Below are 230,686 nucleotides of genomic sequence, written 5' to 3' on the forward strand. Positions count from 1 at the left end.
CGACACGGGCGGATCCCCGGCACCTGGGTCTACACCCTCAATTACGAAGAGCCGGCTAAGCAAACTTGACTGGGAACTGCGGTTCATTTTGGGCGGATGAGTATAAGTGAACCGCAGTTCTCTGGCGCATTAGCCGTGCTGCGGGGATGCTGGGCCCGCATCTGCGGCGTTTAGCGATAGGTGTGTTAGCAGACCCATACAGACGGCACGCGTGAGCGGATGCGCGCGGTCAGGGCGTGGGCAGGCCCACGAACTCCCGCAGCGCGGGCAGCTCACGCCGCGCCTGCGACAGCCCCATGCGATGGGCTGCGGCCAGGCGGGACAGGTCGCGGGTGCCGTTGTCCACCGGCATGATGTCCGGCGCGAAGACGTGGGCACGGCCCTCCGCCTCGAGCGCGAAGATGCGTTCCCGTGTGTCGTTGTAGCGCTTCCACCTGGTCAGCAGGGCGTCTCCCAGTGCGGGATAGCGGCGGAAGACCCCGCGGTAGACCGCGGGAAACCGCTGGGGCGCTTTCCGGTAGGAGCGCTCCTGGGTGAGGACGATGACGAACTTCTCGAAGCCCTCGGCCTGCGCCTGACTGATCGCGATGCCGCCGTCTTCACCCATCGCCCCGTCGACGTAGACGTGGCCGTCCAGGTGGACCGGCGGCATGAGGCCCGGCATCGTCGAGGACGCCCGCACGCGGACCATGAGGTCCTCCATGTGGGGCAGGTCGGATTTCGACCAGACGACGTCCTCGCCGGATTCGGCGTCGAACGCGATGATGCGCAGATCGCCCGGGTCAGAACGGAACGCCTCCCAGTCGAACGGCAGCGCTTCACCGGGACCGCCGGCGCGCTGGTAGATGTACTCCGCGTTGAACATGCCCTGCCCGCGGACGAAGGAGCGCAGACCGCCGAACTGCTCATCGGCGGCGAATTCGACGAAGGAGCGGCGGGCCCTGCGGGCGTCGTGCGACAGGTAGTTCACGGAGTTCGAGGCGCCCGCGCTGATGCCCGCGACCCAGTCGAACGCCAGGCCCTGCTCCAGGAGGGTGACGACCATGCCGCTGGTGAGGGAGGCTCGCATCCCGCCGCCTTCGAAGATGAGCGCGGTGTCGCCGATCCGTGTTCTCCCGCCCGCAGTCGTCATGTGCGCCATCCTAGTCAGGCGACCGGCTGACGCACTCTGGCTGCCGGTCCCGGACCGCTGCGGGCCCGCCGTCCGCCGCTGGCGTCGTGCCCGCTACCTGCCCTCTCCCGCCGGCTGCCCGTCACCGTTCGGCTGCGCGATCGCGACGAGGTGGGTGAGGACAGCGCGCAGTGCGGGGCTCGCATCTGCGCTGGTCCGCCACACCGCCTGCACATCCCGCCGAGGCGGCCTGCGCAGTGGAACGGACACCAGCCCCTCCCGCATGGGTGGCCTGGCCAGGCGCGGCATGAGCGCCAGCACGTCGCCCCCGTCGACCAGCGACATCTGGGAGGCGAAGTCGTCGACGAGGTGGACGACGTCCGGGCTGGACGAGGAGTCCGCGAAGACCCGCCAGAACCACTGGTGGCACACGGTGCCGGGTGGGCTGGTCACCCACGCGCAGCCGTCGAAGTCGTTGTTCGTGAGCGGTCGGCCCAGGTGTGCCAGCGAGTGGTCGGCCGGCATGATGACGTCGCCCACGTCGCCGTGCACGCGTTCGCGGGACATGGTGTCCGGAATGTCGAGCGGCAGGCCGTCGGCGTCGTGGACGAGCGCCAGATCCGCGTTCCCCGCGTCCAGGCTCTGGAGCGCCTGGTCCGGGTCCTGCTCCGTCAGCCGGAGGGTGAGTTCCGGGCACGCCTCCTTCAGCGCGGGCAGCATCGGTGCGACCAGCCCGCGGATCGCGGTGGAGAACGCGGTGACGTGCACCGTGCCGCGGGGAGCGCCTTCCGCCACGGACCGTGCGGCCTGGATGCAGCGCTCCAGGGACTGGAAGACGTCGGGGGAGAAGTCTACGACCGCCTGACCCGCCGGTGTGAGGACGACGCCCCTGCCGGCAGGGGCCAGCACCGGGGTCCCCAACTGTCGTTCCAGTCGCTTGATCTGCTGGGAGACCGCCGAGGCCGTGAACCCCAGTTCCTCGGCAGAGCGGGCGAGTGTTCCGTGCGTGGCCACCGAATGCAGGGCCCGCAGAGCGTTCACATCGATCATGAAGCAATCCTACGGAATAGTGTTGAGAAAGCATTGCTGGACTACGCGATCAGTGGGCGCGAGGATAAGAGCATGACACCTGCTCTGCCTTCTCTGCCTTCACCTGTCCAGTGCTTCGGGACCAACATGGTCGCCATGGTCACACCCATGGAGACCGACGGGACCCTCTCCAAGCCTGGGATCGTGAAGCTGGCGGAGCATCTGGTCGCGACGGGGTGTGACGGCATTGTGGTGGCCGGGACCTCGGGCGAGGCGCCCACGCTCACGGAAGCGGAGCTCACCGAACTCGTCACTCTCGTGAAGACGACGGTGGCGGGCCGCGCGAAGATCACCGTGGGGATCGGCACGTACGACACCGCGGAGACTGTTGCCCGTGCTCGCCTGGCGGAGGACGCCGGGGCGGACGGGCTGCTGCTGGTCACCCCCTACTACTCGCGCCCCACGCAGGCCGGGGTCATCGCCCACTGCACGGATGTGGCGGATGCGACGATGCTGCCGGTGATGCTCTACGACATCCCGGGGCGGACGGGCACACCGTTCGAAGCGGCCACCCTCCTGGATCTGGCGCAGCACCCGCGGATCCGCGCCGTGAAGGACGCGAAGGGCGACCTCTTCGAGGCGATGAACGTCATGGCCGCGACGGATCTGGCCTACTACTGCGGCATCGACGAGCTCAACCTGCCGTACCTGGCGGCAGGCGCCACCGGCGTCGTGAGCGTGATCGGCAACGCGGTGGCCGACCGCAACGCGCAGCTCATCCAGGCGGTCGCCGCCGGTGACCTCGCCACTGCACGCGCCCTCCACACCGACCTGGTCCCGGTGACGGAGGCGATCATGCGCACATCCCAGGGTGCGATCCAGGCGAAGGTCGCCGTACACGCGCTGGGCATCATCCCGACCGCCGCGGTGCGCCGCCCGCTGGTCGAAGGCCCCGCGGAAGACGTCGCCCGCATCACCGCGGTGCTGCCGCACATGCAGGCTGCCCTGGCCGTCGCCTGAGGAGGCGCCGCGGAGCGGTTGCCAGTCGGTGGTGTTTCCTCATCGTCACTCCACTGTGGGGAAGCATGGATGAACCTCACCTGTATACGTGCGGCTCCATGCTTCCGGGTAATAGCGAGCCAACTTGCATGGCCGAGATGGTCGCACCGAAAGGCACGAGATTCCGCAGACCTGTGGCTGCGGCTACGAAACCCACACGCCAAGCACAGCATTAGCAAAGACTCCTAACGTGACCATAGACCAGCGAGTCAATTGATGAGGATCCGCTGAGGCACCTCTGAGATGAGGTACTCGGCGAGTGCACGAGCACGGGCTGACAAATGCGACGAGCGCGGGCGCAGGATGTACACGTCGGCATCGACAGTGGGAACTGCGGTAAGCAATTGGACCAGGCTTCCCGAGGTCAAATGGTCAGCGACCTGCCACAAAGAGCGCAGCATGATCCCTCTCCCTTCAAGGCACCACTGGACGACAACGTCGCCATCATTGCAACGCAGGTCTCCGTCGACGGTCATGCCTTCGACAGCTCCGTCGATGACGAACTCCCATCGATTGAAATTCACGTCATGCTGATCTAGGAGAAGGCAACGGTGGTCACGGAGATCGGCTGGCACCTGAGGGGCACCGTAATGCGCAACATATTCAGGAGACGCGCAGATCACTCTTCGATTCGAAACTAGCCGCCGGTAGGTAAGGTTGGAATCTTTCGGCTTTCCTACACTCACCATGAGATCGAACGTCGCAGTCGACAGATCGACAGGTTCGGAAGAGAGCTCGAGAAATACCGAGACCTCGGGGTGCAACGCTTGGAAGTCTGCGATCACGGGTGCCACGTGCTCTCGCCCAAACCCTAGGGTGCACCGGACGGTCACGGGACCTACGACTTCTCGTGATGCACGTCGGATCCCATCTTCAAGTGCATCCGCGTCAGCGGTGAGCTTCCGCGCCCCTTCGGCTAATTGCTTGCCCTCTGCCGTAAGGACGAGCGAACGGGGATTGCGAATCACCAGGTTGACACCAAGTTCGTGCTCTACCGCCGAAAGTCGTCGACTGACTGCGGACACAGACATGCCAAGCGTTCGCCCCGCTTCGGTGAGGCTTCGAGATGAAGCTACGGCGCTAAAAAAACGAAAATCGTCTACTCGTGAGCCCTGCGTCATGCTGTTCCTCCTCGCCGACGGAACTCTTCTACAGCATTCTGCGCTTTACCCACGATATCTCCCTGCCAGACTAACGCCGTCAGCGTTGCCGTAGCCACAAAAAGGCCTTGCGCCGTATGCTCTTGCGGGTGACTGCTCGGCATCCGTAACGTCCCGTTCAAATCTGACTGACACAGACAGAGCATGCAACGAACGCAGTGACGGAGGGCTTAGCAGTTATGACCAAGACGATTGCAGTGATTCCCGGAGATGGCATTGGGAAAGAGGTCATGCCGCATGGTGTAGACGCTGTGAAGAAAGCGGCTGAGGCGGAGGGGTACGAGCTTTCATTTGACTGGTTCGACTTCGCTAGCGCTGAGTACTACGAAAAGCATCGGTCGATGCTCCCCGCAGACTGGCGCGAGATGTTAGGTGGCTACGACGCGATCTACTTCGGTGCCGTCGGCTGGCCCGAAGTCGTCCCAGATCATGTCTCTCTATGGGGAAGCCTTTTGCAGTTCCGCAGGGTCTTCGACCAGTACATCAACATGCGTCCTTGCAAGATCCTTCCGGGAATTGAGTCGCCCTTGCGGTATCGAGAGGCGGGCGACGTCGACTTCGTCGTCGTCCGTGAAAACACGGAGGGCGAGTATTCGGATGCCGGCGGTCGGCTCTTTCATGGCACGGACCGTGAGATGGCAATCCAGGAGACGGTGATGACCCGCGTCGGCGTTGACCGTGTGATGGAGTACGCATTCAATGTTGCACTAGAGCGGGGCAAGCACATCACGTCGGCGACGAAGAGTAACGGCATCTCCATTACGATGCCCTTCTGGGACGAACGTTTCAAGGAAGTCGCCAAGGCCTATCCTGACGTCGCTGTTGACCAGTTCCACATCGATATTCTCACCGCACACTTCGTGCAGCGCCCCCACGCTTTCGACGTTGTAGTGGCATCGAACCTCTTCGGAGACATCCTTTCGGACCTGGGACCAGCTTGTACAGGCACGATTGGTGTCGCGCCTAGCGCGAACATCAACCCAGACAGGCTTTTTCCGTCTCTCTTCGAACCTGTGCATGGCTCAGCGCCGGACATTGCAGGGCAGGGCGTCGCGAATCCAATCGCCCAGATTTGGTCGGGGGCACTCATGCTCGATCACCTCGGGCTCAATGCCGCTGCCACGCGAATCACCGAGGCGTTCGAGGGCGTTTTGGCGGGGGCCGACGAGGCAGTCACGACGCCAGATATTGGCGGCACTGGCACTACTGAAACACTCGCAACCGCAATTATCGAAGCAATCTGAATTTCTGCTCGACCCATTCAGAGGAGTTGCAATGACGCAACCAAAAGACACTTTTACGGACCCCTCAGTCGAGGATAGGAGCGCCAACGCGACTCGAGTACCCGGTATGCTAAAGATCGCGGGTATTCACTGGCCCTACTTCCTCACTCTCTTGGTGCTCGTCATGGTGGCCGCCTACTTCGAGCTTCTGCCCATCAATATTGTGAGCGGAATGGCGCTGACAATGCTGTTAGGCTTTGCCTTGAAGTTTATAGGTGATTCAATCCCCGTCTTCAATACGTTCGGGGGCGGTGCGTTATTGTGCATCCTCGTCCCAGCGCTCATCGTTTTCACGGGCCTCATGCCGGAGTCTTTCGCCACTCTGGCTGACGACTTTTACAATGAACTTGGGTTTTCTGAGCTCGTGGTAACTGGGCTCATCGTCGGGTCAATCCTCGGTATGGACCGCAAGTTGCTCGTGAATGTCGGAGCCCGGTTCTTTGCGCCTATCGCAGCAGGGGTAGTTACAGCACTCGGTGTCGGAGCTCTCATCGGACAACTAACCGGTTTTGGCGCCGGTAAGGCCATGATGTTGGTCGTCGGCCCCATCATGGGCGGCGGCATGGCTGCTGGCGCGGTTCCAATGTCGGAGATTTACGCCTCTGTCACTGGTGGGGATGCCGCACAGTTCCTTGAGCAACTCGCCCCGGCTGTCGTAGTCGGAAATATGGTTTGCATTGTTATGGCGGGTGTCCTGAACGGCTTGGGGAAAACCATCCAGAAGCCATGGTTCAACGGTGAGGGGCGAATGCTCCGACGCGGAGACTTCAGCTATTCCAAAGCTTCCGACGTGGCGCCACTCGCGCTGAAGGACCTCGGTGTCGGCCTTACTCTCACAGTGGGCGTCTATGTTGTCGGACAGGTAATTGCAGGACTTGTTCCAGACCTCCACGCTTATGTCTGGATCATTATCGTCGCCGCGGTTCTCAAAATCGCCAACATCGTTCCGGAGAGTATGAACCTCGGTGCTGAGCAATGGTACGATTTCATTTCCTCGGTGTGGGTCCCGGCTGTTCTCGTTTCAATCAGTGCTGGCATGATTGATTTCGACACAGTCATTGAGGTCGCCTCGAACCCCGCTTACATGCTTATCGTTGTCACTACCGTACTGGTGGCGGCAACGGCAGCCGGGCTCGTGGGATGGCTCGTCGGCTTCTACTTCGTCGAGAGCTCTATTAGTGCGGGGCTCGGTATGGCAGATATGGGTGGTTCTGGCGACGTAGCTGTTCTCGGGGCTTCAAATCGAATGGGTCTCATGCCGTTCCTCCAGATCGCATCTCGCCTGGGTGGAGCCCTCATGCTCATCTTGCTGTCACTGTTGGCGCCCTTGTTCCTCTGAACTAACTTGGCGTCCGCGCTCACGTGCGGTGCGGCTCCACCATCATAATTTCCATGCCGTTAGAAACAGGAAGACTCCTCCATGCTGATTATCACCTCCGTGCAACCCCTTCATATCAACAGATTTCTCTATGTAAAAGTCACGACTGACGATGGGTTAGTGGGATACGGGGAGTCAGGTGCGTGGGGATTCCAAGAGGCAACTGCGGAGGTAGTTCGATCGTTCGCTGGGTACCTCGTAGGCGAAGACCCACGCCGGATCACTCACCATTGGGAATACATGTATCGTGCCTTCCACTTCCGTGGTGCTGCAATCATGGGGGCGCTGAGTGCGATTGACATCGCCCTATGGGATCTTGCGGGGAAGCGTCTGAGTGTGCCAGTTTACGAGCTCCTCGGCGGTGCAAGCCGCGATTCTGTCCGCGTGTACAAGCATGTGACTGGTCAGAATTTGCCAGAACTCATCGACGACTGCACTGCGGCTGCTACGGGCGGATATACGGCGGTGGGCCACCTTTCGCCGTTTCTTGACAGCGACCGAACTCGACCGCTGACAAGCACGGGGACGCGGTACGTCCGCGACGCCGCTTATAATCTGAGGCAAATCGCTGAGGCTACGGACGGTGAGATTGATCTGTGTGTTGAGCTTCATCGTCGTCTCACACCAGCGGAGGCGGTGCGGTTTAGTGACCAGGTTGCTGAGTGCGACCCGTTGTTCCTCGAAGATCCAATACGGCCCGACAACTTCGATGCTATGGCTTCCGTTGCCGAGCGGTCGCGAATTCCGATTGCGACAGGCGAGCGCCTCCACACTGTGGAAGAGTTCCAAATGCTGCTGGCGCGTGCGCCGATTGCATACACGCGGATCAGTGTGTGTCTTGCTGGCGGAATCACCGGCGCAATGCGAATCGCTGCAGTCGCACACTCCGTCGGATCGCTAGTCGTTCCCCACAACCCGCTATCGCCCCTGAGTACTGCGGCATGTCTTCAGGTGGCGCTCGCGGTGCCAAACCTCGGCCTCATGGAAATGCCGGACCATGACAGAATGCCGGCAACGGCGCTGTACACCGCTTCAGGAGACGGGCGTCAGGACGTGTCCCAGCGTGACATCGTTATTGGGACTCCCGAAGCTGATGCAGGGTACGTTCCCCGGCCGGTGACCGCCGGATTGGGCGCCCGTGTTGATGAAAGCGTTGCTAATGGGTTCCCTCCCCAACGCGTGGCCATTCTTACACGGCTGCGGGCTGACGGTTCTGTCGTCGATGAATGAAGAAGAGGTAAGCGGATGGCTACGGTCGCAGTGGTCGGAATGGGCGCCATGGGCTCGGTATACGCCGGACTTATGCAGGACGCTGGGCACATAGTATACGGAATATGTTTATGGGACGACCACGTCGCAGCGATTCGCGAGCGTGGGTTGCGGGTCCACGGCGCGAGTGGAGACCGCACAGTGCGACTTACTGCCGCATCTGCCACTTCGGCCGGGATCGGTCCTGTAGATCTCGTGATTATCGCGACGAAGTCGTTCGACGTAGAGCAAGCGGCAAGAGATGCACGTCCGCTCATCGGACCTCGGACAGTGGTCCAGACGATTCAGAATGGCCTCGGGTCTCCGGACCGAGTAGCGGGGGTAATCGGAGCGGAGCGGCTGTCGATCGGAGTCGTTGGTGGGTTCGGTGCTTCGGTGCCGGAACCTGGCACAGCTCACCACAATGGTATGGAACTCATCAGGTTCGGGTCGTATGGGAAACTGCCGTTTGACGAAGTGGAGCGGGGAGCGAAAATCTGGCGTACAGCCGGATTCAACGTCCGCCTCTTTGAGGATGTCGAACGGATGGTTTGGGAGAAGTTCATAATGAACGTCACATTTTCCGGCACCGCGTGTCTGACTGGCCTCACGATAGGTGAGGTATTGGAGGATGAAGACGCGTGGCTAGTCGCTCGCGCTTGCGGGGAGGAAGCGATCGAGCTGGCGGGAGTGAAGGGTGTGCCCCTTGATGTCGGGGATCCGATCGAGCACATTAGACGCCTCGGATCTGCAATTTCAGCGGCCCGGCCGTCTATGCTCATCGATGCTTTGGAGAAGCGTCGGTCCGAGGTAGACGCGATCAACGGAGCTGTCGTGACCGCGGCCAAAGGCACCAGCGTTTCCACGACCGTTAATGCGACGGTATCCGAGCTGATTCGAGCGCGCGAGAAGACGTACTTGTAATCAGCTCAGCCCGTTAGCTGATTGCAGTGGAAGGGGTTTTCTCATCTCTGATGCTGCTTTTTATCAGTGGTTCGCCGCTTGGCGGTCTGCTCTCGGGCGGACTCGTCCAGGAAACAGCAAGCATGGCGAATGCTGCGTCCCCGCCACGTATCGTGAAGGCATGGAACTCTCGATCCGACCTGGTGACATCACGAAGGAACGTGTCGACGCGGTCGTGAATGCCGCGAACTCCAGCCTGTTGGGCGGTGGAGGAGTCGACGGTGCGATCCACCGCGCGGGTGGGCCGGAGATCCTCGCCGCGTGCCGCACGCTGCGGGAGACGAGCCTGCCGGACGGGCTGCCCGCGGGGCAGGCGGTCGCGACGACGGCCGGGAACCTGCCCGCCCGCTGGGTCGTCCACACAGTGGGGCCGGTCTACGCGAAGAGCGAGGACCGGTCGGAGACGCTCGCCTCCTGCTATCGGGAGAGCCTGCGCGCCGCTGCGAAGGAGGGTGCACGCTCCGTCGCGTTCCCGGCGATCTCCGCCGGCGTCTACGGCTGGCCGATGGACGATGCCGCCCGCATCGCGGTCCAGACTGTCCGCGACACCGCCGCCGAGGTGTCCAAGACCATCGAGACCGTCGTCTTCGTACCGTTCGGAGACGAGGCAGAGCAGGCGTTCCGCCGCTGGCTGGAGGCGTGAGCCCCGAAGGCTCACTCGCCCCCGCACCCGAGGCACCCTTCTCCCGCGCACGACTGCTGCGGTGGCAGGTCTCCTCCGGCTCCTTCAGCGTGCCGCAGGCCGCCGCACCGATCGCGTTCGCGCTCATCGCGCTGCCGCTGAACGGCTCCGCAGAATCCGGTGCTGCGCTCGTCTTCGCGATGACCGCCGCGCAGGTGGCCGGATCCGTGCCGGTGTCGCGAGCGGGCATCCGGTTCAACGCGGTCCACTACCTCCGGCTGCTCATCGGTGTCCGCACGCTCGCACTCGCCGTCGTGACCGTCCTCGCGGCCGTGGGCGCACCGTTCTGGTCACTCGTCGTCGCCGTCATCGTCGCCGGACTGGTGAACGGGTCCGCGCACGGCTATCAGCGGACCCTGCTGAACCACCTCGTCGCACCCGGCCGGCTGCCCCGCGCGCTGGGTGTCGCCGCGACTCTCAACGAGGTGTCCTTCGCGCTCTCACCCGTGCTCGCCTCCGTGGTGGGCGCGGTGTCGCCCGTGTGGGCGATGGTCGGCATCACGGTGCTGGGTGCAGGCCCCATCCTCCTCCTGCCGTCCATTCCACAGGCGCGCGGACTGCCCCCGACGGAGAAGCGCCGCTCCCGCACGCCGCTGTCAGGAGCCGTGCTCCTGTGGCTGCTGTGCGCCGGTGCCAGTGGGGCGGCGATCGCCGCGATCGAGGTGGGCGCCGTGTCCTTCGCGCTGTCGTTCGGCCTGGACCCGGGGTGGGCGTTCCTGTTCGCGCTGGCCCTGTGCATCGGTTCCGTTGCCGGCGGCATCTGGGTGAGTGTGCGCAACCGGGTCCCGAGGCCGTGGAAGGTCGTCGCGTTCCTCACCGCGACCTCGGCGGGGTTCGGGGTGGTCGTGGCCGACGGCACCGTCGCCTCGACGCTCGCGGGTGCCGGGGTCGTCGGGTTCTTCCTGCCGATGCTCGGCACCTTCTACTCACTCACCCTCGACGAACTGGCACCGCCGAACCGCCGGGCGGAGATGTTCGCCCACCTGCGCACTGCCAGCGCTCTGGGTGTCATGGGGGTGAGCGCACTGCTGGCGGTGCTGGGCCTGCACGCCGCCCTCTTCAGCTCACTGGGGCTGCTGCTCGTCGCGACTGCGCTTGCCACCGTGCACGCATGCGTCCGGCCCGCCCGCTCGAGGCGGACGGGCCGGATGCGACAGCAGGTCAGGACGACGGAGTGCGAGTCTCCGCACTGATGAACCACGACTGCTGCTCGAGGCCCTCGAGGAACCCGTGGAGCATGTCCGCGCTCGTCGGATCCTCGTCATCGACCTCGTCGTGCACGTCGCGGATCGTCTTGACGGTCGACTCGATCGCGCGCACCACCTGATCGATCGCGTCGTGGGTGAGGACCTCGCCGTGCGGGAACTCCGGCAGAGAGGTCTTCTTCGCGATGACGGCCGGGCGGCCGTCCGGGCTGGCGTGCAGCGCGCGCATGCGTTCGGCCATCGCATCCGAATTGGCGCGTGCGATCCCGACGAGCTCGTCGAGGTTGAGGTGAAGGTCCCGGAAGTTCGGGCCCACGATGTTCCAGTGCGCCTGCTTGCCCACCAGATGCAGGGCGATGAGGTCGGTGAGCACCGCCTGCATGTTCTTCGTGAGCGTCGCGGAGGCCTTGAAGCCCTTCTCCGCGTTCTCACGCCGTGTCGTCTCCGGACCTGCCGGCTGCGGAACGGTCATCGTCTCCGCCTTCGTGCCTGACTTTCCCGACTTCTCTGATTTCGCCATGAGGGGTCCTCCTGATCCGTTGGGACGACCAGCCCAGTAGGGCTGATCTGTCCTTTCAAACGTAACCCGCACATCACTCCTGGGCAAGGGGCCTTGTGGTCGTGGTGCCCCGGTCCCCAACAGCTCGTCTTGTGGTGTCTAGACTGTGCAGTCGCGCCGTCGACCGTGAGGAGAGCGCGTGGAGCACTCGCCTAGGGAGCACCATCCTGTGGAACCCCCGCCGGGGGAGCACCAGCCGTGGACACATCAGCACCAGCCGTGGACACATCAGTCCGGGCAGCACCAGCCCGGGCGCCACCAGCCTCGGGACCACCAGCCCGCGGAGCAGCCGTCCGAGGAGACCCGGCCCCGCCGGTATCGCCGCCGGATGGAGGCGAAGTACCGCAGGAGGCGGCTCCTGGTGGGGGCCGCGGCACTCGTGGCAGTCGGTTCGCTGGTGGTGGGAAGCGTCGCCGTGAGCCGCCTGCAGTCGAACATCTCCTCCTCGCCCCTGCGGTCGGATGAGACGGCGGAGGTCCTCAACGACAACACCCACGGGACGAACATCCTCATCCTCGGGTCCGACACCCGGGACCTGGACGCCGACGACTACGGCGAGGCCGGCGGCGCGCGCAGCGATGCGATGGTGCTCGCCCACCTGTCGACGGATGAGTCCCGGATCGACGCGGTGCAGATCCCGCGCGACACGATGATGGACCTGCCGCCGTGCGGCGACACCGGGTCCGGCACGTCTCCCGGCGGCTACGGCGCGGTCAACAGCGCGCTGAACTTCGGTCCCAGCTGCTCCGTGTCCGCCGTCGAGTCCCTCTCCGGCGTGCGCATCGACCACTTCGTCGAGATGAACTTCGAGGGCTTCGCGACGATGGTCGACGCGATGGGCGGTCTGCCCGTCTGCCTGCCGGAGGCCCTGGAGGACCCCAAGGCGCAGCTCGATCTGCCCGCCGGAGACCAGACGGTCGACGGGACGGACGCCCTGGCGCTGGCACGCACCCGGTACGCGGTGGGCGACGGCAGCGACATCGCGCGCATGGGCCACCAGCAGCGCGTCATGTCCGCGATCGTGCAGCGGGCGAAGAGCGCGGAAGTGCTCACGCGTCCCGACCGCCTCTACGGGTTCCTCGACGCCGTGACATCGTCGCTCACCGTCGACGAGGAGCTCGACTCCCTGTCCGCCCTCACGTCGCTCGCGACGACTGCGGCGGGCGTCGACGACTCCCACATCTCGTTCATGGTGATGCCGTGGGCGGAGGCCCCGACGGACCCGAACAAGGTGGTGCCCTCCGATGAGGCCGCCGAGGTCTTCACTCGTCTCCGTGCCGACACCCCTCTGAATGGCGAGGACGACGCCGAGGCCGCAGACACCGATGCCTCGGTGTCGCCCGACGATGCCGAGGGCACCGCGGAGGCTCCGGCGGACACCCCCGTCACGATCATCAACGGATCGACGATCAACGGGAAGGCCGCACAGATCGAAGAGCTGGCCGACGGTTGGGGATTCACCGTCACGGAGACGGGAACGGCGGCCGCTGCCCAGCAGACCACGACGATCAGCCACGACGGTTCGGCGACCGCGCAGCAGACAGCGGAGCAGCTGGCGGACCGGTTGGGGCTCGATGTGCAGCTGGACACCGAGGCAGGCAGCAGTGGGGTGACGCTCACACTGGGACTCGACATCGAAGACGCCGTCCCTGCCGATGAGGGCGGATCCGCTGCGGAGGAGAGCCCGTCCGACGACACCTCTGAGGAGGGGACGCAGGTGACGGTCGATTCCGCCGGAGACATGTGCGGCTGAAGCCGTTCGGCTCCGCAGCACGACTGGCGCACTCAGTGCTTGCCGGCGATCTCCCACACGGCCCGCCATTTCGCGGCGAGCGTGTCGATGTTCTCGTGTGCGTTCAGCCCGCTGGGCTGCGGCACGACCCATAGGGGGACATCCGTGGGCCAGCCGGGAACCGTCGCCGGGTCCTGCGGTCCCAGCGCAGCCTTCGGCAGGCCGAACGCGGTGCGGTATGCGGTGATGCCGGCGATCGCGATCGCACCGGGGCGCAGCTCGTCCGCTCGGTCCACCAGACGCCGCCCGGCGACCGTGAGCTCTTCCCGGGTCAGCTGATCCGCCCGGACGGTGGGTCGGCCGGTGAGATTCGTGATGCCGATGCCACGGTTCAGCAGATGTTCCTCGTCCTCAAGCGTGAGCCCCAGCGAGGCGTCGATCTGGTGGTCGGTGAGACCCGCGCGGTGCAGGGAAGGCCAGAACCGGTTGCCGGGACGGGCGAACGGCGCGTTCACTGCTGCGGTCCACAGTCCGGGGTTCACCCCCACGATGAGCAGGCGGAGCCTGTCGTCAGGGTCGTGGGGGAGCACGTCGTCGACTCCGTCAGGGGCGGTTGTGTCGACGCGGGCCAGATCGTCCTTGGTGGGCTTCCTGCCGGCAAGTGGTGAGGGGCGTCGTCGTGTCACGCTCCGCACTGTATCGGACGAGGACGATCCGCCCGTGAGACAGGGAGCCTTGCCGCCTCGCTGAAGGCCTCGCGATCGGCACCCACGAATGCCCCTCTAGCTCCGTGTGAGCCTCGTCTGTCATCTCACTCGAGCCCTCACTCATGCCACCCGCGCAGACTCGCCGGACAGTGAGCGCCCGACTTCCGCGCGCTCACGGCCGGTGAGGGCTAGCCTGGGGAAATGAGCACCGACGGCGAGCACACACACGACCACACCGCTGCAGGCGGTTCGGCAGAAGAGGTGCCCCAGGACCCGACAGCGTTCTGGGAGTCCCACTACGGTGACGGCCCCGTGTGGTCCGGGAGGGTGAACGCGGTTCTCGCGGACACCGCATCGGGCCTCATGCCGGGCAGCGTCCTCGACCTGGGCTGCGGGGAGGGCGGCGACGTCCTCTGGCTCGCCCAGAACGGGTGGACGGCCGTGGGCGTGGACATCTCGCAGGCCGCGATCATCCGCGCACGTGCTGCAGCTGAGGCGGCGGGGCTGGGGGAGGGCCGGGCGGCGTTCGTCCGCGACGACCTCGGCGTCCTGGGGGAGAAGAACCGACCCAAGCTTCTCAAGGGTCCTTTCGACCTGGTGACCGCGAGCTTCTTCCAGTCGCCGGTGGCGCTGGACCGGCAGCACATCCTCCGGCACGCGGCGGAGCTCGTGGCACCCGGCGGGCACCTGCTGGTGACCTCCCATGCGGCGCCACCGGCGTGGGCGGCCGAGCAGATGAAGATGGGGGAGGACCACCAGCACGGGCCGGCGGACTTCCCGTCCCCGGAGGACGAACTGGCGACGCTCGCGCTGGATGCGCAGACGTGGGAGACCGTCCGCGCCGAGGTGGCCACACGCGACGTCACCGCCCCGGACGGCACTCCGGCGCAGCTGGACGACACCATCGTCCTCATGCGTCGTCGCGGAATACCCACCGCTGACGTGCGTTGACCCAGACGGAGGCCCGGACGCGCACCGCGACCCCGGGCTGATCTGGACGCACTGAATCGACGCACGGGACATTCGTCCCCGAAGGAGGCATCGGCATGACTGAGAAGAAGGTCGTCATCATCGGAGCGCACGGGAAGATCGCGCAGCTCGCGACCCCCCGGCTGGTCACCGCGGGCTTCGCGGTCGACGGGGTCATCCGCAACCCGGACCAGGCCGACGACATCCGCGCCACCGGGGCGAACCCGGTCGAACTGAGCCTCGAGGACGCGAGCGTCGACGACCTCGCGCAGGCGTTCGCCGGTGCGGAGGCCGTCGTGTTCTCCGCAGGTGCGGGCGGCGGCAACCCGGCACGCACGGACGCCGTCGACCACAAGGGCGCGGTCCGCGCGATGGACGCCGCGGAGCAGGCGGGCGTCAACCGGTTCGTCATGGTCTCCTACTCCCGCGCGCTGGTGGACGTGGACACGCTCGACCCGGACAGCTCCTTCTTCCCCTACGCGAAGGCGAAGCACGACGCGGACGAGCACCTGCGCTCCACGAAGCTCGACTACACGATCCTGGGTCCGGGCAAGCTCACTTCTGAACCGGCGACGGAGAAGGTCGTCATCGCGGACGAAGCGGGCCGTGTCCCGGACCTCGCCGCCGAGGCGGCCGTCACCAGCCGCGACAACGTCGCCGTCGCGATCGCCCACGTCCTGGCCGCGGGTGCTGCCAGCCGCCAGACGGTGAACTTCTACGACGGTGAGACCCCGCTCAGCGAGGCGATCAAGTGACTCTCGTGACGAAGGAAGTGGGGGAGGGGCCCGCGCGGGCCGTCTTCCTCCACGGGCTGTTCGGCCGCGGCAAGAACTTCACGACTGCGGCGAAGGCGATCGCGGACACGCACACGAGCACGCTCGTGGACCTGCCGAACCACGGCGACTCCGCGTGGACGGAGCACTTCTCCTACATCGAGATGGCCGATGCCGTCGCAGACACGCTGCGTGCCGGCGCGGCACAGGACGGTCCCGTCGACGTCATCGGTCACTCGATGGGCGGGAAGACCGCGATGGTGCTGGCGCTGCGGCACCCGGATCTGGTCGACCGTCTCATCGTCGTCGACATCTCGCCGGTCGCCTCCGACAACGGCGGGGAGTTCGAGCACTTGCTGGGATCCCTCAAGGCTCTGGACCTCGAGGCGCTGACATCGCGGAGGGACGCGGACGAAGCGCTGCAGGATCCCATCCCGAACACGGGCACGCGGCTCTTCCTCCTGCAGAATCTGAGGCCCAAGGCCGGCGGCTACGCGTGGCAGCCGAACCTCGACCTGCTGCACGCGGAGCTGCCGGCGATCGGCGACTTCCCGGACCTGGCAGGTTCGGAGTTCGACGGGCCCACCCTGTGGGTGGGCGGATCGAAGTCGCCGTACATCACGGAGGAGGCGGAACCCGTGATGCGGGGGTTCTTCCCGAAGGTCCGCCAGATCACCGTGAAGGGTGCCGGTCACTGGGTGCATTCGGAGAAGCCGGAGGAGTTCGCCACGATCCTCCGCTGGTTCCTCACGAGATGACGTCGAACGGGTGAGCGCGTCCTCAGCAGGGCGGCGGATCCGCGCACGGCGATCTACCACGGATACTTCACATGACGGACTGAATTCGACCGCAACATCCCCTGCGCTCGTGTGGCGCACCGGACCATTGACCCGCTGAGACGCGACGGCCGTGAGAAACGGCCATTCCTGCGGGTCACGGGTGTTCTCTGGTCCCGGGGCACACCCTCTGGACAGCTTTGATAGCCTGCTGGGAAACCTTTGTCCTGTACTCCACGCAGGTCGCTCACCGATGTGCGCGAAGCGGGAGGAGAACGTCAGGCGGCCGGCTTCAAAGGAGATGCCCTTGGTGCGCAAGTCCGTAGTCTTCGCGGCAGCGCTGTGCTCTGTCCTCGTCGCAACGAGCTGTGCCCCGGGCTTCGGCCGCAGCGAGGCGAGCGGCGACGGCAGCATCGCTGCCGCTGATACCTGCACCAGCCAGAGCCTGCGGCTGTCACACCAGTGGCCTGCAGCGCGCGGGGAGGACAGCGACTTCCGCTCACAGCTGGCGGAAGACTTCTCCGAGCGCGTGTCCGAGGCGACCGACGGGGAAGTCAACATCAAGGTCTTCGCCAATTCCACTCTGTCGAAGCCGAATGACCAGTACGACGCGATGCTCGCCGGTTCGATCGACGGCGCCGTGATGCCGCTCGACTACGCCGCAGGCCACGTGCCCGAATGGTCGATCAGTCTCATGCCCGGTCTTGTGCGCAGCCACGACGAGGCACGCGCGTGGGATGAGTCGGAGATCGGTGAGGCTCTCGACCGCTCGATGCTGGACAACGAGCTCGTCCGCCTGGTGCACGTGTGGAACGCCGGTGGCATCGGTGCGCAGTCGGAACCGATCCTCACCCCCGATGACGTCCCCCAGGGCGCGACGATGCGCGCCGCGGGGGCGTATGTCGAATACATGCTGCAGGACGCAGGGGCAGGGATCACGAGCCTGCCCAGTTCGGAGATCTACTCCGCCATGCAGACGGGAGTGCTCGACGCGGCCGTGACATCCGCGAGCTCGTTCGCGTCGTATCGACTCGAAGAGCTCGTCACCTCGTACGTGTCTCCCACACAGAACACGTTCTGGTTCATGTACGAGCCGCTGGTCCTCACCGTCGGAGCATACGAGCAGATGTGTGCGGAGCAGCAGGAGGCGGTCCAGCAGGTCGCAGACGAACTGCAGGAGCGCGCCTACTCCGACTCGGAAGCGGATGATGCGCGCGTGGAGACGATCTTCGCCGACGCCGGTGTCGACGTCGTGCAGATGGATGACGCGGCGTTCGAGCAGTGGCTTCCGCTTGCCCGCGATCAGTGGGACGCATACCGCGAAAACGTCCCAGGTGGAGGAGAGCTCATGGATCTCGCCCAGAAGAACGGACACGGCAAATGACGGAACAGAAGCCGCTCATCTGCCGGGTGGCCGATCGCCTGTCGGAGATCGCGGGACTGGTCGCGGCCGCTGCTCTCGTCGTCGCGACGTTCGTGACGGGGTGGGGAGTGTTCGTCCGATACGTGCTCAAGGCACCGACGACCTGGCAGACGGAGACGACGATCTACCTGCTCATCTGTGTCGCCTTCGTGGGCGCCGCGTACGGGGTGCGGCACAACGCTCACGTGGGTGTCGATCTGCTGCCGGAAGCACTGCCGCTGCGCGGACGCCTGGTGCTGCACGTCGTGACGGTCGTGCTGGTGCTCGCAGTCGTCGCTGTCGTGGGATGGACCGGATGGAACATGTGGTTCCAGGCCTACGCGCTCGACACCCATTCTGCCAGCGCGTGGGGCCCGCCCCTGTGGGTGCCGTACGCATTCCTGCCACTCGGAATGGCCCTGGTGTTCTTCCAGTACGTCGCGGAACTCATCGAGGTCCTGCTCGCCCTGTTCGGCCGGCTCGACCCCGTTCACGTGACACTGCTGGGGGCCACAGGAGAATCGGCAGAAGTCCAGCAGCTCGTCACTGAACAGGCTGCCTCGAACGCGCAGGAGGACCGTCCATGAGCCCGCTCGCCCAAGGCGGCTTCATCATCGCAATCGCGCTGGTCCTCTTCGCCACGGGGATGCCCATCGCTTTCGGGCTCGCGATCACTGCGCTGACTGCGATCCTGATCTTCCTCGGCCCGGAGCACTCGGACCTCTTCGGCAAGATGGTGTTCGACTCCCTCAACGACTTCGGGCTGCTTGCCATCCCTCTGTTCGTCCTCATGGGCAACATGTTCGGCGGGTCGAAAGCCTCCCAGCAGCTCTTCATCGCAGGGGAGGCGTGGCTGTCCCGTATCCGGGGCGGCCTGGCGATGAGTTCGGTGGCCGCCTCGACCGTGTTCGCGGCGATGACGGGTTCATCCCCGGCCACCGCTGCGGCGATCGGTCGTGTCGCTGTACCGGAGATGGAGAAGCGAGGCTATTCCAGCAGGATCGCCACCGGTGCCGTGGCCGCCGGCGGCACTCTGGGCATCCTCATCCCGCCCAGTGTCACCTTGATCCTGTACGGCATCGCCGCAGAGCAGTCCATCGGGCAGCTGTTCGCGGGCGGCATCATCCCCGGGCTCGTCATCATGGTGATGTTCTGCATCTGGATCTACATCGCTGTGAGCCGGGAGCAGAGACGACTCGACTCGGACGCAGAACCGGGCGAAGCCTCCCACACGATCGGCACGGTGGGTGCGGAGGGCCGTGTGTGGACCTGGGGCGAACGCTTCTCGACGCTGGTGAGGATCCTGCCGTTCATCGCTCTGATCGCGGCGGTGCTCACCGTGCTGTACCGGGGGATCGCGACGCCCAGCGAGGCCGCTGCGATCGGTGTGCTGCTTGTTGCTGTGCTCGTCATCGTGTTCTACCGCGAACACGATGTGACCGCACTGCTGGGGGTGCTGCGGTCGTCGGTGTCACAGTCATCGATGATCCTCATGATCACAGCCTTCTCCGCTGTGATCGCCACGGTTCTCAGCTATCTGGAGGTGCCGCAGGAGTTGGCGGGCACGATCACGGATCTTGAGGTCAACCGGTGGATCGTGCTCATCCTCATCAACGTCGTGCTGCTGGTCATGGGCCTGTTCCTGCCGCCGGTGTCCATCATCGTCATGGTCACGCCGATCCTCTTGCCGCTCATACTCGAGCTGGGGTTCGACCCGATCTGGTTCGGCATCATCATGACCATCAACATGGAGATGGGGCTGATCACTCCGCCCGTCGGACTGAACCTCTTCGTCCTCAAGGGCATCGCCCCACACGTGAGGCTGACGGAGATCCTGCGTGGCTCACTGCCCTACATCGTGGTGCTGGGCCTGGCGATCGCACTGTTCTCAGTGTTCCCGCAGATCATCATGTGGCTGCCGGACGCGCTGTACAACGGATAGGCGGGAAGGCGAAGAGGGTACGAGCTCATGGGCGCCCGGGGCTTCTCCGTGGCTCCGCGTCAGCCTGCGTGTGCGGTCGGCACAGAGCGTTGACGTGCCTGCATACTCGAAGCTACGCCACGTGACGGAGCACACTGCGGAATAGACCGCCCGCTCCGTATGGTTGAAGCTGAAGACGCAGCCGCAGGCAGACCCAGCAGACACTGCAGACCACACTCCCGCCGAACATCTACGGAGGCACCGTGACAGACAGCACCGCAGCCCGCATTCCCGCGGACACCCTGGACCCGAAGTTCCAGGAGTACGCGCGGCCGGACCGCATCGTGAGCACGCAGTGGGTGGCGGACAATCTGGACACCCCGGGCGTCGTCATCGTGGAAAGCGATGAGGACGTCCTCCTCTACGAAGCGGGCCACATCCCGGGTGCGGTGAAGATCGACTGGCACACGGAGCTCAACGACCCGGTGACCCGCGACTACGTCGACGGTGAGGGTTTCGCGCAGCTCATGAGCGCCAAGGGGATCTCCCGCGAGGACACGCTGGTGGTCTACGGCGACAAGTCGAACTGGTGGGCGGCCTACGCGATGTGGGTGTTCACCCTGTTCGGTCACGAGGACGTGCGCCTCATGGACGGTGGCCGTCAGAAGTGGGAGGCGGAGGGCCGCGAGTACACGCGTGAGAAGCCCACACCCACAGCGACGGACTACCCGGTCGTCTCACGCGACGACTCCCGCATCCGCGCGTTCCTGCCGGAGGTCCGCGACGCGATCGGAGAGATCCCGCTCATCGACGTGCGCAGCACGGAGGAGTTCACCGGGGAGCGCACTCACATGCCGGCGTACCCGGAGGAGGGCGCTCTGCGGGGCGGCCACATCCCCACCGCGCAGTCGGTGCCGTGGGCGAAGGCCGCGAACGACGACGGCACCTTCCGGTCCGCTGATGAGCTGAAGAAGCTGTATCTCGACGACCTGGGCCTGACGCCGGGCGGCGACATCATCGCGTACTGCCGGATCGGTGAGCGGTCGTCGCACACCTGGTTCGTGCTCGAGCACCTGCTGGGCTTCGACAGCGTGAAGAACTACGACGGGTCGTGGACGGAATGGGGCAACGTCGTGCGTGTCCCGATCGCCACCGGCACGGAACCGGGGGAGGCACCCAGCGCATGAGTGATGCTGTGAATGAGGACGCGCCGCTGCCCGGCGGTCTGCAGGAGATCGCGGACGATTTCGCGGCGGCTGCGGAGAACGAGCTGCTGGAGATCCTCCTGGAGTTCAGCGACGAGCTGCCGGAGCTGCCGGAGCGCTACGCGGATCATCCGGAGCTGCTGGAGCCGGTGCCGGAGTGCCAGTCGCCCATCTTCCTGGTCGTCGAAGTCGAACCGGACGCTGCGGATCTCAAGGCGGGGACGGTGCACCTGTTCTTCTCCGCACCGAAGGAGGCGCCCACCACCCGTGGGTTCGCCGGCATCCTCCAGGAGGGTCTGGACGGACGCACGGTGGGTGAGGTGCTCGCGGTGCCTGCGGACTTCCCGCTGCGGCTGTCGCTCACGAAGGCGGTGAGCCCCCTGCGTCTCAACGGGATGTCCGGGATGCTCGCCCGTATCCAGCGTCAGGTCGTCGAGAAGTCCGGCAGCCCGGCGTGAGTGACGACGCAGCGCAGAACGACGCTGTGCAGGGCGGGGCCGTCGATATCGACGGCCCCGCTGTCATGCGCATGCGGCGGCACGAACGGGATCACGACGTCCCGTGGGCGCTGCCGATCGTGGTCAGGCGGTCCAAGGCGGACATCGCCCGGCACGTGGACGTGCTGGAGACCGTCGCCGAGGCCGTCGCCGTCTTCCTCGACGACCCCCGCTCCCAGCCCGGCGGCTCCTGGTACGACGACGTGGAGTTTTGGCGGGATGGCGCCATCCGCAAGGTGGTGCGGCGGGGTGACGGCAAGCAGTTCGAAGACGCCGCAGTACTGGAGTGCGTGCACGTCGAACATCCGGGCCACGACGGTTTCGGCGATGCGGATGTGCTCGTGCTCCCGCCCGGCCCCGTCCAGCCGCTGCCGCGTGAGCTGAAGAAGCTCCAGGTGGGAGGGACGGAGTTCCCCTTGTCTGCGGACGGGGGTGACGGAGAGAGCTTCACCGTCGACCCGGTGGTCCGGATCGAGCTGTCACCTCACGTCGACTTGAGCACAGGGAAGGCGGCTGCTCAGTGCGGTCACGCGGCGCAGCTGGCGTACGAGCAGATGCCTCAAGAGAAGCGTGACACATGGCGGGAGGACGGATTCCGCGTGCGCGTCGAGACAGCAGCGAAGGATGCGTGGGACGGCGGCACAGCACCGGTCCAGGTCGTCGACGCAGGGTTCACGGAAGTCGATGGTCCGACTGAGACCGTGCGAGCGCGGTGGTGAGCTGCCACCGTGATCCGAAACTTCGTGGTGCAGACGCGGAGCTGCCAGGTGAGTGACCGCACCGCGGCTCGTTCTCTCAGGACTCGCGCCTTATGGGCCGCAGCCGTGAGTGTCATGCTCCTCCTCGTCACGGGGTGCACCGATCGGTCAGCGGATTCCGCAGGGACGCCCACGCCGGAGCCCACTCCGACGGTTTTCACACAAGACCTGGGCGCACATACGGAGCTGGCCGAGCCCGTGTCCGTCACGGTGGAAGCCGAGGAGACCGGAGCTGACGTCGTGCCCCAGAATGTGGGTCTCTCACTCGAGTCCACCGACCTTGCGGATCCCCGACTCGATCCTTCGGCTTCGACGTTCGCGCAACGGCTTGCGGAGCTCGGATCACCCGCGCTGAGGTTCGGCGGGAACCGGCTCGACCGCAACCTCTTCTGGACGTCGTCGGGAGAGCCGGCCCCACGCGGGGATTCTGTCGTCGTGGGCCCAGGTGACCTTGAGCGTCTCAAGAAGTTGACGGATGCTACCGGTGCCTCGGTGACACTCGGTCTGCCTCTGGGTGATTTCGACCCTGAACGGGCTGCGGACATGGCCGCCCATGCGCAGCGCATCCTGGGAGACGACCTCGTGGCGGTAGCCGTCGGAAACGAGCCCAACGGCTACACGGTCGACGGCGACCCCAACCGACGGCTTCGTGACGACGCATGGGACCCGCAGGCCTATACGGAGGAGCTGGAGGAATACGCGGCGGCGATCGATGAAGCGGCGCCGGGACTCCCGATCGCGGGACCGGACGCGTACGACGCCACATGGATGCGCGCGTTCGCAGACGCGGACGTGCCGAACCGCGCTGCGATCAGTCAGCACTGGTACCCGCTCTATGACTGCGAGTCACACGCCACCCCCGGGCGTGGACCGCGAGCACAGAACCTCGTGGAGCCGCTCGTGCGCGACAGCGCTGAAGAGATGATCGGTATCGGCTCTGACGCAGCGCGCGAATACGGGCTGCCCCTCTGGCTGGAGGAGACGGGTCCCACGAGCTGCCCTGGCACCAATGACACGTCCCGCACACAGGCGAAGTCCCTCTGGACTGTCGACTTCACGCTTCAGGCGGCGCAGCTGGGGGTGGAGCGTCTTGCAATGCACTCCATGCTGGGACCCTGCGAGGGCGGTGCTCCGATGTCTGTCGTCTGTGCGCAGGGCGAAGATTCGCCGGAGATCGTGGGGCGTGGCAATCATGCGGCGTTGCGTCTCGCCGCGATGAGTACGGAGGGTGCGTTCGTCCACACGGAGTCGTCATCGGACGGCCTCCGCGTCTATGCGGTCACTCAGGACGATGCAGATCGCCTGGTCGTGACCCTCGTGAACAGTGCGGACGCGGCGAGCATCGACGCCACGCCCCTCGAACTGCAGGTCCCGGACGGGTATTCCGCAGTGACTGCTGCACAGGTATCCGCTGAGACGCTCACCGACGTGAGCGAGCGCCGCTTCCAGCCGGAGACGCCGCTGCCGGACAAGCTTCCGCACTCGTCGGCGCGAACTGCACCTACTGGTGAGGATGAAGAGATCTCTTTCGACCTGGATGCGAGCTCCGCCACCGTTCTCGTCTTCGAGCGAGACGGAGCCGAGCGGGAGTGATCTCAGAAGGAGCCGGTGACGCTCCCTGGATAGGGCCCTCTGGGCCAGTCGTCAGGTCGCCTGATCACCAGGAGGCCTGATCATCAGGAGGCCTGATGGTCAGGGGGTGGCGGCTGGTACGGCGCGCCACGCACCGCGGGTGTCAACGATGACACCCTCTGTGAGCGTCGAGGGATCTGCGTTCTTGAAGATCGTATGATCGACCAATAGCAGGACGATGTCCGCTGCGCGCATCGCGTCTTCGAAGTGTGTGAGCCGGACATTTCCGTGGGCTGCGAGTACGTGCGGAAGCTCTTCGATGTGGGGTTCGACCGCCATGATGTCCCCTTCGGGGACGAGGCCGGCGAGCCGGTCCGCAATGAGCATGGCGGGGCTCTCCCGCAGATCGTCGATATCCGGCTTGAAAGCGAGGCCCAGTACCGCGATCCGTGGTTCCTTGTATCGGCGTGCACGTGGCACTACTTTGTCGAGCACGTACTGCGGCTTCGCATCGTTGATCTCTCGCGCGCTGCGGATCATGCGCGACGATTCGGGAGCTGCAGAGACGATGAACCACGGGTCGACGGCGATGCAATGACCACCCACGCCGGGGCCTGGCTGGAGGATGTTGACGCGAGGGTGGTGGTTGGACAGCTCGATGAGCTCCCAGACATCGACGTCGAGCTGATCGGCGATGACGGACAGCTCGTTCGCGAACGCGATGTTCACGTCGCGGTAGGCGTTCTCCGTGAGCTTCGCCAGTTCGGCGGTCCGAGCGTCGGTGAGCAGCATCTCGCCCTCGCAGAAGAGCTGGTACAGGTCACGCGCGCGCTCACCTGCGTCGCCGTTGAGCGAACCGATGATGCGGTCGTTCGTCCGCAGCTCGATGATGATCCGGCCCGGCAGGACTCTTTCGGGACAGTGGGCGAAGTAGACGGAGTTCGGCCTGCCGGGTTCGTCCGTGAGATCCGCGCGCTCATCGAGGACCGTGCGGGCGACCAGCTCGGTGGCTCCTGGGGGAGACGTCGACTCGAGGATGACGAGTTCGCCTCCTTCGAGGCGCGCGGCGATGTCGCGCGCCGCCGTCGTCACATGGGAGAGATCCGGCACGTGAGACTCCCCGAAGGGGGTCGGTACCGCGATGATGTAGGCGTCTGAGCGGGGGACGACCGTCGTAGCGACGAGTGTCCCCATGCTGACCGCACCCGCGAGCACCGTTCCGAGATCGGGTTCGACGAACGGCAGCTCACCGGCGTTGACGGCGTCGACGGTGCTCTGTTTGACGTCGACCCCGACGACTTTCGCGCCTGCGCTCGCGAGCACAGCGGCCGTCGGCAGGCCGATGTACCCCAGTCCGATCACCGCAACGGACGGCATCTGCAGTGGTGACATGGAAGGTGACTCCTCGTGCTGTGGTGCTGGTGCGTGGATCAGAAGAAGTGGTGCTCGGGAGCGAGTCCGTACCCGTGCACGACACCGGTGCCCAAGAGCTCCGATTCCTCGACACTCCACGTATGGGCGCCGGTCGCGGAACGCACCTGGACGAAGTTGAAGCGGTCGGACGAATAGAGTGTCGCTCCCGCAGCGACGGCTGCCCTCTGAAACGCAGAGTCCTCGCCCCGAGTGACGTCTTCGAAGCGGATCGACCGGAAGACGTCACGAGAGCCGACCATTGTGGGGCCCATGACGAAATCCGTGTACTTGTGTTCGCGCTCCGGGAAACGCAGGAGCACTGCGCCCGATGCCGTGAGGTGCATGTAGTGGGCCTGCTTCCCGACGATGTCCGTTCCCGCGTAGCGCAGGGCGGAGATCTGGTCGGCGAGGTACTGCGGCCCGTAGAGGTCATCGTCGTCGATCTTCGCGAGGACGTCTCCGTCGGCCGCGTCGATAGCGAGGTTGAGGCACGCGCCCAGAGACAGGGAGGAATCAGCTTCCAGGAGGACGACGTCCTCGACACCGGATCGGCGGGCGCGGTCGCGCAGCAGGTCCTGATCGACGGTGTGCCCGTGCGTGACGAGGACGAGCTGCAGGGGAACGGCGCGTTGCGAACCCACGGTCTCGAGCACGTGGTCGAGCTGCTGGGGGCGGTTGGTCGACACGATCGCAGAACAGCTGCGAATGGTCGGATCCCCGTGGGCGAGGCCAAGCGCGTCCATGACCTCCATCGCGCGATGCGTATAGGTGTGTTCGCGCCAGATCGTGCGCTGTGCCAGGTGGACTGATCGATCGCGAAGTTCCGGACTCCGCAGCAGGGCCCGGACGACGTCCGCCGTCTCCTGCCGAGTCGAGGGCTGGAAGACCTCGTCGGTACGGAAGAACCGGCGCGTCGCCTCGCTGGGAGCGCTCACGACAGGAGTACCGCTCGCACTGATCTCGAAGATCCTGCGCGCGCACATGCTGGGTGAATCGACGACGGAATTGACGTTGAGGAACGCCCCGAAGTCCTTGTAGGCAGTGGGCATGCGGTCGTAGGGGAGCGAACCGATGACGTGCGACGACAAATCATCGGGGAATTGATATCGAGCATCACCCCCGTGCTGTCGGGAGAAGACCACGAACCGATCACCGGTCTTCGCGGCGGCATCGGCAGCGCCTCCCAGCAGCCACTGCATCTGCTCCCTGCGTTCCGGGTACTTGTGTGCGAAGTACATGCCGGCGAACGCGACACCGGATTCGGTGCGAGGCCCGGAGCTGCGCGCAGGGTTGTGCACCGCGGGCTGTGCCGCGAATGACAGTGTCTTCACGCGGTCGTGCCCCAATGCCTTGCGGTATGAGTCGATGAGTCTGCTGTCGCTCGTGAACACCCAGTCGAACAGGCCTGCTGCCTCAAGGAAGTCATCGAAGTGCGGTGGATCCTCCTTGTTCCAGAAGACCGTCGGGATCCCCCGTGCACGGCACGTCGAGAGGAGCTCCTTCACGTCGTCCTTGACGCCGCTCTCACCGGTGAGCTGATAGGCCCACTGCCCTCCGTTGCCGTTCCACGCGGATTCGACGAAGACGAGGTCGAGGTCGTCGAGCTGCTCTCGCCACGCCGTCCGGGACAGTGGGATGGCATCCCATTCGTAGGTGAAGGCGAGGCGCGAGAAGTCGTCGAGGATCACACCGGCGCGGATGTTCGGGAACACTGGCGTGCGGTCACCGATCACCGGGGCCGGGTAGCGGGCGAGGAGAGGGCCGTCGACGACGGCCGGTGGATTCGATCGACCGACCCGCCTGCGCTGTCGCCACTGCTGGAGCTGCGCTGGTCCTCCGGTGCGAAGATGCCAGAAGCCGGTGCGGGCATCGCGCAGGAAGCGGCGCGCCAGAGTCACTGAGTCCCCAATCGAGTGCGGTGGAGCACGAGCGTCCAGAGAAGGCGCGCTCGAATGCCGGGTACGAGCTATATTTCAGATAACGAGAATACTTTAACTATACTCACACCGAACAGACAGTGAACGGCGGTCGCGCCGGCGGATGGAAGGTGTTCCCGTCACGGAGGACAACGAATCGGCGACGAGGGGGGCTGCGGCTCCCCACCGAACCGACCGCAGATCGAGCGGCGTTCTCCTAGGCGCACTGCTCCGTTCCTTCGGCATCGGGCTCGCATTCGCCGTCTGCCTGTGGATCGCGGCTCTCGTCCGCTATGACTTCTCACTGTCGGAGCCGAACTTCACCGGCATCGCAGTGTGTTCGCTGCTGGGTCTCATCGTGTGCGTCGGTATGGGGCCCCTCGTGGTGTACCGGGACCAGTTCTGGAGGGTGTCGGGGGACGAATTCATCGCGATCGGCGGAGTCTTCGCCGTCGTGAGCGGGCTCATCTATGCGGCGAACGCAGTGATCGCTCCACTCGTGCCGTTGAGTGTGCCGCTCACTGCCTCCGCGCTCGCAATCGTCGTGATCGGCATGGCGGCGTGGCTCCGCGGACGCATGCGCGCGCTGCGCCGAACGCAGAGAGGCCGGAGTAAACGCGCGCTCATCCTCGGCGCCGGGGCTCACGGCCTCACTGCTTTCCGCCTCATCACCGACGATCCTCAGGCCGAGCACGTAGCCGTCGGGTTCCTCGACGACGATCCGGAGAAGAACTTCCTGCGAGTGCAGGGGATTCGCGTGCTCGGACGCCTCGCCGACCTCGGCCGGGTCCTCGAGGAGCGACCTGTCGATGTCGTCCTCATCGCGATCCGCGAACTGTCACCCGCTGTCCTTGACACGGTGATCGATGTCACGCAAGAGGCCGGAGTCGAGATCAAGGTCCTTCCTGAGCTCGATGTCTACGACCTTCGGGAGCGAGGCGCATACGGAGGATCCACGATCGCGACCCGCCCCGCCTCCTTCCGCCCCATCGAGATCGACGACCTCATAGGGCGCCGGCCGATCTCGACGGACGTCGACGCCATCGCGGGATACCTGCGCGGCAAGACGATCCTCGTCACCGGTGCCGGGGGATCGATCGGCTCACACCTGTGCAAGCAGCTGGTGCGCTTCTCCCCGGGCCGCGTCGTGATGACGGACCGCGATGAGTCGGGCCTGCATTCGACGCAGCTCGTCCTCGAAGGTTCTGCGATGCTCACCAGTGAGAACCTCGTGCTCGGTGATCTGCGTGACGCGGGCTTCGTGCGTTCGCTCGTGGCGAGCGTGCAGCCGGACATCATCTTCCACGCGGCAGCGCTCAAACATCTGACGTTCCTTGAGCGCTTCCCCGACGAGGCGATCATGACGAACGTCGGTGCAAGCATGAGCCTGTTGGATGCTGCAGTCGAGAACCGGGTGCCGCAGTTCGTACACATCTCCACGGACAAAGCCGCAGACCCCACATCGGTTCTGGGCGCTTCGAAGTACACAACCGAACGTGCAGTGGCGGCAGTCGCCGCAGACACAGGCTTTGCGTACATGTCGGTGCGGTTCGGCAACGTTCTGGGTTCGCGCGGGTCGGTCCTCGGCACATTCGTCTCCCAGGCGCAGGCAGGAGGCCCCCTCACCATCACGGCGCCGGGGGTCAAACGGTTCTTCATGTCAGCGGACGAAGCATGCGAACTGGTGCTGCAGGCCGGCGCGATCGGGAATCCGGGCGAGACTCTCGTCCTCGACATGGGGGAACCCGTTGCGATCGAGGACCTCGCTCGTCGTGTGATCACGTTGAGCGGTCGGGACGACATCACGATCCGCTACACGGGATTGCGTGAGGGGGAGAAGCTCGAGGAGACCCGGCTTGCAGTCGGCGAACAGGACCAGCGGCCGAAGCACCACCTCATCTCCCAGGTGGCGGTCCCGCCCGCCTCCCTCGCGCAGGTTCGCGGCCTCATCGCGAGCGCCCGCATCTCCGGCCATAGACGCAATGACGAACTCACCAGCACTCTGAGGAAAGCAGTGCAAACAGCCCCTCCGGGGCTTGGACGGAACGCACTCACGAGGAGGAGTGGGGACGCCCCTGCGCGGCCGTCTTCGGCCCCCGCAACAGCGCCGCTCACACTCACGTCCATCCTCGGCGACTTCCACCCCGAAGGGCAGGAATGAATAGCGTGAGCCTCGTGGTCTCCTGTCTCTTCGCTGCGCTCGTGGCATACGGATCCACACGATTCGCGGTGATCCCGCTGCTGCAGCGCGGTGGTGTGCTGGACACACCCAGTGAACGCTCGTCGCACGAGAAGCCGGTCGCCCGCGGCGGAGGCATCGGAGTGCTCACGGGCCTGGTGGCGGGTCTGCTCACTGCCGTCGTCGCGTCCCAGCTGGTCGGGGCAGGTGACCGTTGGCCTGACGCAGGTGATGGGGTCCGCGTGATCCTTCCCGTCGCTGCGGCGTTCGTCTTCGGGATCGTGGGTTTCGTCGACGACCTCAACTCGCTGTCCGCGGTGAAGCGCCTCGTCGTCCAGGCAGTTCTGGCATCCGGGTTCGCGGCCGTGATCCTTCTCATCACCGATGGCGGGTTCCTGGCAGCGGCAGCGATCGTCGTGTGCATCGTCCTCGTCGTCAACGGGACGAACTTCATGGACGGCCTCAACACCCTCGTGACGATGTGGGGTGCGGCCACCGCAGTCTGGCTGGGAGTACTCAGCCTCCTCGTCGACGACATCGGCGCGGCTGCACCACTGTTCGTCTTCGGTGCGGCGCTCCTGGGATTCCTGCCTCTCAACATCGGCCCTGCGCGGTCCTTCCTGGGCGACGTCGGAAGCTATGCGATCGGTGGGCTCCTCGTGGTCGCGGTCTGGGTGCTCTGGAGTGCGGGAGTCCCCGCGACGGCGTTGCTGGCGCCCTTCATCGTGCCGCTCTCAGACGTGCTCCTGACCCTCGCTCGTCGAGCGTTCCGCGGTGAGAACATCTTCCTCGCTCACCGCAGCCACGTGTACCAGCGGCTGCACGCGACCGGTCTCACGCACGAGCGGGTGTCCGCGCTGCATCTCATGGCGTCCGTGCTGTGCATCGCGGGGGCGCTGCCCAGCCTCTTCGGCGTTGAACCGTCCGTGAGCCACGCGGTCGCTGTGAGCACGTGGACGTGTGTCCTCGCCGTGTATTTCATCCTGCCGTCCGTGATGAGCGAGAAGGCGCGGGCGACCACATGAGGATCCTTGTACTCACCCACTACTACGCCCCGGAGATAGGCGCTCCCCAGCGGCGGTGGAGAACACTCGTCGGTGCGTTCGCTGATGCCGGACACGATGTCGCGGTCTGCGCTCCCGTCCCGCATTATCCCTACCGCAAGCGGGGCGAATTGGGGATCAGACGACCGGCAGTCTGGCGGTGGAGCGACGGAGCGTTCGGCGAGAGGATCCTCCGGGTGCCATATCTGCGATCATCCGGCAGCGTGCCGGGACAACTGGTGGATCAAACAGTGTCCTCTGCGTTCATGGTGGGGGCCGCTGCGGCGATGCGACGCGCTCGTCCAGATGTCATCGTCGCCACGACACCGGGGCTTCCGATGCCCTTCACCGCGGCATCCGTCGCGGGACTCCTGCGCGTACCACTTGTCACCGAGATCCGGGACGTGTGGCCAGATCTCATCGCGGACACCGCGCTCGTGGAGCGCGGGACGCGAGGGATGCTCCCGTCGGCCGTCTCACGAACGCTCGAGACCCGTGTCCTGCCGGCGCTCTTCAACGGAGCACTCCGGCGGTCGGACGCCCTGGTCGCGACGACCGAGTCCTTTGCTGACCAGTTGCGTGAGCGCGCTATGCCGCCCGTGACCGTAGTACGCAACACGAGCGACGCACCGCGTCTCACTCCTCGCCGGACGCAACGACGGCAGCATGGCGACCTTCACGTTCTCTACGTCGGAACGGTGGGGCGTTCACAAGGACTCGAGACCGCGATCCGTGCGGTCGCGGATGTTCCCGGTGTGCGATTGCGCGTGGTGGGTGCGGGAGCGCACTGGCACGATCTGCGCGAACTCGCGTTGGGTCTCACCGACCGCGTCGAGTTCTATCCGCAGACGACGGGCATTGCGCTCGAAGACCATTGGGAGTGGGCACATACAGGTCTTGTGAGTCTTGCCGATGTCCCGTCCTTCACTCTCACGATCCCCTCGAAGCTGGTCTCCATCATGGCCCGCAGGGTGCATGTCTCCGGTGTGATTGCAGGCGAAGCCGCACAGATCGTTCACGACGCACAGGCCGGCGCGGTGTCTGCACCCGGCGACATCGATGACATCCGGCGCATGTTCGTGGAATTGCGGGACGACCCGGAATCGACGGCAGTCGGTGAGCGCCCCGTGGAATGGTTGAGAACTCACGCCTCGCCGCAGTCTGCGGCCCGAACGTACCTGCGATTGCTTCAGGACGTGACGTCGTGAGGGCGCCGATTCTGCTGCGTCAGGCATCCGCGCTGTTGCGAGTGGTCGCAGGACACGTTTCGGACGACCCCGTGCACTTCGGAATGCAGGTGTTCCGGCGGCTTCCGCCTCGCGCATCCCGACTGATGAGCGCGGCGCTCCGCAGAGTTCCCGGACCGGCCGCCGAAGCGTCTTCCGCGTGGCTGAAGGGCGACGTGGCGAGCGCAGCGGACTTCGCGGTCGCGCGCCCTGCACGAGGGTGGCAGGCGCGTTTCCTGGGCGAACTCGCCGTCAGCATGGGTGATCCCGGTACCGCTCGAATGCGTGCCAACGCGCTCGCAGGTACCACCGCAGGTGCACGGCTCTCATCGCGGATCCTGTGGCACGAAGGACGGATGTCGGAAGCGGTGGCGGCTGCGCCTCCCAGCGCGATGCGCACGAGGCTGTCCTCGGAGCTCGCGGTCTTCCGGCCCGAATGGGATCCGTCGACCGCGGGGAACGGCGCGGTTCCCACGCCGCGGTCAGTCCCGAAGGCTTCCGTCCTCTTCGCCCTCACGAACTCTCTTCCCGTCACTCAGTCCGGGTACACGCTGCGCAGCCACGCGGTCCTCACCGCGGTGCGCGATGCAGGGCTCGGCGTGCTCGCAACTAATAGGACCGGCTACCCCACTGCTGTCGGCAGAGCAGTGCGATGTGATCGAGCGACGGTGGACGGGATCCCGTACCTGTACGACGTTCCTGCATCGCTTGGACGGACACCCGCGGCACGCCTCGACCAGCAGGCGAGTTTCTTGCGGCGTGCTGCTGAAGCCTCTGGCGCAGCAGTGCTCCATACGACCACACACTTCACGAACGGTCTTGTCGCCCGGAGCGTCGCCCGGGACCTGGAACTTCCGTGGGTGTACGAGGTGCGCGGCTCGCTCGAGGACACATGGGCCTCCGCACGAGGTGGGATGGAGCAGGATGCGCGCAACAGTGAGAGGTTCCAGCTCTTCCGTGCACGAGAAGCGGAAGTGGCCCGCAGTGCTGACGCAGTTGTCACACTGGGGCACACAATGGCAGCTGAACTTGTCGAGCGGGGAGTGGATCGCGAGAGGATCGTCGTGGCTCCGAACTCTGTGGGTTCAGAGGTCCTCGCGGCCGATTGGCAGGCTCCGGCATCTGCCGTGCGAGCGGAATTGGGTCTGCCGGCTCGGGGCATCTGGGTCGGTACGGCCGCCTCTGTCGTCGGTTATGAGGGTCTCGACGTGCTGGTCGATGCTGTCCGCGCGGCGCGGACATCGGGTGTGGACATCAGGCTCCTTGTGGTCGGGGACGGTGTCGATCTGCCGCACCTGCGCCAGCGAGCTGCAGACCTTGGAGACTCTGCGGTCTTCACGGGGCGCGTGCGGCCAGAACTCGCGCAGACGTACGTTCGCGGCCTCGACGTGTTCGTCGTCCCGCGGAAAGACGTCGCCGTGTGCCGTAAGATCACTCCGCTGAAGCCTGCGGAAGCCGGCGGTTTGGGACGCGCGGTCGTGCTGAGCGATCTACCGGCACTCGCCGAGGCTTTGCCAGCGGACTCGCGGCGTCTGGTGCGGCCCGAATCTGCCGAGGAACTGTCCGGAGCGCTGATTGGTCTTGCAGAAGATCCTGATGAACGGAAGCGACTGGGGGAGTTTGCCCGCCGGTGGGTGGAGGAGAACCGGACGTGGACGAGTGTCGGGGAGTCCTACGGGCGGATGTACGAAGAAATCGGAGCCGACGTGAGGATGGTGAGTCGATGAGCACGACGCACACGTTCGATCCGGAGACGGCCAGGAACGCAGTCTCAGTGCCTTCGTGGGCTCTTGGCCCGGTGGGGAGCAGGCTTCCTCTTGGCACATACATCGAACAGCTGTGGAAGAGACGCCACTTCGTCCTCGCAGAATCCCGGTCGAAGATTGCGGGGACTGCGAACAGAAATCTGCTGGGATACGGGTGGCTGATCCTGAACCCGCTGCTCAACGGTCTGGGCTTCTACGTGGTGTTCGGAGTGATCCTGCAGACATCTCGTGGGATCGAGAACTTCGTCGGCTACTTGGTGATAGGGGTGTTCTTCTTCCAGCTATCGATGCGCTGCGTCACCGGTGGAACCCAAGCGATACGTAACGGTCGGCCTATGATCCGTGCCTTCGCTTTCCCCAGGGCGGCGCTTCCGCTCACGGTTGTCGTGCGCGAAGTTCTCAACTTCGTCCCGACGTTTGCGGTGCTCATCGCGGTCCTCGCTGTGCTGCCGCCGGCAGAAAATATTACGTGGCGCGTGATTCTCATCGTGCCTGCATTCATCTGCCAGACGCTCTTCGCGTTGGGGTGTGCCTTCTTCCTTGCCCGCTTGGGGCACATCCTTCCGGATATCTCCAACCTTGTGAATGTGCTCGCCCGGTTCTGGCTGTACGCCTCCGGAGTGTTCTTCTCCATCGACAGGTTCGTTGATCATCCGGCATTGCAGACGGTTATGAAGATGAACCCGATGTACTCGTACCTCCATCTATACCGCGACGCGCTGCTCTACGGAGTGGATTCACCTGTCTGGATGTGGCTGCTGGCCGTAGGCTGGGCGTTCGTCTTCGTGATCTTCGGGTTCCTCTTCTTCTACCGAGGGGAGGAGTCCTATGGGCGAGCAGCCTGAGCGCCCCCAGATCGGTGGACCCGCAGTGGTAGTCGAGGACGTCAGCATGAGCTACACGGTTCGCACGTCCGCGCCCGGCGGCCGTGGACTCGCCGTCAGAGCGCGCAATCGTCTCTTCGGAAAACGCGAGAAGGTCGAGGCACTGCGGGGTGTTTCTCTTGTCGCGCGCCAGGGGGAGTTCGTCGGTGTCATCGGAGCCAACGGATCAGGCAAATCCACCCTGCTGAGACTCATCGCCGGTGTCGAACGTCCCGACAATGGACGGATTCTCGCCCGCCGGCAACCCACTCTTCTAGGAGTCAACGCGGCTCTCCAGCCCGCGTTGTCCGGGTCCGCGAATGTGCGGCTCGGATGCCTCGCAATGGGCATGTCACCTCGTCAAGCTGCATCCGTCCATGAAGAGGTGGTGCGGCTCTCCGCCCTGGGCGACGCCATCAACCGCCCGATGGGCGGGTATTCGTCAGGTATGGCGTCGCGTTTGCGGTTTGCGATCGCGGTGGCGGCACGACCGAAGATCCTTTTGATCGACGAGGCGCTGTCGACTGGCGATGCCACGTTCGCTCAGCGGAGCGAGGAGGCGATGGACGCCATGCTTGCTGAAGCCGGGACCGTCTTCCTGGTGAACCACGCGGCAAAAGTCATCCAAGAACTCTGTACGCGGGCCATCTGGATGCACGCTGGACGCATCATCATGGACGGCGATGCTGAAACCGTAGCGGAGAAGTATCGCTGGTGGTCCTGGAACGTTGCGAAGGGTGAGACCGAGGTCGCGAACAAGCTGTTGACTCAGGCCGTTGATGAAGGGTCGATGCAGGAAGTCCGTGTAGTTGAAGACCCTGCCTTCGAACGGAAGAGCCCGCGTCACGCTGCCCGAAACCGGTACACAAACGGATACAGGCCAGCCGCGGTCTGGCCAGGGCCCACGCCTACACCTAGCGGGAAGCCAGGTTTTGTAGAGACCGACATTCTGCCCGTGATCTCTGAGGTGAGCGTGCACGGCCAGCCACGCTCAGCCACGAGTCGGGAGCGTTGAAATGCCGACGGACTCGCCCCGTATAGATATCTGGGGTTCCTGTGTCAGCAGGGATACCCTTGAGCACATGCCTGATGTGACCGTTGGAGAGTACATAGCTCGACAGTCAGCGATCGTCACTCTGGGACCAGCTGCCACACTCGATGTACCGCTTGAGCTGCTTGACTCGAACTTTCAAAGGAGGATGATCACTGGAGACCAAAACGCCGATGTTGCTGAGCGACTAGAGACATCGGTCCCCGCTTTGGTCCTGGTGGACCTCATCGACGAGCGTCGAGGAGTGTGGCGGTTCCCCGGCAACAGGTTCCTCACAAATTCAGTTGAAGCGTATAAGACTGGTATAGACACGTGGGGCCCAAAAAAGGGAGGTCGGCTGATCGATTTCGGGTCGAACGAGCACTTCGAACTGTGGAAACAAGGCTTTGACGCAGTAATAAAGCGCGCCAGATCGAAGGGTGCTCCTGTCATGCTTCTGGATATAGCGTGGGCTGAAGCGTTTGATGGTCGACCTGTTGCACGCGGAGCGCGGTCAATCGCGGGAAATGTTGGACGACGAATGTGGCGCGGGGTACGAGAAATGTCGCGAGCGATAACGCGAGGCGAGCCGTTAGCCAAATCCGTCAGAAGGTTTATTTCGCCGGTGTCCTCTCGAGCCGAGACCCTCTCTTTGATCTCCCGACAAGCAAACCGGGACTCTCGTAGATACGTGCGGCATGCAGCCGAGAGAGTGGATAATGTGGTTGAACGGAAACCCGATTCGGTGAGAATGGACTTCGCTCATCGGTGGGGCATCGGCCCTTACCACTACCGTGCAGAAGACTATGTCTCAATTGCCGAGGACATACGACGTTTTGTGAAGGGTTAAGCCGACGATGCCTGAAAAATACAAACATAATCCGGTGATTATGGTCGTTTACGGCACGCGACCGGAGGCAATAAAAGTCGCGCCGGTCGTCCGCGGATTGACCGCGGCAACAGATCTGGATGTGAGCACGGTAGTAACTGCGCAGCACCGTGAAATGCTCGACCAGGTGAACGCCGATTTCGAGATCATCCCGGATTTTGATTTGAATGTTATGTCCCCCGGGCAGACTCTGAATCAGATTTCTTCGAGGGTTATATCCGGAATGGATGAACTCTACGCTGCAACCAACCCTGATGCGGTGCTCGTACAGGGAGACACCACCACCGTATCCGCTGCCGCGATAGCCGCCTTCAATCGGAAACTTCCAGTGATCCATCTTGAGGCTGGGCTGAGAAGCGGCGACATCCAGTCGCCTTTTCCCGAGGAAGCCAACAGACGTATAGTTTCCCAACTTGCCTCCTTGCATTTGGCTCCCACAAATAAGTCAATGGATAACCTTCTCCGGGAGGGAATTGATGCGCGCGATGTTGTGGTGACTGGAAACACAGTTATTGATTCTCTTAAGTGGGCCGCAGGAAGGCGCGCAAAGTTTACTGACCCAATGCTGTTGAGCCTCACCAATAGCGACACCCGTGTGTTGCTGCTGACGACACATCGGCGAGAAAATTTAGGCTCAAACATGGAAAGTGTGGGTAGGGCCGTTCGAAACCTATCTATACGATATCCCGATCTTGTCACCGTTTGGCCAGCACACAAGAATCCGCAGATTAGGAGAGCCATCAAACCAATGTTTGACGGCCTTCCGAATGTTCTAACAATCGAGCCGGTGGCTTATACGGAGTTCGCTCACCTTATAGCGCGTTCTGACATCGTGCTCACTGACTCTGGTGGAATTCAAGAAGAGGCTCCTAGCTTGGGTAAGCCAGTGCTCGTGCTACGAGAGAATACCGAGCGTCCTGAGGCTGTGGAGGCGGGAGCGGTTGAGCTGATCGGGACTAACGAGAAGCGCATTGTAGATAGAGTCAGTCAGCTGCTAGACGACCCGTTAGAGTATGCGCGTATGGCTAATGCAGTAAACCCCTATGGTGATGGATATGCCGCAGAGTACGCTATTGACGCGATCCGCGCCCTAGTGAGTAAGCGGTAGAAATATCGCAAGTATCTGGATTCCGGGAAAGTTACTGCGAGAAAAGTGCTGCGCGAGTAGGAGCAGCCAGCACGGGACGTAGTACTGAAACGCCGAAAAAGCCTGCCCAATGGAGCGTAAGTGTATCGGGAGTCTGTCGGTCACAGAAAGAAGCTTCATCGGCGGTATTGTTTAAGCGCCTCATCCTGAAAACGGGGTAAAAGTGGTCCGAAGCCTCGGTTGTCTAATAACGCTCGGGTGGTTAGGAGCTCAGGATGCGAAAGCCCAGCGGCGTGTCCTGGAGGCGCTCGAGTCGGCCGTCTATGGCCTCGGTCTACCCGTTACTCCTCCCGGTTTGGTCGAAGTACGCCAGCGCGTCGGCGGCTCTGCGTTTGGCCTGAGGTGCAAAGGTTTAGTGCCCCAAAGCCTTCAGAACCGCTCCTGCCTCAGCCGGGAGCTGCGACTTCGCGACGAGCTCTTGAGTGCCAGCTCAAACGGATACTAGCCGCAGCGGCTGTAGCACCTCCACGACTCGCTTCAGGCTCTCGCCGGACTCGTTCTGGATGTACCGGGCCACCGCCAAAGCTGTGACCTGACTTGACGCAGTGCCCTCTAAACCCAAGAGCACTGCGTCAAGTCAGGTTGTTCGGGGCCGACCTTTTCCTAGCCTTTCCGCAGGAGGGATGCGAGATACGCTTCGGTATGGGCAGATCAGAGGCGCTCGACGATCCTGCGCACACCCGATACTTCTCTACTATCTGCACAGCTATCGCACCGGAAGCGGTATTCACCTTGCACAGAAACGGGACCATGCGGCCAGCATGGCCACCTCGTCAGTGCCCCAAAAAAACAGGCTCAACCTCTTCGCCGGCGCCGATGAGTCCGTGAACCACGATTCAAAGCAAGGACCTGCTACTCAGGTAGGACGACAATATAGGCGTACAAAGAAACGATCGGGGCCAGTAACGGCGGTACCGAGCGAGTGAACGAGGCTATCTAGTTGGGACGGTGTATCGCTAGGGGCTTCCGCAACCCCCGTCAGTACCGACGCCGGATGCTGCTGCTGATCAGCGGCGGGCTAGATGCCTTTTCCCACACTCAACTCAAAAGAGCCCGCAATATCTAAGCGTCAAGCCTCCACACCCAGTCATGGTACGGGTCGGATTCGCTCCAAGATTCTCCATATCGCGCTAAAAGAAACTTGTGAAATCTTGCTGGCGCTGGAAGTGACGTGCCGCGAAGTTCGACGGATACTGGGTCGACAAACCAATCACGAGGGAGTAGCTCGACGTTCATTTGGGCCATATGTACAGGGACATTGGCAGTTGAGATGTCAAGAGGAAAAATATCGAGGACCTCCGATCGCTGATGGTAGGACACATGAGAGTTCATGTAGCCAGATATTCCAGAGACATTCCATCCGAAACCTCTAAGTCCCTGTTCAACGCGGAGCGCTGCATCCTCGAACGATTCACCAGGTTCGGGTCGTACTGTATAGAACAAATCTACATCATCATCATGGGAAATGAAGTCACTCTCTCTAACTGCGCCTAGGAGTGTTCCGTAAGCGAGCATTCCCTGGGAGCCCAGGCGGTGAAGAGAACTAATCAAGGCACGAATTGTGGAAATATAGCCGTCTGCATTCTCGCGGAGAGTACCCGATGGTACGACACCGTGTCGCGCAACCGCGTGTCTTGCGTCACCTTGTTTGACGCTTACATGTGAAATTTCGGAGGATAGCCTCTCAAGAGCGGCTCTCGTACGGAGGACTCCTCCAAAAGAAGCGATTCCTGATTTTGAGTTACGGTCCCGACGCACTTGACGGTATAAGCCGTGCGCAAGCACACGCCACTCGTCGCCCGACAATGGGCAAGCAGTCGACGTAGGTATTAGACTCGCAGCCGAAAGCCAGCCGTTTCGCGTCATGCATTCGGGGTCTTCATCCAACCGCTCGCGGAGCGCGTGTACCGTATCGTCATGCCACTTGTCTGCAGTGGCCTGTGTTGTTGGAATCCATTCGGGGAAAAGCTCTCCCGATATGCGATGCAATTCCGACATTACCTTTCGGCGGTAATCCAGCGAGCCAGAGTTATACACCTCAACCCACTCACCGCCGGTCAATAGGATCTCGATCGAGATTGACCGGGCACGGACCCCCCACTTATCTCGGCGATTGAAGAACTTTAGCCCGTTGGCGTTTAGCAATCCATCTGATGTGGCCTGCCACCATGGCTGGTACTCTTTTCCGGTGTGAACACCCGGAGACGTTTGTTGCATAGTGTGAGGCAACAAGTTGGTGTTTTTGCGACTGCTACTCTGGGCCACACTAATACGTGACGGTTCTAATGAAACCACCTTGCCATCTTTCGTTGGGAGAACCATGCGAAAGTTGACAAAATTCGGATTAGTATCTAAATTTCTTATGCGTACGCCAGCGAAGTCGGTGTCGACTGAGACTTCAAGGCAATCTGCCCATGTGCCGCCAATGTATCCCAGTGACGGAAGCATGCGCTTGAGCAGACGGACGTCGGTTTCAGCTAACTGCGTGTACAAGTTCCCTCACTAACATGACGAGACCGCTGCGACTGCCGTACTAGAACTTATGGCAGGCTTTCAGGTGGCCAGGGCAGTCCTTCAAGTGCGTCCAATCGCCGCGACTGTTTCGCGTCGTTCGGCAGTACCCGTTGTAAAGGTCGCGAAATAAAGGACCGATCCGTGAGTTCTAGAAAAGTGATAATCCCGGATCATCACTCAACCGGGGCGATGCGGAATACTGCCTTTGCTTCTTATGCTTCGATCCATTTCAGGACAATTCACGGCTTAAAGGGACAGGCGTTATAGAGACTATCCAAATCGATACTAATTTCTCGATCGTCAAACGCCAGTTCGGAAATGAGCGTTTTGGCGTGTAACGCCTGCCGGTGAAGCCTGACGGTCTGCGGATCGCGGAGTTTTCCCACACTGATCAAATAGTCCCAGTACTTGAATTCAAGTCCCTTGGGAGTGCGTGAGTCAAGCCAGGCATTAGGAATGCCATACGCATCAGCTATGATGAGACCGTGTAGCGACGTGGTAATAATTCGCTCGCATGCAAGGAAGTCGTCAATTACACCTTCGATGTCGTCGCGGCCTAAAAAAATCTTCTTGACACCAGGTATTGCGTGCTCATTGCGTTTTGCTTCCGACCAGCGGAGGACTATTCCAACCTCGTGGGTGACTTCCACGTTCGGATTGTAGTATCGTGGCACTAGAAGTGCCGGATCGCCATACACCCGGGGGCATTTAATCTTCGCTGTCTCAAGTTTGTTCCGAGTCAGGGGGCCCCTTACGGCAGTGTATTCTGCCGAGGGGTTAAGTTGACCTTTACCTTCAGTGCCAAACGATCCGGTGCCCCAAACGACGCTTTCGTCTGAGACGTGGCTGATGATCGACCCAATTGACACAAAGGATTTTTCTCCTCGCGGGACGTATTCAACCTGATCGCCAGAAATCTGTGCGGCTAGCCAGGGCGAAAGAAGATCGCCAAAATTTGGGGAATGAGTCCACCAGTGTAATGGCAGTGTGTTCTGAGTGGTAATTGTATCAGTCTCCATTAAAAAGTATGGCCTTCCTCTGTGGTTTGAAAGTGAGTATCCCCTATTAGATCTTTGAAGTGACGGACGGCCGATTCCGAGAACCGAATTGGATCGAATTGGCCGACTGCTACGGAAGGATCCGTCAGTATTCGGGTGATATCAGCTGCTAAGCCATCGGCGTCGTGGCTGATTAGCTCTCCGTAGCCCGTTTCGAGGGCTTCCTTTGTACCTGGCGTGTATGCCGCCGCTGTAGGGACGCCGAGCGACATTGCTTCAAATATTACTACAGGCTGTCCTTCATGCGTCGACGGGAGGACGAAGAGGTCTGCGCGCTTCATATGTGAGTATGGGTTTTCTCGCTGGCCGGTGAGCTTTATAGAGTCAGTCAAGTTGAGCTGTGAGATTCGTGTTTCTAGAGCAGCGCGCAGGATCCCGTCGCCGATTATGACGAGACGGGCCTGCGGATGCTGTTCTATGACTTGCGGCCAGCTTTCGACTAGAGACAGGAAGTTCTTCTCAGGTGACAGCCTTCCGACACTAACGACAATCGGCCCTGGTGCGGTAAACCAAGAAGCGAGGTCAGGGTCAACTGGTGACTCCGCGAGCGTGTGGATTCGGTCTGAATCGAGGACATTTGGTACCGCGTGAAACGGCGCGGAAGCCTGGAAGCCTGCGCGCTGTAGCGCTTCTTTATTTTCTGCCATCAACGAGCCAGACACCGATACGACGCCATCATAGAGTTTGTATAGACGAAATACCGCGGCGAGCTCCGGATACTTCGTCGACCATTCCTGAACAAGCTGATTGTGTTGCCAAATAAATCGCCTCGTTTTGGAGTCGCCGACGGCTGCGATAAAGCTGGACCAAAGCGATGCGTATCCATCGAACTCGATGGCGACTGAAGGGGCGAAACTGCCAAGTGTTCGGCGTGCATCGCGGCGCCAGGCGGTGGCCGTCAGTTGCTCGAGCGGCTGGCTAGTTGTTATGTCTGCGCTGTAGCTCCGGCCGACAGCCCACTGTTCTTCGGCAGTAGCCACTATGTCTCCTATACGGAATGCAAGATTCACATACTCAGGCAGACGGTGGAGGATGGTTTGCCTGTCTTCTTCACGGCGCATGACCGATGCTTCAACTACAAGCACTACACTAATTTGGTCCGGGTCAAGGTGTTCAAGAAGACTCAGCAAGGCGCTTGCTATCCCATTGGGGATCAAACTCGCATGAATCACTATCGTAGGACGAGAGCTTGATCTCGCGTTGGGTGGTTCCATCAGGAAATTGACTGCTCGTTGTGACGCTTGGCCATCCTCGTGGGACGCGAACCGAGCGATTGCATTTGCTGATTTATCTGACGGGGGAGTTTCTGATTCGAGTAGCTGAACCAGCTCTGTGCGCGTTTCGCACACATATCCAGGAAATTCGTCATACTCAAGATACAGCCCGCGCGAGGAAGTATAGTTCTCGAAGTCCGGCACATAATAGATTAGACGGTTGTGCGTCACCAGGAAGTCGAAACCGATCGAGGAGTAGTCTGTGATGAGAGTGTCGACGCCTGCCAAAAGATCATTGGTGTCCAACGTATGAGGGACAGTCTCCACCGGAAGATCGAGACTACTTACCAGAGATTCTGTCAATCGGTGGGCGCGGAATAGTACTTTGACTCCATCGATCGACGACATCGCTTGGAGGTCGTCTAGGAGCTGCTCAGTGTCGAATGTTCGATCGGAAACGCCTCCTCGCCATGTAGGCGCATACAACACGACGTGCTCGTCCGGCAGGATATTAAGCATGCTGCGAACTTGGTCGCGCAGCGAATCGTGGTCAGACACAAGTCTGTCGAGGCGGGGAGAACCGGTAAGTTTAATCGCGGCCGTGGCGTACCGATCGATTCGGTGTTCGTCTAGAATGGCCCATTTTGTTAACGAGTTTGGCGCAATGATGTGCGTTGCCTGAGCGAAGTTGCGCGCTATGTTCTCGTACTCGAGAAGTCCTTGACGCATTGAACGTCCCAGGGTTTTCAGCGGGGTGCCGTGCCAGGTATTCATATAAACCTGCCCGTCTCTCCGTAAGTAGTATGGAGGGAACGTGACGTTGTTCACTAGGAATTTTGCCGTAGCCAAATGCTTCAAATATAGGTCTGAGTGGATTTCGGCTAGTGCTACTCGGTAGTTTTTTGAGACCTCGTCGGGCACCTCGGCCTCAGCCGTGTACGACCAAACAAACCGAAAGTTGTCGAACCTGGGGTCGCTGAGCATAGTTCGGAAGAGTGCAAGAGGATGGCATCCGATAGATGCCCCATGATTGCTTTCGAATAGTACTGTTTTCTCGTCGAGTGGGAGGTCGTCCATGAACTGCGCGAATAGGCTGCGGCACCGTCTTGTTTTCGGGGCTGTGTGGGTGCTTAGGTTTAAACCGTCTGGGAAGCGAACATGGCGAGATTGTGATAGCGCCTGCAGTGCAATCTGTTTATCTCCAGATTCGAACTCGTTCTTGGAGAAGTTTGACAGGACGTTGTGGGGTGGTGTCGCCGTGCGGTACTCGATTTCGCTGTAGAGCGCGGCTGCTGCCTCTTTATCGCCCTCTTTGAGGTAGTGCTCGGCTTCTGCGTTCCAACTCCTTGGGTCTGTCGGCCAGAGTTGGCGCCGATTCCGGAGGGTGTCTCTTAGGTAGGTGCTGGTCAGGGAATGGAGAAATCTGGTGTGTTCGCCTTCGTGGTCGGGCGATATTTGCGTGTCGCTGGTCGTGAGGGACTGTTGTAGCGCCTCGTGAGCAACTTCTAGCTCGCCTGCTTTTCGGGCGGCTTCGCCGAGCCGGTACCACCAGTGGGATCTATTTGGTTCAAGCTGTAGGGCGCAGGCATAAGGGCCGAATGAGTCGCGGTAGGATCCAGATCGTTCCAGGGTTACGCCGAGCCGGTAATGCCTATAGGCAATCTGGTCAAAGGAGTCGAGGGATGTTCTGAACCAGCTCTCCGCTTGTTGCCAAAGATATTGGCGGTCGAACGCGTGGCCTATTTCAAACTGTATGTCGGCTCGGTGCTTTGCGTCGCGTGTAGACTTTAGCGTGCTACGAAGGAGATTTATCGCTCCTTTCCAGTGTCCTCTGTCAATGAGATAAGCGCCGGGGCCTATGCGCGCTGGTCGACCGTTATCGTCGGCGGCGGTACTGGTTAGAAGATTGTTGGCCTCCGAATCGTGACCCACTTTGAGCAGTTGAAGAGACAGCGTTACTTTCTGGGAGGTAGTAAGCTGCTTTATCGCTTCAGCGGCGCGAAACTCGTCGATAGCTTCAAAGGGGTACCCCATCTTTGCCGCTAGGACCGCCCTGGACGTTCTCCATTGCGGATCGTCATGGCAGTATGGTGCCCCTTCGCGCAATGTTTGAAGCCGCTTCCACATCGGCGCGTTTGCTTCTAAGGTGTATATCGCGGTATACGCCTGCTGGGGAAGATGGTTATTGCTTATGGCGCGATAGTAGTGTGCAATCGCCGCATCTTCCTGCCCCGTCGCTGCAAGAGTCCGTGCCAGACGGAAGCTAATCGCTGGGTTCTTGTCGCCGAGAAGTGTGGCTCGGTTGTACGCTTCAATGGCCTGGGTGTAGTTTTTCAACCGCTCGTGCGCGAAGCCGAGTTTGTAATATGCTTGTGGGTTTCGGGGACTGCGGTTCGCTGCATATTGAAAGGCGTCTTTGGCTTTGGACGTCTCGCCTCGTTTTAGACATAAGTCGCCGTACCTGAGCGCGGTTTGAGTAGAGGGGCGCGTTTGGGTGGTGTACAGCAACTTTAGGTGATGGTTGGCGCGGTCTGTGCTTCCCGCCCTTGCGTACAAGCGACGGAGAAAAGAGTGTGCTGCGGACCGTATTGGCGCGTCCATCCGGGAGTTGCGGTCTCGATTATAGCTCATATTTCGTCTTCCGTGCTGTTGACGTTCTCGGCGAGGGATGCGCTTGTGCTCGCGAGTGGGCGGGTGAACAATTGCTTGATGACGATTCCTGTTGCTGGCAAGACCTGTCCGAAATGATGTCCGAGGGCGGACTCGCGTCCGGTCCCTGGTCTGGACAACTTCGGGCGGGCCTTCGATTAGCCCGGTAGCTCACTACGTCCGTCGTGTATCCGGCTCCGAGGAGGCTTGCAGCTTCTGGGCGAGAGGGGTTCGGTGCCGGACGCATCGCGAGTGTTTCAACGCTCTGCGCCGGTGCTGAGCTAGTTGTTGAAGGTTGCGCGACGTCTCCTTTGGGTTCTGCACTAGTAGAAATGATCCGGACCATTTGTGCGCCGTTCGAAGCCTGAGCAGTCTTGTGGTCTACGTACTTCCCCGGCTGCCGTTCACGTGCGGCTGTAAATAGTTTACTCACTGATTTGCCTCCAAATTGACGAAGCAAGTCCTGATCGGTGTTGCGCATACGCGTGGTCTGTATGGCAGGTGCAGGTAGAAGAATTCCGCTTTAGATTGTGAGAGTTGGAAATCGACGAAACGGCTGTTTTTCTGTTGCCTGACGCAATCGTGTTGGGGTATCGAATGTGTTTGTTTTTGATGGCGTTGAGTCCGTCGTGGTAACGAGTTGTCTCGACAGGGCGTTGTGCGAGCCTTGTACGCTTGATCAGCGTGAAATGTCCGTAATGGGGCGGATGGCACGCGATCGGTCGATGCATGATCTCGCCTTTCCTTTCGGGAGGTGGGCGCCCTGCTTCCGTCGTTGATCCAAAGTTCGTGCAACGGAAGGGTGCCTACTGTTTTCCTATGCTGAACGTTACTCGCATGCGTATTGCATCGCATCAAGCACCCATTTGCACACCCATTTGACGTTTTCACGAGCGGTAGTCTCTTCTGCGTTGTCCTTACCCACTGTCGCAAGCGCAACTTGCACCAGGTGCTCGAGATCTGACTGAGAGCGGGAGAGCGGAAGTCCGGGGTCGTCCGGCCAGCGTCCGTAGAAGCCTCGCTCGACGTCCCGATACCACTCGAGATCCGGGGCGTGGACTATCATCGGTCGTCCGGTTAACCGGTAGTCGAAGAAGATGCTCGAGTAGTCGGAGATCAACATATCACTGGCGAGCATGAGGTCCTCCACATGTGGGCAATTGCTGACATCGATGACCCCTGGTCCTTGCGCCCGCAGTCCGTTCATGTGGTGGCTGCGTACCAGCACCCAAGAGTTAGTCGCTGCGGCGAGGGCTACCGGATCCATCAGCGCGCTTAACGCCTCATCCCCGGCCGCATCGCGCATCTTTTCTCGCCACGTCGGAGCGTACAAGACGGTTCGCTCAGTCGGCGAGATCCCGAGCTCTTCGCGGACTCGAGCTCGTCCCTGGGTGCCCTGGTCGAGGCGTACAGCCCGAGGTAGCTCGCCGAGCCGAACAGGGCCCTCGTAGCGTAAGGCCGAGCGGAGCCGCCGCTCTGACTCAGCATTTTGAGCGAGCAACAGATCCCACTGAGTTGCTTGGCGCTGCATCAGGCGTCGGTACACCAAAGGAGTGAAGTCGGGAGGGGCGTCGAAGATGAGGCGTTTAATGGGTGTCCCGTGCCAAGTTTGCAGGATCTTTTGGCCAGGTTGTTTCTCGAACCAGTGCGGAAAGTTGTTGTTCGTGATGAGCACTTGTGCGGTACGCAAGGACTCGAACCACTGGGTAGAGCCGACGACTAACGGCGTCGCGCCTGTCGGTACTGGGACCGTCCCATCCTTAACGGACCACCACAGAGGTGCATCCGTCATAGGGCGTAGCGAATCGAAGATCGCCCTAGGGTTATCGCCGGAGGATTTCCCATTGAACGATTCAAAGAAGACACCCGGTTGGAGTGGCGCTGGTCGCTTAGTGATCAACCGGGTGCGACCCACTCTGGTCCGCTCAGCTGCCGAAAGCGGGGCTCCGAGCGACACCCCGAGTGCTCCGCCTCGGTGTGGGTTCAGGCGCACGCTCCGACACGGGCCCTCCAGGTATTGCTCGCGTTTGCGCAGAGACCGTCCAGCGCGACACCAACCTTGTGGGTCCTCCTGGTCTGTTGCCGACCACCGGACGAAGTACCCATCGGACGCTGTCGTTTTGTCAGCGATGTTCAGTTCCGCAACCCAGCCGCCGGCCTTCGCAGGGACCCGCCGCAAATGCACCTTCGCCCGCGAGGAAACGAGCCAGATTGAAGGAGTAAGGTTCGGGGGGTCCACGCGCCCGGAGAAGCGAGCCGTACTGCCCTTCACCGTGACTTGGTCGACCGTGATTCGAGTTGAGCGCTTCTCGACTGTTACGTGGCCCTCACGAGTCGGAATCGCGCGCACCGCGGACGACCGGGCCGCTTGAGCGTCGCGATCCCAAGAGATCGGGTACCGGTGCTTCCCCACATGTAGGCTCACGGTGTAGGCGCGCTCACCGCGGTAGAGGGTGCCCGCTGGCATCGATGGCAACGGCAACCGGATGCGTAGCCGTTTGCCGTCAATCTTGACTTGCCCTGCCAAGTTTTCGTCCTGAAGCTGTGCAACTACTTTTACGGAGTGCAACGGCATCTCGTCATCTTGACACTGCACCTCGAGTTCGAAGTCTGAATCGTGCGACCTAGCTCGCACCAGGACGAACGGGGAGACTTCGACCCGAGTGATCTGTGCCGTGCCGTCGCCCGCAGCAGATAGCGCGAACTGCCGGTCTCCGCGAACCGGTCCCAGGCGATAGTTTAAAGAGGTGACAGGCAGGGGGACCATTGCTTGAAGCTCGTATCCAGCAATCTCGGCGCGAACCTGGATGCGCTGGGAGGGAACGTCTCGCAGCGGAACGTCCGCACTTATACCTGCATTAGTGTACGAACGCCATGGATCGTTCGCTCTGTCGTCGGCCCACCGTGCCTTAATCCGTCTGGTCGTGGCAGAGGGCCCTCGGATCTCGTCGTCGCCAATCGCTGCGATGTGGAGGCTCAACGGTGTACGTAGCGGGTCGAGCCCAGCCACGTGCGCTTCGGCTCTGAGCTCCAGGGTGTGGGCGTCTGCGAAGCGCAGCTTGCGAACAGTGCAAACCAAACGAACGTCTCGCGGAGAAAGACGTCGGACGTAGGTCGGAACCCCGGCAAGCCGTTCGAGGAGCGGGTGGACACAGCGAAGCTCTCCGGTCGCCTCATCGATTTCGAGCGGGACAGCGCTGGTCTCTTCCCAACGAGTGGCGAGTACGTCGTCGAGGACCTCAGGATCGGAGTTGCTCAGCGCCCATACTGTGATCCTTTCCCAGAACGATAACGCGCGCCAGGTGTCCTCCGACATTTCAGAGATTAGGTCGACGCCGACGAGTGCAAGGACCTTGCGGAATTGAGGTGCCGCGCTGGGGGCTTCCTCTGCATACATCATAAGGTCCCGGCCTAACCAGACGGAGAGGAGATGTTGGCGGACCTTGTGTGTGGCCCCTAGTTCGTCGAGCCTCAATCGGAGGCGATGGATTACGGTACGCCTATCGGTGAGGTCCGTCAGCGTAGACTTCGACTGCGATCTTGTAATGCGCCCCTCGGGCAAACGCCACGAGTACACGTCGATATCAAGAACATCGATACTTCGTGCTTGCAGTGCTGCGGCGAGACTGGGTTCTTGATCTTCGTAGTTTACGTCTTCCGGGATGGGGCTAACCTTCGAGCGCCAGAACGACGTCCGGTATAGCCCGTTCCAAAGTACGGGCTCATCGAGGATATCCGGGAACTCGTCGACGTTGATCCCGACCCGTTCATACTTATGCACGCGTGCACTGAGGGAAGGGCGGTGTGAGCCCATTGCACTGTGGCGACGGTAAGCACCCTTAATTACGTCTGACCCGCTACGGCGAGCGGAGTCGACCATCGCTTCGAGCGCCCCGGGGAGCATGACGTCGTCCGCATCGACGAATGCAAGATATCGCCCCTTTGCTACCTCGACCCCCCGATTGCGTGCAGCACCGGGACCCCGCTGTTCACCAGGCAAGGTGCGTACTCTGCGGTCGCGGTCAGCGAGTTTGCGGACTATACCGCGAGAGTTGTCTTGGGACCCGTCGTCGACGACGACAACTTCGACATCGCGCAACGACTGGTTCAGGACGCTGCGCACCGCCGCCTCGATATACGGTTCAGCGTTAAGGCACGGAATCACGACAGTCACCATTGGGCGGCGCATCCGACGCCATGTTGTTCTCGCTGCCTCTAATAGCCGCTTAGGCGGGCCTTCTCGACACACCAGGATCACTCTAGGCCGGCGGAGCGGGAAGGCAGGGTGGTCGCCTGCTCAATAGACGCTCCGTGATGGACGATGCTCACCAAATCGCGTGGGGCTGCGCAGGTGGTGTCGATCCAGTATGTGAGAGCGCTTATTTCGGCGAAGCCTTTGAAGAGCTCGGGATCCTCGTCGAGGGCGACGCCAACCCTAGAGGTCTCCGCTATACCGCGCTTCATGAGAGTTCTGCAGATGCTATGCCAGTCCCCGCGGTTGGAATAAGGCGTGAGTGCGACGACGGAGATCTCCCGGCGACCCACTGCCGACCGCACGGGGTGCCGCGCCTCTGTATCACCCACGGCTGGTGATTTGGCTCGGTGCGTGGTGGTCGTGTCGTTGTCTAGCGTGGGCGCCGACATCTCAGGTGAGGACGAACGCTGAGAAAGGTGCTTCCGCGACCCGGGGAAGCCGTGCTCGCGGAGGTGCCACAATTCTCGACGGAGGTCGGTAAGGTCCGCCACTTGGTCTCCTTCCTTGGTGTCTGAGGCACGGAACGTCGTTCCTGAGTGCTGGCTGAAAGACAGTACAGAGATTACCGCAATTCAGGTTCAGTTTCAGAACGGTCGAACACTCGGTGGTTGCTCTCGTTGCGGACGGCCGGCATCCGATCGTTTTGGCTGTAGAGACGCTAGTGAACCCCGCCCCTATACTTGTGCCCGCTGTGCATCGACAGCGGCGTTGATCCCTAGACTTTCCTCCAGACACACCAAAGGCGTGAGCGTGAACCAGTCCTCCGAAGCAGCACCGCCCAGCTCACACGCGTCCGTCACTGACGGAGTGACTGAACCGGGCGCGTTCGAAGTGCCTGACAGACGGCGCCGGCGAAAGGTCTGGCGGAAGATTCTCGGCGTTCTTCTCGTGCTCGTGCTGCTGAGTGTTGCAGCTGTCGCCGCTTACGTCTGGTACCTCGGTCGGCTGTGGACTGACAACTCGAACCAGTTGAGCGATGAGGAGATCTTCTCCGGAGAAGCTCCTGTGGCTGAGAAGGGGGACGCGCTCAACGTCCTCCTTCTCGGCTCCGACGCGCGGTCGACAGATGTCGACTATTCGGAAGACGCTCGGGGTAATCGCGCGGACACCATCATGATCATGCACATCAATGGTGACCGATCCGGTGTGCAGGTCATGACGATCCCGCGTGACACCTGGGTGGACATCGAGGGGCATGGTAAGGCGAAGATCAACGCCGCGATGAGCTACGGTGGGCTTTCTCTTGCTACCGATACTGTGAGCGACTTCATCGGTGCGCCGATTCATCACGTGGCAATCATCGACTTCGACGGCTTCCAGGCCTTGACTGACAGTGTGGGCGGTGTGGACGTCGAATCGGAGCAAGCATTCGAGAGTGACGGGCACTCTTTCTCGCAGGGGGCTAATCACCTCGGCGGCGACGAGGCACTTGCTTTCGTGCGGGCACGGAAGAACTTCGCTGACGGAGATCTGCAGCGCGGCCGCAATCAGCAGGCATTCCTCCGAGGCCTCGCCGACAAGATTGTCACTGCGGATACTCTCGGGAACCCCGGCAAAGTGGCCGGCATCGTACGAGACTTCTCCCCATACATGACTGTTGATGACCGGCTGACCTCGTCGAAGATCGCTGGTCTTGCTTACGAGATCCGCGACGTGAGGCCAGGTGACGTGCAGTTCTTCTCGAGCCCGATCGGAAGCGCAGGTCGTTCGGCGGACGGCCAGTCAATACTCACAGTCGATGAAGAGGGGCTCGAAGAGGTCCGCGATGCGTTTTCAGAAGACACCGTCGACGATTATGCGGAGACCGCAGGGGACGTGCATCTGTGAACGTGGTCGGACGACGTTGCTCACGGTGCGAGCGAGGCTCAGAAGCCTTCAGCAGCGAGCCTGGACACCTCTGCCGATGAACCATTGATGAGTGCTGAGCGCAGCGTCGTCAGCGCCTGAGTGTCGAAGTCAGCTGTCACCTGACCGTCTGCGGTGCGCGATGACACTGACGGAACCATGATGGCAGTCACGTCTTTGCGAGAAAGCCCCCGCAACTGTGTTGCGACATGAGTGATCGCTGATGACGTGAAGTTCGGTGTCTTCTTCATGCCTCGAGTCATGTGGTCGAGGATGCGGGTAAGTGACGGAGCGTCCTTTGCCAACTTGCGCACGTCGATCGTGTTGAGGAGCGCGCGGAGAACGGCCCGCTGGTTGCGGGTTCGGGTCTGTTCTGCATCGTCGACCGGGTCAGCTGCACAGAACGTATAGGTGGCTGCGCCGTCCAGGTGGTTTGTTCCTTCTGTGAACGTCTTCCCAGCTGACGTGAACGTTCTGCGACTGTAGGTCGGAAGAGGGCCGATTTCGTCGATGAGACCAATGAAGCCCTCCCAGCTGAGTTCCACTACATGGTCGACACGCAGTCCCATGAGCTCTTCGACGATTGCGACTCCCACTGCATTGCCCGACTCGTTGACGAGGTCTCGTACCGTCGACCCAGCCTCGACGTGCGTGTGCAGGTTGAGTACGAAAGCGTTGATTGCGTCGCGAGACGCAGGCACATGCAGGACAGCGAAGATGTCTGCGTCGCTCGTCGTGCCTCCGACTATCCGCAGAAGGAGTGTCTGCGCGTCCGTGCCTTCGAGGCGAACGTCGTCCGGTGGGAAAGTATCGCCAGCCGTGAGATGAGTGGTTTCATCGAGCTTGGCTCCAAGTCTCTTTGCTTCTTTCAAGGAGCCGAGCAATGAGAACGCACCCCGCAACTTCGCCATCTCGACTTCAGTTCCTTTCAGCATGCGAATGATTTGCAGTACCTGAGGGTACCGGATTCATGATTGCGCGCGTCATCTCGTTCATTGCTTGAGGGGGAGTTGGCACACGACGGTTTGCTCATGCGACGGGGTGCTTTTCGAGCAGGCGTGTCTCGCCCCGAGCAGGCTGGCCGAATATCGGCTGAACGCTCGATAGAATTTGGGTGCCATTCACGCCACAAATGGACGGAGCCCGTATGTCCTCAAACACGACCGCATCACAGCACAACCGCAGTGAGGTCGACGAACTCGTCTCGCTGCTCAAACGACTCGCAGAAGACGGGGGAGTGCCGGCGGACACTCCTGGCGCCAACGGGCTGCCCGCGTGGCGTGAAGACTATCCCTACGACACGAAGCTGTCCCGCAAGGAGTACGAGAAGACGTAGCGCCTTCTCCAGATCGAGCTGCTCAAGTTCCAGCTGTGGGTGAAGGCCACCGGCCAGAAGATCGCCATCACCTTCGAAGGTCGCGACGCCGCCGGCAAGGGCGGCTCCATCAAGCGCTTCAACGAACACCTCAACCCTCGTGGCGCCCGCACTGTCGCGTTGGCCGTGCCGAGCGAGCGCGAGCAGTCCCAGTGGTACTTCCAGCGCTAGTCGAGCACCTGCCCGCTGCCGGTGAGATCGTCTTCTTCGACCGCTCCTGGTACAACCGAGCAGGCGTCGAACGCGTCTGACATGGCCTCACGTGACAAGTGGGACGAGTACACGAAGGCCAAGGACGCCATGTTCTTCTACACGGACACGGCGCACGCACCCTGGACCGTCGTGAAGTCGAACGACAAGAAGCGCGCCCGCCTGGAGGCGATGCGCTACATCCTGTCGCAGTTCGACTACCCGGACAAGGACGTCTCCGTCATCGGCCGGGTCGACGGCAAGATCGTGGGACGCGGCAAGGACATCTACGAGAAGGGCGAGAACACGGGCGCGGCAACCTTCCCCGTCCTGTGACCCACGCCTGAGAGCTTCAGAGGCTGATCAAGAGCATCGTCGCCATCATGACGACGCCAGAGCCCACCAGGGTGAGCGACGTGTAGCCCAGGATGTCCCGCATCTTCAGACCCGCGATCGCGAGCACCGGCAGCGCCCAGAACGGCTGGATCATATTCGTCCACTGATCCCCGTACGCCACCGCCATGATCGCGATCGACGGGTCGACACCCATCTGCTGCGCGGCATCCAACATGATCGGCCCCTGCACGGCGAACTGCCCGCCGCCGGACGGGACGAAGAAGTTCACCAAGCCGGCTGAGAGGAACGCGAGCATGCCGAACGTCGTGGGGTTGGCGATCGACACGAATGCGTTCGAGAACACCTCGATGAGACCGGTCACGGTCATGATGCCGAGGATCCCCGCATACAGCGGGAACTGCAGCAGGATCTCACCGACATTGGAGGCAGCCTTCGCCGTGAGGTGAATGATCTCGAACGGGTTGCGCACCAGCAGGAAGATGAGCGTGAGGAACGACCAGTTCACGATGTCCAGTGTCAGCGTCCCACCGCTGGAGAAGTGGATGACCAGGTAAGCGGCCAGGGCCAACCCGACCAGCGTCGTGAGGACGCGGGAGGCGTCGATCCGGTCAGCGGGAGTCTCGACGTCCTCGGCGGCGGGGTCGTAGGTATCCGAGCCCACGTCCGCCGGCAGCTCGATGACCGGGGCGTCCTTCTTCGGGGCGATGAAGACGAACACGACGGCCATCACGATGATCACCGCAGCCGCGGCAGCCATGTTCCACGCAGTGAAGGTCGTCTCCGTCACCGGAATGATGCGGCCCGCAGCCTCGTGCATGAACGAGTCCTCCGTCGCCGCAGTCAGCGGGCCGGACCCCGAATAGCCCATGTGCCAGACGACGTAGCCCGAATAGCCGGCGGCGACGAGGAGGGGGAAGTGGACCTTCACACCTCGGGCTCGGGACTGCACGGCGACCTCCCGCGCCAGCAGCACCCCGACGACCAACCCCAGCCCCCACGTGATGAGACTGGCCAGCGCAGCGATGACGAAGACGAACGTGTAGGCGACCACAGGTGAGCTGGGGACCCTCGCCAGGCGCTCCAGCAGTCGCCGCACCGGGCTGGTGTTCGCGAGCATGTGGCCCAGCAGCAGGATGAGCGCCATCTGGGTCATGAAGGCGAGCAGACCTGAGAGGCCGTCGCCCCAGCCCTGGATGATGTCGACAGGGCCGGAATCGGTGAGGACCAGCGCCAGAACGGCGACGATGATCGTGAGGACGATCGCGAACACCAGAGCGGAGGGGATCCACCGCTCCAGGAAGCTGTTGATCGGGCGCATGAAACCGCGTGAGGCCTGCGCATTAGTAGTGGGCGTGTGCTGAGACATCGTGACTCCTTCGATTCGGCGACAGTGCCGACGCAGGTGACAGACCAGCGGAAGCGGCGGGCCGCCTCACCTGTGAAGTCTATGTGAGAGTGCTTCGCGGCGTACTGTGATCGTCATGCCGTGGACAGAAGCGCACGCGAAGGCGATGGACGACGAACTGCGCAAGGCGGACCACCGGAAAGTGGACCAGTGGCTGCGCGAGCTCGATTCCCGCGGACAGGTGGTGTTCCGGACGAGCATCGTGAAGGTGCTCCTCTTCGCGATCGGGAGCTGGGCGTTCGTCGTCCCCCTCGTGGCGGCATTCCTCGCGATCGACCGCTCGGACTGGCTGCTCTTCGGTGACCCTTCGGGGACAGCCGGAGAAACTGCGCAGTCCATGTTCGTTGTTCTCATCCTCGTGGTGGCACTGCTCCTGTTCGGGGCGGCGGCGATCCTGTCGACCGTCGTCGTACCGCTCGCACGGCCGCGCACGATAGTCACTCCACGCGACGTGCGCTACGTGTGGAGCCTGCCGTGGCGCGACGGCACCGTCTTCCACTGCCTCTGGCAGGACGTGGTGGCGGTACGCGTCCGTCACACACACCTGAGGTGGCCGCTGCCGGAAACGCTTCACCTGACCATCGAGGCTCGTGCTGCTGTAGCGAGTCGACAGCGGGGGAGCAGGCGGGCGGAGGGTTCGTCGGGTGCGGATGCCGCGAACGGTGGGGCGACGGTCACGGGTCCCGTGACATGGATGCCACGGCACCACAAGCGGGACATCCTCGCCTTCCTCGTCGCCCTGCACGTGAGGACGATGAGGTCGCGGCAGGGGTAGGAGTCTGGTCTACTCTCGAAACGTGAACCAGAATCCGGACCGCCCCGCAGCGCCTTCGCCGGAGATGCAGAAGGAATTCGAGAAGGTCCGTCCCCAGGTCGTCGCCAAGTGGTTCGACGAGATGCAGCGCTCCGGTCACGTCGTCCTGCGCACCAGCGTTCTCAAGACTGTGCTGTTCGCACTGATCGCGTGGGCCATCGTCGCGTTCATCGTGGTGACGTTCTCTGCAGTGCCGATCTCCACGTGGATCCCGTTCAGTGGATCGGGCGGTGGGGGAGTGCTCCAGTTCCTCTTGGGACTTGTCTTCGTCGTCGGACTCCTGCTGTTCGGCTTCGGGGCACTGCTATGGACCTTCGTCTTCCCCGTCGTGCGACCACGGATGATCGTCTCCTGGTGGGGCGTCCAGTCGATCGGCTGGACGCCGGGCGGCGCATTCACACTGTTCTCCGCACCATGGGCATCCATCGTGCGGGTGGACGGAATGATCGTCCCCACCAGGCGGCCCTTCCCTCCGACCCTGCACGTCGTCCTCACCGCTCACGCCAGTGGCGTGCAGCGCGCACCGTGGATACGGGTGCGCAGCAAGGGCCCGACCGTGGTCTACGGCGTGAACACCATGCTGCGCGGACGGCGCCGGGAGATCATGGCGTTCCTGATGAACGTGCACGAAACGGTTCGATCGCAGAGGGATGATGCGTAGGCTGGGTCACGTGACCGACACTCCTGCACCCTGCCCCTGCGGCGGCTACCCGACCGGCGCCGCTTTCGCCGACTGCTGCGAACCCGCACTCACGATGCAGACCTGGCCGCCCACCGCCCAGCAGCTCATGCGCTCCCGCTACACCGCGCACGTGCGCGGCGACGGCGACCACCTGTTCCGCACCTGGCACCCCGCGACCCGACCGGCGGAGACCGCACCCGAACCGGGCAACACGTGGACAGGGCTCACCGTGGAGGCGGTGACGGACGGGGGCGTGCAGGACGACAACGGGGTCGTCGAATACACCGCACATTTCGTGGGCGCGGACGGTGAACCGGACGAGCTGCACGAAGTCGCCCGCTTCACCCGCCGCGCCCGCCGCTGGATGTACGTAGGCCCGGCCGACATCGTGTGAGTGACATGCGGGTGCGAGTGAGGAGAGCGCAGTGAAGAATGGCAACGCATCGTTCTGGCTGGACACGACACGGGACCTGACCCGGCAGCGCCCCCGCATCGACGGGGATCTCCACGCGGACGTCGTCATCGTCGGCGGTGGATTCACCGGACTCTGGACCGCGTACTGGACGAAGAAGGCCGACCCGTCGAAGCACGTGGTCATCTTCGAACGCGAGCACATCGGCTTCGGCGCATCAGGTCGCAACGGCGGCTGGATCACCGGCAAGACCGTCGGGCTGCGCAACAAGCTCGCCGATAACGGCTTCACTCGTGCCGACGTCCTCGAGATGGAGCGGACCTGTCAGCGCGCAGTCTTCGAGATCGACGACCTCATGCGGGCCGAAGGCAAGGACATCGACGCGGCACGCGGCGGCTGGATGCAGATCGCCCGGTCGGACAGTGAGCGTGAGCGGCTGAAAGACCACCTGGCCACGGACCGCGAATGGGGCCTGACCGAAGACGAAGTCCGCTTCCTCGACGCTGCGCAGACACGGGAGCGGGTCAACGTGCCCGGCGTCCGCGGGGCGATCTACAGCCCCTACTCCGTCCGCTGCCACCCCGCGAAGCTCGTCTACGCCATCGCAGAACTCTGCGAGGACCTGGGCGTGACGATCTACGAGAACACCGCGGTGGTCGACATCGACGACGGAGTCTGCGCCACCACGCGAGGCTCCGTGAGCGGTGACGTCGTCGTCCTCGCCACCGAGGCGTACACGGCGGATCTTCCAGGACGCAAGCGCAACCTCCTACCCATGATCTCCTCCATGGTCATCACCGACCCGCTGCCCGACGAGGCGTGGGAGACGATCGGGTGGGACGGCAGCGAATGCATGAGCGGCGCACAGCACATGTACTTCTACTCGCAGCGCACCGCCGACGGGCGCATCGCGCTGGGAGGACGAGGCGTCCCGTACCTGTTCAATTCGGGCTTCGACCACAACGGTGAACTCGACACTGCGACGATCACGCAGCTCACCGATACGGTCCAGGGCCTGTTCCCCCGTGTGCCGATGACGTTCGCCCACGCATGGAGGGGCGTGCTGGGGGTGCCGCGGGACTGGTCCCCGTTCATCGACTATGCGAAGCACCGGCGGCTCGTCCAGGTGGGTGGATACGCGGGCCAGGGCGTGACCGCGTCCTATGTCGCGGGGCGGATCGTCGCGGACCTCGTCCATGAGCGGGAGACCGAGCACACCGCTGTGCCCTGGGTCCGTTCGATCCCGCGCAACTGGGAAGTCGAACCGCTCCGCTGGATCGGGTCCCACGCGGTCCGCATCATGTACGGGATCGCGGACGGCATCGAGCACCGTCGCGGCGGGACGAGGACCTCCCGGATCGGCTCACTGGCGACGAAGATCTCCGGCCGGTCCTGACCGACCGGGGCGACCCCGACTGCGGGTGTCAGACCTCCGGTGGGACGCGCCGGCGGCGGGTCGCCAGCGTGACGAAGGCGAGGATGAGCGCCAGCACACCCACGCCCATGCAGATGTAGCCGACCATCGTCAGATCCATGACGTCCCAGCTGTCGCGCACCGCGAAGCTGAGGATGGCGCCTACGAGGATGAGAAACACACCGACTCCGAAGCCCATGGTCCGCTCCTTCCGTTGATCGCGGATACTCGTCCTTCATCCTTGCATGCAAAAGCCCCTGCGACTACAAGTTCACTTGCTCTGGTTCCGCAAGCGGACATGCCAGGCGCGGGTGGCTTGAAGTGGCCGTGGGTCGCGCGTAGGCTCCCCGAGGTCCGCCCCTTGGCGGGCCATTCCACAGCGAGCGAGAAATGAGTGTGCTGAGATGCGTGCTCTTCAGTTGGTTGTCTTCGGCGATGGTCAGAAGAAGGCGGACACGCTTCCGCCCACTGGCTGCCGGGAAAGTTCGTCCCACGGCACGATCGCACTGGGAAAGTTCTGCTTCCCAGAGCTCGAGAAGCCTGCCGGAATCCGATCGCGATTCCGCAATCACCGGTCCCAAGTCAGCTTCGAGACCGCGGCGGTCGAACGCTGCGCGCGTGAGATGGCGGACATCAGCCCGCGCGTGCTGCTCGTCGTCATCGACGCGCGGACACCGCGGTACACGAAGTCTGCGTTCGCCAGCGCCCATGCGATCGCATCGGACTGCCTGTCCCTCGCCGCACTGCAGACCGGCAGGGACGTCACCGTCATGTCCGTCGTCGTGCAGAAGGAAGACGATCTCTCCGTGCTGGCGCGCCACCTGGACCGCGGACATTTCGATCCGCTGCAGACAGGCGGGCTGACGGTCGTGGAGGCAGATCGCCTCCGCACCGCGCTCCCGTCGGAGATCCAGGCCGAATCCATGGCGTAAGCCGGCTCCCCGTCACTGCTCCGGTTCTTCCGCAGTGATCTCACCGGAGGCGATCTCCCGCGCCCAATGGCAGGCGACCCGCTGACCGGGCTCGTACTCGATGAGCTCCGGCCGCTCATCAGCGCACCGCGTGGGCTGCCGGAACGGACACCGGGGATGGAAGCGGCAGCCGTCCGGCGGGTTCGCCGGTGAGGGCAGCTCACCGGACAGGAGCACCGGAGTCCGTGCGTCCTCGGCGACGGGGTCCGGCAGCGGCACCGCAGACATGAGCGCCTTCGTGTACGGGTGCATCGGATTGTCGTAGAGCTGCTCGGACGTCGTCTCCTCGACGATCACACCCAGGTACATGACGGCGATGTCGTCGGACACGTGCCGCACCACGGCGAGGTCGTGGGCGATCACCACGTACGTGAGCCCCAGGTCCTTCTGCAGCTCCCGCAGCAGACTGAGCACCTGCGCCTGGATCGACACGTCCAGAGCGGACACCGGTTCATCCGCGATGACCAGATCCGGTTCGAGCGCGACCGCCCGTGCGATACCGATCCGCTGGCGCTGCCCGCCGGAGAACTCGTGGGGGTAGCGGCTCGCGGCACTGGAGGGCAGGCCCACCTGCGCCAGCAGCTCCGCCACCTTCGTCTTCGGGTCGAACCGGATCCCGTGCGCTCTGAGCGGTTCGGTCAGCAGCGTCTCCACGCTCTGCCGCGGATTCAGCGAGGACAGCGGGTCCTGGAACACCATCTGCATGCGACTGCGCAGCCGCCGCAGCTCCTCACCCCGCGTGTGTGAGATGTCCTCCCCGTCGAAGACGATGGTGCCCTCCGTCGGCTCCACCAGCTTCAGCAGCGCCTTGCTCAGGGTGCTCTTCCCGCACCCGGACTCGCCCACCAGCCCCAGCGTCCGGCCACGCGTGACGGTGAGGTCGACACCGTCCACCGCCTTCACCGCACCCACCTGCCGGCGGATGAGCGCACCCGCCCTGATCGGGAAGTGCACCTTCAGCCCGGACACCTCGAGCACGATGTCCCGGTCGTGGTCCTGGTGGTGGTCCTCAGCCTCATCGGTCACGGCCGCCTCCTTCCAAAGGGTTGAAGCAGCGCAGCAGCCGTCCGTCGTCGGGCTCCAGGCGCGGGGTCTGCTGCAGGCACTGGTCGACGGCGTTGGAGCAGCGCGGCTGGAACGCGCAGCCCTCACTCCACGGCAGCGTGTCCGTGGGCGAGCCCGGGATCGGCTCCAGGGGTTCGTCCCGGGGTGAGTCCAGGCGGGGGACCGACTGCAGCAGCCCGCCCGTGTAGGGATGGCGCGGCTGCGCGAACAGCGGCCGCCGGTCCGCCGATTCGACGATCCGCCCCGCATACATGACGTGGACCTCGTCGCACAGGCCGGCGACCACCCCCAGGTCGTGGGTGATCATGATGAGCGACGTGCCGAAATCAGCGACCAGCTCCCGCAGCTGCGTGAGGATCTGCGCCTGGATCGTCACGTCCAGTGCCGTGGTCGGTTCGTCCGCGATGAGCAGCTTCGGTTCGCACGCCAGCGCGATGGCGATGAGCACACGCTGACGGATCCCGCCGGACAGCTGGTGCGGGTACTCCGACAGCCGCCGCCGCGGATCGGGGATCCCCACCCGGTCCAGCAGCTCCGCAGAGCGGTCCGCCGCCTGCTTCGACGTGACCCGGTTGTGGCGCTTGATCACCTCGCTGATCTGCGTGCCGATGGTGACCACCGGGTTGAGGGAGCTCATGGGGTCCTGGAAGACCATGGCGATCTCGGTGCCCCTGATCCGGTTGAGCTCGCGCCTGCTCATGCGCAGCAGGTCCTTGCCCTGATATCGGGCGCTGCCGCCCACCGTCACCCCGCGTTCGGGCAGGAGCCCCATGAGCGCCATCGACGTGACGCTCTTCCCGCTGCCGGACTCGCCGACGATGCCCACGTTCTCACCCTCACCGATCGTGAAGGACACCTCGCTGACCGCTTCCACCGGGTCACGGCCGCGCTGGGAGAACGTCACGGACAGGTCGTCGACCTCTAGCAGCGGCGGCTTCTTCTCACTCATCTGCGTCACCTCCGCTGCTTCGGATCCAGGGCCTCACGCAGCGACTCACCCAGCAGGGTGAAGCCCAGCGCGGTGACCGCGATGCAGATGCCGGGATAGAACGCCAGCCACGGGGCGATCTCGAATCGGTCCTGCGCGCTCACGATCATGCGGCCCCATTCGGCCACGGCGGGGTCCCCTTCGCCCAGCCCCAGGTAGGACAGCGCCGCCACCTCGATGATCGCGGTCGCGAGGTTGAGGGTGGCCTGCACGATCGTGGGCCCCAGGGAGTTGGGCAGGACGTGGCCCATGACGATCGTGCGCTTGCGCAGACCCAGTGCGTTCGCCGCCAGCACGTAGTCCGCCTCGTTCTGGCCCAGCATGGAACCGCGCAGCAGGCGGGCGAAGATCGGCACCTGCCCCACACCGATCGCGATCATGAGCGCCATCGAGCTCTTGCCCATGATCGCGGCGATGCTGATCGCCAGCAGCAGGCTGGGCACGGACAGCATGATGTCGACGAAGCGCATGACGATCATGTCGACCCAGCCGCCGAAAGCGCCGGCCAGCGCACCCAGCGCGGCACCGGCCACCAGGCCGATCGCGGTGGCGACGACACCGATGATCAACGACTGCCGGGCACCGTAGATCAGCTGGGTGAGCATGTCCGACCCCCAGCGGTCGATGCCCAGAGGATGGTCGGGACTGTGGCCCTGCACCCAGTAGGGGGTGGACAGCTCCGTCCACTCCGTGCTGGCCGGTTCGTACGGGGCCAGCAGCGGGGCGAGCAGTGCGACCAGCAGGAACAGGAAGACGATCACGGCACCGGCGATGGCGACAGGACGACGGGACAGCCGGCGGAACGCGCCGCGCCACAGGCTCTCGCCGCGTTCCGGCTCACGCCTCTTCGCAGTGCTGGCGGTCGTGACGGGTTCGGCGGTCATGATTCACGCACCCTCGGGTCGATGAAGCCGTAGGACAGGTCGACGAGCAGCGTGATGAGCGCGTACAAGAGCGCGATCAGCAGGATGAAGCCCTGCAGTACGGGGTAGTCGCGGTCCTGGATGGCCTGGTAGAGGTACTGGCCGACACCGTCGAGCGCGAACACCGTCTCCGTGAGGACCGCCCCGGAGAACAGCAGCCCCAGCTGCAGACCCAGAGTGGTCACCACCGGCAGGAGGGCGTTGCGCATGACGTGGCGCACCGTGATCGTGATCGAGCGGAGGCCCTTGGCGCGGGCGGTGCGGATGTAGTCCTCGTGGATCACCTCGGACACTGCGCCGCGCGTCTGCCGCACAATGACCGCCAAGGGGATGGTGCCCAGCGCCAGGCCGGGCAGGATCAGGTGCTTGAACGCGTCCCACGCGGCGGCGAACTGCACGTTGATGATCCCGTCGAGGATGTAGAAGCCGGTCGTGTGGGTGGCGTCCAGACGCGCGTTCTGCCTTCCCACGCTGTCGAAAATCTCCAGCTCGATCGCGAACACGTATTTGAGCAGCAGGGCCAGGAAGAACACGGGCACCACGCTGCCGATGAGCGAGAGGACGACGATGCCGCCGTCCACGTTCGTGCCGGCCCGCCTTCCTGCGATGTAGCCCAGGGGGACCCCGACGACGACGGCGAAGGCGAGTGCCACGACGGACAGTTCGATGGTGGCCGGCAGCTTGTCGAAGAACGCGGACAGCACCGGTTCGTGCATCCGGATGGACTCGCCGAAGTCCCCGCGGAATAGCGCCGCCAGGTACATGCCGTACTGCGTGAGCAGGGGTTCGTTGAACCCGTACGTCTCGTTGATCCGGTCGATCGCCTCCGGTGTGGCGCGGTCGCCCAGCAGCGCCTGAGCGGGATCACCCGGCAGCGCCCGCACCCACGCGAAGAGGAGGATCGACAGCCCGAACAGGGTGGGCAGGAGCTGGGCCAGGCGGATGACGACGAAACGCAGCACGGCTCACTCCTCCCGCACCGTGACGGTGTCCCACGACTCGTCCTCCACCGGGCTCGGCACATAGCCGGACACCCGCGGGGCGAGAGCGAGGACGGGGACACCGTGACCCAGGGGCAGGCCGGGCAGCCGGTCCATGATCATCTCGTTGGCTTCCTGGTACGCCGGCTCCTGCTCTTCCGGGGTGGGCAGGCCGCGTGCCTCGGCCAACTGGTCGAACACCTCTTGGTCCGTGAACCCGAACTCGGGGGTCTCCTCGCTGAACTTCGCCCCCAGGAAGCTGTCCGCGTCGTTGTACTCGCCCGTCCACCCCAGGACGTGGATGCCGTGGTCCTCACCGCCGTGGATCTTCGACAGGTAGACCGACCACTGGTCCGCGACAGGGACGACGGTGATGCCGACCGACTGCAGGTCGTTGCGGATCTGGTTGAAGGTGTCCTGCGGGCTGGGGAGGTAGGGGCGGCTCACATCGGTGGGGTAGTTGAACTCGATGGTGAGGTCTTCGTAGCCGGACTCCTCGAGCAGCTGGCGCGCCTTCTCCGGGTCGTACTCGTATTCGGTGACGTCGTCGCTGTACCCGTTGGTGACCGGCGGGACGAACTGGTTCGCCGCCTCGGAGCCGGGTGTCATCGTGCTCTTCATGAGCTGTTCGCGGTCGATGGCGTGTGCGATGGCCTGCCGGACCCTGAGGTCGTCCAGGGGCGGGGCCGCCTGGTTCATCCCCAGGTACTGGATGTTGTAGGACGGGCGGTGGATGAGGGTGAAGTCCTCGTCCCGCAGCCCGGGCACGTCCCCGGGTGCCACGAGGTCGAACGCGTCGACGTCCCCGGTCCGCAGCGCATCCGCACGCGCCTGGGGGTCTTCGATGGTCTTGATCGTCACGTGCGGGGTCTTGGGAGGACCGTCCCAGTAGTCGTCGAACGCGGTGAGGTTCACGGAGGTCCCGCGGTTCCACGAGGAGAACTGGTAGGGGCCGGTCCCCGTGGGGTGCGCGGTCGCGTACTCGGTGGCCGTCGGGTCGCCGCCGTCCTCGATCTGGCCCCACTTCTCCAGAGCCTCCGGGCTCTGCATCGAGAACGCGGGGATCGCCAGGGCGTTGACGAACGAGGCGAACGGTTCGTTCAGCTCGATCGTCACCTCGCTGTCTCCCGAGGTCGTGCACGACTCGTAGATGCTGTCATCGCCGAAGCCCTTGAAGAGCGTCGACCAGTGGTACGTGATGTCTGCGCTCTGCGCCATCCCCTCCGGCTGGTTGTTCCAGTGCTCGAAGTTCCAGCACACGACGTCCGCGTCGAACTCTGTCCCGTCGTGGAACGTGACGTCGTCCCGCAGGGTGAAGTCGAAGGTCTTGCCGTCATCTGAGGAGGTCCAGTCCGTCGCCAGCAGGGGAGAGGGTCCGGGGCCGCACGGCTCCGCCTCCACCAGCGTCTCGAAGATCTGGTGGGCGACGCGGAACGAATCGCTGTCGGAGGCGTGCAGCGGATTGAGGGTGATGGGGCTGGCGGAGGAGCCGAAGATGAACGTGTCGGCCGTCTCGCCGCCAGCGTCGTTCCTGTCGTCTGCGCTGTCCTCGCCGTCCTCGACCTGGGCGGCGAGGTCCTGGCACTCCTGCTGCGCGTCGACATCCGGCTGACCGGAGTTCTCCGGAGGGTCCGTCGTGCCGCACCCTGAGACCGCGAGCAGGTACAGCGCTATGACCGATGCTGCGCTCGCCCGCCGAAGGGTTCGAAAAGCCACGTTGCCTCTCCTGAACAGTTGTGTTCTGCGTCTCACGGTAACAGCCAGAAGGCGTTCTGCGCGCAAGGAGCCTTGGCGAATGTCCGCAAGGGGCCATGCTGGAGGGGTGGGCGCGTGGCGAGCGCCTGGGCGGCAAGCCCCCTTCCCCTCTGTGGCGCAGGTCACTAGACTTGTCCGGATGGAGATGCGCGTCATGGGGCGCGTGGAGATCTTCGCGGACGGCACGTCATGGAGTGTGCAGGGACGGACACAACGGGCGCTCCTGTCACTCCTCACCCTCCGGCTCCGGGTCTGGACACCCGCCCCGTTCCTCGTCCGGGCGCTCTGGCCGTCCGACGAATCCGACCGAGCCCTCACACGGCTGCACGTCCAGATCCACCGCCTCAGGCGGCAGCTGGGCGGCGACATCGTCAACAGTTCCCCCAACGGCTACCGGCTGAACGTGGGCGAGGACGGCATCGACGCGTGGCAGTTCGAGCGGGCGGCCACGGAAGCGCTCGACGGCAGGGGAGCGGGCGCAGGCGACACGACCACGCTGGAACGCCTCGCAGAGGCAGCCTCCCTGTGGAGCGGTGTGCCGTTCCCGGATGTCGAGCTGCCGGACGTCGACCTGTGGAAGGACGCGCTGACAGACCTCTACGTGCGCGCGCAGGAGGTGCGCAGCGAGATCCTCTTGGACCTGGGGGACAGCCGCACCGCCCTCTCCGTCCTCACGCCCCTGGCGGCAGAGCATCCGACCAACGAGAAGCTGCAAGCGCTCAAGATGTCCGCACTCCAGCAGGCGGGCAAGCGGGAGGAGCTGCCCCGGGCCTTCGCAGATGCCCAGGGTGCGCTCGCCGCGCTGGGCATGGAGCCGGGCGTCGAACTGCACGCCGCGCACACCCACCTGCTGGCGGCCCAGGACCGGGAGGACACGATCCGGCAGTCGCTTGCCATAGGCGACCTCGCGGGCCCGCCTGCGGACACGAACCGATGCGTGCCCTCGCCGGAGGACGTCACCCTGCGGCGCGAACTCGCCTACGTCCTCACCGCGAAGGGTCGCCACGAAGACGCCCTGTCGCTGCTGGGCCACCTCGAAGCGGTGCACCTGGCTCACGGGCAGGAGGACGCACGCGCCGTCGCGCTGCGGGACATGGTCGCCGTCGTCGGCCTCACCGGCGATCTCAGGCGGGCGCTGCGCCTGCTGGGCGAGGCGATGCGCCTGGACGAGCGCACCACCGGGACGGACGCACTCCTCCAGACAGTGCGCGCCCTCATCCTCACCCACATGGGCCGGCTCCGCAGGGCCGAGGAATGTCTCGACATCGCAGGTCCACCCCGCACTGCGAAGGACCACGACAGCCGTCGCGACCAGCTGTGGTGGCGGGCCCGCAGCCAGATCGATCGGAGGGCCGGCCGCCACAGCGTCGCCGTGCCCGAGGCCCACGAAGCTTCCCTCATCGCCGCCTCCGCGGATCCGGACGCCGCACACGGCCCGGCGACGCTGGACGTCGCCTGCTGCCTGCGGGACGCCGGTGACGAGGAGTGCTTCTCCTGGTACCGGACCGTCATCCGGTTCGCCTACGACGCCGGCCGCTTCCCGTTGGCCGCCTGTGCCCACGCCTCCGCGGCCAAGGCCCACCTGCTGTGGGGCGACCCGCAGACTGCGGCGGTCCACGCGCGCACAGCGCTCGACCTGGCCCAGCGGTGCGGGTGCTGGCTGTTCGCCGCCCGTGCTGCGGCCCGCCTCGCCGACGCCGAGGAGCAGCTGGGCAACCCCGGGCCGGCCCGCTGGTACCGGTATGAGGCGCTCGCCTCGTACCGGCGGGTGGACTTCCCGCTTGCCGACGACGTGCGCGCACGACTGGAAGGACGCGCCGACGCCGCTGCTGCCGGGTTCCCCGGGTGAGGTCCGGGCCCCGGGAAGGGGCCCGGACCTCCGGATGTGTTCGTCTCACGCGGGTACCGGTGGGACCGGGTGGTTCGCGACGAACACGTCGTCCGGGTCGTACACGGTCTTCACGCGGGTGAGCGTCAACCAGTCCCGCTCCGGGAAGCTGCACTCCACATCGACGGGCGACTCCGCGAAGTTGAGGTAGTGGCCGCCGGTGCTCCACGGCTTCAGGGCCCGGGTGAGGGCAGTCGCATCCGCGTGCCCTCGCGCCCTGTTCTCCGGGGTGTCCGCGATCGCGGCGCCGAACAGCATGAACGCCCCGTGCATCCGGCTCATCGCACCCCCGTCCGGATGGCGGCGGGACAGTGCGCCGCCCAGCTGCCGCAGCTCCGCCGTCAGCAGCGAATGGTCCGTGCCCGGCCCCACCTGCGCGAGGAACGCGTCGACGGCGGAATCGGGAAGGCGACCCAGCAGCGCGGAGTCGCCGACGACCGGGGTGGGGCCCTCCGGATCCATGTGCAGACGGGACAGCGACGCCGGCGGCACGGAAGCGAAGGTGTCGACCTCCGGGCGCAGCGCCCGCAGTGGGGCGACCGCGTCCCGGGCTGCGGCCTCGGGCCCCAGGACGGCACCGTCCAGGCAGACGACGGGACGGCCACGGACGGGGGCGGGGACCTCGGGCGCGTCGGGCAGATGGAGGATCCGCATCGACGTCGTGATCTCATCCGGCGCGGACGGAGCCCAGCGCGCCCACGCGCGCACCACACGGTCCGCCTCCTCGATGTCCCACACCATCATCCCCGCGTAGACGGTCTCCAGCGGGTAGAGGGAGAACTCGAACGCCGTGACGATGCCGAAGTTGCCGCCCCCGCCGCGCAGGGCCCAGAAGAGGCTGCAGTGCCGGGTGCGGTCCACGCGGACCAGGCTGCCGTCCGCCAGCACCACCTCCATCGCAGTGACACTGTTCGTCGCCATCCCCAGACGGCGGGCATAGAGGAAGATGCCGCCGCCCAGCAGGTAGCCGCCCACCCCCACATCCGGGGACGACCCGTGCAGGCACGCCAGCCCGTGCTGGCCCGCGGCCTCCACGACGTCGCCCCACAGGGCGCCGCCCTGCACCCGGGCCGTCGCGGTCGACGGATCGATGTGCACATCCGTGAGACCGGACAGCTTCACGAGGATCGTGTCCGAAAGGTCATGCTGCGTGAGCGGCCCCGCGTTGTGCCCGGTGCTGACGGGGGCGACGCGCAGTCCCTGGCGGCGGGCGGCCGTGACGATCTCTGACACCTGCAGCGGAGTGGACGGTTCTGCGACCGCCGCCGGCTCGAGATCGACCGCGGTGTTCCACAGGCAGCGGGCGTCTTCGTAGCTCGGGTCGCCCGGGTGGTGGATCGGGATGCGCTGGGGGAGCGGGCGGTGGGTGGTGTCGGTGGACGTGGTGTCCGTGGGAGTGACCGGGCCGGTGAGAGTCGCCGAACCAGTGGTGGCGGTGGTGGTGGCGGTGTCAGGCGTGTGGATGGTGTTCGCGGTGTGGAGGTTCATGTGCTTCCGTTCGCATGGTCTCTGCTGACTGCGGCCGTTCGACTGTGAACGGCCTGTCCCTGTCGGGACGACGACACCGTCCCAGGAGGCACTTACACACGACTTTCACCGCAGCCGCAGCTGCCGTCACGGGACGTGCGGACGGTCCGGCGAGGATTAGTGTGGGCGCATGGACGACTCAGTGCGGAACAACGACGGAGCAACAGGGCGTGCGGACGGTAAGGCGGGCACCGAGCGTGGTGAGGCAGGAGCCGAGCACGTTGCGGAACAGCGCGGTGTGTCCGTCACGCGCACCGGGTTCGAGCGGTACCGGGTGACGACAAGAGACGGCGTCGAGCTGGACTTCGGCCGTGGTGAGGGGCTCGTCGACCCCGTCGACATGCTGCTGGCGGGACTAGCCGGATGCATGGCGGTGAGCATCGACAAACCGCTCACCCGCGCGGCGGAGCCGGAGCGGTTCGACATCGCGGTCACCGCGGACAAGCTCAAGGACGACGCGCTCGCCACCCGGCTGGAGAACCTCAGCCTGGATTTCGACATCGCCGTCTCAGGCTGGAAGCGGAAGCAGGACCCGCAGGCGTATGTCGAGAAGCTGCTGCACGTCGCCCACGACACCCACTGCACCGTCTCCCGCACGCTCGAAGCAGGCGCCCCCGTGGACGTGGCGGCAGACGTCGAGGTGACCGGGGAATCGTAAGGGCCCATCGTGACCAGGTGTCGCAAGAGGCCCGTCATGACCGGGGGCGTAAGGCCCGTCGTGACCGGGGAATCGACGCGCTGTCGTGCACTGATGCAACAATTCCCACCACAATCTGCCTTGTGGTGTTAGCGTGGTTTTCACAACGCCGACAGAAAGAAGGTGTCCCATATGGGTTTCATCGCATTCCTCGTGCTCGGCCTCATCGCAGGCGCGATCGCCAAGCTCATTCTCCCGGGCAAGCAGGGCGGCGGCTGGCTCGGCACCCTCGTGCTCGGTGTCATCGGCGCGTTCCTGGGCGGATGGCTGGGCGGCATGCTGTTCGGTGCGGACATGAACGAGTTCTTCTCGATCTCGACATGGCTGTGCGCGATCGGCGGCTCGCTGATCGTCCTCATCGTGTGGGGGCTCATCACCGGTCGCAGCCGCGCAGCCGCGTGACCCGTACACGCGAGCACATCGCCTGCCCCCCACCAGTGTGAACACTGAGTGAGCAGCTCTGCTCACCTGATCGAAAGGAGACACCCTCATGGGACTCGGAGACAAGATCAGCAACAAGGCGGAAGAACTCAAGGGCAAGGCCAAGGAAGGCACTGCCGACGCGAAGAACGACAGCGACCTCAAGGCTGAAGGCAAGGCCGACCAGACGTCGGCGAAGGCCAAGCAGGCCGGCGAAGAGGTCAAGGACGCGTGGAAGAACGCGACCGACTGATCAGCCGACCTGACCAGAGGAGCGCCCCATCACTGCTGAGTGGTGGGGCGCTCCTCTGTCTGCGGCACCCCGGTCGTCAACCCCGTCGGTTGCTGCGAAGGACCGGGCCGCGAGCCGGCCGGCCCGATCAAGTCGGGCTGGCCTCGGTCGTGGCTGCACCATGATGGAAGCGGGCATGGATCATCGGGTGCGGAGGGTACGCGAACTCGTAGCGTGAGGAACGTGAACGGAGGCGAGACGATGCGGCAGTGGAATGACGCCATCGAAGCGATCGACGCGGACCTCACGGGTCCCGTCGATGTCGCGGACCTCGCGCGTGTGGCGATGACCTCGGAATATCACTTCCGACGGATGTTCGCGACGCTCGCGGGGATGCCGGTGTCGGAGTACGTGCGGCGCAGGCGATTGACTGCTGCGACGGCAGAGCTGCTCGGCGGGGCGGGAGTCCTGGAGACGGCGGTCCGCTACGGATACGGATCTGCCGAAGCCTTCACCCGCGCATTCCGCCAGCTGCACGGTCTCACGCCCACCCAGGCCAGACGCCCGGGAGCGGTGCTCCGTTCACAGCCGAAACTGAGATTCCACCTTCGGGTGGAAGGGAGCACAGAGATGCGTCATCGCATAGTGGAGAAAGAAGCATTCCGGATCGTCGGGTTCACGGAGCGAGTGCCACTGGTCCATGAGGGGCCGAACGCTGCGATCGAAGAGTTCACGAGGAGCCTGGACCCCGCGCGCATGGCCGAACTGAAGGAACTGTCCGGCCAAGAGTCGGGCGGCGACGACCCCTTCGCTGTCGAGCCGACCAGTGTTGAGCCGACCGGAGTGGTGTCAGCGACCGTGAGTATCGATGCGGACCGTGCAGATGGCAGCATGCTGGACTACTGGCTGGGAGTCGTCACCACAGCGGAGGCTCCGGACGGGTTCGCCCAGCTTGATGTTCCTGCCGGGACCTGGGTCGTGTTCGACACGGAAGGGCCGTTTCCGGAGGTGCTCCAGCGGATGTGGGCGGATGCCGCCACCGAATGGTTCCCCGCGAACCCCTACCGCTGGTCACCGGGCCCGGAGATCCTGCGATCGCGGCCGGCTGATGACGACTGGTCGCGGGGGAGCGGGCAGCTGTGGCTGCCGGTGGAGAGGGAGTAGCCCGTCCCGCGTAGTTCTGACGCGACGGACCTCATTCCGTGTCCTCACGAGTCTTTCACCGCATGACGAGGCCGCCGTCGACGAACAGACATGCGCCAGTGACGAAGCCCAGCCAGTCGGAGGCGAACGCGAGGACGGCTCCGGCGACGTCCTCGGGCTCCGCGAGCCTGCGCAGGGGTGTCGCAGCCTCGAGCGAGTCGCGCAGGTGATCGTCCGTCCCGGCGGCGGCGCCGGTCGACGGCACGAGGCCCGGTGCCACGCAGTTGACGGTCACACCCACCTGGCCGAGCTCCGCTGCCATCGACCGCGACCACCCCAGCAGCGCCGATTTCGCGGTCACGTACTCCGGGTACGGGACACCCGGACGCTCGATGAGGTCGGACAGCACGGACACGATCCGGCCGCGTCCGTGCGCCTGCAGGTCCGGCAGGGCCGCCTGTGTCACCGTGTGTGCGGCCCCGACCGCGGCATTCACCTGTGACGCGTAGTCGTCTGCGGTCAGATCCCACACGGTCTTCCGGTTCCGCGGGTCGAACGCGAATCCGGCCAGCGCATTGTGCACGACTATGTCGAGCGGCCCCAGCCGGTCACGGGCCTCCTCGACGAGCCGCCGCGCCGCCTCCTGATCCGTCACGTCCGCCGCAATCGCCACCCCGCGCCCACCTGCCGCTTCGACGTCCGCGACGACACGCTCCGCAGACGTCGCGTCCCGCACATAGTTCACCGCGACATCCGCTCCGTGCTGGGCGAGTCCGCGCGCGATCGCCGCTCCGATCCCTCGGCCCGACCCCGTCACGAGCGCGGTCCGCCCCTCCAGCATGCGACTGGTCCCCAGCATGACGCCTCCTTTCATCGGCCACCGGCTCGTATCTGTGAGCGCACCGTCTGCGTCAGCCACCGGATCGGTCGTCCGGGTCGTACAGGTCGAGGTCCGCGTCCACCGACGGTTCGAGGTCCGTCCACGTGACGAGGTCGCCCAGGCTGCCCCGCCCGTCGTGGTGCCATCCGGGAGCCGGCGCCCCCATCCGTCCCAGCGCGGCGACCCGGTCCACGCCGGAAGCCGCCAGCACGTCCGCGAACTCCTCCGCCCGCGCCGGCGCACAGGCCAGCCCCGCGGACTGCACGAACCGCCTCACCCCCGCAAGGCACCCTTCGATCGCCGAGGCCCCGGTCACCGGCACGATCCGCACGAAACGTCCCAGCGGGGACGCTTCGAACGGTGTGTCGAGGGGTTCGACGGTGACCGCCCACGGGGAACCGTCCCCCGCAGTGAGGAGCGAGCGGGTGTCGTCGTCCCAGGTGGCGAGTTCGGCGGCTTCGCGTGCATTCGCCCAGGCAGCGGCTTCCTCGAGGGTGAACCGCGCACGCGGGCTGCGGCGTTCGATCGCGGCGAGCTCCGTCGCCACAGCCGCGGCGAACACCTCGATGGAGACACCCGAGCGTGGGGGAGTCGTCTCGATGTAGACGACGTGCGGGGAGAGGCACGCCTGCTGGTCGTAGTGGGCGACGTCCCGGGCGAGCCTGCGGGCGGTCTCGCCGTAGCGATCGGTGCCCAGGGCCTCGGTGGCGATGACGGCAACACTCACGGTCGCACCGTGTTCGATGAGGCGCACACCTTCGGGCACGCGGGTGCGCAGATCGGCGAGCGCCAGGCGTGAACCGGTGGCGACGACGGCGTCCGATCCCACGAACGCCGCCGCCTCCACCGCGGTGTCTCCACCGGCCCACGGCAGGACGGCGAGGCAGGAGGCGAGGCCGGCGTCGACCTCGGCGAGGGAGCGGGCGAAGAGGGAGGCGAACAGCGGCTCCCCGGAGGCGGGCTTGCCCAGCGTCGCGGATTTCACGAGCAGCGCGCACACCAGATCCCACGCGGGCAGACCGGGTACGTTGCCGGCGAAGATCTGGGTGAGGACGGCGGGCCCGCGGGCTCGGCGCCTGCCACCGGCAGGCGACGGGCGGAACCCGTCGAGTACGCCCGGGTCCGGGAAGTCCTGCGCGAGGAACCGCAGCAGCCGGTCGCGGCGGAACGTGGCGAGATAGTCGCGCAGTGTGCGGCGCACGTGCAGCGAGGCGTAGCCGGTGAGGCGGGGCAGGAGGTCCTCGGCGGTGCGGCGCAACGGGTAGGCCGGATCGGCCCACAGGGTCTGGACGCGACCCAGCGTGTCGATGATGTTCATGACGGGCCGGTCGGCGAGGTGTATGCGATGGGCGTCCCGCAGCCGAGTGGTGAGGGTCGTGACGAGGTCCGGTGTCGCGACCGGGGCGCGCAGAGCCACGTCGCGGACCGTGAACTCCTCCCAGGTGAGCGCGGAGTGTTCGGTTTCCGTGAGCTGGGGGAGGAAGGAGACGTCGAGCGTCATCGGCGGTCCTCGGCGGAAGTGGAGGTGCGATTCGCGCTCAAGATCTCGTCGAGCGCCAGGGAGCAGCCGCGTGCCTCCGTGCCGGCGGCTCGCCCTCGCAGCACGACGTCTGCTGTACCCAGGGCGGTGGAGCCGGGCTCTGGTCCGATGGCCCACCCGAGGTCGTCGGACAGCACCGCCATGCACGACCCGATGTTCGCCAGGTCCATGTGCATCAGCAGACCGGGCTCGCCGTGGGGGACCGGCTGGCGGCTGAGGGGATCGACGACCACCAGTCGGGCCCAGTGCGGCACGACCTTCGCGCGCTCGCCGGGCGTGAGGGCTCCGTCCTCTGTGTGGTCTCCAGGTTGGGAGATTCCTCCAGCTGTGGGGGCTGTCGGGGAAGCCACCAGCGGCGCACGGTCGTAGTACTGGGTGCTGATCTCCGTCATGCCGTAGTAGTTCCGGCACAGATGGGCGGGGACTCCCAGTCGCTGGGAGAGGTCGTGGCGGAGTTCGGTGGCCGACACGTCGCGTGACTTCCCCTTGAACCCTCCGGTGTCCAGGACCCGGGAACCTGGGGGCAGGCGGAAGGAGCGGTCTGCGGCGGCCATCGCGTCGAGCAGGTGCACGAAGGAGAACGACGTGCCCAGGATCGCGAGCGGTTCGTTGCGTGCTTCTGCGTCTGCGCACGCACTGATCGCGGCAGCGACGTCCAGAGTGCCGTCGTGGACCAGGTGGCGGCTGTCAGGTGTGCCGAACTGCTCGACGAGTGTGGAGAAGAAGTGGGCGATCGACGAATGCGGCGCCTGGGCGCGGGGTGGGTTGAGGACGAGGAGGCGGATGCTGCCCGTGTCGGCGGCCGCGTGAGTCGTCTGTGGGACGGGCGACTGTGAATCGGTGGGCTGTGGACCAGTCGTCTGAGGCAGGAACTGATCGCGGAAGGAGCGGATGAGCGACGCGTCGTACAGCGACAGGTGCGGGTGATGGTTCCGGCCGCGTGTCGACGGGTCCGTGCTGCCGGACGTCATGAAGACGGCCTGGGCATCCTCGGGCGGGAAGGTCGCCAGCGTGAGCTGCTTGAACGCGGTGAGCGGCACCGCCGGGATACCCGTCCAGTGCCTCACTCGGCCCGGGGTGGCCTTGCGGGCGAGGCAGTAGCGGCGGTAGGCCGGATTCGACTCGAACTGGTGAGTGAACAGCCGCAGTGCCAGCGCGTCGAAGGCTCCCGGGTCCGGGTCGTCCGCCTCGATGAACGCAAGGATGTCCGCATCCAGTAGGGAGAATGCGGCCGGGTCACGAGGAGGGGCTGTGGAGGCGGTCGTCATGAGGTCCTCTCCTGGTCCGACGGGTCGAGTTGTGGGTGGTGGGACGGGGCCGGACGCGGCGGCGCGTTGCGGGTGGCCACACGACCGGCAGGGGCAGGACTGGGCGAGTGCGGAACGGGTCCCGCAGTGAGGTGGTGGCCGGTCTGCTTCGTGACGAAGCTCATTACGACGGTGACGATCGCGGAGCCCAGGAGCGCGGCGGCGAACGGACCGAGCGTGAGACCTTCCGCGAACGTGGTGACGGCCAGCGCTTCGGCGGTGGCGAAGCCCGTGACCACCAGCCCGTAGCCCGCAGCGGACACGAGCCCGGCCGCGGCACCGACGATCGCCGCGCGGGGAGTCGTGCGCGACCACAGTCCCAGGAGCACCGGCAGGAGGGTCGCCGCACAGAACAGATCCGCGATGAGGAAGAGCCGCAGCACGGAGAACCCCTGGAACGCGATCGCCGTGGGGATGAGCGTGGCGATCACCGTGAGGACGCGGGCACCCGTGATCCCCAGCCGGGGTGCGCGCACGGCGACCGCGGCGGCAATGCCGTTCTGCAGGGTGTCCGCGGTGGAGGCGATGAGCGTGAGAGTGAGGACGAGGATCGCGATGAGCAGCCACGTGGGGCCACCCGCGACGAGCGCGAAGAACGGCGCCGGGGGAGTGCCCGGGTCCAGACCGTGGACCGCCGCGACGACACCGACGAGGCCGGCGGCCAGCACGACGGGGAAACGGGTGAGCGACCCCAGCACCGCACCCCGGCGCAGCGCCGCGAGGTCACGGGCCGCCCACACCCGCTGCCAGTAGCCGTTGTGGAACAGCGTCGTCGCGGTCACCGCGATCGCGACGGTGACACCGGCCTCGACACCGGACCAGTCGACGGCGAGGAAAGCGGAGGCGGGCGGGGCGGCGGGGGCGGCTGCGGCCTCGGCGGCGGTGGTGGGGAGCGGGCCGGAACCGGTGTCCAGCAGACCCAGCCCGCGCAGCGCCAGCCAGCCGCCGATCACGACGACCAGGGCGAAGAGCAGCCACGACTGCCAGCGGTCCGTGCCGATCGACGCGCGCAGGCCGCCCACCGCCGTGTAGCAGGCGGTGACCGCCGCGACCGCGACGATGCCGATGCGGGGGTCCAGGTCGGAGATCCGGCCCAGCACGCTGCTCACCGCGGTGAGCTCCGCCGCCAGCGCCGTGAACATGAACAGCATCGAGATGACGAGGACATAGCCCTGCATGGCGGTTCCGAACCGGAGCCGGACGAACTGGGCGAGATCGTAGCCTTCGGGCAGCAGGATGCGCAGCCGACCGCCCACCAGGAGCAGCCCCACGAGCGGCAGCACGACACCCAGCCCGTAGCCCACGGCGGCGGCGATCCCACCGGCGGCACCGACCTCGGGCGCGGAGAACAGGATCCAGGAGCCCACCCCGGACGCGAAGAACGACAGCCCCAGCGCCGTACCGGACTGGGTGCCGCGGGCGACCGCGAACTCCTCGACGGAACGGTCCGCGCCGGTGCGCAGCCCCACGAGGAAGAAGCTTGCAAGAGTGATGGCAAGGATGAGCGCCGTGACGGCGGTGCTGAGCATCGTCGTGTCCCTTCGCCGGCATTACCCGGACAGGTTCATGCGGTCGGCGACGGTGTGCGCCCTCTCAGCCCGGCCTTCCGAGCTCCCGCGTGTATGCGTAACGATTCCGACTGTAGCCCATCCCCGGTGCGGGGCGGGGCCCGAGTACGCTCGCTCGCAGAGTTGAGCTTGAGTCCGTCGGGCTTTGCCCAGCGGATCAGCTGTCGACGGTCCTTGGTGCCAGCTCAGCCCTCGATCACACCGCAGGCCATGCGGTCGCCCGCGTCCCCGGCGGACAGCGTGTCCTCGTCCGGGCCGTCTTCCGCGTAGCGTTCGGGGACGTTGCCGAAGTTGTCCGGGTCGCTGTGGACCATGACGGCGGCTCCGTCATCATCCAGCAGCTCGGGCTCCGTGAGGCGATCGGTCACCACGGTCATGGTCCCCGTGCCGTCATCGTTGACCAGCAGTGTGGGCAGGTCACCCGCGTGATCAGGGTGGTCCGCGTCGTCCTCCCCGGGGATGTGGCTGCCCGCGGACATGAAGTCCCCGGTGTCCTCCGGGTCGTCCGGCGCAGCGCTGTCCGGTTCGCACTCACCGATCTCATGCACGTGGAACCCGTACATGCCGGGCTCCATCCCCTCGGCATCGACGGCGAACTCGATGCCTCCGTCCGTCTGCGTCAACGTGACGGTGCCCATCGTGCCGCCGTCCGGATCCATCAGCTCTGCGGTCGCGAGAGCGTCACCGTCTGCGGTCTCTGCGTCGGAGGCTCTGCCGGCCTCGCCGTTGTCGGTGTTGGCGGAGTCACCACCGTCATCCGCACCGCCGCATGCGCTGAGACCCAGGGCCAGTGCGCCGCCAGCGGCAAGCAGCGCTGCGGGGCGTGTGCGAAGGTGGCGAAGAGATGTCGGCTGGCGCATGATCACTCGTCCTCACTTCGGCATCGATACCGAATCGGATCAGGTCGACTGGTCTGCGTCCAACCTAACAAAGACCAAGCCGCCTTGTCAGCGGTGAGGGGTGATGCCAGGTGACGCGAGTGCGGTTCGAGCTGTGGGGCAGCGGTCAGCTCGTCTGTGCGGAGCTCGCCGCCTTCGCCGCCTTCGCGGCAGCCTTCATCGCCTTCTTCGTCTCCCGCACGCGCTGCAGGGAGTCGTCGTCCACGACGTCTGCAATGGACCGGAAGGCGTCATCCGGCCCGTAATCGCCGGCAGCTTCCCGCCATCCTTCGGCCGCCAGACCGAACTGCTTGCCCAACAGTGCGAGGAAGATCTTCGACTTCTGATCGCCGAAGCCCGGCAGCGCCTTCAGCCGGCGCAGGATCTGAGGACCCGTCGGAGCAGAACCGTCTGCGGTGGGCGTGGTCCAGATCGCCTCGGCGGACCCGTCGTAGTCGTCGACGATCATCTGAGCCAGGGACTGGACGCGGGCGGCCATGGAGCCGGGAAAGCGGTGCACCGCCGGCGGCTCGCGGAAGGCCTCGAGGAACGCATCCGGGTTCATCGCAGCGACGGACGCCGGAGTGAACTCCTCCAGCCGGTCGACGAGCTTCTGGGGACCCGCGAACGCGGACTCCATCGTCACCTGCTGGTCCAGCAGCATCCCGACGAGCAGGGCGAAGCGATCGTGGGTGAGGAGGGCATCAGCCCGCGGATCTGTGGAGAGGAACACGGAAGTCATGCCTCGATTGTGCCGCATGGGGCTTGCACCGCGCGTCTCTCATCGCATGTCTTCGAGCTCCACCCCGTTCGTCTCCTGCACGAACTTCAGCACGAACAGGAACGACGCGAACGCGGCGAGGGTGTAGAAGCCGTACGCGAACCAGAGGCCGACCTCCGCCATCGCCGGGAAGGTCGTGGAGATGAGGAAGTTCGCCAGCCACTGCGCGGCCGCGGCGACACCCAGGGCGATCGCGCGGATGCGGTTGTTGAACATCTCGCCCAGCAACACCCACACGCCGGGGCCCCAGCTCATCCCGAAGAACACGACGAACGCGTTGGCGGAGATGAGCGCGGTGATGTCCCAGCCGGCCAGCAGCGCGACCGTGTCGACGACGGCCGGGTCACGTCCGATCGAGAACGCCGCCGTCATGAGACCCAGCGACACCGTCATGCCGGCGGACCCGATCGTCAGGAGCTTCCGCCTGCCGATCCGGTCGATGAGCGCGATCGCCAGCACCGTGACGACGATGTTGGTGACCGACGTGATGACGGTGATCGTGAGCGCATCCGACTCCGTGAAGCCCACCGACCGCCACAGCGTCGTCGAGTAGTAGAAGATCACGTTGATGCCGACGAACTGCTGGAACACGGACAGCACGATGCCCACCCAGACGATCGGCAGGAGATTCTTCCCCGACGGGGTGACGATGTCGCGGAAGCTGGGGGTGCGGTCCGCGACGACGGTCCGGCGGATCTCCTGCACCCGCACCGCCACGCCGTCGACGAAGATCTCCGACAGCACGCGGGTCGCCTCCTCCTCACGGCCCTGCTGCACCAGGTAGCGGGGCGACTCCGGGATCGTGAGGGCGAGGACGCCGTAGACGACGGCAGGGACGACCTCGGTCATGAACATCCACCGCCACGCGGGCAGCCCGAACCACAGCTCCTCCGCAGCACCGCCCGCCATCCCGGCGAGTGCGGCATCCGACATGAGGGCCGCGAAGATGCCCAGCACGATCGCCAGCTGCTGCAGCGACCCCAACCGGCCGCGGACGGAGGCGGGGGAGATCTCCGCGATGTACGCCGGGGCGATCACGGAGGCCGCACCCACGCCCAGGCCGCCGATCACGCGCCAGATGATCATGTCCGTCGGCCCGAACGCCAGGGCGGACCCGACCGACGACAGGGTGAAGAGCACGGCGGCGAGCAGCATGACGCGGACCCGACCGATCCGCGCGGACACGCGGCCGGCCAGCGCGGCACCCGCCATGCAGCCCAGCAGCGCGGACGACACGATGAAGCCGGTGAGCAGCGACGGGGTCGCCCACTCCGTCGTCATCGCATCGACCGCACCGTTGATGACGGCGGTGTCGAACCCGAAGAGGAACCCGCCCAGCGCCGCGACGACCGCGAGCTGCACGACGCGGCTCACGACGAACGATTCGGCCGACCCGGACTGCGGCGATGCGGACTGCGTGGAGGACATGGTCACCTGCTGGAGTTGGCGGCGGGGATCGTCGGTCCGGCATGCCGTCTGGGACGGTCGGAACGGCTGACTGGAGACACAGCGTATACCGGCCGAAGGGTCAGTCGGGGGAGGCGGCGACCGAAAGTCGTACAACTGCCCGCGAGTGCCGTGCGCGGTACTGTCGACCCATGGTTGCACCGCGATCGCTCGAGGACTCCGTGCGGCAGACGGCACGTCGGATCGGCGCGCGGCGCCGCGGGGTGATCGTGGGCGGGCTCCGCGCAGGTGAGACCGTCACCGCCGCCGTGGGGGACAGCGGCAGCCCCGCACCGCTGGATGCGCACACCCTCGTGGAGATCGGGTCGATCACCAAGGTGTTCACCGCCCTGCTGCTGGCCGACGGGATCGTGCGGGGCGACTGGGAGCTGCGAACTCCCGTCCGCGCACTGCTGCCCACCGTCGCCGAGGTCCCCAGCCGGAACGGAGTCGAGGTCACCCTGCAGCATCTGGCGACCCACACCTCGGGCCTGGTGCGGTCTCCCGTTCCGTTCGGGCTGCGCGACAACGTGGCCTATCTGCGGCACGGCACGGACCCCTACGGCGACTTCACAGGCGACGACCTGCTGGCGGCACTGGCGGCCACGCGGCTGCGGCGGAAGCCGGGGACCGGCGGGGTGCAGTACTCGAACTTCGGCTACGGCGTCTTGGGGCACGCGCTCGCGCACGCGCTGGGGCAGGACTACGGGGACGCGATCGCGGACAGGGTCTGTCTGCCGCTGGGACTCCTCGACACGGTGACGGGGACACATCGCAGCGCCGCACAGCAGTCCCGGTCCGCGCAGGGCCACCGCAGCCGGAAGAAGACCGCGGACGCCTGGCCGCTGGAGGGGTTGCCCGGGGCGGGCGCGCTGAGGTCGACGGCCGCGGACCTGCTCACGTTCCTGCGGGCGCAGCTCGACCCGTCGGGGACCCCGCTGGAGCAGGCGATCCGGGTCACGCGCCGCACCCCACCCGGTGGGCCCGGCAGCATGGGGCTGGGCTGGCACCGGGCGGGGAAGCAGGTGCTGTGGCACAACGGGGGCACCGGGGGATTCCGCACCATTGCTGCGTTCCGGCCGGATGCCGGAACAGCGGTGACGGTGCTCGTGAATCAGTCCTCCGGGGCGGACCTGGCGGCGCTGCGACTGCTCAAGCGGGTGTCTTGACCATCGCGACGGCCGCGGTGAACTCCTCTTCGATCCCCTCGTCGCGCTTGTAGGTCGCGAGGCTCACGATCACGGCGGTGAGGAGGGCGAAGACGAAGCCGGGCAGCAGCTCGTACAGGTCGAACAGACCGCCTTCGGCCGCACTCCAGCTGAACACGGTGACGGCACCCACGACCATCGCGGCCAGCGCACCCCAGTTCGTGAGCTTCCGCCAGAAGAGGCTCAGCAGGATGATCGGGCCGAACGAGGCGCCGAAGCCCGCCCACGCGAAGCTCACCAGGCCGAGGATCGTGTCGTTCGGGTTCACAGCGAGCACCGCGGCGACGAACGCGACGATGAGGACGCAGGCGCGGCCCAGCATGACGAGCGTCTTCTCCGCCGGCGGCGTCTTCTTCAGCACCTTGTAGATGTCCTCGACCAGCGCGGACGAGCAGACGATGAGCTGGCTGGAGAAGGTGCTCATGATCGCGGCGAGCACGGCGGCCAGCACCAGTCCTGCGATGAGCGGGTGGAGGAGTGCCTGAGACATGAGGAGGACGACCGCCTCGGGGTCTCCGAGGTCGATGCCGCGCTGCTCGATGTACGCGATGCCGATGAGACCGGCGAACACGGCGCCCGTGAGGGACAGGATCTGCCACGTGACACCGATTCGGCGGGCGCTGGCAGCTTCCTGCGGCTTCCGCAGCGCCATGAAGCGCACGACGACGTGGGGCTGCCCGAAGTAGCCCAGACCCCACGCCAGGCCGGACAGCACGCCGATCACGGTGACGGAGGTGAGGCCGGTGCCGCCCAGCACGTCGAAGTGGTCGGGTCCCAGCTGGGTGATGAGGGTGACCGCTTCACCCCAGCCGCCGACGGCGATCACCGCAGTGACGGGGACGACGATGAGTGCGACGACCATCATGAGCCCCTGCACCACGTCGGTGAGCGACGCTCCCAGGAAGCCGCCGAACAGCGTGTAGCCCAGCGTCACGACGGTCACGAGGATCATGCCGACGAGGTAGTCGCCGTTGAACGAGCTCTCGAAGAAGACACCGCCCGCGACCATGCCGGACGAGATGTAGAGGGTGAAGAAGACGAGGATGATGACGCTCGAGACGATCCGCAGCAGGCGCGTGTTGTCGCGCAGGCGGTTCTCGAAGAAGCTGGGCACGGTGATCGAATTCCTCGACACCTCCGTGTAGGCGCGCAGCCGCGGTGCGACGATGAGCCAGTTGAAGTAGGCGCCCAGGGTCAGTCCGACCGCGATCCAGCCTTCGATGAGGCCGGACACGTAGATGGCGCCGGGGAGTCCCATGATGAGCCAACCGGACATGTCGGAGGCTCCGGCGCTCAGCGCCGCCACCCACGGCGGCAGGTCGCGGCCGCCGAGCATGTAGCCTTCGTGTCCACTGGTCTTCCGATAGGCCAGGTAGCCGATCAGGAGCATGGCCGCGAAGTACAGCCCGAGCGCGATGTAGATGAAGATCTGGTCCGACAAGGGAGGTCCTGTTCTTGGCGATCGGTCAACGTTGACCGACTGTGTTCGAAGGTGCAGTGCCGTTCAGAAACCTACACGGTCCGATTTTCACAATGTGAGTCTCAGGTGGCGGACGTCTCCGTATGAGTCAGATTGTCGCGTTCCGCACGGGTGCCTTAGGGCTCATCCCTATGATGCGAGCGTTGGTCGCGATGCCGCAGCTTGCGGGTCATCTTCTCCTCCTGGCCCTCGCACGAGTCAAAATGGTGCGGCGTCCCCGTGGGACTGCGAGGCGACGGGGCGAGGTTGGGGCGGGAGTCGCGTGGGTTGGCGGGGCTGCTCATGGTCAGTGTCCGGGGCGGCGCCACGTGGTGAACCAGCGCAGGGCGTATTCGGCCGGGCCGTACCGGTGGCTCTTCAGCCACCATGCGCTCACCGCAGCCTGAGCGGCGAAGACGACGACGGTGAGCGCGAGCAGCAGCGGGGGAGACACCTGGCCTGCGAGCCCCAGGCCCACTCCGGTGAACAGGAGCAGTCCGACGGCCGACTGCGCCAGGTAGTTCGTGAGGGCGACGCGTCCGACCGGAGCCAGGGCGGTGCGCACCCACGCCGTCTTCGGTGAGTGCATGATGCGCAGCAGGGTCGCCACGTACGCCGCGGTCAGGAGGGGAGCGGTGACGACGCTGATCGTGGTCGCCCACGTGTTGGTGTCCGCTCCCATCGCGGCATAGGCGATCCCGCCGCCCAGGCCGATGGGGAACCCGATCCGCTGGATCGTCCGCAGTGCCGGCTCGTGTCCGTCGATGTTCACGAACAGGCGACGACGGGCGGCGACCATTCCCAGCAGGAACATGGCCAGGGCGGTGGGCCCCTGGAGTGATGCGGCCTGGAGGACGAGGAGGCCCAGGCCGCTGATGTGCTGGCTGATGATGTCCGCGGGTGATCCGAGCATGGCCTGTGTCTGCGCGGCTGCGGATGACAGCGCTTCGCTGTGGCCGGGCGTGAAGGCGGAGCTGTCGAGGAAGAGTGCGCTCACCAGGAGTGAGGTCACGACGACGGCGTAGATCGCGCCGGCCGTGCGCATCGCCGTCGTGTCCCGGACGCGGTGCATCGCCAGGAGGACGAGGCACACCACCGCGTAGGTGGTGAGGACGTCTCCGGAGTACAGCAGGGCGATGTGCGCGGCACCCAGCACGAACAGCCCTACCGCTCGGCGCAGCATGCGCGGGACGAACGCGGTGCCCGCGCGTTCGGCGGCGTCCATCTGCAGGACGAAGCTGTACCCGAACAGGAATGAGAAGAGCAGATAGAACTTCATCGAGAAGAGGGCGGCGACCATGAAGCGGGCCGCGTCATCCAGCGGGGAGGCGAACGAGGGGTCATCGACGAGGTTGCCGGGGTAGGCGGACGCCATGAACGTGATGTTGACGGCGAGGATCCCCAGGAGAGCGAATCCGCGGAGCGCGTCGACGTCGTGCACACGAGTGCTGAGGGTGGTCGTGTTCGGGGCGGTGCGTGAGGTCATGCGCTCAATGTTGGCACATAAACTATATGGCGTAAAGTTTATGGTCTGTAGAGTTGAGCCATGGTCATCAGAGGGTCGATCGCATGAGTGACATCGTGGTTCCCGACTTCTTCCGCCGCCTATGGCGGCTCCCCAGTCCGCCTCAGCAGAGAGGGCGGCGTTCCACTCTGGATGTGGAGACGGTCGTGAGTGCTGCGGTGCGACTGGCCGACGCCGGAGGGTTGGAGGCCGCGACGCTTCCCCGGGTCGCGGAAGAGCTGAATGTGACGGCGATGTCGCTCTATCGCCATGTCGGCACGAAGCACGAGCTGCTGCAGCTCATGATGGATGCGGCGAGCGAACTCGGGGAGCCCGCTTCGGATAGTGCCACTGGGTGGCGCGAAGGGCTGCGGCAGTGGGCGGTCGACCTCTGGTCTCTCTACCGGAAGCGGCCGTGGGTTCCGCAGGTGCCCATCAACCGTGCGCCGTCTGGGCCGCATCAGATCGCGTGGTTGGACCGGGGCTTCGAGCAGCTGGTGTCGACGGGTCTCAGCTGGGACGAGAAGCTCACTGCGCTCACCCTGCTGAGCGGGTTCGTGCGCCAGTCCGCACTGCTGCAGCAGGAGCTGGAGGAGGGGCGCGAGGCCGGGCAGGCGCAGTCCGAGAGCGAGCGTGAGTACGGGGCCGCCCTGTTCGCTCTTGTCGACGCCGAGCGCTTCCCGCAGGTGGCGGCGATGCTCGCGTCCGAGGCGCTCGCGGCGGAGGACCCGGGAGAGGGGGAGCCCGCCCGGGATTTCAGCGCGGGGCTGGAGATCATCCTGGACGGGCTCGACGCTCGTGTGGCGGCTGCCCGCCCCGAGTGAGGCAGGACGCCTCCGGTCAGATCTCGTAGCCGGTCGTCGGCCCTTCCGTGTTCGGCTCCCAGCCCAATGCTGGTGCCACGTGCTCCGCGAACGACTGGAGCAGGTGCGCGTTGAAGTCGACTCCCAGCTGGGAGGGGATCGTGAGCATGAGGGAGTCCGCGCTCATGACTGCCGCGTCGTCCTTCAGCTGGTCGATGAGTTCGTCCGGTTCTCCCACGTAGGTGCGGCCGAACGTCGAGCGGAAACCGTCGATCACCCCCACCTGATCCGCGCCCTGGCCCTGCCGCAGCTGGTAGAACTGCTGGTCCTGCTGCGTGACCACGGGGAAGACGCTGCGGCTGACGGACACGCGGGGTGTGTGCGTGTGCCCGGCGTCCTTCCACGCCTGCCGGTAGAGGTCGATCTGCTCCGCCTGGAGGTCGCCGAACGACTGTCCCGTCGCCTCGGTCAGCAGCGTCGAGCTCATGAGGTTGACGCCCTTCTGCGCAGCCCACACCGCGGTGTCGCGGGACCCTGCGCCCCACCACAGACGCTCGGCGAGTCCGGGGGAGTGCGGTTCGATCGGCAGCTTCTGTCCCGGTCCGAACTGTGCGGGGTCAGCGGGTGCCACGGGTCGTCCGGAGATCGCTTCGAGCAGCTCGTCGAACTTCCGCCGCGCGATGTCCGCGCCGCGCGGATCGGTGGAGCCGGTGTAGCCGAACGTCTCCCAGCCGCGCAGTGCCGGTTCCGGTGAGCCGCGCGAGATGCCCAGCGCGATCCGGTTGTTCGCGATGAGGTCCAGTGCCGCGGCCTCTTCCGCGAAGTAGTAGGGATTCTCGTAGCGGAGGTCGATGACCCCTGTGCCCACTTCGATCCTCTGGGTGCGTGCGGCGATCGCGGACAAGAGGGGGAACGGTGAGGCTGCCTGCCGCGCGAAGTGGTGGACGCGGAAGTACGCGCCGTTCACTCCGAGGTCGTCCGCTGCAGCGGACAGGTCGATGGCCTGCGTGAGCATGTCTTTCGCGGAGTATCCGCTCGCCGGGGCGCCGTAGTGGCCGAAGCTCAAGAATCCGAATGACTTCATGGCAGGACAACGCAGGCTCCGTGGCCAAGATTCCCTACTCGCGCTCGAGTCCGCGGCTGTCACGGGGAGAGCGAGCGCTCTCAGTGGGACCGGCTGTGAGCAGACGATTGATTCGGCGGGGGTCTGCTGCGTGGTCGGCAGTGAGCTCGGCCGACTGCCGCCGGTCGCGGGCAGCCCGGGCGCCTGGGAGGGTGAAGCTCGTGGCGGCCACGATGGCCAGCCCGATGAGGGCCAGTGCGACGGAGCTTCTGAGCGCCGCCAGGGCGTTTGCCGACGACCAGTCACCGTCGACGACGGTGAAGAACACCGTCATCGAGATGGCGACCCCGGCGGCGGCGCCCAGCTGTTGGAATGTCGTCAGCACTCCTGAAGCTGCCCCCGCATCGTCGATGGGAACCGTCGCGAGTGCCACATCGACGAGCGGGATCACTACTGCGGAGAGTCCGACTCCGGCAAGGGCCATGGGCAGAGCCGCTGACCAGGGGGTGAACGAGAGGCCCTCAGCGCTGACGATCAGGAAAGTCCACAGGAACCCGGTTCCCATGAGCGCGGCTCCGACCGTGACCAGATGTCTGCCGAGCTTCGGCACCAAGGGAACTGCTGCTGCGGTTGCGACCATGGAGCCGAGACTGAATGCGAGGAGACTCAGGCCGGCGCTGAGTGCTGAATGCCCCAGTGCCAGCTGCAGGTAGAACACGAACGGGAGGGTGAAGGCATTCAGGGAAGCCTGGAAGACGGACTGTGCGATCACACCCGCGGTGAATCCACGGTTCCGGAACAGCCTCAACGGCAGCACTGCTGAACTGTCGAACGCTTGGCGCCGGCGGCAGTGCGCGATGAAACCGAAAAGGAGTCCGATGCCGGTGGCCACCGGAAGCAGCAGCCAGGCAGGCCACTCGAGAGTGCGTCCTTCGACGAGCGGGACCATCAGGCAGAGCAGCCCTGCGCTGAGGAGCAGGACGCCCCGAAGGTCGACTCGCAGTGGATGTCGCGACCGCGTCTCCGGCACGAAGGCGGCGGCGAGGATGACGATGGCGATGCCCACGGGCAGGTTGATCAGGAAGATGGTGCGCCAGCTCAGTCCCCACAGGTCCGCGTCGACCAGTACACCGCCGAGCAGGGGTCCGGCGACAGCAGCCAGCCCGGTGGTGGCTCCGATCAGGCCGTACCACGGCGCGCGTTCCCTGGGAGGGAAAAGACTCTGCAGGGTGGCGAGCAGTTGGGGGACCATTGCGGCGGCGAGGAGCCCCTGCAGGACCCGCGCGCTGATGAGGACTTCGATCGTCCATGCCCCGGCGCACAGGCCGGAAGCAAGGGTGAAGCCCGCGACCCCGAGGAGGAACATGCGCTTTCGCCCGAAAATGTCTCCCAGTCTGCCGCCGGTCACCAGCGCCACTGCGAAGGCGAGGAGGTATCCGGACACCACCCATTCCACCGCCATGTCCGGCGCCTGGAGATCGGCGGCGATGGCCGGCAGGGCGACTTGCACGATCGTGACGTCGAGCAGATCCATGAACGTAGCGAATAGCAGGATGCCGATGGCGAGTCTGCGGTGTGCGGCAGCGGCCATGTGAGTCGTTCCTTCCGTACACTTGCAGTGTCTCCACTGCGAGATATCTCCACTGCGGGAAAGTCCCGTCACGGAGAGAGTAGGGGGTGTTCCATGGAGCAGTCAAGGAAAGCAGTGCCGACCGCGCAGATCCTCGAGCAGCTGGAAGAGCTCATCGCCTCGTCCGTGCTGACCAACGAGCGAATTGCGCGCTCGATGGGTCTGAGCGTGGTGGACTGGCAGGCGTTCAGCGTGATTGCTCGGAGCGATGTGCCTCTGACCGCTGGTGAGATGAGCGAACTCACGCAGCTCCCCACCAGCACCACCACGCGCGTGCTGGACCGGTTGGAGCGCGCTGGATATATCGAACGCCGAGCGGACTCTCGGGATCGGCGCCGTGTCGTGGTGCTCCCGAGGTCCGAGGTCGTCGCTCGGTTCACGTCCGATGGCGGTGACAACCCGTATACCGCTATCAAGGGCACGTTGCGCAGCGTGCATCAGGATTTCAGTCCTGAGGAGCTCGAGATCGTGGGGCGCTACCTGCGCGCCGTGAATCTCCGTTTCCGCTGAAGCCGAAAAGAGCGCGCGGGTACCCCGCTGTGGGGCGCGGCACGTGCCCGCTCAGCCCCGGATCGACGCGAGCGTGTCGCGGATTGTCCGGAGCGCGGACCGGAGTTCGAGAGCGGTGGATGCGCCGTAGCCGAAGACGATGCCGTCCCGCACGGGCGCGGCCGGGTCGTGATGATAGGAGCTCAGTGGGGCCACCTCGATACCGCTCCGTGCGAGCGCCTCGACCGCGGTCTCGTCCGATTCTCCGCCGTCCCAGGACAGCGTCGCATGCAGGCCGCCTTCCAGCGCGTCCAATCGGAACTGGGGTGGGAGGTCGCTCATCGCATCGATGACGAGGCGGCGCCGGTGGGCGTACTCCCGGCCGACGCGGACCAGGTGCCGCCGCAGTCCACCCGCTCGCAGGAAGTCGGTCAGTGCGGTCTGCACCATCCCGGAGACGGGCTGCCCCAGGGTCGTCCGCGCCTCGAGCACCTGTGCGCGGAAGCCGCGGTCGGGGATGAGGAGGTAACCGCAGCGCAGCCACGGGGAGAGCGTCTTGGAGAAGGTGCCGAGCAGGACCACCCGTCCTTCGCCGTCGAGTGAGGCGATCGCGGGCAGAGAGGGCGCACCGTGGCGGAACTCGCTGTCGTAGTCGTCCTCGATGATGAGCGCACCGGCCGTCGTCGCCCAGTCGAGCAGTGCCAGCCGCGACGCGACGGGAAGCCTGCCGCCCAGCGGGTACTGGTGGCTGGGGGTCACCAGGGCTGCGGCGAACGGGCCCGAGGTGCCCTCCAGTCGGTCGATGTCCATCCCGCCGTCCCGCACGGGGATGGGGATCGGGGTCGCTCCGAGGCGTGAGATCACCGCACGGGAGGCACGGTGCCCCGGGTTCTCGGTCGCGATCCGGATGTCGTCCGCTCCCTGAGATCGAAGGGCGTGCACGAGCAGTCCGATCCCGTCGCTCGCACCGGCTGTCACGACGAGGTCGTCCGCCGTGCACTGCACTCCGCGCGCCGCCCGCAGATGATCCGCGATGGCGGCACGGAACCCCTCATCCCCGGCTGCGGGCGGTGGCAGGTCGGGCATGTCCTGCCGGGCCGCCTTCCGCCAGGCGGAGTTCCACTCGCGATCCCGGTGGAGGCCTGCCGCGGGGCTTCCGGGGGAGAGGTTGAGGGTGCGTGTCGTCCGTTCCGGTTCGGAGGCGTCGGCAGGCTCGGTCTCGACTGTCTCAGTGCCGCCTGTCTCAATGCCGACTGGCTCAGTAAGAGAGCGTGCCCGCGAACTCGGCGGCGGGCTGGGGAGGTCTGTCGTGACGTACGTGCCGGAGCCGGGGATGACGTCGACGTATCCTTCGCCGGCGAGCTCTTCGTAAGCGGACACGACGGTGCCCCTCGATACACCCAGGGCGGAGGCCAGGACCCGGCTGGACGGCAGCGGTTCGTGCGCGCTCGCCTGGCCGGACAGGATCGCCGCGCCGAGCTGTCCCGACACGTGCTCTCGCGCGCTGCGACCCGGTGGTCGCTTGCCGTCGAGCACGAGGTCCATCGGGAACGGATGACGCATGCGGGCATCATACTGGTCCATCCTGTCGTGAGGGTTCCGGCATAGACGCCGGTCCGGAAATACTCCTAGCGTGGCTGTCATCGTTCGTTGCCAGAATCGTCCACCGTCAGAAGGGTTCCACATCATGGCGTCTGCCCCGTCAACGGTCGTCCGACCGCTCGCCGCTGCCGACGAGGCCCGGTGGCGCGAGCTGTTCCGCGCCTACCGCGCTTTCTATGAACTGGAGGAGTCGGAGGAGATCGTCTCGCGCGTGTGAGGCTGGCTCATCGACCCGCGCCACGAATGCCAAGGACTCGTCGCAGAATCCGTACTCGCTGTTGAACCCGAACTCGGTGACGAATCCGCACGCGTTGTTCAGTCCGGCGGTGGGATCGTTGCGATCGGGCATTACCGGCGCTTTGCACGCCCGTCGACCGGTTCGGTCGGCATCTGGCTCGACGACCTCTTCACCGATCCCGCGGCACGCGGCAGGGGAGCGGCGCGGGCCCTCGTTGCCCGGCTCACCGACATCGCCGGTGCGGAGGGTCGATCGGTCGTGCGGTGGATCACCAAGGACGACAATGTGCGTGCGCAGGCGGTCTACGACCAGGTGGCGACCCGCACCGACTGGGTGACGTATGACGCCGCGCCCGGGAAGGAGACTCCATGACGACGAATGAGTACGGGCAGCCGGTGAGTGAAGAAGTGCCGGGTTGGGCCCCGGTGCCTCGGCCGGATGCGGAGACGCTGCCCGGACGGTACTGCACACTCGAACACCTCGATCCGGCCCGTCACGCGGACAGCCTGTACGACGCCTACGCGGTGGCGCAGGACGATCGCGACTGGACCTACCTTCCCTACGGGCCGTTCCCCGATCGCGAGTCCTACCGCGCATGGGCGCATGACGCGGCGCAGAGCGCCGACCCGCGCCACTACGCGGTGGTCGACCACGCCACCGGCGCGGTCTTCGGCACACTGGCGCTGATGCGTCACGATCCGGTCAACGGTGTCATCGAGGTCGGGAACGTCGTCTTGTCCCGCGGCATGCAGCGCACACCGATGTCGACCGAGGCGCAGTTCCTGCTCATGCGGTACGTCTTCGACGATCTGGGGTACCGGCGTTACGAATGGAAGTGCGACAGCCTCAACGTTCCGTCGTGCAGGACCGCTGAACGGCTCGGGTTCACGTACGAGGGGACGTTCCGGCAGGCCGTCGTGTACAAGGGGCGGAACCGCGACACCGCGTGGTACGCAATCGTGGACAGTGAATGGCCGCGGCTGCGCGCTGCCTTCGAAGCGTGGCTCAGCCCCGCGAACTTCACCGCCGACGGTCGGCAGATCGACCCCCTGCAGGCACGGCGCTGACGCGGGGCGGCGCTCCGACCCTCAGAATCCGAACCTCCGCGCGGCCTCCAGCGCCTCCTCCGACGAGGACGCGCCGAGCTTCTGGTACAGACTCCGGATCTGGGAGCGCACGGTGTTCTCCGACCGCACCTGACGTTCGGCGATCTCGCGTCGGGACAGTCCCTGTCGCAGACCGTCGAGGACCTCGGCCTCGCGTGGGGTGAGCGTGGGCCGCGCACTGCACTGCGAAACCCGCGGGGCGAACGTCCGGAGGCGGGACCGCTGCGCAGGGGTCAACTGCTGCAGATGCGTGGACGACAGCAGGTCGTGCTGATGCAGAAGCCCCAGATCCTCGAGCGAGCCCCTCCCGGAGACGACCCCGGTGATCAGTTCCGCGATCATCGCGTCCTTGTCGTGTCGATCAAGCAGGATCTGCATCTGCAGGGCCAGGTTCAGCCATCGTGTTCCGAGTTCGTCGAGCCGCAGCTGTCCGAGGAGACGCGCAGCCCGGTCCACCTCTCCGGTGAGGAACATGCGGTAAGACTCCAACACTCGTATTTCCGGTGTGGAGGGTGGATCCGCTGGTTGCCCCGTGGTCGGAGCACCCAGCGGATTCGACACGGCTGCGGCGTGTTCAGCGATGGCGAAGACGTGCTGGGCCAGAGGGGTGCGGGACGGGTGGGGGCGCTGGTGCCGCATGCCGCTGGTGATGACCAGCGCCCGCCGCGGCTGCCCGGCCAGCACGCTCCTCATAGCGAGGAGGTACGTGTGGACCTGCCACGTCTCGTCCTGGTCCGGCGTGGGCGGCAGAGCGCGCAGCGCTTCGTCCGCCGCCTCGAGGTCGAGGTCCGCCAGCGCCACGCTCACCCGTGCCAGCAGGGCGCTGCGCGCCACCGTCGTCCGCCCCCACGCGACCCCGTCGATCCACCGGTCGTGTTCGGCGAGCCATGTGCGCGCCTCGTGATGGTCACCGTTCAGCGCGGTGATTAGCGCGAGTTTGGAGGTGGTGTCGGCCAGCAGGAAGTGATGATCCGACCCCTCGACCCGGTGAAACGCCGCGCGGAAGCTCGACAGTGCGGTGACGGGGTCTCCTCCGATCGCCAGTGCGACACCGGCGTGCAGATTGACCACGCTGGACAGCACCGCATGGATGCGGCGCTTCGACTCCGCCCTGTGCAGCGCGGTGAGCAGGCGCCGAGCGGCCGCGGCTGCTTCCGCATCATGCCCGGCGAGCCGCAGGTAGCCGACCTCCAGGAGGCCGAACGACAGGGCCTTGGGCCCGGGGTTCCGGTAGAGGTCCTTCGTGCGTGCGTGCAGCGTCTGAGCGAGCCTGTCCCGGTCGTACCTGACTCTGCCGTCGGGGAGGACGAAGGACATGCCGTCCGGTCCCGCCCCCTGGATCAGTCGGACGGCGGCGCCGGAGAAGTCGCCCAGCCACTGGTCGATGAATGCTGTGGGGAGGGCTTCCACAACGTGTCTCACGATGCGCGCATCCGCGGTGAAGAGCTCCGTCCAGCGTTCCAGCAGCAGCTCACCGAGCACATTCCAGTATCTGCGGGACGCGGCGTACCGGATGGCAGAGACGAGGTCGGTCGCCTCCGCCACCGCATCGACCGCCGCGGCGACCAGATCGTCCGCGAGCGCGGAGTCGTTCTGCCGGATGAGAGTCCGAAGGCATGACCGGACGAGCTCCGGCATGAAGGGGGTGCCGTCCTCACCCCGCACCAGGATCCCTGCATCGAGGAAGGTGCCGGTGGAGGGCGGTGAGCCATGCACCTCGCGGAAGAACTCCGTCAGCGTCGCGTCGGTGATCGGTTCGAGGAACGCGGCCTTCGCCATCTCCCACCCACCGTCCAGCCGGATGATCCAGTGCGACAGGTACGGCAGCATCACCTGCTGGGCGCGGGGGAGTGCGTCGGGATCCTGCAGGAGGATCAGCGTGGGCTCCAGCCAGCCGCCGGTGTGGCGGTGCACCCGGGCTGCGAGCGTGGCTGCGTCGTCCTGTACGGCGGCAGCGTCCTCACGGTTGCCTCCCCGTTTCATGTGCTCGAGAGCGACGACCGCCTCGGCGATGTCATCGACGCTCATGAGGAGGTCTGCCGCGAGTGCCATGCGCCAGTCGTGATCTGCCAGCGCTTCCCAGTCGACGTCGAGGGAGTCGAGGACGATCGCCGCCACCCGCGGTTCTGTGGACGGCCCTGATTCCGGCGGGTCCTCCGTCTGCGTGAGTGCCGCGGAGATCGAGCCGGCCGTGGTGAACGCATCGGACCGGCGGACGGGCGGGGTGTCCCGTACGTGCACGACCCGCCCGCCGTGCTCGTCGCACCAGGACTGCGCGAACCAGCCTCGACCCATGCCGGAGGGGGCGTGGAGGACGAGCATCGCATCGGCATCGTGCAGGCTCGCGTCGAATCGCTTCCACGCCGGATGACGGTTCGCTGAGACGACGTCGGGCGCGATCGAACGGACGTACATCGTCGGAGAGCTCCTCTTGTGGCACAGCGGTGCACGGGGCGGCGGCACGGGTCCGTGGTGGGAGAGGCATGCGCAGCGGTGCGGCATGCGGGTCGCCTTGCAGGTGAGACCCATTCGCATAGTACGCGCCCGCAGGCACTGCGCCCACTGCGGATGCCGACAGGGTGAATTGTGGGGTGAATTCACCCCGGACTATCCAGGAAGCACTCAGGAAGCACGCACGTGATGCCTAGGCTCCCTAGCGTCACGCCGGGATCTCCAAGCCTCCCGGTCGCGGGCATCGACGCCTGAGTCCGCATCCCGCATCCCGTTCTCACCCACCGGAAGGAAACCCATGTCCAGAGTCCTCAAAGCGCCGCCGGGCGTATTCTCGCGCTTCGCCGCGTATCTGCTGACGCTGCTCGTCGCACTCAGCTCGACCATGATGCTGCCGCAGGCCGCGTCCGCTGCCGGAGAGGCTCCCGGTAGCGGCAGCCCGATCGTCTTCACGGACATCAGCTTCGAGACTGAGGAATTCGCGAGCGGGACGACCCAGCAGCTGAACGTCGAGTGGATGATCGACGGGGAGGCGCAGAACCCGGTCACGGTCGAACTGGCGCTCCCGGACGGGCTCAGCGGGCACAACGACCGCTTCGCACTGGCCGGACCGGACGGTGAGGCGGCGGGCGAATGCCTCGTGCAGAACGACACGATCACGTGCACTGCGGACCCGCAGTTCATCGAGGACAACCCGTATGACGTGTCCGGTTCCTTCTACATCAACGTGACCTCGACGATCGAGAACATCGAGACGATCGAGCACACGTTCGACTTCGGTGAGTTCCAGAACGAGGTCGTGCTCCATCGCAACGTGAACTGGTGCGACGACCACTGCGAGTTCGGGTCTCAGCACGATGGCAAATACGGCTGGTACGACAACCTCGAGGATCGGATCTACTGGACGGTGAACGTCCCGGCCGGTGAGCAGGGGATGGAGATCGGGCAGGACGTCTCCGTGACCGACGTCATGGACGAGGACGACTACACCATCCTGCGTCAGAGCGGGTACCCGCGTGTGCTGGAGGCGCGCTCCATCAGCTACAACAGCTGGGGCAGCGAATCCCTCGATTACAGTGTCGTCCCGAACGACCGGGTGGAGTGGAGCGACGACGATCTGACCGCCTCGTTCACGACCGGACCGGGACTGGGATCGGATTACACGGCCGGTGACTGCACGACGAACCAGGGCGAAGCCGTTGACTGCACCCGCGGCACGGACGGCTCGTTCTACCAGGTGCAGTGGCTGGTCGACGTCGAGACCGCCGGTGAACTGCGTGACAACGGCGACCGCGTCTTCTACAACGGAGCCGAATACACGATCGAGGGCGAGACCCGCACGATCGAGGAGTCCAGCACGACCCGGCACTCCGGTGGCGGCAACGTCGTGGGCCGCAACTTCGGCAAGTTCCAGGTGACGAAGGAACTCACGGGCGACACCACTCTCAACCCGGAGTTCCGGGTGGACTACACGTACCAGGAGCCCGGGCAGGAACCGCGCGAGGTGACGGAGACGTTCCGGGCGGGGGACACCTTCACCAGCCCGGAGATCTTCCGCGGCACCACGGCGACGATCCACGAGATCGCGCCGACCGACCCGGACAACGTCACGTGGGACGCCCCGGTGTTCGTGGACGTCGACGGCAACGAGGTCACGGAGCTGACCTTCAGCGCGGAGAACGGCAACCTCGGCACGATCACGAAACTGACGCTGAAGAATCGTGCTTCGCTGCACCAGGGCGGGTTCCAGGCCCAGAAGACTCTTGAGAACCCGGACGGCGTGGGCCTGCCGGCGGATGCCGCGTACACGCTGGCGTACAGCTACCCGGCTGATGCGGAGAAGGGATTCCCCGCGGGGTCCGGCGAGCTGACGCTTCCGGCCGACGGCAGCGTGGTGGACAGCGGCGATCTGCCGGTGGGCGCGGAGCTGACGCTCGCGGAGGTCGGTCTGCCGAACGTCCCGGGTGCCACGTGGGACGAGCCGGTGCTCTCGCACAGCACGCTCACCATCGGCGAGGACGACCTCGTGACGGTGGACGTCACCAACCGCCTCACACAGGACGTCGGGCAGTTCCAGGTGATGAAGACGACCTCGGGCGAGGGGCAGGAGCTCATCCCCGAGGGCACCGAGTTCACCGTCAGCTACAGCTACGGCCCGATCAACGGCTTCCCGGGCGGCTCCGGCGAGCTGACAGTGGCGGCCGGAGAGACCTCGGAGACGAGCCCCCAGCTGCCTGCGGGCGCCACCGTCGTTCTCGAAGAGCTGACTCCTGTCGATCCCGAGGGTGGGACCTGGGGCGATCCGGAGTTCAGCGAGACCGAGTTCACCGTCACGAAGGACCAGGTCGTCACGATCGATCTGGACAATCCGATCAGCTGGAACGACGGCGACTTCTCCGTGTCGAAGGTCGTCGAGGGCGATGCCGCGCACCTGGTCGATGAAGACGTCGCCTTCACGGTCGACTACGACTACGTGCTCCCGGAGGCCCTGGACGCCGACCCGAGCACCGGACAGGGATCGCTCACGGTCCTGAACGACGGCAACGCGGTCACGAGTGATCCACTGCCGTACGGGACAGAGGTGACGCTGTCGGAGGTGGAGCCGCATGCGATCCAGGGGGCGACCTGGACCGGTTCCGATTTCGACCACTCAGCCTTCACGATCGGTGACGCGACCACCTTCGGGGTGACGCTCACGAACTCCATCGAGCTCGACCTCGGCGGCTTCAGCATCGAGAAGACGGTGAGCGGCAACGGTGACCACCTCGTCGCCGACGATGCCTCGTTCACCGTGAGCTACTCGTACCCGGCCGGCCCCACCTTCGAGGCGGGGGAGGGCGAGGTCGTGGTGACCCCCGGCGGTGACCCCGCCGTCGTGACCGGTCTGCCCACGGGCGCTCAGGTCACCCTCGAGGAGGTCGCACCGGAGAACCCGGAGGGCGGCAGCTGGCAGGACGTGACGTGGATCGACGGCAACGTCGTGACGATCGGGAAGGACACCGTGGTCGAGGTCGGCCTGGACAACGCGATCGAGCTGAACACGGGCAACTTCTCTGTGCTGAAGGAGCTCGATGGTGCGGGGTCCGGTCTGGTGCCGGACGACGCGAGCTTCGTCGTGCACTACGAGTACGCAGCCGGGGACGGCTTCGAGGCCGGCGAAGGCCAGCTCGAGGTGACCGCGGACGGCGAGGCAGTCACCAGCGGGCAGCTGCCCTACGGGGCTGAGGTCCACCTGAGTGAGGCGCAGCCGATGAACATCGATGGTGCCACCTGGACGGGGTACCAGTTCAGCCCGTCCGTCGTGACCATCGGCGACGGCACGACCGCAGAGGTGACGCTCACCAACACGTTCGATGCCGACGAAGAGCCCGGTGATCCGGTTGATCCGGGCACACCGGAGGATTCTGAGGAGCCGGGTGAACCAGGCACACCGGGAGATCCAGACGCACCCGGAGACCCTGGCACACCGGATGATCCCGAGGCCGGCCCAGGTGGGCCGGAGGGTGATGACCCGCTTCCGCGCACTGGCATGTCGCCGTGGGGCGCCCTGGGAGCAGGATTCGTACTCATCGCGCTGGGTGCCGGAGCCCTCCTCTACACCGTTCGGAGGCGCCACCGCAGCTGAAGAATGCAATCGCTGGTGTGACGACCGGCATCGGTGAGCCGCTGTGGAGCGGCCCACCGGGCGGGGACGTCACCCGGCTGAGGACATGAGTGTGCCGACCTGCGACGTGCAGGTCGGCACACTCACGTGGAAGGAGGACCGCCGGAAGGAGGTCGACTCAGTGCGGCTCACTCACTGCGGCCGGTGGGGGAGTGCCGCCTCCTCGAACAGCCTCTCCGCGAGGGGCGTGAAGTCGTGCTCGTCGACGTCGTACCACTCGTGCATGTCCTCGAACCCGCCTTCGTCGGCGTACTCGAGCTCCTCGGCGATCTGCCGCCACTTCTCGACGGTCTCCGAGGTGCGCTCCTGGACATCGGAACCGATGACTCCTGACTCTTCGATGTCCGCGAACAGTTCGTCGTTGACCTCACCGATCCGCTTGTCCGCGTCGTCGGCCATCTGGGTCACCTCCCCGCCCGCATCCATGAGCTGTTGGATGGCGCGCTTGTGTCCCTCAGTAATGACGTCGTTGCTCACGGCGAAGCCCTCCATCTGGGAATCGAAGATGATCTGCTGGTACGCCAGCGGCAGCTTCTGATACCCGACGCCCGCAAGATTTGCCCCGGCGGAGCGTCCGGACAGACTGTTCTCTTCCGACGTGTAGGCGACGTGGTTCGCGACTTCGAGCAGTCCGGACTCCTCCGACGGGAGGAGCTGCGCGAACGTGCAGTCGACTGTTCCGCGCTGCAGCGCTTCGAAGACTTCGACGTACTCCATCGACACGGGCGAAGCGCCGAGTGCCATCGTCTGCTTCTCATGCGCGACGCTCGCGACCCGGATCTGTCGACCGTCCATGTCGTCGAGGCTGGTGCCCTCATCACGGCAGACCGACAGGTAGGTACCGGTGCTGATCATGGGGGTGAGCGCAGTGAGTCCGCGCTCCTCGTAGCGATCCAGAAGTTCGTCGGAGTTCCATGCCAGGTCCACGAGGGCCGCGTTGCCGACGAGTTCGCCGAGCACCGGGGAGTTGGGCATGCCGGCCGTCGCCGTGGCGAGCGCGTTGAACTCCGGGTGCTCGGTGGGCTGGTAGATCGGAAGGGCGTAGGAGATGTCGACGCGACCATCGGCCAGCGCGTCGTCGATCTCCCCGTAGCCCGCGATCGCCTGACCCCACACGACGTCGACCGTGATCTTCCCGCCGGAGCGCCCCTCCACGTACTCCTTGAGGTTGTGGGCACTCAGGGCGGAGACGGACTGGGGTGACTGGGCACCCGCTTGATAGGTGATCGTGACGGGGTCGAGGTCGTCGAGGGCCGCATCGACGTCCTCCTGTGAGGCCCCGTAGTCGAACCCGTCACCGCCACCCCCTTCGCCTTCTGTGCCGGCGCTCCCGGCGCAGGCGCTGACGACGAGGCTCGCCGCGACGACGGCTGCAAGATGTGCTGGTCGGAACTTTCGGACTGCGGTCATGTCTCTCCCCATTGAGATAGCTGAGTCGTTCGGCCACACGGTCCGCCACATGCCCACCGGCGCATCATCACGCCAAGCAGCTCCGACGCGATGCGTCGGTGCGGACCCGGTTCCACACTAGCCAGGGCACCAGGAAAATTCGAGGGTGATCTCAACTTCATGTTCAGCCTCCGCGCCTCGATAGGCTATACAGAAGCGTGAAATCCTATAGTCTGGAACGAGGTGGAGCTCACACTGAGCTCTGCTGTCCAACCCATCTCGACGAAGGCGGTAGTGATGTCAACGGAGACGTCGTCAGAACACTCCGGGCGCGGTGCTGGTGTGAGTTCCTACCCCGGTACCCACACCCAGGGATTCAACGCAGACGGGTTCCCGGGAAGTGCACACATGAGCGACGAGCAGGCCCGTCTCATGCGCAACGAGGAGGGCCGTGTGCCGCTGCGGTGGCGCTCGCAGGAATGGTTCGACAACCCGAACGAGCCGGATTCCACGATCCTCATCCTCGAGCGGTACCTCAACTACGGACTGAGCCAGGAAGAGCTGCAGTCCGGAAAGCCGGTCATCGGCATCGCTCAGACCGGCAGCGACCTGGTCCCCTGCAACCGCCATCACATCGAACTTGCGAAGCGTGTGCGTGAGGGCATCCGCGAGGCCGGAGGGATCTGCTTCGAGTTCCCGGTCCACCCCATCCAGGAGACGGGGAAGCGCCCCACCGCCGCGCTGGACCGGAATCTCCAGTACCTGGGCCTCGTGGAGACCCTGCACGGTTACCCCCTGGACGCCGTCGTCCTCACGACCGGCTGCGACAAGACGACACCCGCACTGCTCATGGCCGCCGCCACCGTGAACATCCCGGCGATCGTGCTGTCCGGCGGACCCATGCTCAACGGCTGGTACAAGGGTCGCAGGGTCGGCACCGGCACCATCGACTGGGAAGCGCGTGATCTGTTCGCCGCCGGGAAGATCGACAAGGGCGAGTACTGGCGGATGGTGAAGCAGTCCTCTCCGTCCATCGGACACTGCAACACGATGGGGACAGCGTCGACGATGAACGCGGTCGCGGAATCGCTGGGGATGAGTCTCCCGGGGTGCTCGGCCATCCCCGCGCCCTACCAGGAGCGTCCGACGATCGCCTACCAGTCGGGCAGGCAGATCGTCGAGATGGCCTATGCGGACAGGACGCCGTCGGACGTGATGACCCGGGAGTCGTTCCTCAACGCGATCCGCGTGTGCTCCGCGATCGGCGGGTCCTCGAACGCCCCGTGGCACCTCGTCGCGATCGCCCGCCACCTGGGGGTCGACCTCGGCATCGATGACTGGCAGGACTACGGCCACGACATCCCCCTGCTCGTCGACATGCAGCCCGCCGGCAGGTTCCTCGGTGAGGAGTTCTTCCGCGCCGGGGGAGTGCCCGCTGTGGTGAACGAACTCATGAAGCAGGGGCTCATCTTCGAGGATGCCCTCACCGTGAACGGTCGGAGCATCGGCGACAACTGTCGCGACACAGCGGTGAGCGACCACGACGTGATCCGGCCCATCGACGAGCCGATGGTGCAGGCGGCAGGTTTCCAGGTCATGACGGGCAACCTCTTCGACAACGGCGTCATGAAGACGTCTGTGATCGGGGACGAGTTCCGTGAGCGCTACCTGCAGAACCCCGATGACCCGAACGCCTTCGAAGGGGTCGCCGTCGTGTTCGACGGGCCGGAGGACTACCACGCCAGGATCGAGGATCCTTCGCTGGACATCGACGAGCATTCGATCCTCGTCATGCGCGGCACCGGTGCGATCGGATACCCAGGATCGGCCGAGGTCGTCAACATGCATCCGCCGGCTCACCTCATCAACCGGGGGATCTCGAGCCTCCCGTGCATCGGTGACGGGCGCCAGTCGGGAACGTCCGCCTCCCCGTCGATCCTCAACTGCTCGCCCGAGGCCGCGGCACCCGACGCTGTCCTCGCTCTGCTGCGCACGGGAGACCGACTGCGGATCGACCTCACTGCAGGGCGTGTCGACCTCCTCGTCGAACCGGACGTCCTCGGCCAGCGGCGTGCCGCACTCGAAGAGGCCGGTGGGTACGCCTATCCCGCCAGCCAGACACCGTGGCAGGAGCTCAGTCGTTCGATGACCAGCCAACTGGGCGATGGGATGGTGCTCGAACCCGCCGTGAAGTACCAGCGGGTCGCGCAGACCCAGCCTGTTCCGCGCCTCAATCACTGAGGCCCCCGCCCTCGACAAGCACTGATCCGGCACACGCGGTCAGCGGCAGGACGATGCCGTCCTGCCGCCGTCCGTGATGCCCTCACCCGTCACAAGGACACGACATGACAGACGACCTCACGTTCCTCTGGGAGCTTTCGACCGGTGGCCTGCTCGGCGTCGCCGCCGTCGCGATCGCTCTGCTCCTCATCCTCATCATCGCCCTTCGCTTCCACGCCTTCATCGCTCTCGTCCTCATCAGCCTTCTCACGGCCCTGGCCACGGGCATCGCCCCCTCAGACGTGGTGTCGGTGATGCTGTCAGGATTCGGTGGCACGCTCGCCAGCGTCGCGCTGCTCGTCGGCCTGGGCGCGATCCTGGGGCGTCTCCTCGAAGCGAGCGGAGGTGCTCAGCGGCTCACGGACAGGCTCATCGCGATCTTCGGTGAGAAGCGCGCACCTCTCGCTGTCGCCATCGCCAGCCTGCTCATGGGGTTCCCGATCTTCTTCGACGCGGGACTCGTGCTCATGTTGCCGATCATCTACGCGGTGGCCCGGCGTCTGAGCATGCCGTTCCTCTCCATCGCCTTCCCGTCGGCCATCGCGTTCCTCGCCATGCACGTCTTCGTGCCGCCGCACCCGGGACCGGTCACGGCAGTGGACCTCTTCGGTGCGGATCAGGGCCTCATGGTGCTCCTCGGCCTCCTGTTCGTCATCCCCACCTGGTACCTCGGCGGTCTGTTGCTCACGAAGCCGCTCACACGCAAGATCAGCGTTCCTGTTCCCACTCTCCTGGGGAGCAAGTCGGACGAGTCCGCGAGTTCCCGCTTCGCCTCGAACCCCAGCCCGTGGCTCGTCGTGTTCCTCCTGCTGTTCCCGCTGGCACTCATCGCGATGAACACCGTGCTCAACACGCTGTCGACGTCGGGAGCCGTCGACGGGGAGTCGCAGTGGGTCCAGACCCTGGGGATGATCGGAGAGACCCCGGTCGCCCTCCTCATCACCGTCATCATCGCGATCGTCGTGCTCGGTCTCGCCCGTTCCAAGTCCGGAGAGCTCACTGAGCTGGTGACGGATTCGGCGCTCGGCCCGGTCTGCTCCGTCATCCTCATCACGGGTGCCGGCGGCATGTTCGGCGGGGTTCTGCGCGCATCGGGGATCGGCGACGCGATCGCACAGGCGATGGACAGCATGAACATGCCTCTGATCGTCGCCGCGTTCGCCGTTGCCGCCGTCGTCCGCGTCGCCCAGGGTTCAGCGACGGTCTCGCTCACCACGGCCGCTGCCCTCATGCAGCCGGCGATCCTCGCCGGTGACTACAACGCGGTCCAGCTCGTCGCACTCGTCGCTGCGACCGCGGGAGGGTCGTCCGTCGTCAGTCACGTCAACGATTCGGGCTTCTGGCTGGTCAGTCGGTTCTTCGGACTGTCCACCGCGCAGACCCTCAAGACGTGGACCGTCATGTCGACCGTGGTCGGACTGCTGGGCTTCGTCATCGCGCTCATCATGTTCGGACTCGGCTCCACCGTCTGACGCTCAGAGCACAGAGGCCCGCGCTCGGCCGGTGGATGCGATGTGCGACGGATCCACCGGCCGGCGGTGTGCATGGGAACGCACACATGATCGGGGGAGCGTCAGTGCTTGAAGTGGACGAAGAGCCGCCCGTGGTTCTTGCTGTCCTTCTCCACCCGGTGGTAGCGCGCCTTCACGTCCTTGCGGTCGAGGAACCGCAGGACCCGCTTCTTCAGCTGTCCGCTGCCCTTGCCGGGGATGATCTCGACCGTCTTCGTGCGGGTGCGCTCTGCTTCGTCGAGGATGTCGTTGAGTGCGCGGTCGATGTCCGTGCCCTTGTTGAAGATGTCGTGGAGGTCGAGCTTGAGCCGCATGAGGCCAGCGTAGCGGGGTGCGTCGGTTCGGAGTCGGAGACCGCCGGATCCCACGATTCACCACCCGGATACCTGTGGGCCATTCCTTCTGTCCGCAGCTGGGAATACAGTGGGCGGCGGCAGTGAGAACTCTCAGTGCAGCCTGCTTCGATTTCAGCATCGCATGTTGTCGCTGGGACCCTTTCGATCCGAGGAGAACCGAATGTTCCGTCCGACCATCCCCGCCGCGCTGGCCGCGGCCGCACTCGTGGTGGGGCCAGCGGCCTCGGCCACGGCGATGCCCACACCACAGGCGCTGTCACTGTCCGTCCTCGCGACGACTGACGTGCACGGCCACGCACTCAACTGGGACTACTTCACGAATGCTCCGTACCCGGCCGGCGAAGAACTGGGACTGGCGCGGGCGAAGACCGTCGTGGACGGCATCCGCGAGGAGAAGGGCGAGGAGTCCGTCCTGCTGGTCGACAATGGCGACTCCATCCAGGGCAACCCGCTCACCTCCTACTTCTCCACCACGGAGCCGGTGACCGAATCCGGTCGGGACCACCCGATGGCGGTCGCGAACAACCTCATGGGCTACGACGCGCAGGTGACCGGCAACCACGAGTACAACTACGGGCTCGACATGCTCGACTACTACGAGGGCCAGGTCGACTTCCCGCTGCTCGCGGCGAACGCGCTGGACACCGCCACAGGCGAACCGCACAACGACCCCACCGCAATGGTCGAGCGGACCATCGACGGGGAGACCATCACCGTCGGCGTCATCGGCCTCACCAACCCTGGCTCGCGCGTCTGGGACAAGAAGCACCTCGAAGGCGCCATCGAGTTCGAGGACATGGTCACCTCTGCGCAGACCTACGCACCGCAGCTCAAGGAACAGGGTGCGGACGTCGTCATCGCGGTCGCCCACACGGGGAAGGACCCGGAGGGGCAGCAGTGGGATCCGTCGCTGCTGCAGGAGAACGTGGCGACCTCCATCGCGGAGCAGGTTGCGGACATCGACGTCGTCGTCGCAGGTCATTCGCACGTGGACCAGCCGGAGGAGATCGTCACGCGGACGGACGGCTCGCAGGCGATCATCACCCAGCCGTACTACTGGGCGCGCTCCGTCAGTGAGGTCGAACTCAACCTGACACCGGAGGCCGACGGCGACGGCTACGAGGTCGACTGGACGGATGAAGCACCCTCCGTCACCCCGCACTACCTCCAGGGCGACGTCGCGGAGAGCCAGGAGATGGCCGACGCGCTGGCCGCACACCACGACGAGACCGTCGACTACGTCAACCAGACGATCGCGCAGACCGCCCAGACGATGAGCGCGGAGACCTCGCGCTACGAGGACACCGCGATCCTCGACTTCATCGGCCACGTCATGACGGAGAAGACGGAGGAGGGGCTGGTCGGCACGGACTACGAGGACGTGCAGGTCCTCGCCCAGACGTCGCCCTTCAGCCGTGACGCCGTCTTCAGCGAAGGCGATGTGACGGTGCGGGACGTGGCAGCGCTCTACGTCTTCGACAACACGCTCGCCGGTGTGTCGATGACCGGTGCGGAGCTCAAGGACTACCTCGAATACGCGGCCCGCTTCTACGACCAGGTGGACGAAGGAGCGGACTTCGACCCGGCCGAGGTGTCGAACAGCTACGACGAGGCCGACGGCCGGGACATCCCCGACTATGCCTACGACGCCCTCACCGGCGTCGACTACGACATCAACATCTCGAAGCCGCTGGGCGATCGCATCGAGAACCTCCGGATGGCGGACGGCACCTCCGTCGCAGACGACGACGAGTTCGTCCTCGCGATCAACAACTACCGCCAGTCGGGCGGCAGCGGCTACCCCGTCGACGGGCTCGACGAGGTCTACAACGAGCAGGTGGAGATCCGCGAGGCGCTCATCGACTGGGCTGTGGACCGCGAGGTGATCGATTCGGACGACTTCCACCGCGTCAACTGGATGCTCACCAGCGAGTCGATCGACCGGTCCGAACCGGAGCCCACGGAGGATCCGACGGGTGAGCCCACGGAAGATCCCAGCGAGGAGCCCTCCGAGGACCCGACCGACGATCCGTCCGGCGCGCCGACGGACGACCCGGACAACGGCGACGACGGCCGGGACGACGACCAGAACGATGACGGCGACCGCGATGACGACGGACGTCTGCCCCGCACCGGCTCGGAGATCGCCGGCGCGATCGGCGCCGCCCTCCTGCTGGCCGGTGTCGGCACGACAGCGGTCGTCGCGAGCCGCAGGCGCAGCTGACCCCGGGACGTTCGGACCCTCGGACCAGTACTGGTCCGAGGGTCCCGAGCGGGAGTGACGAGCGTCGGCAGCAGCGGTGGAGTGCTGCGGCCTCTGTGCGTGGACCGGGACCCTGAACGCACAAGGGATCTTGACAGACCGGTGAGTGCGCGCTTTAGCTGTGGCTGTTCATCGACGAGCACACGGGGACCCACACCCCTCGTCACGAAGAGCACGCCCCGGCTGGCCGGCGCCCAGCCCGGAGACCATCGCACTGCTCGCTGGGCGAGGGGTGCGGTGCTGCAGCGGCCTCGCGGGTGGAGCTCACCGCGTCAGGACCGCCGCGTGCTCCGACTGCTGCACCGCGTGGTGCAGGAGCTGGATGATGTGCTGCGGTTCGCGAGTCGACAGGTGCTGGATCTGCTGCGTGCAGCTGAAGCCGTCGGCGACGATCACCGTGTCATCGTCTGCTGCGCGGATGCGGGGCATGATCGCCCGTTCTGCGGCCCGCACGGACACGTCGTACTTCTCGCCCGCCTTGAAGCCGAAGGAGCCGGCCAAACCGCAGCAGCCCCCGTCGAGGATCTCGAGGTCGAATCCGAGACGAGTCAACAGAGCACGGTCCGCATCCGTTCCCAGCACCGCCCTATGGTGGCAGTGCATCTGGACGAGCGCCTTCGTGCCGTCGAACTCAGGGATCATGGGCGGCTGGTAGTTCTGCCTCTCCAAGAACTCGGACACCAGATAGGTCTGCTGCGCGAGCCGAGTGGCGTCCTCGTCGTTCGGCATGAGCCCCACGAGCTCGTCGCGGAAGGCTGCGACGCAGCTGGGCTCCACGCCGACCACGGGCACACCGGCGCGGATGTCGGCACGCAGGGTATCGAGGATCTGAGTCCACATCTTCTTCGCCAGCGTGAGCATGCCCGCATCGTAGAGGGGCCTGCCGCAGCACAGCGGCCGTGGCGGGAGGCTCACCTCGTAGCCCGCGTCCTCGAGCACCGCGACAGTGGCTTCGAGGTTCGCCGAGTCGAGGTAGTTGTTGAACGTGTCGGGCCAGAGGACGACCCGATCGACCTGCAGGGGCGCTTTCGCACCGTGCGGATGGTTCGTCGTCGGATGCCCGTGCTTCTGCATGTGCGGTGTGGAATAGCCGGCCTCGGCCATATGCGATTTCCCATGGTCCAGCAGCGGTGACCCGTCGTGGGTGCGGCGGCGCGCGCGGGTGCTGATGTACTCCGGTGCCGATGCCGGCGAGGAAGCAGCCGACGACTGTGCTGACGTGCGACGTGCGGCCGTCGTGCGGGTGAACGGCTTCCGGAACTGCGGGATCTCACGCTGCTGCGCGATGCCTCCGCCCAGCTTGATGAGGGAGGACACGAGAGGCGCCTGCGTGAATGCGTTGACCGTCCGGGGCAGTCTGCTGGCGATCCGAGCCCACCAGTAGATGAGCGTCACGGTGTATTCGTTGCGCGGACGCAGCCGGCCCTTGTAGTAGTGGGCCTGGTACTCCGCCTTGTACGTGGCCATGTCGACGTTGACCGGGCATTCGGACTTGCAGGACTTGCACGACAGGCACAGGTCCAGCGCCTCGTGCACGTGGTCGTCGCGCCACAGCTTGAGGTCCGATCCCCGCAGCATCTCGAAGAGCATCCGGGCCCGACCGCGCGTGGAGTCCTCCTCTTCGCGCGTCGCCATGTAGCTGGGGCACATGTAGCCGGTGTCCGTGTTCCGGCATTCTCCGACACCCACGCAGCGTGACACGGCCTTGCCGAAGTCCCCGTCGTCATCGGGGAAGGCGAAGTGGGTGGTCACCGGTGTGAGACGGGCGTCAGGGCCCATCTTGAGGTTGTCCGTCGGAGTGTAGGGGCGCACCGCTTTGCCCGGGTTGAGTCTCCAGTCCGGGTCCCAGATGTGCTTGAACTCGGCGAAGGCGTCGACCAGGTCTTCGCCGTACATGATGTCCAGCAGCGCCGCCCGCGCCTGCCCGTCCCCGTGCTCACCGGAGAGCGAGCCGCCGTGCCGGGTGACCAGGTGAGCGGCCTTCGTGAGGAATTCCCGCCACTGCTGGAGTCCTTCCGCGGTGTCGAGGATGAACGTGATGCGGCAGTGGATGCATCCCTGCCCGAAGTGCCCGTACAGGGACGCCTCGTAGTCGAACTCGTCCAGCAGCTCACGGAAGTCACGCAGATAGTCGCCCACCTGTTCCACGGGCACAGCGGCGTCCTCCCATCCCGGATGCGTCTCACGCATGCCGGGGACGTGGGAGGTGGCGCCCAGGCCCGCTTCGCGGATCTGCCACAGCTTCGCCGCCTCCCAGTCCTCCTCCACGATCTTGGTGCTCAGCACGGCGTCCTCGTCCTGGCACGCCTTCACGAACGTCTCGGCCTGTCTGCGTGCGTCGTCCTTGTCCTGAGCACCGAATTCGACGAGGAGGAACCCGCCGCCTTCGGGCAGGATGTCGATGTCATCTGGGTGCATGCCCTTCTTCCGCATGAACGTCATGAGCTTGTCGTCGATGCCCTCGCAGGCGACCGGACGGTGCTCGCGCACCATGGGAACGGCGTCGCCGGCCCGTGGCGCGTCCTCGAACCCGGCAGCGACGAGCACCCTTTCCGGCCGGGCGTCGATGAGCTGGACCTTGGCCCGCAGGATCGTCACACAGGTCCCCTCGGTGCCGACCAGCGCCTTCGCCACATCGAACCCGTACTCCGGCAGGAGGCGGTTGAGGTTGAAGCCGGACACACGGCGCTGGATCTGCGGGAAGCCGGTGCGCAGGCGGGCGATGTGCTCATCGCGCAGGTGTCTCAGGTCACTGAGGATCCGACCCCTCTCGCCGCCTTCCTCGATCGCCGCTTGCAGTTCTTCTGCGGTCATCGATCCCACGGTGAAACGGTGTCCGCGGTATGTGAGCACGTCGAGTTCGAGCACCTGATCGGCAGTGAGCGCGCCGGGCCCGTAGAACTCGGACATGAGGGAGTGGGTCCCGCACGAGTTGTTGCCGATCATCCCGCCCAGTGTGTTGCGGCTGTGGGTCGACGGGTCGGGGCCGTACGTGAGGCCGAATTCCGAGGCCTCGTGGCGCAGGCGGTCGAGGTTGCAGCCGGGCTGGACCCACGCGGTCTTCTCCTCCGGATCGATCGATTCGACCTCGTCGAGGTACTTCGATAAATCGATGATGACGGCGACGTTGGTCGTCTGCCCCGCGAGGCTGGTCCCGCCCCCGCGCGTCGTGATCGGCACGTCGTGGCGGCGGCACAGCTCGACCGCCTCCGTGACGTCGTCGAGGCTCCGGGGGAGGAGCACCCCGAGCGGCACCTGCCGATAGTTCGACCCGTCGGTGGAGTAGGCCGCGCGGCTTCCGTCGTCGAATCGCACCTCGGCGTTCGTGCGCTGTCTCAGCTCGTCCGCGAGCTTCTTGACCGTCTGAGTGCTGTCGCGGGCCGTCGCGCGGTGGGTCACCGTGGGCATCCCGTCGAACTGGACGGGCAGCGGACCCGGGGGTCCGTGATGGACCGTGCTCTGGGCGGGGCTGGTCATCGGATTCTCCTGTTCAGACGAGGAACGGTTCGAGCGCGTCGGAATCCACGCCGAGGCCGTGGCCGGCACGGCTGCGGTCCGGCCGCAGTGCTCCGCGCTGGAGCAGTCCCCGGAAGTGGGTGATGTCCCAGCCGTATTCGCCTGCCGCGACCTCCATCCCAGCGGGGGGACCGGTCACGCAGCAGCCTCAGCCCTTCGAGATCGTCGGCCCACCCGGCCACCTGTCGACTGAGCTGTCCGTCGTCCAGGTTCGTGAACCCTCCGCTGCCGTAGGCCGGAACGCTGTCATGGCAGCCATCGAGGAGCGCGACCAGCGGTATGTCGAGAAGGCGTGCTTTGAGGTCCCAGAGGCCGATGTCGACGGCCGAGACCGCCGCAGCGGCAGGTCCGCGCAGGCCCTGGTTGCGGACTGCCCGTGCCATCGCCTCACACGCACCGCCCGGAGCGAGCGCATTCCTCCCTGTGATCGCTGTCGTGAGCGTGTCGTTGACGATGTGCGCCGCCGCTGCCGGCGCATAGGTGTAGCCCACGCCCAGATGCTCGCCGGCGAGCACGCGCACGACGACGAGCGTCGTCGACGACCACGTCAGGGTGCCGTCCGATTCCGGCTGTTCGAGCGGGATGTCGTAGGCGAGGGCGCTGACGTCGGTGATGTTCGGCGGGGCCTCATTCGTCATCGGGTGTCAGCCCCATGCGCGCGAACAGACGTGCAGCGGCGGCCCGTGAACTCTGGTTGACGACCCTCCCCATCTCCGGGTCTCCGGACAGCAGGGACTCCGCCAGGCCCGTCGCCTGCGCGAGCGCGATATGTGCCGGCAGCGGCGGGGTGTTGCGGTCGCACTTCACATCGAGGACCACCGGACGATCCGCGGCGAACGCCTGGTCGAAGGCCGCATCGACATCATTGGGATCGTCGACGCGGATGCCCGTGAGACCGAGCAGCTGTGCGTACCCCGCGTAGTCCATCGGCTCGACCATCTGCGCTGTATCCCACCGTGGATCTCCGGCTTCCCGCATCTCCCAGGACACCTGGTTGAGGTCGCCGTTGTTGACGATGAGAACGACGAAGGACGGGTTCACCCAGTCCTTCCAGTGACGTTTGACGGTCAGCAGACCGTTCATGCCCATCATCTGGAAGGCGCCGTCACCGATCGTGCACACGACAGGCCTGTCGGGATGGGCGAACTTCCCTGCGATCGCATACGGCATGGACGCGAGCATGGACGCCATCCGGCCCGAGAGGCTGCCCATCTGGTTGCGTCCGAGTCTGATGTGGAACCCGTACCAATCGGCGGTGCTGCCGGCATCCGCGGTGATGATGGCGTTCTCCGGCAGCCGCGCATCGAGTGAGACGTAGACGCTGCGCGGGTTGATCGGGTCGGCCTCCGTGAGGGCCACCCTCTCAGTCTCCTCCTCCCACCGGCGCTGCTGCTTCGCGATCGTTTCCTGCCAGCCGGTGTCGTGGGCTTCGAGGTGCGGCAGCAGTGCCGCGAGCGTGGTCTTGGCGTCGCCCCAGAGGTTGACCTCAGTCGGATAGCGGATGCCCAGATGCCGCGGCGACAGGTCGATCTGGACGGCACGCGCCTGCCCGGTGGGCGGCAGGAACTCGCCGTAGGGGTAGTTGGTTCCGACCATGAGAAGCGTGTCGCACTTCTGCATCATGTCGTAGCTCGGCCTCGAGCCGAGCAGACCGAGCTGCTGCGTGTGGTACGGCAGGTCGCCGGGTACGACCTGTTTGCCCAGCAGTGTGGTGATGACCCCGGCGCCGAGCCGTTCAGCCACGGCGATCGTCTCCTCGCGTGCACCGATGGCGCCCTGTCCCACGAGCATCGCCACCTTCTCCCCGTCGTTGAGCACTTTCGCGGCGCGGGCGAGGGCGTCGTCATCGGGACGCAGCCGGTCCTCGGCGTAGCCGATCCCGCTGCGTGAGACGAAATGCTCGACGGAGGGCTCTTCCATCTCCATCGTCTGGATATCCGCGGGCAGGATGACGACGGCAGGGCCGCGGTACGCTTTCGCCATGCGCACGGCCTTGTCGACGACGAGCGGGGTGTGCATGGGCGTGGTGACCGTCTGCACGAACACCGCTGCGTCGGCCATCATGCGCTCGAGATTGATCTCCTGCTGGAACTCGGTTCCCAGCGAGACACGCGCCTGCTGGCCGACGATGGCGACGACGGGCGTGTTGTCACCTTTGGCGTCGTAGAGGCCGTTCATCAGGTGGATGGCGCCCGGCCCGGAGGTAGCCACGCAGACTCCGACGTCACCGGTGAACTTGGCGTGCGCCGTGGCCATGAAGGCGGCTTCCTCCTCGTGCGTGGGACGGATGTACGTGAAGTCCTTGCCGTCCTTCTGCGCGCGTCCCATCGCGCCGTCGAAACCGCCGATGCCGTCGCCGGGGAACCCGTACCACTGGTGCAGGCCCCACTCGATGAGCCGATCGATCACGAAGTCGCTGACAGTCTCCGCCATTGCTACCACCCTCACTCATCCGGGATCCCGATGCGCATGTCGTGGGAGCGCGCGCGGCGGGGGCTTCGCTGCCGGCGCCGTGGAGTCCATGCGCTGCTCCTCCCCTCTGCCGAGGCCCTCGCCCGCGCAGTCGAGTCACGTCCGCGGGGGAGGGTCGTCAGATGGCAATGTCGCGTACTGCACAGGCTCGTCCTGTGCCGCCGAGGTGTCAACCCCCCTTGCGGTATTCGCGGTGGTCGCAACCGCGGCTTCACGCGGCGGTGGGCTAGGCTCCCGCGCATGGCCGTCGACGTCATCGTGAACCCGATGCACCGTGAGGCCCTGGACGCGTAGCGCCTCTGCGCGCGCGCTGGAGCGGACGTCACCGTGAGGACGACCTCGATCGCGCGCCCGCACGCCGAACCCGACCCCCACGCGCGTCTCACCGTGGTGGTCGGCGGTGACGGCACCTTCCGCGCGGTGGCCGGGGCACTGCTGCAGGACCCCCACTGGGGTGGAGCGATCCTGCCGGTGCCCACCGGGACCGCGTCACTCTTCGCACTCAGCGCCGGCATGCGCACGACCGCGCACGGCCTCGACCTCCTCGCCTCCTACCTGAGCACCGCGGAGGAGGGCACACGCGAGGAGCCGGGGTGGACGCTGCTGCGATGCGACGTGGGCTGGGCCCGCATCGAGCGCGCGCAGGGTCGGACGACCTCGGCGGTCCCGTTCCTCGTGTCCGCGGGGATCGGCCACAGCGGGGCCACCCTGCTCCACACGCCCCACTGGGCGAAGACAGTGCTCGGTGCGGCCGGGTACGGGGTGGGCGCGATCGGACGACTGGCCGCCGGAACGGTGACCCTGCGGCTGCGCACACAGGCAGGGGAGCCGGAGTCGGAGGTACATGACGGTGTGTGGGCGGCAGAGTTCGGGAACATCGGCCGGATCCCCGCGGGCATCACCGTCTTCCCCCACGGGGGTGTGCGCACGGGGAGCCTGGCCGGCCTCCTCGTGTCCTTCCCCGGCGGGGTGCGCGACCACCCGGTGCGGTGCAGTCACCTGGGGCGCCGCATCTCCGGGTGGGGGAGGATCTTCCGCGCGGGCTTCCGGGGAGGGCACGAACACGTCGACGCGCTCCGGCTCTGGACGACCGAGGCCGCTCACGTGACGGCTGACAGACCTCTCGCCGCTCACCTCGACGGGGAATCAGTGGGCATGGTGACAGGCCTTCGCCTCCGGCTCGTCCCGGCCGAGCTGCCGGTCGTCGTGCCGTACCCCGCCGAGGCCTGAACCTGGAACGCGCGGTCGCCGTCGGAAGACCGGCCGTCGTCGGACACCGGGAGCACCAGCCGCAGCGCGACCGCGCAGATACCGACGAACGCCACGTACTCGCCGGTGAACTCGACGAGCTTGAGCACGTACGCGACACTGTCCGGCCAGCCCAGCCCGTACTCGCCGGTGATCGGTCTCAGCGCGTCGACGCCGACCGCGAAGACCAGCAGCACGGCCAGCCAGTGGACCACCTCGAGCGCGCTGCGGCGGGCGAGGGAGCAGCTGTGCTTCCAGGCGAGGAGGAAGGCCAGGACGAACGGGCCGGTGATCATTCCCCACATCGCCCACGACCCCAGGGTCGGCGGCCCGATCCCGGCGATCGGCCGCAACCCCGCGCGCTCGCCCACCAGCGCCCCAACGTACTCGTGGACCTCGAACATGTCGTCCACCAGGAGCACCAGCAGGAACATCGCCAGAACGCAGTGGACGGTGCGTCGGCGATCCGCTCGCCATGCCAGCACGAGGGAGACCGCCCCGGTGAGCAGGAAGGCGTAGCCGGCGCACTCCGCGACGCCGCGGTCGGTGTCCACGTCGAACAGGGGAGAGGAGAACGGCGGGGCCCCCGCGTGCTGCAGGAGGTCGCAGAGGAGGAGTGCGAGCCAGGATATGAGGGCGACGGCGAGGAGCGTCCACCACCAGACCGGCCGGGCAGGAATCAGCATACGACCAGTTTCGCTTATCGGAACGACATTCGGGTGAGCCCACCCTGAGAGGGCTCTCACCTCCGGGTTTAGACTGTCCGCAGATGAGAGGGCAGTGATGTCAGGACTTGTAGCGGCTCACGGACAATTCGACGCGCGCATGGGAATGCGGATGCTGGAGCGGCTGGCGCACCGCGGCCCCGACGGTGCGGGTCACCAGCAGTTCGACCACGCATGGCTGGGAAGCCGGTTCCTGTCGATCATGGATCCGGAATCCGGCGACCAGCCCGTGTCCGCGGGTCACGCGGGGCACGTGTGGGTCGTGGGTGACGGCATGATCCACAACTACCGCCGCATCCGCGATCGTCTGGGTGCGGACCGGTTCCACACCGCCTCCGACCTCGAGGCGGCCGCCGTCCTGTACGAGGACCAGGGCGCGGCGGCATTCGAACGCCTCTGGGGGCCGTTCGCGCTGGCCGTCGCGGATGAGCGGGGCGGGTTCGCCGCCGGACGCGACATCCTGGGGCTTGCGCCGATGTACTGGGTGCGCACTGACGAGTTCGTCGTCTTCGCCTCCGAGATGTCCGCGTTCGACAAGGGCCTGCGCCCCCACGTCGAACCATTCCCACCCGGACACGTGTGGACGCCGGATGGCGGACTCGAGGCGTTCCGGGAGTTCCCGGGGACCACCCCGGTGCTCCTGCAGAGCCGCGCCCCCGACGAGGACCCGCCCGAATGGGTGTTCGACGCGGTCCGCGAATCCCTGGTGCGCGCCGTGGAGCGCTGCATGGTGGGCCGCCACCCGGCCGGTGTCCTGCTGTCCGGTGGGGTCGATTCGAGCATCATCACCGCGATCGCCGCACGCCGTGCCGCTGCGGAGGGCCGTACGGTCAAGACGTTCTCCGTGGGACTCGCCGACAGTGGCGACCTGCTCGCTGCGCGCCAGGTCGCCGAACACTGCGGCACCGACCACCGCGAACTGGTCTACACGGCGCAGGACGCGATCGACGCCGTCCCGCGCGTCGTGGCCCGTCTGGAGTCCTTCGACCCGACCCTCGTCCACTCCGCCGTGCCGAACTTCTTCGTCTCCCGGCTGGCGGCCCGGCACGCGAAGGTGCTGCTCGTGGGGGAGGGGGCGGACGAACTGTTCGCCGGCTACACCCACTACGGGCTGATCCGGGAGGGTGCCGCACTCCACTCCGAGCTGCTCGAAACCCTCAAGGGCATGCACATCGGCGGTCTGCAGCGGGTCGACCGCGTCGCGGGCGCCCTGGGTGTGGAGCCTCGCCTGCCGTTCCTCGACCTCGACGTCGTCGAACTGGCCATGGCGCTGCCACCCGCGTGGAAGCTCGTGACGGAGGAACGGGACGCGAAGTGGCTGCTGCGCCGCGCCTTCGACGGGTGGCTGCCGGACGACGTGCTGTGGCGCCGCAAGGAGCAGTTCGGTGAGGGCACCGGCATGAACGACGTCCTGCGGGAGCACTTCGAGATGACCGTGACGGACGCCGACCTGGCGGCGGAGGCCGACGCGGTGGCCCCACCGCTGCGGACACGGGAGGAACTCGCCTACTACCGGATGTTCTCCCACGCACTCCAAGGAGTCGACGCGCAGACCACCGTGGGCCGCTTCGCAGAGGCCTGACTCGTCTTCGTCACGGTGTGACGCGACTCCGCAGATGCGTGACACCTGCGGATGGTGCGTGACGTATGCGGCCCCGGCCCCTCACAGAAGAGGGGCCGGGGCCGCATCACGGTGACCGGGTTCAGGGACCCGGGTTCAGGAGTCTGGGTACCGGATCCCGGGCTCAGGAGTCAGGAGCCGATGAGGCCCTCGTCCTCCAGCCATTCACGGGCGACGTCCTCCGGCATCTCGCCGAGCGTGTCGACCTGACCGTTGAGCTCCATCACGACCTCGTTCGTGAGCTTCTCCGAGATCGGTGCCATGATCTCCGCGATCTCCGGGAACTCGTCGAGCGACTCCTGACGCAGCGTCATCGAACCCTGGTACTGGACGAAGAAGTCCTCGTCGTCCTCGAGCACCACCATGTCGTTGGCCGCGATGCGCGCGTCGGTGGAGAACACCTCGCCGAACTCGCACGAGTCGCCCACCTGCGGGTAGATGAGGTTGAGGTCCAGCTCGACGACCTGCGAGAACTCGAAGTCGTATGCCTCCTCCAGACCCGGCAGACCGTCGTCGCGGTTGATGAACTCGCTGGCCGCGCACACGCGCGCCTGGTCGTCGTTGTCATTGATGAAGTCCGCGGCGTCGGACATCGTCTCGATGCCGTTCTCGTCCGCGAACTCCTGCTTCGCCGCGATGCGGTACGTGTTCTCGAACGGTGCCGGCTCCAGCCACGCGATGCCGTTCTCCTCGTCCGCTTCGGAGACCTCGGCGAACAGGTCCTCGGGGACGTCGTCGGTCGTGTTCCCCAGGATGTTCACCCAGCCGGTGCCGGTGTAATCCCAGTAGAAGTCGACCTCCCCGGTCTCCAGTGCTTCACGGACCGTCGCGCTGCCGGAGATCCCGGTCTGGTCCGTGATCGACGCGCCGGCATCCTCCAGCGCGATCGAGGAGATCTGGGCGAGCACGACGGATTCGGTGAATTCCTTTGACCCCGCGATGAGGTCGGCGCCTTCGAGCAGGCCTTCGTTCGGGCTGTCCTGGGCGTCTCCGCCTCCGCAGGCACCCAGCAGCAGCGCGGCCGTGGCAGACAGCGCGACAGCGGCGCTGAGCTTGTATTTTCTGGACATGGTGGTCCCTCCTTGGATAGTGGACGACGAAGATGCTTCGCAGACCGATGTCTCACAGGCCCTTGGGACGCAGGATGTCCTCTGCGATCCCGGCCAGGTAGTCGATGAGCAGTGCGAGCACCGCGGTGAGCGCGGCGCCGATGATCTGGACGAGGACGCGGTTCGTGGACATGCCCGCGACGATGATGTCGCCCAGCCCACCCGCGTTGATGTAGGTGACGAGTGTCGCGGTGCCCACGTTGATGACGAGCGCCGTGCGCACACCTGCGAGGATGACGGGAACCGCGAGCGGCAGCTCGAGCTTCCGCAGGACCTGCCAGCGGGAGAAGCCCATCCCGCGACCGGCTTCGAGCACGTTCTCGTCGACCTGCTCCAGGCCGACCATCGTGTTGAGCAGCACCGGGATGATCGCGTACAGCACCAGGCCGACGATCGCCGCCTGGAAGCCCAGGAACATGAAGGCGACGGCCAGCAGCACGAGGATCGCGATCGTCGGGACGGCCTGCAGGACCGTGAGCACGCCGATGACGTACGGGCGGACCCTGCGGGTGAAGGGGCGTGTGAGCAGCACGCCCAGCGGCACCGCGATGACGAGCGTGACGAGGGTCGACACCGCCGTGAGCACGACGTGCGCCCGCATTGCCGTGAGGATGGTGGTCGTGTTGAGGGAGCGGGCCTCGATCGAATCCAGTTCGCGGCTCTGCACGTAGAGGAACATCGCGAGGCACGCGAGCCCCAGCACGATCGGCATCGTGAGATAACCGGTCCACGACCGGCGGTGACGTGCGACGGGAGTCTGGGCGACCTCGGCGTCGGGGGTCGTCTTGGGGGCAGCGGCGTCCGCCTGCATACTCACGACGGGCCCTCCTCGTCGGCGAATTCCGTGCGGGCGGCGGCGACCGCCGCGCTGCGCATCGAGCGGATCGCGTCGTTCAGCTGATCGAAGTCCAGGACACCCTGGTAGCGGCCCTGGTCGTCGACGACCACGGTGACGGCGTAGCGGGCGGCGACGAGTTCGTTGAGCGCGTCGCTCAGCGTGGCGCGGGGCTGCACGACGGCCTGCGGCACGGAGCCGATCTGGTCGAGCGGGGCATCCGCGCCGCGGCGCAGGTGATCGGCGCTCACCCAGCGGACCGGGCGGCCCGCGTCGTCGAGCACGAGGACCGCGCTGCGGTCGGAATCCGCCAGCATGCGGTGGGCGACCTCGTGCGCATCGGAGGCGCGCACCGTCGGCCACGTCCCGCATTCGATGTCGCTCACACGCGACAGGTTGAGGCGCTTGAGAGAGGCGCCGGCACCGATGAAGTCCTTGACGAAGTCGTTCGCGGGATCCGACAGGATCCGCTCCGGGGTGTCGTACTGGGCGATCCGCGACCCCTCCTGGAGGATCGCGATCCGGTCGCCCATCTTGATCGCCTCGTCGATGTCGTGCGTGACGAACACGATCGTCTTGCGCACCTCCGACTGCAGCCGGAGGAACTCGTTCTGCAGACGGTCGCGGGTGATCGGGTCGATCGCGCCGAACGGCTCGTCCATGAGCATGACCTCCGGATCCGCACCCAGCGCGCGGGCGACGCCCACCCGCTGCTGCTGACCGCCGGACAGCTGCTTGGGGTACCGGCCGCGGTACTCGTCCGGATCCATGTTCACCATGGTGAGGAGTTCGTCGACGCGGGCCCGCACGCGGGCGGAATCCCAGCCCAGCAGCTTCGGCACCGTCGCGATGTTCTCGCCGATCGTCATGTGGGGGAACAGCCCCGTCTGCTGGATGACATAGCCGATCTTCCTGCGCAGCGTGTCCGCATCCGTCGTCGTCACGTCCTGACCGTTCAGGATGATGCGGCCCGACGACGGTTCGATGATGCGGTTGATCATCTTCATCGTCGTCGTCTTCCCACAGCCGGACGGGCCGACCAGGACGACGATCTCGCCCTCGTGGATGTCCAGCGTGAGCGATTCGACGGCGTTGCGCTTCGCCCCGGGGAACCTCTTCGTGAGCTCCTCCAGACGGATCATGACCGGGGGCTGGTCCGCGGACCGGTCGCCGACGGTCTGACCGGTGGCGGTCTGGCCGTTGGCCGACTGGGCTGCGGTGTGCGGGGACTGAGTCATCGGATACCTCGAGACGTGGTGAGACGCTTGACGGCGTAGAAGGCGATGTCGAACAGGATGGCGAGGATCATGACGCCCACGGTCCCGGCCAGCACCATGTTGACCGCGACGGGCGTGCCCACCCGGGCGAGCCCCGTGAAGATGAGTTCGCCGTAGCCGGGGCCGTTGACGATCGCACCGATCGCCGCGATGCCCAGGAGGACGAGGCTCGTGACCCTCACGCCCGTGATGATGACGGGCCAGGCGAGCGGCAGCTCGATGCGCAGCAGGCGCTGGCGGCGGTTGTAGCCCATGCCCTTCGCCGATTCGACGACCGCGGGATCGACTTCGCGCAGCCCCGTGATCGTGTTCCGCACGATCGGCATGAGCCCGTAGAGGACCAGCGCGAACAGGACGGGCCGCCACCCCAGCCCCAGCGGACCCAGCAGCAGGATGAAGAGGGCGAACGACGGGATCGTGAGGAATGAACCGGTCACGGCGAGCACCGCGCTGCGGGCGCGCTCGTTCTGATAGGTGAGGATCCCGAGTCCCACCCCGACCACGGTGGAGATGAGGACCGCGGCTCCGACGACAGTGGCGTGGGCGATGCCGAGTTCGAGCATGTCATCTGCGCGTTTGACGAGGAATTCCCCGAATCCCATGCGGTTCCTTCCTCTTCGGGTGCTGCTCCATGACGGGCCGCAGACCTGCGGCTCTCCCAACCCATTCTAGTTCAGGTAACTCCCATAGCCGGTGGAGCATGCTTTCAGCCGGGCGTGCCGGGTGGGTGTGCAGGCTGCTGGAGGCGGTCTGCTACTGGGCATGGCGGCCTGCCTGGTGCGGGCCCGTGGGGGCCTGATGTGGGGCCTAGTCTGGCGCCTGATGTGGGGCCTGATGTGGGGCCGGGTACAGGGCCGTGGAGGCCGGGGGCGGCGTGCCGGAAGGCGCGGTCAGTAGCTGAGGCGGACGGCCGTTTCGCGCAGGTAGCGGTCGACGAGCAGATAGGCGTCGCGGGTGAGTGCCCGCCACAGTGCCACGGCGAGCGCCGGGTCGTCCTGCTCCAACTGGTCGAGCGCTTCCGGGGAGAGCACCATGAGCTCGACGTCGCCCACCGCCTTCTCCGTCGTCTCCTGCCGGTCGTCGCTGCCCAGTGCTAGCTCGCCGAACGTCATGCCGGAACTCAGCGTGTTGAGGCGGACACGGTTGCCGTCGGGGTCCGTGGCGATCGTGTTGACCCGGCCGGACAGGATGAAGTGGACGCCGCCGAACCGCTGCCCGACCCGGCGGATCACCTCCCCGTCCTCGTGCGTGCGGTGCTCCATGTAGTGCAGCAGGGCGGCACGCTGCGCGGGGTCGAGCGGTGCGAGTGCGGGGCTGTCCGTGACGGTCACCCGCGTGAGCGTCTCCGTGCCCGTGCCGTGGAGGGCGAGCAGTCGGTCCTCGCAGTGCTCCACCGCGGTGCCCCGGCTGGTGAAGACCGGCGCGGTGAGGGTCTCTGCGTCCAGCAGACCCTCACCGGCGACGAGGACCAGGTGCCGGTCCGACCGGTGCAGGCGGGCGGTGAGGTCCTCGAGCATCGTGACGGCCAGCCTGCTCACCTCGAACACCTGCCGCATGTCGACGACGACGATCTCCACCGAATCGGCGAGCTCCGTCACCGCGCGCACCAGGGATTCGGTCCCGGCGAAGTGCAGGTCGCCGCTCACTTCGATGAAGCGGCACGCCCCGTGGAAGCGGTCGAGGACTTCGGACTCCTCCTCGGTGCGGCGGATGCGCGACGGCAGCTGGGTGAGGTCGATCGCCGGGCGCACGGCAGGGCCCGCACTGCGGGCGGCGCGCACGAAGTGCATCTCCATGTCCCGGGACAGGCGGCGGCAGGTCTCCGTGCCGCGGATGCTGCTGCCGTGCCGGTCGAGGGGAGGGGAGAACACCGCAAGGCCGGCCTGACCCGGCAGCACCGCCAGCGTCCCGCCGCCCACCCCGGACTTCGCGGGCATCCCCACGCTGCTGGCCCAGGCGCCGGCGTCGTCGTACATGCCGGAGGTCATCATGACGGACAGCACCCGTTCGACGTGTTCGATGGCGAGGACGTCCTCCCCGCTCACGGGGTGGGTGCCGCCGTTCGCCAGGGTGGCGGCCATGAGCGCCAGGTCCTGGCAGGTCACCTGCACGGAGCACTGCCGCAGGTAGTTCTGCAGCGCTCGGGTGGGATCGTCCTCGATGATGCCGAAGGAGCTGAGCATGTAGGCGAGGGCGTGGTTGCGGTCGCTGTTGCGGATCTCCACGTCGTAGACGGACTTGCTCACGGCGAGGCGGCGGCCGGCCAGCCGTGAGTAGAAGTCGACGATGCGGCGGGGCGCGGACTTGCCGCCCGCCCCCTTGAGCATCCCGACGACCGCGAGCGCACCCGCGTTGATCATCGCGTTCGCGGGGCGGCCGCTGCCGGGTGCCAGGGAGATCTCGTTGAAGGGGTCACCGGACGGTTCGAGGTCCACGACCTCGTCGACGTCGTCGAGGCCGTAGTCCTCCAGGGCCAGGGCGTAGGAGAAGGGCTTCGAGATCGAGTGGATGGAGAACTGCTCTGCAGCCGCCCCCGCGGTGTAGACGTGGCCGTCCACGGTGGCGAGGCATATCCCGAAAGCGCCGGGGTCGGGTGCCCGGCCCGGCGGATGCACGTCGTAGGGCGTGCCCTCGGTGAGGCGGCTGACGTCGGTCAGCAGATCGTCGAGGTAGCGCTGGATCGGGGACTCCATGGTGCCCAGCGTAGGTCAGCGCCGCGACAGGTCGTGACCGACTGCCTCCCCCGTGCGCTCCGTGGGTTTCGCGTCCGCTGCCGCACGTACGCTGAGGGGATGAATGAGACGCCCGATCACGGCTCCCCGTCCCGGCCCTCGCCCGTTGCAGGATCCCCGTCCTCGCCCGCCTCGGCAGAGACGTCCGCACCGGCCTCGGGAGCGGCCTCTGCACCGGCCTCCGCGTTCACCTCGCCGGCTGAGCTGCGGCGCTTCGCGCACCTCTTCACGGAGTTCGTCGGGCAGATGCAGGTGGCCGCCGCAGGCGGGCAGGACGACGCCATCGCCGAGGTCGTGGAGGCCCATCTGGGCACGTCACCCGTCGTGCTCGAACCGGTCCGTGCGACGTACCCGCGGTGGCGGTGGGCCGATGTGGATGCGGCGCTGGATCGGTTGGACGCGCAGGCTCTGCGCGGCGTGACCGGCGCACACTCGGAGGGGCTGGGCGAGCTCGTCCAGGACATGTACGGGTCGTACCGCCTGGGCGCGGTGCAGCGCAGCGCGTTCCCCGTGGGGCCCGGGGAGGTCCGGTATGTCGCGACGAACGCCCTCCGGTTCGCAATCGTGCAGGGGCGGCCCGTCGTCACCTACGCCCATCTGGGCGACGGCATGGAGGAGACGGATGTGCACGTCGAGGTGCTCGCGGCGGATCCTGCGCTCGCCCGCCAGGTGCTGGCGGATCTCGATGCGGAGGTCGTGTACAGGTCGTCGCTGCGCGGCCGGGTCGTGAGCTTCGTCCACGGCGCGCCGTTCGGGGACGAGCCGACGGAGCTGGTCTTCCACGAGCGTCCCGCGCTCACCGCGGACGACGTCGTCCTGCCGCTGGGGCGTCTGGAGCGGGTCGAGGCGACCGTGCTGGGGGTCACCGCGAAGGCCGAGCAGCTGCGCGCCGCTGCCCAGCACCTCTCCCGGGGCGTCCTCCTCTACGGCCCGCCCGGCACCGGCAAGACCCACACGGTCCGCTACCTGCTGGCGCAGTCCCCACAGACCACGGCGTTCATCCTGCAGGGCCCGTCGCTGGGGCTCATCCGGCAGGCGGCGGTGACGGCCAGGCAGCTGCAGCCGGCGATCATCGTGCTCGAGGACGCGGACCTCGTCGCCGCGGATCGCGAGATGTCAGAAGGCGAACGTCCCGTCCTCTTCGAGATGCTCGACGTGATGGACGGGCTGGATGACGATGCGGATGTCGCGTTCGTCCTCACGACGAACCGGGTCGACGTGCTCGAGGAGGCGCTGGCGCTGCGCCCGGGCCGCATCGACCTCGCCGTCGAGATCCCGCTGCCGACGGTGCAGCTGCGGGAGCGGCTGTTCGCGCGGTCGGCTCGGGCGCTGCCCGTCACCGCGACGGGAATCCGGACCGCCGCCGAGGCCGCCGTCGCCACCACCGGTTCCTTCCCCAAGGAAGCCGTCCGGCGGGCGGTGCTCGACGCCCTGGCGGACGGGGTGGACATCGACGACGCGCGGCTCGTGGCTGCTGTGCGGGGTCTCATGGCGGAGGGCACCGAGCTGCGCGCGGCCATGAACCACGCGTCGGAGGACGATGTCATGTTCGACGGCGACGACGCGGCTGAGGGCAGTGATGTGGCCGAGGGCAGTGATGTGGCCGAGGGCGACGACACGTCCGAGGGCCACAACGTGGAGTGGGGTGCGGACGCGGAGTGGGACGAGGAGGAATCCGCTTCCAGGAACGGTGAGGCTGAGGGGCTGAAGGACGCCGCTGTGCGCTCGGGCGGTATCGACCTCGATGAGCTGGACGAGGTGGACTACGCGGACGACTTGGACGACGGGCTGTCCGGGGAGGACCTGCTGGACCTCGATCTGGACGACGACTGACTATGGGCCGGGGTGCCGTCTCAATCGGGTGCCGTCAGCGCCAGATGTGGGCAGAGCCGGGTATGGACAGAGCCGGGTGTGGTCAGAATCGGGTGTCGTCACCGACCGCTATGGGCAGGGTCGGGTGTGGGCAGAGCCCGGTGTGGGTGTGGTGAGAGGTGGGCGTGGGCGAGAGGAGCAGTGTGGAGGACGTGCGGGTGGACGTCGTCGTCATCGGGATGGGACAGGCGGGACTGTCAGCTGCGCATCACCTCGCGCGACGAGGGTTCGAACCGGACGCGCGGATGCTGCTGCTCGATGCGAACCCGGGGCCGGGTGGCGCGTGGCAGCACCGGTGGCCCAGCCTCACCCTCCGCACCGCCAACCGGGTGAATGACCTGCCCGGCTGGGGCCTCGAGGACGCGATCGACGTCGATGAACAGGTGCCCGCCGCGCAGTCGGTGCCGCGCTACTACCGGGCGTACGAGGAGCGGTACGGGCTGCACGTGCACAGGCCGGTCACGGTGGAGCGGGTCGAGCAGCCCGGTGGTCTCGGGACGGACTTCGTGCTGACGCTCAGCGGTGGTGTGGCCTTGGGCGGCGGGCCGGCAGAGGGTGGCGGGTCGGCCTCGGGCGGTGAGTCGACAGCGGGCGGTAGGTCGGCCTCGGGCGGTAGCGGTGCCGTGGTGCACACTGTGCGGTCCCGTGCGGTCGTCAACGCCACGGGGACGTGGGATCGGCCGCGCATCCCGTACTACCCGGGGATCGAGACCTTCGAAGGCCGGCAGCTGCACACCCGCGACTACACGCGGCCGGAGGACTTCGAGGATGAGCGGGTCCTGGTCGTGGGTGCGGGGATCTCCGCGGTGCAGCATCTCGCAGAACTGGCTCCTTTCGCCCGGACGGCGTGGACGTCGCGGTCCCGACCGGACATCAGGAACGCCGCATTCACCCCCGAAGTCGGGGCGGATGTCGTGGCGCGGGTCGATGAACGAGTACGGCAGGGACTGCCGCCTGCCTCCGTCGTGTCGAACACGGGACTGCCGCTCGCCACCGTGTCGTCCGACGCGCTGCCGCGCTGCCTGCCGATGTTCGACCGGATCGATGCTCGGGGTGCGGTGTGGGACCCGGATGTCCCGCGGGCGTGGGGGAGCCCTCCGGAGGGCGGACGGGTCGACGTGGACGTCATCCTCTGGGCGACCGGGTTCCTCCACCGGCTCGACCACCTGGCGCCGCTGGGGCTGCGCACCCCCGAGGGCGGACTGCTGGTCGACGGGCGGGCGACGACGCGTGCCGTCGAGAACCGGGGAGTGCACCTGCCCGGCTACGGCCCCAGCGCCTCGACGATCGGGGCGAACCGCGCGGGTCGATGGGTGGCACGTGAAGTGGTGGAGTACCTGGAGTCGCTGGACTCGCGACCGCCTGGGTAGGTTGGCGGCATGAGGGTCGCCGTGGGCATGGGTGTTGCCGGGCTCATCCATGTCCTCTTCTACGCAGTGTCGTCGATCCGGGCGTGGAATGTGCGACCGATGGACGTTCGCTTCTGGGCGCTCGATATCGCGGTGCCGGTGGTCTTCGCTGTCCTCGCGGTCGTGGCGTACCGCCGCCGCGTGACGCGCCCACTCGTTCAGGCAGGTGTGGCAGTCGGTGTTCTGCTTGTCATGCAGGTGTTGCTGGGGTTCCTGCGCACAGTGTGGGAGGGCGGGCTCGACAGTGCGGGTGGCTACGACATCTGGTATGCCTTCGCACTCATGCTGTTCTCCAGTGTGCCCACCGTCGCGCTGTTTGTCATCGCGCTCGCGGTGTCGGAGATCGAGCGGCTCAGCATCCGACCCCTGCTTCATGCAACAGGGTCCTCACGCGGGAGCGGCTCATGAGGTCTGCCCACGTCATCCTCACCACGCGATAGCCGAGTCTGCGGATCCGGTCCTCACGACGCTTCTCCCGGAACAGCGCATTGCTGCGTCCCGTCTCCGGAGCCTCCTGGTTGTACTTCACGGCTCCGTCGACTTCGACGACCACGGACGTTCCGTCATCAGCAGTGATGACGAAGTCCACACGCGCCACATGCTCACCCGCGTGATTGCGGAGGACGACCTGCTGGCTGACTGGGTCGACTCCCAGCACACGGAACCAGCGCATCGCCACCGACTCCGCCACACTCTCCGCCATCCCGGTGGCAGAAGTGGCCGCCTCTCGCGCACGGTTGACGCCCGGGGCACCTGCGCAGCGAGTCAGAGCCTCATCGAGGGTGAGCCGCGCCTGTTCCAGCGCAGGGGCCCCTCCGTGTTTCATCGCCTGCGCGAGGACCCAGTCAGTGGCGATCGCGCCGTCGAGCGCAGTGCCCACCCGTGCCAGATCGATGCACGTGCGCAGTCGAGTCGTCGCACTGAGCCCGTTCCACGCAGTCATATCGGACGCCACGAGTTCCGACTGACGTCGACTGATCCACGCGGATCGATACGGTCGTTGAGGGTTCCACACCTCGATCCGCAATGGGGTCCCCGGGTCTCCCAGTGCGAGTCGGGAAGAGAACTCGGGAGTATTCCGGGCGCTTCGGGTGTGCCGCGGACCCAGGGACATCGTCAGCCCCAGGAGGGGGATCCCGTGGACCACCGCGGCGGACGTGGTTCCCAGGACATCGTCCGGATGGAAGTACCGGTAGGCGTTGATCGCAGCAATGACTTCGCACCGTCGGATATAGACGCGGTCAGCGGCGGTGGCGCGCCCGTCTCTGTTCGCGCGGATCTCGAGGTGCCGTTCGTCGTCGAGGAACATCGCGAACTCCGGATGACGCGCGCACTTTCGCGTCCCGACGTAGATCCCGTGGCTCAGCAGCCTGAAGCAGCAGGCCAGTGCGCTGCGGATCGCGGTGGGCGAGATGCCGAACCGACTGCAGGTGTGGGCGGTGATGACATTGTGCATGCACGCCATCGTGGGCGCGAGAGTTCAGCGGCCTGGAGGTTGCTGACGGACTGGGGACAACTGCCGACAGATCAACAGGCGGAGCGGCGCACCGACGACTCCCTCGTGGCCTCCGCTGTGACGCGGCGACACAGAGGTGCCCGGGACGCAGCGGCGCCAGACGTGCAGCGGCGCCGGACACGCAGCGGCGCCAGACGTGCAGCGGCGCCGGACACGCAGCGGCGCCGGTTCGCCACCTACATGATTCTTTGCCAGCTACATGTCCGCTCGCCACCTGCACTGTTATTCGTACGTAGCTGGCAAAGTTTCTTGTAGGCGGAGCCGGACCCCCAGAAGCGCGTACGCAGCTGGCGAAGAAACATGTAGGTGGCGCGGCGACTCGGGCCTGGACTGTCGCCCCGGCACGGACTGTCGCCTCGGCGCGGACTGTCGCCTCGGCGCGGACTGTCGCCTCGGACCTGGATTGTCGCCCCGGCACGGATTGTCGCCCCGGCACGGATTGTCGCCCCGGCACGGACTGTCGCCCCGGCGCGGACCGGAATTCCAGGCCAGTCCGTCATCCTGCGGCGGCGCGCCCCGCGATCCGGCCGGAGAACAGGCATCCGCCCAGGAATGTCCCTTCGAGTGCGTTGTGGCCGTGCATGCCTCCTCCGCCGAACCCCGCGGCCTCTCCCGCCGCGAAGAGTCCCTCGACGACCGGCGCTTCACCACCAACCGGACCCGCGCCCACAGCGCCCACGCCACCCACGCCCACGCCACCCACGCCTGCGCCATCCGCACCTACACCAGCAGCACCTACACCACCCGCGCCCACAGCGCCCACGCCCCGGAGCACGCGGCCCTGCAAATCAGTGTGCAGTCCTCCCAGGGTCTTGCGGGTGAGTACGCGCAGTCGCACGGCGATGAGTGGTCCGGCTTCCGGGTCGGTGAGGCGGTGTGGTGGCACTGCCCGCATGATCTTGTCTCCCAGGTATCCGCGCGCCGCGTGGATCGCTTGGATCTGGCGGTCTTTCGCGAAGGGGTTGTCGACCTGGGCGTCGCGTTCAGCGATGAGTTCGGCGACGTCCGCGGGGTCGAGTTCCGCGTGATCGCCCACATTCGGGCACGTGGCCGTCAGCGCGTTCATCCTGCTCACGAGCTCTTCGACGCTCTCGCCCTGGAGGAAGTCCTCGCCGTGCCGCAGGAACGCCTCGACGGGTGCGGGTGCTCCGGACCCCAGGCGTCCCGCCAGCTGCCGCACGGATTTCCCGGTGAGGTCCGGGTTCTGCTCTGAGCCGGACAGCGCGAACTCCTTCTCGATGATCCGCCTGTTGAGGATGAACCACGAGTAGTCATGGCCGGTTCCGCGCAGGTGCCGCAGCGTGGCCATCGTGTCGAATCCGGGGAACGCTGGGTCCGGGAGTCGGTTGCCCCGCGCATCGATCCAGAGGGAGGACGGTCCGGGCAGGATGCGGATCCCGTGCTGCGGCCAGACGGGGTCCCAATTGCCGATCCCCTCGACGTAGTGCCACATGCGGTCGGGGTTGAGGATGTGGGCTCCTGCATCCTGTGCGATCGGCATCATCGACCCGTCGACGTATGCGGGCACTCCCGTGAGCATGGTCTGCGGCGGGCTGCCCAGCCTCGGCGGCCACTGCGCTCGCACCATGTCGTGGTTGCCGCCGATCCCACCGCTCGTCACGATCACCGCGTCCGCGCGGAGTGTGAAGTCGCCGACCTGCTCGCGCGAGCTCGGAATGCCCCTCGCCGCCGTGTCCTCGGCCAGCACCGCGCCCGAGGCCCCGGTCACCTTCCCGCCTTCGACCACCAGTTCGTTCACTCTGTGCCGGAAGAGGACGCGGAGTCTGCCCGCGCGGATGTGGTCCTTGGCGCGGGCGACGAATGGCGCGAGCACGCCGGGTCCCGTGCCCCACGTGATGTGGAAGCGGGGGACGGAGTTGCCGTGCCCGTGGGCGGTGCCGTCGCCGCGTTCCGCCCAGCCGACGATGGGGAAGAAGCGCACGCCCATGTCGTGGAGCCATGCGCGCTTGGGGCCGGAGGCGAACTCGAGGTAGGCCTCGGCCCACTGCCGGGGGAGGTGGTCGTGGTCCTCGAACTGGGCGGATCCCCACCAGTCCCGTCGGGCCAGTTCGAGGGAGTCGCGCACGCCCATGCGGCGCTGTTCAGGGGAGTCGACGAGGAACAGACCGCCGAAGCTCCAGTACGCCTGGCCTCCAAGGTTCGCTTCCGACTCCTGATCAAGGATCGTGACTGTGGCGCCTGCGTCGCACGCCTCCGTGGCTGCGACCAGTCCTGACAGACCAGCACCGATGACGAGGACGTCTGAGGACATGGCACACACCTCCGAGGCAGAGAGGAGCAGGCAGAGGGTGTCGGCCTGCAGGACGGAGCCTGTGATCAGGATAACAAGACGCATCAGCCGAGGTGACCGAGGCGAGCGACCTTCGGTGAGCGCTGGGAGGCGCAGACAGGGGACGGGCCGAGGCGACATCCAGCTGAAGGAGCCCTCGGAGCGGGTGGGCGCGGACGAGCGGACTTGGCCGATCAGTTCAGGGCGAGCAGGCTCACCCACATGACGAGTGCCCCTGCGATGATCCCGGTCGTCGTCGCGCGTGATTCCCGCTGCGCCAGCGCGGCGGGCAGGAGTTCAGCGATGCTGATCGTGATCATGATCCCGGCGACACCCGCGAGGACAGCACTCAGGACGATCGGGGTGAGCCACGGTGCGAGCAGGAGCCAGCCGACCAGCGCGCCGACCGGTTCAGCCAGTCCGGAACCGAAGCTCGCCAGCAGGGCGCGCCTCCTCGAACCCGTGGCGTGGTAGATGGGGACGGCGACCGCGATCCCCTCCGGCACATTGTGCAGTGCGATCGCCGCGACGACCGGGACGGCCAGACGGGGGTCGTGCAGCGCTGTGAGGAACGTGGCGAACCCTTCGGGGAAATTGTGGGCGGTCAGCGCGACCGCGGTGAGCATGCCTGTGCGCAGCAGAGCCCTCTTCTGGAGCACGTCGTCGTGTGCGGGCAGCTCGCTGCGGCGGCGCAGCCGCGTGGCGACGGAGAAGAGGAAGACGATGACCGCCCCGATCACCGCGGCGAGCAGCGCGAGTCCCGGGGAGATGCCTTCGGCACGGAAATCGTCAGCGGCCTGGGGGAGGAGTTCGACCATGGAGATGCACACCATCACACCCACGGAGAATCCCAGAGCCCCGGCGAGGAAGCGCTTGCTCATGCCTCCGCCGAACACGGAGAGGAGTCCGCCCAGGCCCGTCGCCAGACCCGCGATGACGGTGAAGGCGAGTGCGATGAGTGGGGCCACTCCTCAGTGGTACCGTCCCTCAGTCATCGTTCACAAGTCAATCATTGCGCAGGTGAGCGAATGTCATGCGCGCTCCGGTGCCCGCGCTCACCACGCTCCGGTCCCCGCGCTCACGGAAGACGCGCAGGCGTGCGTGACGACTGCTTCGGATGATCTGTGTGGCGACTGCCCGGAGGCTGTCAGTGGCCGATGGCCTTCTGCACCTTCTTGAGCCTGCGCGTGAGGATGAAGATCCGCACGCTGCCGATGATGCCGGCGACAAGCACTCCGGCGATCGCGGCGAGCAGCATCGCGACGCCCAGCGGGAGCGAGAAGTTCCATCCGAAGTACTGGAACTGTGCGGCCGTGTTGTTCTGGATGATGAAGATCAGCAGCATCACGGTGATGATCGCGCCGAGGATGAGCGATACCCACACACCCCCGGACATGCCGGTCTTCGTGTCAGCGGCCGGCTGACTCCGACGCGTAGGCGTCTCCTGGGTCGGAGTGGTCGGGCCGGGTGCTTCCCGCGTGGGTGCGGTGGGTGCCGACCCGGGTGAGGGAGCAGGTGCCGGGGGAGCCTCTGCGCCGCCCACCGACTGACCGGCGTCGGGTTCCAGGAGCTCTGCCGGGAGGCTGTCGCTCAGGTTGCCGGTGCCCTGGTCGCCGGCACCCTGGTGGGCGGGGTTCTGGGCTTCGCGCGGATCGGGGTTCGTCGTCATACCACCAGCGTACCGCCGCAGTGGGGGTACGCACCGAAAACCGACTCGATGTCGTGACGCGACCCTGGCGGCGAGGACCCACGGCCACCGTGAACATTCGCTCCACGGCGCCCCACGACGCCACGCCTGCAGACGACAGCGGGGACACACGATGTCGTGTGTCCCCGCCGTCATGAGCGCTGCGTCCTACTCAGCATGACCTCATGCTCGTCAGCTCAGCCGTCTCAGCCGAGTCCTGCCAGCTGAGTACTGTCAGCCCAGTGTCGCGATGATGTCGTTGAACGTGGCCGACGGACGCATGACCGAGTCCGCCTTCTCGTTCGACGGGTTGTAGTAGCCACCCAGGTCGACTTCGCGGCCCTGCACCGTGAGGAGCTCACGGGTGATCTTGTCCTCGTTCTCGCGCAGCGCCTTGGCCACCGGTGCGATGGCATCGGCGAGCGGCTGGTCATCGGTCTGCTTCGCCAGCTCTTCCGCCCAGTAGAGCGCCAGATAGAAGTGGCTGCCGCGGTTGTCGATCTCGTTCACCTTGCGCGACGGGGAGCGGTTCTCCTCGAGGAAGGTAGCCGTTGCGTCGTCCAGAGTCGCGGCGAGCACGCCTGCACGGTCGTTGTCTTCCTTGTTCTGGAAGTGGCGGAACGATTCCGCGATCGCGAAGAACTCACCCATGGAGTCCCAGCGCAGGTGGTTCTCCTCCACGAGCTGCTGGACGTGCTTGGGAGCGGAACCGCCCGCACCCGTCTCGAACAGGCCGCCGCCCGCGATGAGCGGCACCACGGACAGCATCTTCGCGGAGGTCCCCAGCTCGAGGATCGGGAAGAGGTCCGTGTTGTAGTCGCGCAGCACGTTGCCGGTGACGGAGATGGTGTCCTCGCCGCGACGGATGCGCTCGACGGACAGCTTCGTCGCCTCGATCGGCGACATGATGCGGATGTCCAGGCCGTCCGTGTCGTGGTCGGCCAGGTACTCCTTCACCTTCGTGATGAGCTGCGCGTCGTGAGCGCGGTTCTCGTCCAGCCAGAACACCGCGGGGGTGTCGGACAGGCGCGCACGCTCGACGGCGAGGCGGACCCAGTCGCGGATCGGGGTGTCCTTCGTCTGGCAGCCGCGCCAGATGTCACCGGCGGACACGTCGTGGCTCATGAGGACTTCGCCCGCACCGTTCACGACCTCGACCACACCGTCCGCGTCGAGGACGAACGTCTTGTCGTGCGAGCCGTACTCCTCCGCCTTCTGGGCCATGAGCCCGACGTTGGGGACAGAGCCCATCGTCGTGGGGTCGTAGGCGCCGTTCGCCTTGCAATCCTCGATGACGGCTTCGAAGACACCGGCGTACGAGGAGTCGGGGATGACGGCGAGCGTGTCGTGCGTCTTGTCGTCCGCACCCCACATCTTGCCGCCCACGCGGATCATCGCGGGCATGGACGCATCGACGATCACGTCGCTGGGGACGTGGAGGTTCGTGATGCCCTTGGAAGAATCCACCATCGCGAGTGCCGGGCCTTCGTCGAGGCCCTTGTCGATGGCGGCCTTCACACCGGCGGCGGTGTCCGCGTCGAGCGAATCGAGTCCGGCGAGGATCGCGCCCAGGCCGTCGTCAGCGGACAGGCCTGCGGCGGCGAGCTGCTCACCGTAGGTGTCGAAGACCTCGGGCAGGAAGGCGCGGACCACGTAGCCGAACAGGACGGGGTCGGACACCTTCATCATGGTCGCCTTGAGGTGCACAGAGAAGAGGACCCCGGATTCCTTGGCGGCGGCGATCTGGTCCTTGAGGAAGGACACGAGAGAGGCGGAATCCATGTAGGTGCCGTCGACGACCTCGCCGGGGAGCACGGGGATCGACTTCAGCTCGCGTGCTTCTCCACCGGTGGGTGTGAAGCGGATGGTGAAGGTGTCCTCGGCAGGGGAGACGACCGACTTCTCGTTCGACGCGAAGTCGTTCGAGCCCATCGTCGCGACCGACGTCTTCGAATCCGCAGCCCACTCACCCATCGAGTGCGGGTACTTCTTCGCGTACTGCTTGATCGCCTTGGGCGCACGGCGGTCCGAATTGCCTTCACGCAGCACGGGGTTCACAGCGGAGCCCTTGACCGTGTCGTAGCGGGAGCGGAAGTCCTTCTCCTCGTCGGTCTGCGGATCCTCCGGGTAGTCGGGGATGTCATATCCCTGCGCCTGGAGCTCCGCCACAGCCGCCTTGAGCTGCGGGACGGAGGCAGAGATGTTCGGCAGCTTGATGATGTTCGCGCCGGGGGTCTTCGCCAGGTCGCCCAGTTCTGCGAGTGCGTCGTCAAGCCGCTGCGACTCCGTCAGTCGTTCGGGGAACAGCGCTATGATGCGGCCGGCGAGCGAGATGTCGCGGGTCTCGACCTCGACTCCTGCGGTGCGGGCGAACGCTTCGACGATGGGCTTCAGCGAATACGTGGCCAGCAGCGGAGCCTCGTCCGTGCGCGTGTACATGATCTTTGCCATGAAAGAGCATCTCCGTTTTCGGTCGGGGGTTATTCGGGCCAAGTCTATCCGTCCGGTGATCCGAGAACGGCGGCCGTCCACGTGCCACCTGCCACACCGTCCATGAGCGACCTGCCACACCAGCCGTACGGCGGCTGTGAGAACGGCCCTGCCACGGCTGCCGGAACAGCTACGTGGCTTGCTGCCGCGCGACAGCTGTCACCAGCGCGGGAAGCTCCGCCCGGACCTCGGGCCGGAGCGCATCAGAGTACGATTCCGGTGTCCCGGTGCGCAGTGAGCCGGGGCGGCGGCGCGGCCGCCGACGACGGACGGGCACTGACGGACGGGGAATGGGGGCCGCGGCACGTGGCGAAGCTGTACTTCCGATACGGGGCGATGAACTCCGGCAAGTCGACCGCTCTGCTGCAGGCGGCGTTCAACTATGAGGAGCGGGGCCAGCGGGTCCTGCTCGCGAAGCCTCAGGTCGACTCGAAGGGCGATGACCTCATCGTGTCGCGGCTGGGGGTGTCCCGGCGCACGGACTTCCTCATCGAGCCGCATGACGACGTCGAGCAGCTCTTCCGGGACGCGGCGAAGCGCGTGGACCATGACGCCCTCATCGAAACACTCGCCGACCCGGGCCTGCCGGTGAGCTGCCTGCTCATCGACGAAGCGCAGTTCCTGGAGCCGGCGCAGGTCGACGGACTCATGCGCATCGCCGTCTACTGCGATGTCCCGGTCATGGCCTACGGCATCCGCACGGACTTCCGCACGAACGCCTTCCCCGGTTCCGGTCGGCTCCTCGAGACCGCTCACTCGCTCGAAGAGCTCAAGACGATCTGCCGCTGCGGCAGCAAGGCGATGTTCAACGGCCGGAAGATCGACGGCGCGTTCGTCTTCGCCGGGGACCAGGTCGCCATCGACGGGATGGACGTCACCTACGAATCCCTGTGCCCCGCCTGCTACCTGCGTGAGTCCGGCGGGCGCCTCCACTGAGGTGAGCACCATCTCGGAGGTGAGCATCGCCTCGGCGTTCCGGGGGAGCCTCTCATGCCGTCCGGCGACGGGTAGTGCCTGACCGGTAGTGCCCGGCGACCGGTACTGCACGGCGACCGGCTCCCGTGAGACCTGCACCGTCGATAGGGTGGGTTCTGCCCACACCCGTCGGCCCGCACCTGCTGGAAGGGATCGCCCATGACTGCTCTCGCCCACACCCTGATCAATGACGCCGACCCGAACGCGCCCCTGCTGATCCTCGGTCCCTCACTGGGGACCCACGGTTCGCAGTGGGCGGGAGTGGCCTACCGCCTCGCGGACGACTTCCGGGTCGTCACACTCGATCTTCCCGGTCACGGTCTGAGCCCCCGGATGCCGGACGTGACGATCGACGATCTCGCGGACGAAGTGGTCGCCGTCGCAGATGCGTACGGAGCAGACCGTTTCTGGTTCGCGGGGGTGTCGATCTCCGGCGCCATCGCCCTCACACTCGCCCTGCGTGCTCCGGAGAGACTGCGCGGAGTCTCCGCTCTCTGCACGGGCGACTACTTCGGGGGAGCGGAGCGCTGGGACGAGCGGATCCGCGAGGTGCGCGAAGCGGGCAGCCTCCGCCCGTTCGTCGCGGACACCGCAGACCGCTGGTTCGCCGCCGGGTTCCTCGACGAGGACATCGCGGCCGGCCCCATCGTCCTCGAGCAGCTGGCGCAGACGGACCCGGACGGCTACATCGACTGCTGCGGTGCGCTCGCCCGCTACGACATCCGCGACCGAGTCGCCGAGATCGACGTGCCCGTCCTCTTCCTCGCCGGTTCCCAGGACATCGGGAACACCCCGGAGGCGATGAGGGCCCTGCACGAGCAGGTCGACGGCTCCCGATTCGCCGTGGTCCCCGACTCGGCCCACTTGCCGCTGGTCGAGCACCCGGAACTGGTCGCCGACCACCTCGCGAGCTTCTGCGCACCCTCCGGTGACTGATCTGATCAGCCTCGCGCGACCGACCCGTTCGACGCGGGACTGCTCCGGCCGCTCTCGGGACTGACCCGCCCCTCGCAGGCCTGGAACGGTCGCGCGTGCCACCTCTTTGTCAACGACTCCTCAGAGATCCCGCAACGACTCCGCAGAATGCGTAGGGTGTAGCCCGGACATCCGGGACGCCTCTGCTGTCCCGGCACATTCTGAGGGCATGGAGGTCGGCCATGAGTGACACGAACCAGCAGCGGAAGGACCCGACGACGCGCACTGCGGCGAGTTCCGGCCGACCGGCGTATCCGCCGGACCGATCGGACGGGCGGATCGTCTCCGCCGGGTTCAGGGACCCGGGGCTGCCGAAGCGGACGGTGACGATCCGCTGGACGGGCTTCGTCGCCGGTCTCTTCGCAGCACTCCTCATGTACACGCTGCTGCCGGGATCGATGGCGCCCGAGGCGAAGGTCACCGCCGCGACGGCCGCCCTCATGGGCATCTGGTGGATGACCGAGGCGATCCCGATCCCCGCGACCGCTCTCGTGCCGCTCGTCGTCTTCCCGATCTTCAACGGCGTCGACCTCTCCGAGGTGGGCGGCAGCTACGGGTCGGACACGATCTTCCTCTTCATGGGCGGCTTCCTCATCGCGCTGTCCATGCAGAAGTGGAACCTGCACCGCCGGATCGCGCTCGTCGTCCTCCGGGTGATGGGGGACCGGACGAACCTCATGATCGCCGGGTTCATGATCTCCACCGGTTTCCTGTCGATGTGGGTGTCGAACACGGCGACCGCAGTGCTCATGCTGCCGATCGGGCTGTCCGTCCTCATCCTCGTCAACGAGACGATGGAGCGCTCCGGTGACGTCGCGTCACTGAGCGACGCGGGAGACGCGCAGGCGGGGGCCTCAGCGGGCGGCCAGGCGGGCGATGGCACCGACTCAGCCGAGGCCTCGGCGACGACGAAGGGCTCGCTCCTGCAGTCGAAGTTCGGCACCGCACTCATGCTCGCGATCGCGTACTCCGCGTCGATCGGGTCGCTCGGCACGATCATCGGAACCCCTCCCAACACGTTCCTCGTCGGCTACCTGCGGGACAACCACGACATCTCGATCGGTTTTGGGCAGTGGATGCTCGTGGGCGTCCCCGTGGCCGTCGTCATGATGTTCATCTGCTGGCTCCTCCTCACGCAGGTGTTCTTCCGGCCCGAGGTGAAGCGCATCCCGGGCGGACGGAAGCTCATCGACGACGAGATGGCGAAGCTCGGCCCGATGTCCCGCCCGGAGTGGATGGTGCTCGCCGTCTTCATCCTGGCTGCGCTGTCCTGGATCTTCATCCCGACGATCTTCGACCCGGCACCCATCTCCGACGCCGGGATCGCGATGACGGTCGGCCTCATCCTCTTCATCCTGCCCGCCGGGGCGAAGCGCGGCGTGCGGCTGCTGGACTGGGACACCGCGGTGGACATGCCGTGGGGCGTCCTGCTGCTGTTCGGCGGTGGGCTGGCGCTGTCCGGTCAGTTCACGTCGTCCGGGCTCACGGAATCGATCGGTGACGCGGTGGAAGGGCTCGCCGGTGTCCCGATCGTCGTCCTCGTCGCAGTGCTGGCGTTCGCGATCCTCTTCCTCACGGAGATCACGTCGAACACCGCGACCGCGGCCACCTTCATCCCGGTCGTGGGCGGTGTCGCACTGGGCATCGGTGCGGACCCGCTCATCCTCACGGTGCCGGTCGCACTGGCCGCGACGTGCGCGTTCATGCTGCCGGTCGCCACTCCGCCCAACGCGGTCGCATTCGGCTCCGGCTACGTGACGATCGGGCAGATGGTGAAGGGCGGCTTCTGGCTCAACATGATCGCGCTCGTGGTCCTCACCCTGGCGACGATGACGCTCGCGGTCGGGGTCTTCGGCATCGTCTACTGAGACGACGTCGGGTCAGCGGGCTGCTGACCGATCCGCGCCTCCGCTTCGGCAGGCGGCTGAGGCGGCTGCGCTTCCGTTTCGAAGGCGACCACTCACCGCGGACGTCGGCCCTCAGAGGGGCGGCGTCCGCGGTGCGGTCGTTCCGGGCGACCGTCGGAGCCGGTGGGTACAGTGGCCGCCGGCGGCGCGGCCACGACCGCGCGAGGGTCTGAGCCCGCCTGCGCCCGACACGTCCAGACCGTCAGGAGTCCACGCATGCCCCGTCTCTTCGAGCCCATCACCCTGCGCAGCCTCACCGTGAAGAACCGGGTGTGGCTGCCGCCCATGTGCCAGTACTCGTGCTTCGCCGGGGACGGTGTGCCGACGGACTGGCACCTCGTGCATCTGGGCGCGCGAGCGCAGGGTGGTTTCGGCCTCCTCATCGCGGAGGCATCCGCTGTGCTCCCGGACGGCCGCATCTCCCCGAACGACGCCGGCATCTGGAACGACGAGCAGGCGGCCGCGTGGAAGCGGGTCGTCGATTTCGTCCACTCCCAGGACGCCGCGATCGGGATCCAGCTGGCGCACGCCGGTCGCAAGGCGAGCACGCACCCCAACTTCTACGGCGGGCCCAAGGGTGTGATCGCGGAGTCCGAGGGCGGGTGGAAGCCGGTCGCACCCAGCGCGGAGCAGTACCCGGGTCTCGCGACGCCGGCCGCGATGACGAAGGACGAGATCGCCGAGGTCGTCGCCGCCTTCGCCGCCGCCGCCCGCCGGTCCGCTGCGGTGGGCTTCGACGCGGTGGAGATCCACGGGGCCCACGGATACCTCATCCATTCGTTCCTCTCGCCCCTGTCGAACCACCGCGATGACGAGTATGGCGGTGACTTCGAGGGACGCACTCGTCTGGTGCGCGAGGTCTATGCCGCGGTCCGCGACGCGGTGGGCGAGGACGTGGCGGTGTTCGTGCGGCTGTCCGCATCGGAATGGCCGGAGGACGACTGGGAGGACGTCGGCTTCGACGTGGAGCAGGCGGCGGAGCTCGCGGCGCTGCTCACCGCCGAAGGATGCGATCTCATCGACGTGTCGTCGTCGGGCAACGTGCCGGCGACCATTCCGGTGGGCCCGGGCTACCAGGTGCCGCTCGCGGGGGAGATCGCGGCGACCGGCGCGACGACGGGCGCGGTGGGCCTCCTGACGGAAGCGGTGCAGGCGGAGCAGGTGCTGGTGTCCGGCGACGCGGATGTCGTCTTCATCGGCCGCGCCGCACTGCGGGATCCTGCGTGGCCTCAGCGGGCCGCGTTCCAGCTGGGCATGGACTGGCGCGAAGCACCGTACCCGCCGCAGTACACGCGAGGTGCCTTCCGCGCGACCCACTGAGGCAACCGCTCCCGACCCACTGAGGCATCCGCTCCGTGGGCACTCGCGGCGGCGCACGTCCTGCGCCATCCCGCCACCTACGTCCGCGTACGCGCCATTTCGTCACCTACGTCCGCGTTCGCGCCACTTGGTCATCTACGTCCGCGTACAGGACCGGCCGACGCGCGAAAACGGTCCGGAACGCGGACGTAGGTGAAGCGGCGTGAGGCGGGATGGGGAGAGTCACAGCCGGAATGCGTCAGCGCGTCAGCCGGTGGGCAGCAGGGAACTGTCGTCAGCCGGTGGGCGGCGGGGGCGCGTCGTCAGCAGAGGCCGGAGCAGAGGCGGGGTCGTCCGCGGTGTCCTTGCCCCGACTGAGTTCGAGACCGATGACGCCCACGAGGATGAGGCAGAGGAACAGGATCTTCCCCAGGCCGAACGGCTCGCCCTGGATCCCCGACCAGACGGCTGTGACGGACGCGCCGACACCCACCCAGATGGCGTAGGCGGTGCCCATGGGGATGACCTTCATCGCCCGCTGCAGTCCCCACACGGAGCCGGTCAGGCCCAGCAGGAACACAACAGCGTTGACGGGGTCGAGGATGTCCTTCAGCGCGTGGGCCCACACCGCTTCGAGTGAGCCGGACAGGATGAGCAGGATCCAGTGCATGTCAGCTCACCACCTGGAGGCCGACGACGCCCGTGAGGAGGATTGCGGCGAAGACCGCGCGCACCCATGTGAGCGACTCTTCTCGCCGCATGATGGCGAACGCGAGCGTCGTGACGGCGCCGATGCCCACCCACACGGCGTAGCCGGTTCCCACGGGGATCGTTCCGAGCGCGGCGGCCAGACCGCCCATGGAGATGAGGGTGCCCACCACGAAGAGGACGATGCGTCTTCGCATGCGCAGGTGATGGGCGGCCAGGGCGTAGGCCCACATCGTCTCGAAAGCACCTGATGCGATGAGCACGGTCCAGGCGATGGCGGGCGTGAGTGCCACGGACATGGAAGAGCCTCCTGAGGCCGTCTTGTCGCGTGTGCGGGTACGGCTCCCTCGTCCGCAGGCGGGGTTCTGCGCCTGTCGACGAGGGTAGCAACACGCGAGAAGGGCTAGCGACTAGGGTGGCGGCATGGACATCGTGACGCGCGAATTCTCAGGGTTCACCATCCGATCGATCTCCGTGTCGGAGATGCAGAACAACGTCTACCTCGTCACGGCCGACGGCGCGGAGTCGCACGTCCTCGTCGACGCGGCGGACGACTTCCCCGCGATTCAGTCGCTCATCGCCGAGGCCGGGGGAGGCGCCGTCGACGCCATCCTCACGACCCACCGCCACTGGGACCACGTCCGTGCGCTCAAGGAAGCCGCCGAGGTCCTCACGGACCGGACGATCGCCGGTGTCGACGATGCCGACGCCATCGCCGAGGAGTCCGGCGCAGCGGTGGCGGAGACGGTGGCCCACGAGGATGTGCTCGTCGTCGGCGGGCTCTCCTTCGCGTGCATCGCGCTGCGCGGCCACACTCCCGGTTCCATCGCCGTCGTCCTCACCGACGACGACGGGCAGGATGTGCTCCTCTCCGGCGACTCGCTGTTCCCGGGAGGCCCCGGCAAGACGTGGTCGGACGAGGACTTCGACTCCCTCATGGATGATCTGGAGGAGCGTGTATTCGCACGGTTCGGCGACGACACGCTCGTGCTGCCGGGCCATGGTGACGGCACGACGATCGGGGACGAGCGGCCCAGCCTGCCGGAATGGCGCGCACGCCGCTGGTGAGGGATCTCAAACCCTCATGACCCCGACCGGAGTCTGACTCACAGTCCGGAGATGTACCCCAGCCCCCAGAGCGCCCACACGGCTGTGAGGATGCAGAGGGCGAGCGGTACGACCTGCACGCGCGTGACGATGGCCGCGCCGTGATGATCGACCGGCCGATCCGACCCGGAACCGGCCGTGTGGCCCGTGGATTGCCACCGGGCGTGGGCGGTGACGACGCGGTCCACCTCGGCGGCGGTGTGCGGCTCGACCACTCCTCGCGACAGTCCTTCGCGACGGGCGCGGCGCCCCGTGTGGGGCAGCGACCACACGCCGATCTTCCTCCCCGTGTCCGTCACGAGCGTGACGCCCAGCCGGAGGTCGAGGTCGGTCACGCGTGAGAACGGCACGTCGTACGTGCGGAGGATGTTGACGACGTGCACGCCGTGCTCACGCAGGTGCACGCGAGGCCTCAGATAGCAGGACCATCCCACGACGCCGATGAAGGCGGGGAGACCCACCATGCGCACGGCGCCGGCGGGCGGCACCTGGAGGACGACGAGCGCTGCCACGACCACCGCAGCGGCGATCGTGACCCAGCCGATCGTCACAGCGCTGCTTGTCCTCAGGACCGCGCCGTCGGCGGCCGATCCGGGCGGCACCGACCTCGGACCGCCACCGTGATTCTCGTCATGCTCCATGCGGCTGAGTGTATGTCCATACACGAGCCGTTACGAATGCGTAACGATGCGTTCCGGCGCGCCTCCCAGTGTGCGTTAAGACACATTGCCGCCATACAGTTCAATCAATTCATGCCACGCGCATGATTCGCTCAAGAGGATCACAGGAGGGGCCGCAAGGCCCCTTCAGACCGCTCGGGCAACTCAGACCCTCATGACCAACGGGAGACGAAGTGAAGAAGCGCTATCTGGGGATCGGTGCCGGCATCGCAGCCGCTGCCATGGTGCTGTCCGCCTGCACACCGCCCGGCGGTGGAGACGGTGACGGTGACGGCGGCGGTGGAGACGAGAACTCCATCCTCAACATCGGCTGGAACGAGCCGTTCCGCAGCATGAACACGATGACGACGAACGGCAATGCTGTCGCGAACTCGATCGTCACCTACATGATGAACGACAACTTCGGGTACTACGACGACGCCCTGGAGGTGCAGGAGGGCAACCTCGGCACCATCGAGCAGGTGTCGGAGGATCCGCTCCAGGTGAAGTACACCTTCGCCGACGACGCGGCCTGGTCGGACGGCACGCCAGTCGACGCTGCGGACATCGTCCTCCAGTGGGCCGCGCAGTCGTCGAACTTCAACACCGAAGAGGACGTCGAGCGCGACGACGAGGGCACCGTCGAGGAGATCGAGGACGAGTCCACCGTCTTCTTCGACGCCTCCGTCATCGGTTCGCAGCTCATCGAGGACTTCCCGGAGATCTCCGAGGACGGCAAGGAAGTCACCTTCGAGTACTCCAAGCCGTTCGCGGACTGGCAGTACGAACTGGGCTTCGGCGCGGACGGCGTGGGCGTGCCCGCCCACATCGTCGGCAAGCGGGCTCTGGACGAAGACGACCCGGAAGCTGCCAAGCAGGCCGTCCTCGACGCGATCGAGGACGAGGACACGGAAGCGCTGTCGCCGATCTCGAACTCGTGGAACAAGGACTTCGACTTCACGTCGATGCCGGACGAGGACGAGCTCCTCGTCCACAGCGGTCCCTACAAGATGGTCGACTTCGCGGAGGGTCAGTACCTCACCCTCGAAGCGGACGAGAACTACTCGGGCCCCCACGAGGTGGGTGTCAACCAGGTGACGATCCGCTACAACGAGGATCCGATGGCGGCCGTGCAGGCTGTGGAGAACGGCGAGGTCGACATGATCCAGCCGCAGGCCACAGCGGACGTGAAGTCGGCGGCGGAAGCGATCGACGGTGTCACGGTCGACACGGAGGACGGCGCGACCTACGAGCACGTCGACCTCACGTACGACAACAACGGCCCGTTCGATCCGGCCTCGTACGACGGTGACGAGGAGAAGGCGAAGCTCGTGAGGCAGGCGTTCCTCAAGACGCTGCCGCGCGAACAGATCGTCGAGACGATCATCGCCCCGCTCAAGGACGACGCGTCGACCCGTGACTCCCTCTACCGGGTGCCCGGCGCGCCCGGCTACGACGAGATCGTGGCGAACAACGGGTCGGACGAATTCCCCGGCGCGGACATCGACGGGGCGAAGGAGCTCCTCGAGGAGGCAGGCGTGGAAGCGCCCGAGGTCCGCTTCCTCTACGGCGCGTCCAACCAGCGCCGTGCCCAGCAGTTCACGCTCATCAAGGAGCAGGCGGAGCAGGCCGGCTTCAAGATCATCGAAGACGGCGACGACAACTGGGGCACGCGACTGGGCGACGGCACGTATGACGCGTCGCTCTTCGGCTGGCAGTCCACGTCCACGGGCGTCACGGACTCGGACGCCAACTGGCGGACGGGTGCGCAGAACAACTACGGCGGGTTCTCGGACGACGACGTGAACTCGATGCTCGACGACCTCCTCGCGGAGACCGACGAGGCTGCGCAGGACGAACTGGTGACGGATATCGAGAGCGCCCTCATCGAGGACGGTTTCGGCATGCCGATCTTCCAGCACCCGGAGCTGGCGATCTACCGCGATCGCGTCCAGAACGTGTCGAACACGACGGTGTCGCCGACGATGTTCTGGAACTACTGGGAGTGGCAGGTCAGCTGACGGACGTGACGTCCACCAGCTGAACGCACTCCAGCGGCCAGCGCCCACCGGCGGGGACACTCATCGTGGTGTCCCCGCCGGTGGCGACTCACCTGAGATGAAGAGTGAAGCGCAATGATCAAGTTCCTGCTCCGTCGAACGCTGTCGACCGCACTCGTGCTGCTGGTCGTCACGTTCGTCCTCTACCTCCTGCTCGACACCGCGCTCGACTACTACGCGGACCTGCGGCAGAGCACGGCCCCGAACATCGGGGAGCTGTACGAGGCGCGCGCCCGCCTCCTGGATCTCGACACACCCGTGATCGTCCGCTACTTCCAGTGGCTCACCGGCGCGGCCGGCTGCCTGGTAGGCAGCTGCGATCTGGGCACCGCCTGGGTGAGCGGCCAGGAAGTGACGAGTCAGCTTCAGGGCGCAGTCGTCAACACCATCAAGCTGGTCACCGCGGCCACGCTGGTGGCGATCCTCGTGGGCGTCTTCCTGGGCATGGTCTCCGCCATCCGCCAGTACACGGGCTTCGACTACTTCATCACGTTCGTCGGTTTCCTCATGTATTCGCTGCCCGTCTTCTGGGTGGCTGTGCTCCTCAAGCAGTACGGCGCGATCGAGTTCAACAACTTCTTGAGCGATCCTGTGGTCGGCTGGACACCCATTATCCTCGTATCCCTCATCGCGGGCCTCATCTGGATGGGAGCCCTGGGCGGTGGTCGCAGACGCCGGACCATCAGCTTCGTGGGCGCGACGGTCGTCACGTTCGGCACGATCTACTACGTGCTGGCGTCCGGCTGGCTCAACAACCCGACGTTCGGCATCGTCGGCATCGCGGTCTTCTCCCTCGCCGCGGCCATCGCGGTCACCTTCCTGTCGACCGGGCTGAGCAACCGTCGTGCACTGTGGACGGCCTTCACCGTCGCCATCATCGGCATCGCGCTCTACCAGCCCCTGCAGTACCTCTTCTGGTACGTGGAGATGACCTGGTTGTGGATGGGCCTGCTGCTGATCGTCGGGGTGGGCGTCGGCCTGGCCGTCGGTGCGGCGTTCCGCGGTCCGGACCCCGGCATCTCCGCCCGCACCGGCGCATTCGTCGCCGTGGTGATCGGCGTGCTCATCTTCATCGACCGGGTCTTCCAGGAGTGGGGACGCTACTCCGCTCACCCTGCGATCAACAACCGGCCCATCGCGACGATCGGTGCCAGGACCCCCAACCTGTCCGGCAACTTCTGGTTCGAGAACCTCGACAGCTTCACGCACCTGCTGCTGCCGTCGATCGCGCTCATCCTCATCTCGATCGCGTCCTACACGCGCTACACGCGCGGATCGATGCTCGAGGTGATGAACCAGGACTACATCCGCACCGCACGGGCGAAGGGCCTTCCCTCGCGCACCGTCGTGATGCGGCACGCACTGCGCAACGCGCTCCTGCCGCTCGCTTCGGTCATCCCGGTCGACATCATCACGATGATCGGCGGAGCCGTCATCACGGAGACCATCTTCGGGTGGGCCGGCATGGGCAAGCTCTTCATCGACTCGATGAATCGCAATGAGCTCGACCCGATCATGGCCTACATCGTCATCACCGGACTGCTCGCGGTCGTCGCCAACCTCGTGGCCGACTTCCTCTACGCGGTCCTCGACCCACGGATTCGGGTGGATGCCTGATGAGTACAGCACACGATTCGACACCGGACGCACCGATGAACCCCATCGGCGGGACCACACCCTCCGCCACACAGGACGCGGCGGCGGACGCGGGCCTGTCGCAGGGGACGATCGTCCTGCGGAAATTCCTCCGTCACACCGGCGCCATGGTGAGCCTCATCGTCCTCGCGATCGTCGCGCTCCTCGCGTTCTCAGCGCAGGGCGTGGGGCCGATCCCCGGGTGGTGGATCCACAACCACACGAGCTCCGCCCCCGTCGTCAACCCCGGCGGGGCGCCCACATGGACGCTCGCGCAGCCGTTCAGCCTGGGGGAGCACCCGTTCGGCCAGGACGACATCGGCCGCGACAACTTCGCCCGCGTCATGAAGGGCACTCAGATCTCCCTCATGGTCATGGCGATCATCGGTGCCACCGCGCTGGTCATCGGCACGACCATCGGAGCACTGGCCGGCTACTACCGCGGTTGGCTCGACGGCCTGCTCATGCGCATCACGGACGGCTTCATCATCGTGCCGACGATCGTCGTGGGCGCGATCCTCGGAAAGCTCATCGGCGGTCCGGGGTTCTCGTTCTTCGGCCTCCCGCTGTCGACCTACATGGCGCCCATGCTGGGCCTGGTGCTGGGCGGGATCCTCTGGACGAGCCTCGCACGGCTGGTGCGCGGCGAGTTCATGGCGCTGCGTGAGCGGGAGTTCGTCGATTCGGCCCGCGTGTCCGGGGCCAGCGACTTCCGCATCATGGCCAAGCACATCCTGCCGAACTCCGTGGGCGTCATCATCGTCAACACGACGCTGCTCATGAGCCAGGCGATCGTGCTGGAGACCGCGCTCAGCTTCCTGGGGTTCGGCATCCGCTCGCCCCAGATCTCGCTGGGTCAGCTCATCAACGAGTACCAGAGCGCGTTCTCCACGCGCCCGTGGCTGTTCTGGTGGGCGGGTCTCTTCATCATCATCATCGCCCTGTGCATCAACTTCATCGGCGACGGTCTGCGCGACGCGTTCGATCCGCGGATGAAGGCGATCCCGTCCGTGCGCAAGATGGACAAGGCGGACCGTGCGACGGCGGCGGCCAGGATCGCGGCGAGGACGGAGGGCGGCGCGTCGCGCAGCAGCCCGTCCCAGGGCAACCCGCCGGATGGCATCCCACCCCAGGGCAACCCGCCGCAGGGCAACCCGCCCCACGATGACCCGCCGCACGACGAGCAGAAGGGAGAGCGCCGATGACCGCGGACGCCACCGTCACGAACGACACCGCCGCGAAGGCCCCGATCCTCTCCGTCAAGAACCTGGGAGTGCGCTTCTGGGTGGGCGACGAGTGGTTCACGGCGGCCGAGGGCCTCACCTACGACCTGCACCCCGGCGAGGTGCTCGCCATCGTGGGCGAGTCCGGGTCGGGCAAGTCCCAGTCATCGATGTCCCTCCTGGGGCTGCTGCCCCGCAACGGTCGTGCGTCCGGCTCCGCGCGCCTGGGGGTGCGCGAACTCGTCGGCATGCACGAGGAGCAGATGCAGCGGGTGCGCGGCAATGACATCTCCGTGATCTTCCAGGAGCCCATGACGGCGCTCAACCCTGTCTACACGGCGGGCTACCAGATCGCGGAGACGCTGCGGGTCCACACCGTCATGGGACCGAAGGAGGCGAAGGCGGAGGCGCTGCGCCTCATGCGGCTCGTGGAGATCCCGGACCCGGAGGAGCGCTACGACTCGTTCCCCCACCAGCTGTCCGGCGGCCAGCGTCAGCGCATCATGATCGCGCAGGCGCTCGCGTGTCAGCCCAAGCTGCTCATCGCGGACGAACCGACGACCGCGCTGGACGTGACGGTCCAGGCGGAGATCCTCAAGCTCATGCGTGAGCTGCGGGAGAAGGTCGACGCGGGCATCATCCTCATCACACACGACATGGGTGTGGTGGCGGACATGGCGGACCGCATGCTCGTCATGAAGGAGGGGCGGGTCGTCGAGGAGGGCACCGCGGAGCAGATCTTCGGCGCCCCGCAGCACGACTACACGAAGGAGCTGCTGGCGGCCGTTCCCCACCTGGGTTCCCGCGCGGAGGACAAGGCGTTCGGGTCTGAGGCGGAGAACCTGCAGTACGTGGACGACCTCGCGAAGATCCCCCTCGAGTCCAACGACACGTACGAGCACCCGGGCGGTCGCAGCGACGTGCAGAACCCCACGCTGCACCTGGCGGGGGCGACGATCGAGTACCCGGCGATCGGACGGAAGAAGGCGTTCCGCGCGGCGCACTCGATCGAACTCAGGATCGCTCCCGGCGAAGTCGTGGGACTCGTGGGGGAATCGGGCTCCGGCAAGACGACGATCGGTCGTGCCGCTGTGGGCCTCATCCCCGTCGTGGAGGGGTCGCTCACCGTGAATGGTCAGGAGGTCGCGGGGAAGAAGAACCGTGACCTTCGCGACATGCGCAAGACCGTCGGATTCGTGTTCCAGGATCCCGGTTCGTCGCTCAACCCGCGTCTGTCGATCGGGGAATCGATCGGTGAGCCCCTGATCCTCCACGAGGGGCTCAAGGGTGCGGAGCTCAGCCGGCGAGTCGAGCAGATGCTCGATTCGGTGCAGCTCCCCACATCGATGCGGAACCGGTATCCGCACGAACTGTCCGGGGGTCAGCGCCAGCGCATCGGCATCGCCCGGGCGCTCGCGCTCAAGCCGTCGCTGCTCATCGCGGATGAGCCGACGTCCGCGCTGGACGTATCGGTGCAGGCCAAGGTGCTGGAGCTGTTCCGCGAGCTGCAGGAGCAGCAGGGCTTCGCGTGCCTCTTCATCAGCCATGACCTGGCGGTCGTGGAGATGGTCGCGAGCCGGATCGCCGTCATGCGGCACGGTCACCTGCTGGAGATCGGGCCCAGCTCGGACCTCGTCGCGAATCCGCGCCACCCGTACACGCAGCGTCTGCTCGCGGCGGTCCCGGTTCCGGATCCGGCGGAGCAGCGCCGCCGGCGCGAGGCCCGCGACGCCCTCATCGAGGCCGCTGCGGGGGACATGGCTGGCTGAGAGAGACCCGCCGCCGAGGCCCCGGTGAGGCTCCGTACGGACCGCACCGGGGCCCCGGCGGGGTGCGGCAGGCGTGGCTCGACCGGTTTGGCGCCTATAATCTTAAGCGGCGCACCCGCCACTTGATCTGAAAGCGAGCTTATGACGCTACACTCCTCCCGCCGCTCGGACCGCCGCAACGTCGCGATCGTCGCGCACGTGGACCACGGCAAGACGACGCTGGTCAACGCGATGCTCACACAGGGCGGCGCCTTCAGCGACCACGGTGACGTCGTCGACCGGGTCATGGACTCCGGGGATCTGGAGAAGGAGAAGGGGATCACGATCCTCGCGAAGAACACCTCCATCTCCTATTCCGGTCCGTCGACGGACGAACCGATCACCATCAACGTGATCGACACCCCGGGACACGCTGATTTCGGCGGCGAGGTGGAGCGCGGTCTGTCGATGGTCGACGGCGTCGTGCTGCTCGTCGACTCGTCGGAAGGCCCTCTGCCGCAGACCCGCTTCGTCCTCCGCAAGGCGCTGGCCGCGGAGAAGCCGGTCATCCTGGTCGTCAACAAGACGGACCGTCCCGATGCCCGCATCGAGTACGTCCTCGAGGAGGCGCAGGACCTGCTCCTGGGCCTGGCATCGGACCTGTCGGAGGAGGTCGAGGGCTTCGACGCCGAGGTCGTCCTCGACGTCCCTGTCGTCTACGCCTCCGCGAAGGCCGGCCGTGCCTCGCTCACGCGACCCTCGGACGGCGCCCTGCCGGACAGCGAGGACCTGGAACCGCTCTTCGCGACAATCCTCCAGCACATCCCCGCTCCCGCCTACAACGACGACGGCGTCCTCCAGGCGCACGTGACGAACCTGGACGCCTCGCCCTTCCTGGGACGGCTGGCGCTGCTGCGCATCTACGGCGGCACGCTGCACAAGGGGCAGCAGGTCGCATGGGTGCATTCGGACGGCGAGATCGCCACGGCCAAGGTGTCGGAGCTGCTGGAGACCCGGGGTCTCGAGCGGATCCCGGCGACCCGGGCCTCGGCGGGCGACATCGTCGCGATCGCCGGTATCCCGGAGATCAGCATCGGCGACACGATCACGGACCTCGACGATCCGCGCCCCATGCCGGGCATCACGGTCGACGATCCGGCGATCTCCATGACGGTCGGCATCAACACCTCGCCGCTGGCAGGGCGTGACAAGGGCACGAAGGTCACTGCCCGCCAGGTGAAGGACCGCCTCGACCAGGAGCTCGTGGGCAACGTGTCCCTCAAGGTGCTGCCCACCGAGCGCCCTGATTCGTGGGAGGTGCAGGGCCGTGGCGAGCTGGCGCTGGCGATCCTCGTCGAGCAGATGCGCCGCGAGGGCTTCGAGCTCACCGTCGGCAAGCCGCAGGTCGTCACCCGCACGGTCGACGGCGTCCTGCATGAGCCGATGGAGCACATGTCGATCGACGTCCCGGAGGAGCACCTGGGCGCGGTCACGCAGCTCATGGCGTCCCGGAAGGGCTCGATGGAGACGATGGCGAACCACGGCACCGGCTGGGTGCGGATGGACTTCAAGGTCCCCGCCCGCGGCCTCATCGGCTTCCGCACGCGCTTCCTCACGGAGACGCGCGGCACGGGGATCGCGAACTCGATCTCTGCGGGCACCGCCCCGTGGGCCGGCCCGATCGAGTTCCGGACCTCCGGTTCGCTCGTCGCGGACCGCGCGGGTGTCGTCACCCCGTTCGCGATGATCAATCTGCAGGAGCGCGGCTCGTTCTTCGTGCAGCCCACCTCCGAGGTGTACGAGGGTCAGATCGTGGGCGAGAATTCGCGCGCCGACGACATGGACGTGAACATCACGAAGGAGAAGAAGCTCACGAACATGCGTGCAGCGTCGTCGGACACCTTCGAGAACCTCGTGCCGCCGCGCACGCTCACGCTGGAGGAGAGCCTGGAGTTCGCGAACCAGGACGAGTGCGTCGAGGTGACGCCGTCGTCGATCCGCATCCGCAAGGTGATCCTCGACCAGAAGGAGCGGGCGAAGTCCGCGTCCCGTCTGCGCAAGCAGAACGCCTGAGTCCGCTCGAGTCCTGAGGAGACTGCCGACCCCCTGATGGAACCCACCGTCCTGTTCGTCCATGCCCATCCCGATGACGAATCGATCGCCACCGGGGGGACGCTGGCCCACCTCGTGCGCGCGGGTGCGCGGGTCGTCCTGCTCACCGCGACGCGGGGTGAGGGCGGTGAGGTGATCGGCGAGGAGTTCGCCCATCTGGAGGGGGACCGGGCCGGTCTCGCCGTGCATCGGGAGCAGGAGCTCGCGGCGGCGATGAGCGCGCTGGGCGTGTCCGATCACCGGTACCTCGGCTCGACGCATCCGGAGGTGAGCGCGGGATATCCGTCGCGCCGCTTCGAGGACTCCGGGATGGTGTGGGGCGGGGACGGGCATGCGCACACTCCCGCCTCGATGCCGCAGGAGGCGCTGTGCGCGGCGGACCTCGACGAGGTTGCAGGCCGCATCGCCTCTGTCATCGCGGAGCTGGACCCGCACCTCGTCCTCACCTACGGCGCGGACGGCGGCTACGGCCACCCCGACCACCGCCGCTGCCACGACGCGACCGTGCGCGCGCTGCGCATGGGCGGGTTCGCGCGGGCGGAGCGCACCCGTCTGCTCACCCTCGCGAACCCGCCGGAAGCCGTCGCCGCCACCTTCGATGCGCAGGCGCCGGGCTTCGATCTCACCGGCTTCACCGCTGCCGAGGCGCCGTCCACCATCGCGGACACCGTCCCCATCGCGGTCGCCCAGGACGTCGAGGACCTGCTGGGTGCGAAGGCGATGGCGATGGCCGCGCACGCCACCCAGGTGACCGTCGCTGGCGCGTTCTTCGCGCTGTCGAACGGCATCGGGCAGCGGATCGGCACCACGGAGTACTACGCGCTGTCGGACTTCGCGAAGAGCGAGGACGCTCCGGCGCGCGCGCTGCCGGACGGCACCGCGGACGACGTCCTGCTGCTGGCGCCGGAACGCGAGGCCGGGGCCGGTGCGTCCTCGGGCATGGCCGGCGCCGCGTCACAGCACGGGGGAGCAGGGGCCGGAGCCCGGGGGGCAGGAACTCGCGTGGACTCAGCGGCGACCACGGGAGCGGGGACCGCTGGTGCCGCGGCGGCAGCAAGCGCCGCAGGCGCTGCAGCCGGTGCCGGTGACGGCGCGCCCTCACCCGGCGCGGAAGGCGGGGCCGCAGAACTGCGGCAGAGGCCTCGGCGGAAGAGTGCGGATGCGAGCTGGCCGGCGACCCTGGGCGGCTGCCTCCACGCGCTCGTCGTGGGCGCGGTCGTGGGACTGCTGGGCTCCTTCCAGCACCTCAACGCCTCCGTGGTGGCAGTGGGCGGCGCGACCATCATCGTCCCGTGGGGGCTGGCGCTCGCGCTGCTGCTCACGGTGCTGGCGCTGTGGCACGTGTCGACGCTGTACCGCAGCACGATCGTCACCGTGGTGCTCGCCGCGGTGGTGTCCGGCCTGAGCTTCGCGTTCGCGCAGCCGCAGCTGTGGCCGGGAGCGGACCTGATCGTCACCGGATCGATGCGGTCGCTGGTCTGGCTGTTCGCCCCCATGGTGCTCGCAGCGATCATCGTGTTCGTCGTCCCGGCACGGGCCAGGCAGCGTCCCCGCTCATAACCATCGAGTCTCATTCTCAGGTGGGACCCCGGTGGCGACCGGCCCGTGTCCGTGCGCTGTAGTACATTTCCTCGTGTTCCTCGGCGGTTCCGCAACCGCCGTGCATCATGACGAAGGGCAGGGCCGCTCCCATGACAGAGGCGAGCACGGGTCCCGCCGGCTCCGCGCCGCACACCGGGCAGACGGCGCCGGCGGAGAAGAAGAGGCCGTGGACACTCATCATCGTGTCCGCGGTCGTCTTCCTGCTCGCCGCCGGCTACCTCATCCTCGCCGCCGTCCAGTCGACGGCCACCCCTCAGGGTGCACGTGCGCTGGGCGTCGACATCGGCGGCCTCTCCCACGACGATGCGGTCGGGGCCCTCACGGAAGCACTGGGGGATGCGCCGGCGCAGGACGTGACGGTGGTGGCCGACGAATCGAGCGCCACGTTCACACCGGGCGAGGCGGGGCTGGGCCTCGACATCGATGCGACCGTCGATTCGGCCGTCGGCTTCTCCCTGGACCCGCGGGTCGTGTGGAACCGGCAGTTCGGCGAAGAGGAGATCGACTCCGTCCTCACGATCGACGACGATGCCTTCCTCCCCGTCGTGGAGGAGACGGCTGCGGACCTCTCCGAAGACCCCGTCGACGCGTCACTCGAATACGACGAGGACGGGGCGGCCATCGTCACGAAGAGCGAGGACGGGTTCGTCATCACCGCGGACGCCATGCGCACCGCGGTGGAGGAGCAGTGGCTGCGCACGGATGACGGCATCGTCGTGGAACGGGTCGACACGGAGCCGGACATCACGACGGAGGAGGCTGAGCAGGTCCGCACCGACATCGCGGAGCCCGCGGTGTCCGACGACGTGACGATCACCGCGAAGGAACCGGAAGGCGACACTCACGAACTCACCGTCACCCCGGACGTCATCGCCGCGCACCTCACCTTCGCGGGCGAAGACGGGACGCTCGTCCCTGAGTTCGACGGCGAAGCCCTGCGGGACGCCGTGTTCGACGACAACCCCGAGGTCGGTGCCTCGCCCCAGGACGCGAGCTTCGACATCGACGGGGACGACCTCACCGTGGTCCCGTCGAAGGCGGGACTGGGGGCGGACGAGGACGATTTCGCGGAATCCGTCACGACGGCGATGACCGCCGACGACCGCTCCGGCACGATCGATCTGGAGGAGGTCGACCCGGACTTCACGACGGAGGACGCAGAGGAGGCGGACTTCTCCGACACGGTCGCGGACTTCTCCACCGCATACTCCTCCAGTCCCAACAGGGACACGAACCTGCGGGTGGCGACCGACTCGGTGCGGGGGACCGTGCTGCAGCCCGGTGAGCAGTTCTCCCTCAACGAAGCGCTCGGCAGGCGCACCGCGGCGAACGGCTACAAGCCGGCCGGTGTGATCTCCGAAGGACAGATGAAGGAGGACTACGGCGGCGGTGTCTCGCAGGTGTCGACGACCCTCTTCAACGCAGCCTTCTTCGCGGGCTTCGACCTCGACGAGCACCGGGCGCACTCCCGCTACATCTCCCGCTACCCGGAGGGCCGCGAGACGACTCTCGACTGGTCCTCGATCGACCTGAAGTTCACGAACACCTCCGACGACCCCGTGGTGCTCGACATGAGCCTGTCCGGCGGTGAGGTCCACGCGCGGGTGCTCGGCGTGAAGACGGTCGACGTGGAGGCGGACGCATCGGGCCGGTTCGCCTACACCTCGCCGGGGACCGTGAAGGAATCCGGATCGTCGTGCCAGCCGCAGTCGCCCGGCCAGGGCTGGTCGATCACGATCTACCGCACCATCAAGGACGCGGACAGCGGAAGCGTCGTCAAGGAGGACGACTTCACCACCGTGTACCGGCCCGTGAACCGCGTGGTGTGCGAGGACTGATCAGCGGCGGGCGTACCAGCTGCGCTGGGCGACGGTCGCACCCAGCGACTCGAACAGTGCGATGGACGCCGCATTGTCCGCGGTCACGTCCACGAGGTACGAGCGGACGCCGCGACCGGCCGCCGTCGCGAGGGCGGCGCGGACGATCGCGCGACCGGCACCTCGGCGACGGAGTGCGGGCTGGGTGACCAGGTTCGTCACCACGGCCCAGCGGTTCACCTCCGCCATCCGGCAGGCGGCGACGAGGGAGCGGGACCCGTTGGGGTGCTGAGCCCACGCGGAGAAGAACTGGACCTGCTCCCCGCCTGTCAGCAGACGGGTGTAGGCATCCCGCTCCGGATGGTCCGGGGCGAACCCCAGCACGGTGACGACGTCCTCGGAGGGAGCCTCTGTCATGTCGATCGCCAGGCCCGGCAGCGCGGCGTCAGCGGCACGTGTCGCCCCGGCGGCGGCCTCCCGCGTCGCCCCGGTCAGCAGCAGCGTGGGCGGTGACGGCGTGTACCCGCGATCGCGGAGCAGCGGGCCCAGGTCCGCGCATACGGGATCCAGGGCGGACGAGGAATCGGCGGAGAAGATCTGGACCATCGGCGGGACGTCGCGGGTCTCGTACCAGGACTCCACGGCGTCGAGTGCCTGGGGGACCGGCATCCCCGGGTCGTCGAGCGGCAGCACGGAGTTCGCCCGCTTCGTCGACGCTCCCGGCTCGGACCGCAGCAGCCATCCCGCCTGCACGAAGTCCGTGGCGCCCTGCGCCTCCGCCCGCACGTTGTCCGCGTGCAGCCACGTGCTCTCCGGAGGGAGCCAGGCAGCAGCGGAGATGCGGCGCAGGTCCACGGCGGACACCACCTCATGCGGTCTGCCGGTGCGCACAGGGGCGGGCGGAACCTCGTGCGCGATGATGATCGCCGCGCGGTCGACGACGGCGGGCCCCCTCTTCGTGCGCACCGTGACAGTGGTGTCCGTCACGTCCTCCACGGTCCCCAGCGCGTCGGTCGCGCCCTCACCGTCCCGATAGCGCAGGACGACGCGGATACCAGGACGCAGCTGCATGTGTGACCTCTGCTTCGTTTCAGGACGCGGAGCCCGACAGGGCGGGACCTCCCCACTCTAAGGGGAGTAGTCTGGATGGGGAGTGGATCCTCAGTCTTAGGAGTAGTGACAGTGACATACGTCATCGCGCAGCCGTGTGTGGACCTCAAGGACAAAGCGTGTATTGACGAGTGCCCTGTGGACTGCATCTATGAGGGTGAGCGCATGCTCTACATCCACCCCGACGAGTGCGTCGACTGCGGAGCCTGCGAGCCCGTCTGCCCTGTCGAAGCGATCTACTACGAAGACGACACTCCTGAGGAGTGGGCGGAGTACTACAACGCGAACGTCGAATTCTTCGACGACCTGGGGTCCCCGGGCGGTGCCGCGAAGCTCGGCAACATCGGCACGGACCACCCACTCGTCGCCGCGCTGCCCCCGCAGCCCCAGGACTGAGGAGCACAGTGACCCAGAAGTCGTACGGACTCTCCCTGCCCGATTACCCGTGGGACACCCTGGCGCCCTACCGCGCCACCGCCGCAGAGCATCCCGGTGGGGTGTGCGACCTGTCGATCGGCACCCCCGTGGACCCGACCCCGCAGATCGTGCAGCGGGCGCTCGCGGATGCGTCCGACTGGCCCGGCTACCCCACCACCATCGGCACGCTTGAACTGCGCGGGGCGATCGCCGCATGGTACCTGCGTGTATTCGGCGCGGTGCTGGACCCCGCACGGCAGATCCTGCCGCTCGTCGGTTCGAAGGAAGCCGTCGCCTGGCTGCCCACTCTGCTGGGACTGCGGGAGCGCGGCCTGGCAGTGGCGCATCCCTCAGCGGCCTATCCCACATACGCCATGGGAGCCACTCTCGCCCAGGTGGAGTCCCGTGTCCTCGACGTGGACGACCTCCTCGCAGGCGCCTCGCTGGACGGGGTGGGGCTGCTCTGGATCAACTCGCCGGGCAACCCCACTGGACGAGTGCTGGGCGTCGACGTCCTGCGCGACATCGTGCAGAAGGCGCGTGCCGCCGGCGTCGTCGTCGCATCCGACGAGTGCTACGCCCGTCTGGGCTGGGAGGGCGCGGACACCGCCCCGAGCATCCTCGACCCCGCAGTCGTGGGGGAGGACCACTCCGGGGTGCTCTCCGTGTACTCGCTGTCGAAGCAGTCGAACCTGGCAGGGTACCGGGCGGCGTTCCTCGCGGGCGACGCTGAACTCGTGGCGAACCTCACGACCTCGCGCAAGCATGCGGGGATGATCATGCCCGGTCCGGTCCAGGCGGCGATGGTCGCTGCTCTGGGCGATGAGGACCACGTGCAGGAGCAGAAGGAGCGCTACCGGGAGCGGCGGGACATCCTGCGGCCGGCGGTCGAGGCGTTCGGCGCGCGGATCGATCACTCCGAGGCGGGCCTCTACCTGTGGGTGACGCGTGACGAGGACTGCTGGGACACGATCGCCGCGCTCGCGGACCGCGGGATCATCGCAGGCCCCGGAGCATTCTACGGCGACGAGGGCGGCCGGCACGTCCGCATCGCACTCACCGCCTCCGACGCCGTCATCGAGACCGCTGCCGAGCGCCTGCGGGAATGACAGCGCGGGTGGTGGGTGTGCGGGGTCGCCCTGTCCGTTCGCGGGCAGTGAGCCGCTGACAGTGTGACTCCACCAGGGAGGTCGGCTCAGGCCTCCACGGCAGCCGGCCCTGTACTGGTGTGAGTGCCGAATCCTGGGGGCGGCGGGGCACTATACATGATGAGTGCATGATTTCATCTGCCCCGGACAGTTCGGATAGTCTGCATAAGACTCTGAATCCATTCTCAGCTACCGCTGAGGTAAAAGACGAGAGGTACCCGCATGACGAAGGATGCTGTGCTTCGCACGAGCGACCACGAGCTGAAACTCGACCTCGTCGAGGCTGTCGAGGGGAACGCGGGTCTGAGGATCGGCAACCTGCTCAACGAGACCGGCCAGGTCACCTACGACCCTGGGTTCGCGAACACCGCGTCGCTGTCGTCGGAGATCACGTACATCGACGGTGACGAAGGCATCCTTCGGTACCGCGGCTACGACATCGCAGAACTCACGGAGAAGTCGACGTTCGTCGAGGTCGCATATCTCCTGATCTACGGCGATCTGCCGACTCCCGAGCAGCTGGCGGGATTCGACGGCCGCCTGCGTCAGCACACGCTCCTCCACGAGGACATGCGCCGGTTCTTCCAGGCATTCCCGTACGATGCGCACCCGATGCCGATGGTGTCCTCAGCGATCGCTGCTATGTCGACGTTCTATCAGGACAGCCTCTCGATCACCGACGAATCGCAGATCGACATCTCCACCGCACGCCTGCTGGCGAAGATGCCGACCATCGCGGCGTTCGCCCACCGCCACGCGGCGGGGCTGCCCGTCGTGTTCCCCGACAACGACCTGGGGCTCGTGGAGAACTTCCTCCGCGTGAACTTCGGCTTCCCGTCGGAGCCCTACGAGATCGATCCGCTCGCGCTGCGCGCACTCGATCAGCTCTTCATCCTCCACGCGGACCATGAACAGAACTGCTCGACCTCGACGGTCCGGCTGGTCGGCTCGTCGCAGGCGAACCTCTACCAGTCGATCTCCGCAGGCATCAACGCACTGGCAGGCCCGCTGCACGGCGGCGCCAATTCCGCGGTGCTGGAGATGCTCGAGGAGATCCAGAAGTCGGACGACGGTCCTCGCAAGTTCATGGAGCGGGTGAAGAACAAGGAGGACGGAGTCCGTCTCATGGGCTTCGGACACCGCGTCTACAAGAACTACGACCCGCGCGCCGCCATCATCAAGAAGACGGCCGACGAGGTCCTCGAGAAGCTGGGCGGCAACGACGAGATGCTCGACCTGGCGAAGAGCCTCGAGGAGATCGCGCTGGCCGACGACTACTTCGTGGAGCGCAAGCTCTACCCGAACGTCGACTTCTACACGGGCCTCATCTACAAGGCGCTGGGCTTCCCCACCAACATGTTCACCGTGCTCTTCGCGGTGGGACGCCTGCCCGGCTGGATCGCCCAGTGGCGTGAAGCGGCGAAGGATCCGGAGACGAAGATCGGCCGTCCGCGCCAGATCTACACCGGCCAGAGCGCGCGCTCGTACGTCCCGGTCTCCGACCGCTGAGGAGTCTGACGGGCGAAGAGGCTGTTGGAGGACCTGCCCGCCGGAGGGCCTGCCGCTGAGGAGTCTGACGCAGTAGCGTCCGACTGCGCTGACGAGTCAGACCGCTGGAGGACTTGCCACTGAGTAGCCGGACGTCAGCTGAGTCTGAGGAGTCTCACCTCTGAGGCGTCCGCCCGCAGAGTTCTCTGACTGACCGGAGAGCCCCGGATCCCACACGCGTGGGGTCCGGGGCTCTCCGCGTTGAAGCGGCGGCGACACGAGCAGAACCTCCCACGACCGCCCCTCGGCGTACGGGGCAAGGCATCACCTGAGCCCGCGTACGGGGCTTCCACACCGCTTCCGTCCGTATATCGGACCAGGTCGTCGCCTACGTCCGCGTACCGGACCAAGACGCCATCTACGTCCGCGTTCCGGACCACTTTCCGCGATGGATTGGTCCTGTACGCGGACGTAGATGCTCAGGGAGGGGATGGGGGGTAGGTGCGGACGTTGGTGCTCAGCGCGGGGCCGGGTCGTCCTTGCCGTAGGTGAGGCGGCGCAGCAGTGCTTCTGCTGGTCCCCTCGCATTCCGCGAATCGAGGACGAGTGACACGATCCATACCCCTGCAGCGATCGCGAAGGCGGCTGTCGTCCCCACATGCTGGCCCAGCCCGAATCCCCACGCGTTGAGGAGAGGGGCGAAGAGGAGCGACTGCAGCAGGTAGAAGGTGAGCGACCGTCGTCCGACTCCCGCCACAGCCCGCGCGAAGGTGCCGGGACGTGAGCCGATCCGCCGCGCCAACAGCCCGAACAGTGCCGCGTACCCGATCCCTCCCGCTACGCCTGTGAAGGTGTCGAGGCCGACGAACATCCAGCTGTTGAGGGCCGGCAGCCGCAGGATGTCCGCGTAGATCAGGGCGTTCGGCAGGCCTCCCACGACACCGATCGAGAGTCCCCAGCCTGCGATGCGTGTGAGCGTCCGCTGGTGTGCGTGCGGGTCGTCCAGAAGACCCCGCCTCGCCGCCAGCCATCCCAGCACGACGGCCACGGGGACTGTGAGCATGAGGACCGTGCCGATGGTCGAGGCGAACCACGTGCCTGCCCGGGAGGCGGCGGCAAGAAGATAGTTCGCCTGTGCGGCGAACGCATTCGACTCCGACGCGCCCTGGGCGACTGAACGGGAGACCTCGTGCCGCACGTCTGTCGGCACGAGGAACAGCAGCAGACCGACGACCACCGCGAGCAGGGAGAACAGCACGATGACGCCCGTGAACACCCACGCCACGATCGTGAGCGTCCTGTCCGTGCGGCGGAAGAAGAGGGCGCCGAGGACCAGACCGGCCAATCCGTAGGCGCCCAGGATGTCACCGTGGAACAGGAGCAGAGCGTGGACGAACCCGAAGACCAGCAGCCACAGGTGTCTGCGCAGGAGCATCCGGTCGATCACGTGCTCGGGGAAACCGCGCGCGGTGCGTGAGCGCGCGAACTGCACCATGCCGTAGCCGAACAGGAACGCGAACATCGGATAGACGCGCCCGTCGACGAACACGATCGCCAGTGCAGCGAGCAGGGTGTCGACCGGGCCGCCGTCGGTGGGGTGTGCGGCAGTGAGGCCGACGGGATGTCCCCACAGGTGCCACGACACGTTGGCGATCGCGATGAGGAGCAGCATGAACCCGCGGGCGATGTCCGGTGCGAGCGCGCGGGGGATCGCAGCGGAGGGGGAAACGACAGAAGGTGGGTCCGTTCTCACGGACCCACCTTCTCACGCACAGACACTCACGGGAGGTGCGCTGCGCACGCTCTCACCGTGCGCTTCACGTGCGCTCACGATGAGCGCGAACCACCTCAGTGGAGGTCGGGGTTGAGCTCGATGCCCTTGTCCGTGCGGGCGAGTGCTTCGACGCCGCCGGTGCGTCCGTTGCGGCGCAGCAGCACGCCGTCCGCGCCGGACAGCTCGATCGCCTTGACGACCCGGTCGTTGTCCTCGACCAGCGACACGGGGGTCCCGGCCGTCACGTAGAGGCCAGCCTCGACGATGCAGTTGTCGCCCAGTGAGATGCCGATGCCGGAGTTGGCGCCCAGCAGCGTGCCGGTGCCCACGGTGATCTTCAGTGCGTTGCCGCCGGACAGCGTGCCCATGATGGAGGCGCCGCCGCCCACGTCCGTGCCGTCGCCCACGACGACGCCCTGCGAGATGCGGCCCTCGATCATCGCGGATCCCAGGGTGCCCGCGTTGAAGTTCACGAAGCCTTCGTGCATGACGACGGTGCCCTCTGCCAGGTGCGCACCCAGGCGGACCCTGTCCGCGTCACCGATCCGCACGCCGGAGGGGATGACGAAGTCCGTCATGCGGGGGAACTTGTCGACCCCGTAGACGGCGACCTGGCCGTGGCGGGCGGTGAGCTTCGCGCGGACGAGGTCGAAGCCGTCGGTCGAGCAGGCGCCGGCGGACGTCCAGACGACGTTGTTGAGGGAGCCGAACAGCCCGTCGAGGTTGAGGGTGTTCGGTGCGACGAGCCGGTGCGAGAGCGCGTGGAGGCGCAGGTATCCGTCGGCTGCGTCGGCCGGTGCCGCGTCGAGGTCGATCGTCGTCGTGACGACGTCCGCGGTGGTGCCTCGGGACTCGTCGTCGCCCACGAGGGCGTCGAGGGCGGCGGCATCGAACGCGGACCGGGCTGCGGCCTCGGCGGCCTCTGCGGTGTCCCGGACGACCGGGGCCGGGTACCAGACGGAGAGGATGGTGCTGTCGTGTGCTGTGCGCAGGCCCACGCCTGCTGCGAATCGTGCTGTCATACGGCCAGCCTACCGGTCGCGTGCCCACCGGTAGGCTGGCCGTATGACGTCCTCCAGCTCCTCTGCCAGCTCTTCTGCGGCTGCCGGACCGGCCGCCGATTCCGCCGCCCTCCTCGCTGCTCTCGACGATCCTGTCGAACTCACCGCCCGTCTGTGCGACGTGCCGTCGGTCTCAGGTGATGAACGACGCCTCGCGGACGCGGTCGAGGTCGTGCTGCGGGAGATCTCCGCGGGCCCCGGCCCCACGCTGGACATCGTGCGCAACGGGGACGCACTCATCGCCCGCACGGATCTGGGATCGGGCGAGCGTGTCCTTGTCGCGGGCCACCTCGACACGGTCCCGGTGGAGGACAACCTGCCGACGGAGCGGCGCACGCTGGACGGGGTGCCCGTCGTGTGGGGCCGCGGCGCGTGCGACATGAAGGCCGGTGTGGCGATGCAGCTGTCCGTCGCCCACGCTCTTCGCGAGCCCACCCGGGACGTCACCTGGGTGTTCTACGACCATGAGGAGGTCGACGCCTCGCTCAACGGGTTGGGCAGGCTCGCGGCAGATCACCCGGAGCTGCTGGAGGCGGATCTCGCGATCCTGGGGGAGCCGTCGAACGCGGGGATCGAGGGCGGCTGCAACGGCACCATCCGGGTCGAGGTGACGACGACCGGTGTCCGCGCCCATTCCGCCCGCGCCTTCATGGGGGTGAACGCGATCCATGCCGCAGCCCCCATCCTCGACACCCTGGCCGCGTACGAGGCGCAGACCGTCACCGTCGACGGACTCGACTACCGCGAGTCGCTGTCCGCGGTGGGCATCAGTGGGGGAGTCGCAGGCAACGTCGTCCCGGACGAGTGCACCGTCCTCGTGAACTATCGCTTCAACCCGTCGACGACGGGCGCGCAGGCGGAGGCCCACCTGCGCGAGCTCTTCGCGGGCTTCGACGTCACCGTCGTCGACCTGTCCGAAGGCGCCCGTCCCGGTCTGGATCGGCCGATCGCGCAGGCCTTCGCGGGTGCGGTGGGCGGGACCGTCGCCCCCAAGCTGGGGTGGACCGACGTCGCCCGGTTCAGTGCGCTGGGTGTGCCCGCCGTCAACTTCGGCCCCGGCAACCCGCTGTTCGCGCACCGTGCCGATGAGCACGTCCCCACCGCCGAGGTCGTCGCCGCCACCTCCGCCCTCCTCACCTTCCTCGAACCGGCCTCCGCCGGCACGGTCGGGCACTCCGCCGCTGCCGCCGCACCAGCCGGTGATGCCGCATCAGCCGGCCACGCCGCACCCCCTGCTGGAAAGGACGTCCGATGAGCCCCCGCAAGCACGTGAAGGGTCCCGTAGTCATGCGAGGGAAGCAGATCCCCGCGTGGACCTCCGATCAGCGGCTGCTCAACCGGGACGCGAACGCGGACTGGGCGCACAGTGACCCGTGGCGGGTCCTGCGCATCCAGTCGGAGTTCGTCGAGGGGTTCGGCACACTCGCGGAGCTGGGGCCCGCGATCTCGATCTTCGGGTCCGCGCGCCTGCGTGAGGGCACTCCGGAGTACGCGCTGGCGGTCGACATCGCCCGCCGCATCGTCGAAGCGGGAGCCACCGTCATCACGGGCGGCGGACCCGGCATCATGGAGGCCGGCAACCGGGGCGCGGACGACGCGGACGGGGTGTCCGTGGGGCTGGGCATCGAGCTGCCGTTCGAGGCGGGCCTCAACGACGGTGTGAACCTGGGCATCGAGTTCCGCTACTTCTTCGTCCGCAAGACGATGTTCGTGAAGTACTCGCGCGGCTTCGTCGTCCTGCCGGGTGGTTTCGGGACGCTCGACGAGCTCTTCGAAGCGCTCACCCTCGTGCAGACCGGTACGGTCACCCGGTTCCCCATCGTGCTGGTCGGCACGGAGTTCTGGGGCGGTCTGGTCGACTGGCTGGGCTCGACGCTCGTGGACCGGGGAGTCATCGCGCCCACGGACATGGATCTCTTCCAGCTGGTCGACACCGCCGACGAAGCGATCGCCGCCCTCGGAGCGAGCCTGCCGCACCACGCGGATCGCATCTCTGGCGGCGACGGTGCGGCCCGCACCTCCACGGACAACGGCGACGACGAGGAATCCATCGCGTGACCGATGGTGCCGTTCTGCGGATCGGTGAGGTGTCGGCGGGACCCGGACGACCCGCCGTCATGGCCGTCATCAACCGGTCCGTCGACTCGTTCCACACGTCCGCACCCACCACGGAGGCGGCGATCCGCGCCGCCGAGGACGCCTTCACCGCCGGTGCCGCGATCGTCGACATCGGGGGAGTGCGGGCGGGGCGCGGGCCCCACGTGGGGGTCCAGGAGGAGATCGACCGGATCTGTCCCGTCATCGACGCCGTCCACCGGGAGATCCCCGGTCTCGTCGTGTCCGCGGACACGTATCGTGCTCCCGTCGCCCGCGCCGCGGTCGCCGCGGGTGCCCGCATCGTCAACGACACGTGGGCCGGTGCGGATCCGGATCTCCCCACTGTCGCCGCCGAGGCCGGGGCCGGCCTCGTCTGCTCCCACACCGGGGGGCTCGGCCCGCGCACGGACGCCCACCGCAATCGCTACGGCCTCCTGCCGGACGACGTCGTGAAAGCGGCCCTGGACGGAGTGCTCGGGCTTGCGGCGCGGGCCCGGGAGGCGGGGGTGCCGCAGGAACGGATCCTCTTGGACCCCACCCCGGACTTCGGGAAGAATACGCGCCACTCACTCACCGTTCTGCGACACATCGACCGGTTCGCATCCCAAGGCATGCCGGTGCTGCTGGCGATCTCGCGCAAGGACTTCATCGGAGAGTCCGTGGGCGCACCCACCCCGGGTGCACGGCTGCCGGCAACGCTCGCCGCCACCGCCTACGCCGTCGAGCACGGCGTCGCGGTCATCCGCGCCCACGACGTCGCAGCCACCGTCCAGACGGTCATGATGATCGGCGCGGTCCTCGGCACGAACGAACCGCGGCGGAGCGTCCGCGGGCTGCGCTGAGGCGCAGTCTCCTTGTGAGACGATGGGGACATGCCGGTGTGGATCGTCCTCGGAGTATGCGCAGCTGTCTTCGTCCTCGTCATCGCCTTCGCGGGTTCGCGGAGTGTGTTCGACGGGGGCATGAGCGATGAGGAAGCCGATGTGCCCCCGGCACAGCGGCTGTCCGACGACGCCCGGCCCGACGAGATCGCCGCGGTGAGGTTCACTCCGGCACTGTGGGGCTACCGGCCCGCGGAGGTCGACGACGCGATCGCACGACTCCGGGCACGCATCGCGGTGCAGGACATCCAGCTCGCAGCACAGGACCGTGACCGTGCGACCGACCCGGACGCTGCAGTGCCAGGCGGCGCAGAGGCGGGTTCCCCCGTGTCGGCGGGTGGCCACGAGTCCGGACACAGCGGGCCGGCACCGTCGGCGACGCACACGCATCCGTGACGGTCGCCTCGGGCACTGGTCCCCGGACCCACGACGAAGCACCCGCGGTCCTGCCCCACCTGTTCGACCGTGCACGGTGGGAGGGCGCGGCTCGAGCGGTCCTCACGCTCCCCGTCTGGCTGCAGGCGCTGGCCGTCTACCTGGTGTCCCGACTCGTGTCGCTCGGCATCATGGCGATGGTCGTGCGGACCCAGCCCCATTCGCCGTGGACCCGGGGGACGGAGACCTCCCTCAACGACTTCCTGAATTTCTGGGATGGCGGCTGGTACGAGCGGATCGCCGTGCACGGATACCCCTCGCAGCTCCCCGTCTACGAGACGGGACAGATCGCGCAGAACGAGTGGGCCTTCTACCCGCTGTTCCCCCTCATGGCGCGCGACATCACAGCGCTCACCGGGGCGGAGTTCGCCGTCGTGGCGCCGGTGCTCTCGACAGTACTGGGGGCGATGGCCGCGATCGTCATCCTCGTGCTCTTCCGCTCCGTCACCACACACGGAGCCGCCCTCACGGGGCTCGCCTTCGTCCTCTTCTTCCCCGCCTCGCCGATCCTCAACACGTCCTACGCGGAATCCCTCACCCTGCTCCTGCAGGCCACGGTCCTGCTGCTGGTGCTCCGACGGCAGTACGTGTGGGCCATCGTCCCCGTCTTCTTCATGGACCTGTCGCGGCCCATCGGTGTGGCGTTCGCCTTCTTCATGCTCATCCACCTCATCAGCCGCTTCCGCCGGCGGAACGAGGAACCGTACCCGCTGCCGCAGGTCGTGTCGTCGTGGACCCTGGGAGTCCTGTCCTGCGTCGCCGCCCTGATCCACCCGCTCCACGCCTGGGTCCGCACAGGGTCGCTCACCGCCTACACGGACACGGAAGCCGCCTGGCACACGGGGCAGACCCACATCTTCGTCCAGTGGGTGGGTGCGGGAGAGCGGTGGCTGGGCCCGTTCAGCCCCGTCGCGCTGGTCGTGCTCGTCGCGGCGATGATCGCCCTGCTCGTGTCGCCGGCGGGCCGGACGATGGGCCGGACCCTCCAACAGTTCTGCTGCGGATACGGCATCTACCTCCTCCTCTTCTTCACGCCGCAGACGTCCACGCTGCGCCTGTTCCTGCCCTTCTTCCCCCTGGCACTGGCTCTGGCGGCCACGCGCTCATGGGCGGCGCGCGCAGTCGTCCTCGTCGCCTTCACGGTGCTGCAGATCGTCTGGGTCGGATGGCTGTGGCACTTCACCCCGCCGGGCGATCTGCCGCCGTGACGCGCTCATAAGTCGGCAAGACGGGCAGATTCCGCTCAGATGGTGGATAATCAGTGTTGACAACTTTTCGACGCGAAGGGATGCTCCCATGGCAGCACAGAAGCCCCGTACGGGCGACGGACCTCTCGAGGTGACGAAGGAGGGACGCAGCATGGTGCTGCGACTGCCCGTCGAAGGGGGCGGACGACTCGTCATCGAGATCAGCCCGGACGAGGCGAAGGATCTCCACGACACCCTTGCAGAGGCACTCGGCATCTGAGTGGCCCCGGCGCTTCACGGCCTCCTCACGCAGACGCGTGCAGGAGGCCGCAGTCGTTTCAGCGGCGGCGCAGGATCTTTCAGCGGCGGCGCAGGACCAGGATGCCGTCGTCGATCGGAAGGAGCAGCCGGAGGAGGTCCTCGCGCTGGGACAGGTCGCTCAGCAGCTGCCGGGCGACCCGGGCGCGGGGTGTGCGCACCGTGGGGTCCGCCACCGCGCCGCCCAGCAGAGCCTGATCGATGATCAGCACACCGCCGGGCTCCAGCCGTTCGAGTGCCAGCGGGACGAGCCGCGGGGTCTGTTCAGGTCCCGCGTCGAGGTGCACCAGGTCGTACGCGCGCGGTGCCAGGCGGGACAGCACGTCCTCCGGTCTGCCGGTCATCATGCGCACGCGATGACCGGCGAGGTCCGCGTGGACGATGAGCTCCCGCGCGACGGCCTGCGCTTCCGCATCGGTGTCGATCGAGGTGAGGATGGCGGACCGCGACATGCCGCGCAGCAGTGCGAGGGTCGAGGTGCCTGTTCCGGTGCCCACTTCGATCACGGCCGACGGGCTCAGGAGCGTCGTGAGGAACGTGAGGGTCGCACTGGACGTGGGTGGGAGCGGACGGCGCCGGTACTCCTGGGCGATCGTGCGCGCGGCGTCGTCCACGGCGTCCGTGCCGTTGTACTGGTCGGCCATCCGCGCGCTGGCGGCCCAATCCCGGGACATCCGCTCTCCTCTCCGCTGACGGCGCCGGAGTTCATCGACGTGTGCCGACCTCCCCGCGGCAGCGGTGCTGCGGAGGTCGGGGTGCTCAGGGCGCCAGTCTAATCCTCCGAAACCTCCGCATCGTGGGATGCGAGTTCTGCGAGCGCGTCGAGGACGGATGCGGCGAACGTGTGGGGGTCGACACGCGCACACCGCATGTCGATCCGGTCATCGTCGGTCAGGGGCATGTCCTCGTCGTTCCAGTGGGGCAGCGCGCGGGCGGTCAGCGGTGCGGGCAGTGCGCCGCGCACGTTGGGGACCCGCCACCAGGGCACGTTCGATCCGTAGACGCTCATGACACGGGCGACGTAGCGGGGCGAGGCACCGACCACACGACCGATGTCCCCGTAGGACGCCGCGGATCCGGGCGGCAGGGATTCGACGGCGCGCAGGACACGTTCGACGGCGAGATCGTCCATGGCGCCGATCCTCTCACGGTGTGCACCGGCCGTGCGCTCTTCTGGGTTCGCTGGGCCGCCGGGCTGTGAGGGTGCGACCTTCTCGGTTGGTAGGATCGGACGCATGTTCGGCATCAATGGCTTCGAGATGATCATCCTTGTCATTGTCGCCCTCTTCGTCATCGGACCTCAGCGTCTTCCCGAGTACGCCGGGAAGCTCCGTGACTTCGTCAGGAGCTTCCGGCGGATGGCGGAAGGGGCGAAGGAGACCGTCAAGGAGGACTTCGGCGCGGACCTCGACGCCTACGACTGGCGGTCGCTGGACCCGCGCCAGTACGACCCGCGCCGTATCGTGCGCGAGGCGCTCGCAGAGGAGGATCGTGCGATCCGTGAGGAGCGTCTCCGCACGGGTGGGTCGACCACGGGGTCGTCGGACACGAACGGGGCGAGCACGAACGGGGCGAGCACGAACGGGTCGGGCGCGAACGGTGCTGCCGAAGGGCGGACCGACAGTGGATCGCCATCCGGCGGCGGAACGTCGTCCGCCGGATCTTCGAGTGCCGCTGGTGCTGCGGCAGAGAGCGCGGCGACGCCTTTGGAACGTCACCGTTCCCAGGTGCAGCAGCGCGTCGAGGGGTCGTCGGCACCCTTCGACCCCGAAGCGACCTGAGTCCGCCCGAACCCGCCGCGGAAGTCCCCGCAGCCGGTCGGAGCTTGCCCGCACTGAGGGTGAGCCGCGGGGCCCCGCCGCGAGCCGCTGGCCCCGAAGCCATGGGCCCCTCAGCGAAGCCACGGCCCACTCATCGACGAACCGCTCAGTCGCGGGGGCTCAGGCCCAGACTCTTCCCGGCGAGCGACTGCGATCGCACCCGCAGCGATGACGCGATGGTGCGCAGGGCGGCGGGCCCCGGCTCCTCAGGATGTGTGAGCACTGCGGGGACGCCTGCGTCCGCTCCGGCACGCACCGTCGGGTCGAGCGGGATCTGTCCCAGCAGCGGCACGTGGCTCTGGCCACCTGCGTCGGACAGCCGCTGGGCCAGCCGGTCCGCCACATGACGTCCGCCGCCCTCACCGAAGATCGGGTTGTGGCTGCCGTCCGGCATAACCATCCACGACATGTTCTCGATGACTCCGGCGACCCGCTGCTTGGTGCTCGTCGCCAGCGCCCCGGCACGTTCGGCGACCTGCGCGGCGGCCTGCTGCGGTGTCGTGACGATGAGCAGCTCCGAATCGGGCAGCAGCTGACCGACCGAGATCGCGACATCGCCCGTGCCCGGCGGCAGGTCGAGCAGCAGGATGTCCAGGTCGCCCCAGAACACGTCCGTGAGGAACTGCTCGAGCGCCCTGTGGAGCATCGGGCCGCGCCAGACAACCGCCTGACCGGGGTCCACGAACATGCCGATGCTCATGACCGCCACACCGTGGCCGGGCTGGGGGAGGATCATGTCCTCGAGCTTCGTCGGCTTGCCCTCGACCCCCATCATGGGCGGGATGGAGAAGCCGTAGATGTCCGCGTCGAGGATGCCGACGCTCAGCCCGGTCGCGGCGAGTGCCGCCGCGAGGTTGGCGGTGACCGACGATTTGCCGACCCCGCCCTTCCCGGACGCGACCGCGATGACGCGCGTGAGGTTGTCCGGCTGGACGAACGGGTTGACGCGCCCGTCGCCGCTGCGCAGCCGGTTCCGCAGCTCAGTGCGCTGCTCCGGCGTCATGACGCCCAGCTCGACATCGACCGATCGCACACCGTCGACCGCTGCGACGGCCTTGCGGACGTCCGTGGTGATCGTGTTCTTCATCGGGCATCCGGCGATCGTGAGGAGCACCTTCACGTGCGCCGTGCCGCCTTCGTCGATCCACGCCGACTCGATCATGTCGAGGTCGACGAGCGTGCGCCGCAGCTCCGGATCGACGACGGTGCCCAGAGCCTTCCACAGAGGTCCATGCGTGTCCGTGTCGCGGTCCGTCATCGTCGTGTCACGTCTCCCTTCACAGGTCCATCGTCCCTGGAGACCGTACCCGTGTCTGTGCCTGTTCCCATGTCGTTGTCTGTGTCAGCGTGAACTCCCAGGGCTGCCCCGTTCCCGAGGCCGCGCTCGTTCCCGAGGCCCCCTCCGGTTCCGAGGCCCCCTCCGGTTCCGAGGCCGCTCCCGCTCCCGAGGCCGTCTCCACCTCCGCTTCGGTCGCTGCGGAGTCCGTGGAGGGCTCGGGCAGGGCATGCTGCTCGGTTCGAGCCTGCTGCATCTCCTCTACGAGAGAACGCAGCTCGGAACGGATAAAGTCCCTCGTCGCCACGTCGCGGATGGCAATGCGCAGGCTCGCGACCTCGCGGGCGAGGAACTCCGTGTCCGCGAGATTCCGTTCGGCCCGCTGACGGTCCGCCTCGAACTCGACACGATCACGGTCGGCGGACCGGTTGTCCGCCAGCAGCAGGAGGGGCGCGGCGTAGGACGCCTGGAGCGACAGGATGAGGGTGAGCAGTGTGAAGTTGAGGCTGCGCGGGTCGAATTGCAGGTGCACGGGCGCCATCGAGTTCCACGCGAGCCACACCGCACAGATGGCCGTCATCCACACGAGGAACATCGGGGTGCCCATGTACCGGGCGATCCCCTCGGCCACTCGGCCGAACGTGTCCGGCGGCATCCCCACCTGCGGCAGACGGCGGCGCGCGCTGCGGGGAGTGTCGAGTCCCGGCTGGTCAGACCGTGCCATGTGCTGTCTCCCCTCGCGGGTCGTCGCGCTGTTCGCGCCAGTCCTCCGGCAGCAGTGCGTCGAGCACGTCGTCGACGGTCACGACGCCCACCAGGTGATCGCCTTCGTCCGTGATCGGCACGGACACCAGATTGTATGCCGCCAGCAGGGCGGCCACCTCACCCGTGGGCGCTTCCGGCGGCAGCGGCTCGACTTCCGTGTCCAGCAGCGCACCGACCGATTCGTGGGGCGGGTGCCGCAGCATCTCCTGGATGTGGACGAGTCCCAGGTAGCGTCCCGTCGGCGGTTCGAGGGGCTGGCGGCACACGAACACGGCGGCGGCGAGCGCGGCGGGCAGTTCGGACCTGCGGACCTGTGCCAGCGCCTCGGCGATCGACGTCTCCGGCGACAGGATGACCGGCTCCGTCGTCATGAGGCCGCCTGCGGTGTCGTCGTCGTAGGCGAGAAGCGTGCGGACGTCGTCCGCCTCGTCGGAGTCCATCGCCTGGAGCAGTCGCTCCGCGCGGTCCTCCGACAGCTCACCCAGGAGGTCGGCGGCGTCGTCGGGCTGCATCGTCTCCAGCAGGATCGCGGAGCGTTCGATGCCGACCGCATCGAGCACGTCGATCGCCTCGTCCTCCGGGAGCTCCTCGAGGACGTCGGCGAGGCGCTCGTCGGGCAGTTCGCGGACCACGTCGAGCCTGCGCGTGAGATCGAGCTCCCGCAGCACGTCGGCGAGGTCCGCGGGCTTCGTGTCGTGGTAGGCGGCGATGAGCTGGGTGGCGTACTGCGTGGCGGACGATTCGGCGGGGAACTCGATCTCCGACCAGTCCACCTGCATCGTCTCCCCGCGCCGGCGCAGCGCGTCCAGGGGAGTGCGCTGCTCCCGCTGTCGCCGCACGAAGAGGCGGGCCACCTCCCAGTCGCGGTTGCGCTGCTGCTCGACGCCGACGTCCTCGACGATGACGGGGGTGCCGTCCGTGCGGAGGAGCAGCCGCTGGTCCAGCAGGTCGCCCATGATGAGCGTCTCCGATGCGCGCTTGACGAACCGCCGCATGTTCACGAGTCCCGTCGTGATGACCGCACCGACGTCGATGCTGGTGACCCGACCGATCGGCACGAATACGCGCCTGCGGCCGGGCACTTCGACGACGAAGCCGATGACCTTCGGCTGGCGGCGCATCGTGGTGCGGTAGACGACGACCGCGTCGCGCACCTTCCCCACCTGATCGCCCAGGGGATCGAGGACGTTCGTCCCGGCGAGGCGCGCGATGAAGATCCGTTCGGTGGCGACGCTCATGGGGTTCATCGTACGACGAACAGCGTCACACGCCGGTGCTGCGGAAGGTCTCCCACGCGCTCGCGAGGTCCAGTGCGATCTCTCGCAGCGCGGCGGGTCTGGCCGCGGGTTCGGAGCCCTCGTGAGGCCCCCTTCCCACAGCCCCACCGCGCCGGTGCGGAGCCGCTGACAGCGCGGCGTCGACGATGGCGAGCGAGAGGACGTCCGCCGCTGCACAGTTGAGCCCGACGAGCCCCAGCGGGTCGACGTCCACATCCGCCCCACCGGTGGCGAGGGCGAACACCGTGTCCCCGTCGAACAGCGTGTGCGAGGGGTGGATCGCCCGGGAGAGCCCCGCCTGCGCCGACTGCGCCAGCCGGGTCGCCTGCGCCGAATCGAGCCGCGCGTCGGTGACGATCGCTGCGATCGTCGTGTTCCGCTGCGACAGCACCCCGTCTGTGGCCGTCCCGTCGAGTTCCAGCGCTTGCTCGACCCAGTCGTGCGGGGCGCGGGGCAACTCGAGTCCCAGCCGTGCGAGCACGCCGGCCGCGTGGAGACGGCCCGACGGCTCGAGCACGTCGCCCATCGGGTTCGCGACGACGATCGCTGCGACGAGGTGACCGGACGGAGTCCGCAGACACGCCGCGCCCAGCCCTCCCCGCAGCAGCCCTCGGCCGATGAACGCCCCGGTGCCGCCTCCGACGCTGCCCCGGACCGGGGCCTCGGCGGTGGTCGTCGCGCTGCGGTACGCAGCCAGCCCCATGCCTGCATCCGGATGCCGGACCGTGCCGTCCCCGCGCCCGAGGTCGTACACGGCTGCCGCGGGCACGATCGGTACGTACGCGCCGGGCAGCTGGGGAGCGGGGAACCCCCGACCGTCGGCCGCGAGTCCCTGCTGGACCCCGAGGACAGCGGCCAGGCCCCACGCGCTGCCTCCGGTGAGCACGACGGCGTCCGCGCCGGGGGAGTGGGTGCCCGGTGCGAGCACGTCCGTCTCGTGTCCGGCCGGCCCGCCGCCGCGCACGTCGACACCCGTCACGGTGCCCGGCGGCGGGACGATGACCGTCGTACCCGTGAGCCACCCGTCGGCCGAGGCCTGTGCCGCACCCACATGGACACCGAGCACCGTGACGGGCGAGCCGTCGGCGACGACCTGCCCGAACGGCTCGCGGAACGGTGCAGCCGGCGGTGGGGAGGCTGCCATCAGCGGGCGCGTCCCGGTGCCAGCTCCTGGACCCACGCCTCGACCTCGGCGCGTGTGCGGGGGAACCCCGCGGAGAGGTTCTCCACCCCGTCGGAGGTGACGAGCACGTCGTCCTCGATCCGCACACCGATCCCGCGGAACTCCTCGGGCACCAGGAGGTCGGACTCCTTGAAGTACAGACCCGGCTCGATCGTGAAGACCATGCCCGGCTCCAGGCGCGCGTCCAGGTACATGTCACGGCGCGCCTGTGCGCAGTCGTGCACGTCGAGGCCCAGATGATGGCTGGTGCCGTGCACCATCCACCTGCGGTGCTGCTGCCCCTTCTCACTGAGCGACTCCGCGACGCTCACCGGGAGGAGACCGAAATCGTGCAGCTTCTGGGCGATGACCTCCATCGCTGCGGCATGGACATCGCGGAAGAGGACGGGATGCTCGACGTGCTCCGCCGCCTTCGCGAACGCCGCGTCGGCAGCGGCCAGGACCGCGTCGTAGATCTTCCCCTGCACCTCCGTGAACGTGCCGTCGACGGGGAGGGTGCGGGTGATGTCCGCCGTGTACAGCGAATCGGCCTCCGCACCGGCGTCCAGAAGCACCAGGTCACCGCTGCGCACCACCCCGTCGTTGCGGATCCAGTGGAGCGTGCACGCATTGTCGCCCGCAGCGGCGATCGTGTCGTAGCCGACCCCGTAGCCGTCCAGGCGCGCCGCCGACTCGAAGCTCGTCTCGATGACCCGCTCGCCGCGGGCGTGGTCCACTGCGGCGGGCAGCGACGCGACAGCGCGGTCGAAGCCCTTCCGGGTGATGTCGATCGCGTGACGCAGCTGGTCGACCTCGTGGTCGTCCTTGATGAGGCGCAGTTCGGAGAGGTACTCCAGCAGTTCGTCGTCCCCGGCCTCGGACGCCTCCAGATCAGCACTCACCTGGGCGCGAGCCTGATCGACGGCCTGCTCGACGTTGACGTCCGCGCCGCGCAGCAGGCGGACGGACACGGAGCCCAGGTCCTTCGTCACGGCGTCCATCGCGGTGGACGAATCCGCCGTCGTGATCCCGGTCCGCACCGTCATCGTCTCCAGGTCGTCGCGCGGACCCACCCAGTACTCGCCGTAGCGGGCATCGGAGAAGAACTCCTCCGTGTCCGCACCGGCGCGGGGACGGAACCACAGGGTCACCGTGTGACCTTCCGCCCCGTCGCCGTCCGCCGGCTCGAACACGAGGAGGGCGTCCGGTTCGGACTCCGTCTCCAGCCCCGTGAGGTGGATGAAGGCGGAATGGGCCCGGAACCGGTAGTCGGTGTCGTTCGACCGGACCTTGAGAGGGCCCGCCGGGACGACGATCCGCTCACCCGGGAAGCGGCGGGACACCGCCTCACGGCGAGCGGGCGTCCACTCTGCCGCCGGCAGCGGGGCGACGCCCGTCAAAGGCGCGCGGTCCCAGCCGGAGGCGACGAAATCCCGGAAAGCCGCCGAATTCGGGCGGTGGGAGCGGTTGTTCACGCGGTCGGACAGTTCCTCAGATGCATCGGAGCTCATACGCCCATCCTAGCCACGAGCGCGATTCCCGGCCGGGGTGGCGCGGAAACCGGAACACGGGTCTCTACGATGGGGAGCATGCGCGCTGACCTCCACACACACTCCCGCTTCTCCGACGGGACCCAGAGCCCCACAGAGCTCGTCGCCGAAGCCGTCGACGTCGGTTTGGACGTGTTCGCACTCACCGACCACGACACGACGATCGGCTGGGACGAAGCCGTCACGGCGGCGCAGGATCGCGGGATCGGCCTGCTGCGCGGAATGGAGGTCTCGTGCCGCTGGGAGGGGATCAGCGTGCACATCCTCTGCTACCTCCACGATCCCGCCGGTGCGGAGATCACAGCGGCCATCGACCAGGCCCGCAGCGACAGGATCGTCCGGAGCAAGATCATGGTCGACCGTCTGTCCCAGGATTTCGCGATCACGTGGGAGGAGGTCGAGGAGCTGGCCGGCGCAGACGCGACGATCGGCCGTCCGCACGTCGCAGACGCACTGGTGCGTGCGGGCATCGTCCGCGACCGCAGCGAGGCGTTCGGACGGCTGCTCACCGGCAGTGGCCCGTACTACGTCGCGCTGCCGGTGATCTCACCCGTCGAAGCGATCAGGATGATCCACGACGCGGGTGGTGCGGCCGTGTTCGCACACCCCCTCGCCTCTGCGCGCGGACGGGTCGTGCCGGACGCCGGTCTGCGGACGATCATCGATGCCGGCCTCGACGGACTCGAGATCGACCACCGCGACAACCCGCCGGAGGGCCGGGCCCGGCTGAGGGTGCTTGCCGCGGAGTACGGGCTGATCGTCACCGGGTCGAGTGACTATCACGGCACGGGGAAGCCCAACCTCCTGGGCGAGAACACGACGGCGCGCGACCAGGTGGAAGCGCTCGTGGAACGCACAACGGGAACGGAGCCGATCAGGTTCCCCTGAATGCGGCAGCCGTTCCCGTCGTGAGTGATCGTGTGAGCTGGTCTCCGGATCCCGCGGCAGCCCCGGCGAGGGGACCTGCACCGGACCGGTCTCCGGGTCCGGAGTCAGACCCCGTGAGAGGTCCGGAACGGGATCCTTGAGGTCAGTCCTGTGTGGCCGTCGACGCGGACTGCTCGCTGCGGCCCGAACCACCGCGACGACGACGGCGCCGGCGGGGGCGGCCCTCCGACGAAGAGGAGCCCTCTGCGCCCGCGTTCGCCGATGCGGGTGCCTGCGCGGCGCTCTCCGCGTCCTGACCGCCGCGCGTGCGCCTGCGGTTGCGTGTGCGACCGCCACCGGATTCGCCACCGCGCCGTTCGGATCCGCGCTCATCCGAGCGACGGCGGTCGCCGGAGCGTCCTTCGGAGCTGCGACGCCCGGAGCGGCCGCCGCCGTCGCTGTCCTCGCCCGGGTTGGGCTTGCGACGGGAGAGGCGACCCTTCGTTCCCGCCGGGATGTCGAGGTCCTCGAAGAGGTGCGGGGACGTCGAGTAGGTCTCCGGCGGATCCTCGAGGCCCAGGCTCAGGGATCGGCTGATGAGACTCCAGCGAGGCAGGTCGTCCCAGTCGATCAGCGTGACAGCGATGCCGGTGCGGCCCGCACGCCCGGTGCGACCGATCCGGTGGACGTAGATCTTCTCGTCCTCCGGGCACTGGTAGTTGATGACGTGCGTGATGTCGTCGATGTCGATGCCGCGGGCTGCGACATCGGTGGCGACGAGCACGGAGGTGCGGCCGTCGCGGAACGACGCGAGTGCCTTCTCGCGCATCTGCTGGTTGAGGTCGCCGTGGAGCGCCCGCGCTTCGAAGCCGCGATCGCGCAGCTCCTCGCCCAGACGGTCCGCTGTGCGCTTGGTGCGTGCGAAGACGAGCGTCTGGCCGCGGCCTTCGGCCTGCAGGATCCGTGCCACCATCTCCGACTTGTCCATCGCGTGCGCACGGTAGGCGAACTGGCGCGTCGTCGCATTGAGCTGCGATTCGTCCGACGGGTCGTGGGCACGGATGTGCGTGGGCCGGGACATGTACCGACGTGCCAGCGCGATGACGGCGCCGGGCATCGTCGCGGAGAAGAGCATGGTCTGCCGGTTCGTCGGGAGCGCGGCGACGATGCGCTCGACGTCCGGCAGGAAGCCCAGGTCGAGCATCTCGTCCGCTTCATCGAAGACCGCGGTGCGGACCCTGTCGAGGCGCAGGATGCGACGACCGTAGAGGTCGAGGAGTCTGCCGGGGGTGCCGACGACGACGTCGACTCCACTCGCCAGGGCGTCGATCTGCGGTTCGAACGCCTTGCCGCCGTAGATCGTCACGACGGACAGCCCCGGCCGCTTGCGGCTCGCGACGACGAGGTCGCCCGCCACCTGCTGGGCGAGTTCGCGTGTGGGGACGACGACGAGCGCCTGCGGGGCGCGGCCTGCGGACTCCGGTGCACCGTCCTCGCCGGGAGCCAGGGTGCGCTGCAGGAGCGGGAGGCCGAAGCCCAGGGTCTTGCCGGTTCCCGTCTTCGCCTGGCCGATGATGTCCGCGCCGCTCAGAGCGACGGGCAGTGTCATGGCCTGGATGGGGAAGGGGTGTTCGATGCCTGCGTCGGACAGAGCCTCGACGATGGGGTCTGCGACGCCGAAGTCGGCGAACGTCTGCTGATTGTCGGTCACTGGTTCTCCTCACGGCGCTCCGTGTGGAGCACCTCCGGTACATGTGCGCCTCCGGCGGGCCCGATGTCGTTGATCAGGACGCACCGCGGGGCGGAACCGCTTCGCCGCGCACATCCGAAGGAGGGATGAGCTCTCTGCGAGCGGGTGGCAGTGGACTCCGCACGCCTCGTCGTGCCGCCGCATGTGCGGCTGAAGCACAAGAGCGGCGCTTCCTGCGCTGCTCGGGAGTGCGGGCGACCGCACACGGACCACTCACACATGATCGCGGTCGAAAACCCCGATCATGGCGAAGAGGCCTGACCGGGAAGGTGGACCAGAGTGGTGAAACCGTGCGGGCACTGCCGCTGCCTGGTGTCGATGATACACGCAGACCGTGGCAGTGCCCGCTGAAGAGACTGAGCGGAAGGAGTCAGGAGACGCCGAACCCCACGCGGCGGGCCTTCTCCTCGCCGACCTCGACATAGGCGAGCGCCTCGACCGGGACGATGACCCTGCGGCCCTTCTCGTCGTCGAGGGTGAGGGCGCCGCCGTCCGCCAGTGCCTTCGTCACCGCTGTGGTGAGGTCGTCGCGGGTCTGCTCCGATTCGAGCACGATCTCCCTGTTGGTCTGGCGCATGCCGATCTTGATCTCCACTGTGCACTCCTGAACGCGAGTCGGGATGGGTTGTGACCCAGCCTAGTCGTGTGGACGTCCGATGGCGTGCGCCCGTGCCGTCGACTGCGTCACCCGTGGAGTTGGCCGCGTATCCCGCGGGACCGGCTGTGCCACCTGCGGGGACGGCTGCACCACGCGCGGGGCCGACCGCAGTCGCCGGTCAGTTGAGGTTGAGATCCGCGGCGCGTGCGGCGGCTGCGGCCTCTGCGGCGGCCGCGGCTTCGCGTGCCGCCCGCTCCGCCTCTGCGCGCTTCGCCGCTTCGATCTGCTCGAACGAGTCCGGCAGGCTGTCGAGGCCCGTCCACAGGACGTCGCTGATGACCTCCGCGATGTGATCGCGGCTGAGTTCGGAGTCCTGTGAGATCGCGACCGCGGCGCCTTCGCCCATCTGCAGCACGGAGCGGCCCACGACGAACGACTCGCTCCATGTGAGCTGGGTGCTGCGCTTGACGACCTCGCCGATGCGCTGCGACATCCGTTCGCGCATGGACTGGACCACCTGCAGTGCCTGGGGCTCGTAGGAATCGGCACGGAAGAGGACGGAGAAGTCCTTCGGCTGATCATCGACGAAGGCGAACAGCGCGCGGACGGTCGCGCGCAGCCGTGGCTGGTTCGAGTCCGACGACAGCATCGCCTCCGACATTCGCTCCATCAGCGAATTCGCAGCCTTCTGGAGGACGACGAGGTAGAGGTCGAGCTTCGAATCGAAGTGCTGGTACAGCACGGGCTTCGAGACGTCGGCGGCTTCTGCCACTTCGTCCATCGACGCGGCGTTGTAGCCCTTGGCGGCGAAGCATCCGGTCGCGGTGTCCACCAGCTGCTGGCGGCGCTCTGCGCGGGGGAGTCGGCGGGTCGTAGACATGCTTGCCATCATAGGTCAAACGACTTCCGTAGTGAATCAGCCGTTCAGTCAGTCGTGTCGAGGTCGCCCTCATCCCGGGGATGCCCAGGCTGTGTCCGGGCGTGCGCGGATGGTGCTGCGGCGTCGTGTCCGTGGTGCGTGGTCCAATGAGGTCATGCGTGCAACGACAGGGGACGACAGGACGGGGACCCGCGCCGGGGCCACCACCGCGGGGCACTCCGCGGCGCACGGCGGGGGAGAGCGAATTCCCACCCGCGACGATCATCGTGCGGCGACCGCACTGGGCGTGTCGGAATCGCTCGCACACGGCCGCAGCGCCACCGTGGTCGGGACTCCGGGATCGGGTCTGACCCGCACACTCGTCGACGCCCATTCCCAACTTCTCGACATGCACGGATTCTCGCCGGACGACGTCCTGGTCCTCACACCCAATCGTGCGCACGCGGATGCGCTGCGCGACCGTTTGACGGCCGGCGCGCGCGCCGTGCGCACAGGGGGCGCGGGGGCGCGCAGCGTGCAGTCGTACGCCTTCGGCATCGTCGCTGCGGACAGTGCGGTCCGGCAGGGCGAGCCCATGCGGTTCCTGTCCGGAGCGGATCAGGATGCGGTCCTCGCCTCCCTCATGGAAGGCTATGAGGAGGGGCGCGCGCCGGATCCGGGGTGGCCGGAGGGCTTCACCCCGGAGATGACGGCGACGGTTTCGTTCCGCGATCAGCTGCGGGATGCACTCGATCGTGTGCTCGAGCGGGGCATCGAACCCGTGGACATCGAAGCCGCTGCGCTCCGGAGGGACCGCGCGGAGTGGGGTGCACTCGCACGGATACTGCAGGACTACCGCGACGTCACGCGTGCGTTCGCCGGTTACGGCGGGATCGACACGTCCAGTGTCATCGCCACCGCCGTGGGGATCCTCGACGATGAACGTGCCGACGGGACGGCGGCCGGGGGGACATGGACCTTCTCGGGGGAGACCGTGCCCCGCTGCATCCTCGTCGACGCGGCCCAGGACGTGCCGGACGCGGTCGTCGGACTGCTCGACGGGCTGCGCGCGCTGGGCTGCGGTGTCGCCGTGTTCGGATGCCCCGATTCGTCGACACAGGGGTTCCGCGGTGCAGGAGGCGGTCTGCTGGCGCTCTGGGCGGCGACGGTGCGGGAGGCTCACGGACCGGACGCCCTCTTCGCGCTCCCCGCACACGCGGCTGATGCGCGGGGAGAAGGACCGGCGCGCGACCTCTGCCTGTCGCTGTCGCGGCGGATCTCCGCCCACCTGGGCCTGGGGCACGTCCCTGCAGACGGTGGTGCGGCAGACGGCGGTGCGGCTGCTGATGCGGACGGCGGTGCGGCTGCTGATGCGCTGGATCAGCCTGCGGCCGCCCGTTCGAAGGTACGGGTGCTCGTGCACGGTTCTGCCGCGGAACGGACTCGCCACGTGGCCTCGATCATCCGCGGCTGGCACCATGACGACGATGTCGACTTCTCAGACATGGCCGTCATCGCTCGAACCGGTGGAACCGCGGTCGCGCTGCGAGCGGAACTGGGGGCGCTGGGCCTTCCCGTCGAATCGACGGACCTCCCCCTGTCAGCCGACCCCGCGTCCGTTCCCCTGCTCGCCCTCCTGACCGCTGATCTGGACGATGCAGAAGATCGCTCCGCACTGCTGGATGACCTCCTCACCGGCGTCTACGGAAGTGTTGACGCACTCGCCCTACGCGGTCTGCAGCGGCAGGCCGTGCGTGCGGCGGCCGAACGCACACCGGAGGACCAGAGGACAGCGGCGGAGCGGGCGGCGACAGCGGAGGAGCAGGCGACGGGGGAGGAGCCGACGACGGACGGGCGCGCAACGGCGGATCCTCTTCTGCACTGGATCGACACCGCCCCAGCGGATGCGCTCCCCGCTCCGCTGGCCAAGGCCGCGATGCTGCTGGCGCTCGGCACGAAGGTGCGCGACGCGGGCCCGCACGAAGCACTGTGGGCGCTGTGGGAGGCGACCGGTGTCGCGGACACATGGCGGGAAGCCGTGCTGAGGGATCCGCGGTCGCCACTGAGAGAGCGCCTGGACGCGGTCGTGAGGCTCTTCGCGCTCGCGACGAAGACGGAGGACACCGTGGGGCTGGGTGCGGAGGCGTTCGCCAGACGCGTGCTCGACCAGGTGTACGCCCAGGATTCCCTGGGCCGCCGGGACTCGCTCGACCTCCTCACTGTCGATTCGCCCGCGGGCACCGCGCACCGTGACTATTCCCGCGTGGTCGTCGTCGACGTCGACGAAGGCAGGTGGCCCAATCCGCGCATCCGCAGGAACGCGTTCCACCCCGACGATCTCATCGACGAACTGAACGACCCGGAGGCCGCCTCCGTAGTCGACGCGCCGGGGGAGGACGTGCGACGCAGACGCATGCGCACGATCCGTGATGAGGCGAGCCTCTTCCTCGCCGCCGCAAGCCGTGCCCGTGACGAAGTGATCGTCTGTGCCGTGGACGACGGCGAATCCAGTCCCAGCGCCCTGCACCACCTCTGCGGTGCCTACACGGACGAAGGACTGACCGAGGGCGACACGACGGACCGGTCGTCCGGCGAGGACGAACCGAGCGGAGCCTCGGGTCCCGCGCTTCCCGCGCGCCTGCGGGACGTCGTCGGCGTCGCCCGGCAGCACCTCCTGCTGGCGGAGCAGCCGGATGAATGGGCACAGCTCATCGCGGCACTCGCGGATGCGGGGATGAGAGAAGCGGACCCGCAGACGTGGAGCACATGGTTCACCGTGTCCTCCGACGCTCCGGCGCGCAGCGCCGACGAGCGCGTGCGCATCCGTCCGTCCCAGGTCGAGCGCTTCGCGACCTGTCCTCTGCAGTGGTTCCTCGTGGAGAGCGGGGGGCGGACAGCAGACACGACAGCGGCCGCCATGGGAACCGTCGTCCACGCGATCGCAGAGCATCATACGGAACCGGACAGGGCCGCCATGCTGCAGGAGTTCGACGAGACCTTCGACATGGAACAGCTGCCGTCGGAGTGGGAGAGGCAGAAACTGCGGGACGACGTGGAGTCGATGATCGACACGCTGTGCGACTACCTGTCGACGAGCCGGGACGAACGTGCCGCACTCACTGCCGCAGGTGCCGACACCGCCGTGCTCCGTGAAGTCGCCGTCACAGCATCGGCTCCGCCGGGTGCGGACGGCGGCCCGTGGACGATCACAGGCCGCATCGACCGCCTCGAAGTGCTGGGGGACCGCGTCCGGGTGGTCGATTTCAAGACCGGGGCCAAGGTGCCGACCGCCTCGGGGATCGTCGAGGACCCGCAGCTCCTCGTGTACCAGTACGCCGTCACGGAAGGGGACCTGCTGGTCGACGGAGCCGTCGACAGCGCAGCTTCGGCGCTCCCGTCGGCGGGCGCACAGATCGTGCATCTGCGCGGGACGACAGGACGGGTGAAGGGAGTGCCCCGATATCTCCGCGAGCAGCCGGCGATGGAAGCGGGCGACGACGCGCACGCGCTGGCGGGCGAGATGATCGGCCGCGCCGCGGACGGGATGCGCCAGCCGTCCTTCACCGCCGTGACAGGTCCCCACTGCTCATACTGCCCCGTGCGGACGTCGTGCCCCGCGATCGCCACCACCGTCCCGGAAGGACACGACCAGTGACCCACGCCTCGACGCCTTCGGACACCCCGGCCTCGGACTCTCAGATCAGGGCTCCGCATACCCCGGCTCCGCAGACCACGGACACTCAGTCCCCGAGCGCGCAGACACTGGGCGACCGGTCCGGTGCCGGACCTCTGGACGGTGGCGACGCGGGCGGAGCCAGCCGCCGCTTGATCGGTGCACGGGAACTCGCCGCCCTGCTGGACGTTGATCCGCCCACTGACGAACAGTGCCGGATCATCGAGTCGCCCGTGGACAGATCCGCAGCGGTCATCGCCGGCGCAGGGTCGGGGAAGACCGCCGTGATCTCCCTGCGCGTCGTGTGGCTGGTGGCGAACGGCGCTGTTCCCGCTGAACGCATCCTCGGTCTCACCTTCACTCGGAAGGCCGTGGGGGAGCTCAACAGTCGCGTGCGCGACTACCTCGCGCGCTACCGCAGAACGCTCGGTGCGCAACAGGGCAGCGGGTCCGCAACGGAGACCCTGCCGGGGCTCGACCTCCCGACGGTCTCGACGTACAACTCCTACGCGGCGGCACTCGTGGGTGACCACGGCATGGGGATCGGTCTCGAAGGCGACGAAGGCGTCATCGACGCGGCGGCCCGGCAGGCGCTCATCGACCGGGTCCTCGACGCAGCATCCCGGGAGGACGTCCTCGACAACAGCAGGTCGACGATGGGGTCATGGGTGTCGGGACTGCTGTCTGAGATGGGCGACCACCTGGTCGATTTCGACGCCATCGACGCATACGTGGAGGAGTGCCTCACCGCGCTGTGCACGTCGGAATACCTCCGTGGAGTCGCGAAGAAGATCGTGTCCAAGCGGTCCGGCATATACGCGGACAAGGCGGCCAAGACGCTGTTCGCGGAAGAGGCACGTGCACTGGCCGGCGACTACGACGCAGCGGACCGGGTCGGACGCACGGAGATCCGGAAGCGGATGCGCCCGGTCCTCGAAGCGCATGACGACGTCCTCGCGAAGCGGCTCCTCACGAAACGGCGACTGGTGGAGCTCGCCCGTCGCTACGCGGAGGCGAAGGCGGAGAACGGCGGACTGGAGTTCTCCGACCAGGTCGCACTCGCACACCGGATCATGGAGGAGAGTCCCCAAGCGCTGGAAGCGGAGCGATCCCGCTGGGACATCGTCCTCCTGGACGAGTTCCAGGACACGTCGTACGCACAGTTCCTCATGCTCCAACGGATCTTCGGCGAACACGCCGTCATGGCAGTCGGGGATCCCCGGCAGGCGATCTACGGGTGGAGGGGCGCAAGCGCGGACAACATCGAATCGTTCCCGTCCGCATTCCGCGGTCCGCACGGTCAACCCGCACAGAAGTTCGGCCTCACGATCTCGTGGCGCAATGACTCGGCGATCCTCGACGCAGCCAATCGGATCGCCTCCGGGCTGCCCACCGTGGACGAACGAGTGGGACTGCAGCCGCGGCCGGGCACAGGTGAGGGGAGCGTCCGCGTGTCGCTCACCCACAGCGCCCTGACCGACCCCGACCGCGAGGACCAGCCCACACAGCTGCAGGCGCTGGTCACGTGGATGCTCGACGTCCGCACCGAACTCCTCGCTCAGCACGAGCGTCGCGAAGCCGACCGCCGTGCAGAGGCAGAGGCCGCCGGGCGGAGGGCCCCGCGAGCGAAGCCCCTGCCGACCTTCGCAGTGCTGTGCCGTGCCCGGTCCGGGTTCGGCCCCGTCGCTGCGGCGCTGCAGGCAGAGGACCTCCCCGTCGATGTCGTCGGGTCCCGCGGCCTGCTCGACGACCCGTTCGTCGCGGATGCGATCGCCGTCCTCGAAGCCCTGGGCGACCCGGATGCGGGCGATGTGCTCATGCGCCTGCTGTCGGGGCGCACGATCAGGCTGGGTGCGGCGGACCTCGCTGCCTTCTCGTCCTTCGTACGAGCCAGTGCGATCGAGCTGCCGGATCCTGAAGTGCCCGGCGGTGCACGCACGGAGCGCGTGGGACTCGTCGAAGGCCTCGATGAGTTCCTGACGATTACGTCGCAGGGAGGAGCTCCGACCGCGGGTGGAACCGGCTCCGACACGACGGCAGCGACGTCGGACCAGTTGCGTGCGATCCGTTCCCTCACAGAGGAGGGCACCCGCCGACTCGTCGGACTGGCACGGACGCTGCGCCGCCTCCGCCACACGAACCTCACGCTTCCGGGACTCGTGCGCGCTGTCATCCGCGAAGCAGGCATCGACACGGAGGTTGCGTCGCTCGCCCCGGCCTACGCGGACGTCCATACGCGGGCACTCGACGGGCTCCTCTCGCTCGTGTCCCGCTTCGCGGGAGAGGACCCTGCGGGAGGACCGGTCGAGTTCCTCCGATGGGCCCGCCTCCTGGAGGACGCCGACGAGATCGACGATGTCCCGGTCGACCCGGTGCCCGGCGCGATCACGATCATGACCGTCCACGCATCGAAGGGACTCGAGTTCGATGCGGTGGCCGTGCCGTTCCTGCACGACGAGGGCCTTCCCAGCAAACGCACTCCACGCGACGGCTGGCTGTCGCAGGGTGGCCTCCCCTACTCGCTGCGCGGTGATTCCTCCGGGCTGCCCTCGTTCGACCTGCGCACGATGGACCTCGAGAGCCCGAAGGACTTCGAGGAGCGCGTGGCCGGGGGAGGGCCGCTGTCGACCCTGCTCGATGAGCACCACCTGGCTGCGGAGCGCCGGCTGGCCTATGTCGCACTCACCCGGGCACGCAGCCACCTCTTCGTGTCCGCGTCACGGTTCACCGTGACGCGGAAGAGGCCGGTCGAGACGTGGCCGTTCCTCACCGAGGTCGCGGACGAGATGGGAGTCGACCTTCCTGAGCTGCCGGAGGCCGACGAACTCGATGTGAGCAGGGGAGAAGAAGCCACGTGGCCGACCCTCGATCCGCTCGAGGTCGTGGAACGGCGTGCTGAGCTCGTCCGCGCCGTCATGCGTGCGGGTCGCGACCGACCCACCCTCGAGGACATGACGTCGAACGCCACGGACCCTCACATCCGTGCACTCGCGCAGCGGGCGATCCAGTTGCAGGACGATGCTGTGGGGGACCGTGACGAGCGGATCCTGCCCGGACGGGTCTCCGCTACCGCGCTGGTGGGTCTGCGGGCGCACGAAGAGGACTGGTGGAAGGACATGCGACGCCCGATGCCGGAACCACCGAGCATCAGTGCCGATCTGGGAACCGCATTCCACGCCTGGGTCGAACAGCACTACGGGCAGGCGGCGCTGATCGACGTCGAGCCGGAGGCGTCAGCCGTCCGAGGGATCCCCGCGCTGCAGGAGAGACTCGAGGCGCTTCGGGGCGTGTTCCTGGAATCGCCCTACGCGACGCGGTCACCGGAAGCGGTCGAACTCTCCTTCGAACTCGTCCTCGACACGGGTGCCGCCCCCCTGCACGTGCCCGGCAAGATCGACGCCGTCTTCCGGGAAGCGGACGGCGGACTGCTCGTGGTCGATTGGAAGACGGGACGGCTGCCCCAGGATCCTCAGAGACTCGATGCGATGGCCACCCAGCTCGCGATGTACCGACTGGCACTGCAGAGGATGCCGCGCTTCGAAGATGTCCCACATGTGGATGCGGAGTTCTTCTTCGTCGGGTCGGACGACACATGGCGGCCGCAGTCGCTGCCGGACGAAGCGGAGATCGTCGCCTGGATGGTCGGTACTCAGAAGCGCGCGCCGGACACGCGCGGCTGAGAGCGGCCGCCACGCAGCCGGAGTGCGGCTGCAGCGCTGAGGGTCGGTTACTGCGATGAGTCGGAGCGATCGTCCGGATGCACGTCGCGCACGTGGAATTCGGACGTGTCGAGGCTCTCCGTCGCGATCCCGTCCTCGTCGACGCCGGCTTCGATCCGGGCACTCGGGCGGAAGACCTCACGGGGCCCCGCGTGCCCACCTGACCCCGAGCCACCCTCAGGCCGCTCGATCAGTTCGGAGGGTTCGACGGGTTCTGACGAATCGTCCTCGGCAGAACCGTCGGTGGCCTCGACGTCGCCGGATGCGTCGTCCTCCGCGCGTCCGACGGCGTGGGACGGAACGGCGGACGTATCGGCCTCCGACGAGACGTCGTCGGCCTGCGCGTCGTCGGTGTCATCGGTGACCCCGGCCAGCGCCTCCAGGAGGTGCGCCGCGTCCTCGATCGCGTCGTCGTCCTGAGCCGCGACAGCCGCCAGCAACCACTCGAGGACGGTGATCTCCGCGTGGAAGCCCACGCGGCGGCGCAGCCCCGGATCGTCGGGATCCCTGCGTGACCGGTAGGTGCGGAAGAACCGTTCGAAGTCCTCCGGGCTCAGCATCGACGACACGGCGGCGAGGTCTGCGGCCGGATCGCCCACCCGGAGCCGCGCCAGGTCGCCGATCCCCACGACTTCGTCGTCGGAGACCCACAGTGCATCAGGCCCGAGGTTGGCGTGGACGGGAACGGGCAGGAACCTCCACGAGGAGACGTCCTCGAGGGCGTTCTCCCAGCGGCTGAGGAGGCTTGCGGGAACCCTGCCGGTCGAGGCCGCGGAATCGAGGTCGGCGAGCAGCCGTTCACGCGTCTCCGCCGATTCCTCCACGACCAGTCCCGCATCCGCGATCGGCCCGGGGTCGGCCGCGTGGACCGCCGCGACGGCCTGCGCGAGGGACTCGACCAGCGGCGGATGCTCCTCGAACATCGACGTGGACAGAGGCAGTCCCGGCATCGGATCGGAGATCATGACGGCGACCTCGCCTTCATGTCCGACAGCCGCACCGTCCATGGTGCGCGCGGCCTCGAACCGCGGGATCGTCGGTGCGTCCGGGGGGAGGAGGGGGTAGAGCGCCGTCGACGCCATCCTCTCCGCCTGCGCTGCGGCGATACGGTCCTGCGTCGCGACGGAGACGATGAACGTCCGATCCCCGTCCGTGACGAGGACGCGGTCGGCATCCGAGCCGGGCAGTCGCGTCCAGGAGCTCGGTTCGAACCCGTCGAGCATGGTCGCTGCGACGGCGGTGATCCTCATCCCTGCGGTATCCACTCCTCCAACTTACCTGCTGCGACCACGCGCCGGGCCGATGAGACCAGGTGTGTCCATGGTCTTCGGTATCGTGACGAGCATGAAGCCCCTGCCGATGCTGCCCCCCGCCAGTCTGTCCAGAACCGCCATCGACCGGAACCACCGCATGCGCGCGGCGGGGATCGAAGCGGTGTGGCAGACGGGGCGGGCGCATGCCGTCGTGGGCCATCGGGGCAGCATGCTCGTGTCGCGCGGGGGCCTCCACCTCCTCACACAGGACCAGGTACCCGCAGAAGCGTTCCACTTCTACCTCGGAGCGGACGTCGACGGGAACCACTTCATCGGCGCCGCACTGCTGGACGAAGGCCGCAGTGAACTGGACCGGAGCCTCAGCGACGAACAGGCGAGGGATGCGGAATCCTGGCTCACCGACCCGATTGGCGGGATCGACGCGACGGAACCCGTCTGGACACCGCTGCGTGAGCTCGGCGAAGAGCTGAGTGACCGTGATGTCGCGCTGGCGACCTCACTCATCGCGCTGGGCAACTGGCACATGGCGCACACGCACTCGCCGCGGAACGGTCGACCCACCGAACTCGTGCAGTCCGGCTGGGTCCGCCGCGAACCGGACGTGGGCAGTGAGCACTTCCCCCGCACGGACCCCGCAGTCATCATGGCCGTAGTGCACACGGAGCCGAGCGGGGAGGAGCATCTGCTCCTGGGGTCGAATGCGATGTGGCCGGAAGACCGCTTCTCGCTGCTCGCGGGTTTCGTCGAACCGGGGGAGACCCTCGAATCGGCCGTGATCCGCGAAGTCCAGGAAGAGGCGGGCATCACCGTGAGGTCACCGCGGTACGTGGGTTCCCAGCCGTGGCCGTTCCCCGCATCGCTCATGCTCGGCTTCACTGCGGAGTCGGACACGATGTCGACGACCGCGGACGAAGACGAGATCACCGCCCTGCGCTGGTTCACGCGTCCGCAGCTGCGTGCGGCGATGGAAGCCGGACAGGTCACCGTCCCCACGACCGTGTCGATCGCGGGTCAGATCCTCTACGGCTGGTTGGACAGGGACGACACGGTTGGCACCGGCGAAGCACCGGGGACCGACGGGCCGACGCCGGCCTCACGATGACTCGTGGCAACGCCCTGCTGACCGGACTCGACCCGGAGCAGCGCGCAGTCGCCGAACACGCGGGAGGCCCGCTCGTCGTGCTGGCGGGCGCCGGCACCGGCAAGACCCGGGCCATCACCCACCGCATCGCCTACCAGGCGGCGACCGGAGTGACAGACCCCCGTCACGTCCTCGCGCTCACCTTCACGACGAAGGCGGCCGGCGAGATGCGGTCGCGGCTGCGAGCGCTGGGCACACCGTCGGTGCAGGCGCGCACGTTCCACTCCGCAGCGCTGCGGCAGCTGCGCTTCTTCTGGCCGCAGATCTCCGACGGGCCGTTCCCGGAGCTCCTCCCTCAGAAGTCGACACTGGTGGGTCACGCGATGCAGGCCGTCGGCATCGCACCGGAGCGGGAGACCATCAGGGACGTCGCCGCAGAGATCGAATACGCGGCCGTCACACTCCTGGGGGTCGACGACTACGTGGAGCGGTCGGGGAAGCGTGCGCTCCCCGAAGGTGTCGACCTCGATGCGATGACACGGGTCATGCACCGCTACTCGGAACTCAAGACGGAGCGGCGGGTGCTCGACTTCGAGGACGTCCTCCTGGTGCTGGCCGGAGCGCTGGGCACCCACGAGGACATCGCAGCGCAGGTGCACGGGCAGTACCGCAGCTTCGTGGTCGACGAGTTCCAGGACGTCAGCCCTCTCCAGTACGACCTCCTCATGCGGTGGCTGGGACGTCGGGATGCCCTGTGCGTCGTGGGGGACCCCGCGCAGACGATCTATTCGTTCGCGGGAGCGACGGACCGCTTCCTCCGCCGCATGCCGATCGAGTTCCCGTCGTCGCGTGAAGTGCGCCTCGTGCGCAACTACCGATCCGCCGAACCGGTCGTGGGGGTCGCCAACTCCGTCCTGAGACGCACGGGGCGCTCACCGATCCAACTGATCGGCACGAACCGGACGGGCCCGCCGCCCGCATTCACCGAATACGCTGACGACGGGGCGGAAGCGGATGCGGTCGCGTCACGGATCGCAGGTGAGGTCGAAGCGGGCCGCCGTGCCTCGGACATCGCGATCCTCTTCAGGACGAACTCACAGAGCCGGGCGTTCGAGGAGGCGCTGAGTGCCCGCGGTGTGTCCTACGTCCTGCGCGGCGGTGAGCGCTTCTTCGCCCGTCGCGAGGTGAAGGAGGCGATCGCTGTGATGCGGGCCGCGTCCCACCGCGGCGGCTCTGACCCGTTGGACGTCCAGGTGAAGGAGATCCTCTCTTCGATCGGGTGGGCGACGACCGCTCCCCAGGCACAGGGATCGGTGCGCGAACGGTGGGAATCGTTGTCCGCGCTCGTGGGCCTCGCGGAGGACAGCCAGGCGGAGACGGAGCTCCCGGTGCCCCTCGCCGCCTTCATCGCCGACCTCGAAGATCGGGCCGAACATCAGTTCGCGCCCACCATCGACGGAGTGACGCTCGCGTCAGTCCACGCCGCCAAGGGCCTCGAATGGGAGAGCGTGCACCTCGTCGGTGTCTCCGAGGGCCTCATGCCGATCGGCTATGCGGAGACGGCGGACGCGATCGACGAAGAGCGCAGGCTCTTCTACGTCGCTGTCACACGTGCGCGGACCGTGCTGTCGATCAGCTGGTCGAAGGGCCGTCGAGGTGGTGCGGGGATCGGGCGGCGGCCCTCACGCTTCATCGGTGAGGTCCAGGCGGGGCGGCCCACCCGACCGGATGCCCCCGCGCGCAAGGCGACCGTGGCAGCCCCCGTGCGCTGTCGCGTCTGCGGTGCTCTGCTCACCACCCGCGCGGACAGGAACCGCGGACGCTGTGCTCAGTGTCCCGCCGATGTCGACGAGGCGGTCCTCGAAGCCCTCATCCACTGGCGGGGTGCGAAATCCACCGAACTGCGGATGCCGGTCTTCCTCGTCCTCAGCATGCCAACCGTCCGGGAGATCGCGGAGCGCGTGCCGGAGAGCCTCGACGACCTCGGCCGCGTGAGCGGTGTGGGTCCCATCAAGCTGGAGCAGTTCGGGCACGAGCTTCTCGCACTGGTCCGGGAGCACCGTTCGGGCTGAGCGGGATGCGGCAGTCGCAGTCCGGGTGGAAGGACGCGCCGCCCTGGGAGCGCTGCCCGGTCCGTGCATCGATGCGCATGGTGGGGCCGAATTCCGCGATCCCCACCGCTGCGGCCCGCAGGAGCCGCGCGGCCTCCGTCGCCGCAGAGCGGATGAGCAGCGGGTCGACGAGCGCATGACGGGATCGTGCGGAGAGCTGCTGCCAGGCGCTGAACCAGCCGCCGTCGTCGTCCCGCGTGTGCAGGACCGCGCAGGTGGTGCACGGTGTGATCCCCGGTCGCACGGGTACCAGGTCCGCCCGTTCGTCGCCGATCCTCACGGACAGATGGTCCGCGTCCTCCGCGAAGAGGCGGGAGGCATCACCGACGTTCGCGGTGCAGCGACTCATGAGGACCGTGATCCCACGTGTGGCGCCCGCTTCGATGGCCTGCTCGACGGAGTCCACGATGACCGGTTCGAAGCCGGTTTCGGTGAGGGCCTCCGCGGCGATCGACGCGTCGTGGCCCAGGACGAACACGTGACACGACCGGATCGCGCTGGACGCCGCGACCGGCCCCAGCCCGTGCATCGCGGCGAACGACTCCGCGAAGTCGCGTACGACCGGCCCGCCGGCGGCGGCCTCCGCAGGGGCGAGAACGCCCGCTTCCATGAGGAGGTCGAGCAGGGACATCGCCCGTGTACGGCTGACTCCCCGCCGTTCCGCTTCGCCGAGATACTCCTCCCCGTCGCATCCCCTGCACAGCCGGTCGATGAGGTCGAAATCTGCCGGCGTGAGCCCATCGATGAGCACGGGGTCGTCGATGCCGAACTGGACACTCGAATCCGTCCTGCGCACCAGTGCGACGCTTCTGTGGAACTGCAGCATGCGGGCCTCCTCGCCCCTCACCGTAGAGAGGTGGAGCGGCCTGCGGAAGAGCTCCGCGGGTCCTGTGGAAAACTCTGTGGACACAAAGCACCGGAAGGTGAGATCCCCTGGCAGGACCGCGATGCGCGGGCCGCTGGGACTCACCTTCCGGTGCAGTGACCCCCAGGCTCTCGCGAAGCCCGTGAGCCTTCCCCTAGCCCACGAACTCCGGGTTTTCCGGAGGTATGACACTCAAACCTAGGAGCCTGGGACCGGCCAGTCAACACGGTGATGCACACCCCCGCACCCGTACCTGTGGATAACGTGTTGACGACACGCGGCGCCCTGTGAGGATGACTGTGGACGGGCGATGTGCCCGACGACCGGATGCCCTGCCCGGAGGCGGTTCGTGCTGTGGACGTCGCAGCGCTGCGAGATTCTTCGAAACTTTTTCGTCGCGGGGCTCGATTCCCGGGGCGGCTCGCCGGTGTCCGTGGTGGGAACTACTGTGTGCGACATGGACACGATGAAGGATCGGGGGGCGCAGGAGCGTGAGGTGCGCAGCGCCGCAGAGGTGCTCACCGCGATCGAAGACGGAACGATCGTCATCCGGCGGTCGGCACGACGACGCAAGACGATCTCCCTCAAGCGTGAGGGCGACCGGTGGCTGCTCGCCGTCCCCCAGAGGTTCCAGCCGGCGCAGCACGCGGAATCGATCGCGTCGCTCCTCACACGCGTGGAGAAGAGGTCCGCTCGCGGCACGTCGAGCGATGCGGCCCTGCTGGAGCGCGCGCTGCAGCTCAACACGAAGTACTTCGACGACGGGATCGAACCGGTCTCCGTCGTGTGGGTCGGCAATCAGAATTCGCGCTTCGCATCGACTACCAGCGCGCACCGGACGATCCGCGTGTCCTCCCGTCTGACGTCCGTCCCCGGCTGGGTCCTCGATTCTGTGCTCGTCCATGAGCTGGCGCACCTGCGGCGTCCCGACCACTCTGCGGCGTTCCACGCGCTCACCGCGCGCTACCCGCACACGGACAGGGCAGACGTGTTCCTCGAAGGCTTCAGCTACGGAGAGAGGTCACGGGAGCGCTAGCGGCAGCATCTGGCGTTCCGCAGGCGCTCGACGCGTGTCAACAGCAGTGGCAGATCGTGTCGCAGGTCGTCTGCGACACCCGCCGGCAGGTCGTCCGCGCTCCACCACGCGACTTCGGTGATCCCGTCGTCCGCGGTGTCGAGGCCACGGGAGCTCTCCGTCGTCGCGGCGAACAGCACATCCAGGTGCGATGCGCAGGCGGTGGTGCCCACAGGGAATTCGCGGACGGCGACGGGGGACGGTGAGACCCACGTCCCTGCGGCCTCGGCGTCGATCTGCGATTCCTCCTGCAGTTCGCGCACCGCCGCTCCGCGCAGGGAGAGGTCTTCGGCCTCGAGGTGACCGCCGAACTGCCGCCACTGACTCGACGCCGCGTGCAGCGCCAGGGCCACGGACCACGTCGATGCGCTCCGAGTGAGCAGAAGGCAGCTGGCCGTGAGGTGGCGTGCCCCGTCGTTCCGGGTGACCGCAAGTGCGCCCGTGGCCAGATCGGCCTGAGCCGCGTGGGCGATACCGGCCTCGTCGGGCGGCAGGCCTGCCGCGGTGAGAGCAGCGGGGGCCAGCCCGGAGGCCAGACCCCGCAGTCTCTCAGTCGTCACTGCTGCTGTCCCCGCGGTCTCCGGTGCCCTCGTCACCGGGAGTGTCGTCACCGTCGCGCAGGGCATCGCCGCCGCTGGTCTCGCCACCCGGCTCGTCGGCTTCGCGGAGGATGCGTTCGAGCGCTTCGTCCAGCGACGACTCCGACGACCAGTCGGACCGGCGGCGCTCCTCGTAGCCCAGCGGGTCGTCCAGGTCCTGGGTCGTGGGGAGCACGTCGGGGTGATGGAAGACGCCGTCGCGGGATTCCGGACCGGACTTCTGCTCGAGGAACGTGAAGAGTGCTGCGGCATCCCGCAGGCGGCGCGGGCGCAGGGAGAACCCGATATGGGAGGCGAAGGCGGCCTCCGCCTCCGATTCCGACGCCGAACGGCTCCGCAGCGCCTCACGGATCGCGTCCCGGTCCTCGAGCGCTTCACATGCGCTGTAGACGACCACGTCGGACCATCCGGCGATGACGGACAGGAGGTTCTCCAGTGCGCTGAGCGCCTCCTTCTGGGATTCCGTGGTCTGCGGGGCGAGCAGACCTGAACGCAGGTCCTCGCTCATGCGCTGCATCTCCGCCGGGTCACCGCTGGCAGCCGCGTCCTGGATGCGGCTGAGGTCGACCTGGACACCCGCGGCGTACTTCGCAAGCGCCGTCTCCACGTGGCCGCGCAACCAGGGGTTCTGCGCGAACAGCCACAGGTGGGCGAGTTCGCGTGCGGCCAGCCAGATCCGCAGCTGGGAGGGATCGACCTCCATCTCTGCGGCGGCGCCGGGAAGGTTCGCCTCGACGAGGACGGGGGAGTGGCCGAACAGTGGCAGGCCGAACTCCGTGCCGCTCAGCACCGCCCCGGACAGCGCGGCGACCGCTTCGCCGATCTGCAGCGAGAACATCGACTGGCTCATCGAGTTGATCATCTGGCCCGCACCGGACATGAGCTGGGCCATCTCCGGGGGCAGCTGCTCGCCGAGGCCCTCGACCATCGACTCCGACATGTTCCTGCGGACAGGGTCCGCGACGCGGCGCCACTCGTCCAACGAGCCCTTGGCCCAGGCCGCCCGGTTGAGCGCCTGCGGTTCTGCCACATCGGTGGCAGGGTCCGTCACGCGCTCCAGCCACAGCTCCGCCAACCGGAACGCGTCCGCGGTGTTCTTCGAGAGTTCGGCGCTGATCGCCGGATCAGGGGTCGGGACGTTCTGATCGATGACCCGCTGAGCCGCGGCCTTCGGGTCACCGCCGGACAGCATGCCCTGCAGCTGACCGATCATCCCCTGCAGCATGGAGGGGTCGAACGGCATCCCGCCTCCGCCTGCCTGTCCACCCGCGCCGAACGGGAAGCCCTGTCCTCCGGGGCCGAACACCATGCCGAACATCTGCTCGAACGGGTTCTGGTCGCCGTCGTCGCTGTCGTCGCCCGGTGTCCGATCATCGTTCTTGTCGCTCATGGCGGTCCCTGTTCCTCGTTCATCGAAGTGCTGGTGCTCGCGGTCGCGCACAGTGCCCGTGGCACGGCGACCACATCGTCGGCAGAGTAGCTCTGCTCGGGTCGACGGGCTGCGTCGACGGTCCTTCACGCCACCCTAACGTTCCCGGCCCCCGCAAACCTTCCCGGACCAGCGGTTGCGCATCGTGTTCCCAGGTGGCTGTACGCGACGGCGACCGTGTGACCTGATTTCAGCCGGACCGGCGGCTCCACTACACTGGTCGGGACTCGAAGACTCTGGAGGACCCTTACGTGAGCGCATCTCCGCCCTCAGCAGGAGGGCCGGCGTCGAACGACGGCGCGCACCCGCGGAAGCGGAAGGGACTCCGACTCCTCGCCTCGCCAGGGGTCTCCGGCCTGCTGCTCTACGCGCTGGTGTTCGCACTGGCGCTCACGCCTGTTCCCTATCTTCTCCAGACCCCGGGCCCCGTCGTCAACACCCTGGAGCCCTACGAAGGCGTCGACCTCGTGACCATCTCCGGGACGCAGACGTATGAACCGGAAGGCACCCTCGACATGCTCACGGTGGCCGTGGCCGGAGGGCCGGGCCGCGACATCTTCACCGCGCAGGCGTTCTTCTCCCTGCTCAACGGAGTGGAGACCGTCGTCCCGTCAGAGGCGTTCTACCCGCTGGAGACCACGCGGGACGACGTGTCGGAGCTCAACAGCGCGGACATGATCTCGTCGCAGGACCAGGCCACCGCGGCCGCGCTCACCGAACTCGACATCGACTACGACACCGTCATCGGTGTGAGCAGCGTGATGCCGGGCTCCCCGGCATCCGGCCTCGTCGATCCCGGTGACCATCTCCTCGCGATCGACGGGGAAGAGGTCGACGGCACCGAAGAGGGCATGACCGCCGTGCGCGACGCGGTGCGCAGCTCCACCGACTCGATCGAGCTCCGGATCGACCGCGCGGGAGAGGCCCAGGACGTGACCGTCGAACCGACCGAGGCCGACGGGCAGCGCACGATCGGGGTCGTCATGTCCGCCGCCTACAGCTTCCCGTTCGACGTCGACTTCGCGGTCGAAGGGATCGGCGGGCCGTCCGCCGGCACGATCTTCGCCCTCACGATCATCGACATGCTCACAGAGGGCGACCTCACGGGAGGCGAGGCCATCGCCGGCACCGGCGCCATCGACGCCGAAGGCACGGTGGCCCCCATCGGCGGGGCGAGGCAGAAGGTCGCGGCGGCCGCGGCCTCGGGAGCGGACTACTTCCTCTCTCCCGCAGGCAACTGCACAGAAGTGCTCGACTCCCGCGGGGTCGAGGAACTGACCGTCGTGCGCATCGACGACCTGAATACGGCGCACCAGGCGGTCACCGACATCGCAGAAGGCAGGACAGACACCCTGCCGACGTGCACGGACCCGGCATGAGGACCGCAGTGCGGTCGCTGCGGAGGTCCGATGCACGGGCACAGACGATTCGGCTGCACACCCACAGCCGGCTGACAGAGACGAAAGGGCGACTGTGAGTTTTTCCGCCAGACCCCCACAGGCACCTCCCACCACGGGGCGCAGACGGCCCTCACCGCTGCTGCTCACGATCATCGCGGTACTCGCGCTCGTTGCGCTGTTCGTGGTGTTCGCACAGATCTACACCGAGGTGCTGTGGTTCCAGCAGCTCGACCGTTTCGACGTGTTCGCGACGGAGTGGGTGACGAAGGGCATCCTGTTCGCGATCGGCTTCCTCGTCATGTCCGTACCGCTGTGGTACATGCTGTGGTCGGCGCATCGCGCGCAGCCCACGACCGTGCCGTCGAACCCGCGCGAGGAGAACCTCGACCGCTACCGCGAGGCCGTCGAGCCGCTGCGCCGCATGCTCACCCTCGTGGTCCCCGGCGTGATCGGCCTGCTGGGCGGAGTCGCGCTCACCGCCGCGTGGCGTGACGCGCTCCTCCTCGTGAACTCCGAGCCGTTCGGCATGACGGACCCCCAGTACCAGCAGGACATAGGCTTCTACGTCTTCCAGCTGCCCATGGTGAACGTGCTCGTCGACTTCCTGGGCATGGTCGCGATGCTCGCATTCGTCGCAGGGCTGGTCGCCCACTACCTCTTCGGGGGAGTGCGTCCGCGCGAGACCCGCGGCTTCGACATCACGAAGAGCGCTCGGATCCACCTCGCGACCGTCCTGGCGCTGCTGGTGCTCGTCCAGGCCGGCCGCCTCTTCCTGTGGCGCTTCAGCAAGCTCACCGATGACTCCGGCCTGGTGACGGGTGCGACCTACACAGACGTGAACGCCGCACTGCCGGCGATGCTCATCGTGTCGATCGCCGCCCTCATCGTCGCGGCACTGGTCTTCTCCACCGCGTTCTTCAAGTCGTTTCGCCTCACAGCGATCTCGCTGGGCATGCTGCTGGTGCTGGGCGGCGTCGCCGTCGTCGGCTTCCCGGCGGCGATGCAACAGTTCCAGGTGAACCCGTCGCAGCAGAGCCTCGAATCGGAGTACATCAACCGACATCTCGAGGCGACACGGACGGCGTACGGCATCGACGACGTCGATGTCATCCCCTACACGCCGTCCACGCAGGGCGAATCGGGTGCGCTGCGCAAGGACGCGGTCACGGCCGCGAGTGTGCGCCTGCTCGACCCGAACCTCGTGTCGGACACGTTCCGTCAGCTGCAGCAGACCCGTTCGTACTACGCGTTCCCCGAACAGCTGGACGTGGACCGCTACGACATCGACGGGCGCAGCGAGGACACCGTCATCGCGCTGCGCGAGCTGAACCCCGACGCGCTGTCGGACAACACGTGGGTCAACCAGGCCACGGTGTACACGCACGGCATCGGCGCGGTCGCCGCCTACGGCAGCCGCCGCGGCGCGGACGGCGAACCCGCCTTCTTCGAGGAGTCGATCCCGGCCAGCGGTGTGCTGACGGATCAGAGCGACTACGAGCCGCGCGTCTACTTCGGTGAGCGCTCCACGCAGTACTCGATCGTCGGGGCGCCGGAGGGCGCGACACCCGTCGAGCTGGACTACCCGGCGGACGACCAGGAGGGGTCCGGCCAGGTGAACTACACGTTCTCCGGCGACGGCGGGCCCAGTGTCGGGAACTTCTTCAACCGGCTGCTGTACGCGATCAAGTTCCAGGACGAGCAGATCGTGCTCGCGGACACGCTGAACGACGAATCGCAGATCCTCTACGACCGGACCCCTCGGGAGCGCGTCGCGAAGCTCGCACCGTTCCTCGAGGTCGACGGGGACCCGTACCCCGCGATCATCGACGGTCAGATCAAGTGGATCCTCGATGGGTACACGACGTCGAACCAGTACCCGTACTCGCGTCCGTCGGTGCTCCAGGAGGCGACGACGGATTCGACGACGGCGGACAGCAACGCGGTCGTGGCCCTGCCGGACGAGCAGGTGAACTACATCCGCAACTCCGTGAAGATCACGGTCGACGCGTATGACGGTTCCGTCGACATGTACGAGTGGGACGACGAGGATCCGGTGCTGGACGCCTGGATGAATGTCTTCCCGGGACTCGTGAAGCCCGCGTCGGAGATCTCCAGCGACCTGATGAGCCATATCCGCTACCCGGAGGACCTCTTCAAGGTCCAGCGGTCGCTGCTCACGCAGTACCACGTCTCCAATGCGAGCGAGTACTACTCGGGCCAGGACTTCTGGACCCTGCCGGTCGATCCGACGACGGACCAGGAGCGCCAGCTGGTCCAGCCGCCGTACTTCCTCACCCTGCAGATGCCGGGTCAGGAGGAGCCGTCGTTCTCGCTCACGTCGTCCTTCATCCCCCGCCCCACCCAGGGACAGACCCGTAACAACCTCACGGGCTTCCTCGCGGCGAACGCGGATGCGGGCAATGTCGAGGGCGAAGTGAGTGAGGAGTACGGCAAGCTCCGTCTGCTCCAGCTGCCGAGGAACACGACGTTCCCCGGCCCCGGCCAGGCGCAGAATAATTTCAATACGGAGCCGGAGGTCCAGACGAGCCTCAACCTGCTGCGTCAGGGTGAGTCCCGTGTGGAGAACGGCAACCTGCTGACGCTGCCGGTGGCCGACGGCCTGCTGTACGTCCAGCCGGTCTACGTCCGGTCTGCGGGCGAGACGTCCTATCCGGTGCTGCAGCGCGTGCTCGTGGCGTTCGGTGAGCAGATCGGCTTCGCGCCGACGCTCGACGAGGCGCTGGACCAGGTGTTCGGCGGTGATTCCGGTGCAGAGGCCGGGGACTCCGACGCCGCCGGTCAGACGGACTCCGATGACGCCGGTGCTGTGACCGACGGCGAGGACCAGTCGGCCGGACTCGAAGATGCGCTGGAGCGGGCACGGACCGCGATGCAGGAGGCGGACGAGGCGCTGCGCGACGGCGACTTCACCGCTTACGGCGAGGCGCAGGAGCGTCTCCGGAAGGCGCTCGAGGACGCGATCGACGCTGAAGGCGGCGACGCGGCGGCCGAAGAGGCCATGGCGGACGGCGCTGCCGACGACGCGCCGGCCGCGGACGACGCGGGTGACGGCGACAACTGATCACCCAGACGGCTGCGTGGGGCAACGGCGGATCGTCGCCGAGGCCCCGCGCAGCCGCCCGGTCGCCGCACCTCCCGCGGCTCCGGACTCGTGTGCGAGAGCTTCGAGTCCGGGACCAGCGGGTATGTGTCACGCATCACCCGCTGTCGATTTGGTGGTCACCCGGGGTTCACGTAGAGTAGTCATTGCAACGCGGGGTGGAGCAGTTCGGTAGCTCGCCGGGCTCATAACCCGGAGGTCGAAGGTTCAAATCCTTCCCCCGCCACCAAGAAGGAAGAACCCTCAGCCACAGGCTGGGGGTTCTTCTGATTCACCAGCTCGTCCCCGAGCGGCTGCGCGAGGGAGATCTGCAGCCAGCGGTCGGTGTGAATTTGGATTCCCGTAGTCCTTGCGTCAGGTGCCGCTGTGATCGCAGGGTTTGTGTGTGGGGATGGATTCGCTACCGGTCCAGACCATGCCAGCTGAGCCCACGAACGTGGAGACAGCGTCATGACCTCATACGCTGAGGCGATCAGGCTGGGCTTCTGGAACTCCGAGCACTACGTGCTGCGTTGCCTGCTCCACTCCGGACGACTCATCACTCGAGTTGGAGCACTATGAAACCGGAAGAACGCGTGTAGCTTCGTTCGTCAAGAGCCAGAAATGGTTGTATGAACAGGTGCTGCGCAAGCCGCTGAGCGTTGCTCGCCTCCGTGATGCGAGAATCCTTTCGCAAGCAGTCCCGGCAGCATATGCAGAATTTGAAGCATCCGCCGAAAACAGGTCTGACGTCCGTTCTGTCCTCTACGATCGGGTTATGGCCCTACAAAGCAGGCACATGAGCGACCTCGTCACAGCGCTCCTGCCAGCGTTGTCGCGAAGTCTGGCCGAACAGTTCAACGTCTTTCGAGTGATGCATCATGGCACTCACGAGAAGCAGCTCTCCAATGTCTTCGCGTGGTTGCTCACCCCCGATGCGACGCATGAGCTCGGCGACATTGTGCAGCAGGCCTTCCTCGCGCGCGTCAACGCTGCGCTCCCGGACGCGACGATGCTCCCGCCCTCGGGCTACCGCGTCGCTCAAGAGGTCGATACCAATGGGGGCACCGAGGCTGCCGACGAAGTCGGCATGGATATCGCGGATATAGTTCTCTCACGACCGGATGCCGCCGTCGTCATTGAGAACTACGCCACCTCCGACGGCCACGGGCATGACTATCACCGGTATCTCGCTCACGGGGGTGCAGGCGGAAGGACATCCGCTGTCGTCCTGCTATGTCACCGCCGCGAAACGCATCTGCAGCGAGGGGGTTGGGACAAGGCCGCTGTCGTGACGTACGAAGAAGTCTTGGACGACCTGCAGGCTCACATCGATCGTGATCCGTCTTGGTGCCGACGGCATCCCGACCAGCTCTTCTTCATCCGACAAATGATTCAGCACTTCGTGAAAGGTCCAGCGGCAGTGGACGTAGAAGACCAGATCGCCTTCATCAGAACCATGTGCGAGACCCGGGAATCAGCGCGGTACGGATATCGGCCCAGGGATCGAGTGACGCAGGAATTCGCCGACCTCGTCGCCGAGCATGCTCGGCGACAGTTCGAGGACAGTTTCAAGACGCTCGCCACCGTGAAGGACAGATTGCGGAGCTTCGCACGGACGGTCTTGGTGCAGCAGGTCAATGGGCGCATCGCGAGTGGACGGATCGAGAAGGTGGTGACCCGATTCGTCGGTCAGTGGGAATGGTGCGTCGAACTGCAACGCGCTGATCCCCAGCCATCCATCTTCCTTGAGTTCGGTCCCACCGCCGTTGTCGAGAACGACCGAGTGCCAGACCCGCTAGACGAGCCCGATTTCTCACAGGTCTTCGCGACCCTTCAGTGCGTCGAGACTGCGAACATCGTACGAATCGTGCAGACGGACGTGAGTCTTGCCGAGGTCATCAGTGGACTGTCGCCGGACGATCTCCGCCTGCGAGATATCGTGCTGACGATGGCGGACGCTGCCTGAGGAATGTGCGGTCAGCACGTACCAGTTCGAGCGGAAGCCGCGGCGTTGATCGCAGAACTCGATCACGCTTCACGCCCAGACCTCCTTGGTGACCAAACCTGTGCCACTCAGGTCAGTCGCGGGGGTCGGAGAACCCGGTGTTCCCGTCCGTGTGTGCGGCGGCCCGCTTCATGATGTCCTGCCAGGTCCGGCCGGAGACCGTCGCACCGTAGACCTCTCCGCTCACGGCGCCTGCACCCTCACTGCGCCAGTCGCGGTTCCGCTCCGGATCCCCGGTCCACACGTAGGTCGACAGGGAGCGTGTGAAGCCCGCCAGTGACGTGGAGCCCACTTCGAAGTTGGTGGTCCCCGTCTTCGCGGCTGCGGGGACCCCGATCTCCAGACCCTGGGTGGTGCCACCGTCGAAGGTCTTGCTCATGGCGTAGGCGACGCCCTGCGCGACGTCCTCGTCGAGGACCTGTTCGCAGTCCTCCGACGGAACGTCGACCTCCTCGCCGTCAGCATCCGTGATCGAGTCGATCGCGGTGGGCCTGCAGTACTCGCCGTCAGCGCCGAACGTCGCGAAGGCAGAGGCCATGTCCAGGGGCGCCACCTGGACCGTGCCGAGGATCGATGCCGGGGACAGCGCGGGGACGAAACCCTCGTCGTCCGCGGTGTCCAGCGGGTCCCCGCTGCCGTAGGTGATGCCGAGCGATGTCGCGGTGTCGAGGACCCCGCACATGTCCACCTGGGTCCCCATCGCCGCGAAGGCGGTGTTGACGGATTGCTGGGTGGCTTCGAGCGCGGTCATCGAAGGGCTCGCATCACTGTCTCCGGCGTTGCTGGGATCCCACTCATCGCCCATGGCGGGGCAGTCGCCGTACCGCCACGCATCGGCCGGGAAGTTGCGCTCCGTGGCGTCGACCGTCCCGTCGAGGCCGTTGCCCTCCGTGAGCCATTGGGCGAGGACGAAAGGCTTCCACGTGGACCCCACCTGGAAGCCGTCCGCGCCGTTGTGCGCCCGATCGACGTTGTAGTTGATCTGCGTCTGGGCGGAGGACTCCGCTTCCGTCACGGTGTAGTCGCGGTTCTGCGCCATCGCGACGACCCGCCCCGAACCGGGCTCCACCGTCACAGCGGTGTGGCCGGCCCCTGAGGCGTCGTCGGCGGGGACTCTGCTGCGCACCGCGTCGTCGGCGATGTCCTGGACGTCCGAGTCCAGGGTGGTGTGGATGGTCAGCCCCCCGCGCTGCAGCAGATGCGAGCGTTCGCTGCGGTCGTCCCCGAACGTCTCGTCGTTCTCGATGATCCGCTGCACGTAGTCGCAGAAGTAGGCCGCACCTCCGGCGGCAGCGCAGCCGTTGGGCGTGGTGTGGATGTCGAGGTCCAGATCGGCCTCGCGGGCCTCTTCGTACTGCTCGTCGTCGATGAAGCCGTGCTCGTGCATGAGGGAGAGGACGGTGTTGCGACGATCGAGAGTGCGCTCCGGGTGCCGCTCGGGGTTGTACGCGGACGGGTTCTGCACGATGCCCGCCAGTGTCGCGGACTGCTGGAGGTCGAGCTCGGACGCCGCCACACCCCAGTAGCGCTCCGCGGCCGCTTCGACCCCGTAGACATTGGGCGAACCGGAGTAGTTGTTGATGTTGAGGTAGCGGTGGAGGATCTGGTCCTTGTCGTACCGGTTCTCCACCGCGACCGCCAGCTTCGCCTCCCGCAGCTTCCGGGTATAGCCTTCCGCCCCGTCCGATTCGATGGCATCTTCGAAGGACTCCGCGTCGTCCTCCTCGTAGGCGTTCTGGGCGAGCACGTTCTTGACGTACTGCTGGGTGAGCGTCGAACCGCCCTGGGTCGAATCGGAGAGGATGTTGTTGACCGCGGCGCGGGCGATGCCCTGGAGGTCCACGCCGGCGTGCTCGTAGAACCGATAGTCCTCGACTGCGACGGTGGCGTCCTTCATCTCCTGGGAGATGTCGTCGAACTCCACTTCCTCGCGGTTCTGCCAGTAGAAGGTCGCGATCTCGGAACCGTCAGCGGAGAGCATCCTGGACTGCTGTGCCAGCTCCCGCTCGTCCAGTTCGGCCGGCAGCGCGTCGAAGACCTCGACACCGGCGTCTGCGCCGGCTGCCGCTGCCCCCACTGCGGGGATGCCCAGCCCTGCCAGCACCAGGCCCGCGATCGTGCTCACCGCAAGGAATTGGGAGAGTGCGCTGACCGGGACGCTGCGCGCAGTCGTGGAGTTCACCATGTGCGCGAGGGTAGTGCCCGCTCCTCACTGCGGGTCTCAGCGCGCGTGGAGGGCATGATCAGGACGCACCGTGGTCGCGCGGACCGTCCAGCAGCTCGATGGCTTCCGTGCCGCGTTCGGTGATCGTCGTGTCCGTCTCCAGATGGACGGCTCCGCTGGGCAGCAGTCCGGCCCCGCCGAAGCGGTGCATGACCTGCCACTGGGCGAGCACGTCCTCGCCCGCATGCTCGGGAGGGAGATCCTCCCAGAACTCGAAACCGCCTGCGGCCCTCAGTTTCGCGGCGTCGTAGAGCACGCATGCCCCGATCCACGCCACGCGGTAGAGCAGGAAGTCCCTGTCCCCGAAATCCGTCCGTGCTGCGATGTGTGCGAGGTTGGCGGCGTTGTGCAGCTGCCAGCGCTCATGGGCGGGGCCGGAATCCGGGATCGGCTCCGGTTCGACGGGCCCCTCCCACAGCTCGAAGGAGCGCCATTCCTCCGGGCGGACGTCGTCGAGGTAGGACAGCCCCTGCACAGCGGAGCCGACGAACCCGGCACCGGACGACGTCAGTGCCTCCTGCAGGCGGGTGAGTGTGCCGGGTTCCAGCCAAACGTCGGAATCGAGGAACAGCACGTGGGCCGCGACGCTGTGCTCGAGGAGGAACTGCCGCTGCTGGGCCAGCCCACGCTGCGGCAGATTCCGGTGGCAGATGACGATCCGTCCCTGGGCGCGTAGCAGTGTGAGCATCGACGTCACGGTCTGGTCCTCCCAGACCGGTGGTGACGACTGGTCGCTCAGGAGCACGGCGAAGTCCGCGTCCGTCTGACCGGCCAGCCCGGCAAGAGTGACCGCCAGTTCCGCAGGACGCTCGAAGCAGGGGAGGAGCACGTCGAGGTCCGGCCCACCGACGGGCGGGAGGGGAGCATGCTCGTCGGGCGTCCCATTTGTCGCCGCACCCCACTGGGCGGACGTCCGTGCGGGCATCGGTCACCTCCTGGTCGGGCTGTCGGCAGTCGGCGGACCCGCCACAGGGTGTCGGGTCTCGGTCGTCGGCGGGTCCACGGTCCGTGATCCGCTCTGCATCCGTTCCAGCAGCAGCGAGGTGGAATGGTCGGAGACGTACTCCATGATGCGGACCTGCCCGCCGTACTGTTCGACGACGGGTGTCTCCGCGAGCATCTCCGGCGTGTAGTCGCCGCCCTTCACGTAGACGTCCGGCCGCAGTGCGGTGATGAGGGGGATCGGGGTGTCGGTCGAGAACGCCGTGACGAAGTCGACGCAGTGCAGCGCGGCGAGCACGCCGGCCCGGTCCTGGAGTTCGTTGAGCGGACGGTCCGGCCCCTTGAGCCGCTGGGCGGAGGCGTCGTCGTTGACGGCGACGACGAGCACGTCCCCCAGCTGCGCGGACTTGTTCAGGTAGGACGTGTGACCGCGGTGCAGGACGTCGAAGCAACCGTTCGTCAGGACGATCCGGGCGCCGGCCGCCCGGAGTTCCGCGATCTCCGCCGCCAGTTCGTGGGCGGGGACGAGCACGTCCGGAGCATCGGACAGATGCGCCGCGAGGTCTTCGGTCGTACACAGCGAGGTGCCCAGCCGGTGCACCACGACGTCGGCGGCCGCCTGTGCGAAGTCCAGCGCGTGGGCGTCCGAGAGCCTGCTGCCATCGGGCAGCTCGGCCGACCGTGCCAGCGCGAGCGCCGCTACGAACGTGTCGCCCGCGCCGGCGGCCTGCTTCTCCGCGGCGGGGTTCGCCCACGTGCGGTGCAGCAGGCCACTGCCGTCCACCAGGACCGCCCCGTCGCGATCCAGCGTGACGACGACGCGGGAGGCTCCGGTGCGGTGGAGGAGGGCAGTGGAATGCGCCGTCACAGTACCGATCCTCCGGCTGCCGTCCCCGAAATCCGTGCGGAGCAGCGATGCAGCCTCCTGCGCGTTCGGAGTGACGAGGTCGGGTCGCAGCGGCGCCCACATCTGCGGCTCGTGGGCGTCGACCACGGTGAAGGGCCTGTCCGGCGCGGTGTCGAGGGCCTCCGCGAGCGACCCGACGAGCTCATCGCGATGAACGGCGGCTCCGTAGTCGCAGACGATCACAGCGCGGCTGTCCCGCACCGCTTCCGACAGAGCGGCCTCCACGTCCCGCAGCGCCTCGACACCGGGCGGCGCCGCCGTCCGGTCGAGTCTGCACATCACCTGGTCCCCGACGACGATGCGAGACTTCGTGGTCGTCGTCCCGCCCGGGTCCTCCACCAGCAGTGTCGTGTCGACCCCGCCGTCCTCCAGCAGTGTCCGGAGCCTGTGGCCGGGCTCGTCCGCTCCCACCACCCCGACAATGCGGACCCGCGCGCCCAGGGCGGCGAGATTCATCGCTGTGTTGGCGGCACCTCCGGCGGCGAACACGTCGTAGGACTGGTCGACGACGGGTGCCGGTGCTTCGCGGGCCAACCGCACGCTCGTCCCGTACACCCACACGTCCAGGAGGACGTCGCCGACCACGGTGACGAGCGGTGCGCTCGCGGCCAACTGGTGGGGGAGTGCGGGCCGCAGCGTAGGAGTGTCGGTCATCGCCCCTCACCCGCATCCAGAGCTCTCGTTCCACCGGGCACCCGTGCGGCCTCCAGGTGCACGACGGACGTCGTGGTCATCTCGTCCAGGAGCTCGGGACCGTAGCCGAATCCCTTGCCGCTCTCCTTGTGCGGGTGCGCCGATCCGCCGGGGGCCCCGCGGAAGACGCTGTTGACCTTCACGGTGCCCACGTGGAGTTCCGTCGCTGCGGCCAGCGCGTGGTCGATCCGGGCTGTGAGGAGTGTCGCGGCGAGGCCGTAGCGGTCGGCTTCGGCGAGCCGCAGCCCTTCGTCGAAGTCGTCGACGACCTGGACCGGGGCGACCGGACCGAAAGTCTCCTCCCGCATCACCGTCATGTCCGACGTGCAGCCCGTCAGCACGGTCGCGGGGTAGTGCGCTCCCGGGCCTTCGGGCACTGTCCCGCCTGCGATGGCTTCCGCCCCCACGGTCAGCGCCTGCTCGACGTGGGCGTGGACGTGGTCGCGGTGGGCACGGTCGACGACCGGCTGCCGCACCGGTTCGCCGTTGCGGCGTTCAGCGTCCTTCTGCAGGGCCGCCACGAAGTCGTCCGCGATCGAACGGTGCACGTAGACCCGCTCCGTGGAGGTGCAGATCTGTCCCACGTTCGCGAAGCATCCCAGCGCCGCCTGCGAGGCCGCCCAGACGGGATCCACGCCGGCGTCGACGACCATTGCGTCGTTCCCGCCGTTCTCACGCACCACGTGGGCGCCCGTGCGTGCGGCCGCGGCCGCGATCTCGCTGCCCGTGGCGGTGGACCCGACGTGCGCGATGACATCGACTCGCTGGTCGCCGGTGAGCATCCGGCCCACCGCGCCGTCACCGGTGAGCGTCTGCAGCACACCGTGCGGCAGCGCGTCGGACAGCACCTCGCCCAGCAGGATGCCCACGTGCGGATTGCGCTCACTGGGCTTGTGGACGACAACGTTGCCGGTTGTCACAGCAGCCGCGATGAGGCCGACGGCGACGGCGACGGGGTCGTTCCAGGGGGTGAGGACCGCGGCGACTCCGTGGGGGCGCCGCAGCGTGTAGTCGGCGGCCTGCACGTCGCCGCGGAGGCTGTGACCGCGGTGCAGCGGGCCCAGTTCCGCGCTCTGCCGGAGGGCGCCGACCCCGGCGTCCACACCGCCGCGTGCATCGGCGAGCGGCTTGCCGGTCTCCCGCTGGTTGAGTTCTGCGAGTTCGCCGGCGGCGGCCAGCGCGTCCGCGGCTGCGTGGAGCGCGGCCCCGCGCTCCTCGGCCGGTGTGCGCGCCCAGCCCGGTTGGACACGGCGGGCGAGGGCGAGCGTCTCTGCGGCCTCGGCGGCATCCGCGCAGCGGACGGTGCCCACGTCCTCGCCGGTCTGCGGGTCGATTACAGTAAGGTGACTTGAGGCCGCGGCGGTCGTTTCGGCAGTGGCGGTCATGAGAATCCTCCTCGGAGTTCCGTTGGGAAGGTGCGATGGTCGAGACGTTCGTCGGGAAAGCAGGCGAGAGGTTCGAACACGTGCGGCGGATCGCCGTGCTACGGGGCGGGGGACTGGGCGACCTCATGTTCGCGGTGCCCGCGATGACGGCGCTCGCGGCCGCCTACCCGGACGCGAAGATCACACTGCTGGGAACCCCTGCGCACCGCGCGCTGCTCGAAGGGCGCCCCGGACCGGTGTCCGAGGTCGTCGTCCTGCCCTACGTGTTCGGCGTCCGCCCCGGGCCGGAGGATCCCGCAGAGACAGCGGCCTTCCAGGCACGCATGCGCGAGGCCCGGTTCGATCTGGCAGTGCAGGTCCACGGGGGCGGCCGATACTCCAACCCTTTCCTCCTGGAACTGTGGGCGCGCCACACGGTCGGCACGCGGACGGAGGACGCGACGGCACTGGAGCGCAACCTGCCCTACCAGTACTACCAGCACGAGATGCTGCGGGCGCTGGAGGTGGTGGGCCTTGCCGGCGCACCGGTGCAGACCCTCGAGGCGACGCTCGCGGTGACCGAGCAGGAGCGCGCTGCTGCGGCACCCCTGCGCGACCCGAGCGCCACCGGGCTGCTTGCGCTGCACCCGGGAGCGACGGACCCGCGCCGCTGCTGGCCCTCGGAGAGGTTCAGCCGGTTGGCCTCCCTGGCCGCCGCCGACGGCTGGCAGGTCGTCGTGATCGGCGACGAGGCCGATCACGAGACCGCCCGGGCCATCGTCGACGGAGCCGGGAACGACCGCGTGTCCTGCCTCGCCGGCACGCTGTCGCTGTCGGAGCTGGTCGGGCTGCTCGCGCTCAGCGACGTGGTCGTCGGAAACGACAGCGGTCCGAGGCACCTCGCGATGGCCGTCGGCACACCGACGGTCGGTCTGTACTGGGTCGGCAACTCCCTCAACGCGGGCCCGCTGGGGCGCGGACGGCACCGTGTCCACCTGTCGTGGGTGACACGATGCCCGGTCTGCGGTGTGGACGTCACCCAGGTGGGCTGGACAGCGGAGCGCTGTGAGCATGATCCCTCCTACCTCGATTCGATCGATCCGGCCGCGGTCTACGCGGACGTGCAGGCGCTGGCCGCCGGACACTGAGGTCCGGTCGAGCTGACGGCACCCCGGGCCCGGGCTGAGCTGAGCTCAGACCCCGGCCCCGGCCCCGGCTCACGGCCAGGAGTCCTCCTCCTCGTGGGCGATGAGCATCTCGCGCACCTCCACGTTCTGCGGCTGGGTGAGGGCGAAGACGATCGCCTCCGCCACGCGTGCCGGTTCGTTGAGACGGGAGTCGTCCTGCGGGCGGTACTGCTCGGTGCGCCCGTCGAAGAACTTCGTGCGCATCCCGCCGGGGATCAGGTTCGTCACGCCGATCCGGCCGGCGGTCTCCGCCGCGAGCGCCTGGCTGAATCCGCGCACCCCGAACTTCGATGCGGCATAGGCGGTCGCACCGGCTGCTCCGCGCAGTGCCAGGGTCGACGAGATCGTGACGACCCGCCCGCGCGACCGCGTGAGGTGCGGCAGTGCGGCACGGACGGCGGATACGGTGCCCAGCAGGTTGACCTGCAGGACGTTCTCCCACTGGTCGGCCGACACCTCGTCGAGCTCTCCGGGCACGTCGATGCCCGCTGCGGTGATGAGCGCGTCGATCCCGCCCAGCTCCTCCGCGAGTCCGTCGATCACCGTTTCGACCGCCTGCCTGTCGGTGACGTCGAGCGCCCTCGCCGTGAAGTCGCCCGCGTCGTCGATGTTCCGATCGAGGACGACGGGGGTGCCGCCGGCCTTCTGCACGGCCATGGCGCTTGCGAGGCCGAGGCCGGAGCCGCCTCCCGTGATCAGCACCCTCTTCGCATCCAAACTGTTGATGTCCATGAAGCAGTTCCTCGCTCTCGTACGGGTTGTGCGTTCTCGGGGTGGAGGGTCAGCTGACGATCCGAAGCGCTTCCGCCAGCTGTGTCGTGGAGCGTGCGGGGTGGAAGGGCACTGTCACGGCCTGACCGCCCCATGTCCGGAGGAGGTGCGCTTCGGGCAGCGTCTCGCTCACGTAGTCGCCGCCCTTGACCCACAGGTCCGGGCGCAGCTCCGACAGCACCTCCTCCGGTGTGTCCTCGCCGAACACGACTACGGCGTCGACGCATTCGAGTGCCTCGAGGAGCTCCACACGGTCCGCTTCCTGCATGAGGGGCCGCCCGTCGCCTTTGAGCCGCCGGATCGACGGGTCCGAATTGAGGCACACGATGAGGAAGTCGCCCAGGCTCCGCGCGGCGGACAGTGTGCGGGCGTGGCCGGCGTGCAGCAGGTCGAAGCAGCCTCCCGTGGCGACGACGGTGCCGCCGGCCCGGCGGATCGCCGCAGTGCGCTGCTGGACGTCCGGGATCGACGAGCCGCCGCACGAGCCGCCGCGGGGAGCGCCGTCTGTTCCCGCAGTGGTGGGATCAAGGGAAGAGACCCCACCACCGGCGATGAAGGCCGAGGCGGCGGCGACCGCGTGCTCGACCGCGGGTCCGATGTCAGTGCCGAGCGCCAGCTGTCGGGTTAGGCTGCCGGCGAAGCGGTCGCCGGCCCCGCAGGCATCCCCGTGGGCCTGGTGCGGCGCGGGGATGAACTGCGGCAGCGCGCCGTCGTCCGTCACCACGGCTGCACCTCCGGTGCCCAGCGTCACGACGACCGATCGTGCCGACCAGCGCCCCACCAGGTCCGCTGCGGCGGTGGCCGCGTGCCTGCGGCTGGGGGATCCGATCCCCGCTGTGGCGCATGCCTCTGTGAGGTTCGGGGTGACGGCGGCGGCACCCGGCACCGGGTCCGCGCCGCGGGGGTGCGGGTCCCAGACCACCGGGATCCGCTGCGCCAGCGCGGTGAGCTCCGTCCGGAGCTCCGGCAGCGCGCACAGGCCCCGCCCGTAGTCGGCGACGAGGATCCCGTCTGAGGACCGGAGCGCGGAGATCATCTGCGGTGTGAGCTGCGGAGGGTCTCCCCGCCCACAGTTCTCGTCGAGTCGTGCGATGACCTGGTCGTTCGCGACCACCCGTCGTTTGACCGGTGTCGGTGCGCCGGAAGGACCGACGGCCAGCTGCACGTCGGAGAGCAGGGAGCGCAGACGATCGGCGTCCTCGTCGTCACCCATCGCGGTCACGAGGGTCGTCTGGCAGCCCGACGCGGCCAGCAGCAGGGCTGCGAGCCCCGCACCGCCCGGACGGTGGGCCACCTCGGCGACGTCGACGACGGGTACCGGCCCGTCGGGTGAGAGGCGGTGGGCCGCGCCGTGCACGTCTGCGTCGAGGAGGACGTCTCCGACCACTGCGATCCTCATGGCAGGACCTCCTCTCCACGGCGCGTCTCTCCGTGACGGACGGTCACCGAGCGGCTGCTCGACACACGGCCACGGGGAGCCATCCGCGGTGCGGGCCCGAGGTGTGCGAGGGCAGGAGCGGACGTGCGGTCGACCTCCGCATCGAATACGCGGCACAGCGCGTGGACCGCCATGAGGTGCGCCTCCTGGACGTTCGCCGCGGGCGCGTCGATCGCGACGACGTCGTCGCACAGCCGGGTGAGCGGGTTGGGGGAGGGACCGGTGAGGGCCCAGACGGTGACCCCGCGTTCCGCGGCGGCCTTCGCCACCGCGAGGAGGTTGGGGCTCTTGCCGCTCGTCGTCAGGAGGATGACGACGTCGCCCGGGGCCGCGTGGGCCTGCAGCTGCCGGGCGAAGACCTGCTCGTACCCGTAGTCGTTGCTGATCGCGGTGACAGCGGAGGAGTCCGCGTGGAGTGCCAGTGCGGAGAACGGTGGGCGGTCGTCGGCGAAGCGGCCCACGAGCTCGGAGCTCAGGTGCTGTGCCTCCGCCGCGGAGCCGCCGTTGCCCGCTGTGAAGAGGCGCTGCCCGGAGCTCAGTCGGGCGGCGAGCTCGTGGCCCCAGCGGTGCAGGGTCGACGACTGCCGGCGCAGCGACTCGAGGGCGGCGACGGCGCCGTCGAAGTGGGAGGAGAGGGAATCGCTCCTGCGGTCCGGGGTGCTCCTGCGGAGCATCCTTTCGTACACCGCCTCCGTGGCCGCCGCGACGACGGACCACGAATACTGCTGCCGCACCCGCTCCTGCCCGTTGCGGCCCATCACGGCACCCAGGTGCGGGTCGTCGAGGATCCGGGCTGCGGCCTCGGCGATGGCGTCGGGGTCGTGGGGCGGGACGTGGAACCCGGTCTCGCCGTCGACGACGGTGTCCTGCAGGCCGCCCACGCGCGAGGCGAGGACGGGGACCCCGCAGGCCATCGCCTCCAGGGGAACGATGCCGAACGGCTCGTACCAGGGCGTGCACGCCACCATCGCGGCGCTGCGCAGCACGGCGGGGACCTGCTCGCGGGGGATCTGGCCCCGCAGGTGGACACGATCGGCCACCCCGAGCTCGTCGGCGAGACCGCGCAGACGGACCGCATCCGGGTCTGCATCGAGGTCCTGCTGTCCGGAGCCGCCGCCGACCACGTGCAGCTCCACGTCGTCGTACCCGCGGGCGACGAGCTGGGCGAGGGCGTGTACCACGAGGTCCATGCCCTTGCGCGACACGAGGCGGCCGATGCAGACGATCCGGCGCCGACCGCCTGTGTCCTCGACCTCGTCGCCGGTGCCGAAGAGGCCGAGGTCGACGCCGCACGGCACGACCGTCGTGTCGTCAGCGCTCAGCCCCATCGCCGTCAGCTCGGACACCTCGTCGCGGCACGTGGCGATGATGTGCGACGACTCCTGCCCCACGCGCGGCTCCAGGACCGGACGGTCCAGGGGACTCGTGTCGAGCACCCCCTGATGGCGGCGCTTGACGGTGCCGAGCGCGTGGAAGGTGTGCACGAGGGGGACCGCGGTGAGGCCCGCGGTGTCCAGTGCGGTCCGGGCAGCGATCCCCGACATCCAGAAGTGGGAGTGGACGACGTCCGGCCGGAGGTCCGGGTGGGCCTCCCAGAACGCGGCGATGCCCCCGCCCAGCTCCTGCATGTGCGGCAGCAGGTCGTCCTTCGGGACGTGCTCCGCGGGGCCTGCTGTGATGTGGACGACCCGCACGCCCTCGTCGCAGTCGACGATCTCGTCCAGAGCAGCGTCGTCGCGCCGTGTGAACACCGTGACGCAGTGTCCGCGGGCGGCCAGAGCGCTGGAGAGGGCCGCGACATGGACGTTCTGTCCGCCCGCGTCCACGCCGCCGAGAGCGGCCAGTGGGCTGGCATGTTCCGAAACCATCGAGACCTTCATGACTCTCCGCCTTCCTGGGCCCGGGGCACGGGCGCCGGACGTTCGGTTCTTCTGGGGGTGTACGGAACGGTGAGGAGATCGCCGCTGTCGTGGGCGACCCGGGCGAGGAGCGCATCCCAGTCGTCGAGGAAGCGCTGCAGGCCGTATCGCGCGAGAGCGAACCAGCGGGCGTGCCGTCCCGTCCGCGCCGCCTCGTCGGGGTCCGCCAGCAGACGTGCGGCTGCGCGGTGCAGGTCCGCCACGTCGGCGGACACGACCCCTGCCTCCGGCGGCACCGCCCGCACGGCTTCCGTCGTGGCCAGCGCGAGGACCGGCATGCCGAGGTGCATCGCCTCCAACAGGGACAGCCCGAGCGATGTCCACCGCACCGGGTGGATGTACACGCGCCGGCGGGCCATCTGCCGGTGGAGCTCACCGCGGGGCAGATCTCCCACGGTCGTGAGCAGGTCCGGCGACAGACCGGTGGCGTCGGGCAGACCGTCGATGCCCATCCCGAAGACGTCGATGGGGCCCGCGTCAGCGAATCCGCGCAGCAGGTCCGCACCCGTCACGCGCCAGCGGCGGACCGGCTCGTTGCCGACGAACGCCATGTGCGGGATCTCGCCGGTGTAGAGCGGGCCGGGGTCGCGGATGCCGTGCTCGATGACGTGGGTCCGCGCTCGCCCGCTGTCCCACAGGAGCCGATTGAAGTGGGTGACGTGCACGATCGGGATCGCGGTCTGGTCGCCCAGGGGGTGCACGGTGTCCGGCACGTTCCCGCGCGGAGTGTTGTGCTCGACGTACACGGCGGGGATGTCGACGCCGGGCGTGCGGCCCAGCAGCTCCGCAGCCTCGTCGACCTCCTCGGGGCGCTGCAGGACGACGACGTCGAACGATCCTGCGGCCAGGTCCTCCGGGTGGATCTCGTGGACGGACTGCGGCCAGGGGCGGTCCGCACGCCCGAGTCCCCACGGCCCGCCTTCGGGAAGGGCCGGCAGGAAGTAGTCGTGGTCGCCGTGCACGAACGCGTCGGTCCACGAGCCGTGCACGTGCCAGAGAAGGATCCTCACAGTGCGCTCCTTTCGGCGGGGGCGTGCGCGAGCGGTCGCGGGTGGGCGGCACGCAGGCGGTCGACGGCTGCGACGACGTCTTCAGGTCGGACGGATGCGAGGCACGGGTGCCCCGGCACCGGGCAGTCGCGTGCCCGCGTGCCGCGGCAGGCGACCGTCTGGTCGCCGAGCAGCTCGACGGGCACCCCGTAGGGCGCCCACCGGATCGAGGGGACGACGGGGGAGAACAGACTGACGATGGGTGTGCCGACTGCCGCGGACAGGTGCGCCGGCCCGGTGTTGCCGGTGATGACGACCTCCGCGTGCTGCAGCAGGTCTGCCGTGGCGGCGAGGTCGAGCGCGCCGCCCAGGTCGATGCCCGAGGTGCCGGCGACCGCGGCTGTCAGCTCTGTGTCCGCGGGTCCTCCGGTGACCACCACCCGGTCGCCACGGGCGGCGAGCAGCTCCACCGCCGCGGCGCTGTGCTGGGGCGGCCACATCCGTGCGGGAGCAGCGGCGCCGGGGTGGAGGACGATGTAGGGCCGTTCGGGTCCGCCTGCGTCGACGTACGACCCGCTGGGGTCGGTGATCCGCATCCGGCCGTCGTCGTCCTCGGGCAGTCGGTAGCCGGCGGCGGCGGAGATCGCCAGGCCGCGCTCGACCTCGGGCTGATCCTCGGGGAAGTCCTCACCGGGCTTGAGGCGGACGTCCAGCAGCGAGCCGGGGAAGTCCGTGGAGGCGCCGGTGATGCGGGGGACCCCCGCCAGTCGGAGGACCAGTGCGAGGGGCAGGGGTGACTGGTGGAACGACGTGAAGACGACCGCTTCGTCGAAGTCCTCGGCCGCGATCATCTCCCGCAGCCGGTCGATGCGCTGCTGGGTCACTGCGGGGGACGGCACGATCGTCCACGGGCTGGCCCATTCGAGGGCGCGGACCCCACCGGGCAGCAGCTCGGCTGCGGCGCGTCCCTGCGGCCCGCACAGCAGGACGACTTCGCAGACGTCCGGGTCCGAGGCGATCGCCCGGATCGCGGGTCCCGTCACCAGCACGTCGCCCAGGCTGTCGAGGCGCACCGCGAGCACCTTCGTCATGACCGGCCCCCTTCGTCGAGGCACAGGTCGATCGCCGCGGCGAGGTCGACTGCGACGTGGGCGGCTGCATCGACCTCGGTCTGCAGCGTCACTGCGGTGGGGACGAGGATGCCCGTGCATCCCGCCGCTGCGGCTGCCTGGACATCCGCGCCGATGTCGCCGATGAAGACTGTGCGACGCGGCGCGACCCCCAACGTGCTGCACGCGTCCACGAGCATGCGGGGCGCCGGCTTGCGGCACGGACAGCGGTCCTCCGCCCGGTGCGGGCAGATCTCCCACACGTCGAAGGGTCCCAGCAGCTGTTCGACCCTGGCGTTCACCGCCTCGACCTGGGCGCGGGTGAGGATCCCGCGGCCGATGCCCGACTGATTGCTCACGACACCCACTGGGATGCCGAGTGCGCGGATCCGCTCAAGGCCTGACAGCGCACCCGGCATGGGCGCGACGAGGTCGGGGTCGCCGTTGTAGGGCACGTCGGCGATGAGGGTATCGTCACGGTCGAAGAGGATGGCTTCCGGCAGGGGACGTTGATGAGCAGACCGATCGTGCTGGCCCTGCGGGCGCTGAAGCTCGGCGACCTCCTGGTCGCGGTGCCTGCGCTGCGCGGACTGCGGGCCGGTTTTCCCGACCATCGGCTGGTGCTCGCGTGCGCCCCGTGGCTGCGGCCGGTCGTCGACCTCGTGGGAGGCGTCGACGATCTGCTGCCGACCAGCGGCCTCGACGCGCCGCTCGGCGTCCCGCCCGGCGTCGTCGACGTCGCGGTGAATCTGCACGGGAACGGTGCGGAGAGCCGCGGCCGGCTGGAAGCGCTGCGTGCGCCTCGGCAGATCGGCCACGCGGCGCCCGACTGGGAAGGGCCCGCCTGGATCGACGACATCCACGAACGGGACCGCTGGGTGCGGGTGCTCCACGCGTGCGAGCTGCCCGGAGATGCCGCGGACCTCCGGCTGGCCCTGCCGGTCGGCAGCAGGGGCGCGGGGGAGCCCGACAGTGCGGTCGTCCACGTCGGGGCCGCCCACGCCAGCCGGCACTGGCCGGTGGAGCGGTTCGCGGAGGTGACGAGGGCGCTGCTGGGCGCCGGCCGTCGAGTGATGCTGACCGGCAGCGGTGCCGAGCGCGAGCGCGCTGATCAGGTCGCCGCTCTCGTCGGGCCCGCGTGCGGGCTTCATACCGTGGCGGGTGCGCAGAGTCTGGAGGGCTTCCTCGCGACGATCGCGGCTGCGCGGATCGTCGTCTCCGCGGACACGGGCGCCGCACATCTGGCCAGCGCATTCGGAGTCCCGTCCGTGGTCCTCTTCGGTCCGGCGCCCCCCGCCCAGTGGGGTCCGCCGCCCGGTCCCCACCGCGTGCTCACCGATCCGACGGTCCGTCGCGGGGACGTGTTCGCCCGCACTCCCGATCCGGCACTGCTGGGAGTCAGGGCGGACGACGTGATCCGTGCAGTCCACGCTCTGCTGCAGTGACGAGAGCGCGTTCCGCACGCGCCCCGGCTCCCGGAACCGACAGTGTTCCATGTTCCCTGCCTCTCGCTGCGAAGGCCGTCTGCAGGCGGATCCCGCCGCCATCGCAGTGACCCGCTTCGTCGTCGGGTGCTTCTTCTCCGATGAAACGGCACTTCTCGAGAAATAACAAGGGGGCTTGCCCTGGAAGCCCTGCTCGAGGAGCGTATTCCCAGGTGGGAGGGGGAGGTGTGAGAGCTCTGAGAGTCCGCGCCTCCGCGGGATGTGCGCGGGCTCGGCCGGGGGCGAGCGGCTCCGTTGTCGCGCGGGCGGGCGCGGACGAGGCGGGGTCACTCGTCCGCGTCGTCGGGGTCCTCGAAGGAGTCTGCGAGCTTCCGGCGCTCATAGACGCGCCTGCTGTACGTCGCCTCGCGGATCGCGTCCTCCGTGTTGAAGTTCGATCCCAGGGCGCCTGCGAGCGTGCCCAGGGAGGCGGAGAGCCAGGACAGGTGGATGTATTCGATCATGCTCACCCGGTGGCCCAGCTGCTCCTGCAGGTACGACATGTCGACCACGATCAGGCCGAGCACGAAGAGGATGCACCACAGCACCAGGTGCATCATCGTGACGCCGAAACCCACCGTGGCGATGGTGGCCGTGTTGTCCAGTCGCGGCTGCAGCCGCGTGGCGGCCTCCCGACCCTGCGCCCACAATCCGTTGCGGCCGATGAGCCAGGTGACGAGTACTGCGATGACGGAGGCGCTGATCAGCAGCAGTCGCCACGGGGAACTCGAGTCCGACAGTTCCCAGATCGAACCGTAGAAGATGCCGAAGGCTCCCGTTGCCGCTCCGAGGGCGATCGAGTTCGTGAGCGCAGGCAGGAGTTTCGAGGGCTGATTGCTCCGGATCATTCCCGTGAGGAGGTCGAGCACGGAGAGCCAGCCGGACAGGTGGACGCTCACGATGTCGTTCCGCTCCGGCTCGACATACCGGTGCACCCTCCGGGCGCCGATGATGTCCTTCATGAGCTTCTCGGAGGGGTAGTCGAACGTGTTCGTCTGCGCTGAGCTCACCAGTGCCGTGACGAGCTTCTGGACCCTCCGCGTCGTGCGGAGGGCACCGACGGCGGGCACGGACAGCAGGACCGTCCGGGCATCAGCGCTCGCCTGGCACAGAAGCATCTGATCCGTGCCCAGGCGCGGCAGGTCCGTCAGATACACGAGGTAGTCCCAGCTGTGGGAGTCCCGCAGCTTCTCGGAGTAGTGGAAGACGGGGATCTCGCCCTCCGTGTTCAACGGCAGGCGCTGCTGGCTGATCTCGACGTCCCAGGCGCTCTCCGCCTCTTCCGAAAGCTCCAGGGCGACCGCGCCCGCGATGCGCTCTGCGACGCGCATCGGGACGCCGGGGTCGGCCATGAGCCCGATGGTTCCCGCTCGGTCGACCATGCGAGGGTCCTCCTCGGTCGGAGTCCGGCTCGCCGGGCTCAGTCCAGCGGGACGGTGTCGGTGCCGCCGGCGGGCCTGCCTCCGGTGACCCGCGACTTCACGAGTTCCGCGATACTGCGGACCGCGCCGCCCGGTGTGCCCCAGTACTGTGCGGATTCGGTGGTCACGTGCAGCAGGCCCAGCGACGGGTCCGTGCGACCGCCTTCGAACCACTCCTCCGCGTCGCTGTTCCACAGTTCGTCGATCTTCGCGGGGTCGTCGACGAACTCCGCGCGACCGGACACGGACAGCCACGTCCCTGCGGACGACACTGCGATGTTGACCTCGGAGCCCTGCTGCAGGGCATCGGCCTGGCCTCCGGAGAGCGACACGAAGAACCATGCGTCTGCGTCTTCGGTGACCTCCATGGGGACCATGGGGTGCGCGATGAGCTTCTGATCCCGGCGCGCCGTCGTCACCATGACCCACGGGGCGTCGCGAAGTGTCTTGACGACGTCGGACTGCGAGATATCTGTCATGGGATTCGCCTCCTCACTGGCAAGGCACGTTGCCTTTCCGTGTGGTGCTCACCCTACGGTCACTGCACGGCGCCGTCCAGGGTAGACCGGTCGAGGAATCAACCGGATCGGAACGCGGCTCTCACGTCGTCTTCTTCGGCTTCCTCGACTTCTTCGACTTCTTCCCGCCGGCGGTGACCAGCGCGAGCGCGATCGCGGCCATCCACGAATCCTTGGCGAGTGCAGTGCCCGCGCCGGACGGGCGGATGCCATCGGCCTCGGTCTTCTCCGGGTCGCGGAAGTAGACGCTCAGCAGTCCCGCGGAGAGTCCGCCCAGGGCCAGCCCGGCGATCCGGTTGGGGATGAAGGGCAGCAGGAGTGCGCTGCCGACGGCGATCTCACCGAAGGCCAGCAGCTTTCCGAACAGCTGGGGGTCCAGTTCCTCCAGAGCGGGGACCCCCTTGGCGGCCTCGCCGTGGAGGAAAGTCGCGGTGTCCTCGTCGATGTCGAGCTTCCCGACGCCGGAGTTGAGGATGAATGCGCCGGGGACTCCGCGCAGGGCGAGGGTGGCGATGGAGGGGAGTGCCATGTCAGTCAGCCTTCCTTGTTCTGAGGGGTTCCGGCGGCAGGGGTGCCCGCCGCCACCAGACTAGCCGCCATACGTGTCCGGAGGCAGGGGGCTCCGGGGAGGGTGCGCCAGGAGGGTGGGAGCGGGGAATCCAGGAGGGTGGGATCGGGAAGGAATAGACCGCCTCGGTGGCGGGGTTGAGGACGACGACCCCCGTGCACCCCCGAGTCCCCGTGCACCCCCGATGTGAGGAGAGCCCCGCAGTGTCCGTTCCGTTGAGCATTCTCGACCTGGTGTCCATCTCCGACGGCTCGACGGCGCGGGATGCGATCGCCTCGTCGGTGCGGTCCGCTCAGCTGGCGGACCGTCTGGGGTACCGGCGCCTGTGGTTCGCGGAGCACCACAACACCGTGAACCTCGCCGCCAGCGCGACGTCGCTGCTCATCTCACACGCGGCGGCGGCCACGGAGCGGATCCGTGTCGGGTCCGGCGGTGTCATGCTGCCCAACCACGCGCCGCTCATGGTGGCGGAGCAGTACGGGACGCTTGCGAACATGCACGGAGACCGCATCGACCTGGGCCTCGGCAGGGCGCCGGGCACCGATCAGCTCACGGCGCAGGCGCTCGCCCGCTCGTCTGCGGAGCCCCAGGCGTTCGCGCAGAACATCTACGACCTGCAGGGCTGGTTCGGCGATCAGGGGAGGGCGTACAGCACTCCCATCATCTCCGCGGTGTCCGCCCACACGCACGTGCCGATCTGGGTGCTGGGCTCCACCGTCAACGGGGCGGCCATCGCCGGCCAGCTGGGACTCCCGTTCTCCGTGGCCTCCCATTTCGCCCCCGACCAGCTCGACCAGGCGATCACGGTCTACCGCGAATCGTTCACGACCGAAGCGCCGACGGCGCAGATCGACGAGCCGTACATCATGGCGGGGATCAACGTCATGGTCGCGCCCACCGATGACGAGGCGGCCCGGGAATTCACGACAGTCGGGCAGATGTTCCTCGACCTGCGCACCGGTGGCCGCAGGAAGCTCCAGCCGCCGATCGACCCGGACGCGCTCGCCGCCCGCGGTGGCGGGAACAACCCGATGCTGCAGATCAGTGCCGTCGGTTCCCCCGCGACGGTGAAGCAGCAGCTGGAGGGCTTCGTCGAGCGGACCGGCGCGGACGAACTCATCACCGCCACGTACGCGTTCGACCCCCAGGTGCGGGATCGGTCGCTGGAGCTGCTGGCCGACGTCTGGTTCTGATCCGAGGGCGCACCGGGGATGCGCAGTGTGACCTGGTCCTCGACGTCGCCCCCCCCGGATCGGCGATGCCCCTCCTCATAGCGCTGCCGGCACTGTTCGACTTCTGAGCCGGCCGCTGCGCGTCGCTCGGGATGATTCGCCCTGTGGGGCGGGTCGTCCAGGACTGCGCAGGTTCGGAGTCGTCGCGTCCTTCTGCGCCGCGTTCCTCGCCGGGCGGACGATCGCGGACACGAAGGCGACCTCAGAAGAGTGCTGGCTGGATCGCGGAGTCTGCGGCCCTGCCCGTGTGGGTCGCTCTGTCCGCGGTCCTGCCTGCCGCCCGGCCCCGCTCGACCGGTGAGTCTGTGTCCTCGTCGTCGGTGCCCGCCAGGCCGTGGCGTTCGATGAGGGGCCGGATGCGGCGCGCGAGCATCCGATGGTATGCCTGCGGTGCATAGGCGGAACGGGCGTACATCCCCTCGTAGGCGCCCACGAGGTCGGGGCGGTGGTCGCGGATCCAGGTGAGGAACCATTCCCGCGCACCGGGGCGCAGGTGGAGTGCTCCGTAGACGACGCGGTGCGCGCCGGCGTCAGCGATCCCCCGCAGTGCGTCATCGAGCTGCGAGGTGGAGTCCGTGAGGTAGGGGAGCACCGGCATGAGGAAGACGCTCACCCGGAATCCGAGGTCCGCCGCCGCGCGGACGGTCGCGAGCCTGGCCTTCGTCGTCGGGGTCCCCGGTTCGATCGAGGCCTGCAGGTCGTCATCGAACACCGCGATCGACATCGCGAGGTCGACCGGGACCTCCTCCGCCGCACGTGCGAGCAGGGGCAGGTCGCGTCGCAGCAGCGTTCCCTTCGTGAGGACGGACAGGGGCGTGCCGCTGTCCGCGAGCGCCTCGATGACGCCCGGCATGAGCCGATAGCGGCCCTCCGCGCGCTGGTACGGGTCCGTGTTCGTCCCCAGTGCCACATGTTCGCGCGCCCACGAGCGACGGCGGGTCTCTGCGCGGACGACGTCTGCGACGTTGACCTTCACGACGACCTCGCGGTCGAAATCGTCGCCGGAATCCAGGTCCAGGTACGTGTGGGTGCTGCGTGCGAAGCAGTAGACGCAGGCGTGCGAGCAGCCCCGGTAGGGGTTGATCGTCCAGGAGAAGGGCATCGAGCTGCGAGCGGGGACCCGGTTGAGCGCCGACTTCGCCATCACCTCGTGGAAACGCATCCCCGCGAATTCCGGGGACGCTGTCGTGCGCAGCAGGCCGGGTATCTGCAGCGGGCCCGCCACCTGTGCTGTGGACTGCGCTTCCCATCTCATGCCCTCGATTAGAACAGGTGATCGAATACGGGTCAAGAGGGGCACCGATTTGCAGTTGGTTTAAAGTTTAACTATGGTGGGTGATGCAGCCACACACCACGACTTGAGGAGATTTGCATGACTGCTCTGCCCAACCTGACAGCCGGTACCTGGAACATCGACGCCGGTCACTCGCAGTTCGCGTTCATCGCGCGTCACGCCGGTGTCTCGAGGGTCCGCGGCCACTTCCAGGTCATCGGCGGTGCGATCGCCGTCGGCGAGGAGTTCGAGAACAGCACGGTCCGAGCTGAAGCCGCAGCCTCCAGCATCACGACGGGCAACGAGCAGCGTGACGGCCACCTGCAGTCCGGAGACTTCCTCCTGGCGGAGGAGAACCCCACGATCGTCTTCGAATCGACGGGCATCTCGGACGTCGACGGCACGGACTTCCAGCTCACCGGCAACCTCACGATGCGCGGAGTGACCAAGGAGGTCACCCTCTCGGCGGAGTACGCAGGCGCGGCGGAGGACCCGAACGGGAACACCGTCGCAGGCTTCTCCGCGACGGGCAGGATCAATCGCAAGGACTGGGGCATGAGCTTCGACGCCGTGCTCAAGGGCGGGGAACTGCTCGTGTCCGACAGGGTCACGCTCGAGATCGACATCGAGGCCGTCAGGGCCTGACAGCGCTCGCCCCGTCTTCCCGGGGCAGGTGGTCGCGACCTACCGCACATGCTGACGACGAAGCCCGAGGCGCACTCGCCTCGGGCTTCGTCGTGCCCGGTCGGCGGGCGTCCGGCTCAGTCGACGAGCGTCCCTGCGAAGGTGCGGAACCGGCGTGCGGCCTCCGCCACGTCGTCGTGCCCCTTGCAGAAGGAGTAGCGGATGACGGAGCTCATCGCGCGTGCGGTGGGCGAGCCGGCCGCACACAGGGCGGGCGCCGGGACACCCGTGACCCCCACTTCCCGGGTGAGGTGCTCGTTGAGAGCGAATGCGTCGGCGGTGAGGGCGGCCGCACCGGAGTCGGGGCTCGTCCCGCCCGCTCCGGGCCTCGCTTCCCCGTAGAGCCCCCGGAAGTCGACGAGGACGAAATACCCGGACTCCGGGGTGATCACCGTGACGCCGGGGACCTCACGCAGCGCGTCGACGAGCAGATCGCGGCGGCCGGAGAGGATGCGGGCGTTGTCCTCGAGGAACGCGGGATGGTCCGTGAGCGCGGCCGCGACCGCCGGCTGCAGCGGCGCTCCGTTGGTGAACGTGAGGTACTGCTTGACGGCTCGCACCGCTTCGAGGACAGCCGGGGACCCGATGAGCCAGCCGATCTTCCACCCGGTCGCGTTGAACGCCTTGCCGGCGGAGGACACCGTCACGACCCGAGGGTCGTCCAGGAGCGCCGCCGGTGCCACGTGCGTCCCATCGAACACCAGGTGCTCGTAGACCTCGTCGGTCAGCAGCCAGGCGCCCGCCGCTGCGGTGAGCTCGCCGATCCTGACGATCTGCTGCTCGTCGAGCACCAGACCCGTGGGGTTGTGCGGGGTGTTGAGGAGGACGATCGACGTGCGGTCCGTGATGGCCGCGGCCAGCGCCTCGAAGTCGACGCCCACGGAGCCCCCGTCGAAGGCGAGGCCCACGGGGCGCAGCCGCGCGCCGGCCAGGGCGGCAGCGGCGGCGTACGAATCGTAGTAGGGCTCCAGCACGACGATGTCCGTGCCGGGGGGTGCCAGCGCCACGATCGCGGCGGTGAGCGCCTCGGTCGCCCCCGCCGTGACGAGCACCTCCGTCGGGTCGACCTCGTGCCCCCAGTCGCGCCGCCTGTGCTGGGCGACCGCCTCGCGCAGCACGGGTGCTCCCAGCGGCGGTGCGTACTGGTTGGCCCCGGCCCGCATGGCGTCGTAGGCCGCGGCGAGGAGGAATTCGGGTGCGGGGTCGCCGGGGGCTCCCTGTCCCAGGTTCACCGCGTCGTGAGCGAGAGCCAGCTGGGTCATGCGGCCGAACACGGTCTCCTCGACCTCGCCGGTGGCGGAGACGAGGCCCGCGGCGTCGGACATCCGGTGCCACAGCGGCTGTTCGCCGTTCCGACTGCCGGGTGCCCCGGTGTGGTCTGCTGCGGTCGAGCCCGTCATGCCTGCCTGCCGATCCGCTCGAGAGCGATGTCGTGGAGCGCGCCGTTGGACGCGACCGCGTCCACACCGAACGGACCCGGCGCGCCGTCGAGGCCCGTGAAGGAACCGCCGGCCTCCGTGACGATCGGGACGAGCGCCGCCATGTCGTACAGTTCGAGCTCCGGTTCCGCGGCGACGTCGACGACCCCCTCCGCCACCATCATGTACGACCAGAAGTCGCCGTAGGCGCGCGTGCGCCACACGTCGTCGAGCAGGCCCAGGAACCTGTGCCGCAGGCCCCGCTCCTTCCAGCCGCTCAGCGACGAGTACGACACCGAGGCGTCGGCGAGGTCCGCGACCTGCGACACCTGGATCGGCTGGGGCGGTCCGCCCTGGGTCGTCCGGTGTGCGCCGCCGCCGGTCCGTGCCCACCACCGCATGCCCAGCGCCGGGGCGCTCACGACACCCAGCACGGGGTTCTCGCCGTCGTAGAGGCCGATGAGGGTCGCCCACACGGGGACGCCGCGCACGAAGTTCTTCGTGCCGTCGATGGGGTCGATGATCCACCTGCGGCCCGTGTCGTCGCCGCGTGAGCCGTACTCCTCACCCAGGAGGGCGTCGTCGGGCCGCTCCGTCCGCAGCGCGTCGGACACGTGCTGCTCGACCGCCCGGTCGACTTCGGTGACGGGACTGAGGTCCGGCTTCGATTCGACGGCGAAGTCGTGCGCGAGGAAACGGGGGAGCGAGATCGCGTCGGCGGCATCGGCGAGTGCGAGCGCGAGCGTGAGATCGTCTGCGGTGGCCATGAGGCCAGTCTATGGACGGGTGCGGCGGTGGACGGCAGGCGTCCGCCCCGTGATCACGTGAGGTTGCCCAGGAGTCGCCGGAGGGACCTCAGCCGGCGACCGCCGGACGGCCCCGCCTCCCCGGACGCGACCCACGCGTCCAGCGCGCATCCGACGGCCCCTTCCGCGTGTGTGCACCCCCGCGGGCAGTCGGCGGTCGCGGGGGTGAGTTCCGCGAACGCCGCGACGACGGAGTCCGCGTCGACGTGTGCCAGGCCGAAGCTGCGCACCCCCGGCGTGTCGACGACCCATCCGCCCTGTGGGAGGGGCAGCGCCCACGTCGACGACGAGGTGTGGCGACCTGTGCCGGTGTTCTCGTTCACCTCGCCGGTGGCACGGTCGGCTCCTGGGACGAGCCGGTTGATGAGCGTCGATTTGCCCACGCCGGAATGGCCCAGCAGGACGCTCTGCCGATCGGTCAGGTGGGGGAGGAGAGCATCCGTGCGGGGCAGGCCGGCCGCGTCGTAGCCGCATTCGACGATCTCGACGTCGACGTCCGCGAACCTGTCCCGGACCTCCGTCGCGGGGTGCAGATCCGTCTTCGTCACGGCGATGAGCGGGCGGATGCCCGCGTCGAAGGCGGCGACGGTCGTCCGGTCGAGGAACCCCCACGAGGGCTCCGGGTCGGTCGTCGCCGTGACGACGACCAGGGTGTCGGCGTTCGCGACGACGACGCGTTCCGTGGGGTCCGTGTCGTCGGAGGAGCGCCGCAGCACTGTGGTCCGCTCCTCGACCGTCACGATGCGGGCCAGCGTGCCGTCGTCGCCCGAGGTGTCGCCCGTCATGCTCACGCGGTCGCCGGGGACGATCGGGCGGCGTCGCAGATGGGCGGCACGCACGCAGGTGACGACGGGGGCCTCCGCGGACGCGGACGCGAGGTCGTCACCGGCGATGACCCGGTAGCGCCCGCGGTCCACGGACACGACGACGCCGCGCACCGCGTCCGAGTAGTCGGGGCGGCGCTTCGTCCGGGGACGGCTGCCGCGCCGACTGGGACGCGGACGGTACTCCTCCTCGCTCGTGATGGTGCGACCCATGGGATGCGGGGCACTCAGGCGCCCACGGCCTCCGTCCACAGGTCCACGAAGGTGGGCATCGTCTTCGCGACGGTGTCCGGGTCGTCGAGCACGACCCCCGGGACCCGCAGGGCGATGATCGCGCCCGCCATCACCATGCGGTGGTCGTGGTATGTGCCCCACACCGTCGGTGCGTGCGGTGCGGAGCGGATGGTGAGGCTGTCCGCGCCCTCCTCGACGACCGCCCCGGCCTGCGTGAGCTCCGCCGTGAGAGCGGTGAGTCGGTCCGTCTCATGACCGCGCAGGTGGCCGATCCCGCGCAGTGTGCTGGTGCCGTTCGCGAACGCGGCGACGGCGGCGGTCACCGGGGTGAGCTCACCGACATCGGACAGGTCCAGGTCGACTGCGGACAGTTCCTGGGGGCCGGTGACGGTGAGGCCCGAACGGGTCCACTCGACGCTGCCGCCGAACGCTTCTGCGATGCGACGGAACTCGTCGCCGCCCTGCGTCGTGTGCGCGGGCCAGTGGGGGACCGTGACGGTGCCGCCGGTGACGAGCGCGGCCGCCAGGAAGGGCGCTGCGTTCGACAGGTCCGGTTCGACGACGACGTCCAGCCCGCGGGGTCGCCCCGGCTGGACGACCCAGCGTCCCGGCTCCGGCTCCTCGATGAGGACACCCGCATCCGCCAGCACCTCGACGGTCATGTCGATGTGGGGGCGCGACGGCAGGGCGTCGCCCGTGTGCGTCACCTCGAGCCCGAGGTCGTAGAGACATCCGGACAGGAGGAGCCCCGACACGAACTGGCTCGAGGCGGACGCGTCGATGCTCACGTGGCCGCCGCGGACCCCCTGAGGGGCGTCGACCCGGAACGGCAGGTACCCGTCCGCGGATTCGACGTCCACGCCCAAGGACGTGAGGGCGTCGAGGATCGTCGACATCGGGCGAGTGTAGGCCGTGACGTCCCCGTCGAACTGCACGGGCCGGCGCGTCGCCGCGGCCAGGGGCGGGGCGAAGCGCATGACGGTGCCCGCGAGCCCGCAGTCCACGGTGAGCGGTGTGCGGGCCTGATCTGCGGGGGGTTCGTCGCCGGTCGCCGCCGCAGAGGCCCCGTCGGTGGGGAGAGGGATCGGGGTGACCTCGAGATCACCGTTCTCCCGGGTGTCGATGACGGCCCCGAGGCTGCGGACCGCATCGATCATCAGTGTCGCGTCGCGGCTGACGAGCGGATTGCGGATGACGGACGGCGAGTCCGCGGCCGCCGCCGTGACGAGGTATCGGTTCGTGAGTGATTTGGAGCCCGGGACGATGACGGTGGCGTGGACCGGGGTCGTCGCGGTGGGCGCCTGCCAGCGGCTGGGTGTGGCCATCAACGCTGGGAGACGGCTTCGACAGCCTTCGCGGACGTCTTCTCGATGTTCTTCCGCAGGTCTTCAGCGGCGTGCTGCGCGCGCCACACGAGGCCCGGGCGGCCCGCAGTGTCGACGCTCGCGAGCAGCGCCCCACCGAGCATCGACGTGCGCGTGAGGAGCGCGTTGCGCCGCTCGCTCTTCTCGTCCTTCGACGCGGGCTTGTCGCTGCTGAGCGCATGGCCGGCCAGGTCGAGGACGTATGTGCCGACCAGCACGGCGGACGCGGCCCGGGGGAAGCGGCCGATGGCGAGCAGTGCGCCCGCCGCGGCCTGTGCCGCACCGGAGGCCCGGGCGACCGTCTCCGCGCCGACGGGCACGTCGACGACCTTGCGGGTGAGGGAGAGGACCGCCTCGGCGGAGTCGACGGAGGAGCGGGGGTCGCGGACGCGGGCGATGCCGTTCGCGATGTAAGCGCTGGCGAGCAGAGGGCGGGCGATGAGTCGGACAGGGTTCACGGTGGATCCTTCCGTGCAGGGTGTGCGGTCTGCTGTTCAGCATATCGTCCTGCGGTCCGCGTGGGCCGACCGATCGGAATCAGCGGGCCCGCAGGTCGGAATACTCGTCTGCGGGGACGTGTTCCCCCAGCATGAGGAGGTGGCCGTGCCCACAGATACGTGTGAAAGGGTCGCTGACCCCTTACGATGGGGTTCGATGACTGACATTGCCCACACGCCTTCGGCGGAAACGGATGACGAGCGCCACGAGCGCTTCGAGCGGGATGCGCTGGAGTACGTGAACCAGCTCTACGGCGCTGCCCTGCGCATGACGCGCAACCCGGCGGACGCGGAGGACCTGGTGCAGGAGGCGTACGCGAAGGCCTACGCGGCCTTCCACCAGTACACGCCCGGGACGAACCTCAAGGCGTGGCTGTACCGGATCCTCACGAACACCTTCATCAACAACTATCGGAAGAAGCAGCGTCGGCCGCTGGAGTCCAGCGGGGAGGGCGTCGAGGACTGGCAGATCCACCGGGCTGCCGGACACACGTCCTCGGAGGGGCGCTCCGCGGAGCTCGTCGCCCTCGACCACCTGCCGGACTCGGATGTGACGGACGCGCTGTCGATCCTGCCGGAGGACCGGCGGATGGTCGTCTACTACGCGGACGTCGAAGGACTGCCCTACAAGGAGATCGCAGAGATCATGGGCACCCCCATCGGCACCGTCATGTCCCGCCTGCACCGCGGACGTCGGCAGCTGCGGGAACTGCTCGCGGACTACGCGCGCGAGCGCGGCTTCGGTGTGTCGAAGGAGGAAGCATGAGCGACGAGCTGAAAGACGATTCCTGCTGCGACAGCGCGCGCTCCCGCAGCCTCGAGCGGATCTACCACTACCTGGACGGTGAGCTCGAGCGCCACGAGATCGAGAAGATCCAGGCGCACCTGGACGACTGCGTCGACTGCAGCAGCGAGTACGAGATCGAAGCGCTGCTGAAGGAGCTCGTCCGCCGTTCGTGCACCGCGGGTTCCGCTCCGGAAGGTCTGCGCGAGCGGATCAGGGAGCGGATCGTCGTCGAACGGCGCACGACCATCATCCGTCGGATCCGCTGAGAGGCGCTCGACCCACGGGCGGACACGCGAAAGGCCGGGAGCACCCTGCGAGGGGCTCCCGGCCTTCTGCGTGTCAGCCGCGCATGTCCGCGCGGCGCACGATCATGCGTTGGGGCGCTTGCCGTGGTTGGCGTTGCGCCTCTTGCGGTCGCGGCGCTTGCGTGCACGCTTGCTCATGGTTCACTCCTTCTGTCGGTGGCTCGATCCTTCCACAGTGAGAACCCCCACACCAACTGTCGGATGCGGGCAGGAGCCCTCTGCGGTCGGCTTGTCAGTCTTCTCCCAGAGCATCGGCGACCCCGAACCATTCGAACCACCCGCGGTGGAGGACCAGCCATGCCAGGAGCCCGTAGCCTTCCTGTGCCGGCGTCCCGGTCCGGGTCGATGCCAGTTCGCGCTGCCACACGGGGTGGGAGCGCAGGGGTGTGAACGTGTCGACGTAGGGGATGCCGCGACGGTGTGCGACGTCCGTGAAGCCGGTGTTGAACTCCGCCAGGCGCCGGTTGCGGTCGCCGTCCCGCACCGGTGTGGGACCGACGACGAAGGTCTGCACCTCCGCCGTGAGTGCGGAGTCGAGGATGTTCGCGACATTGAGCCGTGCACGTGCGACGGAGATCCCCGATTCGGTGTCCGCGGAGCCCAAGCCGATGACCAGGCGGTTCTCCGTCTGATCGGAGAACCTGCGGGAGGCCTCCTCCATGCACCGCGCCGCGAGCCCGGACGAATCCTCGTCCGTCGTGGCGAGTGTGAAGAAATCGGCGTCGGGGACGGATGGGTAGGTCCGTGCGGCGACGCGGCCCACCCATCCCAGACCACGGCCGTCGCCGTGGCCGGCGACCAGACGGTCCCCGACCACGACGACGGTCTGACGGCGGCGCGACATCACCGTGCGAAGACCCGCTCGATGAGATCCGCCTGTTCGGCGTCGTGGATCGACTTCAGGCCGGTGGCGGTCGACGCGGATTCGGCGCGGGACACGACGCGCACGTCGCGGCCCTCCAGGACCTCCGGCAGGTGCATGGCGATGTAGGGCCACGCGCCCTGGTTCTCCGGCTCCTCCTGCGCCCAGACGATCTCCGCACCCTCCGGGTACTGCGACAGCGCAGTGCCGATCGACGCTTCGTCGAGCGGGTAGAGCTGTTCGAACCGGACCAGTGCGGTCGTCGTGTCCTCACGCTTCGTCCGTGCGGCGAGCAGCTCCCAGTAGAGCTTGCCGGACACCAGGACGACGCGGTCGACGGTGGAGGCGTCGACGCTCGTGTCCGCGATGACGGGCTCGAACGTGCCGGACGTGTACTGCTCGACCGACGTGGCGGCCGCCTTGAGGCGCAGCATCGACTTCGGTGTGAACACGATGAGCGGCTTCTTCACCTCTGCATGCGCGTGGCGGCGCAGGAGGTGGAAGTACGACGCCCCGTCGGCCGGGTTCGCGATCGTCATGTTGTCCTGAGCTGCCAGCTGCAGGAAGCGTTCGATCCGGGCGGAGGAGTGGTCCGGTCCCTGTCCTTCGTAGCCGTGCGGCAGGAGGAGGACGACGCCGGACGTCTGCATCCACTTCTGCTCGGACGAGGAGATGAACTCGTCGATGATCGACTGCGCGCCCTGCATGAAGTCGCCGAACTGCGCCTCCCAGAGGACGAGCGCCTCAGGACGCTCCACGGCGTAGCCGTACTCGAAGCCCATCGCGGCGTACTCGCTCAGCAGCGAGTTGTAGATCCACAGTCGGCCCTGGTCGTCGGACAGGTTGGCGAGGGGTGTCCACTCGTTGCCGTTCTCGTAGTCGACGAGCACCGCGTGGCGCTGCGTGAAGGTGCCGCGGCGCGAGTCCTGGCCGGACATGCGGACGGGGATGCCCTCTGCCAGCAGCGATCCGAAGGCCAGCAGCTCCGCGAAGCCCCAGTCGATGCCGCCGGAGCGGGTCATCTCCCGGCGCTTCTCGAGGAGGCTGCGCAGCTTCTTGTGGACCGTGAAGCCGTCCGGGATGTCCATGAACGCATCGCCGATGCGCTCGATGAGTTCGCGCGACACCGCTGTCTCCAGCGTCGTGCGTCCCTCGATCGCGCGGGATTCCTGATGGATGCCGAATGCGGAGTCGCTCGAGGAGCTGTTCTTCTCCGACTCCTTCGTCTCCGCGAATGCGGATTCGAGCTTCGACTGGAAGTCCGCCAGCGCGTCCTTCGCCTCTTCCTCCGTGATGCGCTTCCGGCCCACGAGGGATTCGGTGTAGAGCTTGCGGACCGTCGACTTCTGGTCGATGAGCGAGTACATGACCGGCTGCGTCATCGACGGGTCGTCGCCCTCGTTGTGACCGCGGCGGCGGTAGCAGACGAGGTCGACGACGACGTCGCGGTTGAACGCCTGGCGGTATTCGAAGGCGAGCTGTGCGGCGCGGTAGACCGCTTCCGGGTCGTCGCCGTTCACATGGATGACGGGCGCGCTGATGATCTTCGCGACATCGGTCGAGTAGTACGACGAGCGCGCGGACGCGGGTGCCGTCGTGAAGCCGACCTGGTTGTTGATGACCACGTGGATCGTCCCGCCGGTGCGGTATCCCCGCAGCTCCGACAGGTGCAGCGTCTCTGCGACGACGCCCTGTCCGGCGAATGCCGCGTCTCCGTGGACGAGCACGGGGAGGACGGGGAAGCCCGTCTGGTTCGGGTCGATGACGTCCTGCTTGGCGCGGGCGATGCCTTCGAGGACCGGGTTGACGGTCTCGAGGTGGCTGGGGTTCGCCGCGACGTACACCTTCGTCGAGTTCCCGTCCGGTGAGGTGAACGACCCGTTGGTGCCCAGGTGGTACTTGACGTCGCCGGAGCCCTGGACTGCGCCGGGATCGGGGATCCCCTCGAACTCGTTGAACACCTGCGCGTAGGACTTGCCCGCGATGTTCGTGAGCACGTTGAGCCGACCGCGGTGGGCCATGCCGACCGTGACCTCGTCCATGCCGGAGTCGGCGGCCTGGTTGAGGATCTCGTCGAGCAGGACGATCGTCGATTCGCCGCCCTCCAGGGAGAAGCGCTTCTGTCCGATGAACTTCGTCTGGAGGAACGTCTCGAAGGCCTCCGCCGCGTTGAGGCGGCCCAGGATGTGGCCGTGCTCCTCGCGGGTGAGCTCTTCGTGCGTCGTCTCCAGCTTGGACTGGAACCAGCGGCGCTGCTCCGGGTCCGCGATGTGCATGTACTCGATGCCGGTGGTGCGGCAGTAGGAGTCGCGGAGGATCCCGAGGATGTCGCGCAGCGGCAGCATCCGGGCCCCGCCCAGACCGCCGGTGGGGAATTCGCGCTCCAGGTCCCACAGGGTGAGGCCGTGGGTGTTGATGTCGAGGTCCGGGTGCGTGCGCTGGCGGTACACGAGCGGATCGATGTTCGCCATGAGGTGACCGCGCGCGCGGTAGGCGTCGATGAGTTCGATGACGCGCGCGGTCTTGTTCACGTCGTCGTAGTCGTCCGCGGACACGTCCGGGACCCAGCGGACCGGTTCGTAGGGCAGGCGCAGCGACGCGAAGATGTCGTCGTAGAAGCCGTCCTCGCCCAGGAGGAAGCCGTGGATGAGCTTGAGGAACTCACCGGATCCGGCGCCCTGGATGACGCGGTGGTCGTAGGTGGATGTGAGGGTGAGGACCTTGGAGATCGCGAGGCGGTTGACGGTCTCCTGGCTGGCACCCTGGAATTCGGCCGGGTAGTCGAGGGCGCCCACGCCCACGATCGATCCCTGACCGACGGTGAGGCGCGGCATGGAGTGCACGGTGCCGATGCCGCCGGGGTTGGTGAGCGAGGCCGTGGTGCCGGCGAAGTCGTCCGCTGTGAGCTTGCCGTCGCGACCGCGGATGACGAGGTCGTCGTACGCGTCCACGAACGCCTTGAAGGTGAGCCTCTCCGCCTTCTTGATGTTGGGGACCAGGAGCGTGCGGGTGCCGTCCTTCTTGGGCACGTCGATCGCGATGCCCAGGTTCACGTGACCGGGCTGCACCATGACGGGCTTGCCGTCCTGGACGTCGTAGTAGACGTTCTGGCTGGGGAACTCCCGCAGCGCTCGGACCATCGCGTAGGCGATGATGTGGGTGAAGGAAACCTTGCCGCCGCGCGTGCGCTTGAGGTGGGAGTTGATGACGATGCGGTTGTCGATGAGCGCCTTGGCGGGCAGCGCGCGCACCGAGGTCGCGGTGGGGACGGTGAGGGACTCGTCCATGTTCGACGCGATGAGCCTGGCGGGTCCGCGCAGCTTCGTCACGACGTCCTCGACGTCCTCAGCGGCCTCGTTGCTGCGTTCGGGCAGGTTGGAGGCGCCGGCGGACTTCGATTCGGCCTTGACCGTCTCCTCGTCGGAGGTCGCGGGGGTGACGCCGCGCTCCGATGTGGAGTCCTTGTCCGTCGCCGTCTTCGCCCCTCCGGGGCGTGAGCCGGCGCTCGTCTTGGCCGAGGACTCCTTGGCAGGTGCTGTCGTGGAGGCCTTCTTCGCGGCCGGCTGCTTCGCGGTCGACTCCTTCGTCGCCGACGAGGCCTTGGACCCGGTCGTGGCAGTCCCTCCGCCGGACGATGCGGATGCACCGTTGCCGGATGCGCCGCCCTCTGCTTCGAACTTCTCGAACACCGGCCACCAGGACCTGTCGACGGAGTTCTTGTCGGACTTGTACTGCTCGTACATTTCCTCGACCAGCCACTGGTTCGATCCGAAGTCGGATGCGGCGGTCGTGGGGGTGTTCATTGACACGGCGTGTTTCGCCCTCTTCCACAGTAGGGAGATAAGACTGTGCCCCGCAGTCTATCGGCACTGTCACGCGAAGGAAGGGAATGGGCGACAATGGGCGTATGCGATTCATCACCGAATCCCCCAGACATGACCTCACGTACTCCGACGTCTTCCTCGTGCCGTCGCGTTCCGCAGCGGCCAGCCGCTTCGACGTGTCGCTCGAATCCGCTGATGGGACGGGCACCACGATTCCCGTCGTCGCAGCGAACATGACGGCGGTGTCCGGCCGGCGGATGGCGGAGACGATGGCGCGGCGCGGCGGGCTGGCCGTGCTGCCGCAGGACATCCCGCTCGATGCGGCATCGGAGACGATCGGCTGGGTGAAGGACCGTCACCCGCTGCTGGAGACGCCGATCCGGATGGGCCCGGACGACACGGTCCTGGAGGCGCTGCACCTCGTGCACCGGCGGGCGCACGGGGCGGTCGCCGTCGTCGACGACGACCGGCGGTTCCTCGGGATCGTCACTGCCGAACAGCTCGACGCCGTCGACCGGTTCACACGGATGTCCGCGCTGCTGGACGAAGACGTGCACACCGTCGACACGGCCGGGCTCGCCGCCCGGGCCGCACAGGTGGCCTCCATCGCCGAGGCCGCGGCCGGCTCCGGTGCGTCCGCCGCGGACCGCGCCCGGGGCCTCGGGCGCGGTGGGGGCGGGTCGGACCGCGTGGCACACCCGTCGCGGGCGCTGCTGGCGGACCTGTACGAGGAGTTCGCAACGCAGCGGGCGACGTTCGTGCCCGTGCTGGACGACGGCAGGCTGATCGGCGCGCTCACCCCGCAGTCACTGCTGCGCGCCTCGATCTACACTCCCGCTCTCGACGACGGCGGGCGTCTGCGGATCGCGGCGGCGGTGGGCGTCAACGGCGATGCGCGGGGACGCGCGGAGGCCCTCGTGGAGGCCGGGGCGGACGCTCTCGTGCTCGACACCGCCCACGGCCACCAGGAGAAGATGATCGACGTCCTCGAAGCGGTGGCCGGGGCCGGGCTGGACGTCCCGATCGTCGCAGGAAACGTCGTGACGGCGGACGGTGTGGAGGACCTCGTGGAGGCGGGCGCCTCGATCGTCAAGGTCGGGGTGGGCCCCGGCGCCATGTGCACGACCAGGATGATGACCGCGGTCGGACGGCCGCAGTTCTCCGCGGTGCTCGACGCGGCGCAGAGGGCTCGCGAACTGGGCGCCCACGTGTGGGCCGACGGGGGAGTGCGCTACCCGCGGGACGTCGCACTCGCCCTCGCGGCGGGAGCCTCCCAGGTGATGGTGGGCTCATGGTTCGCAGGCACCTACGAGAGCCCCGGCGACCTGCTCGTCGACTCGGACGGGAAGGCGTACAAGGAGAGCTTCGGGATGGCCAGCGCGCGTGCCGTGGCGGCGAGGACCCGCACGGAGTCCGCGTTCGACCGCGCGCGCAAGGGGCTGTTCGAAGAGGGCATCTCCTCGGGACGCATGCCCGTCGACCCGCAGCGGCCCGGCATCGAGGACCTGCTCGACGAGATCACCTCCGGCGTCCGCTCGTCGTGCACCTATGCGGGTGCCCGCACCCTCGAGGAGTTCGCGGAGCGTGCAGTCGTGGGCGTGCAGTCGGCGGCCGGCTACGAGGAGGGGCGCCCCGTCGCCGCGGGCTGGTGAGCGCGCCGAGGGCGGCCGGTATAGAATCCTCTCCATGACGAGTGACAGTCCGTGCCGGCGTGAAGCCGGCATCCCCGTCCTGACCTCCCCGGCGACTCCCGGTCGCCGCACGCCCCCGCGGGGAGGGATCGTCTGACATGGAGTGGCTCCTGCTCCTCCTGGCGCTCCTCATGATCCTCGGCAACGGCGTCTTCGTCGCCGCGGAATTCGCGCTCCTGACGCTCGACAAGCACACGGTCGATCAGGCGGTGGCGGCGAAGGCCCCCTTCGCCGGCACGATCCAGCGCGCCACGAAGCAGCTGTCGACGCAGCTGTCCGCCGCACAGGTGGGCATCACGATCACCGCGCTCATGACCGGCTACCTCATGGAGCCGTCGGTCGGTGCGCTCCTGGCACCGGTCCTCGGTCTCCTGGGGCTTCCGCAGTCTGTCGTCGCAGGCATCGCGCTGGGCATCGCACTCGTGCTGTCGACGATCCTGTCGATGGTGATCGGCGAGCTCATCCCGAAGAACCTCGCGATCTCCGCACCCATGCACGCCGCACGGATCGCGGTGCCCTTCCAGTACGTCTTCTCCATCGTCTTCAAACCGATCATCGCGGTGCTCAACGGCACCGCGAACAAGGTGCTCATCTCCATGGGGATCGAACCGCAGGAGGAGGGCGCGGCCGGACGCTCACCCGAAGAGCTCACGGCGCTCGTGCGGCACTCCGCCGACGAGGGCAAGCTGGACGAGCAGACCGCGGACCTGCTCGAGCGCACCCTCAGCTTCTCGCAGCGCACCGCTGAGGACGTCATGACCCCACGCACGCGCATGGTGAGCGTCACGAAGGACTCCACCGCGAGCGACATCGTCGACCTCGCGCGCCGCACCGGCTTCTCGCGCTTCCCCGTCGTCCGCGAATCACTGGACGACATCGCGGGCGTCGTGCACATCAAGTCC

183 protein-coding genes, 1 tRNA gene, 1 pseudogene and 1 riboswitch (1 of these 186 cut by a window edge) are annotated in these 230,686 nt (G+C 67.2%); of the genes and pseudogenes, 93 read left to right on the forward strand and 92 right to left on the reverse strand.

Going from position 1 to position 230,686, the window contains the following annotated elements; all coding sequences use genetic code 11:
• Window positions 1-229: 229 nt before the first annotated feature.
• Complete coding sequence (locus JFC09_RS04445; protein WP_198392815.1) at window positions 230-1,132, reverse strand: patatin-like phospholipase family protein; 903 nt, start codon at window positions 1,130-1,132, stop codon at window positions 230-232.
• Between the two features lie 93 nt (window positions 1,133-1,225).
• Complete coding sequence (locus JFC09_RS04450; protein ID WP_198392816.1) at window positions 1,226-2,161, reverse strand: LysR family transcriptional regulator; 936 nt, start codon at window positions 2,159-2,161, stop codon at window positions 1,226-1,228.
• A 72-nt stretch (window positions 2,162-2,233) separates the two neighbouring features.
• On the opposite strand from JFC09_RS04450, the gene dapA reads away from it, so the two are divergent.
• A complete protein-coding gene (dapA, locus tag JFC09_RS04455; RefSeq protein WP_198392817.1) occupies window positions 2,234-3,160 on the forward strand; it encodes a 4-hydroxy-tetrahydrodipicolinate synthase in 927 nt (308 codons plus the stop codon).
• A gap of 248 nt (window positions 3,161-3,408) precedes the next feature.
• Here dapA and JFC09_RS04460 read toward each other — a convergent pair whose 3' ends face one another.
• Window positions 3,409-4,320, reverse strand: coding sequence for a LysR family transcriptional regulator (locus JFC09_RS04460; RefSeq protein ID WP_198392818.1), 912 nt, complete (start codon window positions 4,318-4,320; stop codon window positions 3,409-3,411).
• Window positions 4,321-4,538: 218 nt separating this feature from the next.
• Between JFC09_RS04460 and JFC09_RS04465 the strand changes: the two genes are divergently transcribed.
• The 6 genes from JFC09_RS04465 (at window position 4,539) to JFC09_RS04490 (ending at window position 11,106) form a co-directional block, all read left to right on the forward strand.
• Window positions 4,539-5,603 carry a tartrate dehydrogenase gene (locus JFC09_RS04465; RefSeq protein ID WP_198392819.1) on the forward strand — a complete coding sequence of 355 codons (1,065 nt, stop codon included), beginning with the start codon at window positions 4,539-4,541 and terminating at the stop codon, window positions 5,601-5,603.
• 31 nt (window positions 5,604-5,634) lie between these two features.
• The gene (locus JFC09_RS04470; RefSeq protein ID WP_198392820.1) at window positions 5,635-6,981 is read left to right on the forward strand and encodes a 2-hydroxycarboxylate transporter family protein; all 1,347 of its coding nucleotides are present in this window, start codon (window positions 5,635-5,637) and stop codon (window positions 6,979-6,981) included.
• An 81-nt stretch (window positions 6,982-7,062) separates the two neighbouring features.
• Entirely contained in the window at window positions 7,063-8,250 is a 1,188-nt protein-coding gene (locus JFC09_RS04475) for a mandelate racemase/muconate lactonizing enzyme family protein (RefSeq protein WP_198392821.1), read from the forward strand.
• 15 nt (window positions 8,251-8,265) lie between these two features.
• Window positions 8,266-9,192: a ketopantoate reductase family protein gene (locus JFC09_RS04480; protein ID WP_198392822.1), complete on the forward strand. Its 927-nt coding sequence runs from the start codon at window positions 8,266-8,268 to the stop codon at window positions 9,190-9,192.
• 160 nt (window positions 9,193-9,352) lie between these two features.
• Complete coding sequence (locus tag JFC09_RS04485; protein ID WP_198392823.1) at window positions 9,353-9,874, forward strand: O-acetyl-ADP-ribose deacetylase; 522 nt, start codon at window positions 9,353-9,355, stop codon at window positions 9,872-9,874.
• A complete protein-coding gene (locus JFC09_RS04490) occupies window positions 9,871-11,106 on the forward strand; it encodes an MFS transporter (protein WP_198392824.1) in 1,236 nt (411 codons plus the stop codon). The genes JFC09_RS04485 and JFC09_RS04490 overlap by 4 nt, the downstream gene beginning before the upstream one ends.
• Here JFC09_RS04490 and JFC09_RS04495 read toward each other — a convergent pair.
• A complete protein-coding gene (locus JFC09_RS04495) occupies window positions 11,075-11,638 on the reverse strand; it encodes a Dps family protein (protein WP_198392825.1) in 564 nt (187 codons plus the stop codon). The two genes, JFC09_RS04490 and JFC09_RS04495, sit on opposite strands and share 32 nt — an antisense overlap.
• Window positions 11,639-11,846: 208 nt before the next feature.
• Here JFC09_RS04495 and JFC09_RS04500 point away from each other — a divergent pair, with 208 nt between their 5' ends.
• Complete coding sequence (locus JFC09_RS04500) at window positions 11,847-13,430, forward strand: LCP family protein (protein WP_198392826.1); 1,584 nt, start codon at window positions 11,847-11,849, stop codon at window positions 13,428-13,430.
• Between the two features lie 32 nt (window positions 13,431-13,462).
• On the opposite strand, the gene JFC09_RS04505 is transcribed toward JFC09_RS04500, so the two are convergent.
• Window positions 13,463-14,095, reverse strand: coding sequence for a mismatch-specific DNA-glycosylase (locus tag JFC09_RS04505; protein WP_198392827.1), 633 nt, complete (start codon window positions 14,093-14,095; stop codon window positions 13,463-13,465).
• A gap of 222 nt (window positions 14,096-14,317) precedes the next feature.
• Between JFC09_RS04505 and JFC09_RS04510 the strand changes: the two genes are divergently transcribed.
• The 10 genes from JFC09_RS04510 (at window position 14,318) to JFC09_RS04555 (ending at window position 24,010) form a co-directional block, all read left to right on the forward strand.
• The gene (locus JFC09_RS04510; RefSeq protein ID WP_198392828.1) at window positions 14,318-15,067 is read left to right on the forward strand and encodes a class I SAM-dependent methyltransferase; all 750 of its coding nucleotides are present in this window, start codon (window positions 14,318-14,320) and stop codon (window positions 15,065-15,067) included.
• Between the two features lie 95 nt (window positions 15,068-15,162).
• Window positions 15,163-15,840: an SDR family oxidoreductase gene (locus JFC09_RS04515; protein ID WP_198392829.1), complete on the forward strand. Its 678-nt coding sequence runs from the start codon at window positions 15,163-15,165 to the stop codon at window positions 15,838-15,840.
• The gene (locus tag JFC09_RS04520; protein ID WP_198392830.1) at window positions 15,837-16,616 is read left to right on the forward strand and encodes an alpha/beta fold hydrolase; all 780 of its coding nucleotides are present in this window, start codon (window positions 15,837-15,839) and stop codon (window positions 16,614-16,616) included. The genes JFC09_RS04515 and JFC09_RS04520 overlap by 4 nt, the downstream gene beginning before the upstream one ends.
• Window positions 16,617-16,944: 328 nt before the next feature.
• Window positions 16,945-18,018 carry a TRAP transporter substrate-binding protein DctP gene (gene dctP, locus JFC09_RS04525; protein WP_332839649.1) on the forward strand — a complete coding sequence of 358 codons (1,074 nt, stop codon included), beginning with the start codon at window positions 16,945-16,947 and terminating at the stop codon, window positions 18,016-18,018.
• Window positions 18,015-18,623, forward strand: a complete 609-nt coding sequence (locus JFC09_RS04530) for a TRAP transporter small permease subunit (RefSeq protein ID WP_198392832.1) — start codon at window positions 18,015-18,017, stop codon at window positions 18,621-18,623. The genes dctP and JFC09_RS04530 overlap by 4 nt, the downstream gene beginning before the upstream one ends.
• Window positions 18,620-19,978 carry a TRAP transporter large permease gene (locus tag JFC09_RS04535; protein WP_198392833.1) on the forward strand — a complete coding sequence of 453 codons (1,359 nt, stop codon included), beginning with the start codon at window positions 18,620-18,622 and terminating at the stop codon, window positions 19,976-19,978. Before JFC09_RS04530 ends, JFC09_RS04535 begins: the two co-directional genes overlap by 4 nt.
• Window positions 19,979-20,220: 242 nt before the next feature.
• The gene (locus JFC09_RS04540; protein WP_198392834.1) at window positions 20,221-21,144 is read left to right on the forward strand and encodes a sulfurtransferase; all 924 of its coding nucleotides are present in this window, start codon (window positions 20,221-20,223) and stop codon (window positions 21,142-21,144) included.
• Window positions 21,141-21,620 (forward strand): SufE family protein, encoded by a 480-nt coding sequence (locus tag JFC09_RS04545; protein ID WP_198392835.1) that lies wholly within the window; start codon window positions 21,141-21,143, stop codon window positions 21,618-21,620. Before JFC09_RS04540 ends, JFC09_RS04545 begins: the two co-directional genes overlap by 4 nt.
• Window positions 21,617-22,378, forward strand: a complete 762-nt coding sequence (locus JFC09_RS04550) for a peptidyl-tRNA hydrolase (protein ID WP_332839650.1) — start codon at window positions 21,617-21,619, stop codon at window positions 22,376-22,378. The genes JFC09_RS04545 and JFC09_RS04550 overlap by 4 nt, the downstream gene beginning before the upstream one ends.
• Before the next feature lie 114 nt (window positions 22,379-22,492).
• Window positions 22,493-24,010 carry a glycoside hydrolase 5 family protein gene (locus JFC09_RS04555; protein WP_232483242.1) on the forward strand — a complete coding sequence of 506 codons (1,518 nt, stop codon included), beginning with the start codon at window positions 22,493-22,495 and terminating at the stop codon, window positions 24,008-24,010.
• Window positions 24,011-24,109: 99 nt separating this feature from the next.
• On the opposite strand, the gene wecC is transcribed toward JFC09_RS04555, so the two are convergent.
• The gene (gene wecC / locus JFC09_RS04560; RefSeq protein ID WP_198392836.1) at window positions 24,110-25,381 is read right to left on the reverse strand and encodes a UDP-N-acetyl-D-mannosamine dehydrogenase; all 1,272 of its coding nucleotides are present in this window, start codon (window positions 25,379-25,381) and stop codon (window positions 24,110-24,112) included.
• A gap of 38 nt (window positions 25,382-25,419) precedes the next feature.
• Window positions 25,420-27,300: a glycosyltransferase family protein gene (locus JFC09_RS04565; protein WP_332839651.1), complete on the reverse strand. Its 1,881-nt coding sequence runs from the start codon at window positions 27,298-27,300 to the stop codon at window positions 25,420-25,422.
• A gap of 142 nt (window positions 27,301-27,442) precedes the next feature.
• Here JFC09_RS04565 and JFC09_RS04570 point away from each other — a divergent pair, with 142 nt between their 5' ends.
• From JFC09_RS04570 to wecB, 8 genes are all read left to right on the forward strand, one after another.
• A complete protein-coding gene (locus JFC09_RS04570; RefSeq protein WP_198392837.1) occupies window positions 27,443-29,479 on the forward strand; it encodes a polysaccharide biosynthesis protein in 2,037 nt (678 codons plus the stop codon).
• Between the two features lie 5 nt (window positions 29,480-29,484).
• Complete coding sequence (locus tag JFC09_RS04575; RefSeq protein WP_198392838.1) at window positions 29,485-30,522, forward strand: MraY family glycosyltransferase; 1,038 nt, start codon at window positions 29,485-29,487, stop codon at window positions 30,520-30,522.
• Window positions 30,519-31,748 carry a glycosyltransferase family 4 protein gene (locus JFC09_RS04580; RefSeq protein WP_198392839.1) on the forward strand — a complete coding sequence of 410 codons (1,230 nt, stop codon included), beginning with the start codon at window positions 30,519-30,521 and terminating at the stop codon, window positions 31,746-31,748. The genes JFC09_RS04575 and JFC09_RS04580 overlap by 4 nt, the downstream gene beginning before the upstream one ends.
• 125 nt (window positions 31,749-31,873) lie before the next feature.
• On the forward strand, window positions 31,874-33,493 hold the full coding sequence (locus tag JFC09_RS04585; protein ID WP_198392840.1) for a glycosyltransferase: 1,620 nt from the start codon (window positions 31,874-31,876) through the stop codon (window positions 33,491-33,493).
• Window positions 33,490-34,377, forward strand: coding sequence for an ABC transporter permease (locus tag JFC09_RS04590; protein WP_198392841.1), 888 nt, complete (start codon window positions 33,490-33,492; stop codon window positions 34,375-34,377). The genes JFC09_RS04585 and JFC09_RS04590 overlap by 4 nt, the downstream gene beginning before the upstream one ends.
• Complete coding sequence (locus JFC09_RS04595; RefSeq protein WP_198392842.1) at window positions 34,361-35,410, forward strand: ABC transporter ATP-binding protein; 1,050 nt, start codon at window positions 34,361-34,363, stop codon at window positions 35,408-35,410. The genes JFC09_RS04590 and JFC09_RS04595 overlap by 17 nt, the downstream gene beginning before the upstream one ends.
• A gap of 1 nt (window position 35,411) precedes the next feature.
• A complete protein-coding gene (locus JFC09_RS04600) occupies window positions 35,412-36,275 on the forward strand; it encodes a DUF6270 domain-containing protein (RefSeq protein ID WP_269770464.1) in 864 nt (287 codons plus the stop codon).
• A gap of 7 nt (window positions 36,276-36,282) precedes the next feature.
• Window positions 36,283-37,422 carry a non-hydrolyzing UDP-N-acetylglucosamine 2-epimerase gene (wecB, locus tag JFC09_RS04605; protein WP_198392844.1) on the forward strand — a complete coding sequence of 380 codons (1,140 nt, stop codon included), beginning with the start codon at window positions 36,283-36,285 and terminating at the stop codon, window positions 37,420-37,422.
• 1,101 nt (window positions 37,423-38,523) lie between these two features.
• Here wecB and JFC09_RS17055 read toward each other — a convergent pair.
• From JFC09_RS17055 to JFC09_RS04630, 5 genes are all read right to left on the reverse strand, one after another.
• Window positions 38,524-39,909 carry a LicD family protein gene (locus tag JFC09_RS17055; protein ID WP_408610950.1) on the reverse strand — a complete coding sequence of 462 codons (1,386 nt, stop codon included), beginning with the start codon at window positions 39,907-39,909 and terminating at the stop codon, window positions 38,524-38,526.
• A 305-nt stretch (window positions 39,910-40,214) separates the two neighbouring features.
• Window positions 40,215-40,994 (reverse strand): polysaccharide pyruvyl transferase family protein, encoded by a 780-nt coding sequence (locus tag JFC09_RS04615; protein ID WP_198392846.1) that lies wholly within the window; start codon window positions 40,992-40,994, stop codon window positions 40,215-40,217.
• A complete protein-coding gene (locus JFC09_RS04620) occupies window positions 40,994-44,755 on the reverse strand; it encodes a glycosyltransferase (protein ID WP_198392847.1) in 3,762 nt (1,253 codons plus the stop codon). Before JFC09_RS04620 ends, JFC09_RS04615 begins: the two co-directional genes overlap by 1 nt.
• A gap of 970 nt (window positions 44,756-45,725) precedes the next feature.
• Window positions 45,726-49,085: a bifunctional glycosyltransferase/CDP-glycerol:glycerophosphate glycerophosphotransferase gene (locus tag JFC09_RS16855; RefSeq protein ID WP_332839652.1), complete on the reverse strand. Its 3,360-nt coding sequence runs from the start codon at window positions 49,083-49,085 to the stop codon at window positions 45,726-45,728.
• A gap of 65 nt (window positions 49,086-49,150) precedes the next feature.
• Window positions 49,151-49,642, reverse strand: a complete 492-nt coding sequence (locus JFC09_RS04630; protein ID WP_198392849.1) for a hypothetical protein — start codon at window positions 49,640-49,642, stop codon at window positions 49,151-49,153.
• Between the two features lie 259 nt (window positions 49,643-49,901).
• Here JFC09_RS04630 and JFC09_RS04635 point away from each other — a divergent pair, with 259 nt between their 5' ends.
• Window positions 49,902-50,978 (forward strand): LCP family protein, encoded by a 1,077-nt coding sequence (locus tag JFC09_RS04635; protein ID WP_332839653.1) that lies wholly within the window; start codon window positions 49,902-49,904, stop codon window positions 50,976-50,978.
• Window positions 50,979-51,016: 38 nt separating this feature from the next.
• Here the strand turns inward: JFC09_RS04635 and JFC09_RS04640 are convergent, their stop codons facing one another.
• The gene (locus JFC09_RS04640) at window positions 51,017-51,931 is read right to left on the reverse strand and encodes an LCP family protein (RefSeq protein ID WP_198392851.1); all 915 of its coding nucleotides are present in this window, start codon (window positions 51,929-51,931) and stop codon (window positions 51,017-51,019) included.
• 212 nt (window positions 51,932-52,143) lie between these two features.
• Between JFC09_RS04640 and JFC09_RS04645 the strand changes: the two are divergent.
• A pseudogene (locus JFC09_RS04645) lies at window positions 52,144-52,896 on the forward strand (polyphosphate kinase 2).
• Window positions 52,897-52,912: 16 nt separating this feature from the next.
• Here the strand turns inward: JFC09_RS04645 and JFC09_RS04650 are convergent.
• Complete coding sequence (locus JFC09_RS04650; protein WP_198392852.1) at window positions 52,913-54,283, reverse strand: short-chain fatty acid transporter; 1,371 nt, start codon at window positions 54,281-54,283, stop codon at window positions 52,913-52,915.
• A 115-nt stretch (window positions 54,284-54,398) separates the two neighbouring features.
• On the opposite strand from JFC09_RS04650, the gene JFC09_RS04655 reads away from it, so the two are divergent.
• Genes JFC09_RS04655 through JFC09_RS04670 form a run of 4 tightly spaced genes read left to right on the forward strand, consistent with a single transcriptional unit; the run spans window position 54,399 to window position 57,626 of the window.
• Entirely contained in the window at window positions 54,399-55,097 is a 699-nt protein-coding gene (locus JFC09_RS04655) for a hypothetical protein (protein WP_198392853.1), read from the forward strand.
• Between the two features lie 22 nt (window positions 55,098-55,119).
• Window positions 55,120-55,797 (forward strand): hypothetical protein, encoded by a 678-nt coding sequence (locus JFC09_RS04660; protein ID WP_198392854.1) that lies wholly within the window; start codon window positions 55,120-55,122, stop codon window positions 55,795-55,797.
• A 10-nt stretch (window positions 55,798-55,807) separates the two neighbouring features.
• Window positions 55,808-56,212 carry a YchJ family protein gene (locus JFC09_RS04665; RefSeq protein ID WP_332839654.1) on the forward strand — a complete coding sequence of 135 codons (405 nt, stop codon included), beginning with the start codon at window positions 55,808-55,810 and terminating at the stop codon, window positions 56,210-56,212.
• Between the two features lie 31 nt (window positions 56,213-56,243).
• On the forward strand, window positions 56,244-57,626 hold the full coding sequence (locus tag JFC09_RS04670) for an NAD(P)/FAD-dependent oxidoreductase (protein WP_198392855.1): 1,383 nt from the start codon (window positions 56,244-56,246) through the stop codon (window positions 57,624-57,626).
• Window positions 57,627-57,654: 28 nt separating this feature from the next.
• Here the strand turns inward: JFC09_RS04670 and JFC09_RS04675 are convergent, their stop codons facing one another.
• Entirely contained in the window at window positions 57,655-57,843 is a 189-nt protein-coding gene (locus JFC09_RS04675; protein ID WP_198392856.1) for a DUF6458 family protein, read from the reverse strand.
• A 205-nt stretch (window positions 57,844-58,048) separates the two neighbouring features.
• Between JFC09_RS04675 and JFC09_RS04680 the strand changes: the two genes are divergently transcribed.
• The gene (locus tag JFC09_RS04680) at window positions 58,049-58,576 is read left to right on the forward strand and encodes a hypothetical protein (RefSeq protein WP_198392857.1); all 528 of its coding nucleotides are present in this window, start codon (window positions 58,049-58,051) and stop codon (window positions 58,574-58,576) included.
• Window positions 58,577-58,588: 12 nt separating this feature from the next.
• Here JFC09_RS04680 and JFC09_RS04685 read toward each other — a convergent pair whose 3' ends face one another.
• The 5 genes from JFC09_RS04685 to JFC09_RS04705 are packed head-to-tail and all read right to left on the reverse strand — an operon-like array spanning window position 58,589 to window position 64,287.
• Window positions 58,589-59,641 (reverse strand): ABC transporter ATP-binding protein, encoded by a 1,053-nt coding sequence (locus tag JFC09_RS04685; protein WP_198392858.1) that lies wholly within the window; start codon window positions 59,639-59,641, stop codon window positions 58,589-58,591.
• Entirely contained in the window at window positions 59,631-60,629 is a 999-nt protein-coding gene (locus JFC09_RS04690; protein ID WP_198392859.1) for an ABC transporter ATP-binding protein, read from the reverse strand. The genes JFC09_RS04685 and JFC09_RS04690 overlap by 11 nt, the downstream gene beginning before the upstream one ends.
• 5 nt (window positions 60,630-60,634) lie before the next feature.
• On the reverse strand, window positions 60,635-61,552 hold the full coding sequence (locus tag JFC09_RS04695) for an ABC transporter permease (protein ID WP_198392860.1): 918 nt from the start codon (window positions 61,550-61,552) through the stop codon (window positions 60,635-60,637).
• Window positions 61,549-62,553: an ABC transporter permease gene (locus tag JFC09_RS04700; protein ID WP_198392861.1), complete on the reverse strand. Its 1,005-nt coding sequence runs from the start codon at window positions 62,551-62,553 to the stop codon at window positions 61,549-61,551. The genes JFC09_RS04695 and JFC09_RS04700 overlap by 4 nt, the downstream gene beginning before the upstream one ends.
• Before the next feature lie 3 nt (window positions 62,554-62,556).
• Window positions 62,557-64,287 carry an ABC transporter substrate-binding protein gene (locus JFC09_RS04705; RefSeq protein WP_198392862.1) on the reverse strand — a complete coding sequence of 577 codons (1,731 nt, stop codon included), beginning with the start codon at window positions 64,285-64,287 and terminating at the stop codon, window positions 62,557-62,559.
• A 178-nt stretch (window positions 64,288-64,465) separates the two neighbouring features.
• On the opposite strand from JFC09_RS04705, the gene JFC09_RS04710 reads away from it, so the two are divergent.
• On the forward strand, window positions 64,466-66,175 hold the full coding sequence (locus tag JFC09_RS04710; RefSeq protein ID WP_198392863.1) for a BTAD domain-containing putative transcriptional regulator: 1,710 nt from the start codon (window positions 64,466-64,468) through the stop codon (window positions 66,173-66,175).
• Between the two features lie 45 nt (window positions 66,176-66,220).
• Here the strand turns inward: JFC09_RS04710 and JFC09_RS04715 are convergent, their stop codons facing one another.
• The gene (locus JFC09_RS04715; RefSeq protein WP_198392864.1) at window positions 66,221-67,702 is read right to left on the reverse strand and encodes an FAD-binding oxidoreductase; all 1,482 of its coding nucleotides are present in this window, start codon (window positions 67,700-67,702) and stop codon (window positions 66,221-66,223) included.
• 169 nt (window positions 67,703-67,871) lie between these two features.
• On the opposite strand from JFC09_RS04715, the gene JFC09_RS04720 reads away from it, so the two are divergent.
• The 4 genes from JFC09_RS04720 to JFC09_RS04735 all read left to right on the forward strand — a co-directional run bounded on the left by JFC09_RS04720 (window position 67,872) and on the right by JFC09_RS04735 (window position 70,254).
• The gene (locus tag JFC09_RS04720) at window positions 67,872-68,399 is read left to right on the forward strand and encodes an OsmC family protein (RefSeq protein WP_198392865.1); all 528 of its coding nucleotides are present in this window, start codon (window positions 67,872-67,874) and stop codon (window positions 68,397-68,399) included.
• Between the two features lie 171 nt (window positions 68,400-68,570).
• Window positions 68,571-68,840: a GlsB/YeaQ/YmgE family stress response membrane protein gene (locus tag JFC09_RS04725; RefSeq protein ID WP_198392866.1), complete on the forward strand. Its 270-nt coding sequence runs from the start codon at window positions 68,571-68,573 to the stop codon at window positions 68,838-68,840.
• A gap of 88 nt (window positions 68,841-68,928) precedes the next feature.
• Window positions 68,929-69,111: a CsbD family protein gene (locus JFC09_RS04730; RefSeq protein ID WP_198392867.1), complete on the forward strand. Its 183-nt coding sequence runs from the start codon at window positions 68,929-68,931 to the stop codon at window positions 69,109-69,111.
• Between the two features lie 240 nt (window positions 69,112-69,351).
• Window positions 69,352-70,254 carry an AraC family transcriptional regulator gene (locus JFC09_RS04735; protein WP_198392868.1) on the forward strand — a complete coding sequence of 301 codons (903 nt, stop codon included), beginning with the start codon at window positions 69,352-69,354 and terminating at the stop codon, window positions 70,252-70,254.
• A 55-nt stretch (window positions 70,255-70,309) separates the two neighbouring features.
• On the opposite strand, the gene JFC09_RS04740 is transcribed toward JFC09_RS04735, so the two are convergent.
• The 7 genes from JFC09_RS04740 to JFC09_RS04770 all read right to left on the reverse strand — a co-directional run bounded on the left by JFC09_RS04740 (window position 70,310) and on the right by JFC09_RS04770 (window position 78,615).
• The gene (locus tag JFC09_RS04740; RefSeq protein ID WP_198392869.1) at window positions 70,310-71,092 is read right to left on the reverse strand and encodes an SDR family oxidoreductase; all 783 of its coding nucleotides are present in this window, start codon (window positions 71,090-71,092) and stop codon (window positions 70,310-70,312) included.
• A gap of 52 nt (window positions 71,093-71,144) precedes the next feature.
• Window positions 71,145-72,614: an acyl-CoA reductase gene (locus JFC09_RS04745; protein ID WP_198392870.1), complete on the reverse strand. Its 1,470-nt coding sequence runs from the start codon at window positions 72,612-72,614 to the stop codon at window positions 71,145-71,147.
• Window positions 72,611-73,921, reverse strand: coding sequence for a long-chain-fatty-acid--protein ligase (locus tag JFC09_RS04750; RefSeq protein ID WP_198392871.1), 1,311 nt, complete (start codon window positions 73,919-73,921; stop codon window positions 72,611-72,613). Before JFC09_RS04750 ends, JFC09_RS04745 begins: the two co-directional genes overlap by 4 nt.
• Window positions 73,918-75,489 (reverse strand): sodium:solute symporter family transporter, encoded by a 1,572-nt coding sequence (locus JFC09_RS04755; protein WP_198392872.1) that lies wholly within the window; start codon window positions 75,487-75,489, stop codon window positions 73,918-73,920. The genes JFC09_RS04750 and JFC09_RS04755 overlap by 4 nt, the downstream gene beginning before the upstream one ends.
• Before the next feature lie 224 nt (window positions 75,490-75,713).
• Window positions 75,714-76,388 (reverse strand): superoxide dismutase family protein, encoded by a 675-nt coding sequence (locus tag JFC09_RS04760; RefSeq protein ID WP_198392873.1) that lies wholly within the window; start codon window positions 76,386-76,388, stop codon window positions 75,714-75,716.
• Between the two features lie 145 nt (window positions 76,389-76,533).
• Window positions 76,534-77,148 (reverse strand): HhH-GPD-type base excision DNA repair protein, encoded by a 615-nt coding sequence (locus JFC09_RS04765; protein WP_198392874.1) that lies wholly within the window; start codon window positions 77,146-77,148, stop codon window positions 76,534-76,536.
• A 39-nt stretch (window positions 77,149-77,187) separates the two neighbouring features.
• The gene (locus JFC09_RS04770; protein WP_198392875.1) at window positions 77,188-78,615 is read right to left on the reverse strand and encodes a sugar porter family MFS transporter; all 1,428 of its coding nucleotides are present in this window, start codon (window positions 78,613-78,615) and stop codon (window positions 77,188-77,190) included.
• 170 nt (window positions 78,616-78,785) lie between these two features.
• On the opposite strand from JFC09_RS04770, the gene JFC09_RS04775 reads away from it, so the two are divergent.
• Window positions 78,786-79,802, forward strand: coding sequence for a serine hydrolase domain-containing protein (locus JFC09_RS04775; protein WP_198392876.1), 1,017 nt, complete (start codon window positions 78,786-78,788; stop codon window positions 79,800-79,802).
• Here the strand turns inward: JFC09_RS04775 and putP are convergent.
• Together putP and JFC09_RS04785 are read right to left on the reverse strand one after the other, a co-directional pair.
• Complete coding sequence (gene putP / locus JFC09_RS04780; RefSeq protein WP_198392877.1) at window positions 79,786-81,282, reverse strand: sodium/proline symporter PutP; 1,497 nt, start codon at window positions 81,280-81,282, stop codon at window positions 79,786-79,788. The two genes, JFC09_RS04775 and putP, sit on opposite strands and share 17 nt — an antisense overlap.
• 325 nt (window positions 81,283-81,607) lie before the next feature.
• A complete protein-coding gene (locus JFC09_RS04785) occupies window positions 81,608-82,786 on the reverse strand; it encodes a DUF418 domain-containing protein (RefSeq protein WP_198392878.1) in 1,179 nt (392 codons plus the stop codon).
• A 185-nt stretch (window positions 82,787-82,971) separates the two neighbouring features.
• On the opposite strand from JFC09_RS04785, the gene JFC09_RS04790 reads away from it, so the two are divergent.
• The gene (locus JFC09_RS04790; protein WP_332839655.1) at window positions 82,972-83,628 is read left to right on the forward strand and encodes a TetR/AcrR family transcriptional regulator; all 657 of its coding nucleotides are present in this window, start codon (window positions 82,972-82,974) and stop codon (window positions 83,626-83,628) included.
• A gap of 16 nt (window positions 83,629-83,644) precedes the next feature.
• On the opposite strand, the gene JFC09_RS04795 is transcribed toward JFC09_RS04790, so the two are convergent.
• Together JFC09_RS04795 and JFC09_RS04800 are read right to left on the reverse strand one after the other, a co-directional pair.
• On the reverse strand, window positions 83,645-84,691 hold the full coding sequence (locus JFC09_RS04795; protein WP_198392880.1) for an LLM class flavin-dependent oxidoreductase: 1,047 nt from the start codon (window positions 84,689-84,691) through the stop codon (window positions 83,645-83,647).
• 34 nt (window positions 84,692-84,725) lie between these two features.
• Complete coding sequence (locus tag JFC09_RS04800) at window positions 84,726-86,261, reverse strand: MFS transporter (RefSeq protein ID WP_198392881.1); 1,536 nt, start codon at window positions 86,259-86,261, stop codon at window positions 84,726-84,728.
• A 114-nt stretch (window positions 86,262-86,375) separates the two neighbouring features.
• Between JFC09_RS04800 and JFC09_RS04805 the strand changes: the two genes are divergently transcribed.
• Entirely contained in the window at window positions 86,376-86,810 is a 435-nt protein-coding gene (locus tag JFC09_RS04805) for a MarR family winged helix-turn-helix transcriptional regulator (protein WP_198392882.1), read from the forward strand.
• A gap of 51 nt (window positions 86,811-86,861) precedes the next feature.
• Here the strand turns inward: JFC09_RS04805 and pdxR are convergent, their stop codons facing one another.
• Window positions 86,862-88,352: a MocR-like pyridoxine biosynthesis transcription factor PdxR gene (pdxR, locus tag JFC09_RS04810; RefSeq protein WP_198392883.1), complete on the reverse strand. Its 1,491-nt coding sequence runs from the start codon at window positions 88,350-88,352 to the stop codon at window positions 86,862-86,864.
• Between the two features lie 124 nt (window positions 88,353-88,476).
• On the opposite strand from pdxR, the gene JFC09_RS16655 reads away from it, so the two are divergent.
• Genes JFC09_RS16655 through JFC09_RS04820 form a run of 3 tightly spaced genes read left to right on the forward strand, consistent with a single transcriptional unit; the run spans window position 88,477 to window position 89,696 of the window.
• Complete coding sequence (locus tag JFC09_RS16655; RefSeq protein WP_269770465.1) at window positions 88,477-88,608, forward strand: hypothetical protein; 132 nt, start codon at window positions 88,477-88,479, stop codon at window positions 88,606-88,608.
• Between the two features lie 9 nt (window positions 88,609-88,617).
• The gene (locus tag JFC09_RS16360; protein ID WP_332839704.1) at window positions 88,618-89,001 is read left to right on the forward strand and encodes a GNAT family N-acetyltransferase; all 384 of its coding nucleotides are present in this window, start codon (window positions 88,618-88,620) and stop codon (window positions 88,999-89,001) included.
• Window positions 88,998-89,696: a GNAT family N-acetyltransferase gene (locus tag JFC09_RS04820; RefSeq protein WP_198392884.1), complete on the forward strand. Its 699-nt coding sequence runs from the start codon at window positions 88,998-89,000 to the stop codon at window positions 89,694-89,696. The genes JFC09_RS16360 and JFC09_RS04820 overlap by 4 nt, the downstream gene beginning before the upstream one ends.
• A gap of 21 nt (window positions 89,697-89,717) precedes the next feature.
• Here JFC09_RS04820 and JFC09_RS04825 read toward each other — a convergent pair whose 3' ends face one another.
• A complete protein-coding gene (locus JFC09_RS04825; protein WP_198392885.1) occupies window positions 89,718-92,150 on the reverse strand; it encodes a helix-turn-helix transcriptional regulator in 2,433 nt (810 codons plus the stop codon).
• A gap of 334 nt (window positions 92,151-92,484) precedes the next feature.
• Between JFC09_RS04825 and JFC09_RS04830 the strand changes: the two genes are divergently transcribed.
• Window positions 92,485-95,811 carry a DUF5979 domain-containing protein gene (locus JFC09_RS04830; RefSeq protein ID WP_198392886.1) on the forward strand — a complete coding sequence of 1,109 codons (3,327 nt, stop codon included), beginning with the start codon at window positions 92,485-92,487 and terminating at the stop codon, window positions 95,809-95,811.
• Window positions 95,812-95,982: 171 nt separating this feature from the next.
• Here JFC09_RS04830 and JFC09_RS04835 read toward each other — a convergent pair whose 3' ends face one another.
• Entirely contained in the window at window positions 95,983-97,260 is a 1,278-nt protein-coding gene (locus JFC09_RS04835; protein ID WP_198392887.1) for a TRAP transporter substrate-binding protein, read from the reverse strand.
• Window positions 97,261-97,647: 387 nt separating this feature from the next.
• Between JFC09_RS04835 and JFC09_RS04840 the strand changes: the two genes are divergently transcribed.
• Entirely contained in the window at window positions 97,648-99,480 is a 1,833-nt protein-coding gene (locus JFC09_RS04840; RefSeq protein ID WP_232483197.1) for an IlvD/Edd family dehydratase, read from the forward strand.
• Between the two features lie 104 nt (window positions 99,481-99,584).
• Window positions 99,585-100,991: a GntP family permease gene (locus JFC09_RS04845; RefSeq protein ID WP_198392889.1), complete on the forward strand. Its 1,407-nt coding sequence runs from the start codon at window positions 99,585-99,587 to the stop codon at window positions 100,989-100,991.
• 101 nt (window positions 100,992-101,092) lie between these two features.
• Here JFC09_RS04845 and JFC09_RS04850 read toward each other — a convergent pair whose 3' ends face one another.
• A complete protein-coding gene (locus JFC09_RS04850) occupies window positions 101,093-101,344 on the reverse strand; it encodes a Smr/MutS family protein (protein WP_198392890.1) in 252 nt (83 codons plus the stop codon).
• Window positions 101,345-101,546: 202 nt separating this feature from the next.
• Between JFC09_RS04850 and JFC09_RS04855 the strand changes: the two genes are divergently transcribed.
• Window positions 101,547-103,610 carry a 5'-nucleotidase C-terminal domain-containing protein gene (locus JFC09_RS04855; protein WP_198392891.1) on the forward strand — a complete coding sequence of 688 codons (2,064 nt, stop codon included), beginning with the start codon at window positions 101,547-101,549 and terminating at the stop codon, window positions 103,608-103,610.
• A 303-nt stretch (window positions 103,611-103,913) separates the two neighbouring features.
• On the opposite strand, the gene JFC09_RS04860 is transcribed toward JFC09_RS04855, so the two are convergent.
• The 3 genes from JFC09_RS04860 to JFC09_RS04870 are packed head-to-tail and all read right to left on the reverse strand — an operon-like array spanning window position 103,914 to window position 109,598.
• Entirely contained in the window at window positions 103,914-107,126 is a 3,213-nt protein-coding gene (locus tag JFC09_RS04860; protein WP_198392892.1) for an FAD-binding and (Fe-S)-binding domain-containing protein, read from the reverse strand.
• Window positions 107,123-107,803 carry an enolase-like domain-containing protein gene (locus JFC09_RS04865; RefSeq protein ID WP_198392893.1) on the reverse strand — a complete coding sequence of 227 codons (681 nt, stop codon included), beginning with the start codon at window positions 107,801-107,803 and terminating at the stop codon, window positions 107,123-107,125. The genes JFC09_RS04860 and JFC09_RS04865 overlap by 4 nt, the downstream gene beginning before the upstream one ends.
• On the reverse strand, window positions 107,793-109,598 hold the full coding sequence (locus tag JFC09_RS04870; RefSeq protein ID WP_198392894.1) for a thiamine pyrophosphate-requiring protein: 1,806 nt from the start codon (window positions 109,596-109,598) through the stop codon (window positions 107,793-107,795). Before JFC09_RS04870 ends, JFC09_RS04865 begins: the two co-directional genes overlap by 11 nt.
• Window positions 109,599-109,964: 366 nt before the next feature.
• Here JFC09_RS04870 and JFC09_RS04875 point away from each other — a divergent pair, with 366 nt between their 5' ends.
• Window positions 109,965-110,867, forward strand: coding sequence for a diacylglycerol/lipid kinase family protein (locus JFC09_RS04875; RefSeq protein WP_198392895.1), 903 nt, complete (start codon window positions 109,965-109,967; stop codon window positions 110,865-110,867).
• On the opposite strand, the gene JFC09_RS04880 is transcribed toward JFC09_RS04875, so the two are convergent.
• The gene (locus JFC09_RS04880) at window positions 110,768-111,571 is read right to left on the reverse strand and encodes a hypothetical protein (RefSeq protein WP_198392896.1); all 804 of its coding nucleotides are present in this window, start codon (window positions 111,569-111,571) and stop codon (window positions 110,768-110,770) included. The two genes, JFC09_RS04875 and JFC09_RS04880, sit on opposite strands and share 100 nt — an antisense overlap.
• A gap of 97 nt (window positions 111,572-111,668) precedes the next feature.
• On the opposite strand from JFC09_RS04880, the gene JFC09_RS04885 reads away from it, so the two are divergent.
• Window positions 111,669-113,192 carry an asparagine synthase-related protein gene (locus JFC09_RS04885; protein WP_198392897.1) on the forward strand — a complete coding sequence of 508 codons (1,524 nt, stop codon included), beginning with the start codon at window positions 111,669-111,671 and terminating at the stop codon, window positions 113,190-113,192.
• 170 nt (window positions 113,193-113,362) lie between these two features.
• Here JFC09_RS04885 and JFC09_RS04890 read toward each other — a convergent pair whose 3' ends face one another.
• From JFC09_RS04890 to glsA, 5 genes are all read right to left on the reverse strand, one after another.
• Window positions 113,363-114,301, reverse strand: coding sequence for a glycine betaine ABC transporter substrate-binding protein (locus tag JFC09_RS04890; RefSeq protein WP_198392898.1), 939 nt, complete (start codon window positions 114,299-114,301; stop codon window positions 113,363-113,365).
• A gap of 52 nt (window positions 114,302-114,353) precedes the next feature.
• Window positions 114,354-115,151, reverse strand: coding sequence for an ABC transporter permease (locus tag JFC09_RS04895; protein ID WP_198393522.1), 798 nt, complete (start codon window positions 115,149-115,151; stop codon window positions 114,354-114,356).
• 2 nt (window positions 115,152-115,153) lie between these two features.
• Window positions 115,154-116,413, reverse strand: coding sequence for an ABC transporter ATP-binding protein (locus JFC09_RS04900; RefSeq protein ID WP_269770466.1), 1,260 nt, complete (start codon window positions 116,411-116,413; stop codon window positions 115,154-115,156).
• Window positions 116,410-117,054, reverse strand: a complete 645-nt coding sequence (locus JFC09_RS04905; RefSeq protein WP_198392899.1) for an ABC transporter permease — start codon at window positions 117,052-117,054, stop codon at window positions 116,410-116,412. The genes JFC09_RS04900 and JFC09_RS04905 overlap by 4 nt, the downstream gene beginning before the upstream one ends.
• 288 nt (window positions 117,055-117,342) lie before the next feature.
• Window positions 117,343-119,145, reverse strand: a complete 1,803-nt coding sequence (gene glsA, locus JFC09_RS04910) for a glutaminase A (RefSeq protein ID WP_198392900.1) — start codon at window positions 119,143-119,145, stop codon at window positions 117,343-117,345.
• A 99-nt stretch (window positions 119,146-119,244) separates the two neighbouring features.
• On the opposite strand from glsA, the gene JFC09_RS04915 reads away from it, so the two are divergent.
• From JFC09_RS04915 to JFC09_RS04925, 3 genes are all read left to right on the forward strand, one after another.
• Window positions 119,245-121,017, forward strand: coding sequence for an AAA family ATPase (locus tag JFC09_RS04915; RefSeq protein ID WP_198392901.1), 1,773 nt, complete (start codon window positions 119,245-119,247; stop codon window positions 121,015-121,017).
• 164 nt (window positions 121,018-121,181) lie between these two features.
• Window positions 121,182-122,426, forward strand: coding sequence for an FAD-dependent oxidoreductase (locus JFC09_RS04920; protein WP_332839656.1), 1,245 nt, complete (start codon window positions 121,182-121,184; stop codon window positions 122,424-122,426).
• A gap of 9 nt (window positions 122,427-122,435) precedes the next feature.
• Window positions 122,436-122,873, forward strand: coding sequence for a hypothetical protein (locus JFC09_RS04925; protein ID WP_198392902.1), 438 nt, complete (start codon window positions 122,436-122,438; stop codon window positions 122,871-122,873).
• On the opposite strand, the gene JFC09_RS04930 is transcribed toward JFC09_RS04925, so the two are convergent.
• The 5 genes from JFC09_RS04930 to JFC09_RS04950 all read right to left on the reverse strand — a co-directional run bounded on the left by JFC09_RS04930 (window position 122,818) and on the right by JFC09_RS04950 (window position 130,409).
• Window positions 122,818-123,921, reverse strand: coding sequence for a PDDEXK family nuclease (locus JFC09_RS04930; RefSeq protein WP_198392903.1), 1,104 nt, complete (start codon window positions 123,919-123,921; stop codon window positions 122,818-122,820). The genes JFC09_RS04925 and JFC09_RS04930 overlap by 56 nt on opposite strands.
• A 556-nt stretch (window positions 123,922-124,477) precedes the next feature.
• Window positions 124,478-126,253: an FAD-binding dehydrogenase gene (locus JFC09_RS04935; RefSeq protein WP_198392904.1), complete on the reverse strand. Its 1,776-nt coding sequence runs from the start codon at window positions 126,251-126,253 to the stop codon at window positions 124,478-124,480.
• A 212-nt stretch (window positions 126,254-126,465) separates the two neighbouring features.
• Window positions 126,466-127,239, reverse strand: a complete 774-nt coding sequence (gene zupT, locus JFC09_RS04940; RefSeq protein WP_198392905.1) for a zinc transporter ZupT — start codon at window positions 127,237-127,239, stop codon at window positions 126,466-126,468.
• A gap of 179 nt (window positions 127,240-127,418) precedes the next feature.
• On the reverse strand, window positions 127,419-127,940 hold the full coding sequence (locus JFC09_RS04945) for a LapA family protein (RefSeq protein ID WP_198392906.1): 522 nt from the start codon (window positions 127,938-127,940) through the stop codon (window positions 127,419-127,421).
• A gap of 252 nt (window positions 127,941-128,192) precedes the next feature.
• A complete protein-coding gene (locus JFC09_RS04950) occupies window positions 128,193-130,409 on the reverse strand; it encodes an NADP-dependent isocitrate dehydrogenase (RefSeq protein ID WP_198392907.1) in 2,217 nt (738 codons plus the stop codon).
• A gap of 345 nt (window positions 130,410-130,754) precedes the next feature.
• On the opposite strand from JFC09_RS04950, the gene JFC09_RS04955 reads away from it, so the two are divergent.
• The 4 genes from JFC09_RS04955 (at window position 130,755) to JFC09_RS04970 (ending at window position 135,625) form a co-directional block, all read left to right on the forward strand.
• Complete coding sequence (locus JFC09_RS04955; RefSeq protein ID WP_198393525.1) at window positions 130,755-131,384, forward strand: thymidine kinase; 630 nt, start codon at window positions 130,755-130,757, stop codon at window positions 131,382-131,384.
• 198 nt (window positions 131,385-131,582) lie between these two features.
• Entirely contained in the window at window positions 131,583-132,359 is a 777-nt protein-coding gene (locus JFC09_RS04960; RefSeq protein ID WP_198392908.1) for an alpha/beta fold hydrolase, read from the forward strand.
• A 221-nt stretch (window positions 132,360-132,580) separates the two neighbouring features.
• Complete coding sequence (locus JFC09_RS04965) at window positions 132,581-134,266, forward strand: SLC13 family permease (RefSeq protein ID WP_198392909.1); 1,686 nt, start codon at window positions 132,581-132,583, stop codon at window positions 134,264-134,266.
• Between the two features lie 255 nt (window positions 134,267-134,521).
• On the forward strand, window positions 134,522-135,625 hold the full coding sequence (locus tag JFC09_RS04970) for an NADH:flavin oxidoreductase/NADH oxidase (protein WP_198392910.1): 1,104 nt from the start codon (window positions 134,522-134,524) through the stop codon (window positions 135,623-135,625).
• 274 nt (window positions 135,626-135,899) lie between these two features.
• Here the strand turns inward: JFC09_RS04970 and JFC09_RS04975 are convergent, their stop codons facing one another.
• Window positions 135,900-136,274 carry a DMT family transporter gene (locus JFC09_RS04975; protein ID WP_198392911.1) on the reverse strand — a complete coding sequence of 125 codons (375 nt, stop codon included), beginning with the start codon at window positions 136,272-136,274 and terminating at the stop codon, window positions 135,900-135,902.
• A gap of 1 nt (window position 136,275) precedes the next feature.
• The gene (locus JFC09_RS04980) at window positions 136,276-136,611 is read right to left on the reverse strand and encodes a DMT family transporter (protein ID WP_198392912.1); all 336 of its coding nucleotides are present in this window, start codon (window positions 136,609-136,611) and stop codon (window positions 136,276-136,278) included.
• An 11-nt stretch (window positions 136,612-136,622) separates the two neighbouring features.
• Window positions 136,623-136,688, reverse strand: a riboswitch (guanidine-III (ykkC-III) riboswitch).
• 47 nt (window positions 136,689-136,735) lie between these two features.
• On the opposite strand from JFC09_RS04980, the gene JFC09_RS04985 reads away from it, so the two are divergent.
• Entirely contained in the window at window positions 136,736-137,380 is a 645-nt protein-coding gene (locus tag JFC09_RS04985) for an MBL fold metallo-hydrolase (RefSeq protein ID WP_198392913.1), read from the forward strand.
• Window positions 137,381-137,418: 38 nt separating this feature from the next.
• On the opposite strand, the gene JFC09_RS04990 is transcribed toward JFC09_RS04985, so the two are convergent.
• A complete protein-coding gene (locus JFC09_RS04990) occupies window positions 137,419-138,060 on the reverse strand; it encodes a hypothetical protein (protein WP_198392914.1) in 642 nt (213 codons plus the stop codon).
• Between the two features lie 212 nt (window positions 138,061-138,272).
• Here JFC09_RS04990 and JFC09_RS04995 point away from each other — a divergent pair, with 212 nt between their 5' ends.
• The 7 genes from JFC09_RS04995 to JFC09_RS05025 all read left to right on the forward strand — a co-directional run bounded on the left by JFC09_RS04995 (window position 138,273) and on the right by JFC09_RS05025 (window position 150,296).
• Window positions 138,273-140,099 (forward strand): ABC transporter family substrate-binding protein, encoded by a 1,827-nt coding sequence (locus JFC09_RS04995; RefSeq protein WP_198392915.1) that lies wholly within the window; start codon window positions 138,273-138,275, stop codon window positions 140,097-140,099.
• A 114-nt stretch (window positions 140,100-140,213) separates the two neighbouring features.
• Window positions 140,214-141,755, forward strand: coding sequence for an ABC transporter permease (locus tag JFC09_RS05000; protein WP_198392916.1), 1,542 nt, complete (start codon window positions 140,214-140,216; stop codon window positions 141,753-141,755).
• On the forward strand, window positions 141,755-142,978 hold the full coding sequence (locus JFC09_RS05005) for an ABC transporter permease (protein WP_198392917.1): 1,224 nt from the start codon (window positions 141,755-141,757) through the stop codon (window positions 142,976-142,978). Before JFC09_RS05000 ends, JFC09_RS05005 begins: the two co-directional genes overlap by 1 nt.
• Window positions 142,975-144,765, forward strand: coding sequence for an ABC transporter ATP-binding protein (locus tag JFC09_RS05010; RefSeq protein ID WP_198392918.1), 1,791 nt, complete (start codon window positions 142,975-142,977; stop codon window positions 144,763-144,765). Before JFC09_RS05005 ends, JFC09_RS05010 begins: the two co-directional genes overlap by 4 nt.
• Window positions 144,766-144,906: 141 nt before the next feature.
• Entirely contained in the window at window positions 144,907-146,817 is a 1,911-nt protein-coding gene (gene typA / locus JFC09_RS05015) for a translational GTPase TypA (protein WP_198392919.1), read from the forward strand.
• A 36-nt stretch (window positions 146,818-146,853) separates the two neighbouring features.
• Window positions 146,854-148,416 (forward strand): PIG-L family deacetylase, encoded by a 1,563-nt coding sequence (locus JFC09_RS05020; RefSeq protein ID WP_198392920.1) that lies wholly within the window; start codon window positions 146,854-146,856, stop codon window positions 148,414-148,416.
• Between the two features lie 131 nt (window positions 148,417-148,547).
• Window positions 148,548-150,296 carry a VanW family protein gene (locus JFC09_RS05025; protein ID WP_198392921.1) on the forward strand — a complete coding sequence of 583 codons (1,749 nt, stop codon included), beginning with the start codon at window positions 148,548-148,550 and terminating at the stop codon, window positions 150,294-150,296.
• On the opposite strand, the gene JFC09_RS05030 is transcribed toward JFC09_RS05025, so the two are convergent.
• On the reverse strand, window positions 150,297-151,346 hold the full coding sequence (locus JFC09_RS05030; protein WP_198392922.1) for a GNAT family N-acetyltransferase: 1,050 nt from the start codon (window positions 151,344-151,346) through the stop codon (window positions 150,297-150,299).
• Window positions 151,347-151,457: 111 nt separating this feature from the next.
• On the opposite strand from JFC09_RS05030, the gene fdxA reads away from it, so the two are divergent.
• From fdxA to JFC09_RS05045, 3 genes are all read left to right on the forward strand, one after another.
• Window positions 151,458-151,781: a ferredoxin gene (gene fdxA, locus JFC09_RS05035; RefSeq protein ID WP_198393526.1), complete on the forward strand. Its 324-nt coding sequence runs from the start codon at window positions 151,458-151,460 to the stop codon at window positions 151,779-151,781.
• Window positions 151,782-151,789: 8 nt separating this feature from the next.
• Complete coding sequence (dapC, locus tag JFC09_RS05040; RefSeq protein WP_198392923.1) at window positions 151,790-152,911, forward strand: succinyldiaminopimelate transaminase; 1,122 nt, start codon at window positions 151,790-151,792, stop codon at window positions 152,909-152,911.
• Window positions 152,912-153,172: 261 nt separating this feature from the next.
• The gene (locus tag JFC09_RS05045; RefSeq protein WP_198392924.1) at window positions 153,173-154,459 is read left to right on the forward strand and encodes a citrate synthase; all 1,287 of its coding nucleotides are present in this window, start codon (window positions 153,173-153,175) and stop codon (window positions 154,457-154,459) included.
• Window positions 154,460-154,955: 496 nt separating this feature from the next.
• On the opposite strand, the gene JFC09_RS05050 is transcribed toward JFC09_RS05045, so the two are convergent.
• Window positions 154,956-156,191 carry a DUF418 domain-containing protein gene (locus JFC09_RS05050; protein WP_332839657.1) on the reverse strand — a complete coding sequence of 412 codons (1,236 nt, stop codon included), beginning with the start codon at window positions 156,189-156,191 and terminating at the stop codon, window positions 154,956-154,958.
• A gap of 95 nt (window positions 156,192-156,286) precedes the next feature.
• Entirely contained in the window at window positions 156,287-157,234 is a 948-nt protein-coding gene (gene dapD, locus JFC09_RS05055) for a 2,3,4,5-tetrahydropyridine-2,6-dicarboxylate N-succinyltransferase (RefSeq protein WP_198392925.1), read from the reverse strand.
• Between the two features lie 43 nt (window positions 157,235-157,277).
• Between dapD and dapE the strand changes: the two genes are divergently transcribed.
• From dapE to JFC09_RS05085, 6 genes are all read left to right on the forward strand, one after another.
• On the forward strand, window positions 157,278-158,528 hold the full coding sequence (gene dapE, locus JFC09_RS05060; protein ID WP_198392926.1) for a succinyl-diaminopimelate desuccinylase: 1,251 nt from the start codon (window positions 157,278-157,280) through the stop codon (window positions 158,526-158,528).
• The gene (locus JFC09_RS05065) at window positions 158,525-159,331 is read left to right on the forward strand and encodes an LOG family protein (protein WP_198392927.1); all 807 of its coding nucleotides are present in this window, start codon (window positions 158,525-158,527) and stop codon (window positions 159,329-159,331) included. The genes dapE and JFC09_RS05065 overlap by 4 nt, the downstream gene beginning before the upstream one ends.
• Window positions 159,328-160,212: a dihydropteroate synthase gene (gene folP / locus JFC09_RS05070; RefSeq protein WP_332839658.1), complete on the forward strand. Its 885-nt coding sequence runs from the start codon at window positions 159,328-159,330 to the stop codon at window positions 160,210-160,212. The genes JFC09_RS05065 and folP overlap by 4 nt, the downstream gene beginning before the upstream one ends.
• Before the next feature lie 30 nt (window positions 160,213-160,242).
• Window positions 160,243-160,647: a DivIVA domain-containing protein gene (locus tag JFC09_RS05075; RefSeq protein ID WP_198392928.1), complete on the forward strand. Its 405-nt coding sequence runs from the start codon at window positions 160,243-160,245 to the stop codon at window positions 160,645-160,647.
• The gene (locus JFC09_RS05080; RefSeq protein WP_198392929.1) at window positions 160,644-161,894 is read left to right on the forward strand and encodes a hypothetical protein; all 1,251 of its coding nucleotides are present in this window, start codon (window positions 160,644-160,646) and stop codon (window positions 161,892-161,894) included. The genes JFC09_RS05075 and JFC09_RS05080 overlap by 4 nt, the downstream gene beginning before the upstream one ends.
• 88 nt (window positions 161,895-161,982) lie before the next feature.
• Window positions 161,983-162,153 (forward strand): DUF3117 domain-containing protein, encoded by a 171-nt coding sequence (locus JFC09_RS05085; RefSeq protein ID WP_198392930.1) that lies wholly within the window; start codon window positions 161,983-161,985, stop codon window positions 162,151-162,153.
• Window positions 162,154-162,232: 79 nt separating this feature from the next.
• Here JFC09_RS05085 and JFC09_RS05090 read toward each other — a convergent pair whose 3' ends face one another.
• Entirely contained in the window at window positions 162,233-162,865 is a 633-nt protein-coding gene (locus JFC09_RS05090; RefSeq protein WP_198392931.1) for an O-methyltransferase, read from the reverse strand.
• A gap of 98 nt (window positions 162,866-162,963) precedes the next feature.
• Entirely contained in the window at window positions 162,964-163,323 is a 360-nt protein-coding gene (locus tag JFC09_RS05095) for an MGMT family protein (protein ID WP_198392932.1), read from the reverse strand.
• Window positions 163,324-163,426: 103 nt separating this feature from the next.
• Here JFC09_RS05095 and JFC09_RS05100 point away from each other — a divergent pair, with 103 nt between their 5' ends.
• Complete coding sequence (locus tag JFC09_RS05100) at window positions 163,427-163,972, forward strand: twin-arginine translocase TatA/TatE family subunit (RefSeq protein ID WP_198392933.1); 546 nt, start codon at window positions 163,427-163,429, stop codon at window positions 163,970-163,972.
• Window positions 163,973-164,117: 145 nt separating this feature from the next.
• Here the strand turns inward: JFC09_RS05100 and JFC09_RS05105 are convergent, their stop codons facing one another.
• Genes JFC09_RS05105 through JFC09_RS05125 form a run of 5 tightly spaced genes read right to left on the reverse strand, consistent with a single transcriptional unit; the run spans window position 164,118 to window position 170,002 of the window.
• Window positions 164,118-165,269 carry an Mrp/NBP35 family ATP-binding protein gene (locus JFC09_RS05105; protein ID WP_198392934.1) on the reverse strand — a complete coding sequence of 384 codons (1,152 nt, stop codon included), beginning with the start codon at window positions 165,267-165,269 and terminating at the stop codon, window positions 164,118-164,120.
• A 19-nt stretch (window positions 165,270-165,288) separates the two neighbouring features.
• Window positions 165,289-166,011, reverse strand: coding sequence for a DUF1003 domain-containing protein (locus JFC09_RS05110; protein WP_198392935.1), 723 nt, complete (start codon window positions 166,009-166,011; stop codon window positions 165,289-165,291).
• Window positions 165,998-167,290, reverse strand: a complete 1,293-nt coding sequence (locus JFC09_RS05115) for a magnesium transporter MgtE N-terminal domain-containing protein (RefSeq protein ID WP_198392936.1) — start codon at window positions 167,288-167,290, stop codon at window positions 165,998-166,000. The genes JFC09_RS05110 and JFC09_RS05115 overlap by 14 nt, the downstream gene beginning before the upstream one ends.
• Before the next feature lie 25 nt (window positions 167,291-167,315).
• Window positions 167,316-168,473 carry a P1 family peptidase gene (locus JFC09_RS05120; RefSeq protein WP_198392937.1) on the reverse strand — a complete coding sequence of 386 codons (1,158 nt, stop codon included), beginning with the start codon at window positions 168,471-168,473 and terminating at the stop codon, window positions 167,316-167,318.
• A complete protein-coding gene (locus JFC09_RS05125; RefSeq protein ID WP_198392938.1) occupies window positions 168,473-170,002 on the reverse strand; it encodes an aminopeptidase P family protein in 1,530 nt (509 codons plus the stop codon). The genes JFC09_RS05120 and JFC09_RS05125 overlap by 1 nt, the downstream gene beginning before the upstream one ends.
• A gap of 78 nt (window positions 170,003-170,080) precedes the next feature.
• Here JFC09_RS05125 and JFC09_RS05130 point away from each other — a divergent pair, with 78 nt between their 5' ends.
• Window positions 170,081-170,929: a PHP domain-containing protein gene (locus JFC09_RS05130; protein WP_198392939.1), complete on the forward strand. Its 849-nt coding sequence runs from the start codon at window positions 170,081-170,083 to the stop codon at window positions 170,927-170,929.
• Window positions 170,930-171,071: 142 nt separating this feature from the next.
• Here JFC09_RS05130 and JFC09_RS05135 read toward each other — a convergent pair whose 3' ends face one another.
• The 3 genes from JFC09_RS05135 to JFC09_RS05145 form a co-directional block, all read right to left on the reverse strand.
• Entirely contained in the window at window positions 171,072-172,619 is a 1,548-nt protein-coding gene (locus JFC09_RS05135) for a DEAD/DEAH box helicase (protein WP_198392940.1), read from the reverse strand.
• 409 nt (window positions 172,620-173,028) lie between these two features.
• A complete protein-coding gene (locus tag JFC09_RS05140) occupies window positions 173,029-173,253 on the reverse strand; it encodes a DUF3107 domain-containing protein (protein WP_198392941.1) in 225 nt (74 codons plus the stop codon).
• Window positions 173,254-173,434: 181 nt separating this feature from the next.
• The gene (locus JFC09_RS05145; RefSeq protein WP_198392942.1) at window positions 173,435-174,136 is read right to left on the reverse strand and encodes a TetR/AcrR family transcriptional regulator; all 702 of its coding nucleotides are present in this window, start codon (window positions 174,134-174,136) and stop codon (window positions 173,435-173,437) included.
• 154 nt (window positions 174,137-174,290) lie between these two features.
• Here JFC09_RS05145 and JFC09_RS05150 point away from each other — a divergent pair, with 154 nt between their 5' ends.
• The gene (locus JFC09_RS05150; RefSeq protein ID WP_198392943.1) at window positions 174,291-177,770 is read left to right on the forward strand and encodes a UrvD/REP family ATP-dependent DNA helicase; all 3,480 of its coding nucleotides are present in this window, start codon (window positions 174,291-174,293) and stop codon (window positions 177,768-177,770) included.
• The gene (locus JFC09_RS05155; protein WP_198392944.1) at window positions 177,767-181,468 is read left to right on the forward strand and encodes an ATP-dependent helicase; all 3,702 of its coding nucleotides are present in this window, start codon (window positions 177,767-177,769) and stop codon (window positions 181,466-181,468) included. The genes JFC09_RS05150 and JFC09_RS05155 overlap by 4 nt, the downstream gene beginning before the upstream one ends.
• A gap of 47 nt (window positions 181,469-181,515) precedes the next feature.
• On the opposite strand, the gene JFC09_RS05160 is transcribed toward JFC09_RS05155, so the two are convergent.
• On the reverse strand, window positions 181,516-182,757 hold the full coding sequence (locus JFC09_RS05160) for a phosphotransferase (protein ID WP_198392945.1): 1,242 nt from the start codon (window positions 182,755-182,757) through the stop codon (window positions 181,516-181,518).
• Between the two features lie 70 nt (window positions 182,758-182,827).
• On the opposite strand from JFC09_RS05160, the gene nudC reads away from it, so the two are divergent.
• Both nudC and JFC09_RS05170 read left to right on the forward strand, forming a co-directional pair.
• Complete coding sequence (gene nudC, locus JFC09_RS05165; RefSeq protein ID WP_232483198.1) at window positions 182,828-183,883, forward strand: NAD(+) diphosphatase; 1,056 nt, start codon at window positions 182,828-182,830, stop codon at window positions 183,881-183,883.
• Window positions 183,880-185,934: an ATP-dependent helicase gene (locus JFC09_RS05170; RefSeq protein ID WP_198392946.1), complete on the forward strand. Its 2,055-nt coding sequence runs from the start codon at window positions 183,880-183,882 to the stop codon at window positions 185,932-185,934. The genes nudC and JFC09_RS05170 overlap by 4 nt, the downstream gene beginning before the upstream one ends.
• Here JFC09_RS05170 and JFC09_RS05175 read toward each other — a convergent pair.
• Window positions 185,873-186,799 carry a hypothetical protein gene (locus JFC09_RS05175; protein ID WP_198392947.1) on the reverse strand — a complete coding sequence of 309 codons (927 nt, stop codon included), beginning with the start codon at window positions 186,797-186,799 and terminating at the stop codon, window positions 185,873-185,875. The two genes, JFC09_RS05170 and JFC09_RS05175, sit on opposite strands and share 62 nt — an antisense overlap.
• 496 nt (window positions 186,800-187,295) lie before the next feature.
• Here JFC09_RS05175 and JFC09_RS05180 point away from each other — a divergent pair, with 496 nt between their 5' ends.
• Complete coding sequence (locus JFC09_RS05180) at window positions 187,296-187,874, forward strand: M48 metallopeptidase family protein (RefSeq protein WP_232483199.1); 579 nt, start codon at window positions 187,296-187,298, stop codon at window positions 187,872-187,874.
• Here JFC09_RS05180 and JFC09_RS05185 read toward each other — a convergent pair.
• Together JFC09_RS05185 and JFC09_RS05190 are read right to left on the reverse strand one after the other, a co-directional pair.
• Window positions 187,871-188,473 carry an NUDIX domain-containing protein gene (locus JFC09_RS05185; RefSeq protein ID WP_198392948.1) on the reverse strand — a complete coding sequence of 201 codons (603 nt, stop codon included), beginning with the start codon at window positions 188,471-188,473 and terminating at the stop codon, window positions 187,871-187,873. The two genes, JFC09_RS05180 and JFC09_RS05185, sit on opposite strands and share 4 nt — an antisense overlap.
• Window positions 188,463-189,902: a zinc-dependent metalloprotease gene (locus JFC09_RS05190; protein ID WP_198392949.1), complete on the reverse strand. Its 1,440-nt coding sequence runs from the start codon at window positions 189,900-189,902 to the stop codon at window positions 188,463-188,465. Before JFC09_RS05190 ends, JFC09_RS05185 begins: the two co-directional genes overlap by 11 nt.
• 290 nt (window positions 189,903-190,192) lie before the next feature.
• Between JFC09_RS05190 and JFC09_RS16860 the strand changes: the two genes are divergently transcribed.
• From JFC09_RS16860 to JFC09_RS05210, 4 genes are all read left to right on the forward strand, one after another.
• A complete protein-coding gene (locus tag JFC09_RS16860; RefSeq protein ID WP_198392950.1) occupies window positions 190,193-191,320 on the forward strand; it encodes a YlbL family protein in 1,128 nt (375 codons plus the stop codon).
• A 94-nt stretch (window positions 191,321-191,414) separates the two neighbouring features.
• Window positions 191,415-194,423 carry a UPF0182 family membrane protein gene (locus JFC09_RS05200; protein WP_198392951.1) on the forward strand — a complete coding sequence of 1,003 codons (3,009 nt, stop codon included), beginning with the start codon at window positions 191,415-191,417 and terminating at the stop codon, window positions 194,421-194,423.
• A 191-nt stretch (window positions 194,424-194,614) separates the two neighbouring features.
• Window positions 194,615-194,691: transfer RNA gene (locus JFC09_RS05205), tRNA-Met, on the forward strand.
• A gap of 549 nt (window positions 194,692-195,240) precedes the next feature.
• Window positions 195,241-196,410, forward strand: coding sequence for a PD-(D/E)XK nuclease family protein (locus JFC09_RS05210; protein WP_232483200.1), 1,170 nt, complete (start codon window positions 195,241-195,243; stop codon window positions 196,408-196,410).
• A gap of 112 nt (window positions 196,411-196,522) precedes the next feature.
• Here JFC09_RS05210 and JFC09_RS05215 read toward each other — a convergent pair whose 3' ends face one another.
• From JFC09_RS05215 to JFC09_RS05230, 4 genes are read right to left on the reverse strand one after another with little or no spacing between them, the layout of a single operon-like run.
• Window positions 196,523-198,634: a transglycosylase domain-containing protein gene (locus tag JFC09_RS05215; protein WP_198392953.1), complete on the reverse strand. Its 2,112-nt coding sequence runs from the start codon at window positions 198,632-198,634 to the stop codon at window positions 196,523-196,525.
• Between the two features lie 58 nt (window positions 198,635-198,692).
• A complete protein-coding gene (locus JFC09_RS05220) occupies window positions 198,693-199,598 on the reverse strand; it encodes a glycosyltransferase family 2 protein (protein WP_198392954.1) in 906 nt (301 codons plus the stop codon).
• Between the two features lie 3 nt (window positions 199,599-199,601).
• Window positions 199,602-201,176 (reverse strand): D-glycero-beta-D-manno-heptose 1-phosphate adenylyltransferase, encoded by a 1,575-nt coding sequence (rfaE2, locus tag JFC09_RS05225; protein WP_198392955.1) that lies wholly within the window; start codon window positions 201,174-201,176, stop codon window positions 199,602-199,604.
• Window positions 201,173-202,600 (reverse strand): aldehyde dehydrogenase family protein, encoded by a 1,428-nt coding sequence (locus JFC09_RS05230; protein WP_198392956.1) that lies wholly within the window; start codon window positions 202,598-202,600, stop codon window positions 201,173-201,175. Before JFC09_RS05230 ends, rfaE2 begins: the two co-directional genes overlap by 4 nt.
• A gap of 35 nt (window positions 202,601-202,635) precedes the next feature.
• Between JFC09_RS05230 and JFC09_RS05235 the strand changes: the two genes are divergently transcribed.
• On the forward strand, window positions 202,636-203,727 hold the full coding sequence (locus JFC09_RS05235) for a glycosyltransferase family 9 protein (RefSeq protein ID WP_198392957.1): 1,092 nt from the start codon (window positions 202,636-202,638) through the stop codon (window positions 203,725-203,727).
• Window positions 203,728-203,796: 69 nt separating this feature from the next.
• Here the strand turns inward: JFC09_RS05235 and JFC09_RS05240 are convergent, their stop codons facing one another.
• Genes JFC09_RS05240 through JFC09_RS05265 form a run of 6 tightly spaced genes read right to left on the reverse strand, consistent with a single transcriptional unit; the run spans window position 203,797 to window position 210,447 of the window.
• On the reverse strand, window positions 203,797-204,498 hold the full coding sequence (locus tag JFC09_RS05240) for an SDR family oxidoreductase (protein WP_198392958.1): 702 nt from the start codon (window positions 204,496-204,498) through the stop codon (window positions 203,797-203,799).
• Window positions 204,499-204,547: 49 nt separating this feature from the next.
• Entirely contained in the window at window positions 204,548-205,936 is a 1,389-nt protein-coding gene (locus JFC09_RS05245) for a PfkB family carbohydrate kinase (protein WP_198392959.1), read from the reverse strand.
• Window positions 205,933-207,855, reverse strand: coding sequence for a glycosyltransferase (locus JFC09_RS16865; protein ID WP_198392960.1), 1,923 nt, complete (start codon window positions 207,853-207,855; stop codon window positions 205,933-205,935). The genes JFC09_RS05245 and JFC09_RS16865 overlap by 4 nt, the downstream gene beginning before the upstream one ends.
• Complete coding sequence (locus JFC09_RS05255) at window positions 207,852-208,904, reverse strand: glycosyltransferase (protein WP_198392961.1); 1,053 nt, start codon at window positions 208,902-208,904, stop codon at window positions 207,852-207,854. The genes JFC09_RS16865 and JFC09_RS05255 overlap by 4 nt, the downstream gene beginning before the upstream one ends.
• Window positions 208,901-209,974, reverse strand: coding sequence for a glycosyltransferase family 9 protein (locus JFC09_RS05260; RefSeq protein ID WP_198392962.1), 1,074 nt, complete (start codon window positions 209,972-209,974; stop codon window positions 208,901-208,903). The genes JFC09_RS05255 and JFC09_RS05260 overlap by 4 nt, the downstream gene beginning before the upstream one ends.
• Window positions 209,971-210,447, reverse strand: a complete 477-nt coding sequence (locus JFC09_RS05265) for a D-glycero-alpha-D-manno-heptose-1,7-bisphosphate 7-phosphatase (RefSeq protein WP_332839660.1) — start codon at window positions 210,445-210,447, stop codon at window positions 209,971-209,973. Before JFC09_RS05265 ends, JFC09_RS05260 begins: the two co-directional genes overlap by 4 nt.
• 57 nt (window positions 210,448-210,504) lie before the next feature.
• On the opposite strand from JFC09_RS05265, the gene JFC09_RS05270 reads away from it, so the two are divergent.
• The gene (locus JFC09_RS05270; protein WP_198392964.1) at window positions 210,505-211,437 is read left to right on the forward strand and encodes a glycosyltransferase family 9 protein; all 933 of its coding nucleotides are present in this window, start codon (window positions 210,505-210,507) and stop codon (window positions 211,435-211,437) included.
• 326 nt (window positions 211,438-211,763) lie between these two features.
• Here the strand turns inward: JFC09_RS05270 and JFC09_RS05275 are convergent, their stop codons facing one another.
• From JFC09_RS05275 to JFC09_RS05285, 3 genes are all read right to left on the reverse strand, one after another.
• A complete protein-coding gene (locus JFC09_RS05275) occupies window positions 211,764-212,858 on the reverse strand; it encodes a hypothetical protein (protein WP_198392965.1) in 1,095 nt (364 codons plus the stop codon).
• A 38-nt stretch (window positions 212,859-212,896) separates the two neighbouring features.
• Window positions 212,897-213,376, reverse strand: coding sequence for a pyridoxamine 5'-phosphate oxidase family protein (locus JFC09_RS05280; RefSeq protein ID WP_198392966.1), 480 nt, complete (start codon window positions 213,374-213,376; stop codon window positions 212,897-212,899).
• A gap of 121 nt (window positions 213,377-213,497) precedes the next feature.
• A complete protein-coding gene (locus JFC09_RS05285; RefSeq protein ID WP_198392967.1) occupies window positions 213,498-213,944 on the reverse strand; it encodes a hypothetical protein in 447 nt (148 codons plus the stop codon).
• A gap of 242 nt (window positions 213,945-214,186) precedes the next feature.
• Between JFC09_RS05285 and JFC09_RS05290 the strand changes: the two genes are divergently transcribed.
• Complete coding sequence (locus tag JFC09_RS05290; protein ID WP_198392968.1) at window positions 214,187-215,176, forward strand: LLM class flavin-dependent oxidoreductase; 990 nt, start codon at window positions 214,187-214,189, stop codon at window positions 215,174-215,176.
• A 241-nt stretch (window positions 215,177-215,417) separates the two neighbouring features.
• Here the strand turns inward: JFC09_RS05290 and JFC09_RS05295 are convergent, their stop codons facing one another.
• Window positions 215,418-216,470, reverse strand: coding sequence for an Rv2578c family radical SAM protein (locus JFC09_RS05295; RefSeq protein WP_198392969.1), 1,053 nt, complete (start codon window positions 216,468-216,470; stop codon window positions 215,418-215,420).
• Window positions 216,471-216,587: 117 nt separating this feature from the next.
• On the opposite strand from JFC09_RS05295, the gene JFC09_RS05300 reads away from it, so the two are divergent.
• Window positions 216,588-217,133, forward strand: a complete 546-nt coding sequence (locus JFC09_RS05300; RefSeq protein ID WP_198392970.1) for a YceI family protein — start codon at window positions 216,588-216,590, stop codon at window positions 217,131-217,133.
• Between the two features lie 116 nt (window positions 217,134-217,249).
• On the opposite strand, the gene JFC09_RS05305 is transcribed toward JFC09_RS05300, so the two are convergent.
• The 5 genes from JFC09_RS05305 to JFC09_RS05325 are packed head-to-tail and all read right to left on the reverse strand — an operon-like array spanning window position 217,250 to window position 222,276.
• The gene (locus JFC09_RS05305) at window positions 217,250-218,572 is read right to left on the reverse strand and encodes an aminotransferase class I/II-fold pyridoxal phosphate-dependent enzyme (RefSeq protein WP_232483201.1); all 1,323 of its coding nucleotides are present in this window, start codon (window positions 218,570-218,572) and stop codon (window positions 217,250-217,252) included.
• The gene (gene hisN / locus JFC09_RS05310; protein WP_198392971.1) at window positions 218,569-219,357 is read right to left on the reverse strand and encodes a histidinol-phosphatase; all 789 of its coding nucleotides are present in this window, start codon (window positions 219,355-219,357) and stop codon (window positions 218,569-218,571) included. Before hisN ends, JFC09_RS05305 begins: the two co-directional genes overlap by 4 nt.
• Before the next feature lie 53 nt (window positions 219,358-219,410).
• The gene (gene rsgA, locus JFC09_RS05315) at window positions 219,411-220,433 is read right to left on the reverse strand and encodes a ribosome small subunit-dependent GTPase A (protein WP_198392972.1); all 1,023 of its coding nucleotides are present in this window, start codon (window positions 220,431-220,433) and stop codon (window positions 219,411-219,413) included.
• Between the two features lie 14 nt (window positions 220,434-220,447).
• A complete protein-coding gene (aroA, locus tag JFC09_RS05320; protein ID WP_198392973.1) occupies window positions 220,448-221,779 on the reverse strand; it encodes a 3-phosphoshikimate 1-carboxyvinyltransferase in 1,332 nt (443 codons plus the stop codon).
• The gene (locus tag JFC09_RS05325; protein WP_198392974.1) at window positions 221,779-222,276 is read right to left on the reverse strand and encodes a DoxX family membrane protein; all 498 of its coding nucleotides are present in this window, start codon (window positions 222,274-222,276) and stop codon (window positions 221,779-221,781) included. The genes aroA and JFC09_RS05325 overlap by 1 nt, the downstream gene beginning before the upstream one ends.
• Before the next feature lie 196 nt (window positions 222,277-222,472).
• On the opposite strand from JFC09_RS05325, the gene JFC09_RS05330 reads away from it, so the two are divergent.
• Both JFC09_RS05330 and rsrA read left to right on the forward strand, forming a co-directional pair.
• Window positions 222,473-223,081: a sigma-70 family RNA polymerase sigma factor gene (locus JFC09_RS05330; RefSeq protein ID WP_198392975.1), complete on the forward strand. Its 609-nt coding sequence runs from the start codon at window positions 222,473-222,475 to the stop codon at window positions 223,079-223,081.
• Window positions 223,078-223,368 carry a mycothiol system anti-sigma-R factor gene (rsrA, locus tag JFC09_RS05335; protein WP_198392976.1) on the forward strand — a complete coding sequence of 97 codons (291 nt, stop codon included), beginning with the start codon at window positions 223,078-223,080 and terminating at the stop codon, window positions 223,366-223,368. Before JFC09_RS05330 ends, rsrA begins: the two co-directional genes overlap by 4 nt.
• 102 nt (window positions 223,369-223,470) lie before the next feature.
• Here the strand turns inward: rsrA and JFC09_RS17060 are convergent, their stop codons facing one another.
• The 3 genes from JFC09_RS17060 to JFC09_RS05345 form a co-directional block, all read right to left on the reverse strand.
• Window positions 223,471-223,545: a 50S ribosomal protein bL37 gene (locus JFC09_RS17060; RefSeq protein WP_408610951.1), complete on the reverse strand. Its 75-nt coding sequence runs from the start codon at window positions 223,543-223,545 to the stop codon at window positions 223,471-223,473.
• A 94-nt stretch (window positions 223,546-223,639) separates the two neighbouring features.
• A complete protein-coding gene (locus JFC09_RS05340) occupies window positions 223,640-224,251 on the reverse strand; it encodes a GDSL-type esterase/lipase family protein (protein ID WP_198392977.1) in 612 nt (203 codons plus the stop codon).
• On the reverse strand, window positions 224,251-228,072 hold the full coding sequence (locus JFC09_RS05345; protein WP_198392978.1) for a multifunctional oxoglutarate decarboxylase/oxoglutarate dehydrogenase thiamine pyrophosphate-binding subunit/dihydrolipoyllysine-residue succinyltransferase subunit: 3,822 nt from the start codon (window positions 228,070-228,072) through the stop codon (window positions 224,251-224,253). Before JFC09_RS05345 ends, JFC09_RS05340 begins: the two co-directional genes overlap by 1 nt.
• 104 nt (window positions 228,073-228,176) lie before the next feature.
• Between JFC09_RS05345 and JFC09_RS05350 the strand changes: the two genes are divergently transcribed.
• Both JFC09_RS05350 and JFC09_RS05355 read left to right on the forward strand, forming a co-directional pair.
• Entirely contained in the window at window positions 228,177-229,745 is a 1,569-nt protein-coding gene (locus tag JFC09_RS05350; protein WP_198392979.1) for a GuaB1 family IMP dehydrogenase-related protein, read from the forward strand.
• 137 nt (window positions 229,746-229,882) lie between these two features.
• Window positions 229,883-230,686, forward strand: the 5' portion of a protein-coding gene (locus tag JFC09_RS05355) for a hemolysin family protein (protein ID WP_198392980.1). It continues 648 nt past the right edge of the window; only the first 804 of its 1,452 coding nucleotides appear in the window; its start codon is at window positions 229,883-229,885; its stop codon lies off the right edge, out of view.

Source organism: Brevibacterium yomogidense (assembly GCF_016107685.1).
Classification (GTDB): domain Bacteria; phylum Actinomycetota; class Actinomycetes; order Actinomycetales; family Brevibacteriaceae; genus Brevibacterium; species Brevibacterium yomogidense.

What these genes read in the sequence shown, in the direction of transcription:
- JFC09_RS04445 (WP_198392815.1), bottom strand. Translation starts at nt 1,132, where the DNA reads ATGACGACTGCGGGCGGGAGAACACGGATCGGCGACACCGCGCTCATC.
- JFC09_RS04450 (WP_198392816.1), bottom strand. Translation starts at nt 2,161, where the DNA reads ATGATCGATGTGAACGCTCTGCGGGCCCTGCATTCGGTGGCCACGCAC.
- dapA (WP_198392817.1), top strand. Translation starts at nt 2,234, where the DNA reads ATGACACCTGCTCTGCCTTCTCTGCCTTCACCTGTCCAGTGCTTCGGG.
- JFC09_RS04460 (WP_198392818.1), bottom strand. Translation starts at nt 4,320, where the DNA reads ATGACGCAGGGCTCACGAGTAGACGATTTTCGTTTTTTTAGCGCCGTA.
- JFC09_RS04465 (WP_198392819.1), top strand. Translation starts at nt 4,539, where the DNA reads ATGACCAAGACGATTGCAGTGATTCCCGGAGATGGCATTGGGAAAGAG.
- JFC09_RS04470 (WP_198392820.1), top strand. Translation starts at nt 5,635, where the DNA reads ATGACGCAACCAAAAGACACTTTTACGGACCCCTCAGTCGAGGATAGG.
- JFC09_RS04475 (WP_198392821.1), top strand. Translation starts at nt 7,063, where the DNA reads ATGCTGATTATCACCTCCGTGCAACCCCTTCATATCAACAGATTTCTC.
- JFC09_RS04480 (WP_198392822.1), top strand. Translation starts at nt 8,266, where the DNA reads ATGGCTACGGTCGCAGTGGTCGGAATGGGCGCCATGGGCTCGGTATAC.
- JFC09_RS04485 (WP_198392823.1), top strand. Translation starts at nt 9,353, where the DNA reads ATGGAACTCTCGATCCGACCTGGTGACATCACGAAGGAACGTGTCGAC.
- JFC09_RS04495 (WP_198392825.1), bottom strand. Translation starts at nt 11,638, where the DNA reads ATGGCGAAATCAGAGAAGTCGGGAAAGTCAGGCACGAAGGCGGAGACG.
- JFC09_RS04510 (WP_198392828.1), top strand. Translation starts at nt 14,318, where the DNA reads ATGAGCACCGACGGCGAGCACACACACGACCACACCGCTGCAGGCGGT.
- JFC09_RS04515 (WP_198392829.1), top strand. Translation starts at nt 15,163, where the DNA reads ATGACTGAGAAGAAGGTCGTCATCATCGGAGCGCACGGGAAGATCGCG.
- JFC09_RS04530 (WP_198392832.1), top strand. Translation starts at nt 18,015, where the DNA reads ATGACGGAACAGAAGCCGCTCATCTGCCGGGTGGCCGATCGCCTGTCG.
- JFC09_RS04535 (WP_198392833.1), top strand. Translation starts at nt 18,620, where the DNA reads ATGAGCCCGCTCGCCCAAGGCGGCTTCATCATCGCAATCGCGCTGGTC.
- JFC09_RS04545 (WP_198392835.1), top strand. Translation starts at nt 21,141, where the DNA reads ATGAGTGATGCTGTGAATGAGGACGCGCCGCTGCCCGGCGGTCTGCAG.
- JFC09_RS04555 (WP_232483242.1), top strand. Translation starts at nt 22,493, where the DNA reads ATGCTCCTCCTCGTCACGGGGTGCACCGATCGGTCAGCGGATTCCGCA.
- wecC (WP_198392836.1), bottom strand. Translation starts at nt 25,381, where the DNA reads ATGTCACCACTGCAGATGCCGTCCGTTGCGGTGATCGGACTGGGGTAC.
- JFC09_RS04570 (WP_198392837.1), top strand. Translation starts at nt 27,443, where the DNA reads ATGGAAGGTGTTCCCGTCACGGAGGACAACGAATCGGCGACGAGGGGG.
- JFC09_RS04580 (WP_198392839.1), top strand. Translation starts at nt 30,519, where the DNA reads ATGAGGATCCTTGTACTCACCCACTACTACGCCCCGGAGATAGGCGCT.
- JFC09_RS04585 (WP_198392840.1), top strand. Translation starts at nt 31,874, where the DNA reads ATGAGCGCGGCGCTCCGCAGAGTTCCCGGACCGGCCGCCGAAGCGTCT.
- JFC09_RS04590 (WP_198392841.1), top strand. Translation starts at nt 33,490, where the DNA reads ATGAGCACGACGCACACGTTCGATCCGGAGACGGCCAGGAACGCAGTC.
- JFC09_RS04595 (WP_198392842.1), top strand. Translation starts at nt 34,361, where the DNA reads ATGGGCGAGCAGCCTGAGCGCCCCCAGATCGGTGGACCCGCAGTGGTA.
- JFC09_RS04600 (WP_269770464.1), top strand. Translation starts at nt 35,412, where the DNA reads ATGCCGACGGACTCGCCCCGTATAGATATCTGGGGTTCCTGTGTCAGC.
- wecB (WP_198392844.1), top strand. Translation starts at nt 36,283, where the DNA reads ATGCCTGAAAAATACAAACATAATCCGGTGATTATGGTCGTTTACGGC.
- JFC09_RS17055 (WP_408610950.1), bottom strand. Translation starts at nt 39,909, where the DNA reads ATGCTTCCGTCACTGGGATACATTGGCGGCACATGGGCAGATTGCCTT.
- JFC09_RS04615 (WP_198392846.1), bottom strand. Translation starts at nt 40,994, where the DNA reads ATGGAGACTGATACAATTACCACTCAGAACACACTGCCATTACACTGG.
- JFC09_RS16855 (WP_332839652.1), bottom strand. Translation starts at nt 49,085, where the DNA reads ATGCGCCGCCCAATGGTGACTGTCGTGATTCCGTGCCTTAACGCTGAA.
- JFC09_RS04640 (WP_198392851.1), bottom strand. Translation starts at nt 51,931, where the DNA reads ATGCTGAAAGGAACTGAAGTCGAGATGGCGAAGTTGCGGGGTGCGTTC.
- JFC09_RS04650 (WP_198392852.1), bottom strand. Translation starts at nt 54,283, where the DNA reads ATGTCTCAGCACACGCCCACTACTAATGCGCAGGCCTCACGCGGTTTC.
- JFC09_RS04655 (WP_198392853.1), top strand. Translation starts at nt 54,399, where the DNA reads ATGCCGTGGACAGAAGCGCACGCGAAGGCGATGGACGACGAACTGCGC.
- JFC09_RS04675 (WP_198392856.1), bottom strand. Translation starts at nt 57,843, where the DNA reads ATGGGCTTCGGAGTCGGTGTGTTTCTCATCCTCGTAGGCGCCATCCTC.
- JFC09_RS04680 (WP_198392857.1), top strand. Translation starts at nt 58,049, where the DNA reads ATGCGTGCTCTTCAGTTGGTTGTCTTCGGCGATGGTCAGAAGAAGGCG.
- JFC09_RS04690 (WP_198392859.1), bottom strand. Translation starts at nt 60,629, where the DNA reads ATGAGTGAGAAGAAGCCGCCGCTGCTAGAGGTCGACGACCTGTCCGTG.
- JFC09_RS04695 (WP_198392860.1), bottom strand. Translation starts at nt 61,552, where the DNA reads ATGACCGCCGAACCCGTCACGACCGCCAGCACTGCGAAGAGGCGTGAG.
- JFC09_RS04710 (WP_198392863.1), top strand. Translation starts at nt 64,466, where the DNA reads ATGGAGATGCGCGTCATGGGGCGCGTGGAGATCTTCGCGGACGGCACG.
- JFC09_RS04715 (WP_198392864.1), bottom strand. Translation starts at nt 67,702, where the DNA reads ATGAACCTCCACACCGCGAACACCATCCACACGCCTGACACCGCCACC.
- JFC09_RS04720 (WP_198392865.1), top strand. Translation starts at nt 67,872, where the DNA reads ATGGACGACTCAGTGCGGAACAACGACGGAGCAACAGGGCGTGCGGAC.
- JFC09_RS04725 (WP_198392866.1), top strand. Translation starts at nt 68,571, where the DNA reads ATGGGTTTCATCGCATTCCTCGTGCTCGGCCTCATCGCAGGCGCGATC.
- JFC09_RS04730 (WP_198392867.1), top strand. Translation starts at nt 68,929, where the DNA reads ATGGGACTCGGAGACAAGATCAGCAACAAGGCGGAAGAACTCAAGGGC.
- JFC09_RS04735 (WP_198392868.1), top strand. Translation starts at nt 69,352, where the DNA reads ATGCGGCAGTGGAATGACGCCATCGAAGCGATCGACGCGGACCTCACG.
- JFC09_RS04740 (WP_198392869.1), bottom strand. Translation starts at nt 71,092, where the DNA reads ATGCTGGGGACCAGTCGCATGCTGGAGGGGCGGACCGCGCTCGTGACG.
- JFC09_RS04745 (WP_198392870.1), bottom strand. Translation starts at nt 72,614, where the DNA reads ATGACGCTCGACGTCTCCTTCCTCCCCCAGCTCACGGAAACCGAACAC.
- JFC09_RS04750 (WP_198392871.1), bottom strand. Translation starts at nt 73,921, where the DNA reads ATGACGACCGCCTCCACAGCCCCTCCTCGTGACCCGGCCGCATTCTCC.
- JFC09_RS04755 (WP_198392872.1), bottom strand. Translation starts at nt 75,489, where the DNA reads ATGCTCAGCACCGCCGTCACGGCGCTCATCCTTGCCATCACTCTTGCA.
- JFC09_RS04760 (WP_198392873.1), bottom strand. Translation starts at nt 76,388, where the DNA reads ATGCGCCAGCCGACATCTCTTCGCCACCTTCGCACACGCCCCGCAGCG.
- JFC09_RS04765 (WP_198392874.1), bottom strand. Translation starts at nt 77,148, where the DNA reads ATGACTTCCGTGTTCCTCTCCACAGATCCGCGGGCTGATGCCCTCCTC.
- JFC09_RS04770 (WP_198392875.1), bottom strand. Translation starts at nt 78,615, where the DNA reads ATGTCCTCCACGCAGTCCGCATCGCCGCAGTCCGGGTCGGCCGAATCG.
- JFC09_RS04775 (WP_198392876.1), top strand. Translation starts at nt 78,786, where the DNA reads ATGGTTGCACCGCGATCGCTCGAGGACTCCGTGCGGCAGACGGCACGT.
- JFC09_RS04785 (WP_198392878.1), bottom strand. Translation starts at nt 82,786, where the DNA reads ATGACCTCACGCACCGCCCCGAACACGACCACCCTCAGCACTCGTGTG.
- JFC09_RS04795 (WP_198392880.1), bottom strand. Translation starts at nt 84,691, where the DNA reads ATGAAGTCATTCGGATTCTTGAGCTTCGGCCACTACGGCGCCCCGGCG.
- JFC09_RS04800 (WP_198392881.1), bottom strand. Translation starts at nt 86,261, where the DNA reads ATGGCCGCTGCCGCACACCGCAGACTCGCCATCGGCATCCTGCTATTC.
- pdxR (WP_198392883.1), bottom strand. Translation starts at nt 88,352, where the DNA reads ATGCGTCATCCGTTCCCGATGGACCTCGTGCTCGACGGCAAGCGACCA.
- JFC09_RS16655 (WP_269770465.1), top strand. Translation starts at nt 88,477, where the DNA reads ATGGCGTCTGCCCCGTCAACGGTCGTCCGACCGCTCGCCGCTGCCGAC.
- JFC09_RS04820 (WP_198392884.1), top strand. Translation starts at nt 88,998, where the DNA reads ATGACGACGAATGAGTACGGGCAGCCGGTGAGTGAAGAAGTGCCGGGT.
- JFC09_RS04825 (WP_198392885.1), bottom strand. Translation starts at nt 92,150, where the DNA reads ATGTACGTCCGTTCGATCGCGCCCGACGTCGTCTCAGCGAACCGTCAT.
- JFC09_RS04830 (WP_198392886.1), top strand. Translation starts at nt 92,485, where the DNA reads ATGTCCAGAGTCCTCAAAGCGCCGCCGGGCGTATTCTCGCGCTTCGCC.
- JFC09_RS04835 (WP_198392887.1), bottom strand. Translation starts at nt 97,260, where the DNA reads ATGACCGCAGTCCGAAAGTTCCGACCAGCACATCTTGCAGCCGTCGTC.
- JFC09_RS04840 (WP_232483197.1), top strand. Translation starts at nt 97,648, where the DNA reads ATGAGCGACGAGCAGGCCCGTCTCATGCGCAACGAGGAGGGCCGTGTG.
- JFC09_RS04845 (WP_198392889.1), top strand. Translation starts at nt 99,585, where the DNA reads ATGACAGACGACCTCACGTTCCTCTGGGAGCTTTCGACCGGTGGCCTG.
- JFC09_RS04850 (WP_198392890.1), bottom strand. Translation starts at nt 101,344, where the DNA reads ATGCGGCTCAAGCTCGACCTCCACGACATCTTCAACAAGGGCACGGAC.
- JFC09_RS04855 (WP_198392891.1), top strand. Translation starts at nt 101,547, where the DNA reads ATGTTCCGTCCGACCATCCCCGCCGCGCTGGCCGCGGCCGCACTCGTG.
- JFC09_RS04860 (WP_198392892.1), bottom strand. Translation starts at nt 107,126, where the DNA reads ATGACCAGCCCCGCCCAGAGCACGGTCCATCACGGACCCCCGGGTCCG.
- JFC09_RS04865 (WP_198392893.1), bottom strand. Translation starts at nt 107,803, where the DNA reads ATGACGAATGAGGCCCCGCCGAACATCACCGACGTCAGCGCCCTCGCC.
- JFC09_RS04870 (WP_198392894.1), bottom strand. Translation starts at nt 109,598, where the DNA reads ATGGCGGAGACTGTCAGCGACTTCGTGATCGATCGGCTCATCGAGTGG.
- JFC09_RS04880 (WP_198392896.1), bottom strand. Translation starts at nt 111,571, where the DNA reads ATGCTGATTCCTGCCCGGCCGGTCTGGTGGTGGACGCTCCTCGCCGTC.
- JFC09_RS04885 (WP_198392897.1), top strand. Translation starts at nt 111,669, where the DNA reads ATGTCAGGACTTGTAGCGGCTCACGGACAATTCGACGCGCGCATGGGA.
- JFC09_RS04890 (WP_198392898.1), bottom strand. Translation starts at nt 114,301, where the DNA reads ATGTCCAGAAAATACAAGCTCAGCGCCGCTGTCGCGCTGTCTGCCACG.
- JFC09_RS04895 (WP_198393522.1), bottom strand. Translation starts at nt 115,151, where the DNA reads ATGCAGGCGGACGCCGCTGCCCCCAAGACGACCCCCGACGCCGAGGTC.
- JFC09_RS04900 (WP_269770466.1), bottom strand. Translation starts at nt 116,413, where the DNA reads ATGACTCAGTCCCCGCACACCGCAGCCCAGTCGGCCAACGGCCAGACC.
- JFC09_RS04905 (WP_198392899.1), bottom strand. Translation starts at nt 117,054, where the DNA reads ATGGGATTCGGGGAATTCCTCGTCAAACGCGCAGATGACATGCTCGAA.
- glsA (WP_198392900.1), bottom strand. Translation starts at nt 119,145, where the DNA reads ATGGAGTCCCCGATCCAGCGCTACCTCGACGATCTGCTGACCGACGTC.
- JFC09_RS04915 (WP_198392901.1), top strand. Translation starts at nt 119,245, where the DNA reads ATGAATGAGACGCCCGATCACGGCTCCCCGTCCCGGCCCTCGCCCGTT.
- JFC09_RS04925 (WP_198392902.1), top strand. Translation starts at nt 122,436, where the DNA reads ATGAGGGTCGCCGTGGGCATGGGTGTTGCCGGGCTCATCCATGTCCTC.
- JFC09_RS04930 (WP_198392903.1), bottom strand. Translation starts at nt 123,921, where the DNA reads ATGCACAATGTCATCACCGCCCACACCTGCAGTCGGTTCGGCATCTCG.
- JFC09_RS04935 (WP_198392904.1), bottom strand. Translation starts at nt 126,253, where the DNA reads ATGTCCTCAGACGTCCTCGTCATCGGTGCTGGTCTGTCAGGACTGGTC.
- JFC09_RS04945 (WP_198392906.1), bottom strand. Translation starts at nt 127,940, where the DNA reads ATGACGACGAACCCCGATCCGCGCGAAGCCCAGAACCCCGCCCACCAG.
- JFC09_RS04950 (WP_198392907.1), bottom strand. Translation starts at nt 130,409, where the DNA reads ATGGCAAAGATCATGTACACGCGCACGGACGAGGCTCCGCTGCTGGCC.
- JFC09_RS04960 (WP_198392908.1), top strand. Translation starts at nt 131,583, where the DNA reads ATGACTGCTCTCGCCCACACCCTGATCAATGACGCCGACCCGAACGCG.
- JFC09_RS04965 (WP_198392909.1), top strand. Translation starts at nt 132,581, where the DNA reads ATGAGTGACACGAACCAGCAGCGGAAGGACCCGACGACGCGCACTGCG.
- JFC09_RS04970 (WP_198392910.1), top strand. Translation starts at nt 134,522, where the DNA reads ATGCCCCGTCTCTTCGAGCCCATCACCCTGCGCAGCCTCACCGTGAAG.
- JFC09_RS04975 (WP_198392911.1), bottom strand. Translation starts at nt 136,274, where the DNA reads ATGCACTGGATCCTGCTCATCCTGTCCGGCTCACTCGAAGCGGTGTGG.
- JFC09_RS04980 (WP_198392912.1), bottom strand. Translation starts at nt 136,611, where the DNA reads ATGTCCGTGGCACTCACGCCCGCCATCGCCTGGACCGTGCTCATCGCA.
- JFC09_RS04985 (WP_198392913.1), top strand. Translation starts at nt 136,736, where the DNA reads ATGGACATCGTGACGCGCGAATTCTCAGGGTTCACCATCCGATCGATC.
- JFC09_RS04990 (WP_198392914.1), bottom strand. Translation starts at nt 138,060, where the DNA reads ATGGAGCATGACGAGAATCACGGTGGCGGTCCGAGGTCGGTGCCGCCC.
- JFC09_RS05000 (WP_198392916.1), top strand. Translation starts at nt 140,214, where the DNA reads ATGATCAAGTTCCTGCTCCGTCGAACGCTGTCGACCGCACTCGTGCTG.
- JFC09_RS05005 (WP_198392917.1), top strand. Translation starts at nt 141,755, where the DNA reads ATGAGTACAGCACACGATTCGACACCGGACGCACCGATGAACCCCATC.
- JFC09_RS05010 (WP_198392918.1), top strand. Translation starts at nt 142,975, where the DNA reads ATGACCGCGGACGCCACCGTCACGAACGACACCGCCGCGAAGGCCCCG.
- typA (WP_198392919.1), top strand. Translation starts at nt 144,907, where the DNA reads ATGACGCTACACTCCTCCCGCCGCTCGGACCGCCGCAACGTCGCGATC.
- JFC09_RS05020 (WP_198392920.1), top strand. Translation starts at nt 146,854, where the DNA reads ATGGAACCCACCGTCCTGTTCGTCCATGCCCATCCCGATGACGAATCG.
- JFC09_RS05025 (WP_198392921.1), top strand. Translation starts at nt 148,548, where the DNA reads ATGACAGAGGCGAGCACGGGTCCCGCCGGCTCCGCGCCGCACACCGGG.
- JFC09_RS05030 (WP_198392922.1), bottom strand. Translation starts at nt 151,346, where the DNA reads ATGCAGCTGCGTCCTGGTATCCGCGTCGTCCTGCGCTATCGGGACGGT.
- JFC09_RS05045 (WP_198392924.1), top strand. Translation starts at nt 153,173, where the DNA reads ATGACGAAGGATGCTGTGCTTCGCACGAGCGACCACGAGCTGAAACTC.
- dapD (WP_198392925.1), bottom strand. Translation starts at nt 157,234, where the DNA reads ATGACAGCACGATTCGCAGCAGGCGTGGGCCTGCGCACAGCACACGAC.
- dapE (WP_198392926.1), top strand. Translation starts at nt 157,278, where the DNA reads ATGACGTCCTCCAGCTCCTCTGCCAGCTCTTCTGCGGCTGCCGGACCG.
- JFC09_RS05065 (WP_198392927.1), top strand. Translation starts at nt 158,525, where the DNA reads ATGAGCCCCCGCAAGCACGTGAAGGGTCCCGTAGTCATGCGAGGGAAG.
- JFC09_RS05075 (WP_198392928.1), top strand. Translation starts at nt 160,243, where the DNA reads ATGCCGGTGTGGATCGTCCTCGGAGTATGCGCAGCTGTCTTCGTCCTC.
- JFC09_RS05085 (WP_198392930.1), top strand. Translation starts at nt 161,983, where the DNA reads ATGGCAGCACAGAAGCCCCGTACGGGCGACGGACCTCTCGAGGTGACG.
- JFC09_RS05090 (WP_198392931.1), bottom strand. Translation starts at nt 162,865, where the DNA reads ATGTCCCGGGATTGGGCCGCCAGCGCGCGGATGGCCGACCAGTACAAC.
- JFC09_RS05095 (WP_198392932.1), bottom strand. Translation starts at nt 163,323, where the DNA reads ATGGACGATCTCGCCGTCGAACGTGTCCTGCGCGCCGTCGAATCCCTG.
- JFC09_RS05100 (WP_198392933.1), top strand. Translation starts at nt 163,427, where the DNA reads ATGTTCGGCATCAATGGCTTCGAGATGATCATCCTTGTCATTGTCGCC.
- JFC09_RS05105 (WP_198392934.1), bottom strand. Translation starts at nt 165,269, where the DNA reads ATGACGGACCGCGACACGGACACGCATGGACCTCTGTGGAAGGCTCTG.
- JFC09_RS05110 (WP_198392935.1), bottom strand. Translation starts at nt 166,011, where the DNA reads ATGGCACGGTCTGACCAGCCGGGACTCGACACTCCCCGCAGCGCGCGC.
- JFC09_RS05115 (WP_198392936.1), bottom strand. Translation starts at nt 167,290, where the DNA reads ATGAGCGTCGCCACCGAACGGATCTTCATCGCGCGCCTCGCCGGGACG.
- JFC09_RS05120 (WP_198392937.1), bottom strand. Translation starts at nt 168,473, where the DNA reads ATGGCAGCCTCCCCACCGCCGGCTGCACCGTTCCGCGAGCCGTTCGGG.
- JFC09_RS05125 (WP_198392938.1), bottom strand. Translation starts at nt 170,002, where the DNA reads ATGAGCTCCGATGCATCTGAGGAACTGTCCGACCGCGTGAACAACCGC.
- JFC09_RS05130 (WP_198392939.1), top strand. Translation starts at nt 170,081, where the DNA reads ATGCGCGCTGACCTCCACACACACTCCCGCTTCTCCGACGGGACCCAG.
- JFC09_RS05145 (WP_198392942.1), bottom strand. Translation starts at nt 174,136, where the DNA reads ATGTCTACGACCCGCCGACTCCCCCGCGCAGAGCGCCGCCAGCAGCTG.
- JFC09_RS05150 (WP_198392943.1), top strand. Translation starts at nt 174,291, where the DNA reads ATGCGTGCAACGACAGGGGACGACAGGACGGGGACCCGCGCCGGGGCC.
- JFC09_RS05160 (WP_198392945.1), bottom strand. Translation starts at nt 182,757, where the DNA reads ATGAGGATCACCGCCGTCGCAGCGACCATGCTCGACGGGTTCGAACCG.
- nudC (WP_232483198.1), top strand. Translation starts at nt 182,828, where the DNA reads ATGGTCTTCGGTATCGTGACGAGCATGAAGCCCCTGCCGATGCTGCCC.
- JFC09_RS05170 (WP_198392946.1), top strand. Translation starts at nt 183,880, where the DNA reads ATGACTCGTGGCAACGCCCTGCTGACCGGACTCGACCCGGAGCAGCGC.
- JFC09_RS05175 (WP_198392947.1), bottom strand. Translation starts at nt 186,799, where the DNA reads ATGCTGCAGTTCCACAGAAGCGTCGCACTGGTGCGCAGGACGGATTCG.
- JFC09_RS05180 (WP_232483199.1), top strand. Translation starts at nt 187,296, where the DNA reads ATGGACACGATGAAGGATCGGGGGGCGCAGGAGCGTGAGGTGCGCAGC.
- JFC09_RS05190 (WP_198392949.1), bottom strand. Translation starts at nt 189,902, where the DNA reads ATGAGCGACAAGAACGATGATCGGACACCGGGCGACGACAGCGACGAC.
- JFC09_RS05210 (WP_232483200.1), top strand. Translation starts at nt 195,241, where the DNA reads ATGAGCGACCTCGTCACAGCGCTCCTGCCAGCGTTGTCGCGAAGTCTG.
- JFC09_RS05215 (WP_198392953.1), bottom strand. Translation starts at nt 198,634, where the DNA reads ATGGTGAACTCCACGACTGCGCGCAGCGTCCCGGTCAGCGCACTCTCC.
- JFC09_RS05220 (WP_198392954.1), bottom strand. Translation starts at nt 199,598, where the DNA reads ATGCCCGCACGGACGTCCGCCCAGTGGGGTGCGGCGACAAATGGGACG.
- rfaE2 (WP_198392955.1), bottom strand. Translation starts at nt 201,176, where the DNA reads ATGACCGACACTCCTACGCTGCGGCCCGCACTCCCCCACCAGTTGGCC.
- JFC09_RS05230 (WP_198392956.1), bottom strand. Translation starts at nt 202,600, where the DNA reads ATGACCGCCACTGCCGAAACGACCGCCGCGGCCTCAAGTCACCTTACT.
- JFC09_RS05235 (WP_198392957.1), top strand. Translation starts at nt 202,636, where the DNA reads ATGGTCGAGACGTTCGTCGGGAAAGCAGGCGAGAGGTTCGAACACGTG.
- JFC09_RS05240 (WP_198392958.1), bottom strand. Translation starts at nt 204,498, where the DNA reads ATGGACATCAACAGTTTGGATGCGAAGAGGGTGCTGATCACGGGAGGC.
- JFC09_RS05245 (WP_198392959.1), bottom strand. Translation starts at nt 205,936, where the DNA reads ATGAGGATCGCAGTGGTCGGAGACGTCCTCCTCGACGCAGACGTGCAC.
- JFC09_RS16865 (WP_198392960.1), bottom strand. Translation starts at nt 207,855, where the DNA reads ATGAAGGTCTCGATGGTTTCGGAACATGCCAGCCCACTGGCCGCTCTC.
- JFC09_RS05260 (WP_198392962.1), bottom strand. Translation starts at nt 209,974, where the DNA reads ATGACGAAGGTGCTCGCGGTGCGCCTCGACAGCCTGGGCGACGTGCTG.
- JFC09_RS05270 (WP_198392964.1), top strand. Translation starts at nt 210,505, where the DNA reads ATGAGCAGACCGATCGTGCTGGCCCTGCGGGCGCTGAAGCTCGGCGAC.
- JFC09_RS05275 (WP_198392965.1), bottom strand. Translation starts at nt 212,858, where the DNA reads ATGGTCGACCGAGCGGGAACCATCGGGCTCATGGCCGACCCCGGCGTC.
- JFC09_RS05280 (WP_198392966.1), bottom strand. Translation starts at nt 213,376, where the DNA reads ATGACAGATATCTCGCAGTCCGACGTCGTCAAGACACTTCGCGACGCC.
- JFC09_RS05285 (WP_198392967.1), bottom strand. Translation starts at nt 213,944, where the DNA reads ATGGCACTCCCCTCCATCGCCACCCTCGCCCTGCGCGGAGTCCCCGGC.
- JFC09_RS05295 (WP_198392969.1), bottom strand. Translation starts at nt 216,470, where the DNA reads ATGAGATGGGAAGCGCAGTCCACAGCACAGGTGGCGGGCCCGCTGCAG.
- JFC09_RS05300 (WP_198392970.1), top strand. Translation starts at nt 216,588, where the DNA reads ATGACTGCTCTGCCCAACCTGACAGCCGGTACCTGGAACATCGACGCC.
- JFC09_RS05305 (WP_232483201.1), bottom strand. Translation starts at nt 218,572, where the DNA reads ATGACGGGCTCGACCGCAGCAGACCACACCGGGGCACCCGGCAGTCGG.
- hisN (WP_198392971.1), bottom strand. Translation starts at nt 219,357, where the DNA reads ATGGCCACCGCAGACGATCTCACGCTCGCGCTCGCACTCGCCGATGCC.
- rsgA (WP_198392972.1), bottom strand. Translation starts at nt 220,433, where the DNA reads ATGGGTCGCACCATCACGAGCGAGGAGGAGTACCGTCCGCGTCCCAGT.
- aroA (WP_198392973.1), bottom strand. Translation starts at nt 221,779, where the DNA reads ATGGCCACACCCAGCCGCTGGCAGGCGCCCACCGCGACGACCCCGGTC.
- JFC09_RS05330 (WP_198392975.1), top strand. Translation starts at nt 222,473, where the DNA reads ATGACTGACATTGCCCACACGCCTTCGGCGGAAACGGATGACGAGCGC.
- rsrA (WP_198392976.1), top strand. Translation starts at nt 223,078, where the DNA reads ATGAGCGACGAGCTGAAAGACGATTCCTGCTGCGACAGCGCGCGCTCC.
- JFC09_RS05340 (WP_198392977.1), bottom strand. Translation starts at nt 224,251, where the DNA reads ATGTCGCGCCGCCGTCAGACCGTCGTCGTGGTCGGGGACCGTCTGGTC.
- JFC09_RS05345 (WP_198392978.1), bottom strand. Translation starts at nt 228,072, where the DNA reads ATGAACACCCCCACGACCGCCGCATCCGACTTCGGATCGAACCAGTGG.
- JFC09_RS05350 (WP_198392979.1), top strand. Translation starts at nt 228,177, where the DNA reads ATGCGATTCATCACCGAATCCCCCAGACATGACCTCACGTACTCCGAC.